The organism is Streptosporangium album (assembly GCF_014203795.1).
Classification (GTDB): Bacteria; Actinomycetota; Actinomycetes; order Streptosporangiales; family Streptosporangiaceae; genus Streptosporangium; species Streptosporangium album.
Map to the genome: position 1 here is coordinate 4,316,484 of NZ_JACHJU010000001.1, position 228,204 is coordinate 4,544,687.

Genomic DNA, 228,204 nt, shown 5'->3' on the forward strand with positions numbered 1-228,204 from the left:
GCCAGGGAGGCCGTGAAGGCCGAGCACGACGAGGTCACCGAGATCGGCGGCCTCTACGTCCTGGGCACCGAGCGGCACGAGTCGCGGCGGATCGACAACCAGCTCCGCGGCCGGTCCGGCCGTCAGGGCGACCCGGGCGAGTCGCGGTTCTACCTCTCGCTCGAAGACGACCTCATGCGCCTGTTCAACTCGGCCAGGGTCGAAATGATCATGACGCGGCTGAACATCCCGGACGACGTCCCGATCGAGTCGGGCATCGTCTCCAAGGCCATCGCCTCCGCACAGCACCAGGTCGAGCAGCAGAACTTCGAGATCCGCAAGAACGTTCTGAAGTACGACGAGGTCATGAACCGGCAGCGCAAGGTGATCTACGCCGAGCGTCACCGGGTGCTGGAGGGCGCCGACCTGCACGAGCAGATCCGCGGCTTCGTCAACGACGTCGTCGACGAATACATCGCCGGCGCCACCGCCGAGGGCTTCTCCGAGGAGTGGGACCTCGACAAGCTGTGGAAGGCGCTCGGCCAGCTCTACCCGCTCACCCTCACGATCGACGGCGTCCTCGAGGAGGCCGGCAGCCGTGAGGAGCTCACCGCGGAGTTCCTCGCCGAGAAGGTGAAGGCCGACGCCGCCGCGGCCTACGACCGCCGTGAGGAGGAGCTCGGCGCCGAGGCGATGCGGGAGCTGGAGCGCAGGGTCATCCTGTCGGTCCTCGACCGCAAGTGGCGCGAGCACCTCTACGAGATGGACTACCTCCAGGAGGGCATCGGCCTGCGTGCCATGGCGCAGCGCGACCCTCTGATCGAATACCAGCGTGAGGGCTTCGACATGTTCTCCCAGATGCTCGAGGGCATCAAGGAGGAGTCGGTCGGTTACCTGTTCAACCTCGAAGTCGAGGTGCAGACCAACCCGATCGTCGAGGAGCACGACCACGACCACGACCACGAGGACGCGGCGATCTCGGAGACCCGCTCCATCATCGCCCGCGGCCTCCGTGGCCCGCAGCGCCCCTCCGAGTTGGAGTACACCGCGCCCGGTGAGAGCGGCGAGGTCGAGCACACCCGCATCAGCACCAAGGAAGAGCGCGACGCCTACGGCAACGTCGAGCGCAACGCCCCGTGCCCCTGCGGCTCGGGTAAGAAGTACAAGCGCTGCCACGGCGACCCCAAGAACATCCAGGTCTGACCGCTGACCGCTTGATCCGGAAGGGCCCGCACCAGGTGCGGGCCCTTCCGGCTTTCACCGGTTTTCACGCCGTACGGCATGCGGTCAGGGAGTCGTCTCGAAGTCGGTGCACAGCCACTGCACGCCCCTGCGCTCCAGGCGCAGCGCCAGCACACGCGGCCGGTCACCGCAGTGCACCAGGACGCACATCTCCACGACCCCGTCCTTCGGCTGGGAGATGTGCGGTGTGCCGACCAGCGGTGGCCGCGCACAGTTTATGATCTTTCCGCTCCTGACCAGTTCGGCGCGGGTGCGGTCGGCCAGCTGCGAGGAGACGCTCGAAGGCGGCCGCCTGCCGGACAGGATCTCGGCGATGGCCTGGCCGAGGGCCCGCAGCCGTCGCTCGTCGGGGATCGCACCCGGTGGCCCCCAGATCAGTGGTTCCCGGGCAGGGCCCTCCTCTGCGGGCTCGGGCTCGCAGAGGAGGGCGAGCGTTCCCTGGACGTACGGCGGGGCGGCAGGGATGTCCGCGGCGGGACGCTCGTCGTCGTAGGGCGGTTCGGCGAAAAGGGACGGCGCGATCCGGGGGAGTGGGACCGGCCGTGGAATACGGGACATGGCAACTCCGATTTTCGTCGGCTGAACTGATGCATCTAGGAGTTTCCGGTCCCCTGTCCAGATACATCGGGCGCCAACTTCCTCGTGATCCCCGTCGTTTCGCCCGGCTAGGTGGAGAAGATCACCTCAAGCTGGATCAGTCCCCGCCTACCGGAGAACGGGTTCCGGAATGAACGGCGATCCGCCGCGGGCGGCCGAAACGCCGTTCAGGGGACGGGAGGGCCGGCGGCGGCCGTACCCGGTGGGGCGTCGGCGTCGTCCGGCTCGCAGCCTGGCGTGGCCAGGTTCAGCCTCCTGATCAGGAGGCTGAACAGCAGGTAGTAGACGACGAAGTAGATCAGTCCGAAGATGACGATCAGCCCGAGCCTGTGGGTGTTGGCCTTGCCCGCGTTGAGGAGCATGTCGATGCCGCCCGCGGAGAAGGTGAACCCGAGCCGGGCCCCCAGTTCGGCCATCAGGGCCATCGACAGGCCGGTCAGCAGGGCGTGCACCACGAACAGCACGGGCGCCACGAAGATGAAGGCGAACTCCAGAGGTTCGGTGATGCCGGTCACGAACGAGGTGAGGCCGGCCGACAGCATGATGCCGCCGACGGCCGCGCGCCTGCTCGGCGGAGCCGCCCGCCACATCGCGATGGCGGCCCCGAGCAGGCCGAACATCATCATCGGGAAGAAGCCGGTCATGAAGATCCCGGCGCCGTCCTGACCGGCGAAGTAGCAGTTGAGATCGCCCGAGGCGTTCCTGGTCGCGCCGTCGACCCCGGCCCGGCACTCGGGGAGGGTGAACCAGACGATCGTGTTCAGGAAGTGGTGCAGGCCGATCGGGATGAGCAGGCGGTTGGCCACGCCGTAGATGCCCGCGCCCACGGTGCCGTGGCCGGCCAGCCAGTCCCCGACGCCCGCCAGCCAGTCGCCGACCGGCCGCCAGAGCAGGCCGAAAAGTACGCCGAGGAGCAATGCGGCGACGGCGGTGACGATGGGGACGAACCTGCGTCCACCGAAGAAGGCGAGCCAGGAGGGGAGCCTGATGCGGTAGTAGCGCTGCCAGAGCAGGGCGGCGGTGATGCCGATGACGATGCCGCCCAGGACTCCGGTGGGATTCTGCACGCCGAGGTTGAGGGCGGGCAGGGGGCGCCCGTCAGGTCCCACGACGTTCAGCGCGATCTTCTTGTAGACCTCTGAGGCCGGCGAGGCGGTGAAGAACAGGGTCCTGCTGACCCGGTCGAAGATCAGGTAGCCGACCAGGGCGGCGAGCGCGGTGGAGCCGTCGGCCTTGCGGGCGAACCCGATGGCGACGCCGACCGCGAACAGCAGCGGCAGGTTGTCGAACAGGGCGCCGCCCGCAGCGGCGAAGATGCCGGCGACCTGGTCGAGAAAGGCGTTGTCGGTCCGGCCCAGCAGGTCGTCCTGGCCGAATCTGAGCAGCAGACCGGCGGCGGGCAGCACCGCGATCGGCATCATCAGCGAGCGCCCGATGCGTTGGAGGACCGCGAAGACCGACGACCACATCGACGGACCGTGTTCCACGGCTGCCGTGCTCATCCCCGCCCTCCGCGTGCATGCCGTACGAGGGGGATGGTTGGTATCTACCACACGGTGCGGTGGATACACGGCCGGGCCGTCCGGGGCGGGGTGTCACCCGTTCCCGGACGGCCGGATCGGTTCAGGCCGGATCTGCGGTCGTGGGGGTGGAGGACGCGGTGGCGGTCTCACCGGAGTCGACGTCGGGCTCGGGCTCCCTGCCCGGGGTCATGATGTTCAGCTTTTTGATCAGGAAGCTGAACACGAGGTAGTAGATCGCCGCGTAGACCAGGCCCATCACGATGAGGATCGGGACGCCCCGGGTGTTGGGGGCGGTGCCGTACAGGACGAGGTCGATCAGCCCGGAGGAGAAGCTGAAGGCGAGCTTGGCGCCGAGGACGGAGGCGATCGCCAGGGAGAGGCCGGTCAGCACGATGTGCACCACGAACAGCACGGGTGCCACGAAGATGAAGGCGAACTCGATCGGCTCGGTGATCCCGGTGAGGAACGCGGTGAGCGCGGCGGAGATCATGATCGAGCCGACGGCGGTACGGCGGTGCGCCGGGGCGGCCCGCCAGATGGCGACCGCCGCGGCGGGCAGGCCGAACATGAGGATCGGGTAGAAACCGGCCTCGAAGCCGCCGAAGCCCACGGCGCCGTTGTTGAAGCAGACCAGGTCACCGGCGAGCTGCTTGCCGTTGACCACGCAGTCCGGTACCTGCGTCCAGACCACGTTGTTGACGATGTGGTGCAGACCCAGCGGGAGCAGCGCGCGGTTGACCATGCCGTAGATCCCGGCGCCGACCGTGCTGTTCTCGGCGAGCCAGGTGCCGAAGGCGCGGACCCAGCTGCCGAGGACGGGCCAGATGAAGCCGAAGACCACGCCGAGGACGAGACCGGCGAGGGCGGTGAGGATGGGCACGAGCCGGCGGCCGCTGAAGAAGGCCAGCCAGGTCGGCAGCTTGGTGCGGTAGTAGCGCTGCCAGAGCAGCGCGGACACGATGCCCATGACGATGCCGCCGAGCACCCGGGTCGGGTTCTGCGCACCGAGGTTGAGCGCCACCTGAGGGACGCCCGGGTTGGCCGGGTCGAACAGCTGGTTGGAGATCGTGGCCTTCAGCTTGTCGTCGAACAGGTTGAAGAACATGGTCATGCTGACGGCGTGGAAGACCAGGTAGCCGACGAGCCCGGCCAGTGCGGTGGAGCCGTCGGCCTTGCGGGCGAACCCGATGGCCACGCCGATCGCGAACAGGACGGGCAGGTTGTCGAAGAGCGTGCCGCCCGCGGTGCCGAGGATATGGGCGATGTCGTCGAGCAGGGGGTTGTCGGTCCGGCCCACGAGGTCGTCCTGCCCGAGCCGGAGCAGGAGTCCCGCGGCGGGAAGGACCGCGATCGGCAACATGAGGGAGCGGCCCAGACGTTGGAGCACGCTCATAACGGCGGATCCGGACGAGGACGCGGGAAGGCCCGCGTCCGCTGTGGTGGTACTCATCGGACTTTCCTCCAGGGGGTGGGGGTAGGGAGGAGGTCAGGAGCGGCGCGCCGGTAGCTCCAGGACCGTGCGGAGCTGGTAGCGGTCGGCGCGGTAGGTGGAGACTCCGAGTTCGGCGCAGACGCCTCCGGCGAAGGAGCGTCGCTGCAGCAGCAGGACGGCTCCGCCGCGTGGCAGTTTCAGCAGGTCGGCGTCTCCGGGGTCGGCGATGCCGCCGTCAATGGTCAGTTCGCCCGCGTCGAGCACCAGGCCGTAGCGGGTTTCGAGCAGCGCGTAGAGGGAGCGGCCGGTCAGGTCGTGGGTGTGCAGGTCGGGCGCGAGGGAGACCGGGATGTGGGCCCGCTCGATGCACATGGGCTCGTCGGCGGCGGTGCGCAGCCGCTCGATGAAGTGCACCTCGTCTCCGGGCCTGATCCCGAGCTCTCTGGCCAGATGCGCGCTGGCCCTGACGATCCGGCGGTCCAGATCGCGTGACCCGGGCTCCATGCCCCGGGCGCGCATCTCGTCGCTGAAGGAGGTCAGCCGGAGAGCCATCTCGATCTTCGGGTGGGCGACGAAGGTGCCCTTGCCCGCCACGCGCTGCAGCCTGCCCTCGGAGACCAGGTGGTCGACGGCCTGCCGCACCGTCATACGGGACAGCCCGAAGCGCTGGCAGAGCTCGCGCTCGGACGGGATCGCCATGCCGATCGCCAGCTCGTTGCTCTCGATGAGGTCGAGCAGGATCTCCCGGAGCTGGAAGTACTTCGGTACCGGGCTGTCAGGGTCGATCTGAACCATGAGATCCTCCCCTCTCGATCTGGGGCGTAGAGATGAGTTATGGTTCGTACTGGTCTAGTCCGGACTAGACCACAGGCCGGAAAAGGGTGTCAATGTACGGACCGGCGACGGATCGATAACGGCCCGATCTCGCCAGACCGAACCGAAGGATGAGCGTTACATGACGACCAAGATGCGCAGCGAGATCGCCGAGCAGCCCGCTGCGTTGCGGGCCACTCTGGATGCCCTCCTCCCCAGGGTCGCCGAGGTGGAGCGGCTCGCGGGACAGACCCGCCAGCTGCTCTTCATCGCCCGTGGCACCTCGGACAACGCCGCGGTCTACGGCCGCTACCTGGCCGAGGCGCACACAGGCCGCCTGTCCACGCTCGCCGCGCCCTCGATCGCCACCACCTACCGGCGCAAGCTGGATCTCGACGGCGTCCTGGCCGTCGCGCTCTCCCAGTCCGGCCGCACCGAGGAGATCGTCGAGACCCTCGCCTGGGCCAAGGACTGCGGCGCCCGTACCGTCGCCATCACCAACGGCGGCGAGCAGAGCCCTCTCGCCCAGGCCGCCGACCTCGCCCTGTGCACCCTCGCGGGCGAGGAGAAGGCCGTCCCGGCCACCAAGACCTACACCACCCAGCTCGCCGCGCTGGCCGTGCTCGGCCTCGGCCTGGGAGCGGACGTCAACCCCGCCGATCTGCAGCGGGTGCCGGACGCGGTGGAGAAACTGATCGCGGAGCCGGGCGCCCTGGAGGAGGTCGTCGAGGGGCTGGCCGACAAGCCGGGCGTCGTGGTCTCCGGCCGCGGCCTGGCCTTCTCCACCGCGCTCGAACTGGCGCTCAAGCTCAAGGAGGCGTGCTACCTGCACGCCATGGGCCTGTCCTACGCCGACCTGCTGCACGGTCCGATCGCCGTGGTCGACGCCGACACCCCGGCCCTCCTGGTCGCGTCCGGCGAGGGGCCGACCCTGGCCGGGACCGTGGCACTCGCCGAGCGGGTCACCGGCGCCGGGGCCTCGGCTTTCACCGTCGGTGGCGGCACCGCGCTGTCCGCGGTCTCCACCGCCGCCCTGAACGGCCCCGACCTCCCCGAATGGATCGCTCCGCTCGGCCTGATCGTCCCCGGCCAGTTGCTGACCGAGGCTCTCGCGCGCAGGCTGGGAATCGACCCCGACGCGCCCCGCGGTCTCAACAAGGTGACCCAGACCGACTGATCTCGCGGTGTCGTTTAGCCTGTGCGCAGAGCGATCACAACTGGAGGGCAACATGGCGGCCAACGTCGATGCGATCATCGCGGGTCTCGGTGGGGCGGGCAACATCATCGAGATCGAACCCTGCATCACCCGGCTGCGCACGGAGGTGCGCGACGCCTCCAGAGTCGATCAGGCGGCTCTCAAGGCGGCCGGGGCGCACGGCGTCATGGTCGCGGGCAACGTCGTCCAGGTGGTCGTGGGTCCGGAGGCGGACACGATCGCCAGCGACATCGAGGACATCATCGGCTGAGAAGGCCGGGCCGTCCCCGCTCTCGCGGGCGGGACCATTCGAAGAGGTGTGATGACCACAGTTCTGGCCCCGGTCACGGGGGTAGCCCTGGGCCTGAGGGCAGTGCCCGATCCGGTGTTCGCCGAAGGCATGGTCGGGCCTGGAATGGCGATCGAGCCGGACAGGGCGCCCGGTGAGGCGGTCTCGCCCATCGCGGGCACGATCGTCAAGCTGCACCCGCACGCGTTCGTCGTCGTCGGTGACGAGGGCCGGGGGGTCCTGGTCCATCTGGGCATCGACACCGTGCAGCTCAAGGGCGCGGGTTTCGAACTGCTGGCCTCCGAAGGGGACCGGGTGAGCGCGGGACAGCCCGTGGTGGCCTGGGACCCGTCGGAGATCGAGGCCGGCGGGCGTTCTCCCGTATGCCCGGTCGTGGCGCTGGACGCGGCCGAGGGTTCCGTCGCCGCGCTCGTCGACGGCAAGGTCCGTGCGGGAAGCGAACTCTTCCGGTGGACGTAGCGACCACTGTGGGCGTAGTGACGACCGCGGGCATGGCGATGGGTCATGCAGGAACGGAACCTGGTGAGACGGTTCCCGCGGTCACCGGCCGGACGGCCTTCATGGACCGATCAATGAGCCGGGCGGGCCGTACCGCCCGGCCTACTTTTGCAGGAGGAGCACGTGGCCGAGCGCCAAGTCACGGTTGAGGCCGAGGTCGGTCTGCACGCCCGTCCCGCGGCGACGTTCGTGCAGACCGCGGCGGAGGCCCCACTGGACGTCACCATCGCCAAGGGGGCCGGGCAGCCGGTGAACGCCAAGAGCATTCTCGCCGTCCTGTCGCTCGACGTCAGGAAGGGCGACATCGTGGTGATCAAGGCCGACGGCGACGGCGCGGACGAGGTCCTGGACCGGCTCGCCGTCATCGCGTCGGCACCATGAGCGCGCTCACAGGGGTGGGGGTGAGCCCGGGGATCGGCTTCGGGCCCGCCTACGTTCTCACACATGACACCCCGGTGCCCCCGCCCGGCGCCCGGCATGACGGGGACGCCCGGGCCGAGCGGGCGAGGGCCACGCAGGCGCTGGAGGAGGTCGCCGCCGACCTGGAGGAACGGGGTGCCCGGGTGGGCGGCGAGGCTCAGGAGATCCTGGGCGCCCAGGCGATGATGGCGCGCGACCCCGGTCTCGCCACCGGTGTGGCCGAGCTGATCGACGAGGGCCGGAGCGCGGCCCGCGCGGTCTACGAGGAGTTCGGCCGATACCGCGAGATGCTCGTCGGGGCCGGGGGATACCTGGGCGAGCGCGCCGCGGATCTGGACGACGTCAGGGACCGGGCCGTCGCGGTGCTGGAAGGTCTGCCGATGCCCGGGCTGCCGTCCCTCGCGGAGCAGCCGTACGTCCTCGTCGCCCGTGACCTGGCGCCCGCCGACACCGCCTTGCTGTCCGCGGACGTGGTGGCCGCCTTCGTCACCGAGCAGGGCGGGCCGACCAGCCACACCGCGATCCTCGCCCGCGCGCTGGGGGTGCCGGCGGTCGTCGCCTGTCTCGAGGCGACCTCGATCCCGCACGGCGTGCCGGTGCTGGTGGACGGGGCCTCCGGTCTCGTACGGCCCGCGCCCTTGGCGGAGGAGGTGACCACGGCGAGGAACACCGCCTCCGCCAGGGAGGCCGTGCTCGCGGCCGTCACCGGACCGGGGATGACCTCCGACGGGCACGCGGTGCCGCTGCTGGCGAACATCGGCGGGCCACGCGACGTGGACGCCGCGCTGAAGTACGGCGCGGAGGGCATCGGGCTCTACCGGACCGAATTCCTCTTCCTCGACCGGATGTCGGCGCCGTCCGACGAGGAGCAGGAGGCCGCGTACCTGGACGTGCTGAACGCCTTTCCGGGCGGCCGGGTGGTCGTGCGGACACTCGACGCGGGGGCGGACAAGCCGCTCGCCTTCCTACCGCCTCAGGAGGACGAGCCCAATCCGGCGCTCGGGCAGCGCGGCCTCCGGCTTCTCCGGGCGTACCCGCAGATCCTGAACGCGCAGCTCGGCGCTCTCGCCAGGGCCGCCTCCCAGTCCTCGGCCAAGCTTCAGGTGATGGCCCCGATGGTGGCCACCGCCGAGGAGGCCGCCTGGTACGTGGCGGTCTGCAGGGAGGCGGGACTGCCGTCCGCGGGTGTGATGATCGAGATCCCGTCGGCCGCCCTGCGTGCCTCCGATCTGGCCGCGGAGGCCGATTTCTTCTCTCTGGGCACCAACGACCTGGCCCAGTACACCTTTGCCGCCGACCGCCAGGTCGGCATGTTGACCGCGCTGCAGGACGCCTGGCAGCCGGCGCTGCTCGACCTGGTCGCGCTGGCCGCGACCGGAGCCGCCGAGCGCGGCAAGCCGTGCGGGGTGTGCGGGGAGGCCGCGGGTGATCCGGTCCTCGCCTGCGTGCTGGTCGGGCTGGGCGTCACCTCACTGTCGATGGGTGCCCCCGCGTTGCCCGCCGTACGGGCCGCGCTGTCGCGCCACACCCGTGAGCAGTGCCTGCTGGCCGCGCAGGCCGCGCTGGCCGCCGTCTCCGCGCAGGAGGCGCGCGCCGCGGCCCGCTCCCACCTGCCCGGGCTGGCCGGGCTGGCGCTCTAAGGGGGCGGGGACGCAGCGATGTGGGCTTTCCCCCGAAACGTAGAGACATCGCCCTCAAAAGGGGGCGGCGACGACGGAGACACGCCGGACGTTTGATCAGGACGTCGAAGACGGCCTGGCACTGATGGACCCGGCACTGACCGGAGCGGCCTGGTCCGGCGCCCGTGGGGGTCCGGCGCGGATAGCGTGGGTGCATGGTTCGGTTCATGCGTACGACAGGGCTGGCAGCGATCGCGACTATGGTGGCCGGGTGCGCCGGCGCGGGGGCGGGGACATCCCCACCGGTGAAACCCGCCGCGGGGCAGGCGGGCATCGCGGCCACGAGTGCCACGCCTTCGACGTCCGCGACGCCCAAGCCCACCGGAGTGGAGGCCGTGCTGGCGCGGATGAGCGTGGAGGACAAGGTCGGGCAGCTCTTCATGCCCGTGCTGTACGGCCCGGCGGCGGACGGATCGTCCGGGGAGAACCAGGCCCGGTTCGGTGTGGGCACACCGGCCAAGGCGGTCGCCAAATACCGGCCGGGCGGGGTGATCCTGTTCCCCTGGGCGGGCAACATCAAGGACGTCCGACAGGTCGTGGCACTGACCAACGGGTTGCAGAAGGCGTCGCCGAAGATCCCGTTGCTGATCGGCGCCGATCAGGAGAACGGCAGGGTCTCCCGGCTCGCCCCACTTGTGACCGACATGCCCGGCGCCTCGGTCATCGGCTCGACCGGCGACCCCTCACTGGCCCGTAAGGCGGCCAGGGTCACCGGCACCGAGCTGCGCGCCCTCGGCATCAACCTCGACTTCGCGCCGGTCGCCGACGTGAACATCAACCCGAAGAACCCGGTGATCGGCCCCCGGGCCTACGGCTCGGACCCCAGGAAGGTCGCCCCCATGGTCGCCGCCGCGGTCCAGGGCTTCCACGACGCGGGGATCGCCAGTACGGCCAAGCACTTTCCCGGCCACGGGGACACCAACGTGGACAGCCACTCCGGGTTACCGGTGATCCAGCACTCCCTGTCCCAGTGGAGCAGGCTGGACGCGCCGCCGTTCGCCGCGGCCATCGGCAAGGACGTCGACGCGATCATGAGTGCTCATGTGGTCATGCCCAAGCTCGACCCATCCGGTGATCCGGCCACGCTGTCCAAGCCGATCCTGACCGGGCTGCTCCGCGAGAAGCTCGGTTTCGACGGGGTCGTCTCGACCGACGCGCTGGACATGGCGGGGGTGCGCAAGAAGTACGGTGACGGGCAGGTGGCCGTGCGCGCCATCCAGGCGGGGGTGGACCTGCTGCTGATGCCGCCGGACTTCCCCAAGGCCTACCAGGCGGTGCTGGCGGCGGTGAAGTCCGGGAGGATCCCCGCCCGGCGGCTCGACCAGTCCGTCCGGCGGCTGCTGAAGCTGAAGGCCGCGCGGGGCCTGCTGGAGCGGGCTCCGGTGGCCGATCCGGCCAAGGCCGAACGGGTGTTGCGCTCGCCGGAGCACCGTAAGGTCGCCCAGCTCATCAAGGATCGGGCGCGCTGACCGATCCGGCCCGAGCCGGCTGTCAGCCGGCCGGGCCGTCACGCGGGCAGGAGGCCGCCGCGCCGGGTCATCGAGAGCACGAGGGACTGAACGAGACGCATGACGAGTGCCTCGAGCAGGAGGAAGGCCGCCTTGGCGAGAACCGAGGACAGGAATCCGGACATAACAACCTCACAGGACTAAGAAGCTCTTAACCTGATTTTTCAGGACAAAGCTATCTGAAACGGTACCCTGAGATTGCTATTCAGTGAACGGCCGATGACGCCTCGCGGATCGACGCCTGGATCGCCGTCCCGGCAACGGTGGTCGCGGCGGCGCTTCCGAGGGCGATCGTCCATCCCACGGGCCCGAGCGGGCGGCAGCCGAAGAAGTGGCACAGGCCCGGCAGCGAGACGGTCAGGCACAGGACGGCCAGTGACCCGAGCGAGGCCAGCGCGACCACGCGGTCCCGGCCGCCCATGGCCAGCGTCTGGAACAGCTGCGCCGCCACGAGCGCGACCAGCCCGATCGTGTTGGCCCTCCCCCGGGTTCCGGTCATCCGGCCGACCGACCACGCGACACCGGCCGCGGTCGCCGTGACGGCGGCGCGCAGATAGATGTCCCGGCTCAGCGAGGCCCCCAGTGAGGCCTCCGGGCCCTCGGCGAGCAGCCGTTCCGGGCTGGTCGCAGTCGGGGGCCGGACGGCCACCGCCATCGCCGGCAGCATGTCGGTGAGCAGGTTGACCAGCAGGAGCTGGCGGGCGTTCAGCACGTTCTGGCCGCTGATCAGGCTGGACCCGACCGCGAACACGATCTCGCCGATGTTGCCGCCGAGCAGGATGCTCAGGGCGTCGCGGACCGAGCTCCACATCGCCCTGCCCTCGATGATCGCATCGACGATCGTCTCGATGCGGTCGTCGGTCACCACGACGTCGGCGGCACCCCGGGCCGCCGGGGTGGCACGGGAGCCGAGGGCGATTCCCACGTCGGCCGCGCGGATCGCGGGGGCGTCGTTGGCGCCGTCGCCGGTGACCGCCACGACCATGCCGGAACGGCGCAGGCAGCCGACGATCCGGGCCTTGTGCGCCGGAGTGGTCCGCGCGAAGACCGTCGCGTCCGGCAGCACCTTGACCAGGTCGTCGTCGTCGAGGTCGTCCAGCTCCGGACCGGTCATGATCCGCCCGCCGTTCAGCACGCCGAGCTCGGAGGCGATCGCCTCGGCGGTGCTCGGGTGGTCACCTGTGATCATGACGACCCGGACGCCCGCCCCCGTCAGGCGGCCGACGCTCTCGGCCGCCGTGGACCGGACGGGGTCGGCCAGGCAGAGGAAGCCCATGAAGGTCAGGCCGTCGATGCGGGACTCGTCGAGGTCGCGGCGGTCGGAGGCCGGGCGCTCGGCCACCGCGAGCACCCGGTAGCCCTGTCGGGCGAGCCTGTCGACCTCGTCTTCGAGCTCAACCCTGGCCGAACCGTCCAGGGGGATGAGGCCGTGACCGCGGAAGAGACCGGAGCAGCGGGTGAGCACGGCCTCCGGGGCTCCCTTGACGCTCAGCAGGTGCCCCGAGTCGCCCAGGCCGAGCACGGCGTGGTAGCCGCGTCCCGGTTCGAAGGGAAGCTCGTCGATCCGCTGCCAGGCGCCCGGCCCCTCCTCGGGGGTCACGTGCAGCCGCCGGGCTCCGTCCAGCACGGCGCGGTCGGTGGGGTGGGCGATGGGCCGCCCCTCGTCATGGCGCGGGCTCGCGCGCAGCGCGGCCGCCATGATGTGCCTAAGCTCGGGCGCCCGTTCCTCGATGGAATGTTCGACGCGCCCGTCCGAGACGCACCGCAGGCTGATGTGTCCCTCCGTCAGTGTCCCCGTCTTGTCGAAGCAGAGGACGTTCACCCGGCCGAGGGCCTCGATCGTGGAGGGGTTGGGCACCAGGGTGTTGCGGGTCGACAGCCGCCGGGCGGCGGCGAGCTCCGCCACAGAGGCGACGAAGGGCAGCCCCTCGGGTACGGCGGCGACGGCGAGGCTCACCGCGGGTGCGAGTGCCTCCGCCAGGGACCTGCCGCGGAGTAGGTCGGTGGTCAGCAGGACGACGCCGGAACCGATCGCGACGGGAAGGACCCGCCGGCTCAGCGCCCGTAGCCGGAGTTGCACACCCGTCGGCGGGCGCCCCTCCACGGTGAGCATGGCCGTCCGGGCCGCCTCGGTCGCCTCACCGGCCGCGACGACCACGGCCAGGCCATGGCCGGCCGCCACCGTCGTGCCCTGGTAGACCATCGAGCTCCGGTCGGCGACGGCGGCGGCGCTGACGGGCTCCGGTGACTTGGCGACGAGCTGTGACTCACCGGTCAGGGCCGCCTCGTCGACCTCCAGGCCCACGGCCCTGAGCACGCGGCAGTCGGCCGGTACGGCGTCGCCCGCGCGCAGCTCGACGACATCGCCCGCCACGAGGTCGTCGACGGTCGCGCCCGCGTTCCCGCCGGGACGGCGGAGCTGCACGCGGGTCGTCACCGTCTCCGTCAGACGGTGCAACGCCCGGTCTGCGGCGAATCGCTGGCCCCCGCCGATGACCGCGTTGATGACCACGACCGCCCCTATCAGCACCGCGTCGGAGACCGAGCCGACCAGGGCTGACAGGCCTGCCCCGGCCGCCAGTACCGGAGTGAGGGGGTTGGCCAGCTCTCCGGCGCATATGCGGAGCAGCGGGTCAGGACCATCGGGTTTTTCGATCCCCGACGAGGTCCTGCGGCGCAGGGCCTCCGCCTCGGTGATCCCACCGGACGAGGAGTCGAGCCGGGACAGGACATCCTTGACCGGCATGGCGTGCCAGGGGGTGCGGTCGGCGCGGATCGGAACCGACTTCCGGCCGGCGTTGTGGCCCGCCCACTCACCCGCGACGATCGCGGCCAGCGCGGTGCAGTCGCTCACCAGCTGGGCCCTGTCCACGGATTCCTCTCGTGCCCCGGCGGTCGTCAGCGTGGCACCGCCGGCCGCCCCCGCCATGCTCAGCCACACGCACTGCTCGCTCGTCTTCCTCGCCGGTGCCAGGCAGCTCAGCAGGAGGTGGACCCCGTCGAGCTCGCCGATCACGTCCGCGTCCCACGGCACGCGGCCGGACCGGCCCAGGACGCCGATGCCCAGGTCGGCCTGGGCCAGCCCGGCCCTGGAACGCCTTGACACCACGACCACTCCGTGACCGTCGGCCTGGAGCGTGCGGACCGACGCGGCCAGCTGCGGACCGCCCGGCACGGACTCGTCGATGCCGAGCCGCCTGCCGAGCCCCGGATCTCCCCCCGCCAGCATCACGGTGCAGCCGCTCCGGGCCGCGGCGACGACGGCGTCCGCCAGCGGGTCGAGCTCCGGTGCGAGCCCGGCCACGGCCACCAGCTCGCCTTTCCTGCGCAGGCCGACGGGCCGCAGTCCCCGGGCCTCCCATTCCGGGGCGTCCATCGGGATGGTCCCGGCCAGATCCGCCAGCGGTTCAGCCACCCACGTGTCGCGCTCCCGCCGCGCGGCGGGAGCGGTGAGGTCAACCAGGGTGTAGAGCCGCGTGTGAAGCCTGTCGGCGTCCAGGTCCCCGGCAAGGGGGACGAGGCGGTCGACCGTCCAGGAATCCGTGGTGAGAAGGGCGCCGTCGAGGATGACGGTGTCGATGCCGTCCATCCGGCGCAGGGCGTCACCGTTGAGGACGAGCACACCGCGCTTGGCCAGAGCCCGTCCGACCGATCCGGCGAAGGCCTCGCGACCCGCTTTCGCCGCCTTGGGTGTCGTGGCGATCAACATGGCGATTCCCCGCTGCGGGCTGGCGCTGACCACACGCGTCAGCGCCGACGCGCTCAGCGCCACAGGGGCCACGAAGCGCTCGAACCGTTCCACAGGGCTGTGCGCCAGAGGGGCCGGGCGTGGCTTCTTCGCCGCCCGGATGTGCCGGTAGGTCCCTTTCCGGGAGGCCAGCCTCTGTCCGTGCAGTTCCCAGGCCTCTCGCGTGCCACGCGCCTCCACGTAGCGGGAGGCGGCGGCGATGGAGTGGACCAGCAGCCCCACCGGGCGGAGCGCGAGCGTGTTGGCCACGATGTTCGCGGTGGTGAACAGGGAGTTGGCGGCCGGCCGGCCGAGGTGGCGTTCCAGCTCTGCGCGGACTTTCGGAGCGGACTCCACCAGGTACAGCACGGCGGGCACGGCGGGGGAGAGCGGGGGCAGGCGGGCCACGCGCCCGGCGAGCGCGAGCCCGGTTCCGAGCAGGCTCGCGCCGAGCCTGATACCCGCGCGGGTGTGCTGCTCCACCACGCCGGAGAGCGACGATCCCTGGTCCTGCTCGGTGTCCTGCTCGATGTCCTGCTCGGTGTCGAGATCCTCGATGATCGACAAGAGGCTTTCCAGATCGACCGCGTCGACGTCACCCCCGATGAAGACGGTGCCGAGGGCCCCGTTGACCTCTGCCCGTTCCACCCCGTCCAGCGAGAGCAGCAGTGCTTCGAGCCGCCGCGCCACGCGTTCGGTGCCCGGTCCGCCGATGGCGCGCAGGTCGACATGGAGTCCGCCTGGACACACACGCCTTCCTCGGGGGCGCGGCAGGACGTTCCGGATCGCGCCGGGTACGACACCCCGCAACGCCTCGGTGGAAAAAGTGAGCACACGCGTCAGCAACATTCGGCTCTCCAGCAGGGAAAACACTTAGGCCGTCAGGCCGTGGCCGGGCACGGCCCGATCGGCCGCGTCGCCGACCGTCGTGATTACTTGGATGTACTTCTGCGGGCAGGGGCGGTCGCACCCCGGGGAGCGACCTTCGCCGACCGGCCCTGTCTGCGGGCGCGCTGGGCGATCATTGTTCCGACTCCGATGGCGGCCGCCACCGGCCATTCGATCAGCCCCGCCACCGCGAGTGCGCCGAGTCCCCCGTAGTAGACCATGCGCTCCGGCGGAGGGAGGAACGACTTCGCGGCGTCGACGGCCTGGCCGGCCTCCTGCCGGTTGATATGCGGCAGGTGAAGATGTGGAGGCCGGAACTGCACGGTCATCATCGGCAGGTCCAGCGTGAGCGAGTATCCGTTATGTCCTGTTTTCGCACTGCTTGGCCGGGTGGGCACCTGTGCTGCGGGCTTGTCCGTCGCGGTCGTGTGCTGTGCGGTCGCCCGTACGGCGGGCTTGCGCTGCGTACTCGCCCGTGTGGTGGCGGTGCGTGTGGTGGCCGGCTTCTTGGCCGTGGTCGCCCGTGTGCTGGTCGCCCGTGTGGTGGGTTTCTGCGCCGTGGTCGCCCGTGCGGTGGCCGTGCGTGTGGTGGCGGTGCGTGTGGTGGCCGGCTTCTTGGCCGCGGTCGCCCGTGTGCTGGTCGCCCGTGTGGTGGGTTTCTGCGCCGCGGTCGCCCGTGCGGTGGTCGCCCGTGTGGTGGGTTTCCTCGCTGTGGTCGCGCGCTGCGCGGGTTTACGCCCGGCGGGCGTGGCGGATCCGGATGGCGTACGGGTACGCGATCCGCGAGCTGTCTGACTTACGGTCATGGCCCCTCCTCAGAAGGAGTCGAGGGTCGGTTCACGTGGCGCCCGTGGAAGGTCGACAACACCTTTCACGTGCGATTATCTGGCTTCAGGGCCACCCTCTTAGACGTTCCTCGAACCGCCGCTCTGAAACATGATCCAGCCCTATGAACCAGACATTGAGTCGGAAACAGCTAGTCACCTAGCAAGATGTGCAATTCATTCCGGCCTGCCCGACACCCCCGGTCTCCGCCCCGCTCGTCGGCCGCGCCTACCCTGGAGCCGGTTTCTGGACAAGGAGGCGGGATGTTCAAGGGTGTGCTGATCGACTGGGGTGGCGTGCTCACCACAGGTCTGTCCGAGGCGATCGCCGAGTGGATCGTCGCCGACCGGATCGACGCCACCCACTACCGTGACGTGATGCGGGAGCTGGTCCTGCACGCCTACGAGGGCTCGGAGGACGAGAACACGATCCACGCGCTGGAACGGGGCGAGATCTCCGGACTGGAGTTCGAACGAGAACTGGCCGCCAGGCTGGTCACGACGGACGGCGTGCCGCCGATCGCCGAAGGGCTCCTGAACAGGATGTTCGCCGGTTTCCAGCGGGTGGAGCCGATGTACGACATGCTCCGCCGGGCGCGCGCCGCCGGACTGCGGACCTGCCTGCTCTCCAACTCATGGGCCAACGAGTATCCCCGTGAGGGCTGGGACGAGTTCTTCGACGAGGTCGTCATCTCGGGGGAGATCGGCATGCGCAAGCCGGAGCCGAGGATCTTCGAGCACGCGCTCGGCAGGGTCGGCCTCGCCGGGCACGAGTGCGTGTTCGTCGACGACATCGAGGCCAACATCACGGCTGCCCGGGCGCTCGGCATCGTCGGCGTGCACCACCGGGAGCCCGAGCTGACCATCGCCGAGCTGGAGAGCCTTCTCAGCGTGTCACTGCGGTGACAACCACTCCGCGGTCCGGAACACGCGCCCTGCGAGAGCGGCTCGCCGTTCCGTTCCGCCACCGGCCCTCGCAGCAGGGTCGCGAGGGCTGGCACACTCGGTAGGTGATCGGCGTCGGACCGGCGCCGGTATCGGAGAGACAGATCGAGGCATGGATGCGCGTCTACCTGCCGTGCACGCTCCCCGCGCTGGCCCGTGTGGTCACCCTGGGGGAGCTTGGCCCGGCCCCGCTGACCGGTTACGCGGTGACCCCCGCGTTGATCGAGTGGTACGCCTCGGGTGACACCGAGGAACTGGAGTACGTCGCCCTGACCGAGGCGGCGAGGGCGTCCCTGCGGATGCTGGCCGCCGACCGCGCCGACGGGGTGGACGTGGCCCCGCGCCGGGTGGTCATCGCCGCGGAGGTGCCGGACGAGAAGGTGGGCGTGGGCACCGGCCTGGAGGAACGTGCCCGGGTACGGCTCGCCGCCGCGGTCGCGCTGGCGGACATCGCCGCGGTCCACGTGGACGACCTGTCCGCGGTGAAGGACGTGGAGGCCGCGATCGCCGCGCTGCCCGCGGCCGACCGGGGCGACGACGACGCCCGGTTCGTCCTGGACGGCGCCGAGGCCAACGAACTCATGTGGTTCGCGACCCAGGAGATCCCCGACCTCCTGGGCTGACCACCGGGGATGTCGCGGTCGCCGGTTGTGGCTTACCTCCCGCTGCGTGGTGAGCATGGAGACCCGAGGTCGATCTCCGGATCGGCCGCGGGTCTCCGCTCTCCGGTGCCGCGTGCCGTACGCCGCGCTGAGATGTCACACCGGATGGTTACTCTTTAATGGATATGAAAAAGCACATCGTTTGGGACTGGAATGGCACGCTCTTCCACGACATCGAGGCCGTGGTGGGGGCGACGAACGCGGTGTTCGAGCCCTACGGGCTGGGCTCCTACGACGCGGACGGCTTCAGGGCGGTATACACCCGCCCCATCTGGACGGCCTACGAGCGGATGCTCGGCAGGGCGCTCCACGACGGTGAGTGGGAGAGGCTCGACCTCGGCTTCCACGAGCACTACCACCGGCTGATGCTGGAGTGCGGCCTCGCGGCGGATGCCGCCTCCACCCTGGAGAGCTGGGAGAGGGAGGGCGGCAGGCAGTCGCTGCTGTCGATGTGGGCGCACGAGAGGCTGGGGCCCAAGGTCGCCGAGTTCGGCATCGACCGTCACTTCACCCGGATCGACGGGCTGCGCAGCGCGTCCGGCGGGCACAAGGCCGACTCGATGGTGGCCCACCTCGCGGCGCTCGGCGTGGACCCCGCCGACGTGCTCGTGATCGGCGACAGCGTGGACGACGCGCACGCCGCCCAGCACGTCGGGGCACGGGCCGTGCTCTACACCGGTGGCATGACCAGCCGGACGGACCTGGCGGCGTTCGGCGTCCCGGTCGTGGATACCCTCGCGAATGCGATCGACTACGCCTGAAAGGGATGTTTTCGGCATTTCTGGCGGCCAGGGCACGGCCAGGGCCGTACCCTGGGCATCCGCACCCATTCTGGGAGGCCCCGATTAGCCGTCTCGTTCTCTGGAACGTCGACCTCACGCTGGTTGACGTGTCCATCGTCACCCGCGAGGCATACGCGGAGGCCTTCCGCCGGGTCACCGGGCGCCCCCTGGTCAAGCTGACCCAGCACAACGGCCGCCCGGACTCGGAGATCGTCTTCGAGATGCTCGCCATCAACGGGATCGTCGCCGAGGACGCCCATCTTCCGAAGTTCCTGGACGCGCTCGCCGAGACCTTCGGCGCCCGGCGCAAGCGCCTGGCCAAGGACGGCCGGATGATGTCCGGAGCGGCGGACGCGCTGAAGGCCGTGGCGAAGCTCGACGGCGTGGTCCAGTCGGTGCTCACCGGCACGATCAAGAGCAACGCCGTGCACAAGCTGGCGGCCTTCGGCCTGGACAGGCACGTGGACTTCGAGGTCGGCGGTTACGGCGAGGAGGTCTACCCCAAGGCCACCCTGCTGCAGGTCGCACAGGGCAGAGCGCGGCAGAAGTACGGCGGGACCTTCGACGGACACAACACCGTGATGATCGGTGACTCGGCCAGGGACGTCCAGGCCGCCAGGATCGCCGGAGCCGCGATGATCGCCGTCGCCACCGGCCGCTCCCTCCCCGCCGAGCTCCACGAGGCGGGAGCGGATCTGGTCCTGCCCGACCTGTCCAACCCGTCGGAGGTCGTCGCCGCCGTGGCCGGGCTCACCTCGCCCGCCCGCAGAGCCGGCTAGACCCCCGGGGGCGTGGGTTCATCGAGTACGGCGGGCGGCTATCTCCTGGACGACCGAGGCCAGGAGATCGATGTCGGCCTCGGTGGTGCGCCAGTTGAGGATGGCCGGGCGCAGAGCCGTCATGCCCCGGTAGGTGGTGGTCCCGGCGTAGACCCGGCCGTCGGCGATCAGCTCCTCGCCGATCCATCTGTTCAGCTCGTTCAGATCCTCCTCGGGGACGCCCGGCGGGCGGTAGCGGAAGCAGACCACGCAGAGCCGGACCGGAGCGAGCAACTCCAGGTCGGGGGCCTCCTCGACGATCCGGCCCAGTCGCAGGGCCAGATCGTGGTGGCGTTCGACCATCTCCCGGTGCCCCTGCCTGCCGTACGCCCGCAGGGTCGCCCAGACGGGCAGCGCCCGCGCCCGCCGGGATGACTCCGGGCCGAGGCAGTTGTAGTTGACGTGCGGGTCGTCCTCGGTGGGGAGGTAGGCCGCGCCCCACGGGCCGAAGGTCCGGCCCATGATCTCCTGATCGCGGACGAACGCGAACCCGCTCTCGTAGGGGACGTTGAGCCACTTGTGCCCGTCCGCGGTCACCGAGTGCGCCCGCTCCACGCCCTTGACCAGGTGGGAAAGGCGGGGCGAGGCCGCCGCGAACAGCCCGAAGGCCCCGTCCACGTGCAGCCAGGCGCCGTGCCGTGCGGCCAGGTCCGCCAGGTCGTCGATGGGATCGAAGTCACCGGTGTTCACCTCGCCCGCGTTTCCGACAATCACCGCCGGGCCGTCGATCCGTTCGAGTTCCCGCTCCATGGCGTCCAGATCGACCCGTCCCGCCTCGTCCCGGGCGAAGATCCGGGCGCCGTCCCGGCCGCAGCCGAGCATCAACAGCGCCTTGCGGCTGCTCGGGTGGATGTAGCCTCCGGCCAGCACCGGCATCCGCGGCAGACCGGCGAGCCCGTCGGCCGCCACGTCGACGCCGTGGCTCTCGCCCCACCACTGCCGCGCGCACGCCAGCCCGGTGAGGTTGGCGAAGGTCGCGCTCGGAGTCAGCACACCGCCGTAGGACTGCGGCAGCCCGAACAGGTCCTTCAGCCATCGGAGTACGACGGTCTCCGCCCGGGCGGCGAACGGCGAGGTCAGCCAGAGCCCGCCGGCCTGGTCCAGCAGCGAGGTCACCCAGTCGCCCGCCTGGGCCGCCGGGGTCGAGCCGCCGACGATGAAATGGAAGAAACGCGGCCCCGAGGAGTGCGTCGCCGCCTCGGTCCCGACGTGCAGCAGCCGTCCGACGCTGTCCAGGGTGCCTTCGCCGTGTTCGGGCAGCGGGCCGTCGAGCAGGTCGAGCAGGCCGTCGGCGCCGCGGTCGTGGACCAGACGGTCACCGAGCGAGTCGAGGTAGGGTCCGGCGGCCTTGGCGACCATGTCCAGCGCTGCCGTGACCTGGCCGCGCTCATTCAAAGGATCACTCATCCCTCAGCAGAACACATCCGGCCGCCTCCCCGCCAGCCCCCTTTTCGATCTTCGGCCGCCTTAGGGTGCCGCCGTGAGCCCGGTGAGGAACCGGCTCGCGACGGGTGCGGCCACCGCGGCGCCCGTGCCGCCGCCCTCCACGATCACCGAGAACGCCAGGTCGCCCCGGTAGCCGATGAACCAGGAGTGCGTCGGAGGCTCCTTGCCGGAGCCGAACTCGGCGGTTCCGGTCTTGCCCGCCGTGCCCGGGGGAAAGGAGACCGCGCTCGCCGTGCCCTCCACCACCACCGCGGGCATCAGCGTGCGCAGCGCCTGTACCACCGCGGGCTCCAGCTTCCTCGGCTGGGCCGCGGGGAGCAGGTCCGCGTCCACCAGCCGGGGCGGGCGCCAGGAGCCGTCGGCGATCGCCGCGGCGACGGTGGCCATGTTCAGCGGGCTCGTCAGGACACGGCCCTGGCCGATCGAGGCCGACGCCAGGTCGGTGTCGTCCTTCGGATCGGGGAACCGCGCCCGTACGGCGGGCACCCCGGGATCCACCGGCCCCCCGAACCCGAAGCTCGCCGCCACCGAGGCCAGCCGCCTCCCGCCGAGCCGGTCCACGCTCAGCTTCCCGAACGTGGTGTTGCACGAGTGCGCGAACGCCTCGCGCAACGCGATCGTGCCGTAGTCCTCGAACCCGGCGTTGTGGAACGGGAAGCCCCCGATGTTCTGCTCGGCGGGGCAGGGCACCCGCTCACCCGCGGTCATGCCGTCGGCGATCAGGGCCGAGGCCGTGACCACCTTGAAGGTCGAGCCCGGAGGGTAGTGGCCGAGCAGCGCCCGGTTGAACCCGCCGGGCTTGTTGGCCACGGCCAGGATCTCGCCGGTCGAGGGCCGGAGCGCGACCAGGGAGGCGGGCTTGTCCACCTTCTCCAGGGCCGCGGCGGCGGCCCGATGGACACCCAGGTCGATCGTGGTCCGCAGCTCCCTGCCCGCCTCCGCCTTGGCGGTGGCGAGCGTGGCGACCTGCTCCGTCCCCCGCACCAGGTCCACCCGTGCGGAGGAGGTGCCGGTGAGGCGGGAGGCGTACTTCTCCTTCAGCCCCTCGACGAGCTGCTGCACCGAGCCCGGAGTGTCGGCGGTGTCGATGCGGGTCCCGTCGGAGGACAGGATCGGCGCCTGCTCCGCCTTGACCAGCACGGTCTTGAGACGCAGGCCGGGCTTGAGCCGCGGGTTGACCGCCGCGGGGCTCCACTTCACCCGCCAGGTCCGCTCGTGCTCGACCAGGGCCAGCGAACCGTCGTAGGCCCAGTCCACCGGTCCGTCCAGCGTCGCGTGGAAGGAGACCTTGGAATCGGTGCTCCCGGTGATCTTGAAGGTGGCCCCCGACAGCTTCAGATCGGTCCGGAACCGCTGGTACCAGCGGTCGAAGTCGCGCGGTGGCTCGACCGTGAGCGCCCGCATCGCGGGGTAGTCCTGCCTGGTCCAGGCGGCCAGGAACTCCTGGGCCGTCTCCTCCGCCGACCCCTGGGTGCGCAGCGCCCAGGCGCCCACCCCGATCACGACGACCGGCACCAGCGCGGCCGCCACCAGGTATTTCCGTTTCATGAATCGTCCCCCTCTGTCCTCGCGGACCGAGGAGACCAGAGAAACAACCTTGATGTCCAATATTGATATACATGTCCGTTTGATACGAAAGCGGATATAGTCCCTGTTCATGGACCTCGTGCGGCACCTGCGCTACTTCACGGTCGTCGCCGAAGAGCTGCACTTCGGCAACGCGGCGGTCCGGCTCGGCATGGCCCAGCCGCCGCTCAGCCAGCGCATCCGGCGGCTGGAGGAGGAGCTCGGCGTGCGGCTGTTCGACCGCTCCAGCAGGCAGGTCCGGCTGACCGAGCAGGGGCGGGCGCTGCTGCCCGAGGCCCGCGAGATCGTCGCCCGGGTGGACCGCCTCCGTGACCTGGCCGGGCGGGGGGAGGGCGCGGTGCTGCGCGTGGGGGTCACGCCCGACCTGGGCTCCTCGGTGATCGCGGCGTTGATCGCCGGATTCCGCGAACACGTGCCCGAGGTACGGCCGGCACCCGTCGAGATGTGGAGCGCCGACCAGGTCATCGCCCTCACCGACGGCACCCTGGACGTGGGCCTGCTCCGCCACCCGGTGGCCGCCCCCGGGCTGAGCTTCGGCCCGATGCTCGTCCAGCGCCCCGGCGTGGTGCTGGCGGAGACCGACCCGCTCGCGGACCTGTCGTCGGTGCACCTGGCCGACCTGGCGGGCAGGCAGCTCGTGCTCTTCCCCCGGGAGCCGGGCCTGCACGAGGAGACGCTCGCCGAGTGCCGCCACCACGGGTTCGTCCCGGAGGAGGTGCACGAGGCGCAGACCCTCGGGCTGGTCCTGGCCGGTGCGGCCGTCGCCTTCGGGCCTCGGGTGGAGCTGCCCGGCCTGCGGTGGAGGCCGCTGCTGGGGAGCCCGCTGGCCTGGCGGATCTCCACGGCCTGGCGGGGCCAGACCGCGGACGCTGCCGTAGCCTTCGGGGCGGTGGCCGTACGAGTGCTGAAGGAGAGAGTCGGAATGACGGACGACGGTACGGCCCCGGTACGGCGGGTGCGCGCCAGGCCCGCCTCTGGATTCCTGGCATGACCGACCTTGGCGGGCTGTTCCGCGCGGCCGGGGTGACCGGGTTCCTGCACGCGGTGGACCTGGACACCGGGGCCGAGGTCGGCCACGACGCCGACGAACCCGTGGTCCTGGCCTCGGTGTTCAAGATGGCGCTGCTGGTGGAGTTCTACCGGCAGGTGGACGAGGGGCGGCTGGACGCGGCCGAGCGGGTCACGGTCATGGCGGACCGCCACACCCCCGGAGCCACCGGAGTCTCGGCGATGGCCGACGACGTGACGATGTCCCTGCGCGACCTGGCCTACCTGATGATCGCGGTGAGCGACAACACCGCCGCCGACGCGTTGATCGGCAGGGTCGGCCTGCCGGCGGTCAACGCCATGCTCGCCGCCATGGGGCTGGAGGAGACCTGGGTCGAGCACGACTGCCAGGACCTGTTCTCCAGCATCGTCGAGGACGCCGGGCAGCGGGAGATGCCCACCGACCCCGCCGTGATAGCCCGGCTCCGGGCGCTCGACCCGGCGCGCACCAGCCGGAGCACCCCCCGCGACATGACACGGCTGCTCGGCATGATCTGGCGCGACGAGGCGGCCTCGGCCGGATCATGCGCCTCGATACGCAGGCTGCTCGGCCTGCAGGTCTGGCCGCACCGGCTCGCCGCCGGATTCCCCTACGACGACGTCGCGGTCAGCGGTAAGACCGGCACGCTGCCCACGCTCCGCAACGAGGTCGGCGTGGTGGAGTATCCCGACGGCGGGCGCTACGCCGTCGCCGTCTTCACCCGGTCGCACGGCACGGCGCAGAACCAGCCCCGCGCCGACGCGGTGATCGGCACCGCGGCGCGGGCCGCCGTGGAACGGATACGTGGCTGATCCACACCATCCGGCCCGAGGTTGTGAACAGCCGAGGGTGACATTCCGGCGGACCGCCGAGAAGATGGGGCCATGGTTGAGGAAGGTGCGTTGCTCTGGGAACCCACCCCGGAGGTCGTGAGAGACGCCAAGATCACCCGCTACATGGCATGGCTCGGCCGGTCCGGTGACTACGCGTCCCTGTGGCAGTGGTCGGTGGACGCCCCGGCCGAGTTCTGGACATCGATCTGGGACTATTTCGAGGTCGTGGGTGAGCGTGGTGACGGGCCCGTCATATCTGGGACGATGCCCACAGCCGAATGGTTCACCGGATCGACGCTGAACTACGCGGCCAACGCGCTGCGCAGGGCCGCCTCCGACCCCGACCGGCCCGCGATGATCTTCCGCGACGAGACGGGCGGGCGGCGGACGCTCACCCTGGGAGAGCTGGCCGAGGAGGTCGCCCGGGTCCGCACCGGCCTGGCCGGGCTGGGCGTCGGACGGGGAGACCGGGTCGCCGCGTACGCGCCGAACGTGCCCGAGACCCTGGTCGCCTTCCTCGCCACCGCCTCCCTGGGCGCCATCTGGTCCTCCTGCTCCCCGGACTTCGGCGCGCCCAGCGTGATCGACCGCTTCACCCAGATCGAGCCGAAGGTGCTCATCGCGGTGGACGGCTACGACTACAACGGCAGGCGGTTCGACCGTGCCGAGGTCGTCCGGGACATCGCCGCCAAGCTGCCGACCCTGGTCGCACAGGTGCGGATGTCATCGACGGACACCGGCGCACCCGGTGCGGAGCAGGCCCCGTCCGGGGGCGCCGTCCACACCCTGAGCTGGGCGGAGTTGCGCGGCTCCGCGGGGCCGCTGACCTTCGAGCCGGTGTCCTTCGGCCACCCCCTCTGGATCGTCTACTCCTCCGGCACCACCGGGCTGCCCAAGCCGATCGTGCACGGCCACGGTGGCGTGGTGCTGGAGCACCTCAAGGCGCTCTCCTTCCACCAGGACCTGGGAGAGGAGGATGTGTTCTTCTGGTACACCACGACCGGCTGGATGATGTGGAACTACCTCATCGGCGGCCTGCTGGTCGGTGCGACGGTGGTTCTCTACGACGGCTCGGCCACCCACCCGGGGACCGACACGCTGTGGCGGCTGGCCGCCGAGGAGAAGGTCACCTACTTCGGCACCGGTGCGCCGTACATCGTCGCCTCCATGAAGGCGGGTCTGCGGCCCGGCGGGCTCACGGCGCTGCGCGGCCTCGGCTCCACCGGCTCGCCGCTGCCCCCCGAGGGGTTCGCCTGGGTGCACGACGCGCTGCCGGAGGTCCAGCTCGGCTCGTTCTCCGGCGGCACCGACGTCTGCACCGGCTTCGTCGGCGCGGTCCCGCTGCTCCCGGTCCGCGCGGGAGTCATCCCGTGCCGCTGCCTGGGGGCCAGGGTCGAGTCCTTCGACCCGTCGGGCACGCCGGTGGTCGGGGAGGTCGGTGAGCTGGTGGTGACCGCGCCGATGCCGTCGATGCCGGTCATGTTCTGGAACGACGCCGGCGGGTCGAGATACCGGGAGAGCTACTTCGCCGACTACCCCGGAGTCTGGCGGCACGGCGACTGGATCAAGATCCTTCCCGACGGCGGCTCGGTGATCTACGGCCGCTCCGACTCCACCCTCAACCGGGGCGGCGTCCGGATGGGCACCAGCGAGTTCTACCGCGTGGTGGAGCGCTTCGACGAGATCGCCGACAGCCTGGTCATCGACACCGGCCAGCTCGGCCAGGACGGGCGCCTGCTGCTCTACGTCACCATGGCCGAAGGCGCCACCCTGTCGGATGAGTTGATCATGGGCCTGCGACGCGCCCTGCGGGAGGGGCTGTCCCCCCGGCACGTGCCGAACGAGATCATCGTGGTCCCCGGGATCCCGCGCACCCTCAGCGGCAAGAAGCTGGAGGTCCCGGTCCGCAAGATCCTCCTCGGCGTCCCTCCCGAGAAGGCCGCCAACCTCGACGCCATGGCCAACCCCGAGGTCCTGTCCCACTTCACCCCGATGACGCGGTGACCTGGTCCGCCGGACCAGGGTCGGCCAGACCTCGGTCCGGCGGATCGCCGTATGCCCGTCGTGCGGCTCCCGCTGGACCTTCCTACGCTGTACGGCTGACGCCGAAGAGCGGGAGGCAGGGTTCGAGGTCGTGGATCTCGAACCCCGCCGGGGTGCTCCAGCGGTCGCGGGGCAGGCGGAGGCGGCGGAGCTGGGCGGCTTTGCCCCGGCGGTTGTGGATCTGGATGCCGTCGTCGAGGTAGCCGAGCTTGCGGGAGACCGCGTAGGAGGCGTGGTTGTCGGCGAAGGCACCCGAGGTGGCGTGCTGGGCGCCGAGGCCGTCGAAGGCCAGGTGGAGCACGGCGGAGCGCATCTCGGTGCCGATGCCCCGCCCCTGGAAGCGCTGCCCGATCCACGAGCCGGTGGAGACCTCGCGGGTCACCGCGAAGTCGGTGGCGGCCAGCTCCTGGGTGCCGACGACCTGGCCGTCGAGGACGGCGACGAACGAGCAGCCCCACTTCTCCGGTGACCATTGGGACCACTGACCGAACTGGAACTGGATGGTGGAACGCGCCCGCCCGGCCGGCTCGGCATCGGTCCAGGGGAAGAGGAAGGGCTTGAAGCCCGGGTCGTGAACGCCCTCGGCGGCACGGTCGCCGAGCTCGTCCAGGTCATCGAGGGACGGGATCCGGAGCTCCAGACGCGGGGTGGTCACCCGCAGCCGGAAGATGGGCCAGTTACGCATGCTTCGATCCTGCCGACCCGGGCGTGCGGAGGTCCACCCGATTACCGCCGGGACGCCCTCCGGGGGAGGGCCTCACCCCGGGGGGCGGTCTCAGATCCCCTGGGGGAGGCGGAAGAGGCGGCCCGGGTCGCGGGCGGCCTTGATGCGGGCGAGCCGGCCGGCGTTCGCCCCGTAGTAGGCGGCGCGCCAGCCGTCGAGCTCGGCGTCGATGTAGTTCACATAGGCGTGGTCGCCGAAGTGGGGACGCATCCGGGCGTGCGCGGCCCTGGCCCAGGCCGCCGCCCCGGCGCGGTGGGCGTAGTACTGCACGCTGAAGAGGGCGGCCCGGTGCGGGAAGGCGGTGGCGTCCGGGCGGACCCGGCTGACGGCGCCGCCGAGGGCGTCCAGCAGCACGGTGTGGTTGCCCGGCCGGGCGACCTCGGCGACCAGCGTCTTGGCGCCGGCCTCCGACAGCGGCCGGTAGGCCATGTGCGACTTGGCCGCGAAGGTGTCCCGGGACAGCCTGCCGTCGGTGGTCTGGCCGGGCAGGGAACCGGCCTGGTGGCACTGGGAGACCGACAGCGTGGAGCAGCCCGCCATGATCATCATGGCCTGGCGGTAGGAGGTCTGCCGGACGGAGCTGGCGGAGACCGCGCCGATCCGGTCGGTCAGCCGGTCCAGCAGCCGCTCGCAGCCCGACCTGCCTCCCAGGTAGAGGCCGACGATCTGCGCGTCCATCCCGCCGTCGCGGCTCAGGTGCATCGTGGACCACAGCTCGTCGGGTGCGGAGGGCGCCCACGCCTGCCAGGCTCGGACCGCCTTGGCGGCCTTGGCCCACGGCCAGTGCAGGAAGAACACCGTGACCTCGCGCGTGGGGTGGGTCCGGAAGCCGAAGGAGACCGCCACGCCCAGGTTGCCGCCGCCCCCGCCGCGTGAGGCCCAGTAGAGGTCGGGGTTGTGGTCGGCGTCGCAGGTCAGCAGCCGGCCGTCGGCCGTGACGATCTGGACGGACTCCATCACGTCGCAGGTCAGGCCATACTTCCTGGACACCACGCCGATCCCGCCGCCCAGTGCCAGCCCGCTCACCCCCACCGTGGGGCAGCTCCCGGCCGGGATGCCGACCCCGTCGGCGCCCAGCCTGTCGTAGACGTCGACGAGCTTGGCGCCGGCCCCGACGGTCGCCCGGCCGGACGCGTGGCTCACCCTGTTCATCCGGGAGACGTCGACGACCAGGCCGGTGCCGGTGGACCATCCGGCGTAGGAGTGCCCACCCGACCGTACGGCCAGCGGCACGTTCATCCGGCGGGCGAACCCGACGCACTCGGCCACGTCGGAGGGGTTGGCGCAGTAGGCCACGCCCGCGGGCCGTACCGCGTCGAAGGCGGGGTTGAACAGGCGGCGGGCGGTGTCGTAGGTGGCGTCGCCTGGGCGGACGAGCCTGCCGTCCAGCCCTCCCGCCAGGGCGTTCCAGTCCGATCGGGAGGGGACGGCCGTTGCGGGCAGCCCGGCTCCCAGGGTCAGGGCGGCCATGCCGCCGATCCGAAGGAATGTCCGCCTGTCCGGAGTGGGCTGCATGATCGTCTTCCCGAGGTTTCCGACTTCTCGCCTGTTGAGACGGCCGTCCGGCCAACCTGGTTGGTCACATTCGCATCACTTCGCGGGACGGGGGTCTGACGCCTCTCGTCCTCCGTGGCTCTCCCGCCGCCGAGTGGGTGTCTGCGCGGTCCGGCCGTTCATCGGCGGCCCCGGTGAGCGATGAGCGGCGGAAAACGGGCAAGTCTCCGACGGTTTCCGCCGCGACCCCTACGATTGACGAGGGGGAGGGGACCCCGGTCTCCGGAACCGGATGAGATCCCGGCCCCGTGCGCCGCCGGTTGGGGCCGTCCCGGTATGTTCGGGGTGAGAAGACCGCCACGTTGACGTTTTACGTATTTTCGGGTGGTATCAAGGGCGGCGGCATGCTTCGGTCAACGGGGATCGAGGCAGGTGCCCGCTGGAGGTGTCGTGCCACGGGCCATGCCCGGTGAGCGGAGTGACGTGAGCTGTCTGGGCCGCCCGAGGAGTGCCGGTGATATCGGCACCGTCCGGCGACGTCGCTGCTCCTGTGGGCTCACCACGTGGGATGCTGTTCCCGTCGCCCTCTCCCGGCGAGGATCCGCCGTCTCCGACCAGGAGACCTCCGGTTCCGCGCCGACGATGGCCGGGCATCGCGGGTCCCATGACGATCCGTGGCGACCGGCCGAGGACGGGCTCATCCATGACGAGGCCGCGGACCTGGCACACGACCGAACCGCGGATCGGAACCGAGCCGGGTGCGTGTGGTCCGTCGGGGATGCCGTGTCTCCCGGAGCGCCCGCTCCAGTACTACTTCCCCTTTCTCTGGGAACAACGGACTTGGTCCTAGATCCCTATCAATGTGCAAAAACCCCTCACAAAGGAGTGAGAGCGACATGCCGCTCGACGAGGCGAAGGACGAGCTGCTCAGGAGTGCCGCGGAGATGTGCGCGCACACACCGGGCAGCGATCACCTGGGTGTTGAGGAGGCGCTCGCCTATCTCAGGTTCTACTACCGGCATGTCGCGCCAGAAGACCTGCTGAACCGCAACCCGGTCGACGTGTACGGCCCGGCCATGGCTCAGCGGCAGCTCGCCGAGAACCGCCCCCAGGGCCGCGCCCTGGTGCGGGCCTACACGCCGAGTCTGGAGGAACACGGCTGGGATCCCGGATCCTCGGTCATCGAGGTGGTCACCGACGACATGTCCTTCCTGGTCGACTCGGTGACGATGGAGCTCGACCGGCACCACATCGGCACCCAGCTCGTCGTCCACCCCCAGATGCGGGTGCGCAGGGACATGACCGGCAGGCTGCTCCACGGGGCCGGGGACGACGTCACCGGGCAGACGCTCGTCGAGTCCTGGATGCACTTCGAGATCGACCGGCAGGCCGACTCCGCCGCGCTCAGGGGGCTCGAAACCGATCTGCAGCGGGTCCTGGGGGATGTGCGCTACGCCGTCGAGGACTCCGTCAAGATGCGGGCCCTCGCCCTGCAGACCGCGGAGGACGTGTCGGTCAGCCCGCCGCCGCTGGACCTGGCGGGCGTCGAGGACAGCCTGGAGCTGATGCGCTGGCTGGCCGATGGGCACTTCACCTTCCTCGGCTACCGTGAGTACCGCCTGGAGGAGGGCGAGGAGGGCGCCGCGCTGCGCCCGGTGCCCGGGACCGGGCTGGGGATCCTCCGCCACGACAAGGCGGGCTCCGACAGCTTCGCCGCGCTCTCCCCGGAGCTGCGTGCCAAGGCCCGTGAGAAGCAGCAGATGCTGATCGTCACCAAGGCCAACACCCGCGCCACCGTGTACCGCCCGACCTACCTGGACTACGTGGGCGTGAAGCTCTTCGACGCCGAGGGCGAGGTGGTCGGCGAGCGGCGTTTCCTCGGTCTGCTCACCCACGTGGCCTACAGCGAGTCGATCTCCCGCATCCCGGTGCTCCGGCGCAAGCTGGCCGAGGTCCTCGAACTGGCCGGGCTGGCCCCCGACAGCCACGACGGCAAGGACCTGATCGAGATCCTGGAGACCTTCCCCCGGGACGAGCTCTTCCAGACCTCGGTGGAACAGCTCCTGCCGATCGCGCTCGGCGTGCTCAGGCTCCGCGAGCGCAAGCAGGTCAAGGTCTTCCTGCGTCCGGACGACTACGGCCGCTACGTCTCGTGCCTGATCTACCTGCCGCGTGACCGTTACACCACCAAGATCCGCGTCAAGATGCAGGAGATCCTGCTCAAGGCACTCGGCGGAACCTCCTACGACTACAGCGCGATGATCGGGGAGTCGGCCCTCGCCCGGCTGCACGTGGTCGTGCGGAGCGAGCGGGGCAAGCCGCTGGACTCCGACGCGGTCAACGTGGAGGAGCTGGAGGGCAGGCTGGCCGGCGCCACCCGGTCCTGGGACGACGACCTGGCCACCGCCATCGCCGAGCTGAGCTCCGAGGAGGAGGCGCCCCGGCTCATCCGCCGGTACGCCATGGCGTTCCCCGAGGGCTACAAGGCCGACTTCCCGGCCCGGATGGCGGTCGCCGACCTGCGCCGCCTGGAGTTGCTCGCCGGCTCCTCCGACGAGATCGGGATGAACCTCTACGAGCCCTACGAGGCCCTGGACGGCGAGCGCCGGTTCAAGCTCTACCGGATCGGCGCGCCCATCTCGCTGTCGCACGTGCTGCCGCTGCTCCAGCGGATGGGCGTCGAGGTGGTCGACGAGCGGCCGTACGAGATCGACCGTGACAACGACCCGAACACCAAGGACGCCTGGATCTACGACTTCGGCCTGCGTTACACCCCTTCGGGGGAGGTGGACAGGGACGAGTTCAAGCGGCTGTTCCAGGACGCGTTCGGCGCGCTCTGGCGCGGCCGGGTGGAGAGCGACGGGTTCAACGGGCTCGTCCTGGCCGCCGGGCTGACCTGGGAGCAGGCCGAGATCCTGCGGGTCTACGCCAAGTATCTGCGGCAGGCCGGCACCACGTTCAGCCAGGACTACATCGAGCGGGTGCTGCTCGGCAACGTACGGCTCGCGCGGCTGCTGGTGCGGCTGTTCGAGGCCAGGCTCGACCCCCGGCGCTCGGAGGAGGTCCGCTCGGAGCTGCAGGAGGCGATGCAGGAGGAGATCCTCGGCGCGCTGGACGAAGTGGCGTCCCTGGACGAGGACCGGATCCTGCGGGCCTACCTGGAGATGATCAAGGCGACGCTCCGGACCAACTACTTCCAGAGGGTGGACGGCGAGCGCAAGCCGTACATCAGCCTGAAGTTCGACTCCCCGTCGATCAGTGTGCTGCCGCTGCCCCGGCCGAAGTTCGAGGTCTTCGTCTACTCGCCCCGGGTCGAGGGCGTGCACCTGCGCTTCGGCAAGGTCGCGCGAGGCGGCCTGCGCTGGTCGGACCGGATGGAGGACTTCCGTACGGAGGTTCTCGGGCTGGTGAAGGCGCAGATGGTGAAGAACACCGTCATCGTCCCCACCGGTTCCAAGGGTGGCTTCGTCGCGAAAAATCCGCCGAAGTCGGGTGCGCGGGAGGATGTGCTCGCCGAGGGCATCGCCTGCTACCGGATGTTCATCTCCGGCCTGCTGGACATCACCGACAACCTCGTCGACGGCCAGGTGGTCCCGCCCGCCGACGTGGTCAGGCACGACGGGGACGACACCTACCTGGTGGTCGCCGCCGACAAGGGCACCGCGACGTTCTCCGACATCGCCAACGACGTGGCGAAGAAGTACGGCTTCTGGCTGGGCGACGCCTTCGCCTCGGGCGGCTCGATCGGCTACGACCACAAGGGCATGGGCATCACCGCCCGCGGCGCCTGGGAGTCGGTCAAGTACCACTTCCGCACGACCGGCGTGGACATCCAGACCACGGACTTCACGGTGGTCGGCGTCGGCGACATGTCCGGCGACGTGTTCGGCAACGGCATGCGGCTCTCCCAGCACATCAGGCTGCTCGCCGCCTTCGACCACCGGCACATCTTCGTCGACCCCGCCCCGGACGCCGCGCGCAGCTACGCCGAGCGCGCCCGGCTGTTCGCGCTGCCCCGCAGCTCGTGGGCCGACTACGACACCTCGCTCATCACCCAGGGCGGCGGCGTCTGGCCGCGGACGGCCAAGTCGATCCCGATCTCCCCGCAGATGCGCGCCGCGCTCGGCATCGCCGACGGCGTGATCTCGATGGCCCCCAACGACCTGATCAGCGCCATCCTGCGGGCCCCCGTCGACCTGCTGTGGAACGGGGGCATCGGCACCTACGCCAAGGCGTCGAGCGAGTCCAACATCGACGTCGGCGACAAGGCCAACGACGGCCTGCGGGTCAACGCCTCCGAGCTGCGCTGCAAGGTGATCGGCGAGGGCGGCAACCTGGGCTTCACCCAGCTGGCGCGGATCGAGTTCGCGCTCAGCGGCGGGCTCGTCAACACCGACTTCATCGACAACACCGCGGGTGTGGACACCTCCGACCACGAGGTGAACATCAAGGTCCTGCTGGACCGGGCGGTCCGCGACGGCGAGCTCACCGACAAGCAGCGCAACCAGCTCCTCCTCGCCATGACCGACGAGGTCGGGCAGCTCGTCCTGCGGGACAACTACGACCAGAACGTGGTGCTGGCCGCCGCCCGCGCGCAGGCGCCCGAGATGCTGCACGTCCACTCGCGCCAGCTCCGCAAGCTGGAACGGGCCGGACTGGTCAACCGGGAGCTGGAGTTCCTGCCCTCGGACAAGGCGCTCGCCGAGCGGCGCCAGGCCGGGCTCGGGCTGACCGCACCGGAGTTCTCGGTGCTGCTGGCCTACACCAAGCTGGTGGTGGACGCCGAGATCCTCGGCTCCGACCTGCCCGACGACCCCTACCTGGCGTCCTGGCTGGTGTCCTACTTCCCGACGGCGCTGCGCGAGCGTTTCCGCGACTACATGGACGCCCATCCGCTCCGCCGGGAGATCATCACCACCGGCGTGGTGAACGACCTGGTCAACTCCAGCGGAACCACCTTCATGTTCCGTCTCGGAGAGGAGAGCGGCGCGTCCACCCCGGACATCGCCCGCGCCTACCTCGTCACGCGTGAGGTCTTCGACCTGCCCAGTTTCTGGCGGCAGATCGAGGAGCTGGACAACAAGGTGGACACCTCAACTCAGATCGCCATGGAGCTGGAGGCCCGCAAGCTGGCCGAGCGCGGCACCCGCTGGCTGCTCGGCAACCGCCGCGCGCCGCTGGACCTGGCCTCCACGGTGAGCTTCTTCGCCAAGGGCATGAACGGCATGCTGGCGGACGTGCCCAAGCTGCTGACCGGCTCCGACCTGGTGGCGTTCGAGGAGCGCCGGGACGGGTTCATCGCCCGGGGCGTGCCCGCCGAGCTGGCCGAGCGGGTCTCCGCGATGGTCCCGGCCTACTCCACGTTCGACCTGGTGGAGGTTGCCTTCTACACCGGCAGGCCGGTGAGCGAGGTGGCCGAGGTCTACTTCGACCTGGCCGACCGGCTCCAGCTCTCCGGGCTCCGGGAGCGCATCATCGCCCTGCCCAGGGACAACCGGTGGAACTCCATGGCCAGGGCCGCGCTCCGCGACGACCTCTACGCCGCGCACGCCACGCTCACCCGTGACGTCATGCTGCACAGCACGCCGGGACTGTCGCCCGAGGAGCGCCTGGCGCACTGGGCCGAGGCCAACTCGGCGGCGATGAGCCGGGCCAGGCAGACCCTGTCGGAGATCTGGGAGAGCGACAACTTCGACCTTGCCACGCTCTCGGTGGCGCTGCGTGCGATCCGCACGCTGGTGACCGCCACCAACCTGCCGCCCAGCGAGGCCTGACCGGCATCCCGGCGGTCCGGGCCCCGTCCGAGGGGCCCGGACCGCCGGGACACCCGGGCCATGGCCGTTCCGGCCGCCTCACGGACGTCCGCGCCCGCGAGAGCCCCCCTCAGGAGACGAACAGCTTGGTGATGCCGCCCAGGTAACCGATGACCCTGGCCGGCCTGTGGCTGTCCCTCGCCGGGACGGTGCTCACGTACAGCTGCGTCTCGACGGTGCGGAGCTGCTTCCTGGCGGAACTCGCCCCCGCCAGCTTCCGATTCTTCGCCGGCACCCGGATCTCCGTCGCGCAGGGCTCGATCGCGGTCGTCACGGTGGTGGTCCTGATCAGCGAGTATGTGACCATGGCCCCGCCGTCGACGGTGCGCAGCGCGTGGATCGGGTAGCTGCCCGCGGCGAAGATCGAGTCGTAGTCCATGCACTGGTCATGCCGGTAGTCCATCCGCTTGGCCGCGATCTCGTCGGCGTAGCCGGTGGTGTGCGGGCCCTTCGCGACCAGCCCGGCCGTGAACCCCCGGCCGCCCTCCTCCGCCGAGGTCGCGTGGAGCGGGGCCATGAGCCGGGGGCTGATCGCGATGGTCCTGTCCTCGGAACTCAGCGCGGTGGCGTAGCCCTGCGGATCCTTGGCGATCTCCGGTGCACGCTCCCCCGGCTCCAGCAGGGAGGTGGAGCTGAGGGACCACCTCTCCTCACCATATTTGATCAAGATCAGTACGGCGGTGCGGGTGTCACCCGCCTCGTCCCTGCGGTTCACGATCGCGGCGAACCAGAGAGGGCCGCGCTGCGTCCGGGGGACCAGCACCTGCGGACTGCCCCAGGTGTAGTGGGGGAGCGCGCTCGTCGGGTCGTTGAGGGCGACCGTCGTCAGGGCCTCCTGCCCGTCGCGGCTCTGCTGCCGCATGTTCCTGACGTCGGCGTCCTGGCGCGGCATGGCGCGGCTCAGCACCTCCTGCGCGCCCAGGACACCCGCCAGCTCCTTCCGTGCCTCCGCGAGCGTGACCGGGGGCTCGGCCAGAGCGGCGGGGGAGGGGGTGGGGCCGGCGGCCGGGGGCCTCTGCTCTGTCGCTCCGCCGCCGGAGCCCGAGCACGCCGCGGTCATGGTCACCAGGGTCAGGACGAGCACGAGCAGACTCCGTCGCCCACGTCCCCGCACGTCCGCCTCCCGATGGTCTCCTCCCGCGCCCATGCTAGCCATGGCCCGGGTGCGAGCCGTACACAACGGGGTTCGGCGGTCGCGTACCCTTTACAGACGTGGCACTCATCGACCCGGCAGAAGAGATCACCGAGCTTACCGGCACGCTGAACAGCATTCAGGACGTGCTCGACGTCGACGCGATACGCAAGCAGCTCGAAGAGCTCGGTGAGCAGGCCGCCGCGCCCGACCTGTGGAACGACCAGGAGCAGGCTCAGAAGGTCACGAGCAAGCTCTCCTACCTGCAGGGTGAGATCAACAGGATCGAGTCCCTGAGCCGGCGGCTCGAGGATCTGAGCGTGCTGTACGAACTCGCCGCCGCCGAGGACGACGAGGACACCCGCGAGGAGGCCGACCGCGAGCTGGCGACCCTGAAGGGCGACATCGGCGCCCTGGAGGTCCGCACCCTGCTCTCGGGCGAGTACGACGCGCGGGAGGCGGTCGTCACGATCCAGTCCCAGGCCGGTGGCGTGGACGCCGCCGACTGGGCGCAGATGCTCCAGCGGATGTATCTGCGGTGGGCCGAGCGCAAGGGCTACCCGGCCGAGGTCTACGAGACCTCCTACGCCGAGGAGGCCGGGATCAAGTCGACGACCTTCACCGTGAAGGCGCCCTACGCCTACGGCACGCTCCGCGGCGAGCACGGCACGCACCGGCTGGTCCGCATCAGCCCGTTCGACAACCAGGGCCGCCGCCAGACCTCCTTCGCCGGTGTCGACGTCGTGCCGGTCGTGGAGACGACCGACCACATCGACATCAACGAAGACGACCTGCGCGTCGACGTCTACCGGTCCTCCGGCCCCGGCGGCCAGGGCGTCAACACCACCGACTCGGCGGTCCGCCTGACCCACCTGCCCACCGGCATCGTGGTCTCCTGCCAGAACGAGCGCTCCCAGCTGCAGAACAAGGCGACCGCGATGGCGGTTCTGCAGTCCAAGCTTCTGGAGCGCAAGCGGCAGGAGGAGGCCGCGGCGCTGAACGAGATCCGGGGCGAGTCCACCACCTCGTGGGGCACCCAGATCCGCAACTACGTGCTGCACCCCTACCAGATCGTCAAGGATCTGCGGACGGGGACCGAGGCGGGCAACCCCAGCGCGGTCCTCGACGGCGACCTCGACGAGTTCATCGAGTCGGAGATCCGCTGGACCCGCCGCCAGGAGTCGGGCGCCGAGTAGCGACGTGTGGCGCCGAGGGGGCGTGAGGGTGCCTCTGACGCCCCCGGGTGCCCTTCGGGGACCCTTCTTGAGGTCTTCTGCCGCCGGGCGCCTCAGGCGCCCGTGAGGTGTCTCAGGGCAAGGGTGAGGAAGAAGAGCGCGATCAGGGCGAGAGAGATCAGCGCGGGGGTCATCCCGCCCGGTCCGTGGTGGTGCATCCGCTCCCGGTTGGCGCGGCACAGTGGGCAGCGGCCCTCCGCGACAGGGTGAGCACACCCCGCGCAGACGAGGTCTTCACAGCTCATGATGTCCTCCCTCTTCGAGGTCAGAACTACTTTATGTGGTCATTGCCGTGCGCCGAATCGTTTTGTTTCCGTTATGGACTTTCCATGCCAGTCTTCCCCCTAGACTGGGCTCCGGCCAACCGGAACGTCGATCACAGGTAAAGATCGGCGCCCCCCGGCCGGCGAGAGGCGGAAGTGGACCTCTGTCCCTCCCGCGACCGTCCTACCCCCTAGACTGGCATGCCGTGATGCGCCCGTGATCCATTTTGATAATGTCACCAAGGTCTACGCGAACCAGAACCGCCCCGCGTTGGACCACGTCAGCGTTGATGTCGACAAGGGCGAGTTCGTGTTCCTCGTCGGCCCCTCGGGCTCCGGAAAGTCGACTTTTCTCCGCCTGGTCCTGAAGGAGGAGCGCCCCAACTCGGGAGCGATCCATGTGGCCGGCAAGGATCTCGCCCGACTGTCCAATTTCAAGATCCCACACCTGCGCCGCCGGATCGGCTGCGTCTTCCAGGACTTCCGGCTCCTGCCGAACAAGAACGTGTACGAGAACGTCGCGTTCGCCCTGGAGGTCATCGGCAAACCCCGGCGGTTCATCCGCAAGGTCGTGCCCGAGGTCGTCGAGCTCGTCGGCCTGGAGGGCAAGGCTCACCGGATGCCCGACGAGCTGTCCGGTGGCGAGCAGCAGCGAGTCGCGATGGCCCGCGCCTTCGTCAACCGGCCTATGATCCTGCTTGCTGACGAGCCGACCGGAAACATCGACCCGGCGACGAGCATCGGCATCATGAAAGTGCTCGACCGGATCAACCGGACCGGCACCACCGTCGTCATGGCCACGCACGATGCGGCCATCGTCGACTCCATGCGCAAGCGCGTAGTGGAACTGGAGGACGGAAAGATCGTCCGAGACCAGTCGCGTGGCGTGTACGGCCAGGCGTACTGACACCAGGACCAGAGACAGCGACAGGAAGAGCATGCGGGCAAACTTCATCTTCTCCGAGGTCTGGATCGGCCTCCGCCGTAACCTCACGATGACCATCGCGGTCATCGTGACCGTGGCCATCGGCATGGCGCTGCTGGGTGTGGGTCTGATGATCAACTCTCAGATCTCCAGCATGAAGGACTACTGGTCGGACAAGGTCGAGGTCTCGGTCTTCCTGTGCAAGAAGGACGACCCCTTCCCACAGTGCAAGGGCAGCGGTGGCGTCAACGCCCAGGAGCAGGCCGCGCTCAAGGCGCAGATCGAGGCGATGCCCCAGGTCCAGGGCGTGGAGTTCGAGAACGCGGCCATGGCCTACAAGAACTACAAGGAGCAGTTCAAGAACGACACCGTGATGCTCTCCGCGATCCAGGTGGAGGACATGCCGGAGTCGTTCCGGGTCAAGCTCAAGGATCCCAACACCTACGAGGCGGTGATCTCGGCGCTCAACGGCGCCAAAGGGGTCTCCAACGTGGTGAACCAGAAGGCGATCCTGGAGAAGTTCTTCGGACTGCTGGAGAGCCTCGGCTGGGCGGCTCTGGTGATCGCGATCATCCTGGTCTTCGCCGCCGCGCTGCTGATCGGCAACACGGTCCGGCTGTCGGCCTACAACCGCAGACGTGAGACCGGCATCATGCGGCTGGTCGGGGCCTCCAACCTCTACATCCAGCTCCCGTTCGTGATGGAGGGGGTCATCGCCGGTCTTCTCGGCGGTGTGGTGGCGGCGATGCTGTTGATCGTCAGCAAGGTGTTCCTCTTCGACAAGGTGCAGGCCTACCTCGCCAACAGCGAGCTCACCTGGGAGACCGTGGCGACGGTGATCACCTTTACGATGATCATCGGTGTGCTCATCTGTGTCCTCGCCTCGTTCGTCACGCTCCGCCGCTACCTGCGGGTGTGACGCGGCCGTGTCCATGACCCGCTCGCCCGGGCGCCCTCCGCGCTCGGGCGCGGCCCGCCGCCCCGGACCCCGGTAGGCTCAGGGACATGCCACGTGAGACCGGGCGGAAGGTCATCGCCCAGAACAAGCGTGCCTGGCACGATTACCACATCGAGGACACCTACGAAGCTGGTCTCGTGTTGCAGGGCACCGAGGTCAAGTCGCTCCGTCTTGGCCGAGCATCCCTCCTCGACGGCTACGCGGTGATCAAGGACGGCGAGGCCTGGTTGATCAACGTCCACATCCCCGAGTACACCATGGGGACATGGACGAACCACGCGGCGCGTCGCACCCGGAAGCTGCTGCTGCACCGTAAGGAGATCGACAAGCTGGTCTCCAAGACCAAGGAGGGCGGCCTCACCCTGGTGCCGCTCGCGATCTACTTCAAGGACGGCAAGGCCAAGATCGAGATTGGTCTTGCGAAGGGCAAGAAGGACTGGGACAAGCGGCAGACGCTGGCCGAGAATCAGGCCAAACGTGAGATGGCCCGCTCGCTGAGGTACAGGAACAGGTAATTGTGACGGGGAAGGCTCGGCGGACCGTTGCCGCGGCGCTCGCGCTGGCGGTGACGGCCCCCATGCTGTCCGCCTGTTTCGAGGAGCCATCGGCTCACGAGGCGGTGCGTGACTTCCTGGTCGGCTGGCAGACGGGCGACTACGACATGGCCGCCCGTCGCACCGACGGGGACCGGAAGGTGGTCCGTCAGGCCCTGGAGGACGCCAAGGTCCACCTTGACGCGGCCTCGTTCCGCTTCAGGCTCAACGGGCTCCGGAACGCGGGGGAGGAGACCGAGGCCGACTTCAGGGCCGAGGTCGACCTCGGGGAGAACAACCCCCTCTGGGAGTACGCAGGCAGGCTCCCGCTCCGTCTGGTGGACGGCCAGTGGAAGGTGCACTGGTCGCCCAGCGTGATCCATCCCCAGCTGCACGAGGGCGAGCGTTTCGCCGTGGACGTCACGCCCTACGGGCGCAGGTCGATCCTCGACCGCACCAACGATCCGCTCCAGCAGCCGGCCACGCTGTACGTGGCGAACGTCATCCCGTCCATGCTGAAGGACGCGGCCGCGGTCTGCCGGCAGCTCTCCAAGATCACTGGATTTCCCCAGGACCGTCTGCTCAGCAAGATCCGTTCGGCGATCCCCAACGCCCAGGTGCCGCTGGTCACCTTCGGCCGTACCAAGTACGCCCAGCTCCGCGTGCAGCTTGAGGCCATCCCCGGTATCAAGATCTCCCCTGAGCCGCTGCTGATCGATCCCGAGTCGCCCACCCAGATCGTGGGCTCCGTCACCGCCGTCACCCCGGAGAGCGAGCAGCAGCTCGGCGGGCCGCAGCGCGCGGGAGACACCGTCGGCCGCAGCGGCCTGCAGAAGGCTTACCAGGAGTACCTCACCGGTTCGACCGAGACCCGCGTGATCACCCTGGACACCAAGACGTCGAAAGAGGTCGCAGAGCTGCGCAAGTGGCCTCCCAGCCGCTCCAACTCCGAGGTGCGCACCACGCTCGACCGCTCCATCCAGCAGGCCGCCGACACCGCGCTGCTCGGCGACGGCGCGCCCGCCATGCTGGTGGCGGTCCAGGCCTCGACCGGTGAGGTGCGGGCCGTCAGCACCACGAAGGAGTACAACCAGGAGAGGCAGGCGCTCGCCGGAAAGTTCCACGCGGGGAGCATCTTCTCGATCATGTCCATCGAGGGGCTGCTCAAGGCCAAGGTGAGCTTCAAGCAGAAGCTCGCCTGCCCGGCCGATCGGACCGTCGGCGGCGCCCAGTTCCACCAGACCGCGGCCCCCGCCGGGAGCACGCTGAGCCTCCAGGGCGCCTTCGCCGGCGGCTGTGTGACCGCGCTGGCCTCGCTGGCCCGCAGGATCGACGGAGCGGAACTGGCGGCCAGTGCGGCCAAGTTCGGTATCGGCGCGCCCTGGACCCTGCCGTTGAAGACCTTCAGCGGCAGGGTGAGTCCCCTGAAGAACGACGCCGCCACGGCCAAGGCCATCGCCGGGCAGAACGTCCTGGTCAGCCCGCTCTCCATGGCCCTGGTGGCCGGGGCGGTCGCCTCGGGCACCTGGCGGCCTCCCGTCCTGGTCACCGACCCGAAGACAGCGGACCCCTCGGCCGAGGCCGCTCCGCCGAAGGCGCCGGCCCCGATCGAGATCGACGCGAAGACGGTCAGCACCCTCAAGTCGCTCATGCGTGCCGGCGTGACCTCGGGCTCGGCCCGTGCGGCCGCTGCGGCGGGCGACCCGGTCTACGGCATCACCGCCTCCGCCACCCAGGGGCGCAAGCCGATGGCCTGGTTCGTCGGCTGGCAGGAGGACGTGGCGGTGGCGGTGCTGGCGCAGAGTTCCGACTCCACGGCGGGGGCGGCCATCGCGGGGAGGTTCTTCCAGGGCCTGCACGCCAGGCTGTAGCTCAGCGGAATTTTCTCCTCACTCCAGGCAACCATCGCGCGCCTCGTCTGCGTCTTTCCAGATGACTGAGCACCGCTCGGGGGTTGCGGACTCAGTCGCCGTGACGAGATCAGGGCCCCGTCTCGGGGGAGGCTTTGGCCGTCCGAACCGGCTCGATTCTGCCGGTCGACCCCGGGGACGTGTGCGATCAATGCCGCGTTCCCGGGGTTTCGGCGCCTCCCGTACGGCCTCCCGGCCCCGAAACGGCTGACCGGCAGGGAATTCAGTTGGCGTTACCCGTGTTGTAACAGGTATCTTCGGATGGCTCGATCCTTCGGGACCGGGTTGACAACTCAACAGGGGGGTGACTGGTTTCGACTTTGGCTTTGCAATTCAGGGGAAGCGGGTCGAGGACTGCGGACATAACCTCGTTAACACTGTGACCGCGACCAACAAGTGCCAATAAGACGCACTCCGAAGTCAGCCAGGGCAACCTGGCACTCGCCGCCTAAGCAGCGAGTGACTTCTGCCGGCCCGGGAGCGCCTCCGGCCCGGATCCGGCATCGCTAGGAGGCTCAACCGATCGACCCGGCCACGGGGAAGATCGGGAAAACAGACAGTGGCTGAGCCCGTCGGCGTCTTGCCTGCGTGATCGCCGGGGCTGAGAAAAGCAGAGCAGGCTGTGCCCGGAGAAGCCCTGTTTTGGAGTTGAAGGACGCGGGTTCGATTCCCGCCACCTCCACCCCCGTTCCGCATTCGAAACGTGTGGAACAGATCGTCCAAGGGCGGTCGGTCGGCGATGTCGCCGGTCCGGCCGCCCTTGATCTCTGTCTGGGCGAAGTCCTCATCCGTCTGCCGGTGGAGCGTCGGAAAGTGGGACGAACGTCGGGAAAGCTAGGCTAACCCCGATGAATCCTTCGGAACAGGCCGCACCAGGCGATTCGCAGGTGATCGGCGGCTACGTGCTCCGGCGCGTGCTCGGGCGTGGCGGCATGGGCACCGTACATCTCGCCACCACCCCGACCGGCGGCCTGGCCGCGGTGAAGGTGATCAATCCGGAGCTGGCGCGCGACCCGGCCTTCCGGTGGCGTTTCGAGCGTGAGGTCGCGGCGGCCCGCCTGGTGGCCCGGTTCTGTACGGCCCCCGTGCTGGACGCCGGGCTCGACGGGGATGTGGCCTACCTCGTCACCGAATACGTCAAGGGGCCCGACCTGGCGCACGCCGTAAGGGACCAGGGGCCGATGAACGGCTCCGACCTGGAGGCCCTGGCGGTCGGCATCGCGGTGGCACTGAACGCGATCCACGGGGCCGGGGTGATCCACCGGGATCTCAAGCCGTCGAACGTCCTGCTCTCCCCGCTGGGTCCGCGTGTGATCGACTTCGGGATCGCCAAGCTGGTCGACGGAGACAGTCTGGCGAGCCAGGCGATCCTGGGGACGCCCGCGTTCATGGCCCCCGAGCAGGTGCGCGGGGAGGCGCTCACCGAGGCGGCCGACATCTACGCCTGGGGCGGGGTGATCGTGTTCGCGGGGACCGGGCGGTTGCCGTTCGGCGGTGGGGCGCCGGCGGAGGTCCTCTACCGGATCGTCAACGAGGGGCCGCACCTCGACGGGCTGGACGGGCGGATGCGCGGCTTCGTCGAGCGGGCCATGGCCAAGGACCCGGCGAGGCGGCCAAGCGCCCAGGAACTGCTCGGTGAGCTGGTCGGCGGCCGGGACATGACACCGGCGACGGCCACCCGGGTGGTCGAGCGGACCTGGACCGGCCGGCCTCCGGCCGTGGCCGGAGGCCGGCCGCAGGACATGTCCGGGCAGTCCGGGCCGGGTGGCACCGGAGCGGCGGGGCGTGGCCGGTCGACGGAGGTCTCCCGGAGCGGGCGGCGGAGGCCGCTGCTCGCCGGGCTGGCCGTTCTGGCCGTGGCGGCCGGGGCGGCGGCGTGGTGGGCCGTGGGGAGGCCCGGCGAGGAGTGGCCGTTCCACGCCGGCTTCGGCGCCGCGGACCACTCCTGGGAGGTGGGGTCCACCGAGGCCGGGCGCGCGGAGGTCACCGGCGGCGCCTATCTCCTGACGGTGAAACCGGGCTGGCGGCTGTGGAAGTCGGCTCCGGGACCGGCCGAGCCCGAAGAGGGAGTGGTCATCAGCAGCGCGGCCCGCCTGACCGAGGGCGCGGGAGAGTTCGGCGTCTGGTGCCGGGGTGACTCCGGCAGCGGTGACCGCTACGAGTTCGCGGTCAACGGCGCGGGGACGGTCTCGATCACCAAGCGCCAGACCGGACAGAAGGCCACAGTCCTGTACGGGCCGGTCAAAAACGCGAACATCAAGGAGTCGGCGGACAATCGCATCGTCGCCGAATGCCGTCCCGACGGGGCGAAGCTCGCCCTGCGGATGTGGGTCAACGAGGCGTTCGCCGGCGAGGCCGCCGACGACGCCCCCCACGCCCCCGGGCGGACCGGTCTGTACGCGGCACCGGACGGCGACGCGGAGATACGGGTGAGGTTCGGCTCGTTCGACCTGCGCCGGGCGGGCGGGTAGCGCGTGCGGTTCGGCCTGCTGGGTCCCCTTCAGATCTTTGACGGCGACCGGATCCTGGCGCCGCCCGGTCCGGCCAAGCACCGTGCGGTCCTGGCCGCCCTGTTGCTGGGCGCGGGGCAGGTCGTGACGCTTGACCGGCTGGTCGCCGTGGTGTGGGGGGAGAACCCGCCGGCCTCCGCCGAGCCGGTGCTGCGGGTCTACGTGAGCGCCCTGCGCCGTCTGGTCGGGGCCGAGACCATCCGTACGGCTCCCGGCGGTTACCTGATCGCCGTCACCCCCGACCAGGTGGACGCGCACCGGTTCGACCGCATGGTGGAGAGGGCGCGCCGGAGCCGCGACGCGGGGAGGGCGGCCGAGGCCGCCGACGAGCTGCGCACCGCCCTGGGACTGTGGCGCGGACCGGCGCTGGCCGACGTCGACTCCGGCGAGTTGCGGCGGACGCACGCCGTACGTCTCGAAGAGCTGCGTCTCAGCGCGACCGAGGAGCGTGTCGACCTCGATCTCGCGCTCGGACGACACGGTGAGGTCGTCGGCGAGCTCCGCGCGCTCGTGGCCGCTCACCCGCTCAGGGAACGCGCGTGGGGACAGCTGGTCCTCGCGTTGCACCGGGGAGGGAGGCGTTCGGAGGCGCTCGGGGCCTACCAGGACGTCCGCCGTCTGCTGGTGGAGGAGCTCGGGCTGGAACCGGGTCCCGAGCTGCGGGCCGCCCACGACAGGGTGCTGGCGGGAGAGGGCCCGGAGCCCGGTGCCCGCACGCGGGAGGCGCCGCACGAGACGCCGCCCGACATCGCCGACTTCACCGGCCGCGCGCAGGTCCTGAGTTGGATCACCGGGGAGACGCCCGCCGCCGGGGGTGCTCCGGTGCATCTGGTGCTGCACGGTCCCGCCGGTTCGGGCAAGAGCGCCGTGGCCGTCCGCGCGGCCACGCTGCTGGGGGCGCGGTTCCCCGGCGGCCGTCTGTACGCGGCGCTGCGTGCGGGTGACCGGCCGGTCGGCGCCGGCGCCGTGCTGGAGGACCTGCTGCGCTCTCTCGGCTGCCCCGAAGGCGCCGTCCCCGCCGGTATCGAGGACCGGGTGCGGCTCTACCGCAGCATGACGGCCACCCGCCGGCTGCTGGTGGTGCTGGACGACGCCGCCGACGAGTCCCAGGTCAGGCCGCTGCTGCCGACGGGGCCGGGGTGCCTGACGCTGGTGACCAGCAGGTCCCCGCTGTACGGGCTGGAGGCCTCCCGTGCCTTCGAGCTCGGCGTGCTCGATCTCGCCGAGTCGGTGGCGATGCTGGCCGGGGTGGCGGGGGAGCCGCGCGTGCGGGCCGAGCCGCAGGCCGCCCGGCGGATCGCCGAGCTGTGCGGCGGGCTTCCGCTGGCGCTGCGGATCGCGGGGTCCCGGCTGGCCAGGCGGCCCGGCTGGACCCTGGAACACCTGGCCGGGCGGCTGGAGGACGAGCGCGTGCGCCTGGACGAGCTGGCCGCGGGAGACCTGGCGGTGCGGAGCAGCCTCGGTCTCGGCTATCGCGGCCTGGCGGAGGAGGAGCAGCGGCTGCTGCGACGCCTGGGGGCGCTGTCGGCGCCTGACGTGGCGCCGTGGGCCGCCGCGGCGGTGTTCGGCGGCCTGCGGGTGGACCGGATCCTGGAGGAGCTGGCGGGGACGGGTCTGCTCCAGTCGAGGGGGCTGGACGACGCGGGTCAGGAGCGGTACGGCCGGCATGATCTGACCCGGCTCTATGCCGCCGAACGCCTCGCCGAGGAGGAGGGTACGGCGGCGCGGGTGCTCGCCGTGCTCGCGCGTGAGGTCCTGGAGCGGGTCCGGCGGGCCCGTGCCCTGCTGCTGCCCGCCGAGCCGGGTACCGGCCGGACCGTCGCCCACACGGCGGGGCAGAGCGTGGCCGTGGAGACGACGCACCTGCGTGAGTCGGCCCGGTGGCTCGCGGCCGAACGGGGGTTCCTGGTCGCCGCCGTCGCGGACTTCCACCGCGCGGGGCTGGCCGAGGCGGCCTGGCGGCTGGCGTTCTACCTGACACCGTTCTTCGAGCTGCGCGCGCATCACGAGGACTGGTACGCGACGAACCGGATCGGACGGGAGGCGGCGCGGCTGGCGGGCCACCGTCACGGCGAGGCGCTGTTGCTGAGGGCACTGGGTGACCTGTACCGGATCGAGGGGCGCCTGGACGACGCCGCGCGGGCGCTCCAGGCGGCGCTGTCCCATTTCCGGGATCTCGCGGACGGGGCCGAGGAGGCGCGTGCGCGCTACCGGCTCGGCCTGGTCCTCATCGCCCAGGATCGTCCGGCCGAGGCGGAACGGTCCCTGGCGGAGTGTCTGGCCGCGTTCGAGGCGGCCGGTGACGCGCGTGGCCGGGCGGACGCGCTGCGCTCGCTGGGTTCGGTACGGCGGGCTGAGGACCTGCTGGCGGCCGGCCTCGACGCCTACCGGGAACTGGGCGACCCCCGGGGTGAGGCGGCGGCACTGCGCGAACTGGCCCTTCTCCACCTGGATCGGCGGCGTCTGCCCGCCGCCCGTGACTGTGCCGAGCGTGCCCTCCGCGCCGACCGGCGGCTGGGTGACCGGCTGCCCGAGGCGTCGAGCCTCGTGCTGCTGGCTCGCGTGGCGCGCGCCGAGGGCGTGCCGGAGGCGGCGCGGACGACGGTGGAGGAGGCTCTGTCGATCTTCAAGGAGTACGGCGACCGCCGTGGAGCCGCCCACGCGCTGCTCGTCCTGGCCGGTGCGGACCTCGACATCGACGAGATTGATGGGGCTTTTGCTGCGATTTCCAGTGCTACAGAAGGGTTCGATATCCTCGGCGACCAGCGAGGTTCGGCTGAGGCGGCGGAGCTCATGCGGGAGGCGCGTCGCCGCCGCGGCCTGTGGACATAGCGGGCTATACGCATCCTGAAGGTCAGCTCACTACATTCATATCCGACCACAACCCCGACAAGCAGAGGTGGCAGAGGATGCGAAGGAAGATCGCACTCGCCGTGGCCGCTCCCGGGCTGGCGGTGGCCCTGACGGCGTGCGGCGCGCTCGGCGGCCTGCAGGGCAGCGGCGGCCAGGAACGCCAGTCCCGGCAGGCGGCCGAGACGGTCGCCACCGGCGCTCCGTCGGAGGCGCCGAAGGACCAGGCCCCGTCCGGGGACGCGGCGAGCGCGCCGTCCCAGCAGGGGGAGGTGATCGCCACCCGCGACGTCAAGGCCGGCGGGGCCGAGCTGACCGTGGACATCACGGGGCTCCGGCGGCAGGGACGGCTGATCACGCTGAGCTGGACCGTCACCAACACCGGCGACACCGACTGGGAAATGAGCAGCCAGTTGGGAGACACGCCCGCCTATCTCGGCCTGACGGTCGCCGGGGTGAGCCTCGTCGACACCGCGAACGCCAAGCGTTACCGGGTCGCCCGCACCGGCGAGCGGGGCACCGCCAAGTGCGTGTGCTCGGACTACGACATCACCACCGCCCCCGGGGAGGTCCTCCCGCTGTACGCGACGTACGCCGCGCCGCCGCCGGACGTGCAGAAGATCAACGTGGAGATGCCCGTCCTCGGGGTGTTCACCGATGTCCCGATCTCCTGAGCCCGTCCGGCATGTCCTGGGCGCCGCGGCGCTGGCCGTGGCGCTCGTCGCCGGGGTCGCACCGGCGGCGTGGGCGGAGCCGGATCCGCCGGCCGAAGCCACGGCGCCGGTGGACGACCTCATCCTGCCGGTCGACGACATCCTGGCCGAGATCGAGTCCCTGGACGGCAGCGAGAGCGAGTCCAAGCAGGGGCAGACGGTCACCCTGGCGCTCACCAGCGACGTGCTCTTCGCCCTCGACAGGGCCGCGCTGACGGCCAGGGCGACGGCACGGCTGGGGAAGGTCGCGGGGAAGATCAAGCAGGAGTCGGCCGGAGGGTTGATCAAGATCATGGGACACACCGACGACCAGGGCGCCGACGCCTACAACGACCGGCTGTCCCTGCGGCGGGCGCAGGCCGTGCAGGAAGGGCTGCGGGAGCTGCTGGCCGGGCAGGGCGTGACCTTCCAGGCCGCCGGCTTCGGCGAGCGGCGGCCGAAGGTGCCGAACGTCGTCGACGGCCGGCCATCCGAGGAGAACCGGGCCAGGAACCGCCGCGTCGAGATCGTCTTCACCGCCAGGTGACCTCCGCCCGGCCGCCGTTCAGCCGCCCGGGAGTTCGCTCAGCCGTACGGTGACCGTGGAGTTGGAGCCGTCGGGGCGCATGATCGTGACCTTGGCCCGGTCGCCGGGGTTGAGGGTGCTGAGGACCTCCGACAGGGCCTGCGTCGTCGGGGTGGGCTTGTCGTTGATCGAGGCGATCAGGTCGCCCGCTCTGATGCCCGCCTGGGCGGCGCTGCCGCCCGGCGTCACGCGGGCGACGCCGACGCCCACCGGCTGACCCTCGCTGTCGACCACCGTCTGCACGGTGACGCCCAGGGCGGCCCGGTGGGTGTTGGTGACCTTGCCGTTCTTGATGATCTGCCGGGCGATGTCCGTGGCGGTGTTGGACGGGATGGCGAAGCCGATGCCGGGGGCCTGCCCTCCGCCGAGCTCGGGGTTGACGGCGGTCAGGGTCGGGATGCCGATGACCTGGCCGGAGAGGTTGACCAGGGCGCCACCGCTGTTGCCGGGGTTGATCGCGGCCGAGGTCTGGATGGCGCCGGTGATCGTGGCACCGGGGGACTCGCTGTCGGTGGGTTCGCTGATCGTACGGCCGAGCGCGGAGACGATGCCGTTGGTGACGCTGCCGGACAGGCCCAGGGGGTTGCCCATGGCCAGTACGATCTGGCCGACCCGCAGCCGGGCGGAGTCGCCGAACACGGCCGGTCTGAGGCCGGCGGGATCGTCGACTTTGATCACGGCCAGGTCGCCGAGGTTGAAGGCCTTCACGAGCTTGGCCGTCCGGGAGGCGCCACCGCTGGCGAGCGTCACCTGGAAACGCTTGGCCCGGCCGACCACGTGGGCGTTGGTGACGATGTGCCCGGAGCCGTCGAAGACGATGCCCGAACCGAGTCCGTTGTCCGTGGTGATCTGCACGATGGAGGGCAGCACTCCCGCGATGACCTCCTCGTACTTCCTCTCCAGGATCGCCGCCCCGTCCCGGGCCGACGGCGGGGTCGGCGAGGGGGCCGGCGATGAGGCCCGGGGCGGCGCCGACGACGGAGCCGGCGGTGAGGCCCGGGGCGGGGTGCTGGGCGCGTCGGTGGACACACCGGACAGCTGTGATCGCGTGGTCTGCCCGCAGCCGGCGAGTGCTATGGCGGCGGCGGCGAACAGCGCGATACGTGAGGTCGATCCACCCATGTAGGTATATCTGCCCAGCTCACAGTGGAAGATACGTCTCGCGGAGATTGCTCCGGCTGAGCTTCCCGGTGGGGGTGCGTGGCAGCCGGTCACGATACTCGATCACACGGGGGTGCTTGAGGCGCGCCAGCCGGGGCACGCAGTGGGCCAGCAGGTCGGCGGCGAGGCCGGGACCGGGCTCGGCGCCGGGGGCCGGCTGGACCAGGGCGACGACCCGCTGTCCCCACCCCCCGGGGAACCGTCCGGGACGGCCCCCGCGTGACGCTCGGGGCCGCCGACCACGCGTGCCGCGCAGTCGGCGACGATGTAACCGATCTCCTCGGAGGTGTAGTGCCAGTTCACCGGGACGTGATAGGCGCCGATCTGGTAGGTCGCGAGCATCATCGTGACCGCGTCCGTCCCGTTGGGCAGCACCGTCACCACGGTGTCACCGGGGCGGACGCCGCGGGCGACGAGGCCGTGGGAGACCTGGTTGACCCGGTCGTGGAGCTCGCCGTATGTCGTGGTGGTGTCCGCGGCGACGGCGACACGTGCGGGGTCGGCCGCGGCGATCTCGTAGAAGCCCCTCATGGGCGCGACCATACAGAACGACATTCTGTTTGTGGAAGGCGAATGTCCGTGCCATGGAAAATGGTCGCCTCGTGGCTTAAGTGTAATTGTGACGCGGTGTATCGATCAGGGCGGGTGACGTAATGTGACGCCTATGGCGGACGTTGGTGGAAACTCCTCTGGGCGCTCTCAGGAGAGATACGTCCCCTCTTATGAGGCGCTCACGGCACCAATACCCGTCGTCCGCGACGAAGACGGCACGATGGTCGGCACCCGGGTGCCCCGGCGATTCCCCGTCGGGGACGGCGAGGAGACCGTGCTCGTCCCCCGCCGCGACCCCGATGGATCGTTCCCCGAGCCCGGCCAGAGCCCCCCGGAGTTCACCGTGGCCGGTGGCCCCGCGGCGGGGCGGACCGGCCCGCCGGCCCACCGGGGGAGCACCCGGATCCGGGCCGCCTACAGCGTCGCCGCCGCCGTCGTCACCGCGGCCGCGGTCGTCCTGACCTTCGTGCTGTTCTCCGGAGACGAGCCCGACGACTCCGTACGGCTCCCGCAGGCCGACGCGGCCACCGAGCCGATGCGTCCCCAGGCCGCGCCCACGATCACGCTGCCCGGACTGCCCAGGGTGAGGGCCCTGCAGCCACTGCCCGGCACGCCGAGCCCGGTGCTGGGCGCGATGACCGACGCCAGGGCCGCGATCACCTACGTCAAGCTGGGCAAGCCGTGGGCGGTCAGGGCCATCCCGTCGTTCTCCGTCGGCCAGCAGGTGGGCGCGGTACGGCTGCCGTCCACGATGGCCGCCTCCGGGCCGCTCCCCGGCGCGGCGCCCGCCACCGCCCTGAAGACGGGCGCCGACTTCCGCAAGGCGGCGCTGAGCGCGGTCAGGTGGACGATCCGCAACCACTACCCGGCGGGCAGCAAGGTCACCTGGACCGCTTCGCAGCAGCCGGCCACGGGCAAGGGCTGGACGTTGGGCTACCGGGTGACCTATCAGGTGAAGGGGAGGCAGCACGCCTCGCAGGCGGCGCTCGCGCTGCTGGATGTGGGCCGCAGGAAGCCCGCCATGCTCTTTGTGACCGTGTCCGACACCAACAAGCAGCTCTGGGCTGATATCGCACCTCTGGTGGCCAGCGCCCGCGCATTGTGATGGAAGTACATTCTAGAATATGGTTCTGCCATTGAACCGTTTCTGGAGGCTTTCATGGCGATCGGGTTGAGCGAGGAGCACGAGGCGCTCCGCGAGTCGGTGAGCGGCTGGGCGGAGCGGAACATCCCATCCTCGGCCGTGCGCGCGGCCATCACGGCCGAGGGCGGAGGGCGCCCCGCCTTCTGGTCCGGCCTGGCCGATCAGGGGCTCCTCGGTCTCCACCTGCCGGAGGAGCACGGCGGCAGCGGGTACGGCCTGCTGGAGACCGCCGTCGCCATCGAGGCTCTCGGCGAGCGGGCCGCCCCCGGTCCCTACGTCCCCACCGTGTTCGCCAGCGCGGCGATCCTGGCCTCCGACGGCAAGGCCCATGCCGAGCTCCTCCCCGGTCTCGCCGACGGCACGCTGACCGGCGCGGTCGCCCTGACCGGCTCGATCACCGGCAGCCGGGATGAGGACGGCACGCTGACCATCGGCGGCACCGCCGAGCCGGTTCTGGGCGGCGCGCTCGCCGACGTCCTCCTCCTCCCGGTCCACACCGACCGGGGAGAGGAGTGGGTCGCGCTGGACGCCTCCCAGGCCACCGTCACCCCGGTCAGGTCGCTCGACCTCACCCGCGGTGTGGCCAGGGTGGAGCTGGAGGCGGTGACCGTGCCGGCGGGGCGGGTGCTGGACGGCCTGGAGGGCCCCGCGGTCCTCAACCTCGCCGCGATCCTGTTCGGTGCCGAGGCCGCGGGCGTCGCGTCCTGGTGCGTGAGCGCCGCGTCGGACTACGCCAAGGTGCGCGTGCAGTTCGGCCGGCCGATCGGCCAGTTCCAGGGCGTGAAGCACAAGGCCGCCCGGATGCTCGTCGCCCTGGAGCAGGCCCGCGCCACCGTGTGGGACGCCACCCGCGCCGCGGCCGAGGACGCGGCCGGAGGGGAGGCCGCCTACACCGCCGCGATCGCGGGGGTGGTCGCCCCCGACGCCGCGGTGCAGTGCGCCAAGGACGCCGTGCAGATCTTCGGCGGCATCGGCTACACCTACGAGCACGACGCCCACCTCTACTATCGCCGCGCGCTGACCCTGCGGGCGCTGCTCGGCTCCTCCGCGGACTGGGCCGAGTCCGTCGCCGAGCTGGCGCTGAGCGGCGTCAGCCGGGAGCTGGAGGTCGACCTGCCGGACGACGCCGCCGCGCTGCGCGAGGAGATCCGGGCGGAGATCGCCGAGATCGCCAAGCTGGAGGGCAGGGAGCAGAAGCGGGCACTGGCCGAGGGCGGCTATGTCATGCCGCACCTGGCCCGGCCGTGGGGCCGTGACGCCAGGCCGCTGGAGCAGGTCCTCATCTTCCAGGAGCTCAAGGCCGCCCGCGTCAAGCTGCCTCAGATGATCATCGGTGCCTGGGTGGTCCCGTCGATCGCCGCGTACGGCACGCCCGAGCAGCAGGCGCGCTTCCTGCCCGCCACGCTGAGCGGCGAGATGATCTGGTGCCAGCTCTTCTCCGAGCCGGGCGCCGGTTCCGACCTCGCCTCGCTGCAGATGAAGGCCGAGAAGGTCGAGGGCGGCTGGAAGCTCAACGGCCAGAAGATCTGGACCTCGGTCGCCCACGTCGCCGAGTGGGGCATCTGCGTCGCCCGCAACTCGTCGGCGGGTTCCAAGCACGACGGCATCACCTACTTCCTGGTCGACATGAAGGGCCAGGGCGTCACGGTCCGGCCGCTGACCGAGATGACCGGCGAGAACCTGTTCAACGAGGTCTTCTTCGACGACGTGTTCGTCCCGGACGAGCAGGTCGTCGGCGAGGTCGGCCAGGGCTGGAAGGTGGCCCGCAACACCCTGTCCAACGAGCGGGTCTCGCTCTCCTCGGGCTCCGGCGGCTCCGGCTCGTCGGTCCCCGACCTGGTCGGGCTGGCCGGGCGGATCGGCCGCGAACTCACCCCCGTCGAGCGGCAGGAACTGGCCCGCGTGGTCTGCGAGGGGCACTCGATCAACGCCCTCGGCCTGCGGGTGACGCTCAAGCAGCTCACCGGGGCCGAGCCGGGTGCCGACGCCTCGGTCCGCAAGCTCCTGTCCACCTCGCACGCCCAGCACGTCTCGGAGTGCGCGGTCGGGCTGCTCGGCGCCTCCGCCGTGGTCGCCGCCGACATGAAGCTCGGCGACGCGGGCTACTGGAACCGGGCCGTGCTGGCCACCCGCGCCATGACCATCTACGGCGGGACCACCGAGGTGCAGCTCAACATCATCGGTGAGCGCATGCTGGGGCTGCCCCGCGATCCGGAGCCAGGCAAGTAGTCACGTGAGACGGTGCCTCCGGATGTGTCCGCGCATCCGGAGGCACCCCGTAAGGTCGGTCACCATGCGGAGCGGCTGGGGCGAGACGGCGGAGCGGCTCGCGCCCGCCCTGCTCGGGCTGCTGCTCGGGCTGCTGGCTCTCGGTCCCGCGCTGGGGCCGGGATTCGTGCTCAGGTACGACATGGTGTTCGTGCCCGACCCGCCGCTCGTCCTGCCGGGACAGGGGTTCCCCCGGGCGGTCCCCAGCGACCTGGTGGTCGCCCTGATCTCGCGGATCGCGCCCGCCCAGGTCGTCCAGAAGGCGATCCTGATCGGGATCTTCGTGCTGGCCGCGTCGGGCGCGGCCGCGCTGGTGCCCTCGAGGCGTCTGGGGCCACGGCTGGCCGCGGCGGCCTTCTACGCCTGGAACGCCTACCTCGCCCAGCGGCTCCTGCTCGGCCAGTGGGCGCTGCTGCTGGGAGTCGCCGGACTGCCCTGGGCGGTGCGTGCGGTGGTGCTCGGCGGGCGGGCGCGCCTGGCCGCCGCGCTGCTACCGGCGGCGGTGGGCGGGTTCCAGGCGATGCTGGTCTCCGCGCTGACGCTGCTCGCCACGGCGGCGACCTCCCCGCCGCCCGCCGAGCGCGAGGTCCCCGAGCGCGCGGCTTCCGCCCGGGGGCCCGGAGGCCCCGGGGCGAGGGTACGGCGGGTGACGGAGGTCGTCCTGGTCGTGGGGGTGCTGAGCCTGCCGTGGCTGGTGCCCGCCCTGCTCAGCCGGGCCGTCACCGGCCCCGCGGGGGCCGAGGCGTTCGCCGCCCGGGCCGACGGGCCGCTGGGGACGGTGGGGAGCCTGCTGTCGCTCGGAGGGATCTGGAACGCCAACGCCGTCGTGCCGGGACAGGGAACATGGTGGTCGGCGACCGTGCGGCTGGTGCTGGCGGCGGTCGCGGTCTGGGGATTCACCCGGCTGTCCGGCCCGTGGTCCGGGCCGTACGGCGGCGCGGGGCGGAGGGTTCCCGCACCCGGTGCCGCGCGGGCGGAGGCCGGGCGGGGGAGGGCCCGTTCCGGCGTCGCCGGACGGGGGGAGGCGCCGCCGTACCGGGCCGGGCTGGCGGTGGCGGCGGGGGCCGGGCTGGCGGTCGCCCTGGCGGGGGCCTTCGCGCCCGGCCCGCTGGGTGGCCTGATCGCCTGGTGGCCCGGGTTCGGGCCGCTCCGGGACGGCCAGCTCTACCTCGCCCCGTTCGCCCTGCTCCAGGCGGTGGGCCTGGCCTGCGTCGTCGCGCGCTGGAACTCGCGTGCCGTCGCGGCCGTCGCGGTGGCCATCCCGGTCCTGGTCCTGCCCACCTTCGCGCTGGGTGCCTTCGGCCGGCTGTCGCCGGCCGACTACCCGGACGAGTGGCGCCGGGTCCAGGCGATCGTGAACGCCGACCCGGCGCCGGGGGCGCTGCTGTCGCTGCCGTGGGGGGCGCACCGGGCGTTCGCGTGGAACCACCGCCGGATCATCCTCGATCCGGCGACCAAGATGTTCCGGCGCCGGGTGCTCTGGAACGACGCGCTGCTGGTGGGCCTGCCCGGCGGGGCCCGGCTGCGGGTCGCGGCGGAGGACCCCGTGGTGGCCGCGGCGGAGGCGGCGCTCCGTGCCGGGCCGGGCGGGCGGGCGGCCGCGCTGGCGCGGCTGGGGGTCCGCTACGTCCTCGCCCAGGCGGGCGATAACACGTTCCATGGCGCCACGACGGTGTTCCAGGGACGCGAGATCCGCCTCCTGCGCCTTGCTCCGCCCTCCTGAGCCGGATGTATCCCCAGCTCCTGGAAGTACCCAGCGGTAACTTTCTTTGTCACGGTTTCACTAAGCCTATGGCTTATGAGATGAATCACGTTCTACTCTCGGCACACTGTCCGGTGTTTGGAGGGAGAGCTCAGTGATACGCGTGATCACAGCCCTGGCCGTTGGGGCAATCCTCGCGGTCGGCGCCTCCGTGGCGGTGGTGAACGTGGCCTCGCCCACCCCCGAGGCCCCCAACCGTCCCCTGTACAACTACGGCGACAGGTGATCTGAGGGGCCGATCGAAGGCCCTTCGACACCGTTCCTCCCAGCCCGCCGGGGCTGAGCACCAGCCATCAGAACAGGGCACGGCTCCGCCATGCCCTGATTCAGGCGCGCGTCGCCGTAGAGGACCGAGGAGACACCGTGGCCGACATCGTGGCCTTTTCCGGTGGGAGCGGGAACGCCGGATCGCGTCCGCTGAGCCAGCCGCGGACCGGCCTGAGCGTGGAGGTCACGCAGATCCCGGAGGCGTCCCTGCGGGGGGTCCGGGTGGCGGTGCTGAACTTCCGCGAGCCGGGACAGTCGGTGGCCGGGGGTGCCGAGGAGTACGCCTGGCAGGTCAGCCGCCACCTCATCGCCCAGGGCGCGTCCGTCCACTTCGTGACCGGCCGGGAGCCCGGTCAGGCCGGGTCCGAGCGGCGTAACGGCGTCGAGCTTCGCAGGATGGGCAACCGCTACCTCGTCTACCTGCTCGTGCCGCTCTGGCTGCTGCTGCGCCGCCGCCACTTCGACGTGGTCGTCGACTCGATGAACGGCATCCCTTTCTTCTCCCCTCTCGTGGTCCGGCGCCGCACCGCGGTGATCTGCCTGGTGCACCACGTGCACGACCGGCAGTTCCACGCCTTCCTGCCCCCCTGGCTCGCCAGGATCGGCTGTTTCATCGAGGGATCGGTGGCCCGGCTGCTCTACCGTCGCCGCACCACGATCACGGTGTCGGAGTCGTCCAGGGAGGACCTCCGCACGCGGCTGCGCTGGCTGGCCCCGATCCAGGTCGTCCCCAACGGCAGCCCCACGGCGCGCTCGGTCGCGCGGCACGCCCTTCCCGGTGACCCCGCCGTGGTCTACCTGGGCAGGCTGGTCGGCCACAAGAGGGTCGAGCGCGTCGTCGGCCTGGCGGCCGAGCTGAGGGAGAGCCGTCCCGGGCTGCGCGTGCACGTCGTGGGCCGCGGCCCGGAGTCCGGGTCCCTCGCGGTCAGGGCGGCCGAGCTGGGGGTCGCCGACCGCGTGCACCTGCACGGTTTCCTCGCCGAGCCGGAGAAGAACGCCGTGCTCGGCTCGGCCCTGCTGAACGTGACCGCCTCGGAGTTCGAGGGCTGGGGCCTCACCGTGATCGAGGCGGCGGCCTTCGGCGTGCCCACGGTCGCCTATGACGTCGCCGGGCTGCGCGACTCGATCCGTGACGGCGTGACCGGCTGGCTGGTCCGCGACGGCGAGGCACTCGCGGACGTGGTGGAGCGGGCGATCGGGGAGCTGGCCGACCCCGTGCGGCGCGCCGAGATCCAGCAGGCGTGCCGATCCTGGGCGGGGGAGTTCACCTGGGGGAGAACCGGCGCTACGATAACCAGACTTATCGCCACGGAGCTCCCCATGGTCGGCCACCGGCACCAACCCGAGAGCTCTGCAGGCTCGCCGGCCCGGACCCCCGACCTCCGTCTCGCCGCTGGTGAGACCGACCCCACTTGAGTGCCGCATTGACCCCTGACCGCACGGACACCGGGCCCGCCCGGCTGCGGCACCGGCTGCACCTGCTGGCGGGCTGCCTCCTGCTCGGAGCCGTCGCGTTCAACACCTCGCCCGGCCAGGTGATCTCCGAGACCAAACTCGACATGGCGCTCAACCCGCTCGGCTTCCTCGCCCGGGCGACCCACCTGTGGGACGGCGCGTTCTTCGGCCACCTGCAGAACCAGGCCTACGGCTACCTGTTCCCGATGGGCCCGTTCTACGCGCTCTTCAAGGCGCTGGACATGCCCGCGTGGAACATCCAGCGCCTGTGGATGACCCTGGTCCTGTGCGCCGCCTTCGCCGGCGTCGAGCGGGTCGCCCGCGCCCTGGACATCGGCACCCCGGCCACCCGGGTCCTGGCCGGTCTCGCCTACGCCCTGGCCCCGCACGCCCTCACACTGATCGGGATCAACTCCTCGGAGTTCCAGCCGAGCGCCGTACTGCCCTGGATCCTGCTGCCGCTCGTGTACGGCACACGCCCGCAGGCGAATCCGCGCAGGGCGGCGGCGCTGTCGGCGCTGGCGTTCCTGTTCGCCGGCGGGATCAACGCCGTGGCCGAACTCGCCGTGCTCGTCGTGCCGCTGCTGTACCTGCTGACCCGGGAGCGGGGACGCCACCGGCGGCGCCTGCTGCTGTGGTGGCTGGGCTGCGTGAGCGCGGTGTCGATGTGGTGGCTGCTGCCCCTGCTGGTGATGGGCCGCTACATCTTCTCCTTCCTGCCGTTCATCGAGACCGCCGACGCCACCACCGGCGTCACCTCGCTGATCAACACCCTGCGGGGCACCTCGGGCTGGATCGCCTACCTGCCGGTGGACGGGCAACCCTTCCTCCCCGCCGCGTTCGAGCAGGCGACCGGGCCCGCGCTGATCGTGTTGACCGCGCTCGTCGCCGGCCTCGGCCTCGGCGGGATCGCCGCCCGGACCACCCCGGAGCGGGCCTTCCTGGCGATCAGCGTCCTGGCCGGGATCGTGATCGTCTCCGCCGGGCACGCCGACGCGCTCGTCCACCCGTGGACGGAGCAGGTGAAGGCGCTGCTGGACGGTCCCCTCGCGCCGTTCCGCAACCTGCACAAGTTCGACGCGCTCATCCGGCTCCCGCTCGCCCTCGGTCTGGCCGCCCTGCCCCTGGCCGGCCCCGTACGGCTGCGCAGGCCCGTCCTCGCGGCGGCCGCCGCCCTGGCGGCTCTCACCGCGCTGCCCGTCGCCACCGCCGGGGCGTCCCCCGCGGGCGGGTTCGCCGAGGTGCCCTCCTACTGGCGGGACGCCGCGACCTGGCTGAACCGGAACACCGGGAGCGGCATGGTCCTCGCCGCGCCGGGATCACGCCGGGGCGAATACCTGTGGGGCCGTCCGATGGACGAGCCCATGCAGTCACTGCTGACCGTGCGCTGGGCCACTCACACCAACGTCCCCTGGGGATCTCCCGGGCTGGCCCGGCTGGTCCAGGCGGTGGACGAGCGCTTCGCCACCGGCCGGGGCTCGCCGGGTCTCACCTCGGCGCTGCGCCGGATCGGGGTCACCTACCTGCTCGTCCGCAACGACCTCGCCAGAGAGAGCCTGGGGACCGCCTGGCCCGCGCGGGTCCACGAGACCCTCGCCGAGTCCACCGGCCTGGAACGGGTCGCCACCTTCGGGCCGGAGATCGGGACCACGGCCAACTCGACGGCCTCGGGCTGGTTCGAGCAGCACTACCCCGCGCTGGAGGTCTACGCGGTCCCCGCCCCCGCGCCGCTCGTCGCGACGGTGCCCCGCGACGGGACGCTCCGGATCGCCGGGGCCCCCGAGGCGACGCTGGCCCTCGCCGAGGAGGGCCTGCTCGACGACGACCGGCCCACCGTGGTCGGTGATGAGCCGGAGGCGGGCACGGTGCCCGCGGCTCGCAGGGTGGTGACCGACACGCTGCGCCGCCGCGAGATCGTCTTCGGCGACCTGCGTCGCATCGGCACCGCCACGCTCACCGAGGACCAACCCCCCGAACGGGGCAGGGAATCAGACCTCACCGACCCCGCCTGGACCGCCGCCGCCGCGACCGCCCGCTACTCCGGCATCCAGGACGTGCGGGCCTCCTCCGCCGAGTCGGGGATCGGGGCCGGTGACCGGCGCGATCCGGGGCGGCAGCCGTACGCGGCGCTCGACGCCGACCCGCGCACCGGATGGCGCTCCGACGGCTGGAACGGGGCAGTCGGGGAGTGGCTGGAGGTGCGCTTCGTCGAGAGCATCGACATGCCGCAGATCACCGTCGCGTTCGAGAAGGGGGCGCTGGGACCCCCCGTGGCGGAGGTCGCCCTGGAGACCGAGGCGGGGACGCGCCTGGCGCCGGTCCGGGACTCGGCCGACCCGCAGCTCCTGCGCCCACCGGCCGGTGCGACCTCGTGGCTGCGCATCCGGGTGACCAGGCTGGCCTCCGAGCCCAGGTCGCGGATCGGCACCCGCGTCGGCATCACCGAGATCGCGATCCCCGGGGTGAGGGCCACCCGGAGCATCGTCGTCCCCGCGGACGGCGCCCAGGACCCCGGCGCGGTGCTGCTGACCCGCCGGGGTTCGGCACCGGCGTGCATGCACGGGTCCGCGACGTGGACCTGCTCGCCGTCCCTGCAGATCACCGGTGAGGACGGCTCCGGCTTCGACCGGACCTTCGCCGTCCGGGACGGCGGGGAGCGCGCCGTCACCGGCCGCGCCGTGCTCACCGACCCCGTCTCCGCCGGGCTGCTCACCACCATCCCCGGCGTCTTCCCCCGGGTGACCGCCTCCTCCACGCTGGTCGACCACCCGGCCGTGCTCGGCCGCTCGGCCATGGACGGCAACCTGGACACGGTCTGGTACGCCCAGACCTTCGACCCGCACCCGACCCTGACCGTGAGGCTCCGCAAGAAGATCACGATCTCGCAGATCACGGTCCTCTTCCCCGACTCGTTCCTGGGGCAGCCGCCGATCAGGGTGAGCGTGCGCGGCGGAGGCCGTACGGCGCAGGGCTGGGTCGGATCCAACGGGAGAGTCGCCTTCGCCCCGATCCGCACGGACCGTCTGGAGATCGGGTTCACGGCTCCGGCGTCCCGGCCGATCGAGGTGTCGGAGCTCACCATCCCGGGGGTGAAGCCGCTCGGCTCGCTGGCACCCTTCCCGCTGAGACTGCCCTGCGGCTACGGGCCCACGCTCACCCTCAACGGCAACACCGTGCCCACCGAGATCGTGGACGGCACGTTGGACGACGTGGTCAACGGCCGCCCCCTCGGCTACCGGGCCTGCGGACCGGTCGAGCTGGGCACCGGCACCGCACGGATCACCGCCGCCCCCAGCGACGCCTTCAGGATCGATTCGGTGGTCGTGCGGACGTCCGCCGACGGCGCACGGCGCGCGGTCACGGCCACCCCCGCGGTCGCGGAGTCATGGGGGCCGGAGGAGCGCCGGGTCCGGGTCTCGGCCTCCGCCCCCTCCTACCTTGTGGTCAACGAGAACCACAACACCGGCTGGCGGGCCTACCTCGGCGGCAGGAGGCTGACAGCGGTCAGGCTGGACGGCTGGCGGCAGGCCTGGGAACTGCCCGCCGGACAGGGCGTCGTGACCATGCGCTACGAGCCCGACTCCGCCTACCGCGCGGCCCTGCTCGGCGGCGGCATCCTGGTGCTCCTGGTCTTGGCGCTCGCGTCCGTCCCCGCGCGGCGGACCCGTCCGTCCGGGACCGTGCGCGCCGCGGCCCGGCCGTCCAGACCGGTGCCCGCCGGGGTCCGCGCGTCCGGGACGGCGGCCGCCGGGGTCCGCGCGGTCTGGATCTGGCTGTCCGCCCCGATCGTCGGCCTGTGGACCGGGGGGTTCGCCGGCGCCGCGATCGTCACCGGGGCGCTGGCGCTGGCCGCCTGGCTGAGAGCGGTGGCCGAGGCCAGGCACGCCCGGCTCGGAGCCCTCCCCGGCCTCGCGGGCGCGGCGGCCTCGCCCTGGGCGCTCGTGGCGCTGCCGGGCCTGGCCGGTCTCGCGCTCGCCGCGGGAACCCTGTACGGCGGGGCCGACGCCGCCGAGGCGCTCGCCAGGCCCCTGACCGGCGTCGTGCCGCAGGTGCTCTGCCTCCTGACCCTGGCGTGGATGATGGCGTCGGTCCCCCGGAGGGCTTCCGCCCCGCCGCCTCCGCCGCGCCGTGCCGCGGCCCGGCGGCCCGATCCGATGGTGGCGGGCCGGTGACCCGTACCCGTGATGACGATGTGCCCACCGCCCCGGCGGCGGGCGGCGGGGCGGTGGGCCGGTCCAGGATTCCCCGGGCGGTGCTCGCGGGCGCGGGCGCCTTCCTCGTCACACTCGCTGCGCTCCTGCGCTTCTACGTCTACGACAGCGTTCTGCTCCTGCCGCTGGAGCAGGGCAGGACCTACCGTATGGTCGCCCCGGCCGCCGACTACTTCGACACGGCCACGCTCACCTCCCACACCGGTGTCCCGCTGGTGTCCACCACGACGCTGAGCGGCGACGCCGGCGCCGGGACCCGGGACACCGCGGTGTGGGTGGAGTTCACCTCGCTCACCACGGCCGCCGGCGACCGGATCGACTACCACGAACGCAGGGCCGCCTTCGACCGCCGGACGGCCATGACGGTCAACTGCTGCGGGGAGTACGTCGACGAGGACGCGGGCGCCCGGCAGTCGGGCCTGGCCTTCCGCCTGCCCTTCCGTGCCGAACCGCGCTCGTACCCGATGTACGACACGACGCTCCGGACGGTGGTCCCGCTCCGCTACGAGCAACAGGAGCAGATCGACGGCCTGCGGACCTACCGCTACACCTACACGGCGGGTCCGGCCAAGATCGAGGACTTCCCCGAGCAGTTCCCCGGCAAGGTGCTGGGCCTGCCCCAGTGGCGGTCCCTGGGCGTCTCCCGCTACGCCGAGGTGACCCGCACGATCTGGGTCGAGCCGGAGAGCGGTCTGACGGTGAAGGTGGCGGAGAAACACCGCCAGGGCCTGCGCACCCCCGACGGGTTCGAGCGCAGGGTGAGCCTCCGGGCGGACCTGGTGATGTCCCCCGAGGACGTCGGCGCCAAGGTCGCCGACGCGCGTGCCTTCATCCGCTGGGTCCTGACGGTCCGCGACCTGCTGCCCGGACTCTTCCTCGCCACAGGACTCCTGCTGATCTTCTTCGGGGCCCGTCCTCGCAGGCGGTCCGGAACGGAGCGGACCGGGACCGCGTCGGGCGGGTCCGCGCCGCAGGGGCGGGGGTGCGCGTGAGCACCGGCCCGGTCGAGGTGGAGCTGCGGCTGCCGGGGTGGGCGCGGAGCCCGTCCTTCCGGCGGCACGGGACGTCGGTTGCGGTGCTGTTCCTGCTGCTCGCTGCGCTCGTGCTCAAGGGATGGCTGCTCAGCCGGTCCTTCTTCGCCGAGGACGACATCGTCTTCATCGGCCGCGCCGTGGACGAGCCCTTCGGCTGGGACCACCTGTTCCGGGTGCACATCGGACACCTGATGCCGGGTGCCCTCGCCCTGGTCCGGGCCGTCACGGCGGTCTCCGCCTACGACTGGACCCTGGTGTCGGCCGTGATCATGACGATGTACGCCGGTGCGGCCCTGGCGCTCCACCGGCTGCTGCGCCTGCTGTTCGGCGCCCGGCCGCTCATCCTGGTCCCGCTCGTCCTCTTCCTGTTCGCACCCGCCAACTTCCAGGCCGGAACCTGGTTCGCGGCGGCGCTCAACATCCTGCCGCTGCAGGTCGCCCTGCTCATGGCCATGTGCTCGCAGGTACTGCTGATCCGCACCGGCCGGGCCCGGCACGCGTTCGCCGGGATCGCCTGGACGTGCGCCGGCCTGCTCTTCTTCGAGAAGGCGGTCCTCATCCCACCGGTGCTGTTCCTGCTCACGGTGCTGCTCCTGGCGCGTGAGCACGGCGTGGCCGGGGCCGCGCGCAGGCACCTGGGCCTCTGGCTGGCATATGTGGCGGTGGGCGGCGCCTACCTGGCCGGTTACGTCCTGGCCTCGGGGCGGGCCGGCGGGCAGGGACTCGTGGCGCCGGAGTTCTACACCGCGTCCGACTACCTCGGCAGCTTCCTCGGCGGTACGGTGCCGACGCTGCTCGTGGGGGGTCCGCTGAACTGGGGGACGGCGACCAGCGCCGGCCTGCTGGTCGCCCACCGGCCCGTCGAGGTCGCCGTGGCCTGGCTGGTCCTGGCCGCCGTCGTCGCGGGCACCTGCCGCAGGCGTCCCGAGGCGGCCGGCGCCTGGGCGCTCGCGGCGGGCTACCTCCTGGTCGCGGACGGCCTGCTGATCATGGTCAGCCGGGCGGGGTCGATCCAGCACGCCCTGGAGAGCCGCTACATCGCCGACGCCACCCCCGTGCTCGCGGTCTGCCTGGCGCTGGCCCTGATGCCGTGGCGCGACCCGCCCTCGCGGGACGGCGGACCGCCGCGGGACGCCGTGACCTCTCAGCGGGACGCGCCCCTGGCGGGCGGACCTCCCCGGCGGGACGCCTCCCGCGCCGTCTCACCGTCCGTCCCCGTCGCCGCCTGCGCCTACGTGGCACTCGCCCTCATGTCGGCCTCGGGCTTCGCCCAAGGGCTGCCGGGCGGCAACCGCGCCTACTTCGAGGCGGCCCGCGCGGACCTGGCCGCGCTCGATCCGGAGACGGGCGTCTACCCCTCGTTCGTCCCCGACAGGATGCTGTTCCCCTGGCGGCCCGTCGAGGACCGGCTGACCTCCCGGGCGCTCAGCCCGCTCGCCGAGGGCACGCTGCGGGAGAGGGTCAGGCGTCCGGAGGCGGCCCGCCGCGCGGTGACCTTCGACGAGCGTGGCCATCTGGTGCCCGCGGCGGTCTTCGGCGGTTATCTGGCGGCCAAGGACGGCGCCTGCCTTCCGGCGCGCGGCGACGCGACCGTCGCCGACCTTCCCGCCGCCCACCTGGGGAGCATCGCCCGCGTCGACTACCGGGTGCCACGCGACACGCGCGCGAGCGTGCTCAGCGGGGACCGGCGGAACGAGGTCCTGCTGCGGGCCGGCTGGAACCGGATCTACTTCCCGGTCGCGCCCGCCTCCGGGCCGGTACGGATCTCGGTCGCGGGGAAGGGCGCCTGCCTCCGGCTGGTGACGGTCGGCGCGGCCGTGCCGGAGCGGGCGGGCGGCGGCCCGCAGGAGGTGGTCAGTGGCGGCGCAGGATGAGCAGCAGGTTCCAGCTCACGATCTCGCGCAGGGCGGGGACGTGGATCACCGGGGTCGCCCAGCGGGGATGGTAGCGGGGCAGGGCGTCCAGGACCGTGGCGTCCGGCCGCCGCCGTGCCCAGCGCAGTGCCGCACCGACCGAGACCGGGTAGAGGCTGCTGCCGTAGACGTTCTTCGGGGGCCTGCCGTACGCGCGGGTGTAGCGGGCCGCGGCGCGGTGGCCGCCGAGGTAGTGCCAGGGGGAGGTCTCGTGGCCGCCCCAGGGGGACAGCCAGTTGGTGAACGACAGGTAGACCACGCCGCCCGGCCGGGTCACCCGGACCATCTCGTCGGCCATCCGCCACGGGTCGGGCACGTGCTCCAGCACGTTGGAGGAGAAGCAGACGTCCACCGAGCCGGTCGCCAGCGGCAGGTCGAGCGCGCTGCCGAGCACTGCTCCCTCCGGCGCGGCGCCCTGGCGGGCCGTCATCTCGCCGGCGTCGCAGTCCACGCACACCGGGCGGGCGCCCACGGCCCGCAGCACGTCGGTGAAGTAACCCGGGCCGCCGCCGATGTCGGCGACGAGCGCGCCGTCGAGCTTGGTGTAGGAGGTGAGCTGGGCCACCGTGTCGCGGGCCAGCATGCCGTAGAAGAAGTCCGGGTCGCTCTGCTCCTTGCGGAAGGCGCCGAGCAACCTTATCGACCGGCCCAGAGTGGCCCGGAACGGTGCCTGAGGGGTCTCCAATGTCGCTCCTTCACGGAGTGGAACAGATCGGATGCGCCGGAGCATAACACCGCATTGCTCCTCATCTTTTTCGGGCTCGCAGGGTGTTCCGCAGGAACACGGGGATCAGAGGGAGAGGACTGATGGAGGCCACGGAGACCGGGAGGCCGGATTCCCCGGTGCTGCGGATCGCGCTGCCCGGCTGGATGGCGGCCCTCCGCAGCCCGGTGCTGCTCGGCGCCGTCCTGATCGTCGCGGCGTCGCTCGTCCTGCGGGTGCTGGTCCTGCGCGACTCCTACTTCGTCGAGGACGACCTGCTGTTCGTGGGGAACGCCTACGAGAGCGACCTCACCCTCGACTTCGTGACCCGGGTGCACAAGGGCCATTTCATGCCCGGCGCGATCGCGCTGACCTGGGTGCTCTCGCGTATCGCGCCCTACGACTGGCTGCTGGTGGCCGGCGTCACGTTCGTCGCGCAGGCGCTGCTCGGCGTGCTGGCGCTCCGGCTACTCAGGACCCTGTTCGGCACCCGGCCGGCGATCCTGCCGCCGCTGGCCCTGTTCCTGTTCTCCCCGCTGACGGTCCCGGCGTTCGGCTGGTGGGCGGCCGCGATCAACGCGATCCCGCTCCAGCTCGCCCTGGTGCTTGCGCTGACCGACCAGGTCCGCTTCACCCGGGGCGAGGGAGCCCGGCACGGATGGCGCGCGCTGGCCTGGTGCGTGGCCGGCATGGCCTTCAGCACCAAGGGCGTCTTCGCCGTCTTCCTGCTGTACGCGCTGACCACGGCCTTCCTGGACGACCGGGAGGCCGGCTGGATCCGGTCGATGCTCGGCGAGGCGCGGCGGCACTGGCGGCTCTGGTCGGCGCACGTGATGGCGGTCGCCGCCTACACGATCGCCTATCTCTCCCGGATGGACACCGCCCCGGGTGAGGGCGCGTCGGTGCCCAAACCCGAGGTGGCCGTGGATCTGGTCTCGCTCATGCTGGGCCGTACGTTCCCCAGCGGAGCGATCGGCGGTCCGGTCACGTGGACACCGACCCCGACCGGTGGCCTGGCCGACCCGTCCGACCTCGTGGTCGCCGTCTCCTGGGCGGCGCTGGCGGCCGTGGTGGCGACCACCGTGCTCTACCGGCGCCGGGCGCTGCGGGCGTGGATCGTCCTGGCCGGCTACCTGCTCTTCGCCGACGCCATCCCGACGGTGATCGCCCGGGGCGGCTACACGGCGCTGGTGGGCGCGGAGACCCGCTACGTGGCCGACGCCGTCCTGGTCCTCGCGCTCTGCCTGGGGTTCGCGCTGCTGCCGGTGAAGGGGGAGACCGGCGTCTACCGCCGCCCGCTGCCCGCCCCGTCCCGGCTCGCCCTCGTCGCGGGGCTGACCGCGGGGGCCTACCTGGTGCTGTCGGTGATCTCGATCGAGACCTACCGGGCGACTCTCAGCGGCGACCGTGTCCGGGCCTACCTGGACACGGTCGCCGCGCAGCTCGCCGCCGCGCCGGACAACGTCGTGATCTACCCGACCCCGCTCCCCGGCGACATCGTGCTGCCGGTGAACGGCAACCGGCGGCTCAGCGATCGCCTGCTCGCCCCGCTGGCCCGCCCAACCGTGCGGGTCAGGATGGCCCACCCCGAGCCGTCCGAGGACGCCCGGGTCTTCGACCGGAACGGCAGGCTGGTCCGGATGAGCGTCTTCGGCTTCTTCGCCGCCCGGGGTGAGGGCGAACTCTGCATGCCGGTGGTGAACGGTGCCGTCGCCTTCCCCGACGCGCTCTCCTTCGGCGGGCCGGCCACCGCGGGCGCGCTGGCCTACAGGGCGGACCGGCCGGTCTCGGTGACCGTCGAGGTCGGGGAGGAGCGCATCGTGCTCAGCCTGCGGAAGACGTCCCTCGGGCTGGTCCATTTCCCGGTGACGGCGCTGAGCAGGGGGATGCGGGTCGTGATGGACGATCCGGCGGCTCCGGTCTGCCTGACCGGCGTGGCCCTCGGCGCGCCGGTCGCCGAGGGCGAGCAGCCCTCCTCGCCGTAGCCGCCGGCCGCGTGGCCGGAGTGCGGGGCGGCTGGGCGAGGTTACGCGGGGGCTTTCACGGTGACCGTCAGCCGTCTCTCAGTGGGGGCTTGGCCGGGTACGCGGATCGAGAGCGTTCCCGTGTATCTGCCCGGCCGGTCGAAGACGCGGCCGGACTCCGCGGTGAACGCGTCGTTGATCCGCATCTCGGGGATACCGGCCTGGCGCGTGGTCGTCAGGGTGACGTCCTCTCGCACCCCGTCGCTCCAGGCGACCGTCGCCACGAGGTCGCCTGAGGCGAACCCGGGGGCGGTGACGGTCCAGGTGGCCCCGGCGGGCTCGCCGGTCCTGGCGGTCGTCGGAGTGCCGAGCGCGTCCACCCGCCAGGCGACGTCGGCTGTGGGGAAGAAGTTCGTCCCCTGGACCGTGAGCCGGCCGCCGGCCTTGGACAGGCGCGTCCTGAAGTCGGTGTAGTCGCGCCGCGCCTGCGGGGTCCACCCGACCTCGGCCGTGGCGATGACCCGGGGGAAGCTGTAGTACTGAGCCTGGCCGACGCGCCGGATGAACTCGCCCCACAGGGCCGACTCGACGCCCAGCACGCTGGACTCCCCGATGCCGGGGATGAACGTGCCGGGGTCCCAGTTGTAGTGGCGGTCCAGCCCGCACGGCCCGCCGCAGGCCCACGTGCCGCCCTGAGGCTGGCGGGGGTCCTGCTTCTGCGGCACGTACGTGTTGGCCGCGGGGGACAGGATGACCTTGGCGCCGCGGTCCTTGACCGCGGCGGCCACGGCGCCGCGGTCCCCGTTCCAGAACTGGACGACGGCCTTGCCCTGCGGGAGCGCGGTCTTTGCGTACTCGTTCCAGCCGATGACGGTCTTGCCCAGCGACGCGGTGGTCCGCGTGAACGCGTCGACCATCGTCGTGTAGTCGGCGTGGCTGGTGACGTGCGCCTCGTCGCCGCCGATGTGCAGGTAGGGGCCGGGGGTCAGCTCGGCGATCTGGGCGAGGACGTGTTCGACGAACTCGTACGTCACCGCGCTGCCGGCGTCGAGCGAGGAGTAGCCGACCGAGCCGGTGCCGTTGTGCGGCACGGTCGCCTGCCCGGGTTGCGGGTGCGGCTGGGCGCCCGCCGTGTTGAGCTGCGGGATCGCGTGCAGCGCCGCGTTGGTGTGGCCGGGCATGTCGATCTCGGGGATCACCGTCATGCCGTTCTCGCCGGCATAGCGGACGATCTCGGTGTAGTCGGCCTTGGTGTAGTGGCCGGTGACGCCGAGCTCGGTGCCCATCAGCTGGCCGGCCGCGTTGTACGTCATCGCGGTGGCGCCGCTCACCCCGGTGAGCAGGCCGTAGTCGATGCCGGACGGGTTGTCCCCCGGGTTGTCGATCGCGATGCGCCACCCCTGGTCGTCGGTCAGGTGCAGATGGAGGCGATTGATCTTGAACTGCGCCGCCGCGTCGATGTAGGTCTTGACCTCGTTCACCGGGTAGAAGCTGCGGGCGACGTCGAGCATCACGCCGCGGTGCTCGAAGCGCGGGTAGTCGGTGATCGTCACCGCGGGCACCGTCCATCCGGCGGTGACGACGGTGTCCGACTCCACCCACTGCGGGAAGAGCTGCCGCAGCGTCTGCACGCCGTTGAGCGCGCCGTTGGGCGTGGCGGCACCGATCGTGACGCGACCGGCGGCGGCGGTGAGCGTGTATCCCTCGGCCTCGTGACCGGCCGGCCCGTTCCCCGGCCCGACGTCGACGACGATCGGCGCAGGACCCCAGCCCTGGCTGACGACGGGCAGGCGGCGTCCGGTCGATGGGCGGAGCACGCCGGCCAGATATTCCGCCGGCGCCTGCGCGCCGTCACCGATCGCGACGATGCGGGTGTTCTTGTGCAGGGTGAACGGCGTGCCGCCGTGCTTCTGGACGGACACCGGCTCCGGCAGCAGGCCGAGCGTCGGCTCAGGCTGCGCGGCCGGGAGGTCCCAGATCTCGAACTCGGAGACGGAGTATCCGTAGCTCGCCCAGCGCTGGCGTCCCTGCATCCGGACGAAGGACACCGGGTCCTTGGAACTCACCTCGATGACGTCGGTCCGGGGACAGGTGTCACGCCGCAGGCCGGCGACGTCGGTCCAGGTGGCGCCGTCGGTCGAGGTCTGCAGGACGAAGTCGCGGGCGCAGGCGCTGGGCCAGGAGATCTTGACGTGGTCGACCTTGGACGGCCTGGCCAGCGCGACCTGCACCCAGTTGTCGTCCTGGTACTTCGACGACCAGCGGGTGCTCGGGTCGCCGTCGTTGACGTGCGCCGCGACGAAGGTGTCACGGTCGAGCTCGACACTGGACGCGGTGGCCGTGCCTGTCAGGGCCAGGTTGGCCGGGGCGGACGCGGCGACGTCCGCCGCAGGCGAGGCGGGGGACGCGAACGCCTGAGCGGCGCCCGGTGACGCCAGCAGCGTCGCGGCGAGCAGGACCGGCAGGGCAGCGGCGATCGGGCGGCGTCTCGGCCGCGGGGTTGGACGGGGCGGGGCATCCGGCATGGGTCTCCTTCGTGACGTCCGCCCGGTGCTGGCCAGGCGTACTTTCGATGGCACTCGGTAACGCCAGAGTGTGGGCGCCGGACTCTATTACGTCAATGCTTGGGATATAAATAGCCTTGGAGGCGGTGCCAATGCCCGGATCTAGGCGTGCCACCGGACGGTCCGCCGCCCGTTCCGGGGATTTATGTCAGCGGGCCGGAAAATAATGGGGAGCGGGGAGGGAGAGACTGGCCCGGTGTGGGCCGGGCGCCCGGGGCGGAGGGCGACCGCCCGGACGCCATTTATTCCGAAGGTTTGACTATATTGGTACCGGAGCACCATCATGGCTCCATGGCCAAGCCCACCGACGCGCTGCAGCGACTCCGCCGGGTGCACGAGGACGCGGTGCTCGACGCGCTGCGCTCATCGGGGGCGCTGAGCCGTACCGAGCTGATCAATCGTACGGGCCTGTCCCGCACCACGCTGTTCGCGATCATCTCCGAGATGGTCGAGCGAGGCGCGGTCGTCGAGATCGAGGCGCCCGTCTCCGGCGCGCGCGGGCGCGGCCGTCCCGCGACGCTGGTGGCGCTCAGCCCGGAAGCCGGCCAGCTCATCGGGCTCGATCTGGCCCGTCACCGGGTCCACCTGGCCGTGGCCAACGTCTCGCACCAGATCATCGCCACGGGCATGGAGGACGTCCCCGAGGGCGCCGGCGTCACGGAGCAGGCAGAAGCCGCAGTACGGCTGATCCGGCGGGTGATCGAAGAACGGGGAGTGCGCCTCGGTGCGCTGGAGGCGATCGGGCTGGGCCTCGTCGGCGTCATGGACGACCCGGTCCTGCCCGCGGGCATCGTGCCCGCGCGGTACACACCGGTCACCGAACTCCTGGAACGGGAGTTCGGCGTGCGCGTCGCCGTCGACAACAACGCCAGGCTGGCGGCGCTGGCCGAGAACACCTGGGGCGCGGCCCGCTCGGTCGACGACATGGTCTACGTGCGCTGGTCGGTCGGGGTGGGCGGCGGGTTCATCGTGGGCGGCCGGCTTGTGCGGGGCGCGCACGGCGCGGCGGGTGAGATCGGCCACGTCTCGCTGGATCCCGCCGGCCCCCCCTGCCACTGCGGCAGCCGGGGCTGCCTGGAACGGCGTATCGGTGGCCGGGCGCTGCTGGAGTCCTGTGCGGCGAGGGGCATCCTCCTCGCCGGCCTCGACGCGCTGGTCGCCGCAGCGCAGGACCGGGTCCCCGAGGTGTGCGAGCTGATCTCCGCGGCCGCCGCCGACCTGGGGCGGATCCTGGCCGACACCGTGGTCCAGCTCGACCCCGAGCGCGTGGTGGTGGGCGGCGAGTTCGCCTCACTCGGCAGTCTGGTCCTGGGGCCGATCCGCGCCGCGATCGCCCGGCTGTCCCTGCCGAACTCCCCCCGCGCCATCGAGGTGATCCCCGCCGATCTCGGCGCGAACGCCTCCGCCATGGGCGCCATCGCGCTCCTGCTCCACGAGGAGCCCGCGATTCCCGCGCACCTGCGCCCCGCCCGCGACTGATTTCCGCCACCCTCCGGAAGATCTCCACTCCCCCTCGGGGAGCCGTATCCCCCTTGAGCAGGTGCCCTCCGAGCGGGCCTCCGTAGTAAACGATCATATTTTGCCTCTTGTCGCCCCCTTTCCCAGTCATTAATGTAAAGCCTCAGGAATAAATAGTGATCGGAGAGAGAGTGACCATCCCACGCAACGTCCTCTTCCTGATGACGGACCAGCATCGGGTCGACACCCTCGGCTGCTACGGCAACCCCGTGGCGCGCACGCCGGCACTGGATGGTCTGGCCGCAGAGGGCGCCCGCTTCGACCGCTTCTACACGCCGACAGCGATCTGCACCCCCGCACGGGCGTCGCTGTTCACCGGCCTGCACCCCTTCAGGCACGGCCTGCTGGTCAACCCCGAGCGCAACGGCGGCGCCCGCGACGAGGTCGCCGACGACCACCCCGTCCTGTCGGCCCCGCTGCTGGCCGCGGGCTACAACCTTGGCCACGTCGGCAAGTGGCACATCGGCCGCGAGCGCGGCCCCGAGTTCTACGACATGGACGGCGAGCACCTGCCGGGAGCGCTCAACCCCTTCCACCACCCCTCCTACGAGCAGTGGCTCAAGGAGAACGGCCACCCGCCGTTCGCGGTGAGCGAGGCCGTCTTCGGCCGGGCGCCCAACGACTCCGGACGCGGCCACCTCATCGCCGGCCGGCTCCAGCAGCCGGCCGAGGCGACCGTCGAGGCGTTCCTGGCCGACCGCACACTGGAGCTGCTGGAACGCTACGCCCGCGACTTCCACGACGGCGGCCGCCGCTTCATGCTCTCCTGCCACTGGTACGGCCCGCACCTGCCGTACCTGATCCCCGACGAGTACTACGACATGTACGACCCCGAGCTGGTGCCGCTGCCCGCCTCGATGGCCGAGACCTTCGCCGGCAAGCCGGACGTGCAGCGCCGCTACGCCGAATACTGGTCGGCCGACCACTTCGACGCCGACGCCTGGCGCAAGCTGATCGCGGTCTACTGGGGCTACGTCACGATGATCGACGACCAGATCGGCCGCCTGCTCGGCGCGCTGCGCGAGCTGGACCTGTGGGACGACACCGCGGTGGTGTTCACCGCCGACCACGGCGAGTTCACCGGCGCCCACCGGCTCAACGACAAGGGGCCGGCGATGTACGAGGACATCTACCGCGTCCCCGGCATCATCCGCGTCCCCGGCGCGCCGCCGCGGGCCGTCGACGAGTTCGTCACGCTGATCGACCTCAACCCGACGATCCTCGACCTGGCCGGCCTGCCCCCGCAGGAACCCTGCGACGGCCAGAGCCTGCTCCCGCTGGTCAACGGAGAGCAGGTGGACGGGCGGTCAGAGGTGGTCGCCGAGTTCCACGGCCACCACTTCCCCTACTCCCAGCGCATGCTCAGGGACCGCAGGCACAAGCTGGTCTTCAACCCCGAGAGCGTGCACGAGCTCTACGACCTGGAGACCGACCCGCACGAACTGCACAACGTCTATGAGGCCCCCGCCTACGCCGGGGTACGGCGCGACCTGACGGCGCGGCTCTACCGGGAGCTGCTGCGCCGCGGAGACCCCGCCTACAGCTGGATGACCTACATGGCCGACATCGGCGGGGACCGCGCCCCCGACGTCGACGGCGTCGCCGACGAGGTGGCCTGAGATGACCGCCGTACAGAAGAGGTCCGCCGCGCGGACCTCCCCTGACGCGAGGCGAGGCGCGAGCAGGGCACGCTCGACGCTGATGCTCACCGCGGGGTCGGGGGTCCTGGGACTGCTGGTGTGGGTGGCCCTCGCGAGCAGCGGGATCCAGGGCTTCCCCGGACCGATCTCGGTCCTCGAACGCGCCGCGCAGTCGATCGGCGACGGCACGCTGTTCGGCGATCTGCTGGCCAGCCTGCGCCGCGTCCTGATCGGTTTCGTGCTCGGCGTGGCGCTGGCCGTACCCGTCGGGTTCCTGATGGGCTGGTACCGGCCCGTGCGCGGCCTGGTCGAGCCCTGGCTGCAGTTCTTCCGCATGGTGCCGCCACTGGCGATCATCCCGCTCGCCATCGTGCTCATGGGCATCGGAGAGACCCCCAAAATCTTCGTGATCTTCCTGGCCTCGTTCCTGTCGTCGGTGGTCTCCACCTTCCAGGGAGTGATCTCGGTCGACTCCACCCTGATCAACGCCGCCCGGGTGCTCGGCGCCAGGGACCGCACGGTCTTCGTCGGGGTCGTGGTGCCCGCCTCCACCCCGTTCATCCTCGTGGGCATGCGCATCGGGCTGGGCGCCTCATGGGCCACGGTGGTCGCCGCCGAGCTGATCGCCGCACAGGAGGGGCTGGGCTACCGGATGCAGCAGGCCCAGCTCTACTACGACCTCCCCACGATCTTCGTCCAACTGATCGTCATCGGCCTCGTCGGGCTCATCATGGACCGCGCCCTGCTGCTCGCGGAACGTCGCCTGACGAGCTGGCAGGAACGGAGGTGAACGCGGTGACCCCCAAGATCAGTTTCCGCGGGATCTCGCACCGGTTCGACCTCGGCGGCAGCGACTTCGCCGCACTCGACCACGTCGATCTGGACATCGCCGACGGCGAGTTCGTCACCGTCGTCGGGCCTTCGGGCTGCGGCAAGAGCACGCTGATGAACGTCGCCGCCGGCCTGCTGGAGCCCGACGAGGGCTCGGTGCTGGTGGACGGGACCCCCGTACACGGACCGAGCCCGCAACGAGGAGTGATTTTCCAGCAGTACGCGCTCTTCCCCTGGATGAGCGTCCGCAAGAACGTCGAGTTCGGGCTGAAGATCGCCGGAGTCGGCGCGGCGGAACGGCGCAAAAGAGCGCAGTACTTCATCGACATGGTCGGGCTCACCGACTTCGCCGACGCGCTGCCCAAGACGCTGTCGGGCGGCATGAAGCAGCGCTGCGCCATCGCCCGCGCCTACGCCGTCGACCCCACCATCCTGCTGATGGACGAGCCCTTCGGCGCCCTGGACGCACTCACCCGGGTGCAGCTCCAGGACCGGCTCCTGGACACCTGGAGCCGGGAACGGCGCACGGTGATGTTCATCACCCACGACGTGGACGAGGCGGTCTACCTGGCCAACCGGGTGATCGTCATGGCCGCCCGGCCCGGCCGCGTCCACCGCGTCATCGACGTCGGCCTCCCTTACCCGCGCACGGAGGAGATCCGTCTCTCCACGGAGTTCGCCGAACTCCGCAGGCAGGTCTGGCACTCCGTCTACCACCAGCCCACCCCCCTGGAAAGGACCTCACCATGAGGCGTCCTCGCAGACTGGTCGCAGCCCTCACCGCCGCGCTGGCCCTCCTGCTCCCCGTCACAGCCTGCGGCTCATCCGACGACGGAACCGGGGCGAAGAAAGTGCAGTTCGGCTACATCGCCGACTTCTCCGGCGCCGCCGTACTCGCCGCGGCCGACAAGCAGGGACTGTGGGCCAAACACGGCCTGGAGCCCGATCTGAAGGTCTTCACCAACGGACCGCTGCAGATCCAGGCCCTCGGCTCCGGCGACCTCGACTTCGGCTACATCGGCTCCGGCGCGGCCTGGCTGCCGGCCAGCGGCAAAGCCACGATCATCGCACCGAACATGCTCGGCCAGGCCGACCGCATCATCACCCACGCCGGCTCCGGCATCACCTCCGTCGCCGGTCTGAAAGGCAAGAAGATCGGCGTGCCCGAGGGAACCTCCGGCGACATGATCCTGCAGCTCGCGCTCAAGCAGGCGGGCCTGACCCCCAAGGACGTCGAGAAGATCAACATGGACCCGAGTACGGTGGTCACCGCCTTCTCGGCCAAGCAGATCGACGCCGCAGCCATCTGGTACCCGCTGATCGACACCATCAAGAAGAACGCCCCCGACTTGGTCGAGCTGACCAAAAGCGAGGACTACTACCCCGCACTCAGCTTCCCCAGCTCCTTCGTCGCCCGCAACGAGCTGGTCAAGGACGATCAGGTGACGGTCACCAAGGTGCTCAAGGTCATCCAGGAGGCCAACGACTGGGTCGCGGCCCACACCGCTGAGGCCGAGACGCTCACCGCGACGTTCCTCAAGGCCCCCGCCGAGCAGTTCAAGGGCGCCTCCTCCGTCACCAAGATCCTTTCTACCGCCGAGCTGGTCAAGCTGACCGAGGACGGATCGGTCGCCGGCTGGTACAAGGGCCTGGCCGACATCTTCGTCACCATGGGCAAACTGCCCGAATCCCCCGACCCCGCCACCTACTACACCGCCGACCTGTACAAGGCGGCCGCCTCCGGATGAGGCGGGCGGCCCGCCGGTACGGTGTGGCCTCCGTTGACGTGCTCAGGCACGTCGGAAAGGACGTGAGCGATGTCCTCGTGCTGCGGCGGCGGTCGCGGCGACCTGCCTGCTCCGGCCGTGGCCGTGGCCGGGCGGCGGGAGGCGCCGGGCGGGACAGGCGCACCGCCATGGCACCGGGAGGCGGTGGCGCTGGACGGCGGCCGGTTCCTGATGGGCACCGATGACGCCGACGGCTTCCCCCAGGACGCCGAGGGGCCGGTGCGCCCGGTAGTGGTGGAGCCGTTCGCGGTGGACAGATACACGGTGACCAACGCACGGTTCGCCGGGTTCGTCGCGGACACGGGTCACGTCACTGAGGCCGAGCGCTTCGGCTGGTCGTACGTGTTCGCCGGGTTCCTGCCGGCCGTGCTGCGGCGGGTGTCGCCGCGCCCGCAGCAGACGCCGTGGTGGTGCGGGGTGAGCGGAGCCGACTGGCGTCACCCCGATGGGCCGGGCTCGGACCTGGAGGATCGCTGGGACCATCCGGTGGTGCACGTGTCCTGGAACGACGCGGCGGCGTTCTGCGCCTGGGCCGGCGGGCGGCTGCCGAGCGAGGCGGAGTGGGAGTACGCCGCCCGCGGCGGCCTGGAGCAGCGGCGCTACCCCTGGGGCGACGAGCTGACCCCCGGCGGGGAGCACCACTGCAACATCTGGCAGGGCCACTTCCCCACCCGCAACACCGCCGACGACGGCCACCGGGGGACGGCGCCGGTGGACGCCTACGCCCCCAACGGGTACGGCCTGTACAACTGTGCGGGCAACGTGTGGGAGTGGTGCGCCGATCCCTGGGCCGCCGGGCAGGAGACCCGGGTGATGCGCGGCGGCTCCTACATGTGCCACGACTCCTACTGCAACCGCTACCGGGTCGCCGCCCGCACCCGCAACACCCCCGACAGCAGCGGCGGCAACATCGGCTTCCGCATGGTGCCGCGGGGCACCGCGGCCACCTCTGCCACTCCTCATCCTCGGATGCTCGATCAGATCGATAACCCGAAGGTGAGATCGGCACACCTCGCACCGGCCGTACCCAGCACCAACCCGGCCAACGTATTCGGCCAACGCACTAGTAGGGCTTGGTTAGGTGGGGACGGGCTGGGCATGTCTGGGTAACGCGCGGCGGCAGGTGGGGCAGATACCGGACCAGCAGGCCAGAAGCAGCTGCAACTCGGCGATGACCCGGTAGGTGCTCAAGCCGCAGCCGGCGCTTTTGGGTTGAGTCGTTCAAGGGTGCAGAACGCGTGTGCGACCGAGACCAGGGTGACGTGATGATGCCAGCCGCTCCACGTGCGGCCCTCGAAGTGGTCCAGGCCCAGGCCGGTCTTCAGCTCGCGGTAGTCGTGCTCGACCCGCCAGCGGATCTTCGCCATTCTCACCAGGTGCCGTAGCGGGATGTCGCCGGGCAGGGTGGACAGCCAATACTTGACCGGCTCCGGCTCGCCCGGTGGCCATTCGGCCAAAAGCCAGCACTCCGGCAGCTCTTCACCGGCATGGGCACGGCGGATCATCCGGCCCGCGGGCCGCACCCGCAGCGCGGCGAACCGGGAGCGCAGCGGTCCCTTGGACCCGGGCCGCCAGGTCACCGTGTGCAGCGCGCGCCGCCCGGCGGCAGTAACGATCTGCTGGGCCGAGCACGGCTTGTCGCGGTAACGCAGCACCGGCCGCCGTCCGGTCCCGCCATAGGCCGGGGCGGTACGGCAGGCCCCGGCCTCCAGCAACGCGGTATCGGAACGCACCCCCACCACGTAGGGAATATCGCGCTCGGTCAGGCCCAGGCGAAAGGCCCCGTCTTGACCGTAGCCCTCATCGGCGACCACCAACGGCGGATCCAGCCCCCAACTCTCCAGCTCGTCGATCATGTCCAGAGCCAGCTGCCACTTGGGCACGTGAGCGATGTCCGCAGGGATTCGACAGCGCCGCCGGCGCGCCGTCACCGCGGCCGGATTCTCTGCCCGCGGCGAGGCCGCATCCCACTGCTCGGGCACGAACAGCCGCCAGTTCACCGGGCAGGAGGCGGCGTCGGTGACCAGATGCACGCTCGGCGCGACCTGGCAGTTCGCGGTTTTGCCCAGCGCCCCGCAGTACTGCGCGGCCACGCCCGGCGACTCCTGGCCGTCCTTGACAAAGGACACATCATCGACCACCCAGGCGGCCGGGTTGATCGCCGCGTCCATCCGCCAGGCCAGCTCGGCCAGCACCAGTTGATGCGACCAGGGGGCATCGGTGAGGAACTGTTGCAGCCCTTGGCGGTCCACGCCCAGCCGGGCCGCCATCGGCTCCATCGATTTACGCGCTCCATCGGTCAGCAGGCCGCGCACATACCGCTCGCCCCACCGCCGCTGATCAGTACGGGCAAAACCGGAGAACATCTCAGCGGCAAACGTCTCCAGCCGCGCCCGCACGGCCTCGAGTTCTTGAGGAGTCATCTTCCCTCACCCCCAAAGCAGGTGACATACCGTCTCCTACCCGAGGTAACCAAGCCCTACTAGCGCACGACGCGGTTGAGGCGGCGGGCGGGCCGCTCCACATACCGGTAGGTCAGGGTGGCCAGCAGGAGCGTCATGGCGGTGATGGGCGCCAGGTTGACCAGGAAGTCGCCGCTGAACTGCTGCTGCGAGGTGAAGCCGTACCAGAGGTAGATGGCCGCGAACTGCCAGAGGAAGACGCCGTAGGAGATGCGGCCGAGGAAGCTCATCACCGGGTTGGCCAGCAGGAGCCGCACGGGCGAGTCGCCCGGCGGCGGCAGTGTGGCGGGGACGAGCAGGCAGAAGGCCACGACCGTGTAGAGGGCCAGCTCGAACAGGCCCGACCAGACGCCGTCGATGCCGAGGAAGCGGGTGCCGGTCACCGGGGAGGCGGCGACGGCGTACGCCAGGGCTGCGACCAGCCACCACGAGCCCGGGGAGGCCGCCATCGCCCGCCGCAGGCGCCGGGCGGGGGAGTTCTCGTCCGGGTCCGCGTGCACCCAGGCCAGGAGCACGGCCAGCGCCATCCCGGCGGCGAAGAAGACCATCGACCGGGGCGGCCAGCTGTTCAGGAACGGCCGGTACTGCGGGTAGTAGGTCAGCAGCGTCCACGCGAAGGAGAGCGCGGCCAGCGCGCCCAGTCCGGCCAGCAGCCGCCGGGCCCGCCGGTGCACGTCCCCGCCGCCGCGCCGGGCGAAGGCGGCCAGCGCGGCGGCCAGCAGGGGGAGCAGGACGTAGAAGGCCACCTCCACCGACAGGCTCCACATCTGGGCCAGCCCCTTGGGGCCCAGGCCGTACCACCAGGAGTCGGTCGCGTAGTTCTGGTTGAGGGTCAGCAGCGTCAGCCAGCTCCGGCCGTCGGACAGGTGGTCGCGCGACCAGATGAGCATGGCCACCACGACCACCAGCCAGTAGGCGGGCAGGATGCGCACCGCCCGCTTCCACAGGTAGGCCCGCACACGGACGGGAGGGTCGCCGCGCAGCAGCGAGGCCGCGAAGGGGCGGTAGAGCAGCAGCCCGGAGAGCGCGAAGAAGATCGGCACGGCCACGTCGCCGCGGGAGAGCAGCGCGCCGACGAAGCCGTCGCGCAGGGCGGCGCCGGACTCGCTCGCGACGTGGAAGACGAGCACCGCGAACGCGGCGACGGCGCGCACGCCGTCCAGGGTGTCCAGGTGGCCGTCGACCTCGGCGGGCGTCTGCCCAGGGAGGGACTCCGACCTAGAACTTGTTTCGGTCACTTTTCCGCATCCCTTGGTGACGCCGGTCACTCTCGGCAATTAACATACCGGCCAGTAGCTTTGTTAATCCAGATATCTCCCCCTAAACCCCCCAAGCTGTAATCCCCCAGGAGGGTAGATGCGCCGGATCATCGGAGTAGTCCTCTTAGCCGCCGGGACGTTCCTCATCGTGCTGGCGCCGCTCGTGCGCTTCCAGATCGGCGGCAGCCTCATCGCGGCTCCGGCCGCGCAGTACGGGATCAGCAAGCTGGAGGCCCAGGGGGCGCAGTACTTCTATCCCAAGGCGCTCAAGGTGCTGACCGGCGACCTCGGCATCACGGTGACCACGAAGGGGGACGTGTCCCAGGCTCAGGGCGACCGGGTCGTCTGGGACGAGTTCACCGCGGTGTACGACGTGGCCAACGGCAACCCGGACGTCTCGTACGGCGAGCGGCGCAGCGCCTTCAACAAGTACACCGGCGTCGGCATCAACTGCTGCGCGGTGAACGTCGACACCAAGCCCAGCAAGCTCGAAGGCCAGATCTACAAGTTCCCCTTCGACGTCGAGAAGAAGACCTACCCGGTCTTCAACTCGGTCGCCGGCGCGGCCTACGACGCCAAGTTCGTCGGCGAGGAGGACGTCAACGGGCTGCGGGCCTACAAGTTCGAGCAGGACATCCCGGCGACGAAGACCGAGACCCGCACCGTCCCCGCCTCGGTCATGGGGGTGACCGACACGACGGGTGACGTCCAGGCGGACCGGTTCTACGACGGCAAGAACACGTTCTGGATCGAGCCCGTCACGGGTTCGCCGGTCAAGCAGGAGCAGCGGCGCCACGACGTCCTCACGACCCAGGACGGCGCCCACAGCATCACCGCCTTCTCGGCGACCGCCAAGATGACCGCCCAGACGGTCAACGGCCTGGTGGACGACGCCATCGAGAGCAGGGGCCAGATCACCATGCTCAAGGTGACGATCCCGCTCGTCCTGCTCCTGCTGGGCCTCGCTCTGCTGATCGGCGGGGCCGTCATGCTCCGCGGCACCCGCAGGACCTGACGATCCGCGATCCGATGAGCTCCGGCGAGCAGGACCTGGCCGGCCGGGACCCGGCCGGACTCGACGGCCGTGCGCCGGGCGACCCGGACGCGGTGAACGACGGCGCGGTGGCCGAGCGGCCCCCGGCGGCCGTGCGCGGCGGCCGGGGATTCTCGCCCGCCGCGCTCGTCCGGGCCTGCCGCCCCCGCCAGTGGCTGAAGAACGCCCTGGTCTTCGCGGCACCGGCGGCGGCCGGCGTGCTGGGGACGGCCCAGGGGCTGCTGGACGCCCTGATCGCCTTCGCGGCGTTCTGCGTGGCCGCGAGCGGCACCTACCTGCTCAACGACGCGGCCGACGTCGAGGCCGACCGCCGGCATCCGCGCAAGCGTCACCGCCCGATCGCGGCCGGCCTGGTCCCGGTACGGCTCGCCTGGGTCGCCGGCGCCCTGCTCGTGACCCTGGCCCCCGTGGTCGCCGCGCTGTCCGGAAGCTGGCGGCTCCCGGCCGTCGTCGCCGGATACCTGGCGCTGACCTTCGCCTACACCTACTGGCTCAAGCACCAGGAGGTGGTGGACCTGGTCGCGGTCGCCGGTTGCCACGTGATCCGCGCCTACGCCGGAGCGGTCACCGTGGACGTGCCGGTGACGAGCTGGTTCCTCGTGGTGATCTCGCTCGGCTCGCTCCAGCTCGTGGTGGGCAAGCGGGAGGCCGAGCTGCGCGCCTCCGGAGGCAACTCCACACGGGCGATCCTGGCCGCCTACACCCCCGGTTACCTGGCCGGTGTCCGCGCCATGTCCTCCGGCGCCATGATCGTGACCTACTGCCTGTGGGCGCTCAACGACCACCCCGCGCCGTTCTACGGGCTCAGCATCGTCCCCTTCGTCCTCATCGTTCTGCGGCACAATCTCCTGGTGGACAGAGGTGTCGGCGAGGAGCCGGAGGAGCTCGCCCTGCGCGACCGGCATCTTCAGATGTTCATCGCCCTCCTGCTCGTCCTGCTCACCACCGGGATCTACGTGACATGACCTTCCTGACCGGCTGGGGCCGTACCGCACCGACCCCCGCGCGCCTGGCCCGCCCCCGCTCGCCCGAGGAGGTCGCCGAGCTGGTGCTGCGCGCCCCCGGCCGGGGCGTCGCCGCCCGAGGGCTCGGCCGCTCCTACGGCGACGCCGCGCAGAACTCCGGGGGACTGGTCCTCGACTGCACCGCGCTGACCTCGTGGTCGCTGGACGAGAGCACCGGCCTGGTGACCGCCGCCGCCGGGCTGAGCCTGCACGACCTCATGAGGGCCCTGGTGCCCCGAGGCTGGTTCGTCCCGGTCACCCCGGGCACCAGACACGTGACCGTCGGCGGGGCCGTGGCGGCCGACGTGCACGGTAAGAACCACCACGCCGACTCCTCCTTCGGCGCCCACCTGCGCTCCCTCACCCTGGTCACGGCCGACGGCGACAGCCGTACCCTCACGCCGGACAGTGAGCTGTTCTGGGCCACGGTCGGTGGCATGGGCCTCACCGGTGTGATCACCGAGGCCGTCTTCCGGTGCGTGCCGATCACGACCTCGCGCATTCGGGTGGACGTCGAGCGCACCCGCGACCTGGACCACACCATGGAGACGATGGCCGCCACCGACGACCGCTACCGCTACACGGTCGCCTGGATCGACCTGCTCGCCTCCGGCGGCCGGATGGGCCGCAGCGTGCTCACCCGGGGGGACCACGCCGGCCGCGACGAGCTGCCGCGCGGCGCCGACCCGCTGGCGTTCGCCCCCGCCTCCCGGCTGAAGGCCCCGTCCTGGGCGCCGAACGGCCTGCTCAACCCGGTGACCGTGCGGGCGTTCAACGAGGCCTGGTACCGCAGGGCCCGTCCCCGGACCGGACTCCTCCAGGGGATCGCGCCGTTCTTCCACCCGCTGGACTCGGTGGACGGCTGGAACCGGGTCTACGGCTCGGACGGCTTCGTCCAGTACCAGTTCGTGGTGCCCTTCGGAGAGGAGGCGACGCTGCGGCGGATCGTCTCCCGGCTGTCGGCCGAGGGCGTGGTCTCCTTCCTCACCGTGCTCAAGCGGTTCGGCCCCGGCACGCCGGGGATGCTGTCGTTCCCGGTCCCCGGCTGGACGCTCGCCCTGGACATCCCGGCGGGCCGGCGGGGGCTGGCCGCGCTGCTCCGGGAGTTCGACGGCTGGGTGGTCGAGGCGGGCGGCCGGGTCTACCTGGCCAAGGACTCGCGGATGCCGGCCGAGACGATGGCCGCGATGTACCCGAGGCTGGGCGAGTGGCGTAAGGTCCGCGACGAGGTGGACCCCGGCGGGGTGTTCCGCTCCGACCTGGCCAGAAGGCTGGGGCTGTGACCGTCCCGCCGGGCCGTCCCATGAGGTTCGGCCCCGTGGGGCCGGAGAGGATGTCCGTGTGAAGAACGCCCTGGGCTCGGTGGACACCGTGCTGCTGCTGGGCGGGCGCAGCGAGATCGGGCTGGCGATCGTCGAGCGGCTGGTCCGCGACGGCGCCCGCCGGATCGTGCTCGCGGTCCGTGACGCCGGTGACACGCCCCCGGTCATCGGGGCGGCCGAGGTGCACCTGCTGGAGTTCGACGCCTCGCGCCCGCAGACGCACGGCGAGGTGGTCGAGGCCGCCGTGAAGCTGGTCGGCGACCTGGACGTGGTGATCCCGGCCTTCGGCGTCCTGGGCAGCCAGGCGGCCTACGACGCCGACCCGGTGGCCGCCGCCGAGGCGGTCGCCGTCAACTACGGCGGGCACGTGTCCGCCGGGCTCTTCGCCGCCCGGCGGCTGCGCGAGCAGGGCCACGGCACGCTGGTGGTCCTCTCGTCGGTGGCGGGGGTGCGGGTGCGGCGGGCCAACTTCGTGTACGGCTCGGCCAAGGCGGGCCTGGACGGCTTCGCGCAGGGGCTGGGCGACGCGCTGCACGGTTCGGGCGCCCGGGTGATGGTGGTGCGGCCCGGCTTCGTGGTCGGCAGGATGACCGAGGGCATGTCGCCCGCGCCGATGTCCTCCACGCCCGGCCAGGTAGCCGACGCGGTGATCGCAGGGCTGCGCTCGGACGCCGAGGTCGTGTGGGTCCCCGGTCGGCTGCGGGCGGTCTTCGCGGTGATGCGGGTGCTGCCCCGCGCGATCTGGCGCAGGATGCCTCGCTGAAACACGTTCCTTTTAGTTGTGATCTTCCTTATGGACAGAAGGTTCTTTGGTAGAACGCGTTGCAGTTAACTGGGTGCCGTCATAGCGTGAACGCATGCGGACACGTGTCACGGACATGCTCGGAATCGAGTTTCCGATCTTCGCGTTCAGCCACTGCCGGGATGTCGTCGCCGCGGTCAGCCGCGCCGGCGGGATGGGCGTGCTCGGCGCCCTCTACTTCACCCCGGAGGAGCTCGAGATGGAGCTCAAGTGGATCGACGACCACGTCGACGGCAGGCCGTACGGCGTCGACGTGGTCATGCCCGCCTCCTACGCGGGAGCCGACCTGGGCGTCGACTCTCCGGAGGACCTGGTGGGGCGGCTCCAGGGGATGATCCCCGACGGTCATCGCGCGTTCGTCGACGACCTGCTGGCCTCGCACGGCGTGGCCGAGCTGTCGGGTTCCGACGCGGGGAGGGTCCTGCTCGGCTGGACCGACGCCACCGCCCGGCCGCAGGTCGAGGTGGCGCTACGGCACCCGATCGCGCTGCTGGCCAACGCCCTCGGGCCGCCGCCCGCCGACGTCGTCGACCTGGCGCACGCCAAGGGCGTGAAGGTGGCGGCGCTGGCCTCGACCCCCCGGCATGCGGTCAAGCAGGTCGAGGTGGGCGTGGACATCGTCGTCGCCCAGGGCACCGAGGCCGGTGGGCACACCGGTGAGATCTCCACGATGGTGCTCATCCCGCAGGTCGTGGACGCGGTGGACGTGCCCGTGCTGGCGGCGGGAGGCATCGGTGGCGGACGCCAGATGGCGGCGGGCATGGCCCTCGGCGCCGAGGGCGCGTGGACCGGGTCCATCTGGCTGACCGTCGAGGAGGCCGACACTCCGGAGATGGCCAGGCGGCGCATCCTGGAGGCCACCTCCCGCGACACCGTGCGCTCCCGCTCGTGGACCGGCAAGCCCGCGCGCCTGCTGAAGAACGAGTGGACCGACGCCTGGGAGGCCGCCGACTCGCCCGGCACTCTGCCGATGCCCCTGCAGTTCATGCTGGTCTCCGACGCGCTGCGCCGGATCGGGCGTTCCGACGCCGCCGAGCTGGCCACGTTCCCGGCGGGACAGATCATCGGGGCCATGAACCAGGTGAGGTCGGCCAGAGAGGTCGTCTTCGGGATGGTCGAGGAGTACATCGAGGCCGTCGAGCGTCTGGGCCGCCTGACCGGGGAGTAGGGCGGCGGTTCCCGGTCTCTGCTCGGTGTTCGTGCTGTGGTGAGTGCTCTGGCTTGCCGGTCTCTGTGGTGCGGTGGGTTTTTCGGTGTCCGTGCTGTGGGTGTTCCGGGGTGGGGTTTTCGTTGTTCGCGCTGCGGTGGGCAGGTGTTCCGGCCGGCCGTCGCAGTCACCGTCCGGTGTTTCAGGCCTCCGGCCGATCACTCCCGTCTCCATCCGGAGCCGAGCCGAGGTCCGGGGCGAATCCCGCCAGCGAGGCTTCGACCGCCGGGGCGATCTCGGCGGTGGTCGCGGTGCCCGAAGCCTCGATCACGGCCGCCCACAGGTGGATGGACTGCCGGGAGAACTCCTGCACCTCCAGCGAGTTCGCCGCCGCGACGGGGTCCTCGCTGACCTCGCCCTGGAGGAACAGGCCCAGGCCCAGGAAGGCGCCGTCCCATCCGGGCCCGGAGAAGAGCGCGCCCGCACCGCTGCCGGCCATCTCGACGGGAACCGTGTGGTCGAGCTCAAGGATGGTGGTGCCCTCGCCCTCGGGGGTCAGCCGCAGCTCGACCAGGCTGCTCTCGCTTCCGAAGGTCACCTTGAGCAGGCGGGGCGGCTCGCAGTGCAGGATCTCGCCGCCCGCGTTGCCCTCCAACTGGAACCTACCGCCGACCCGGAGATCGCCAGAAATCGGAAGAAACCATCGCTTCATGCGGTCCGGGTCGGTCAAGGCGTCCCAGACGTCCTCGATCGGCGCGTCGTAGCTCCGTCGCAGCAGAACGCTGATGTCCTCACCGTCGGCGGTCGAACGCTTGCCGACCTCGCGCTGGACGGCGTTGAGGCGGCTGATGATGTCGATCATGTGTCATCCCTGGTGTGGCTTGTTTTCCGTAGGTGACCCTGTTAACGGGATCTCCACCGCACGGAGGCAAATATGCCAGCCATGACTTATATAATTCAAGTCTGATGTTCGGATGCCCGTCCGCCCCGGGGCCGCCCCTGTCGGCGGCAGGCGCGGGATCAGCCGGAAGGTGGCGCCATTCGGCCACTCCCAGCCGCCATGGCAGATCATTGACGTAACGACTCAGCTGCCCCTCCAGTTCGGCGCGGCGGATCCCGACGTAGTACGGCTCGATGGGGATCTCCACCCTGGTGCCCGCCGCGGCCAGTCGCAGCGCTCTGCCTTTTGCCGTGAGGGCCGACGTCATATGTCGAGAGGCTGGGAGAGCTCTATTCCGGACGATGGACCTCATCGGGACGCAGTCTGGGTTTTCTTCATGACTTTGGCTCTCCCTGAATGAACTTTCGGGTGCCGTCTAACGCACGTCGCGATGGGCGCCCACGAGCACCAGCAAGGAGAGCGGCAGCGCCACCAGCCACCAGGCGTGGATCGCGTCCCACTGCGGACTGCCGGGCTCCGGCCAGGCCGCGTCCCCGAAGACCTGCGTCCCGGCGTAGAGGGCGAGCTGAAGGGCCGCTCCGGCGAGTGCGGCCTGCCTGCCCGAGTGCCGCCGTACGGCGAGGGCCGCCAGGGCCACCGCCCGGGTGCGCAGCGCCGCGCGCCCGGGCAGCGCGGCCAGCGTCTCGGGCAGAGCATGCCGGCGGTCACGGCCGGCGGCCAGGTTCGCAGTGATCATCACGGCTGCCCCGACGAGCGTCGACGCGGTGACCGCGTCGATCGTCACCATCGTCAGGTCGGGCAACCAGGCCGCGCCCTGGACGGACTCCATGACCAGCGCCGCCAGCGCCGCACCCCACAGGATCGGGCTGCGCAGCAGCCGCCAGGCCTCGAAGCACACCAGCGACGGGTTCACGCGGCCACCTCCGCGGACTCGCCGAGCAGCAGCAGGTAGCCGTCCTCGACGCCGGGGTCGGCCGGGACGCCGCCCTGAGGCCGGGCCCCGAGCGTGCGGTAGCGGCCGTCGGCGGTCCGCCAGAACAGGTGTGAGGCCGTGGGCGGCTGGTCCGACAGCCACACCTGCCCGGCGGCGGTCGCCGCCAGGTCGCGCGGGGTTCCCTCGAACACGTCGCGGCCGCCCTTCATCACGACCACCCGCTCGCACAGGGCGGCGACGTCCTCGGTCTGGTGGGTGGACAGCAGCACGGTACGGCTCTCGCCGAGCCGGGAGACCAGCGCCCGGAACCGCATCCGCTGCTCGGGATCCAGGCCCACCGTGGGCTCATCCAGGATGAGCAGGTCGGGCTCGCCGAGCAGCGCCTGGGCCAGGGCGAGCCGCTGCCGCATGCCGCCGGACAGTTTGCGCACCTTCGTCTTCGCGCGGTCGGCCAAGTCCACTTCCGTAAGGACCCGGCGCACCTCGCGGTGGCGCTCGCGCCGGTCGGTCAGCTCCTTGAGGATCGCGACGTACTCCACCAGCTCGAAGACGGTGAAGTGCGGGTAGAAGCCGGGGTCCTGGGGGAGGTAGCCGAGGCGGCGGCGCAGGTCGGTGCGCTGGAGCCGGTCGGCGGGATCCAGCCCGAGGGCGCGCACCTCGCCGCCGTCGGGGGCCAGCGTGGTCGCCAGGCTCCGCAGCAGGGTGGTCTTGCCCGCGCCGTTGGGGCCCAGCAGCCCGGTCACGCCGCGGCCGAACTCCAGGGTGAGACCGTCGAGCACGGCCCTGCGGCCGAATCTCTTGGTCAGATCACGCACGCTCACGGTCGGGTTCATCGGGGCTCTCCGGGGTCGAGGCGGGCACGCCGCAGGTAGACGAGGGGGACCAGGATCAGGGCGGCCATGCCGTACAGGGCCTGTGCACCGGGTGAGAAGAGCAGCAGCTCATCACCGGCGAGTCCGCTCCCGGCCGTCACCGCGCCAAACCAGGCGGCGGCGAGTGCCGCCGCCGAGGCGGGCGGGGAGATGCGGGTCGAGAGGGCGAGGGTTGCGACGGCGAGCGCGAGGGCCGGCAGCAGCCAGGCCCCGGCGAGCCCCGGCGGGCCGGGCAGCAGCGGCGCGGCGAGCCCCGTCAGGACGATGGCAGTCACCAGTACCGCGAGAGCGCGCAGCAGCAGCGACCGGGAGCCTGCCATGGGGGTGGCGGCCTGCAGCTCGTGCACCGGGTCGACGTGCCGCCCGTAGGCCAGGGCGATGCCGGCCAGCGGCAGCACGGGCGCGACCACCAGGAAGGTCACCAGCGCGTGCAGCGACCTCACGGGGTCATGCGCGGCGAGGTGGGCCGCGGCCACGGCGAAGGCCAGCACCGCCGCGACGGCCACCAGCCAGCCTCGGGCCAGGGCAGGGGTGGCCGCCAGGAACGTGGCCATGTGCTCGGGAACCCCGGCCCGGCGCAAGATCCGCGCAACCGGTCGCGGGCGGGGCCGGTCCACCAGGTCCTCGATCCCCTCCCAGCTCGCCGCCAGCCAGCCCTCCTCGTACGGCACCGCCGCACGGCAGCGCTCACACCGGGCGAGGTGGCTCTCCACGGACATGACCTGGACCGGGTCCAGATGGCCGGCCAGGTAGCGCTCGATCAGCTCTTCGGGCAGGTGCCATGACGCCTTCATGCGAGATACCCCCTGAGCTGGGCCTTGGCCCGCATGACGCGGGTCTTCACGGTCCCCTCGGGAACGCCGAGGAGATGGGAGGCCTCCCGCGTCGTGAGGCCGTCGAGCACGGTCGCCTGAATAGCGGCGCGCAGGTCCGGCGAGAGCCTGGCCAGCGCGGTGCCCAGGTCGCCGTGCTCCACGCCGACCAGGACGGCGTCCTCGGCCGACTCGGTGATCAGGTATGCGGAGGTCTGGCGTGCACCTGATCGGTGGCCCCCCGCTGCGTGCACGTCGTCGAGCGCGACGACGGGTGGGGCGGCGCCGATCCGGCGCAGCGCGGAAATCAGCCTGCGGATCGCGATCGTCCAGATCCACGCCGCAGCCTCGCCCTCTGGCGAACGGTAGCGGTGTGCGTCGCGCCATACGGCGACGAAGGTGTCCTGGATCGCGTCGTCCACCAGGTCCGCGTCGGCGCACCGGCGGGCCAGCCGTACCCGCAGCCAGGGCGCGTGCCGCTGGTGCAGGAGCTTCAGCGCCTCCACCCGCTCGGCGGCAACGGCCGCGAGAAGCTCGGCATCGTTACTGTGGGGACCGACCGGGGGTGGTTCGCGGCGGCGTGTGAGGAATAGGCGCACATTCCGATCTATCGCAAGATCTGCTGTGTCCGGTTCCGTGATGGCAGAAATATCTCGACTTCGGGAGTTACCCGCCACCGGTCGCGATCGGCCTCCAGGTCTGGCTGCGCCACCGTCACCACCCCGAGCTGCTGCGCGCCGCCCGGGACATGCTGCCCGACCCGGAGAACTCGATCACCTCGATCGCCAAGCTGCTCGGCGTCTCGGCGGGGACGTTGTACAACCACATTCCCGACCTGCGCGAGCTGCGCACCAGCCAAGAGCCGGCCGCTTCCAGCGCGTTGGCAACGCTAGGGCCTGTGGAGTTTCTGCGTGACCATCAGGCGGATCACTCCCTTCTCCTGCTCATCTGCCTGCCAGACGAACCAGTCCTCGCCCACCGGAGTGTTCTGCTTGGTGGGGTACATCACGTAGAGCATGTCCGGATCGCGCGGCTTGTCGGGAGCGGGCTCGGTGACCAGGTAGGCGACCTTGAGGCCGCGCTTGCCGATCTCCGGCAGGACCTCTCCCACGGTCTTGCCCTCTACCTGGTACCCGCCCAGCGACGTCGCCTTCACCCAGGGCGAAGGCGACGGCGCCAGGTAGTGCGGCCGGTCGTCGGGGACCAGCTCGCAGGGCGCCACCGGGTCCCGCATGAGGATCGTGCTGGTGCCGTTCCACCCGTTGATGGGATCGACCTCCAGGGTCCAGACGAAGGTCTGGCCGGACTTGAACAGCTTGGTGTTGATCTGCATCTGCCAGGCGCCGGGGTCGCCGGGGACGTTCCTGGGCGTGTGGTAAAGGTCGCCGGGGATGTCCGTCACGATGGCGCCGCGCGGCTCCTTGCATTTCTGGCCCGCCGGGACGTAGTCCACGATGGCGGGTACGTTGAGGCTCTGGAGCTGCCTGGTCAGTCCCTTCACATCCGGGAATTCGTCGGGTGGGGTGTCGCGTACGGTGACGTACACGATGCCGTCGGAGTCCTTGGTGACGGCGTAGGCCGGAGCGGCCCCGCCCATGGACGAGACCGTGACCACGCTCGCCACGGCGGCGACCGCAGCCCCTGCCGCCACGGCCAGGACGATCCGGCGGCGTGGCCGTCTGGCCTGCTCGGCCGCCGCCCGCGCCGCCACGTGCTCCTTCAGCTCGGCCAGCCGGCGCTCTTCGAAACCGGCGAGAGATCCGTTCATGACGATCCTTCCAAGATGGTCTCCGGGCGGTTGCCGGACTCGGCTACGAGCCGGCGGTGCGCGCGATGCAGCCGCACCCGGGCGGTGCCGACGCGGATGCGCAGGGCCGTGGCGGCGTCGGCGACTGACAGGCCGTCGATGTCCACCAGTTCGGCCACGGCCCTCAGGCTCTTGGGTAGCTGCGCGATGGCCGACAGCAGCGGGCGGGCGGCCCGTTCGGCGTCGATGCGCTCCTCCAGGCGGGCGATGTCGTCGGCGTCCAGCGTGCGGCGCCCCGCCGCCCTGCCGCTCTTGTGCAGTTCCTTGGCCGCTCTACGCAGCTCGGACGCCATGACGTTGCGCGCGATGCCGAACAGCCACGCCATCTCGCTGCCCCGGTCGGTCCTGTACGTGTCCCCTGTGTCGATGGCGGCCAGGAAGACCTCGGTGGTGAGGTCGTCCACCGTGTGCGGATCGGTCACCCGACGGGCCACGAAGCGGCTCACGCGTTCGGCGTGTCTTCGGTAGAAGACCTCGAACGCCTCGGGATCTCGCATCGTCTGCCGGAGATCCTCCGATGGAATGTCTGCCATCCACTGCGCCTTCCGCTAGCTCGGGGCTTTCCCCTTCTTGGCGAGCAGAGGTGCAGGACATTACATCCCGGTCAGATTTGTTCAAGACGGGCAGGACACGGACGTATACGGTGACGCGGACGTCATCGACTATCTGATCGGCTCGGTAACGGAACGTTCTACTCCGATCTGGGCCCGCTGAACGCCTTCGACTCGTCGTGCACCTGTCCTACGTCACGGCGGCCGGCCCTGAAGTGGTGGGAGAGCGAGGCTTCAGCGGCGGCGACCGGCCCTGAACGGCCCCGGCGCGGATTGCTTCAGCGTCAGCGGGATCGCTGGGCGGCCCGGAAGCAGGAAACTACGGTCCGCCTGCCGTACGGCGAGACGGAGTGGCGCGGAGGTGGGTGGGTGTTCCGGCCGGCTTATAAAAAAGCGCGACCACCGCGCCCGCCAGGCCGGAGGCCTGAAACACCGGACGGTGACTGCGACGGCCGGCCGGAACACCCACCCACCGCAGCGCGAACACCGAAACCCCGGAACACCCGCAGCGCACAGCGAAAACCCGCAGGTGGGCGCCGACGGGTCACCTGCCCCGGTAGACGGCCGGGCGCTTCTCCCGGAACGCCCGGGAGCCCTCCTTGGCGTCCTCGGAGCCGATCACCGGCCACCCGATGCCGTCGGAGACCTTCAAGGCCTCGGCCTCGGGCAGGCCCAAGGTCTCGCGGTAGGCGCGCAGGATGGCCTGAACGGCGAGCGGGCCGCACTCGGCGACCTGCCCGGCGATCTCCAGGGCGGTCGCCAGGGCCCGGCCGTCCGGGACGACCCGGTTGACCAGGCCCATGCTCAGTGCCTCCCGGGCGGTGACGGCCCGGCCGGTCAGCAGGAGGTCCATGGCCAGGGCGTACGGGATCTGGCGCGGGAGCCGTATCGCCGAGCCGCCCATCGGGAACAGCGCGCGGCGGGCCTCGAACAGGCCGAGGGTGGCCGACTCGGCGACCACGCGCAGATCGGTGCCGACGAGCAGCTCGGTGCCCCCGGCCACGGCATATCCCTCCACCGCGCAGACGATGGGCTTGGCGGGCAGCGCGGCGGAGTCACGGAGCAGGCCCTTCCAGTGGTAGTCGGGGATCTCCGCGGCGCGCTTCTGGACTCGGGGGTCGCTCGACGGGGTGCCCATGGCCTTCAGGTCGGCCCCCGCGCAGAAGGTCCCGCCCGCGCCGGTGAGCACCGCGACGCGGACCTCGGGTTCGTCGGAGATGTAGGCCCAGGCGTCGGCCAGGCCGACCAGCATGTCCGAGGAGAGCGCGTTCCTCGCCTCGGGCCGGTCCATGGTGACGACGACGACGTGACCGTCGCGTTCGACGCGGCAGTGTGGCGTGCTGATGGGCAGGAGTTCCATGGACGACCTCCGCTGGTTCGGGGGTTCGGCGACAGGAGCGTATTTAAGATCAAGCGCTTGTTCGGTGTGTCTCGGGCGGGTTAGTCTGCCCCTGCGTACGAGAACAGATTCTTGTTCCATCTTCCCCGCACTGCCAGAGCTTTCCCGCAATTTCGAGAACGTGATTCACTTTGGTGGTCCGGGGACCTTTCGACGAGAGAGGACGACCGATGGGCACGCTCGGCTTCTGGAGGCTGGCGCAGGCGGATCCGGACTGGATCGCCGCGGTGGATCCGGACGGGACCGAACACCGCGCCGGTGACCTGCTCGCCCGGGCCAATCAGCTCGTCCACGGCCTGCGGGAGCTGGGCCTGGCGCCCGGTGACGGATTCTGCGGCCTGGTCCCGAACGGCTCCGACGGGCTGGTGCTCTATCTGGCCGCGCTGCAGGCCGGGTGGTACTACACGCCCGTCAACTGGCATCTCACCGGCCCCGAGATCGGCTACATCGTCGCCGACAGCGAGGCCCGGGCCTTCTTCATCGACGAGCGCTACGCGCGGGAGGGCCTGCGCGGAGTCACGGAGTCGGGCATCGCTCCGGACCGCGTCTTCGCGTTCGGGCAGGTGGAAGGGGTGCGCCCGGTCTCCGATCTGACCGCGGAACAGCCCGCCGGCACCCCCGCGGACCGTACGGCGGGCGCCGCCATGCACTACACCTCCGGCACCACGGGCAGGCCCAAAGGGGTGCGCCGACCGCTCAGCGGCCTCGACCCGGACGACGCGGCCGAGATGATGACGTTCCTGCTCAGCCTGTTCGGCATGACCCCGGGCATGGAGAACACCCACCTGGTCACCTCGCCGAACTACCACACGGCGGTCACCCAGTTCGGCGGTACGGCCCTGCACATGGGCCACACGCTCGTCTACATGGACAGGTGGGACGCCGAGGAGACGCTCCGGCTCTGCGAGAGGTATCGGGTCACCAACTCGCACATGGTCCCCACCCACTTCAAGCGGCTGCTCGCGCTCCCCGACGAGGTGCGGAGCCGCTACGACCTGTCCTCGCTCCGGTGGATGATCCACGCCGCGGCGCCATGCCCGGTCCCCGTCAAGTGGGCGATGTTCGAGTGGTGGGGCGACTGCATTTACGAGTACTACGCCGCGACCGAGGGCGGCGGCACCGTCGCCACCCCCGAGGGCTGGAAGAAGCACCCCGGTACGGTCGGCACCGCCTGGCCGATCAGCGAGCTGCTCATCGTGGACGAGAACATGGAACCGGTCCCGACTGGCACCCCGGGCACGATCTACATGAAGATGGCGGGCCTCCGCTTCGAATACAAGGGCGACCGGGCCAAGACCGAGGCGGGCCGCCTGAAGGACCACTTCACCGTCGGCGACATCGGCTACCTCGACGAGGACGGTTTCCTGTTCCTCTGCGACCGCAAGGCCGACATGATCATCTCAGGCGGGACCAACATCTACCCCGCCGAGATCGAGAACGAGCTGATGGTCCATCCGAAGATCGCCGACGTCGCGGTGTTCGGCGTCCCCGACGAGGAGTGGGGCGAGCAGATCAAGGCCGTGGTCGAGCCGGCGCCCGGTATCGCCCCCTCGCCGGAGCTGGCCGCCGAGCTCCTCGAATCGCTCCGGGGCCGTCTGTCGACGATGAAGTGGCCCAAGTCGATCGACTTCATCGAGGAGATGCCACGCGAGCCGAACGGCAAGCTCCTCAAACGCAGGCTGCGCGACCCGTACTGGGAGGGACGAGACCGTGCGATCTGACAACGGCACCGCCGTACACCGGCATCCGGTGGGAGAGAGGCGGCACGGATGACCCTGGAAGCACGGCACGTGCTGGAGTTCCCCGGCGGCTACACCCGCACGACCGGTCCGGTGATCGGCCGGTTCCTCACCGAACTGCGGGACGGGCGCGTCGTCGGGGTCCGCACGGCGGCCGGCCGGACGCTGGTGCCTCCGCTGGAGTACGACCCCGACACCGGTGACGCCGTCACCGGGGACTTCGTCGAGGTCGGCCCGGTGGGGACGGTCGAGAGCTGGTCGTGGGTGCACACCCCACGACGGAGCCACCCGCTGGACCGGCCGTTCGCCTGGGCTCTGATCCGGCTGGACGGAGCCGACACCTCGCTCGTCCACGCGGTGGACGCCGGCGACGTCCGGGCCATGCGGCCCGGCCTGCGCGTCCGCCCCCGCTGGCGGGCCGAGCGCACCGGGCACATCACCGACATCGAGAGCTTCGTCCCCGAGGTCACGAAGATCGTGTCCCCGGTCCGCGTCGAGTATGTCGTCAAGCCCGGCCTCGCGCTCACCCGCTTCCTGAAGGGGATCGGGGAGGGCGTCTTCGTCGGCTCCCGGTGTGGCTCCTGTCACAAGGTCTACGTGCCCTACCGGCTCTCCTGCCCCGAGTGCGGCATCGCGGTCACCGAGGAGGTCGAGCTGCCGGACACCGGCACGGTCACCACCTTCGCGATCAACAACCTGCCCGACCCGCGCGCCCCCGAGGTGCCGTTCGTGTCGGCCTACATCCTGCTCGACGGCTCCGACGTCCCCATGATCGCCCTGGTCGGCGGAGTCCCGGCCCACGAGGTGCGGCAGGGCATGCGGGTGCGGGCCGTGTGGATCCCCCGGGAGGAGTGGACGCCGTCCATGGAGAACATCAGGTGGTTCGCCCCCACCGGCGAGCCGGACGTGGAGCTGTAGATGCGTGAGGTAGCGGTCGTCGCGTTCGCCCAGACACGGCACAGCGCGACCGACGAGGGGCGATGCGACCCCGAGCTGATCCTGCCCCCGCTGGAGGAGGTCAGGGAGAAGACGGGGCTGCGGACGTTCGGCTTCACCTGCTCGGGGTCGTGCGACTATCTGGCGGGCGCGCCGTTCTCCTTCGTCTCGGCGCTCGACGCGCTCGGCGCGTGGCCCCCGATCTCCGAGAGCCACGTGGAGATGGACGCCGCGTGGGCGCTGTACGAGGCCTGGGTCAGGCTCCAGCACGGCGACGTCGACTCGGCGCTGGTCTACGGCTTCGGCAAGTCGTCCCCGGGTGACCTCCGGGAGATCATGACGCTCCAGCTCGACCCCTACTACCTGGCCCCGCTCGGCCTCGACCAGGTCTCCTCCGCCGCGCTCCAGGCCTCGGCCGCGGGGGCGGACCGGGCCGAGCTGGACGAGATCGTACGGCGGAGCCGCGCCGCCGGCCGGGCCAACCCCTACGCCCTCGACCTGCCCGATCCCCAAGGGGACGCCTACGAGGTCGAGCCGCTGCGGCCGTACGACATCGCCCCGATCACCGACGGCGCCGCCGCGGTGGTGCTCGCGGCAGGGGACCTCGCCAGGGAGCTGTGTGAGAACCCTGCCTGGATAACGGGCATCGCCCACCGCATAGAACCCCATTACCTGGGCATGAGAGATCTCGCCCGGTCGACCTCCGCAGCCGAAGCCGCACGAGCGGCGGGGGTCGACAAGGGTCATGTCGACGTGGCCGAGCTCCACGCCCAGTTCAGCCATGAGGAGCTCATCCTCCGCCGGGCGCTCGAACTCCCCGGGAACACGGCCGTCAACCCGAGCGGGGGCCCGCTCGCGGCGAATCCGGTCATGGCCACCGGCCTCATCAGGATCGGCGAGGCCGCCCGGCGCATCCTGGACGGCGCCGCGAGCCGTACCCTCGGGCACGCCTCCAGCGGCCCCTGCCTGCAGCACAACCTCGTCACCGTGATGGAGGCCTGATGGGTAACCCGTGTGCGGTCGTCGGGGTCGGCCAGACGCACTACACGACCAGGCGGCGGGACGTCTCCATAGCCGGGCTGGTCCGTGAGGCGGCGCTGCGCGCGCTTCAGGACGCGGACCTGACCTGGAAGGACATCGACGCCGTCGTCATCGGCAAGGCGCCCGACCTGTTCGAGGGCGTGATGATGCCGGAGGCCTATCTGGCGGACGCGCTCGGTGCCGCGGGCAAGCCGATGATGCGCGTGCACACGGCCGGTTCGGTCGGCGGCTCCACCGCGCTGGTCGGCGCCTCGCTGATCCAGGGGGGCGTGCACGACCGGGTGCTCGTCGTGGCCTTCGAGAAGCAGTCGGAGTCCAACGCGACCTGGGCCCTGTCCACGCACCTGCCGTTCAGCGCCTCGCTGGTGGTCGGCGCGGGTGGTTACTTCGCCCCGCACATCCGCGAGTACATGCGCCGCTCCGGCGCTCCCGCGCACATCGGCCACCTGGTGGCGGTCAAGGACCGGCGCAACGCCCTGAAGAACCCCTACGCCCACCTCCGGATCCCCGGGATCGACCAGAAGATGGTCGAGTCGACCCCGATGCTCTGGGAGCCCATCCGCTACCTCGACACCTGCCCGTCCTCGGACGGCGCGTGCGCGATGGTCCTGTCCGCCGGGGACAAGGTCACCGGCACCACCCCCGCCTGGGTCCTGGGTACGGCGATGCGCTCCGAGCCGATCTTCAGGGCCGGGCGGGACACCGTGAACCCGCAGGGCGGCAAGGACTGCGCGGCCGACGTCTACCGGCAGGCGGGGATCACCGATCCGCGCCGGGAGATCGACGTGGCGGAGGTGTACGTGCCCTTCTCCTGGTATGAGCCGATGTGGCTGGAGAATCTGGGTTTCGCCGCCGAAGGGGAGGGGTGGAAGCTCACCGAGTCCGGGGCCACGGCGCTGGACGGCGACATCCCGTGGAACGCCTCGGGCGGGGTGCTGTCGAGCAACCCGATCGGCGCGTCCGGACTGATCCGGTTCGCCGAGGCGGCGCTCCAGGTCAGGGGGATGGCGGGGGAGCACCAGGTCGACGGCGCCCGGCGGGCCCTGGGGCACGCGTACGGCGGAGGCGCCCAGTTCTTCGCGATGTGGATGGTCGGCAGCGACAGACCCTGATCCCCCGGGAGGGCCCGATGGAGTTCAACCACGCAGATCTGTTCGAGGGGCTCGCGGACGCGATCGGGGACCGCACCGCCGTCATCTGCGGCGGCAGCCGCCTCACCTATGCCGAACTGGACGCGGACGCCAACCGGCTCGCCCACTTCCTCCGGGGCCGGGGCGTGCGGGCCGGGCAGCACGTCGGGATCCATCTCTGCAACGGCGTCGAGTATGTCGTGGGGCTGCTGGCCGCACTCAAGCTCCGGGCGGTGCCGGTCAACGTGAACTACCGCTACGTCGAGGCCGAGCTGCTCTACCTCTACCAGGACTCCGACATCGTGGCCCTGCTGTTCGACGTGGAGTTCGACGGCCGGGTGGCGGCCGTGGCCCCGCAGGCTCCGGAGCTGAGACACCTGATCGCGGTGGGCGGCACGTCCGTGATCGCGGGGGCGGTGCCGTACGAGGAGGCGCTGGCCGGGCAGCCGGAGACGCGGGGGTTCCCCGAGCGGTCGGGCGACGACGTCTACATCATCTACACCGGCGGCACGACCGGGATGCCCAAGGGGGTGATGTGGCGCAACGAGGACCTGTTCTTCGGCTTCGGCGGGGGCAACCCGTACGGGGAGCCGCGTGCCACGCCTGAGGAGGTGATCGAGGCGGCCAGGACCTCCGGGCCGATGACCATGATGGCGGCGGCCCCGCTGATGCACGGCGCGGCCCAGATGGCGACCTTCATCGCCTGGTGGACGGGCGGCACCATGGTCTACGTCCGCAGGTTCGACGCGGCCGAGGTGCTGCGCGCGATCGACCGGGAGAAGGTCGTGTCGATCAACATCACCGGTGACGCGATGGCCCGCCCGCTGGCCGACGAGATCGCAGGAGGTGGCTACGACCTGTCGTCGTTGTACGTGGTCAGCTCCACCGGAGCCATCCTGACCGGCTCCGTCCGCGAGCGCCTGGCGGAGCTGCTCCCCGACAGGATGATCATGGACAGCTTCGGCTCCAGCGAGTCCGGCTACACCGCCTCGGCGGTCCCCGGGTCCTCACCCGAGTCGGGCCAGCGCTTCCAGTCCACCACCGCCTCCAACCTGGTGGTGCTCAACGAGGCCCTGGAGCCGGTCAAGCCCGGCTCGGGCGAGCTGGGCACGGTCGCCAGAGCCGGCCGGATCGCCTTCGGCTACTACAAGGACGAGGACAAGACCGCGCGCACCTTCGTGACCGACGGAGGCGGCGTCCGCTGGCTGCTCACCGGCGACATCGCCAGGGTCGAGGAGGACGGCACGATCACGATCTTCGGCCGGGGCTCGGTCTGCATCAACACCGGCGGCGAGAAGGTCTTCCCCGAGGAGGTCGAGGCGGTTCTCAAGGGCCACCCGGCGGTCTTCGACGCGGTCGTCACCGGCGTTCCCGACGGGCGGTGGGGCAGCCGGGTCGCCGCGGTGGTCGAGCTCAGGCCGGGCGCCGCACCTTCGGCCGAGGAGCTCGACGCCCACTGCCGGCAGAGGCTCTCCGGCTACAAAGTGCCCCGCGTCTTCGCCTTCGTGGACGAGATGGTCCGCTCCCCGGCGGGGAAGGCCGACTACCGCTGGGCCAGGGAGACCGCTCAGGCCGCCCTGCCCTGACAGACCCTCCGGGGGCCGCCGGCCGCGGAGCGGTCGCGATCTCCGCCCGCTGCCCCGACCTCCCCCTTAGGCCAGATCCCCGCGGTACGGGGGGAGGGTCACTCCTCGAGGTGGATGGCCAGCGCCGGGCAGACCGCCGCGGCGTGCCGGACGTCGGCGGCCTGCTCTGCCGGCGGGTCGGAGTTGAGCAGCACGGCGATGCCGTCCTCGTCGCGCTGGTCGAACACGTCCGCGGCGGCGACCACGCACTGTCCGGAAGCGACACACTTGTCCTGATCGATGATCACTTTCATGAGATCCTCCTGGTTATCGTCGTCGTTTGTTTGCCGTGCGGGGGAAGGTCACCAGGTCACGGGGAGTTCGTAGACGCCGTAGACGGACCCGTCGTGCTTGAACGGGATCTGTTCCAGATCCGTGGCCAGCCGCAGAGTGGGGAGGCGCCGGTAGAGGGTGCTGTAGACGATCTGCAGTTCCAGCCGGGCCAGCGGCTGGCCCAGGCACTGGTGCACCCCGAAGCCGAAGGCCACGTGGTGGCGGGCGTCGCGCTGGATGTCCAGCCGGTCGGGGTCGGGGAAAGCCTCGGGGTCGCGGTTGCCGATGTCGTTGGCCATGATCAGCCCGTCGCCGGCGCGGATGAGCTGTCCGGCGATCTCGATGTCCTCCAGCGCCGCCCGGCGCCGCCCGTTGTGCGTGATGTGCAGGTAGCGCAGCAGTTCCTCCACCGCCGAGGTGACCAGCTTCTCATCGTCCGTGTCGCGGAGGAGGGCCAGTTGGCCGGGGTGTTCCAGCAGGGCGAGCGTGCCGAGCGCGATCATGTTCGCGGTGGTCTCGTGCCCGGCGATCAGCAGCAGCACCCCCATCTGGGCCGCCTCCTGCCGGGACAGCTCCCCGATCTTGATCCGTTCGGTCAGCCGGGACAGCATGTCGTCGCCGGGGTTGGTGAGTTTCTCGCCCAGCAGGTTGTCAAGGTAGCCGGCCAGTTGGCCGAGAGCGGCCGACCGCTGCTCGGGCGTCGCGTCCCGCTTGATGATGGTCTTGCTGTTCTCCTGGAAGAAGTCGTGGTCGGCGTACGGCACACCGAGCAACTCGCAGATCACCAGTGAGGGCATCGGCAAGGCGAACGCCTCGACCAGGTCGACCGGTTTCGGGCCGGCGAGCATGTCGTCGATCAGCTCGTCGACGATCTTCTGCACGGCCGGCCGCAGCGACTCCACCCGCTTGATGGTGAACGGCGCCGTCACCATCCGCCGCAGCCGGGCATGCTCAGGATCGTCCATCAAGATGAAGCTGATCTTCGACGAGCCGTTGACGGGGGCCGGGCTCGGGTAGCCGGGCCGGGTGACGTCGGCACTGACCCTCGGGTCGGCCAGCAGTGCCCGTTGCTCGGCGTAGCGGGTCACCAGCCACGGGGTGCTGCCGTCCCACAGGCGGACCTTGGTGAGCGGGCCCTCCTCCTGCTTGGCCCGCAGAGCCGGGGGCGGATCGAACGGGCAGCCCGCAGCCCTGGCCATCGGGTAATCCGGAATCCCGGCGGGGTGCTCACCCGCCGGGTTCAACGTACTGGTCATTGATTCCTCCGATGGAACCTGTGCCGCGACCTGTGTGCGGCAAGCATTGATGAGCGCTTCCCCCGATGAAGGGTCAGCGAGTCGGACGAGGGTGGAATGGAGCACTCAGCGGTCGTCGCCGAGAGGGGTGCCAGGCCGGCTTCCCCCGGCGGTTATCGCAGGGCCGGTGCGGGGTCGGGGAGTGCATCGACGACCTCCTGCCGGCGTAGGCGGGTCTGTTTGGGCATGTTCCAGCCGAGTACGCCGGTGACCTTGCCGCCGTGGCGGTAGAGAGCGACGAAGCGGCGGCTCGCCGGGTCGCCGTCCGCTATGGTCACCTCGGCGCCGACGGGCAGCACTCCATGTACTTGGATCCTGGCGTCGAACTGGTCGGTCCAGAAGTAGGGCACGGGCCTGTAGGGCTGGTCGTCGCCGAGGATGTTGGCCGCGACGGTGTTGGCCTGTTCGGTGGCGTTGGTCCGGTTTTCCAGCCGCAGCGAGGTGCCGAGCTTGTCGTGGTGCCAGCGGGCCACGTCACCGACCGCGTAGATCCCCTCCGCCGCGCGGCAGCGGGAGTCGCACACCAGTCCGTCGTCTGCCCGCAGTCCGCTGCCGGTAAGCCATTCGGTCACCGGGTCGGCCCCGATCGCCACCACGACCACGTCGGCCGGCAGCACTTCGCCGGTGTCCAAACGCACGCCCGTGACCTTCCCCCGACGGCCGGACAGTCGGTTGACTCCGGCACCGAGCCGCAGGCGGACCCCGCGCTCGGCGTGCAGTTCGGCGAGCAGTCTCGCGACCGAGGGCCCGACCTGGCTCGCCATGGGGGCCGGCTGCGGGCCGGCCATGGTGACCTCGAGGCCCATGCCGTGCGCGGTGGCGGCGATTTCGGCGCCGAGCACGCCCTCCCCGACGACCACGAGCCGCGAGGAATCCAGCAGATCGGCCCGCAGCGCCAGCGCGTCGTCGAGAGTGCGCAGCACGTGGACCCCGGCCAGATCCGCCTGCCCGGGAAGCACCCGGGGCCGCAGTCCCGTGGCGACGACGATGGCGTCGGCACGCAGGGCGCGCCCGGATGTGGTGTGGACGGTGCGTGCGGCCGCGTCCAGGCCGACGGCCGGGTCGGCGAGGATGAACTCGGCGTCCAAGGCGGACAGAGCCGCTTGTGGTCGTAGCCGGGCCCGTTCGGGGTTCCAGGCGCCGGAGAGAACCTGTTTGGACAGTGGTGGCCGATCGTAGGGCAGGTGGGGCTCGGCGCCGAGTACGGTCAGGCCGCCCTGGTAGCCCTTGCGCCGCAACGCTTCCACGGTGGCGAGCCCGGCGGCGGAGGCGCCGACCACCAGAACGCTGGAGGGGGCGTTCATGCGGTCTCGCTCAGCTCGATTGCGGCGGCCGGGCACACGGTGGCGGCCTCGCGGACCACGGCATGCAGCTGCTCGGGTGGTTCCGCGTCGAGCAGGATCACGATCCCGTCGTCCTCCCGCTGATCGAACACCTCCGGTGCGATCAGCACGCACTGGCCGGCACCGCAGCATTTGACCTCGTCCACGATGACTTTCATCGTCAGTTCCTCCTCTGCCTGAATTCGCTGAGGCGCAACGGATCCAGTTGTGGAAGGATCCGCCGCGGCTCCGTCACGGGCAGGGCGTGACCGGTGCCAGCCACAGCCCGACGATCGCGTCGATCAACCCGGTCGCGGCGTCGTGCCAGTTGGACCGGGGTGTGGGGGTGCCCTCGGCGAGAGCGCGTTCGCGCTCGGCGTACATGTGCACCATCAGCTGACGGGCCATGTCACCGCGCTCGACACGCACCTCGACCGGCAGTTCGGGAAGGCATCGGTTCAGCCCGTCGAGGACCTGGTGCAGCGACGGCGAGGTGAGAGACTCGGCGACCATGATTTCGCGGAGTGCGGGGTCGGTCATCACCTGGGCGCCGAACCGGGCATACCACGTGGGGTTGCCCAGGGCGGCCAGATGTTCGGCGCTCGGGCGCACCAGGCAGGCCACCCAGTCCCGCACATTCGAGCTGTCGCCGATCTCGGCCAGCATCTGCAAGCGCACCCGCTCGATCTGCTCGGCGTTTTTGCGCACGATGGCGCGCACCAAATCGGTCTTGGTACCGAAGTGATAGCCGACCGCAGCGTTGTTTCCCTGCCCCGCGGCCTCGCTGACCTGACGGTTGGACACGGCGAACACCCCGTGCTCGGCGAACAACCGCTCCGCCGCCGCCAGGATCGACTCCCGTGTCGCACCGGCCCGCTCGGCCCGGACCGCCTTGCCGGCCATGGTCACCACCGCACCGGAACGTCGCGCAACCCGCCGACAGCGAGTCCCTCGACCTGATGCAGGTCTTCCACCGGGACGGCGAGCTCCAGAGAGGGAAGCCGGCGCAACAGCACCTCGAGCACGGCCTGCAGCTCGGTGCGGGCCAGCGACTGTCCCAGGCACGAGTGCGCCCCGGCGCCGAAGGCCAGATGGGGGTTCGGGCTGCGGCTGAGATTCATCTCGTCGGCACCGTCGAAGGCGCTCTCGTCGCGGTTGGCCGCGGCCATGCTGCACACCACGGTCGTCCCACGCGGCAGCAGAGTCCCGGCGACCTCGATCTCCTCGCCGAGATACCGCGGCATGCCGAACCCCGGGTTGGCGTCGAACCGCAGCGCTTCTTCCACCGCGGAGCGCACGAGCGACCGATCCGCCAGGAGTTGCTCCCAGCGCCGCCGGTCGGCCAGCAGCATCGCCACCATCTTGCCGATCATGTTCGCGGTGGTCTCGTGTCCGGCGACCAGCAAACCTTGGCCAGTGGCCACCAGCGTCGCGTCGGACAGTCGCTCGCCGTCGGCATCGGTGCCGGTGATGAGCTCACTGAGCAGGTCCTCGCCCGGTTCCGCGCGCTTGGCGGCAATGTGGGCGGCCATGTACCTGACGAACTCGGCCTGTGCCGCGTCGATCTCCGCCTGCGTGTACCGGGTCAGGTTGAGCAACGTGTCGGACCAGTACGCGAACGTGTCCCGGTCTGAGTCCGGGACCCCGAGCAGGTCGCAGATCACCCACACCGGCAACGGGAAGCCCAGGCTCGCCTTGAGGTCCGCCGGATGACCCCGCTCCAGCATGTCGTCGATGAGCCGCTCGGCCATCGCCTCCATCCCCGGCCGCAGCGCGGCCATGCGTTTGGCGGTGAACCATTTGCCGATCATCCGCCGCCACCGCTGATGCCCCTCACCGGCTTGCGGTATCGACATCGCCATCTCGCTGTTGAACACCCCGCCCGACTCGCTGGCCGAGATCCGGGCCGCGTCGTCCGTGTGCGCCGGCCGGGTGAACCGCGGGTCGGACAACACCTGCCTGACGTCCTCATAGCGCGTGACCAGCGACGCCTCGTCCCCGCTGGGCAGCGTCACCCGCGCCACGGGGCACTGCTGCCGCAGTTGCGCCCATTCGGCCGGCGGCTCCAACGCCGCCGTGCTGGGAATCGGATAGCTCAGCATCGGCCCGCCGTCACCTTGACCCACCATGACCTCCTCCGAACCGGCCTTCAGTTCATGGTCAGTTAACCCGGCGGTGCTAACTTAAGTCAAGCGACTGATTTAAAATCTACCAAGTCATGCGCATCCGCAACTGCCAAGCCGGAGGCTTCGCCATGCCCCATGTCCCTGCCGAACCCGCCGGGGCGTCCGCCCCACCGCGGACGAACACCGTCGTGGTGGTGCTCGCCCTCGCCGGGATCGTGGTCTCGCTGATGCAGACCCTGGTGATCCCGTTGATCCCCCAGCTCCCGAAACTCCTGGGCGCCTCGGCATCCGACACCACCTGGGCGATCACCGCCACGCTGCTCGCGGGCGCCGTCGCGACGCCGGTGATGGGACGGCTGGGAGACATGTACGGCAAGCGGCTCATGCTCCTGATCAGCCTTGCCCTGCTGGTGGCCGGTTCGGTCGTCGCCGGCCTCAGCCACACATTGGCGCCCATGGTCGTCGGACGGACTCTTCAGGGGCTGGCAGCCGGTGTCATCCCGCTGGGGATCAGCATCATGCGCGACGAACTGCCGGGCGAACGGCTCGGTGCGGCGACCGCGCTGATGAGCGCCTCGCTGGGCGTGGGCGGCGCACTCGGCCTGCCCGCGGCCGCCTTCCTGGCCGAACGCGCCGACTGGCACGTGCTGTTCTGGGTGGCGGCGGGTCTCGGCGCCCTCGCCTCCGTGCTCGTGCTGACGCTCGTACCGGAGTCCGCGGTCCGCACCGGGGGACGCTTCGATCTGGTGGGTGCGGCCGGACTGTCGACCGGGCTGCTCTGCCTGCTGCTGGTGATCTCCAAGGGCGCCGACTGGGGCTGGACCAGTGCCCTCACCACTGGACTGTTCGGCGCGTCGGTCGTCGCGCTGGTGCTGTGGGGGTGGTGGGAGCTGCGCACCAGGCAACCGCTGGTGGACCTGCGCACCACCGCACGACGTCAGGTGCTGTTCACCAACCTCGCGTCCGCCGTGTTCGGGTTCGCGATGTTCGCCATGTCCCTGGTGCTCCCGCAACTGCTGCAGCTGCCGAAGGCCACCGGCTACGGGCTGGGACAGACGATGCTGGCCGTGGGCCTGGTGATGGCACCCTCCGGGCTGGTGATGATGGCCATGGCCCCGCTGTCCGCGCGGATCTCGAAGACCAAGGGCCCCAAGGTGACGCTGATGCTCGGCGCCGTCGTGGTCGCCGCCGGCTACGGCCTCAGCGTCGCGCTGATGTCCGCCATCTGGCATCTCGTGCTCGTCTCCGCCGTGATCGGGGCCGGCATCGGTCTCGCGTACGGGGCGATGCCCGCGCTCGTCATGGCGGCCGTGCCCGTGTCGGAGACAGCCGCCGCCAACAGCCTCAACACGCTGATGCGGTCCATCGGCACCTCGATCTCCAGCGCGGTGTCCGGCGTCGTCCTGGCCCGGGTGACCACCACGCTCGGCTCCGTCACCGTCCCCTCCGAGAACGGCTTCCGCCTGGTCATGGCCATCGGCGCGGGCGCCGCCCTCATCGCCCTCGCCTTCGCGGCCTTCCTCCCCGGCCGACGCTCGATTTCCGCCACGCCGGCAACGCACACAGCCTCCGCGATACCCGCCGAAGCGGCTCCGTAGCCAAGGGCGGGGCGGTGGGCACGTCGAGGCGGTGATCGACCACGCGACGGCCGAGCCGCCGGTCCCCGACCTGCGCCGCATGAACCATCCGCTGCCCGGTGTGGTCGGCGTCTTCGCGGCGAGCACCTTCCCGTTCGCATTCTCGGTCGCGGGCGGCGACACCGCCTCCGCCCTGGCCGCCGGATGCCCGGTGGTGGTGAAGGCCCACGACGGACATCCACACACATCGGAGCTGTCACAGAAGATCATCCAGAGCGCGCTGCCCGACCCCGCGCTCCTCGGGCTGGTCCGGGGGATCGACGCGGGCAGGCGGCTGGCCCGGCACCCCGCCGTGGCGGCAGTGGGATTCACCGGCTCGATCCCCGGCGGGAAGGCCATTCAGGCGCTGATCGACGAGCGACCCGGCCCCATCCCGTTCTACGGCGAGCTGGGCAGCGTCAACCCGGTGGCCGTGCTGCCCTCGGCCCGCCGCGACGGCCTCGCCGAGGGGTTCGCCGCCTCGTTGACCCTCGGTGTGGGCCAGTTCTGCACCAACCCCGGGCTGCTGTTCGTGCCCGGCGGCACCGGGCTGCCGGAGTCCGTCGCCGAGGCGGTCACCGCCACCACGGGTGGCCCGATGCTCACCGAGCGGATCAGGGACGGGTTCCTCGACGGGGTGGCCCGGCTCGGCAAGCTCACCCCGCTGGCCGGGGGGCTGGCCGGTGAGGGCGCTTTCGCGGTGCCGCCGCAGGTGTTCACCACCGATCTCGCGACCTTCGCGGCAGACCTTCCCGGCATCGCCGAGGAGTGCTTCGGCCCCGCCGCGCTCGTGGTGACCTACGACGACCCGGCGGAGCTGCCCGCCGTGCTGGACCGGCTGGAGGGCTCGCTCACCGCCACGATCCACGCGTCGGACCCCGAGGAGGCGCGGCGGGTCGCCGACTCGCTGCTCCGGAAGGCGGGGCGGCTGATCTGGAACGGCTGGCCGACCGGGGTCGCGGTCCGTTGGGCCATGCACCACGGCGGTCCCTGGCCCGCGAGCACGGCCGCGGCCCACACCTCGGTCGGCGCCGCCGCGATCCGCCGCTGGCTGGTCCCCACCGCCTACCAGGACTGGCCCGCCGGGCTGCTCCCGCCCGAGCTGCGCGACGACAACCCGCTGGGAGTCCCGCGCCGCGTCGACGGCGTCCTGGCCTGAGGAGGGCCGTCGGCCGGGGCCGGCGCGGCCTCAACGCCGAGCGGGTAGCCCGGACGCCCGCGGCCTCAACGCCGAGCGGGTAGCCCGGACGCCCGCGGCCTCAACGCCGAGCGGGCATACCGGGTGGCCGCGGCCTCAGGGGCCGGCGGGAGACGCCTCTTGGCCGGTCCCCGACGTGGCGGGTCTCCGGGCCGTACGGCGGTACCAGCGGCCCCACCGGTCGAGTCGGTCGGCGATCTCCTCCAGGCTCCGGCCGATCTCGGTGAGCGCGTACTCCACCTTCGGCGGCACCTGGGGGTAGACCGTGCGCACCACCAGCTCATCGGCCTCCAGCTCACGCAGCTGCCGGGTGAGCATCCGTTGGGTGACGCCCGGCATGGCGCGCCTGAGCTCGCTGAACCGCTGCGGGCCGGGGAACAGGTTCTTCAGGATGGCCAGCTTCCACTTGCCGCCGACCACCTCCATGGCGACCTCGATCATGCAGTACTCCGGTACGTCCTCGCCCTCCGAGCACACGGGTCCACCTCCTGCATAGGTATACAAAATGGCACTATGACACAGAAAAGACCGTACTTGTGAAGAACGGTGGTACACACCCAGGCTGCTGATATGAGCTCCGAGAACGCGCCGTGCCCGACGCTGGAACCCACCGCCGCTGTGCCGCCCGCGACAGACCGGCGTCGATGGGCCGTCCTGGCTGTCCTGTGCGTGAGTCTGCTGCTGGTCGGAGTGGACCTCACGGTGTTGCACGTGGTGGTGCCCACCCTGACCAGGCAGTTGCTCCCGAGCGGGGCCGAGCTGCTGTGGATCGTGGACGTCTACGCCCTGACCGTGGCCGCGTCGCTGGTCACCTTCGGGACGTTGGGCGACCGCATCGGCCGCAGACGTCTCGTGCTCGCGGGGTTCGCCGTGTTCGGGCTGGCCTCCGCCGCGGCTGCCTGGGCCGGCACGCCGGCTCAGCTGATCGCCGCCCGCGCGCTGTTGGGGGGTGGAGCAGCGATGATCATGGCGTCCACGGTGGCGATCATCAGGGTGGTCTTCACCGGCAGGCGGGAGCGGGCGCTGGCCATCGGGATCTGGACGGCCTCCCACAGCGTGGGCGCCGCGATCGGCCCCGTCGTGGGAGGGCTTTTGCTCCAGCGGTGGTGGTGGGGGGCGGTTTTCCTGGTCAACGTGCCGATCGCCGCACTCGCCCTGGCTGTCGGTGCGCGGGTGATCCCGGAGTCGAGGGACCCGGTGCCAGGCCGGTGGGACGCGGTCAGCGCCGCGATGTCGGCAGCGGGGCTCGCGGGCGTGGTCTACTCCTTGAAACGTGCCGGTGACCAAGGAGGCGTGGACCTGCCCGTGCTGGCCGCGGGGGTCGGCGGCACCGGGTTGCTGGTGCTGTTCGTGCTCCGGCAGCGGCGGCTGTCCCAGCCGCTGCTCGACCTCTCGCTGTTCGCCGCCCGCCGCTTCACCGCCGCCACGCTCTGCGTGCTCGGATGCTTCGGCTGCTACACCGCGCTGCTGTTCTTCCTCACCCAGCGGTTCCAGCTCGTCGACGGCCACTCGCCGCTGCGGGCGGGGCTGTCGCTGATACCGCTGGCCGCGGCCGCGGCGGTGGGGGCGACGTCGGCGCCGTGGCTGGCAGCCCGATGGGGAAACCGGTGGGCCATCACCGCGGCGCTGGCCGCCTTCGCGGCCGGGCTGGCCGTGCTCGCCGCGGGCGGGGAGGGGGGAGTGCTCCCCTGGGCGCTCGTCACCATCGGCGTCGGGGCGGGTGTGGTGATGACCCTGGGCGCGGACTCGATCATGGCCGCTGCCCGGCCGGAACAGGCCGGTCAGGCCGCCGCGATCCAGGAGACGGCCTTCGAGCTCGGTGCGGGGATGGGCATCGCCACCCTCGGTACGGCGCTCGCCGTGACCTATCGGATCGCCCTGCCACCGGTGCCCGGTCTCGGCCCCGGCGACCACGCCGCCGCGCGTGAGTCGATCGGCACGGCCATCGAGATCGCCGACCGGCTCGCCCCGCCGGTCGCCGTTCCGTTACGGGAGGTGGCGCGGAGCGCGTTCGAGCAGGGGTTCGCCACGGTCACCGCGGCCGCCGCCGTGATCGTGGTGCTCACCGCGGTCATGGCGGCGATCCTGCTAAAGGATGACGACGTGTGGAGATCAGGTCGTCAGCTTCTCCATCCTGGGGGGGGCGGAGCTTGCAGCTCCTCACCGTGCATGGGGTGCACGATTCAGGCCGCGTCGCCGGAAGCGTGACTCACTGCCCGGCGACCGATGCTGATCGCCGCGTTGTGGTCGGCCGGGGCAGCGAACCCGCACCTGGCGCACCGGAAGTCGTCCCGGTTGGGACGGTTCTTCTTCTCGCAGTGCCCGCACCGGTCGTGGCCCTCCGCTCGGGTCGGTGTCATAGGCCGCAAAGTAGGGGCGTATCCCCAGGCCAGGACAGCGCGCCGATCCCTGTCGGAATCCGCTCACCGACCCGTTTGCCGACGTTGATTCTCGGTACGAGTTCTCGACGCTCACCACCTGCGACCTCGTAGTTTCCCAGTGGAGTGTCGACAGACGAGGGTATATCGACACTGGCAAGCGATCACGCAGAGCTACTTTGCACTTGGTCGCACGGACCCGAGCGGAGGGCCATCAGAGCAGGTCAGGGGTATATCCGTTGGATTTTCCGCGAGTACTACCGGGACCCCCTGGATCAACATGCCCAAGACCAGCGAATTCGAGGACACCACAGAGAAGTTGGCAGCTGGGCACCTCGCCGTTCGCCTGCCCCGGTCTCGGCGGTTCATGCGCAGCTCCGATCATGACGCACGCGCCTTGGGGCCGATGGAAGGTAGAGAGGCGGTGGAGGCGCGCCATGATGCCGGAGAGGCCGTCCAGGCCGGGCCGGGCCGGGGCGGGCTCGGGTTCGGGTTCGGCGAGGGGCGAACCAGTGCCGTCTGGCCATGCCACGGTGAGTAGGTGGAGGCGCATGTGGCCCTCATAGGAGCGGCGGGATCTCCTCGATCTCTGCTTACAGGACGCCGTCCGAGGGCCTGGCCACACAGGACACCGGGGTTTGAGCGTCAGCCGTGTCGGATCCGCTGGAGGGTCTTCCCGTTCGCGTCAGTGAAGACAAGCGCTGCCGTTGTGACGTCGGAAGGGAATTTCACAGCCCAAACCCCGAACCCCGCTCCGACGCTCCGCGCGACGCTTCCGGTAATTTTGCGCCCATCCGTGGTGACCGCCATGATCCCGTGAACCTCGGCCCTGGCGATGCCGAAGAAGATCTTTCCGAGGGCGTTCACGCGCTCCTGTTCACCAATGAGCCTGCGCAGCTGCTCCGCGGTGGCATCGGGATAGAGGGCTCGCACCTGCTTCGCGTCCAGAATGCCCAACGTAGCGCCCTGCGTGCGAGCGAACTCCTTGGCATTGAGCGGAGGAAACCCGGCGCAGGTAGCGCCGAGCGAATCCCACGCGTTGCACAGGACAACACCTTCCGCGCCGGCGGTTGACCGCCGGCCCAGCCACATCCAGATCGGTATCTCCGGCATGGAGGCGATCTTCCCGACGGGTGGGTACTTCTCCTTCAACTTCTTGAACCCCGCACCGGACGGCTCCGTCTTGGCCGCGGCAGACGGTCCAGTGGGCGCGGCACCGGTGGGCACGGCTACGGCAACCCCATCGCGCTGTCCCAGCTGCGGGAGACCGAGCCAGGTCACTGTGACGGCCAGGCACACCGACAGCGCCGAGATCGCAGCGGCACCTACCCGGCGGCGACGGCGTATCGCGCGTCCGGCGGCAATGGCCTGGTCCACCCGCACCGACATGGGCGGCTGCTCCTGGTGTGCCAGCGTGTCGAACAGTTGCCTGGCGTCCATCAGCGCTCCTCCATATGCGGTAGACAAGAGTCCTGCGCGCCGAGTGTCGAGCGCAGGGCGGCCAAGCCGCGGGCGGTCTGGCTTTTGACGGTTCCGGTGGAGCAGCCGAGTGTGCGGGCGGTCTGCTCGACACTCAGATCGCAGTGAAAACGCAGCACGAGGGTCACACGCTGGCGCGGCGGAACTCCGGCCAATGCCCGGCGCAGGTCCATGGCCATGTCGCGGTCGCTGCCCTCGAAAGAGGAATGGGGCGGCGTGGACGTCAGCCTTACCCGGGAGAACCAGCCTCCTCGCTGCTCGGCGAGAAAGACCCGGATCAGGATCACCCGGACATAGGCGTCGAGGTCGTCGGCCAGGCGCGCGTGGCGCCACTTGACGTACAGCCTTGTGATCGCCGTCTGCACCAGATCGTCGGCACGGTGCCAGTCCTGGCACAGCGGGTAGGCGATCCGCCGCAACCATGGCAGCCGCCCACTTACATAGGCGGTGTACTCCTCATCGAGGCTCATCGGTCTCCAAAAAAGATAGCTTCACAAAGAAGAGATGCGTCGAGCCCGTTCAGGGGTTGCATCGAGGGCCGATCGGTGAACGGGGTGACAGGGGAGTCGTCCTGGCCCTCCACCCGGGTCGGCGTCACCAGGGGAAAAGTAGCGAGAAAGACCAGGTCAAAGCCTCCGGGCAGGATCCTAGAGCAGGGTGCGAAGCCATGGCGCTCCGCAGTCGTCGGGGATGCCGGTCTTCTCGCGAGGCCGATGAACAGCCACGATGTGGTCTGGGATCTCTGTCAGATGATGGGATCCGATCACTCACAGCTACTTTGCCCCTGGTGACGCCGACCCGAGCGGAGGGCCTGGTGAGGTGACGGTCGCTGAGCTGGAGCAGTTCTTTCGTCTGGACGCTGCGGCGTTGGCGGTGGTCGCCGACAAGCGGCGGGCGGCGACGAAGCTGGGGTGGGCGGTGCAGTGGGGCACGGCCCGGATGCTGGGGACGTTCCTGGCGGATGCTCCGCTGAAGGTTCCGGCGGAGGTGATCGGGTTCGCCGCCGAGCGGCTTGATGCCGATTGAGTAGTCCTTCGTGTCGGTGGACACACGGCTCGTTGGCCGCGCGTGAGCGCCACGATCGGGTGATGCTCCGGCCCAACAGTTCGCGTTCGGAGTGTTGGCCGGACAAAGAGTGGTATTACTTTGAGTTACCGGGCCACCCGATTGCGTCACGGAAAGGCGCAGCCGTGAGGGGCCGCTCCGGTGTGCAGTCGGCCGTCTGCCGGCCCGACGAAGCACCGTTCCGTCAGGACGCGACGTCACCAACAGGGCCGGGGCCGTGCGCGCCGGTCTCCGCAGGAGGAGAGTCTGTGATCTCGAAGAGCAAGAAGAACGCCCGTTCCATGGCCGTGGTGCTCGCCGTAGCCGCCGCCTTCACCGTCACCATCCCGGGCGGCACCGCCTTCGCCATCGACCACGTCCAATGCGTTGGCGGCGAGAACTTCCTGAAGATCTGGTCGCACCTCGACGGCCGCCAGAGCGTCGACTGCTACGCCAACGGCGGAAAGACCGACTTCGGCGGATGGTGGGTCGACCGGATCTCCACGGGCAACAACGACCTGATCTACTACGACGCCAACGGCGACTCGGTGAAGATCGAGCGCTGGCACGACATCACCTTCCCGAACCGCCCTCCGAAGGTCGTCGCCATCCAGATCGTGTGACACGTTGACATCCGGCTGCCGCCGGAATCGCCAGCCGGTCACGCCCCGCAGGCGTGACCGGCGGCGGGCAGTGCGACAGGCCGGCCAGGGCGAGACCGGCAGGCACCGTGGGATGCGGGTGGGCTACCTACCGGGGCGGCGAGGCAGTCCGCCGGCTCCGCACACGACTCCCGCGACCAGCCAAGAAGGCTCGGCTCAGGCACATATCGGTTGAAACTTGTCCGTTTGCCACAGCCCCCTCTGTTCATCTAACGGTCGTCTGATGAACGCGGGCGGGAGCACCCCCGGACAGGCCGCCGCATCCGGTTCTCCTGTTCATTTTGCCGTTCATTTTCCGGTAGCGTTCAGCTACCTCACGCAGGACGTTTGATGAACGGAGGGCGCTCCTTCGATGGCGCTCATCGGACTGGTCCGGATCAGCACCGACAAGCAGAACACCCAGCGGCAGCACGACGCTCTCGACCCCATCTGCCTGAAGGTCTTCCAGGAGAAGATCAGCGGCAAGCTCGCCACCGACGACCGGCCCGACCTCCTGAACGCGCTGGCCTACATCCGCGACGGAGACATGCTGACCGTCCGGGAGGTCGACCGCCTCGGCCGCAACCTCCTGGAAGGACTGATCGTCCTCAACGACCTGTTCCAACGCGGCGTCGGCGTCAAAGTGCTGGAAGGCATCGCGGCCGGCGAGCACACCGAACGCTCCCTCATCCTCGACCTGGCCGAAGACCGCCGCCGCGACATCACCCGCAAGACCAAGAACGGCCTGGAAGCAGCCCGCAAACGCGGCAGGATCGGCGGCCGACGCCCCGTGGTCGACGACGACAAACGCGCCGCCATCCTCGCCCGCCGCCAGCGCGGCGAATCCATCCGCACCATCGCCGCCGGAGTCAAAGTCTCCATCGGCGTCGTCCACAGAACCCTCGCCGACGCCAAGGACTCGTAGCCGCCCCGGCGGCCACCCGCATCAGAACGGCCAGCGGCGATAACCCGAACTCCGGCGGCTCGCTAACGCCACTGGCCGTTCGGTTGCCGCTCGCCCCCCGCTCATGCTGAACGAGGTCCCCATCCTGAACAACAGCGACCTGCGTGCCGTGCTGAAGAAGTTCGGCATCACCGGCGACCATCTGGACAAGGACGCCAAGCCGCTGGTGCGGCTGCGGATGTGCCAGGCCCTGCTGGACGCCGCCGAAGCCCAGGTCCTGCAGGCCGAAGGCGACGCGCTCGCCGAGGGGATCGGGCCGGATAAGGTCCAGGCCGCCCACGCGGTCGCGTTCGCGGGAGCCAGCGCCACCGACGGGGCCGCGCCGCTGATGTTCCTGCAGGCCCGCGCCATGAGCCTGTTCGCCGCGATCAACCAGCTCGAACCCGATCCGCGGGCGATCGTCTCCGACCCGGTGCTCGCGGCCGCGGCCGCCGCCGGCCTGGCCGGACTCCTGCACTTCCGCTACGAGGCCGCCGCCGGGGGCAACGAAGCTGAGGCCGAGAAGCGGCTGGCCGAGGCGGGCCGGCTGCTGCAGCAGGCCGCCGACCAGATCAGCGACGTCTTCGAGATGGCCGCCCGCCTTCGTCGACCAGGCAGCCCCAACCGACCGTCAGGCGCGAGCGGTACGGCTCGGCCCGCGCCCCTCTCAAGACCGGGGCCTGCCCATCTCAGATGGGCGGGCCTTTATGCTTCCTGCAACGCCAGCCTTTCAGAAGGCATTTTCGCCAGCGGAATTGCTGGCCTTCTTTGCCTCCCGCTGGACGCAAGGTCCTATCGGACCAACTGCGCCAGTTCGGCGAAAAGCCTAAGCTCAGAGCATGACCGCACAGCCGCACGAGCACGAGACGGCGCCTGTTCCCGAGCGCACGCCCAAGGCCGTGCGCGCCGCGCTCTCTCCCGCTGACCGCGAGACGTTCGAGCGAGAGTTCCGCGCCGCGATGGCGACGGCCGCCGACGATCTCGACCTGGCCCCGGTCTACACGTGCCTGGACTACTGGCGGCGGTTGGCGGTGCTCAAGGCAAGCGGCGCCTACGATCGGATCGCCCGCGACGCCGAACAGGTCAGCGAGCAGGCAGCTCACGGAGAGCCGCCAGCGTCCCGACCTTGGCGCGAGGTGCTGGCCAAGCTCGGCACGGACGTGTAGGTGCACACAGTCCACCTGAGTGATCATGCGGCCGATCAGGTCGCCGCGCTGCCCAAAGGGGGTCCCGGTAGCAATCGCGGAAAATCCAACGGATATGGTCCTGACCTGCATGGATAGAGCTTGCCCGCCATCCCGGGAGTATGTTTCCCAAGAAGTCTCCGCAGGTCAGCAGCAACCCCGCCACCTCGACGACGGCGGCCATGTACACGGGTCTGCCAGCGTCCCCCCTGCCTCGTGTGATCCTCGCGCTGCAGGACCACGGTGGCCGCCCGCGTCATCTTGCCGAACTTGCCGTCGACGTCGACGGTGTAGCCGTTGCGCTTGAGGATGCGCTGCCACTCGGAGACGTCGGGGCCGGTCATCATCGCGTCGGGCTTGTAGGCGAGGTACCGACCGGGCCAGCCCTTCCCCGTGGCCGGTTTGGACGGGGTGGCCGGCTTGCCGGTGGCGGGCTTGTCCGGCCGGGCCGGGCTCGCGCCGCCGGCCGGGCGGGGGGCGCCGCGCTTGACCCAGTCGTACAGGGGCCCGCCGGGGCAGTCGGTGGAGTAGCCGTCGCGGTGGCCCTTGATTTCCTTGCCGGCCCGGCCGTGGTCGCGGAGGTAGGTGATCGCGTCGAGCACGCCGTCGTTCGGGTGGGTGAACCCGGAGGATCCGACCAGGGCCAGCACGGAGTAGTGCTGGCTGTTGAGGCCGGCGCCGTTCGCGGCGGTCAGCTTGAACGGGCCGCGCCCCTCGAACACCTTCTGGTGCGGGCAGGCGACCATGGAGTAGGCGAGGTCCGTCCACCCGTTGCCGTCCATGTGGTGGTTTTGGAAGCCGCGCACCAGGACGACGCACTTGTGATGGTTGTCAGGATGGGTGATGTCGGCCGGAACGTTGCCGCCGGTGTAGTGGACTTTCACCCCGCGCGTGCCACTGATGGGCGTGTAGGCGCCCTTCGGGGCGCGGGCTTTCCAATCTCGGCGGGTGATCAGGTCGATGCTCACAAAGCCTCCCAAAGCCGTGGTGCGGTGCGGGAGGGAGGATGCCGGGAGCGGGGGTTAACGTCGCGCCGGGAACAGCAGAAGCTAGCCGTACGGCTGGCGCCTCCTCAGGTCGCGGGCTGGTCGGATTACACGGGATCGGTGGCGAAACCGGGCTCGGTGATCTCCCCGGCCAGGGGCAGAGCCAACTTCATGTCCATCTCGAACTGGGGACGGGTGGAGTCGTTGGGGTAGTCCCAGTCACCGACCTCCCTGTTCCAGCACGGGCCGCCATCCTCGCCCCTCCGGATCGGGGTCCCGGTAGTAATCGCCGAAAATCCAACGGATATCGCTGACCAGCGTCGACGTGGAGCCCTCGGGCAAGGTCAGCGGCATCCTCGGCCCGGCCCACCGCACCCACCAACCGGCACACCAGCCTGCGGTGCCCTCGCATCAGAGCAGTTCAGGGGCATATTCGTTGGATTTTCCGCGATTACTACCGGGACCCCGAACCGCGCGACTCTGCCTGATCCGGCCACCGCCCGCCGACGCCTTGCCGCAGCCGACCAAGACAGCCGGATTCAATCACTTAGGGTAAAGGTTGGTCACCCTACGATGCTTAGGTGAACCATTCCAGTCGATTGCGGCGTCGCGCGGACATTCTCTGGGAGGAGCCGGTGCTCCTGGCGCCCCTGGTGCTGACCGCCGTCGTCACCGTGGTGGCCGTTCTGACTCCGAGCCACCTCTACTTCAGCCGCTTTCTCGTGGTCGCCCCCGCTTTCGCCGCCTCGATGTGGCCGGTGGTCGAAACGGTGGCCCTCGGCCTGCTGGCCCTGACCATCGACGTCCTGATCGCCGTAACCATCGGCGATCCGTCGGAGTCGCGCACCCACCTGTTCACCATCGCGGTGATCGCGGGTGTGACCGCCGCCGCAGCCTACGCCAGCCATGTGCGCCAGCAGCGAGAGGAGACCCTTGCCCAGGTCCGCTCCGTCGCCGAGACGACACAGAAGGTCCTGCTGCGCCCTATGCCCCACCGCCTCGGCCGGTTGGACATCGACGCGCTCTACCTCGCTGCCGCGGCCCAGGCCCGTGTCGGCGGTGACTTCTACGAAGCGCTGGAGACGCCCCACGGCGTCCGCCTGATCATCGGAGACGTTCGCGGCAAGGGACTCCCCGCGGTCGGCATGGCCTCGGCGATCGTCGGATGCTTCCGGGAGGCCGCGTACGACGAGCCGGACCTGGCGCGGCTGGCCCGCCGACTGGACGTGAGCATGAACCGCTACGCCACGCTGTTGTCCGGCGACGATCTGGAGTACTTCGCCACGGCCCTGCTCGCCGAGTTCCCCGACGACGGATCGGTGGTCGAAATCGTCAACTGCGGCCACCCCTCGCCGCTGCTGTTTCGCGCGGGAGCGGTCCGCGAGGTCACTCCCACGGCTCCCTCGCCGCCCATCAACATGGGCGCCCTGCTCGGGCAGGAGTATCACATCGACTCCCTCCCCTTCGCCGCCGGCGACCAACTGCTGCTGTACACCGACGGCGTCACCGAGACCCGCGACCACACTGGCGCGTTCTTCCCGCTGACGCAGCGCGCGGGCCAGTGGGACGCGGACTCCCCTTCCCGGCTGCTCGAGAAGCTGCACAGGGACCTGGTCCACTACAGCCACGGCCGACTCGACGACGACATCGCGGCCGTCGCCGTCCGCGCGACGGACGACCGGCCGGGCGGCCCGTCCTCGCCGGGCCGCCCGTGACGGTCGCCCTCGGAGACGGCCGCCTTACCGCCGGACGCGCGTAGGCCGATCAGCCCACCGAAGAGCCTGTAGGCCAATCAGACGAAACACGCCTAATAAGGTCGCGTAGATAGGCGGTTGGTCAGCGTCGGCGGGGAGGGCGAGTGTCCCGGCCCTGCGCTCGCGTAGCTACGGCGAAGGGACAAGTAGCTCAGGGTGACAGTGGCTGGTGGATCTCTTCCGCCTGGAGGGCGGCGAAGCCGGTGCGGGCCTGGGCGACGGCTTCGGGGTATGCCTGGCCTCGCTCATGCTCGGCAAGTGCCCGGTAGATGCTGGCCAGGCCCGGGTTCTGGCCCTTGCGCTTGCCAGTGGGGATGATCAGGTCCGGGCGGATCTGTTCGACGGACTCGCCGTTCGCCCTGCGGCGGAGCACGGTGTGCAGCATGTCGCCGGTGATGACGGGGGGCCGGCCGCCGTGCTTGCCCTTGCGGGCGGCGGAGTCGAGTCCTTCGAGCGTGGCTTCGCGGATGCTCTCACGCTCGGTCTCGGCCATGGCGGCGAAGAAGCCGAAGAGCATCCGCCCGGGACCGCTGGGGTCGTAGATGCCAGGTAACGGGCCCGCCAGCATCTCCAGGACCAGGCCGTGGGCGGTGAGGTGGTCGGCCAGCGCCGTGAGCTCGGCGGCGTCGCGTCCGAGCCGCTTCATCTCGTAGACGGTGAACAGCACGCGGCAGTGCGGGGCATGCGCCTTGATCTCGCGCGCGAGGGCGAGAGCGGCCTCGAACTGGGGGCGGACGCGGATGCGGGTGCTGATCTTCTCAGAGAAGATCTTGTCGCGCGGGATGCCGTGCGCGCTGAGCGCGTCCAGCTGCGACTGCAGCTCCTGAGTGAGGTGCGAGCACCGGGCGTACCCGATGCGGATGTCGGCCGCCGGGGTGTCCGTCTCGATGGCGGCCGGCGGCGGGGTGCCGGGCCGCCAGGGCTGGCCGGGGCCGCGGTCGGCCGGGGTGGTTACCCGCAGCAGCTTGGCCAGCCTCGGGACCTTCTTGAAGCGGCCGGTGTGGTAGATCCCGGCGACGGCGCCCGAGCGGGATCGGCAGGGCGAGCCGGGCTGGGCCAGGCAGCGCGGGCAGGCGTGGCGCTCGACGTCGTCGGCGTCGCTTGCGGATGTGCTCTGAGGGTCCGTCACGCCCGGAATCCTCTCACAAACGATTCCCAGAACATGGGTCCAGCGTCGATTGAGTGAGAACGAGTTCTGAGAACGGATCGGGGCTGCCGTCCGATACCGGCGAACCTTTTCGATCTTCCTCCCGGAAAGGGTCGTTTGTGAGAACGTCCCGTGCGTTGCTCCGCTTGCCCGGCCGGTCAAGCGGGGTCCTGTCCGGGGCCGGAGGCGGCGGTTGCTCTTCGGGGAAGCCCGCCCGCGGAACCGCAGCATGCTCTGCCGGATGCCATGACCTGGAGGCCACGGTCCGCCCTGGCACGGTGCGGGAGATGGCCGCCCGTAACGGTGTGCCGGAGCCGTCCGCGTCGAAGTGGCACCACTACACGGACATCGCTGACTTCCTGTCGTTCTTCATGGAGGTGGTCTCGGTGCCGGCGGCGGCCGAGGAGTGCACACCGAGATGTTCTCCCAAGGGTGGTGCTGTCAGACGGGCGGGGTCAAGTGCCCACAGCGTGGCCCGGTCTCGGCCTCACTTCTCGTACGGCTGCTGCCCGGTGGTGAAGCGTGGGGTGCTGCATGGAGTGACGTCACGTGGTCTCGGGTGAGGATTCGGGCCCTGCGGTGTGCCGCCGTGTTGTGGGCTTCATGGGTGCCGGGGCTTGGAGTATGCCGGTGGTGGTGAAGCGTTGGCGGTAGGCGGTGGGGGTGATGCCGTGGTGGCGGTCGAAGGCGCGGCGCAGGGTTTCGTCGGTGCCGAATCCGCTGTTGTGGGCTGCGGAGGTGACTCTGTGCCCGTCGAGGAGGAGCTGCTGGGCGTGGTCGAGGCGGACCTGTTCGACCCAGCGGGCGGGGGTGGTGCCCAGTTCGGTGTGGAACAGCCGGGTCAGGTGCCGGGGGCTGACGGCCGCGGCGCGTGCCATGGAGGGCAGATCGTGTGCGGCGGCCGGGTCGGCCAGTACGGAAGCGATCAGGGTGCGCAGGAGGCCGTGGCGTGCGGGCGGGGCGGTGGGCGCGGTGAATTGGGACTGTCCTCCCGGACGCCGCAGGAAGACGACCAGTTCGCGGGCGATGCAGCGAGCGGCGTCGGCTCCGTGGTCGTCCTCGACGAGGGCGAGGGTCAGGTCGATGCCGGCGCTGATGCCCGCGGAGGTGATGTACCGCCCGTCCCGGACGTGGATTGCGTCGGGCTCGACGCGTACGCGGGGTGGCGGCGGGCGAGGGTGGCGGCGTTCCGCCAGTGGGTGGTGGCACGGTGCCGCTCAGCGGCATGCCGGTCGAGGTCACGACCTGCTCGCCCTGACCACCTCGGGACGCGTCCACCCCTTGGTGGGCGCCGACTACCCTCTCGACCAGGCCGCAACCGCCCTCACCGCCCTGACCACCCGCCGCACCACCGGCAAGGTCATCCTCCGCATGGCGTGAAGCCCTTCTGCGGCAGAAGCCCGCTATCCGCCTGCCTCCGGAATGGCGAAGGGCACCCTGCTCACCTGTCTCCCGGGAGGTGTGCAGGTGAGCACCCCGCGCCCCGCTCTCCGGCAGTTGCCCCGACGCGTGCGGCCGTCCGGGCGGACAGTGATCCATCCGTCCGGACATCCCGTACCTTGCGTTTTAAGGTCGCTGTCCCGTGACAGCGAGCCTTGAGCTTGGCGCAGAGGGATGCCCCGATCATGTCGCCCGTCCGGTTGTTGTGCAGGTGGCGGTCCAAGCTGGTGAGGGATGCCGCATGTGCGGGTGCGTAGTAAGTCGCCCTCCGGGCCGGGGCTTGCGGGCGACGATCGCAACCTGTAGGTTGCCATTAATGGCAACCTACAGGTTGCGAAGGAGGATGGGCATGGGTTCGGACGCGATCGAACGTGTGGTGGCGCTGAGGCACCCCATCGAGCGGGTGTGGGCCGCGCTGACCACCGCGGAAGGGCTCTCACGGTGGTTCGGCTCGGTGGCGGAGATAGATCTGCGGCCCGGTGGGCGCGCGTTCTTCCGGTGGGACGACCTGGACGAGGAATCCGTCGCCACGATCGCGGTGGTCGACCCACCACACCGTTTCGCGTTCAGGTGGGTAATCGAGGGCCTGCCGGAGGCTGACGCACCCCAGACGCTTGTGGACTTCACCCTGGAGCCGGTACCGGGCGGTACCCGGCTGCGCCTGGTGGAGAGCGGGTTCGCCCAGGCCGCCGCCGACGTGGCCCACTCTGCCCACAAGGCCAACAGTCAGGGATGGGACGCCGAGCTCGTCGATCTGGAGACCTACCTCGATGCGGCCGCCTGATGCAGAAGGGCAGGCCGTCGCGGTGTTCGCGGCGCTCACCGATCCGACGCGGCGGGCGCTGCTGGAGGAGCTCGGCCGCGCCGGGCCCGCAACCGTCACGGATCTGGCGCGACGGTTGCCGATCAGCCGCCAGGCGATCGCCAAGCACCTCGGCCAGCTCGCCGAAGCGGGCCTGATCAGCGTCGGCGAACCGGTCGGCCGCCGCCATCCCTACCGGTTGGAACCAGCCGCCATCCGCACCGCCCAACTGTGGCTGGCCAGGCTCGCCAGCAGGTGGGATGACCGGCTGACCGCGCTGGAAGGTGCACTGGAGGCCACTGACACCGACGCCACCGACACGAACCAAGGAGTCACGCAACCATGAGCAAGCCTGAATTCACGGCCGGCCTGAACCTCGCCATGAAGATCCCCAAGGCACAGTACGAGGCCACCGTGGCCTTCTACCGCGACACTCTGGGCTTCGACGTCAAAGAAGACGACGTCTCCTACGCTCCGACCGTCTCGAGAACTCATTCGGTGCGGTTCGGACCCAATACGCTGTGGCTCGACTGCGTCGACAACTACAGCCAGCCCGACCTGTGGCTGCAGCTGCACACCGATGACCTGGACGCGGCAGCGGGCAAACTGGCCGACAGCGGTATCCACCCGTGTGACGAGGTCGAGCCCCTGGAGAATCTCGATTCCAGAACCCACTGGATCAAGAACCCGGCCGGTGTCGTGCATCTGCTCGCGGAGTCCGGCTGATCCCGATGTCGCGATGAGGCATCCCAGCGAGGTGAGCAGCCACCCTCGGCGGTAGCGCGGAGCCGAACGCCCAGTTTCCCGAGTCGCTCAAGCTTCGATGACACAAGCCCAAGGCCCAGCAATCGCCGAGGTCGTAGCGGTAGGCCAGCCATCCGCCCGCATCCGGCAGCAGACGGGCCAAGGTCACGTCGTACTCGCTTTTGGCGTTGTCGCCGTACTCCTCCCAGTCCTTGGCGAACACGTGCAGATGCTCGTTGTCCCACCCCATCGCCACCTGGATGATGTTGTGCAGCTCCCACAGATTCGCCGTCGACGGCACGTGAATCCGCCGCCACGCCACCGGCCGGACATCCCGTAAGATGACCTTCAACTGGTGGATGCCACCCACGGCGGACCGGCCCTTCATGACGACGACGCGCGCCACGGTAGCGGCACCGATCACCGATACAGGACGGTTTCGGGACTACTCCGGACGTGTGGGCCACGCGCGCGTACGGCCAGGGGCCTGTGATGGCTGGCCAGCGAATGATGCAGCCGCACCGGTAGCTGCCGGTCGACGAGCCTTCCGTACGGGTCGGGCAAAGCGCTGGGCCACCCGGCTCCCACGGGGGCCGGATCGGCAGACTGGCGGCGTAGCAGAGTTCGTGCTGAGCACGGTGGCGCCTGGTCGGCCTACGTTTGTTGTGAAGACGGGTAGCGTTCGAGCCCCGGAACCGGCAACGGCTCCGGGGCTCGTGGCGGGCCCCAGCAGGGCGTTACGCCTCGGCCTTCTCCGGGGTGGAGGGGGTCGGCAGAGGTGCTGCGGGCGCACGGTGGCGTGTGGTTGTCAGGTGGTAGAGCAGCGCCAGGGTCGTGACACCGGCGGCTGGCAGCCCCAGCGCGGCGGGCACGATGGCAAACCACTCCTGGGCCAGTCCGCCCAGGCCGCCGCCGAGAGCCATCCCGACGTAGATGGCCGAGGAGTTGAGGCCGAGCAGAACCGGTGCTGCGGCCGGACTGAGGGCGATGAGTCGGTGCTGTTGGGGCACAACGATGACGCCCAGGGCCGCACCCCAGATCGCGGCCCATGCCAGGGTGGACACGAGCGTGGCGGTCGCCACCGAAGTGAGGGTAAGGGCGACGGCGGCGATGGTGAGGGGCCCGGTCAACACGTGCGCGGGGTCGTGCCGGTCGACCAGCCGTCCGGCGATGATGTTTCCGGCCAGGATGCCGATTCCCCAGGCCAGCAGGATGACGGTGAGCAGCGATTCGGAGCCGCCGGTCGCATCCTGTAGGGCCGGGCTGATGTAGGTGTAGAGGGTGTAGGTGCCGAGGAAGACCAGCGTGGTGACGGCCAGCAGCGCGAGGACCCGGCCCTGCTTGAGCGGGCGCAGCCGGTCGCCCAGTGAGGCGGCGGGGAGCGTCACCTTGGGCAGGCCAGCGGCGATTCCGAGGACCGCGACGAGGCCGATCCCGGCGACGGCCCACAGCGTGATGTGCCAGTCGGTACGGCCGATCAGCGTGCCGAGCGGAAGGCCCAACGCCGTCGCCAACGTGAGGCCGCCCAACACGAAGGCCAGTGCCCTGCCTCGGCGTTCCGGGGGTGCGATGGCCCCCGCAGTGCTGGAGGCGGCGGAGTTGATCATCCCGGCCCCGACCGCGGTGACGATGCGAGCGATCATCACTACCTCGTAGCTGGTGCCCAGGGCGGTGACAGCGTTGCCGACCACGAAGACACTCAACGCGATCAGCAGCGCGGACCGCCTGTCCAGTCCACTGGTGAGCGCGCCCATGACGGGCGCCGACAGGGCCATCACCAGGGCGAACACCGTCACCAGCTGCCCGGCGGCGGGAGTGGAGACCTGCAGGTCGGTGGCGATGGCGGGGAGCAGGCCCGCGATGACGTAGCTGTCGGTGCCGACGGCGAAGGTCGCCAGGGCCAGAGGAAGAAGTCGTTTCAACACCGGGTGGTGCCGCCTTTCCAGAGGAACCTCAGAAGTACCGAGCGGAAGCCTAAGCAATACATGGATACTTGTCCATGTATCCATGGGTTGGTAGTGTGCGGGTGTGCGGAACACAGGGGGCGGCGATGCGTGAGGTGTCACAGCCGGCGACCGAGGCCATCCGGCTGGTGGAGGTGCTGCGCGCTCTGGCCGATCCGGTACGGCTGGACCTCGTCCTGCGGCTCGACCGGATGGGCGAGGACTTCTGCAACGCGATCGGCGCCGAAATCGACGTGCATCAGACGACGCTGTCGCACCACTACCGGGTGCTGCGCGAGGCCGGCGTGACGTGGACGAGAGTGCAGGGCCGATCCCGGCTGGTACGGCTGCGCCGAGAGGACCTCGACGCACTGTTCCCCGGCCTGCTCGACTCTGTACTGAGCGCACAGCGCCAAACACGCGATACCGCGACCACCGGCACTGTCGAGGCGCCGTAGGCGCGGGCTCCCCGGCACCCGCTCACAACATGCGATTAGCCGCAAACGAGCCCGTTCCTCGGTGTCCACTCCGTGGACACCGCACAGTCACAGTGGGAAGCGGCAGCAGCCCCGGGCACCGCCGTCCTCGGCCTCGACCTGCGCGGCGCGCTGGGCGGCGACGGCGCGCATCCGCTCTTGGAAGGCCTCCTCTTCAACACGGCGGGTCGCGGCTTGCTCGGCCAGGTGTACGGCGAGCGTGGCCAGCGCGGCGTTGACCTCGTCCTTGTCGAACGCGGCCGGATCCCACCTGTTGCGGCCGGAGTCGAAGAGGTGTTTGGCCTGCCGGTACTTCCAGCCCTTCTTGTGCCGCAGCGCTCGCAGGTGCTCGGCGAACCCTTCCGGCCCGCCGCTGTCCTCAGGCGGGCAGGCGCGGCCGCCGGCCGTGCAGCGCGGGTAGGCGGTGTTGCTGGCCGCCCGGTGGATCTTCTCCACCTGAATGTCGTGGTCCCAGCAATCGCCGAGGTCGTAGCGGTAGGCCAGCCATCCGCCCGCATCCGGCAGCAGACGGGCCAAGGTCACGTCGTACTCGCTTTTGGCGTTGTCGCCGTACTCCTCCCAGTCCTTGGCGAACACGTGCAGATGCTCGTTGTCCCACCCCATCGCCACCTGGATGATGTTGTGCAGCTCCCACAGATTCGCCGTCGACGGCACGTGAATCCGCCGCCACACCACCGGCCGGACATCCCGCAAGATGACCTTCAACTGGTGGATGCCACCCACGGCGGACCGGCCCTTCATGACGACGACGCGCGCCACGGTAACGGCACCGATCACCGATACAGGACGGTTTCGGGACTACTCCGGACCTGCCGAGCTCTCGAAGATCGAGCGGGTCAGGACAACATCTCCTCGACGTCAGTCAGCCCTGCCTAGCCATCCAGGCCAGGGCTTCGTAGCGTCCGGTTTGATGGCGCACGTCTCGGTACCCGACGGCGAGGGGCATGTATGGGGCTCTGGGCACGATTCAAGGCGGGCAATAGCAGCGTCAACGGACACCACCCCGACCTGCCGCCAGCCGAACCGCCACCAGGGGATCCCCGTAGCAATCAGCGAAAATCCAACGAACCTATCTCTGACCGGAAAACTCCACGGTCAGATGGGTACGGCGAGATAGCCCCTCGGCGGTGACGGCCGGGGGCTCTTTCCCGCTGGTTCGCGACTGCTGGTGAGGCTGGTCAGGCGGTCGCCGGGGCGAGGGTGACGTCGTGGCCGAGGGCTTTGAGCTGACGGATCAGGTCGCGGGTTTTCCGGGTGGGGTCGAGGTTGCGGGTGTGGTAGTCCGGGCCGAGTTCGCGGTAGCGGGCGATGGGGTTGTTCGTCAGGTGCCAGACGGAGACCAGGATCGAGCGGGCGACGGCGACCAGGGCTTTCATGTGGCTGCGGCGTTTGACGATGCGGCGGTGGCGGGCGCCGAGGAAGATATCGGTGCGTGCGGCGGAGATGGCCGCCTCGCCGAGGGCACCGCGGAGCCAGGGGTTGCCCTTGCCGGTGGGGCCTGAGGTGTTCTTCCCGCCGGACCGGATGGTGCGCGGGGACAGCTTGGCCCAGGAGACCAGGTGGCCGGCGGTGGGGAAGACGCTCATGTCCAGGCCGATCTCGGCGAGGATGACCTGGGCGGTGTTCGGGCCGATGCCGGGGATCTCGTCGAGGCGCTCGACATCGGTGATCGGCATCAGCGTGCCCTGACCGGGGCCGTCGTCGTCTTCGGTGGTGGACGGCCCGGCGAGGCGGGTGGTGATCCGGGCGGTGAGCTTGTCGATCTGGATGCTGAGGTAGTCCACGGTGTCTGGCGGCATCCGGCACATGAACGCGTGATGCTCCTCGAACCGGCCGGTCAGTGCCTGGGCGAGGGCGGCGGGGCCGGCCTTGATGGTGCCGTGGGCCAGGTCCGCCAGGGCTTTGGGACTGCGCCCGCCCGCGATCATCGCCTCCAGCATGGCCCGCCCCGAGACGCCGAAGATGTCGGAGATGACGGTGGACAGCTTGATCTGGGCATCTTCGAGGAGCTTTTCGGTGCGCTGCTTGTGACGGGTGCGCTCGTGGGTCATCACCGCCCGTGCCCGGGTGAGGTCGCGGAGCTCGCGGATCGGCTTCGGGGGTGGGAAGGAGGGGCGGAGCATGCCGCGTTCGGCGAGCTTGGCCAGCCGGATGGCGTCCAGCTTGTCGGTCTTCGGACGCCCGGGGACGTTCTTCACGTCGCGGGCGTTGACCGGCCGGCGCTCCAGGCCGCGGGACTCCAGGAGGAGGAAAAAGGATTTCCAGTAGGTCGAGGTCGCTTCCATCACCACGCGGGTGGCCCCCTGGCAGATCAGGTGGTCGGCCGCCTCCAGGATCGCTCCGCTGGTCGCGAGGGTAAGGGGCTGTTATCACGTACACGGCTTGCCGTCGACGGTGCCATGGTGGAGCCGGTGATGAAGGCCGCGTCGGGCGGTGCGCCAGGCCGGCGGAGGTCCCGGCGGGCTCGCGGGTACGGGAAGCGGCGTCGGGCAGTGACGATCAGCAGGAACTGGTCAGCCGGCTCCTCAGGTGGTTCGGGTGAGACCCGTCACGTCAGGAGAGAGCGCCAGCGGTCGGCGGACTCGATCATGTCCAGGCTGATCCGCTCCAGGAACGCCGCTGCCTTGGCCAGCCGTTGCCCCACGGGGCTGTCGAGCCCGTATGTCTCGGCTGCCGCCGTCGTGGCCTGCGCTGTCTCGAGTGTCTGCCGCCTGCTGGTCACGATCGAGTTGTACCAGGCGTCGTCGTCGACCACGTAGATGTCGCGACGCCGCTGCGGATCGCGCTCGCGCCGGATGAACCCCTGTTCGACCAGGAAGTTCACGGCGACGGAGACGGTGGCCGGACTGATCTTCAGTCTCTGGGTCAGCTCGGCCGCGGTGCGCCTGCCGTCCTCGGACAGCAGCAGGTCGAGGTGCACGCGTGCTGTCATTCTCGGTAGCCCAATCCTGACCGCCATCTCAACGAGCTCGTCTTCCGTGCGGCCGCCCGGCGATCCGGTCGCACGGGGTGGAGCCGGTGTGCCGCGCCGGGCCCGCTGGGCCGTCGCCTGGTGCGCCTGCTGGGGCCGGTAGCCGGTGGGGCCGCCGTTGCGTCCGATCTCCCGGGTGATCGTCGAGGTCGGCCGGTCGAGCCGCCTGGCGATCTCGGCGTAGGAGAGCCCGTCGGCGAGTCCGGCCGCGATGCGCTCGCGGTCCTGCTGGGTCAATCGTCCTCCTGGCATGCCGCCAGTATTGCCTTCGCTGCCATTCATTGCAACTCCACATTGCATTCGAGTCCAGCGTCATTGCACCAATTTGCCGCTATGTACCTGGGGAAACGCTTTTCTGTCGATTGACTGAATTTCGAATGCAACATAGCTTTCGAGTCACACCAAACACATACTGTCGCGAAATGAGGAACGACCATGAGTGAATCCCTCCACACCGCCAAGAACAACAGGGCCCGGACGCCGCGGGTCTTGCGGCGAGTGGCGGTCACGGCGCTGGCGGCCGCGCTGCTGGCCGGGGCGGCCACACCCGCGGTGGCCACCGCGGACAGCAGCGCGGCCGTGCCGAAGGCCGCTGCCGGGCAGGATCGCCCGGAGCTGCAGAAGGCCATCCAGGAGTGGGTCGATTCCGGTCTCGCCGCCGGGATACAGATGCGCGTGCACGATGAGCGGGGCGAGTGGGTCGGCAGCGCCGGGGTGCGCAAGCTGGGTGCGAACGCGAAGCCGCCGACGAACGGGCGGTTCTGGACGGGCAGCTCCGCCAAGCCCTTCACCGCGGCCCTGGTGCTTCAACTGGTGGCCGAGGGCAAGATCGGGCTGGACGCCCCGGTGGCCGGCTACCTGCCCAAGCTCGGGCTGGACACGCGGATCACCGTGCGGATGATGCTGCAGCACACCAGCGGGTTGTTCAACTACACCGGCGAGTTCTACGACGACGGGACGTTCGTGCCGGGGATCCCCGGCACGGGCAAGGAATGGGTGGACAACCGGTTCCGCTCCTACCGGCCGGAGGAGCTGGTACGGCTGGCGTTGTCCAAGCCGGCGAAGTTTGAGCCGGGGACGGGCTGGAGCTACGCCAACACCAACTACACGCTGGCCTTGCTGCTGATCGAGAAGGTCACCGGCCGCTCCTACGCCGAGGAGATGCAGCGGCGGATCCTGCGGCCGCTCGGGCTGTCGGGCACCGTGGTGGCGGGCACCCGGACGCAGATCCCCGGGCCGCACGCCCACGGCTACTACCGGTATGAGGACGCCGGCCAGTGGAAGGTGGTCGACGTCACCCGCCAGAACCTCTCCCTGCTGGCCGGCGCCGGTGGCATGATCTCGACCACCAAGGATCTCCAGACGTTCTTCTCCGCGCTGAACGGCGGCAAGCTCCTACCGGCCCCGCTGCTGGCCGAGATGCGCAAGCCGCACCCCAAGAGCGCCGGTCTCTACGGCCGCTACGGCCTCGGGGTGTACGTGCAGGACACGGGCCCGGACTGTGTCGGCACCATCCTCAACCACGACGGCAACCCCCCGGGGGGCTACGGGACGCTGATGTACAGCACGCCCGACGGCAGCAAGACCCTGACCGCCTCGATCAACACCGGGGACGCCGCAATCGACCAAGCGCAGGTGTTCCCGAAGGCGCTGGACAAGCTCGTCAAGGAGGTGTTCTGCGGCGGGAAGGCCGCGGGTTGACGGGGCCGAGCCGGCCAGGCATTCCACACCAACTCCCGCCCTCTGGCGGTCGGCGATCCTGTCGGTCGCCGGGGATAGGGCGGGGAAGCCGAGCCGGAGCATAGGCGCCACGGGCTCACCAGGCCCAGCTCGCTGAGCTTGGCCGGCGGTCCACAGGTGCAGACGTCGGGCCGAGCAGGCAGAACCGGAGGCGATCGCCTGCTCGGCGCGCCTTCGTGATCGCTCATGTACGTGATAAAAGGCCGTTATCACGTATGTGGCTTGCCGTCGGCGGCGCCATCGTGGAGCCGGTGATGAAGGCCCTTCGCTCGGGTCGGTGCGACCAGCCGCAAAGTAGGGCGTCCGTGCAGGTTGTGGCCGTCTCAGAACGGGGTCCCGGTAGTAATCGCGGAAAATCCAACGGATATCGCTGACCAGCGTCGACGTGGAGCCCTCGGGCAAGGTCAGCGGCATCCTCGGCCCGGCCCACCGCACCCACCAACCGGCACACCAGCCTGCGGCGCCCTCACATCAGAGCAGGTCAGGAGCATATTCCGGCCCCGGGGATCAATGGAACCGTGGTTGGCGCTGAGAAGGATCTTGGTCGTCTAGCACAGGGTCGGGATGCCGCGTCGGGTTTCTCCGGAGGATCGTTGGTCGCTGGTGAGGGGTGGCTACCATCCGCCGGGTGCCGGTGGAATTTCTGACAGATGAGCAGGCGGCTGCCTACGGACGGTTCGTTGAGGAGCCGACGCGGCCAGAGCTGGAGCGGTTCTTCTTCCTGGATGACGTGGACCGGGACCTGATCGCGCTGCGGCGGACGACGGCGCACCAGCTGGGGTTCGCGGTGCAGATGTGCACCGTCCGGTACGTCGGCCGGTTCCTGGTGGACGATCCGCTGGACGTGCCCTGGTCGGTCATCGAGTACCTGGCCGCGCAGCTGGGGATCGAGGACCCGTCGGTGATGAAGCGGTACACCGAGCGGGCGAAGACGGCGTACGAGCACGCGTGGGAGATCCGGAACGCTTACGGCTACCACCCGTTCGAGGACCACGAGTGGGGGCGGAAGTTCCGCGCGTTCCTGCACGGACGGGCGCTGAGGGGCCGGTGGCGCTGCTTCGGGTGCCGGAGGGACGGCGGGTCTCGGAGCTGGAGCGGCTGCGCCGGCCGCCGACTCGGACGACGGGCGCGAGCATGGCCAAGGCCCTGGAGCGGGTGGACGAGATCTCTGCGTTCCGGCTGGGCCGGGTGAAGCTGGACAAGGTGCCGCCGAACCGGCCGGCGACGCTGGCACGGGTCGGCCTGGGCTCGAAGGCGCCGATCCTGGAGCGCACGCCGGAACCGAAGCGCACCGCGCTGCTGACCTCTGTGGTGCGGCACCTGGAAGCGTCCGCGATCGACGACGCGCTGGATCTGTTCTCGGTGCTGATGCAGGTGAAGCTGATCAGCGCCGCGCGGCGGGCGACGGACCGGGACCGGATCGCGGCCCGGCCTCGCATGGCGAAGGCGTCGAGGATGCTCGACGGGGTGTTCCGGCTGTGGGGTGAGCAGCTGGACCTGGTCGTCGAGAGTGGCGCAGACCTGGACCCGGGCGCGATGTGGCGGGCGCTGGAGACGGAGGTCGGGCCACGCGAGGAGGTCATGGCCGCCTCCGTGCTGCTGGGAGAGCTGATCGGGCCCGCGGACGAGGAGGCCGAGGCGGAGATGCGGCGCCTGCTGGCCACCCGCTACAACACCGTCCGTCCGTTCCTGTCGCTGCTCGGGGAGTCGCCCGCGCTGGGGGCGGCCTCCGGTGGCAAGCGGATTCTGGAGGCGGTGAAACGGCTTCCGGTGCTGGCCCGGCGGAAGGTCAAGCAGAAGCCGCTGCTGCCGCGCGAGATCGACGGAAAGCTGGTGCCGGCGGCGTGGAAGCGGGCGGTGTACTCCAAGCCGGAGCTGCCCGAGGGGGCGGTGGACCGCGACGCGTACGCGGTGTGCGTGCTGGAGCAGCTGTTCCGCGCGCTGAACCGCCGGGACGTGTTCGCCTCTCCCTCCAACCGGTGGGCGGACCCGCGGGCGCGGCTGCTGGACGGCAAGCGGTGGGAGGCCGTCGCTGAGGACGTGCTGCACGGTCTGAGCCTGGACGAGCCGGTCGAGGAGCACCTGGCCGGGCGGGTGCAAGCGTTGGACGCGGCCTGGCAGCTGATGGCCGAGCGACTGGAGGAGGCCGGGCAGGACGCGAAACTCAGCTTCGCGGTCCAGCCCAACGGGCGGTTGCAGCTGAACGTGGACCGGCTCGGCGCGCTGGGCGAGAGCGCGTCGCTGAAGTGGCTGCGCACGACCACCGCGAAGATGCTCCCGAAGATCGACCTGCCGGACCTGTTGTTCGAGGTCGACTCCTGGACGGGGTTCCTGGGCGCCTTCGTGCACCTGGGCGACGGCAGGACGCGCATGGAGGACATCAGACCTCGCTGGTCGCGCCGCTGGTGAGCGAGGCGTGCAACATCGGGTACACGCCGGTCATCGACGCCGACGACGAGGCACTGTCCCGGGCCCGGCTGGTGCACGTCGACCAGTACTACCTGCGCGCCGACACCATCGCCGCGGCGAACGCGAAGCTGATCGAGGCCCAGGGGCGGGTGGCGATCGTGGAGCACTGGGGCGAGGGACTGCTCGCCTCGGTGGACGGGCTGCGGTTCGTGGTCCCGAAGCGGACCATCAACGCCGGGCCGTCGCCGAAGTACTACCACTTCAAGCGCGGCATCACCTGGCTGAATGCCGTGAACGACCAGGTCGCGGGCATCGGGAAGATGGTGGTGCCCGGCACCCCGCGCGACTCCCTGCACATCCTGGACACCCTGCTGAACCTGGACGCCGGGGTGAAGCCGGACATGGTCGCCACCGACAACGCCTCGTACTCCGACATGGTGTTCGGCCTGTTCTCGATGCTCGTCTACAACTTCTCTCCCCGCTTCAAGGACCTTGCCGACCAACGGTTCTGGCGGGCGGAGATGCCCGGGGTGGACACGGGCGGGTACGGGCCGCTGGAACCGCTCGCCTGCAACAAGGTGAACCTGAACAAGGCGGTCACGCACTGGCCGGACATGCTGCGGGTGGCCGGCTCCCTGGTCACCGGGCAGGTCCGGGCATACGACCTGCTGCGGATGTTCGGCCGTGAGGGACGCCCCACCCCGCTCGGCACCGCGTTCGCCGAGTACGGGCGGATCGCCAAGCCCCTGCACCTGCTGCGCGCGCTCGGCCTGGTCCTCAACGCCGCCGTGCTCTGGACGACCCGCTACCTGGACGCCGCCGTCGAGGAGTTGCGGGCGCTGCCCGCCGACGAGTGTGAGCACGACGTGCTGAACGAGGACGTCGCCCGGCTCTCCCCGCTCAAGCACGCGAACCTCAACGTGCTGGGCCGCTACAGCTTCCGCGCCTCCACTCCGGCCGGCGGCGGCCTGCGCCCGCTGCGCAACCCGGCCGCGGCCGAGCGGGACGACGATGACGACGACGGCGAGGACTGAGCGGGCTACGGCTGCGGCGGTTCGCTGGCGCTGTTGGTGTGGTTGAAGGCGTACCGGCGGTTGGGGTGTGTCCCGAAGTTGGCCGATGTCCCGGCGGTGGTCGCCGAGGCTGCCTGCCCGCGATCTGAAGGTGGCTCAGGTAACGCTGTCTGAGGTCGTTTCGGGTTTCGTGTGGAGGATCTCGCGGGCCTGGTCCGCGGCGCGGGCGATGCTCTCGGAGACGAAGTCGACGAAGCGGGCGATGTTCTCCAGGCGGGCGGCGGGCGGGGTGCCGGGGCCGAGGATGCCGACGCCCTGCCGGGCGACCTCGCCGAGGCGGGCGGTGGTGCGGGCGCTGGCCATCGTTGACTGGTACAAGACGTCGTCGTCGACGACATAGCGCTCGCGGCGGCGTTCGTCGCGTTCCCGGCGGATGAGGCCCTGGCTTTCGAGGAACGTGATCGCTTTGGAGACGGACGCCAGGCTGACCTGGAGGCGCCCGGCGAGTTCGGAGGCGGTGAGGCTGCCGGCGTCGGCGGTGTAAAGGCTGGCCAGCACCCGGGCCGTCATCTTGGGCAGGCCCGATTCCATGAAGACGGTGGCGAACACCTCCTCGTACTCGCGCACGGCCCCGGCATCGCGTCCGTGGGCCTGCGGGGGCGTGTTGGGGTCCCGGGGCGCGGCGCGCCTGCGGCGGTGGGCGCGGTGTTCGGTGGCGCGGTGGGCCAGGTCGGCGCGGTAGGCGGTGGGGCCGCCGTTGCGCATCACCTCACGCGTGATCGTCGAGGTCGGACGGTCGAGGCCTCTGGCGATCTCCGCGTAGGCGAGACCGTCGGCCAGTCCCAGCGCGATCTGCTGGCGTTCCTGCTGGGTGAGTCTGCCTCCCGGCATCGCGGTCTCCTTCGTGGTCTGTGGTGTCTCCAGTATAGCGTTCACCCTCGATTCATTGCAACGGTCAGAGTGAGGGTTGTTGCATTAAATTCAAAACCATTGCAACAAGTTACTGGCGTCTACCTGCAATAATGGCGATTGTACGCAATGAATCGGTTGTCGAACTTAGAAATGCAACGTAGTGTTTCCATAGTCAGAAACAGCGAGCCGGAGGAAAGCGCGATGCAGAAGTTCGACACCCCCACCCCGGTGACCGCCGTCCTCGACATCCCCGCCGGCCGCATCCAGTTCATCGCCGCCGACCGGGCCGACACCACGGTCGAGGTCCTCCCCGCGACCACCGCCTACGGCGACATCACCGCCCGCATCCTGTAAGAGGGGCACCCCTCAGGCGCGGCGATCCTGTCCGTTCAGGCCGTCGGATAAGGCGTACAGCCTGCCGGCGATGCTGGAGGATCTCGCCGATCTGTTCGAGCAGAGCGCGGCGGACGGACGGAACCCCGCTCCGCGACGTCGCCGGGGAGGACCCGGTGGAGTTCGCTGAGGCGTTTCTTGCGAACTACCCGCAGGTCAGTGGATCAGCCGGGAGCGGGAACGGCTGACCAACGCCATCGATCGCGCCATCGATCGCGCCATCGATCGCGTCACGGGCGACAAGCCGTGACGAAACAGAGAACGGATATCTGAATGACAGCCAATAAGGTCCGAGGGCCTGTGATCCATGTGCAGGGCCTGGAGAAGTCGTACAAGGAGCTGCGGGTGCTGCGCGGCGTGGACTTCGACGTGGCGCGGGGCAGCATCTTCGCCCTGCTCGGCTCCAACGGGGCGGGCAAGACCACGGTCGTGAAAATCCTGTCCACGCTGCTCAAGGCCGACGCGGGGACGGCCGGCGTCAACGGTTTCGATGTCGCCACGCAGGCTGCGGACGTGCGGGAGTCCATCAGCCTCACCGGACAGTTCGCCGCCGTCGACGAGATCCTCAGCGGGCGGGAGAACCTCGTGCTGGTCGCCCGGTTACGGCACCTCAAGGATCCCGGCAGGATCGCCGATGACCTGCTCGCCCGTTTCTCGCTCACCGACGCGGGCGCGCGGAAGGTGTCGACGTATTCGGGTGGCATGCGCCGCCGCCTCGACATCGCGATGAGCCTCATCGGCGATCCGCCGGTCATCTTCCTCGACGAGCCGACGACCGGGCTCGACCCCCAGGCGCGCATCGAGGTGTGGCAGGCCGTCAGGGAACTCGCCCACCGGGGTACGACGGTGCTGCTCACCACGCAGTATCTGGACGAGGCCGAACACCTCGCCGACCGGATCGCGATCCTGCACGAGGGCCGGATCATCGTCAACGGCACCCTGGCCGAGCTCAAGCAGCTGCTCCCGCCCGCCAAGGTCGAATACGTCGAAAAGCAGCCGACCCTCGAGGACGTCTTCCTCACGCTCGTCGGTGCCGACGGCAAGACGGCGACGCCGGCCATGACCGCAACGTCGGCACGGACGCGTAAGGAACCACGATGAGCAAGCATTTCTTCGGCGACACCGCCGTCCTGCTGGGACGATCCCTGCGCCACATCACGCGCAGCGCGGACACCATCGTCACGACCGCGATCATGCCGATCGCCATGCTGCTGATGTTCGTCTACGTGTTCGGCGGCGCGATCAACACAGGGTCGGAGTCGTATGTGAACTACCTGCTGCCCGGCATCCTGCTCATCACGGTTGCCTCGGGCATCGCCTACACCGCATTCCGGTTCTTCCTGGATATGCGGAGCGGCATCTTCGAGCGATTCCAGTCCATGCCGATCGCGCGCTCGTCCGTGCTGTGGGCGCACGTGCTGACCTCGCTTGTCGCCAATCTGATCTCGCTCGTGGTCGTCGTGCTCGTCGCCCTGCTCATGGGCTTCCGCTCGGCGGCGGGAGTGCCGGGGTGGCTCGCGGTCGCCGGCATCCTGATCCTGTTCACCCTGGCGCTGACCTGGATCGCCGTCATCCCCGGTCTGTCCGCGAAATCCGTGGAAGGCGCGAGCGCGTTCTCCTGCCCGCTCATCTTCCTGCCGTTCCTCAGCTCGGCCTTCGTGCCCACCGACACCATGCCCGGTCCGCTGCGCGTCTTCGCCGAGAACCAGCCGGTGACCTCCATCGTCAACGCCCTCCGCGACCTGTTCACCCAGCAGCCGGTCGGCACCGACATCTGGATCGCCCTCGCCTGGTGCGTCGGCATCCTCATCGTCGCGTACGCCTTCGCCATGAACACCTACCGCCGCAAGATCTCCTAGGCCGATGAGAGGAATGACCATGGAACACACCTTCGCCACGCTGCCGACCGCCCGTCAGCCCGGCCGTCCCTTCGACCCGCCAAAGGAGCTGGTCGAGGCCCGCGAGCACGGCCCGATCAGCCGTTTCCCCTTCCCCGACGGACACCAGGGCTGGCTGGTCACCGGCTACGACCTGCTCCGGTCGATCCTGGCCGACCCGCGGTTCAGCTCACGCAAGGAGTTCATGCGCCACCATCCGCTGATGGACCTCAGCGGCATCGAGATCCCCCCGGCGCCGCCCGGTGAGTTTCTGCTCATGGACGAGCCACAGCACGGCCGCTACCGCAAACCGCTGGTGGGCAGGTTCACCGTCCGCCGCATGCGACTGCTCACCGAGCGCGTCGAGCAGATCACCGCCGAGCACCTGGACGCCATGGAGAAGGCCGGGCCGCCGGCGGACCTGGTGACCGCGTTCGCCAAGCCCATCCCCGCCATCATCATCTGCGAGCTGCTGGGCGTGCCGTACGAGGACCGGGGCTCCTTCCAGGACAACATCGACAAGTTCCTCGGCGGCGAGGTCGGCGACGAGGAACTGATCGCGGCCTACACCGCGACCCAGCAGTACCTTGCCGAGTTGGTGGCCGCCAAGCGCGCCGACCCCACCGACGACCTGCTCAGCGACCTGCTCGACAGCGACCTGCTCGACAGCGACCTGACCGATGAGGAGCTGCGGGGGATCGCCCTGATCCTGCTGTCGGCCGGGTTCGACACCACCGCGAACATGCTGGCGCTGGGCACCTTCACCCTGCTGCAGAACCCGGAGCAACTGGCCGCACTGCGCGCCGACCCCGAGCTCATCGAGCGGGCCGTCGAGGAGCTGATGCGGTATCTGAGCGTCGCCAAGATGTTCATGAGAACGGCGCTGGAGGACGTCGAACTGGGCGGCCACACCATCAAGGCCGGTTCGATGGTCTTCCTGTCGTACCACACCGCCAACCGCGACCCCGAGCGCTTCACCGACCCCCACGCCCTCGACATCCAGCGCCAGGACGGCGGGCACCTGGCCTTCGGCCACGGCATCCACCAGTGCCTGGGCCAGCAGCTGGCCCGCGTCGAGATGCGCGTCGCGCTCCCCGCGCTGCTCAACCGCTTCCCCACGCTGCGCCTGGCCGTACCTGCCGAAGAGGTCGCCCTGCGGCCGGAGACCGCGGACGTCTACGGCGTCAAGAGCCTCCCGGTCACCTGGGACGCCTGACCGCCAGCCAATGACGGGCGAGGTCGCGTACGGATGCCGCCGGCTCGCCCCACAAAGCCACCACCGAGGGCTCCATCGCCCTGTCCTCCGCCACTGGGCTGGTCGGGCACATTCATCAGCTCTGCATTCGTGTCCACCGACACCATGCCCTCCCCGGTGCACGCCTTCGCCAACAACCAATCCGTGACATCCATCGTCAACACGATCCGCGACCTGTTCGCACAACAGCCAGTCCACACCGACATCTGGACCGCCTTCGCCTGGTGCCTCGACATCCTCATCGTCGCGTACGCCCTCGCCATGGCCGCCTACCCGTAAAATCGCCTGGGTCGCTGTCTCCTTAGATCGATCAGTCAACAATTTCGGTGGCTCGGTGCCACCCCCTCGCCATGGAGGAGGCCGGATGCCGGCAGATCCGCCCAGCTCACCCGCGCTGCGCGCGTCCGATGCGGACCGCGACCGGGTCATCGAACTGCTGCGCGTCGCCGTCGCCGACGGCCGGCTCGACCCGGTCGAGTTCGACGAGCGGCTGGACGCGGCGCTGGCCGCCCGCACCATCGACGCGCTGGCCCCGCTCATCACCGATCTGGTCGCGGTGCCAGGCAGCGACGGTGCACTCGCGCTGCCGTTCGCCGGGACGCCGGCCGAGCCGGTCGCCGAACTGCTCACCATCAAGGAGCGGCACGGCTCGGTGCGCCGTGACGGCCGGTGGACGCTGCCGCACCGGCTGGCGCTGCGCACCGCGTGGTGCGAGGTGATGCTGGACCTGACCAGCGCGGTGCGCAGCGCGCCCGAGCTGGTCATCGAGCTGCGGGTGAGCGGCGGCAACGTGGAGTTGGTCCTCGCGCCGGGCATGGTGGTGGACGCCAACGAGCTGTCGGTGCGGCACAGCATGGTGGCGATCAGCAGGGACGCGGGCGATAACACGCCGGAGACGCTGCACGTCCGCTTGGTAGGCCGAATGCGGCACGGCCGGCTCGACGCCCGGTGGCAGGCACCGCGCCGGTGACGCGTCAGGGCCCGGATACCGGGGTATCCGGGCCCTGCCATCGCGCGCGTGGTGCGGGCGCGCCGCCATGCTATGGCCGGTCGTTGACGACGGGCCCACCCCCGGTCGTCCGCGTCGATGCCCAGGTCCAGGAAGTTGGCCATGTCGAGTTCGAAGCGGCCGTACAGGTTCAGGTGCGTCCAGAACAGGGCTGACAGGCCGCGCCGGTCGGCCGGGGTGAGCCGCCGCTGCCATGCGGAATCGCGCAGCACGATCTGGATCAGATGCGTGTTGAGGTAGGTGATGGTGGCGGCGACCAGGTGCAGGGCAAGGGCGGAGACCTCGGCGTGCTCGCGGCCGTCGCCGGTCAGATCGCCGGTCATGCCGTAGAACGGATCCTTGCTGGCGCTGTTGTGGTTTTCCACCACCTTCAGGCCCTCGTTGATCTTCCGCCGCAGTTCCTCGTCGGCGAGGTAGTCGCAGATGAAGATCGTTCTGGCGACGCGGCCGAGTTTCTTTGATGGCTTGGTAGGCGGGGTGCTTGGGGCCGCCGCGGGTGAAGCGGCGCAGCATCTGGTGCGACTCGGCGGTACGCAGCCGCAGCGCGGTGGCGTGCTTGATCATCTGGTCGTAGTGGCGGGGGATCAGGTCCCAGTCGATCGTCTTGTTCGACAGCACCGCCTCCAGCGCCGGCCAGGCCTCATACTCGCCCACGCCGGGCCGATGTTCTTTAGCCGGGGCAGCAACCGGAAGTCCAGCAGGTGGGAGAGGGCGAACCCGACGCAGCGCGTGGCGGCTGCCGGGCCGGGCGCTCGGCTGGGGGCTTCCGCTCGCCCTGGCCATCACCGCCGTGGGTGCGCACTACCTGGTCGGGCCGGGCTGGGTCGAGTCGCTGCTGATCGGCGCGATCCTGGCGCCGACCGACCCAGTGTTCGCCGCGGCGCTGGTCGGCAACGAGAAGGTGCCGCCCCGGCTGCGTCAGCTCCTCAACGTCGAATCCGGTGTCAACGACGGCCTGGCCTTGCCGTTCGTGATGGTGTTCCTGGCCGTCGCCGCCGGATCGCAGGACCTGCACCTGGGCGAACTTGGCCTGGAGCTCGGTCTGGGCGTCGTGATCGGGGTGGCCGTGCCGTGGCTGGCGATCACGCTGGAACGCACCCGCTGGTTCTCGGCCTCCACCGTGGGGTCCCGGTAGTGCTGGGGAAATTTTCGACGGATACGCAGGTCGAAGCCCCCGTAAAGGGCTTCGAGCACAGCCTGGAAAACGGACCGCTGACCTGCATATCCGTTGTTTCCTGCGCCGTTACTACCGGGACCCCTGCGTTCCTCAACCCCGTTGTCGTTTCGGTCACCGGGCTGCCAGGACCGTGTTCACCCAGACCAGGGCACGGGCACAGCAGCGTTACCAAGGGCGTCTACGGCACCTACTCAGGCCCGTGATCATCAAGGCTGCCCAGACCGTGAACACCGCCTTCGGTGACCGCTCCCATCGACTCTCAGACATGGGAGAGGGGGCATCGGAGCCCAGCCGGCAGACGCGTACGGGCCTTGAGGAGCCGCCTCATGGCCTCATGCCGTCGGGGAACCCGGTCCAGCGCAGGTCGGCCGGGAGGTGGCTCATGTCGTTGAACATCACGAGCGTCGGCGGCAGGCCGGTGCGGTAGTCGATGACCGTCAGTGCGGCGTTGGCGCTGTTCAGGCCGAGCCACCGGGATGGCGGCGCGTCCAGGGCGTGCCGCACCAGCCACGCGATCTGGTAGGCGTGCGTCACCAGAACCTCGTGAGTGTCGCGCCCGGTTCCTGTCGCGGTTGTGTCGGGGGACTTCGCGAACCGGGCGACCAGGGCCTCGGCGAGCTTCTGGCCCGAGGCCGCCTCGGCGTCGTCGTAGCCGTCGAAGAAGCCGGCCCAGGATGGGGGTGTTTCGGCCGCTTGGGGAACGTAGGGCACATGGTCGATAAGTTCGGCGGCCTCGGCGACGGGCGCGTTCTGCAGGTGCCGGGCGAGTTCGTGCGCGCTGGCTGCGGCGCGCGGTAGCGGAGAGTGCCACACGGCGTCGACTGGTAGGCCGGCGAGCCGTTCGCCCAGCAGGCCCGCCTGCCGGCGACCGATGTCGGTGAGGTTCCCGAATGCGTCGGCCGCGCCGTGGCGTGCCAGGTAGAGGTGTCGCGTGGTCATGAGCAGCTGGGGTGCGGTGCCCGCGTGGGCCCGCTTCCCGTCTCCTTTCGATCCGTGGGTGACGTGGGTGTGGGTGCGGCTGTTCGGTGCGGCGGAGGTCGAGGAGGCTGTGCGCGGCCGGGCGGCGCGATCATCGCTGGCCGGATGGGTGGGGTCCACGCCGTGGCGACTGCCGGTACTTGTGCTTCGTCGGCGGTGTGCGGCTCTCGGGTGATGGCTCCCCGGCCGGAGAGGCAGAGGATCGGTCACGCATTGGCCGCCGTGACGGTGCCGGTGGTGCCGTCGATGGTGATGGTGCTGTCGTCGTGGAGTCTGCTCGTCGCGTTCGGGATGCCGAGGACCGCAGGGATGCCGTGCTCGCGAGCGACGATCGCGGCGTGGGAGAGCACGCCTCCGGTTTCGGTGATGACGCCGGCCGCGATGCGCAGCAGCGGCGTCCAGGCGGGGTCGGTGAAGGGGCAGACGATGATGTCGCCGGGGTGCGCGCGCGTGAAGTCGCGGGGACCGCGGATGATCCTCGCGGTGCCGGTCACGACCCCGTGGCTGCCGGGTGTTCCGGTCAGCGTGGGCGCGGCGGCCGAGGTGTGGCCGGCAGGCGAAGGCCACGCCGGGGGTGCGGCGGTGACCGGCCGTGCCTGCAGGATCCAGGTACGTCCATCGGCGATCGCCCACTCGACGTCCTGCGGTCCACCGCGTACGGCGGCGATCTCCTTGCCCAGCTCGGCGAGCGGTTTGGCGGTCGCGTCGTCGATCGTCGGCCGGTCGCGGGCATGGGTGGGCACGTCGGACATGACGAGCTGCCTGCCGCGCCGGTCAAGGCGGGTCCGTTTGTGCGCGACCGTGCGGGTGACCGACCCGTCCTCGGCGACGCGGTAGGCGTCAGGGGTGACCGTGCCGCCGACGATGCTGGGGCCGAGCCCCCAGGACGCCTCGATGCGGATCGCGTCGTGCGGGTCCGCGGGGGTGAACATGACCCCGGACACCTCGGCGTCCAGATGGCGTTGCACGAGGACGGCCATGACGAGATCGTCGAAGGGCCGGCCGCCGCGGCCGGAGGCGCCCCGGTAGTCGATGGCGCGCGAAGTGAACAGCGAGGCCCAGCAGGCGCGTATGGCGTCGGTGACCGCGCCGACTCCGCGCACGGCGAGAAAGCTGTCGTGCTGACCGGCCGCCGACATCTGGCCGGTGTCCTCATGCGCGGCGGATGATCTCACCGCGACGGGCGGATCGCCGAGCTCGTCGAGCGCGCGTCCGAGCGCGTCGATCAGGGTGGCGTGGACCGGGCGGGCCTCGATCGCCCGCCGCGCAGCGTCGAGATGGTCCGGCTCGCCGGCGAACCGCTCGAGGTCCAGGTCGCGGACGACGGCGCGGTAAGCGGCGAACGACACGACGAAGCCGTCGGGAACCGGCAGTCCCGCGCGAAGCAGCGCGCCGAGCGCACCGGCCTTGCCCCCGCACGTATCGGCGGCAGCCGACATGAGGGGTACGATCATCCACCCCGCCTTTCAACGAAAGATTGACAACAATTTCTTGATTGTGGATCATGAAGGGCATGTCACGCAAGCAGGACATCACTTACACCGGGCGCGCAGACTACGCCCAGGCCGACCGCGAGCACGACGCGAGCGAACGCCTTCTGCGCCTGGGCGCGGACGCGCTCGACGCCCGTCCGTGGCGCCCCTCGCCGACCCCGCTGTCGGCGGTCGACCTCGTCCAGTTCGCCGTCTGGCGCAACGCCGACCTGGACCCGGAGCACGTCCTGAGCGCGCTGGCCCTCCTGCCCGCCGCACGCGCCGAAGTCGAAGGACTCGAATCCGCCCTGCTGTTCACCGCCCGCAGCGCCGAACTGACCTGGGCGCAGATAGCGAACGCGATGGGATTCAACTCCCCCCAGGCGTGCCAGCAGCACTACACCCGCCTGACAGCGCGACAGGACGCCGGCTCGTGACGCGCGACTCTCCGCCCGGCCTGCTGGTCCTGCACGCGGTGCGCATCCTCGGGTTCGCGGACACCCCGGTGATCGCGCAGCGGTACGGGCTCGACGCGGCCCAGACCGAAGAGCTGCTGCGCGACGCCGAGGCGCGCGGCTGGGCCGGGCACGCCGCCTTCGCCGGCACCGCGGGCTGGTCGCTGACCGAACCGGGCCGGGCCGGGAACGAGCGCCAGCTCGCGGCCGAGCTCGCACGCGTCGGCGGCGCCGACGAGGTCCGGGACGTCTACCGCGAGTTCCTCCCGCTGAACGCCCTCCTGCTACGAGCCTGCACCGACTGGCAACTCCGGCCCACCGCCGGCGACCGGCTCGCCGTCAACGACCACTGCGATCCCGCCTGGGACGCCGGGGTCCTCCACGAGCTCGCCGGCATCTCCCGCGCACTCACGCCACTGGCCGACCGGCTCGGGAGCGTCCTGACACGGTTGCGCGGATACGACATCCGATTCACCGCAGCCCTGGCGCGCGCCCGAGCCGGGGAAAGCGCCTGGGTGGACCGCACCGACGTCGACTCCTGCCATCGCGTCTGGTTCCAGCTCCACGAAGACCTCATCGCCACGCTCGGCCTCGACCGGCACGCGCAACCTTGACCTGGTCGCAGGCGTACGTCCGCCTGGTCTCGGGCCTGAGGAACCGTAGTCGGGCGCACTTCGCCGGTCTGCGCATCTCTGAATTCGTCGGCCTCGACCTAGCCGACGTGCGCCTGTCGGGCCCGCAAGGGCGAGCTGAGCATCCGCGTCCTGCCCGACTCGGGCACCCACCGCCACACCGTCGACGTGGCCTGCTGATCAGCGTGGGCGGCTGAGGGCGGCCTCGGCCAGATCCGTCCATTTCTCGGCCGAGGAGTGGGGCACGACCACCCAGTCCTTTATCGCCCTGCCCTGCCCCAAGGGGTCGAACAGGGACGCCCCGGCCAGCTGGAGCGCGGCTGTGTGTTCGGGGGTGTCCCTGACCAGCCGGAACACCATCGCGCCGTCGCGCTGCAGGCTCGCGAACACCTTCCCCGCCTGATCTTTGAGCGCGGGACTCCCCATCATTCTGGAGGTCCGTACACCCAGGTCGGCCAGCTCGGCGCCGACCTGCTTGAAATCCTCTTCCGCGCTCATCATCAGTCGGTCCCAAACTCCATGGCGGCGTGGTCGAGCCGCTCGTCGTGGTCGGGGCTCTTCCCGCGTGACGCGATCACCTCGGCCCCGCCTTCCGGCAGCACGGCGATCAGGTTAGTCGTCCTGGCGGCACCGATCAAGGCCGGATGCGGGGTGCCGATCATGCCGAGTCCCGCCGCCGGTCCTCGACTATGCGCGATAGATCACCATCAGCGCCGGCCAGGGCAAATGTGAAGGTCAGAGGTTAAAAGACAAGCTGTTACCGTTGCGCCGTGAAGCAACCTGCGGCCCCGAACCCGAAACGGCCCGCCCCCGATGCGGGGGCGGGCCCGGCCTCGCAGTTGAACCCCAGCGGGCTGGCGCCCGAGGCCGCTGACCCGTCCGCGCGCAGCGGGGCGAGCTCGGGGTGGTGCTCGTAGGCGATCCGAGCCTGGGCGAGGGCCGCCTGCAGCCGGCGTGAGTTCGCCCAGGCGTACTCGGGTCCGCGGACACCGCGGCGCTGGCGTACGTCGAGCAGCAGACGAACGTCCGCGTGCCGCAGTCGTTGTAGGAAGGACTCGCCGCCGAAGCCATAGACGCCGATTGTCACCATCCTGAGCACCGGAAATCACCCACCTGCCCACTGCTCGTGCCGCCTCCGGCAGCCCTGCCGGAGGCGGCGAGGTCACATCACGCGACGGCGGTCCCCTCAAGCTCGACCATCAGGTCGGGGATCGCCAGCCGTGTCACCCCGAGCATCGTGGTGGACGGTGCCACCCCGGCGGCGCCCAACCGCGACGCCAGCACGCCGTAGTGCTCGAAGAGCCGATCGACGTCGGTGGTGTAGACGTTGAGCCGGACGAGGTTCGCGAGGGACATGCCGGCCTCGCCGAGCACGGCCTCCAGGTTGTCGAGGCTCAGCGCCAACTGCGCCGCCATGTCACCGGCATGCTGGGGTTTGCCGTCGCCGCTCATCGCGGTCTGCCCGGCGCAGTACAGGGTCCGGGTTTGCCCGGAGACGATCTCACCCTGGTTGTACCCCATCTCCACCGACCACGCCCACGGGTTGACCGCCGTTCGCTCCATTGCCACATCAGCTCCATTCGATTCGTCGGCATTACGTACGTCCATCGGCTCGGTAGCCGCCATCTTTTTGGTCGTGTTGATGAGCCTCGCAGCAAATCACGACATCCTGTGTCGTGTATTTCGGTAGAGTTTCCGTATGCGCGCCGACCGGTTGGTCTCGCTGGTGCTGCTGCTGCGGCAGCACGGTCGGCTGTCCGCGACCGCGCTGGCCCGCGAGCTGGAGGTATCCACCCGCACCGTGCTGCGCGACATCGAGGCGCTGTCCGCGGCCGGCGTCCCGGTCTACGCCGAACGCGGCCGGCACGGCGGTTTCGCGTTGTTGCCCGGTTTCCGGACCGAGCTCACCGGACTGAACCACGACGAGGCCCTTGCCCTGCTGGTCGCCGGATCGCGGCGCGGCGCGCAGGCATTCGGCCTCGGCTCGGCGCTCGCTTCGGCGATGCTCAAGGTGGTTGACGCGCTACCCGAAAGCTATCGGGACACCGCGGCCGGCGCGGCCGAGCGATTGCTCATCGACCCGGAGACCGACCTCCTCTCGCGTCGGCTGGTCGCTGAGGAGGTGCCTGACGCCATAGCGGCCGAGGTCCTGCGCGCGGTGTTCGCCGGACACAAGCTGCAGATCCACTACGCGGCTGTGGACCAGATCCCGAAGTGGCGCACGGTGGACCCGATCGGCCTGGTCACCATACGCGACCGGGGCTACTTGCTGGCCACGAGGTCTGGCGCGGACCGCACCTACCGGCTGTCCCGGGTCTTGGCCGCCAAGGAACTCGCCGAACCCGCACAGCGACCAGACCGGGTCGATCTGGACCGGGCCTGGCAGGAACGCAGCACGCAGTTTCGGACCGGCGGCGACCAAGTCACCGTGCTGGTACGGGTGGACCCGGCGCGGCGGGAGGACCTGGTGGGCACCGCGCTGGCCGTCCTCGCCGAAGAAGCCGACTCAGACGGCTGGCTGCGGCTGGAGGTGACCTTCCAAGACCCGAGACACGCCGAATGGGCGCTGTGGCAGCTCACCACGAACGCGGAAGCCCTGGCCCCGCAGTGGTTGCGCAACTCCCTGCGCAACCGCGCCGCCGCGATCGCCACCCGCTACGGAGTGTCATCCTGAGAGTTGTCGCCTTCTGCGGGCAGGTCGCGTTCCTGTCGGGGCCAATCGAGAGGCGGCACTTCGCATGCCCCAGCACCTGCCCGACCCCGCCGGCGATCCGTTCGGCGGCCAGCACGCCATGACGCCCCTGCTCCTGGACAGTCGGCGGCGGCACCCTGCTCAGCATCGCCGGCGAGCTGGATGCCACCAACACCGCCGCGCTCGCCTGCTACGTCACCACCGTCCATCTCGATGCCGCCCGCCCGCTGGTGCTGGACCTGACCGCTCTGACTTTCATCGACAGCTCCGGCCTGCGGGTGCTGCTGGAGCAGGCGCTGGCCGGCGCGACGCCCGCGCTCTAATTGGCATCAGTTCCGCCGCTTTCGGCCAGCATCCGATGGACGCTGGCCACCGAGGGGTGGCGTCCTTTGTTCTTGCCCGTGGGGATGACCAGCTTGGCCGCGATGTCGGGCACCGGCACGCCCCGCTCCCGCAGGGAGCGCGCGTAGGCGAGCATGTCGTCGTCGAAGACCTTGGGCCGGCCGCCGTGGCGGCCGCGCTCGCGGGCCGAAGCCTGGCCTTCCAGCGACTTCTCTCGCACATACTCCCGTTCGGATTCGGCCATACCGGCGAAGAAGGCGAACAACGCCGCGCCGTGCCCCGACGGGTTGTAGAGGCCCTGCAGCGGTCCGTTCAGCAGCTCCAGCTCGATGTCGTGATGGCGCAGTTCCTCGGCGATCGCCAACAGCTCGGCGGCTGAGGACCCGCAGGTGGAGGAGGAGCTGATCCAGACCCTCACCAAGCAGGTCGACGGCGTGCTGCTGTGCAGCCCGCGACTGTCCAACCGGGCCATCGAGCGGCTCCACGCCGACGTGCCGTTCGTCGTGGTGAACCGGCGGGTCAAGGGCATGCCGACCATACTGATGGACGTCGGCCAGGGAGCCCGGCTCGCCATCGAGCACCTGGTCCTGCTGGGCCACCGCAGGATCGCCCTGGTCTCCGGGCCGAGCGGCTCGTGGACCAGCGGGGAGATGCGCGCGGCCGCCGCCGCGATGGACGGCGTCGACCTGGTCATCCTCGGGCCCAACGCCCCCACCGAGCGGGGCGGCCTGGCGGTCGCCGCCGAGGTGGTCGCCTCCGGGGCGACCGGCGTGCTCGCCTACAACGACCTGGTCGCGATCGGGCTCATCGAGGGGCTCTACGAGCGCGGCGTGCGCGTCCCCGGCGACGTCAGCGTGGTCGGCGTCGACGACATCGTGTCCGGGCGGCTTCTCCAGCCGGGCGTGGCAGGTGGCCGCGGTCTCCGGTTCGGCGGTGACGCCGGAGTACGTGAGCGCCGACGGGGAGGAGGGCTATCCGGGCACGCTGACCGTCTCGCTCACCTACACACTGACCGAGGACGCGCTCCGGCTGGACTACCGCGCGACCACCGACGCGCCGGCCGTGCTGAACCTGACCAACCACTCCTACTCCAACCTCGCCGGGAGCGGCGACGTCCTCGGGCACGTGGTCCGCATCGACGCCGGCCGTTACCTGCCGGTCGACGCCACGCAGATCCCGACGGGGGAGCTCGCCCCGGTCGCGGGCACGCCGCTCGACTTCACCGTCCCCCGCGCCGTCGGCGACCGTATCGCCGACCCCCTGCTGGGCGGCGGCTACGACCACTGCTACGTCCTGCGCGGCGGCATCGAGGTCGTCGAGCCGGTCAGCGGCCGTGTCATGGAGGTCACCACCACCGAGCCGGGGGTGCAGTTCTACACGGGCAACCTCCTGGACGGCGTCGCCACCGCCTACGGCAGGCACGCCGGCCTCTGCCTGGAGACCCAGCACTTCCCCGACTCGCCCAACCGGGAGGACTTCCCGTCGACGGTCCTGCGCCCCGGCGAGGAGTTCGCCTCCTCGACGGTCTACCGCTTCCCCGTCACGGCCCGGCCTCAGGCGTCCTGACCGTCGCGCCGCAGGGCGTCGCCCAGCCGGCCGCCGTGCGCCGCGAGCAGCGACCGCGCGCCGTCCGCGCCGAGGCCGCGTTCGATCATCACGACGGCGGTCTTCACGTCGTTCCCCGCCCCCCGCAGGGCGTCGGCGGCGACGAGGTCGTCGGCGCCCGTGATCTCGGCGACCATGCGGACCGCCCGGTCGGCGAGCTTCGCGTTGCTCGCCGACACCTCGATCATGCGGTTCCCGTACGTCCGCCCGCACCTGATCATCGTGACCGTGGAGATCATGTTGAGTACCAGCTTCTGGGCCGTGCCGGCCTTCAGCCGCGTCGACCCGGTGACCACCTCCGGCCCGACGATGACCTCGATCGCGTGCTCGGCCTCGGCCGCCAGCGGGGTGCCGGTGTTGCACACCAGCCCCACGGTCAGCGCCCCGCGACGGCGTGCCTCGGCCACCGCGGCGACGACGTACGGCGCCTGCCCACTCGCGGAGATCCCCACCACGGAGTCCATGGGGCCGACGCCTCTGGCGCGGATCACGGCGGCACCCGCCTCCGCGTCGTCCTCCGCGCCCTCGACCGCCCGGACGAGCGCGGCGTCGCCGCCCGCGATGATGCCCTGCACCAGGTCGGGGGCGGTGCCGAAGGTCGGCGGGCACTCCGAGGCGTCGAGCACCGCGAGCCGCCCCGACGTGCCGGCGCCCACGTAGAGCAGCCGGCCGCCGGAGGCCACCCGCCCGGCGACGCCGTCGATCGCGGTGGAGATCGCCGGACCGGCTGCGGCCACCGCCACCGGCACGGCGACGTCGGCCGCGTTCATCAGCCGCACGATCTCCTCTGTCGGGAGCGTGTCGATCCCGCTGTAGCGGGGGTCGCTCCTCTCCGTGGCCAGGGCGGCGAGTGACTGTGTCATGTTTCCTCACGGTTCCATGGTGCGAAGGGACGTCCGGTCACGCGCCCACCCCCAGGGGGATCACGCTCCGTCGCCGGGGGTGGAAGCACGCGTGCCGCTGCACGGTGTCTCCGTCGCGGCCCAGGACGGGAGTCTCGCTCCGGCAGCGCTCGGTGCTGAACGGGCACCTGTCCGCGAACAGGCAGCCCGCACCGGCCTGCCCCCCGCCGGCGGCCTCGACGGGGACGACCCGCTCGGCTCCGGGCCGCTCCAGCCCGTGCAGGACGGGGATCGCCGACAGCAGCGACTGGGTGTAGGGATGCACCGGATCGGCGATGATCGTCTCGGTCGGCCCCTGCTCGACGACCTGGCCGCGGTAGAGCACGTAGACCTCGCCGCCCTCCCCGATGTACCGTGCGGTGGCGATGTCGTGGGTGATGAACAGCACGCTCACGCCCAGCCGCTCGCGCAGGTCCTTCAGCAGCGCGAGGATGCCGAGGCGCATCGACACGTCGATCATCGAGACGGCCTCGTCGGCGACGAGCATCTCGGGGTCCACCGTGAGCGCGCGGGCGATCACCACGCGCTGCCGCATGCCTCCGGAGAGCTGGTGGGGGTAGCGCGGCAGCACGTACCCCGGGTCGAGGCCCACCAGGGCGAGCAGCTCCTCCGCCCGCTCGTCGGTCCACGACCTCGGGCGGCCGGTCTGCCCGGCCCGCAGGGCCAGCGGCGCCGCCAGCGTCTGGTGGATCGTGCGGGTGGGGTTGAGCGCCGAGTACGGGTCCTGATGGATGAGCTGGATCGCCCGGAAGTACGGCTGCCGCCGGCGGTGGCTCAGCCCGGACATCGACGTGCCGTTGATGACGAGATCGCCGGAGTCGTAGGTCTCCAGCCCGGCGAGGATCCGGCCGAGCGTGGTCTTGCCGCAGCCGGACTCGCCGATGAACGACACGGCGCCGCCCCGGCCGATGGCGAAGTCCACACCCCGCAGGGCCGGCACCTCACGACTGCCGAGGACGCCTCCGCGCTGCTTGAACGTCCTGGTGATCCCGTTTCCCGTGATCACGCGTACTCCTTCCGTCTCACCGGCGCGGGTGAGTGTTCCAGCGCGTGGCAGGCGGCGGTCCTCCCACCGCGGACGACAGCGGCGGGCTCGGCCGTCTCGCAGACCTCCATGCGCGTGTCGCACCGCTCGCGGAACACGCACCCGGCGACCGGGAGGGTCCCGAGCGTGGGAGGCCGTCCCGGCAGTGCCCGGGCCAGCGAGATGTCACCCGACAGGCGGGGGATCGCCCGGATGAGGCCCCGGGTGTAGGGGTGCGCGGGCGCGCCGATCACCTCGTTGATCGGGCCGTGCTCGACCACGCGCCCGCCGTACATCACGGCGAGGTCGTCGGCGACCTCGGCCACCGCGCCGACGTCGTGGGTGATGATGAGGGTGGTGAGCGACCGCTCCTCGTGGATCTCCCGGATGATCCGCAGGATCGTCGCCTGCGTGATCATGTCGAGGGCCGTGGTCGGTTCGTCGAGGACGACCACCTTGGCGTTGAGGGCCAGTGCGAGCATGATGCCCACCCGCTGGCGCATGCCCCCCGACAGCTCGTGCTGGTGGGAGTCGAGCACGCGGGCGCCGTCCATGCCCATCCGGGCCAGCAGGTCCTTCGCGTCGCGTACGAGAGCCCGCAGGTCGGCCACGTCGTGCGATCGGCCGAGGTCGAGGAGCTGCTTGCCGATGCTCTTGAGCGGGTTGAGCGAGTTCTGCGCGGCCTGGAAGACGTATCCGACCTGCCGTCCGCGGGCCCGCCGGAGGTCCTCGCCGCCGAGCGTCAGGACGTCCCCCAGGCCGTCGATCTCGACGCTGCCCTTCGCGATCCTGCCCGGCGGCTGGACGGCGTTGAGCAGGGAGAGCGCCAGCGTGGACTTGCCGGAGCCGGACTCGCCGACGATGCCGGTGATCGTCCCGGGGGTGAGGGTCAGGTCGACGCCGGAGACGGCGGGCAGCTCGCCCGCCGGGGTCTTGTAGACGACGGTGAGGTCGCGGATGCGCACGCCGGGTGCCGTGGAGTCGGTGGTCATCTGGTTATTCCTCCCGCAGCCGGGGGTTGAAGATCTCGTCCATCGCGTCGATGAGGAGCACGATGCCCAGCGTCAGCAGCAGGATCGCGATCAGCGGGGCCAGCAGATACGGCAGCGCGGCGGGGGTCGTGAGCGCCCCGCCGTTGAAGACCGCGAAGTTCAGCATCACGCCCCAGTTGTTGGCGTCGAACGGCAGGACGCCCAGGAAGAACAGGCCCACCTGCGCGTAGACGGCCCCGGTCACGGCGATGAGCATGTTCATCGCGATGTAGGGCGCCATCCCGGGCAGCAGCTCACGCCCGATGATGTGGGTCGTCGGCAGGCCCAGCCCCCTGGCGGCCTCGATGAACCCCCGCTCCCGCAGGGAGAGCGTCTGGGACCGTACGGCACGCGCCACCCCGCCCCAGCCGAGGAGCCCGAGCACGAGCCCCATCTCCAGGGGGCTCGTGAATTTCCACACGGTGGAGAGCACGAGCAGCAGCGGCAGACCGGGGATGGCCAGGTTCATGTCGGTGATCCGCATGAGCAGCGTGTCCCACCGTCCGCGCCGGAATCCGGAGAACAGCCCGATGGCGGTGCCCAGGGCCACCGTGATGACCGCGGTGGCGAGGCCGGTGAGCAGGACGTACCGCGCGCCGGTGATGACGAGCGCGAGCACGTCGGTGCCCTCGAAATCCGTGCCGAGGGGGTGCGCCCAGCTCGGGGGCGCGTAGAGGGCGCCGTTGTCCCGGGGCAGGTGCGCGGGGTAGAGAAGGGGGCCGAAGGCCCCCATGACGGCGAACAGGGCGATGATGGCGACGCCGGCCATCCGGCTCGGCTTGCGGCGCATCACCCGCCACACGCCGCGCCAGAAGTTGCGCCGCAGCGTCGCGCGCGTGGTCCCGGCGGCGGTCCGGGGGACCACCGCCTCTCCGGGGCCGGCGATCACGGTCATGCCGATCCTCCACTTCTGACCCGCGGGTCGATCGCGGTGTAGAGCAGGTCGGCGGCGATGTTGGCCACGACGATGCCCACGGTGATCACCAGGAACGTGCCGCCCATCAGTGCGTAGTCGCGGGTGCTGATGCTGTTGACGAGCAGCAGCCCGAGCCCCGGATAGTTGAAGATCTCCTCGATGAAGATCGATCCGCCGAAGAGCATGCCGATCGACAGGGCGAGGACCGTGAACAGCGGGAGGATCGCGTTGCGGGCCAGGTAGCGGAAGACGACGCCGCGCCTGAGCCCGCGGAGTTCGGCCGCGAGGATGAAGTCGTCACCGAGTACGGCGACCACGTTCGACTTCATCGCCAGGATCCACCCGCCGTAGCTCGCCAGCGTGTACGTCACGACCGGCAGCACGGCGTGGTGCACCAGCGAACCGACGTATCCCGCGTTGAGGCCGGGAACGGCCTCGATCTCCACCGGGCCGCCGGACGGCATGATCGGCCACAGCGTCGCGAAGATCGCTGTTAGCAGGAGCCCGATGACGTACACCGGGACGCCGTGGAGCAGCGAACCGGACAGGGCGAGCGCGTCGCCCAGCTTCCCCGACCGTTTGATCGCCGCGTAGACGCCCATGACGACGCCGAGCAGGAAGCTCAGCAGGGTGCCCGCCAGGACGGGGAGCACGGTCCACCGGGCCGCCGCGCCGATCAGCGTCGTCACCGGGACACCAGGCGTGCTGAGCGACTGCCCGAGGTCGAGGTGGAGCAGCGAGCCCATGTATCCGACGTACTGCTCCCACAGGCTGCCGGTCGGCAGGAAGCCGTACAGCACGGCCGCGGCCCGTTCGGCCTGCTCGGGCGACATGCCCTTCTGAATCAGGCTCTCGTACTGCCCGGCGACGGGGTCGCCGGGGATCTCCCGGATGATGACGAAGCTGATCGTGGCGACGACCCAGATCATGACCAGGCCGCGGACCAGGTGGCCCGCCACCCGCCGGGTGACCGCGCCTCCCGGAAGGCGGCGCCTACGGGCGACCGCGCCTCCCGGGGGACGGCTTCTGATCGCAAGGGTCATGCCTGCCTCCTTTTGATCATTCCGAGCTGCATCCACACGCCGGACGACAGTCGTAGCGCTTCACTGTCGTCCGGGGGGAAGGCCGTGTACCGGGAGGTGTTCACGAACTGGGCGTTGACGTAGTCCCAGAGCTGGATGACCGGGAGCTGCTCGTTCGCGACCTTGGCGAGAGTGCCGACGATCCGCTTCTGCTCGTCCGGCGAGGCGTAGTTGAGCCTGGCGGTCAGCTCGCCGGGGTTGATCCGGCCCATGCCGGCGACCTCGGCGGTCTCGGGGCCGCCCATCCAGTTGCCCTGGGTGCCCGGCGCCACGTGCTTCAGCCGGCCGCCGAACATCTGCCAGCCGTTCGCCTGTCCGAACAGGCGCTGGTAGATGTTGTACGGTGCCGGTCCGAGGCCCATCAGCCAGAACCCGATCCCATACTTGCCCGCCGCGAGGTCACCCAGGTAGAGGGTGTAGTCGGCCGCGGTGATCACCTTCGCGTCGATCCCGTGGTCGTTGAGCTGGCTGCTGATCGACTGGGCCGCCGAGACCCAGTCGGAGAACGACGCGGGCACGTGGATCTCGACCTTCCACGGCGTCCCGTCCGGCATGGCCCACATGCCGCCCCGCCGCGTCATGCCCGCGGCCTTCAGCTCCGCCGCGGCTTTCGCCGGGTCGAGCCCGTAGGGGGCGAGGCTGTCGAACCCCTCGCCCAGCCAGGCCTTCGCCGCCTTGGCGTGAATGCCCGACGTGGTCGCCGCCGGGGTGCCACCCTCCGGTGAGGCGACCTTCGTGACCTGGCGGCGGTCGATCAGATAGGCCAGCGCCCGCCGCACGTGCACGTTGTCGTACGGCTTGCGCGCCTGGTTGAACGCCAGCGACGTGACCACGGGCGAGTAGCCCCTGACGATCCGGCTGCCACCGGTCTGGCGGATACGGTCCATGACGGCGGTGGGCACCGAGGTGAACGGCGCGTTGTCGAGCTTCCCGGCGATCAGGTAGTTCCAGATCTGCTCGTTGCTGGTGTAGTTGAGGATCTTGACCTTGTCCGGTACGACGGCGGCGCTGTCGTAGAAGTAGGGGTTCCTCTTCAGGAGCGCCGCGCCCGGATTCACCCGCTCCAGCACGAACGGCCCGGCGGAGACGTCCTGTGGCGGCCGGAAGGCGATGACCTTGTCGGCCATCCCGGTGATCACGGACTTCGCGCGCTCGGAGGCGGAGCCGTCCGCCCCCTGTGCGATCTTGAGTGTCTTCCAGAAGTCAGGAGGCAGCAGCGGGCCGAAGACATGGGCGGGCACGACCACGGTGGACAGCAGGTTGTTGAGGAACATCTCGCTGTGGTTCGCACCCTGCGTGACCTTGATGGTCTTCTCGTCGAGAACCTGGATCTTGGCCGCCGCGCCCGCCGCCTTCGGGTCGAGCGCGTACGCCGTACCCCCCTGGCTGTAGGCGAGCCCGATCGACACTCGAATGTCCTCGCTGGTCACCGGCTTGCCATCCGACCACTTCGCGTTCGGCTGCAGGCGGATGACGACCGCTGACCCGTCAGGGGCGACCGTCCAACTTCTGGCGATCGCCGGATAGAACTGGTTGGGATCGGTTGGGTCGTTCTTGGGCCAGGCCAGCGCCATCCCGTTGTAGCCGTTGAAAACCGATCCCACGGGGTTGAACGGGTTGGTCGGCGCGCTGGCGTTGATCTGCTTGGTGCCGTCGATCGTGGTGTAGACGCCGCCCGATTGGGCGGTCTCCGTCTTCCCGGTGGTGCCGCATGCCGTGGCGGTCACGAGTGATGCCAGGGCCATGATCGCCGTGAGTCGCTTCATCGAATCTCCTTGAGCGTGGAGACCCCGGGCTTCAGCCCTGGGAAGGAAACGCGGCACAGCGCCGCCGGGTGCACGCCCGGATCGGTGACCGGCGCCGTGACCATCTGCACCGGCTCACCACCTCGATCGTCCGGGAATGGGTGTGCGCCTGCGGCGCGACCCGTGATCGGGACGTGAACGCGGCGAAGAACATCCTCGCCGCCGGGCCGGCGGAGAGGTGAAACGCCTGTGAAGCCGGTGTAAGACCTCAAGGGAGAGTCCTCCTGGCGGGCGACTGGCGGTGAAGCAGGAAATCCGACCTGTGAGGGTGGGAATCCCCCGGCTTCAGCCGTGGGGAGGAAGTCAAAGGCTTCTCCTGGTCCCCGATTGCCTGGACGATACGTGCCACTTAGCGGCGTAGTCAATTTTTTTCACGTAAAGAGTCAACGGTGGAGTTATTCTTTACCAACCCTTCTACCTGCGGAAACGTAAAAACGGGTGCCCATGGGGCACCCGTTTCGATCGGCTGGAGGCGGTTATGCCTTGGCTGCGGCGCTCTCACCGGTGAACGCGGCCACGGCGCCCAGACCGAGGTAGACCATGCCGCTGGTGACGTCCAGGCGGCGGCGGGCGCGGGCGGAGCGGCGCAGCCGGCCGGCCATGGCCGAGGCGAGCAGCGCGAAGGCGCCGTCGCTGGCCATGCCGAGCGCGATCCAGACCATGCCCAGCAGCAGGATCTGCGGGGCGATCGGGCCCCGGGAAGGGTCGGTGAAGTGCGGCAGGAAGGCCAGGAAGAAGATCGCGGTCTTCGGGTTGAGCACGTTGACCACGAAGCCCTCCCAGAACATCCGGGACCGGGTCGCGACCACCGGCTCGGCGACCTCGGTGTCGTCCGGGCGGGCCATCAGCTTCCGGACGCCCAGCCAGATCAGGTAGGCCGCGCCCGCGTACTTGACCACGGCGAACGCGGTCGCCGAGGCGGCCAGCAGGGCGCTGACGCCGAGGGCGGCGGCGGCCACGTGGACCATGGAGCCGAGGTGGATGCCCAGCACGGACACCAGCCCGGCGCCGCGGCCCTGGGCGACGCTGCGGGTCACGATGTAGAGCACCGCGGGGCCCGGTACGAGCAGCAGGGCGAGCGTCGCGGCGGCGAACAGGGCAAGTGTCGTCAGATCCGGCATGTCAGGATCGTAGGCTCACCCGACCTCTGCCTGCTCCGGGTTTTCCGTGCGGACCCTTCGGGGGCACCCGCAGGGGAGCGCGGAGATCGGCACGGCGTCGGCGGAGCAGGGGCCGCCTACGGGTGGATCGCCGAGGTCAGGGCGGTCAGCAGGGCGGTGGCCGCCGGGGGGACGGGGGGCCCGCCGTAGGTGGCGGCGCAGACCTGGCGGATCGAGCCGGGCAGTTCGACCACGTTGACCTCCGGGTGGCGGTGCGCCCGCAGGGCGAGGCCGGGCAGGGTCGTCACGCCGATCCCCGCCGCCACCAGGGACTGGACGGCGACGATGTCGTCGCTGGTGAAGCAGATCTCCGGCTCGAATCCGGCCCGGGCGCACAGGTCGAGCAGGTGGCTCCGGCACCGGTCGCAGCCCCCGATCCAGCGGCTGTCGCGGTGTGACGCGAGGGTGCCGGCCCGGCCGGAGGTGACCAGGTAGCTGGGGTCGTCCATCAGGTGAAGCAGCCGGATGCCGTCGTCCTCCGGCTCCGTGTCGTCGTAACGGAAGACGACGGCCACGTCCACGTAGCCGGCGCGGAGCATGCGCAGGGCCTCGGGCGGTTCGGTCTCGGTCAGGCGCAGCTCCAGGCCGGGGTGGTCCCTGGCGAGCAGGGCGGCGGCCTCCGGAACGAACGTGCTCAGGGCCGAGGGGAAGGCGGCCAGCCGGGCCCGGCCCGCGCGCAGCCCCACGTGCGCGGAGAGCTCGGCGGAGGCGGAGTCGATGCGCCCGACGATCTCGGTGGCCCGTTCGGCCAGCATCCGGCCCGCCTCGGTGAGCCGGATGCCCCGGCCCACCCGCTGGATCAGCTTGGCCCCGGTCTCGGCCTCAAGCTTGGCCAGGTGGTGGCTGACCGAGGGCTGGGAGTAGTGCAGCTCCCTGGCCGCCGCGGTGACCGATCCGTGCCGGGCGACGGCGGCGAGCACGCGGAGCCGTACGACATCGAGCATGTATCAAGGTTATCTATGAATAAGCGGGAGGATAGGCATTAGACGTTATGGATGGTCCGGCGCACCCTTGACATATGGAAACCATGTCACTCACCCGCCCCGGTCTGGCGGAACTGGTCACGGGGGTCCGGGAGCTGACCGGCCGGTCCGCCACTCCGAGGACGACGGCCTTCGCCGTGGCCGATCTGCTGCGTGCGCGGCTTCCCTCTCCGGCGATCCTCACCGGGGAGGAACGCCTCGGAGACCCCGCCCACTACGTCGGCCACACCCTCCACACCGAGGCGGCCTTCTCGATCCTCGCCGTGGTCTGGCGGCCCGGCCAGGAGACCGTGATCCACGACCACATCGCGTGGTGCGCGTTCGGGGTCCTGCAGGGGGTCGAGTACGAGACGCTCTACCGCCTCGACGGCGACCACCTTACGGAGATCGGCCGGACGGCCGGCCAGGTGGGGGAGGTCAGCGGCTTCGCCCCACCCGGAGACATCCACCGGGTGCGCAACATCGGCGACGGCACGGCGATCTCCCTGCACATCTACGGCGCCGACCTCGGCGCCGCTCCGAGCAGCGTCCGCCGCGTCTACGACCTGCCCGTCCGCTGAGCTTCGGGCCCGGCCGGTCAGCGGTCAGCCGGCAGGATGTGAAATGCGGTGAGCCCGTGGGTCAGGGGCTCGATCGCCCGGAAGTCGCGCTGGTCGAGAGTGAGGATGCGGTTGGTCCTGTACCGGTCCGCAAGGACCACGCCCACCGCGTCCGCCAGGTCCAGTCGCAGTCCTTCGTGCTCGACGATCTCCGCGGCGCTGCGGTGCTCGGGCTGTGCTCTGTCGAACGCGGCGTAAAGAGCGGAGGTGTCGGCGACGATTATCAACGCCGCGCCGCCCGCTCTTTGATGTGTTCGTACAGGACGTCGTCCATGGCTTCGGCGGTCAGTGGGCGTCCGCTGTCGAAGACGGGCAGTGTCCGGGCCTTCCTGGGGCGCGGCGAGTCACGGCACGGCAGGTCGCTCCCGTACGGCAGGGCCCCGACCACGCGGCGCCCGCCGTACGCCTGGAACCCGTGTCCCGGGCGGGCCCGGAACCACCGGATCAGCCTTCGATCCCGGGCTTCCTGTCCCGGTTGAGGCTCTCCTTGATGGCCTCCAGGCGGGCGGCGCCCTCGACGTCGATGGCGGCGCGCTCGACCTCGATCATCCGGGCCTCCACCGAGTTGGAGGTCAGCTCGGCCTCACCGAGGGCGCGGGCGTAGCGCTTCTCGATCTTCTCGCGGACCTGGTCCATGGTCGGGGTGTCCCCGGCGGGGGTGAGCCCGGATAGGTCGCCCATGGCCTTGTTGAGCTGCTCCTGCATCTTGGCCTGGTCGAGCTGGGAGAGCAGTCGCATCCGCTCGGCGATCTTCTTCTGCAGGGCCATGGCGTTGTTCTCGACCGCCGCGCGGGCCTGGGCCGAGGACTGCCTGGCCCGCTCGTGCATGAGCTGGGCGTCCTGCATCGCGGTCTCGGCCGCCACCAGCCGGGAGGCGAAGGCGCGGGCCGAGTCCTCGTAGGACAGCGCCTTGCGCTCGTCGCCCGCGGTCCTCGCCTGCTCGGCCAGCAGGACGGCCTGGCGGGCGTTCGCCTGGAGCTTCTCGGCCTCCTCCAGCGAGCGGGTGAGTTTCATCTCCAGTTCGCGCTCGTTGCCGATGACCGCGGCGGCCTGCTGGGAGAGCCGCTGGTGCTGCTCCTTGGCCTCCTGGATGGCCTGCTCGATCTGGACCCGGGGGTCGGCCAGCTCGTCCAGCCGGCCCGACAGGGCGAAGACCAGGTAGCGCCAGGCCCGGCGGATGACCTTGAACATGGGGGGCTCCTTAGCGATCCAGCGCGTCGCGAGTGATCTGTTCGGTTTCGTGCAGGCCCTGGCGGACCCCTTCGAGGTTGTCCGCGAGCTCGTCGAGCACCCGGGCCGGCTCCAGGGCCCCGGTCGCCGACATCGCCGACAGCTCCACCACCCGGGCGACGAGCTCCTCGATGCTGATCGTGCTCGACTCCATCCGGGCGAGCACCCGCTCCCTGGTCTCGGAGAGCCGGTCGGTCACGGCCTGCTGGGAGGCCAGCGAGGCGAGAGCGCGGTCGATGTCACCGACCAGCTCCTGTCTGGCTCCCCTCCGGGCGCGTGTCAGCCGCGCGTGCTCCTGGCGGAGCCGGTCGAGGTCGAACCGGGCGAGCGCGGTACCGGTCAGCGAGGCCTGCTCGGCCAGGCGTTCCAGCGTGGCCGTCGAGTCGTCCACCTGCGGGCGCATCAGTGCGATCCGCTCGGCCAGCGGGCCGTGCCCCATGGAGGCGCTCAGCTCGCCGAAGCCGTGCGCGGCCGCGCCGGCCCGTCGCAGCCAGGAGGCCTCCTGGCTGCCCGGGGTGACGACCGGAGCGGTACGGCCGTCGCCCCGCCCCTGGACCGCGGCGGTGGCCGCCTTGGCCAGCCAGACGGCGACTCCGACGACCCCGGCGGCGGCCGGGTGCACGCTGACGGCCCATGCGGCGCCCCCGGCGGTCGCACCGAGCAGCAGACCCCAGGGATCACGTAATTCATCGAAAAATCGGGACATCAGAAGTTGGATACCACCGCGGTGAACACCTGGTCGATACTTCCGGGCTTCCGGGAGTCGTAGGCGGCCGCGTCGGTCGCCTCGGAGATCTGCCTGAGCACGCCGAGATCGGCGTCCTGACCATAGGCGATCGTGAACATCCGCACCGACTCCTCGGCCGACTCGGCACGCAGATCGGGCAGGAGGTTCTTCAGCGAGACGCTGTTGGTGTCCTCGTTCTTGCCGTCGGTCAGGAAGACCACCGCGTTGATCGCGTCGCCGCTGTGCCGGTCGCGCACATGCCGGTAGGCGGCGAGCGAGGTGTCGTAGAGACCGGTCCCACCGTCAGGGGTCAGGCCGTTGATCTTGGCCTTCAGTCTCTTGCGCTGGGCGTCGTTCACGGTGTTCATCGAGGCCAGCTCCAGGTAGTCCTTGTCGCCGTCCCGCTTGGTGGAGAACATCCACAGCCCGACCTTGTCGTGCGGGCCGAACTGGGGAAGCGCGTTGACCGCGGCCTGCTTGGCCAGGTCCAGCTTGCTCCCGCCGGTGCCGGGCACGTCGGCGCCCATCGAGCCGGAGACGTCGATCACCATGAGCACGTTCGCGGGCTTGCGCAGGTCGGACCAGCTGGAGAGCACCTTGTCCAGCACGTTGGGGGCGGGCGGGCTGAGCGTCGTCTCCGGTCCGGCGGGGAGCAGGCCGTTCGCCTTGGTGATCAGCTTGCCCGCCTTCCCCTCGTACGACCGGAAGGCGGAGTCGGCGAACCGGTTCTGCTGCTCCGGAGCCTGAAGGTAGGCCAGGAAATCGGCGGCCACCTTGCGCTTGGCGTCGTCCACCCACGGCGCGGTCAGCACAGCGTAGGGGTTGTCGGAGTAGAGAGTGCCCTCTTTGGGGTAGATCGCCACCAGCGGCACCTTCGGCTTGCCGTGCTTGCCCAGGGTGCCGGGGTCACCCGTCGGGTTGCCCTGGTTGTAGTCCCAGACCGACTTCTCCTCCACGGCCACCGCGGAGATGTAACTCAGGCCCGCCCCAGCGTCGTCCGCCCGCTGCAGGTTCGACAGGAACGTCAGCGTCGTGTCGCCGTAGTGCACGATCGTGCGTTCCACACCCCGCACGAACTCCCGGGCCTTGGGGTCGGCCACGTTCTTCTCCGACAGGTCGCCCGACAGGCCGGTGGCGGCGAAGTAGGCGCCGACGGTGGCGTTCAGGCCGCTGGTGGAGAAGTTGGGGTTGGTCTTCCCCAGCCGGAACCGGCCCCACTCCGGATGATCGTACTTGGCCCAGGACCCGGCCGACAGGTCGAGCAGGTCGGACCAGCCGAGCTTCTTGCCCGGCCAGCCCAGCGCCTCGGCCATCGGCTTGGGCATCGCGATGACCAGGGGCGTCTTGGCGATCGACGGGTTGTCCGGCGCGACCAGGGAGCCGGTGTCGTTCCCGGCGGCACGCTGCTGGAGCAGGGTGACCCAGCCGCTGCTGGCCGGCGACCAGACGTCCGGCCGGGGCCCGTCCTGACGCTCGTCCCAGCCCCGGGCCAGCGCCTGCATCGCGCCGCCGCTGGCCTTGGTCTCGACGACGACGTCGGCGCAGCGCCCGCCGACCTCCCGGCCGTTGTAGCCGGCCGCGATCTCCCGGAGGAGCTCCGCCTTCTCCGACGACGCGGCCACGGTCAGGGCGATCCCGCCGTCGCCGCAGGCCTTGGTCTGTTCCGCGCCCCGTGGCCGGGACGGCTCGTTGCTCCCGACGTACAGCCGCAGACCGACGATCAGCGCTCCGGCGAGAATGATCGCGATGACGAACGGAGCGAAGTTCCTGCGCCGTCGCTGCGGCTGCTCGTACAACCCGGCCTCCCGGTGGTGTCAGTACTTATCCGACGAACGAGCCCCCGCCAGAGTTCGCCGCTACGGGACCGTGTTCAGAAGTTGGAGATCACGCTGGTGAAGACCTGGTCGATGGTGTCCGGCCGGGAGGAGTCGTAGGCGGCTCCGTCGGTCGCCTCGGCGATCTTCTTGAGCACGTTCTGGTCGGCGCCCTCGCCGTAGCCGATGGTGAACAGGCGCACGTCGGGGTTGAGCTTGCGGAGCAGGTTGTCCAGATCGCTTCCGCCGGTCTTCTCGTTCTTGCCGTCGGTGAGGAAGACCACCGCGTTGATCGCCCCGCTGTCCCTGGCTCCGCGCATCCGCTCGACGGCCGCCAGCGTGGTGTCGTAGAGCCCGGTCCCGCCTCCCACCGTCAGCCCGTTGAGCTGGTCGCGGAGCGCGTCGCCGGACCGCGCCACCGTGTCGATCGGGACCAGTTCCCGGTAGTCCAGGTCGCCGTCCTGCCTGGTGGAGAAGGCCCACAGGCCGACCTTGTCGTCCGCGCGGAACTGCGGCAGCGCGTTGATCGCCGCCTTCTTGGCCAGCTCCAGACGGGTCTCGCCGGTGCCCGTCGCCTCCTCCTCCATCGAGCCGGACTTGTCCACCACGATCAGCACGTTGGCCCGCTTGCGCAGCTCCGACCAGCTCTGCAGGACCTTGTCCAGGACGGCCGGGGTGGGCGGGCTGAGCGTGGTGATCTTCGCGTCGGGGAGGACGCCGTTCTTCTCGACCGCCTGGGGGCCGGCCTTGCCGTCGAAGGTGCGGTAGCCGTACGCCTGGAATTTCGCCTGTACCGGGCCGCTGTGCAGGTAGGTCAGGAAATCGTCGGAGACGGCCTTGTGGGCCGGGTCCATCCAGGTCAGCGGGACGTAGGGGTGGTCGGAGAAGAGGGTGCCCTCCTTGGGGTTGACGGCGACCAGCGGGGTCCGCGGCGGGCCGTGCTCGCCCAGGGTGGCCGGGTCGCCCGAGGGGTTGCCCCGGTTGTAGTCGGTGACCGAGTTCTCCTCGACGGTGATCGCCGAGATGTAGGCCATCGCCTCGCCCCGGTCGTCCGCGCGCAGCAGGTTGCCCAGGAACGTCATGGAGATGTCGCCGTAGTGCACGATCGACTGCTCCACGCCCTGCACGAACTTCCGGGTCCTGTCGTTGGCCACGTCGCCCGAGGTCAGGTCGGAGGTGGTGCCGGTCGCGGCGAAGTAGGCGCCGATGGTGGCGTTCAGGCCGCTGGTGGAGAAGTTGGGGTTGGTCTTGCCCAGCTTGAACTGGCCCCACTCGGGGTGGCCGTACTTCGCCCACCCCTTCGGGTCGGACGCCAGCTCGGCCAGCTCCGCCCAGCCGATCGCCTTGCCCGGCCAGCCCAGCGCCTCGGCCATCGGCTTGGGCATCGCGAAGACCAGCGGCGCGGTCACGATCGGGACCGGCCGGCCGTCGGCGACCGGTACGGTGCCGTCGGCGCCTCCCGCCTGCTGGCGCAGCAGCGTCACCCAGGCGGAGGCGGCGGGGGACCAGACGTCCGGCCGCTTGCCGTCGGTGTCCTTCCACCCCTTGGCCAGCGCCCGCATCGCGGTGCCCGAGTTGGCCTCGTCGACGACGACCTCGGCGCAGCGCCCGCTCACGGTCCGGCCGCTGTAGTCCTTGGCGACCTCGCGCAGAATGCCGATCTTGTCCTGGGAGGACGCCACCCGGAGCGTCACCGAATCACCCGAGCAGGCGCTGGGCGTGCCTCCGTCATCCCCGCTCCGGCCGAAGAACCAGCGCAGGCCGGCGATCAGCGCGATGGCAAGGATCACGGCGAGGATGTAGGGCAGGATCCGCCGGCGAGGACGTGCGGGGGAGTAGGACACCGGATGATCGTAGGAACAACCGAATTACCTGGACAAGGGGTATACCGTTTCCCGTGAGTCTCCGGCCCGCCGAGGGACGCGGTCAGCGGGGCATCGGAACACGTGCCGCGCTCCGTTTTGGGGCGGACTGCGCGACGGCGGATCCCCGGTGCGTGACGTCAGCGGACACCTCCCCGTGCCGGCCCGGGGAGGTGGGCATCAGCCGGAGACCCGCCTGTGCAGGAGGTCGACGAGGGTGGCGTGGAGCTGCTCGATCGGGCGGTCCGGACGCAGCGCCCGGCGTTCGATCGAGACGGTCAGCACCATGCCGAACACGGCGGTCGCCGCCGTCTCCACATCCAGGTCGTCCCGGATCGCGCCCTCGGTCACGGCCCGTCGCAGCACGCCGGCGTAGACGCCCAGTGCCTGCTCGCGCAGCCTGGCCACCGCGTCCTGCCAGGCCGTACGCCACATCTCGGCCAGCAGTACCCGGGCGAACGCGCCGTACTCCTCGAAGAACCGGAGCTGTGCCATGACCACCGCGTCGAGGGCGTCCAGCGGGGCCTGCCCGGTGTCCGCCTCGCCCAGCGCGTCGGCCAGTCGCTGTATCCCGTGTTCGAGCAGCGCGGCGAAGAGCGCCTCCTTGCTGCCGAAGTTGTAGAACACGGTGCCCTTGGCGACTCCGGCACGTTCGGCGATCGCGTCCACCGTGGCGGCGGTGTATCCCTGCTCCGCGATCACCTCCACCGCCGCCGTGAACAGCCTGAGCCTCGTCTCGGCCCTGCGGCCGTCCCCCTTCTTCGTGTTCACGCCCGCCCCGGACCTCCGCCGGTCTCGCTCCGTGTCCGCGGATCCGGTCCGCTGTTCCGTCATGAGAGGTAACGGTAGATCAGAGCGCCAGCTCGGGGTGGAGTCGCCGCATCGACCAGGTGCGCCCCCTGTGCACGGCGTAGACGGTCAGGCTCAGACCCACCGCGATGGTCAGGGCCAGCACCCCGCAGGCCTGCCAGACCACGGTGAGGTCGCCGCCGCTGATCAGCCGGCGCAGCGCGCTGACCACCCAGCTCATCGGGAGCCACGGCGAGATGGTCTGGAAGAAGCCAGGTGAGGTCTCGATCGGGTAGGTGCCGGCGGACGAGGTGAGCTGGAGCATCAGCAGCGCCAGCACCGCGACCCGCCCCGGCGGACCCAGCAGGGCGTTGACCGCCTGTACGACCGCCAGGAACGCGGCCGCGGTCAGCAGCAGGATCCCGGCGACCCCGGCCCAGTGCGCGGCCTCCATGCCGAGCCCGAATCTGATCACCGCCATCAGCACGCCCACCTGCGCGGCGCCCAGCACCAGGCCCGGCAGCCAGCCCGCCACCGCGATCCGCCAGGCGGGAGCCGTACCGGCCAGGAGGCGGGGGTTGAGCGGGCGCAGCACCATGTAGCTCACCATCGCGCCGACCCAGAGCGCCAGCGGGACGAAGAACGGCGCGAACCCGGTGCCGTAGTTGGGCACCTCGTTGAGGACCTGGTTGGCCAGCCTGACCGGCTCGCTCATCATGTCGCTGCGGTCCGCCCGCTCGCCCTTGCCGTAGTCGGGGATCTGCCGGGCCCCGTCTCCGAGCTTGTCGCTCAGCTCCGCCGACCCGTCGGTCAGTTTGCCGAGACCGGTGGTGAGCTCCCCCGCGCCCTCGTGCAGGCGGCCCACCCCGGTGTCCACCCGGGTCGCGCCGTCGCTCAGCTTGACGATCCCGCCGCCCAGCCGGGACAGTCCCCGGCTGAGCTGGGCGGAGCCGTCGCCGAGCCGGCCCAGCCCCGAGGTGAGTTCGCCGCCCGCGGCCGCCGCGTCACCGAGGCCCGCCTCGACCTTCGCCGAGCCGTCGGCCAGCTCGCCCAGCCCCTTGTCCAGCTCGTTGATCTTGTCTCTGGCCTGGTCGAGCCGCTGACCCGCGGTCGGAGCGATCTCCGCCGTACGGCCCGCGATCTCCGCGATCCTCCGGGCGTCCCGCTGCAACCGGGCCGCCGCGTCGCCACCGCCCCCGCCGCTGGAAGCACCCTCCAGGCCGGCCGTCACCTCCTGGGTGGACTGGGCGAGCCGCTCGGCGATGGACCGCAGCCGAGGGTCCGCGTCCGGGTTGCCGTCCAGCCAGTTCTGCAGCTGCTGCGCCTGCTGCCGGGCCTGGTCCGCCCCCTGCCTGACCCCGCCGGGCAGCGCTCCCGCATTGTCGGCGATCTGGTTGGCGCCGTGCTCGACGGCCTCGGCGAGCGACTGCAGCCGCGTGCCGTTCTCCTCCAGCACCGGGATGACCTGGTCGGCCACCTTGTTGAGTCTGGGCACCTGCGCGTGGACCTGGTCGTAGACCTGCGCGTTGCCGTCGGCGACCTGCTTGGCGCCCTTTTCCAGCTTGGCCAGACCCTGGCCCAGCTTGCGCGATCCGTCCTCCGCCTGGCCCAGGCTCCGAGTCAGCTTGTCCGCTCCGGCGGACAGCTTGCCGGTGGCGGTGTTGGCGCTGCCCAGACCCACGGCGAGCTGGTGGGTGCCGTCCTTGGCCTGGCCGAGGCCGCTGTTCAGGGAGGACGCGCCCTTGCCGGCCTCCGCCGTACCGTCGTGGAGCTCGTCCGCGCCGTTCGCGGCCTTGGCGGTGGCGTCGTGCAGCTCTCCGAAGGAGACGAAGACGTTGTCCCAGTAGTCCTTCAGCGCGGTACGGCTCGCCGCGTCCTTGACCTCGGCGAACACCGCGTCGGAGATCGTGCCCATGATGTAGCTGCGGCCGGTGTCCACCTGCACGCCGAGCTCGGCGGGGGTCGGCGTGCCGTCGCCGGAGGGGGAGGCGAGCCGGGCGCTGAAGTCGGCGGGGATCGTCAGCGACAGGTAGAAGCTGCCGTCGTTCACCCCGTCGGCGGCCTGGCGGGCATCGACCGTGTGCCAGCCGAGGACCTCGCGGTCCCGCAGCTCCTCGGCCAGCTCCCGGCCCGCGTCGACCGTCTTGCCGTCGGCGGTCGCGGGCCTGTCCTCCACGACCAGCGCCACCGGGATGTTCTCCAGGTTGCCCTGCGGGTCCCAGAACGACCACAGGTACAGCCCCGCGTAGAGCAGTGGCAACATCACCACCCCCGCCAGCGCCGCCCGGGTCAGCCGCGACCGGGTGAACCGCCGCAGCTCCAGCCGTCCCAGCCGCAACGATCTCATCGGTCCTTCTCCTCGGTTTCCTCGGTCTCCTCAGCCGGTACGGCCCGCGCCACCGTCTCCCCGTCCTGCTCGCCGGCCCCCGCAGGCTTTTCGGCGTCAGGAACGGTTTCGGGTTCTTCGCCGCCGGAGGTCCCGGAGGGCAGATGGATCGCCGTCGCCAGCTCGCTCTCCGTGCAGGCCGCGATGACGGTCAGTCCCAGACCGCACAGCTCTTCCAGCGTCGCCCAGAGCGCCTCCTGACGGTCCCGGGACAGGCCGGTGTCCACGTTGTCGAGGACCAGCAGTCCCGGGGTGTCGAGCAGCGCGAGCGCGATCCCCAGGCGCACCCGCTGTTCCCGGCCCAGGTCGCGGACGAGGGTGCGGTCGTCGGGGGACGGCTCCAGGCCCGCCAGGGCCAGCGCGGTCTCGGCCCGTGACTCCTGCCGTTTGCCCCAGAACATGCCCGGCGACCGCTCGTGCAGGTGCTCGCGGACCGTCAGCGCCTTCTCCAGGTCGTTGACCCCGTCGACCAGACCGAGCGCGGCGACGCGCCGGATGCTTCTCGGCTTGTCGTACCGCCCGACGGTGAGCGTGCCCGTGGTGGGCTTCATCCGTCCCGCCAGGGTCAGGAGCAGGCTCGTGCGCCCGCTGCCCGCCTGCCCGGTGACGGCGGTGAGGCTGCCCGGCTCGGCCATGAGGCCGACGTCGCGGTAGACCCATCCGTGCTCGCCTTCGAGGGACAGATCGATCGCGTGCACCGCGACCCCGTGGAACACCGCGTCCTCCGGATTTTTAAACTGACCAGTCAGTGCAAAATATCATGCCAAGACGTCCCGCAGGTGACCGGTCGGTCAAAGGTGGCGATTCTCACGAAAGCCGGTCGCTCACCTGCCCAGGCGAGCGACCGGCTCGACGGCAGATTCCCAACCCCGGCGAATACACGCCTTCTTCGTCTTCGGTGTGCAGCCTTCAGGCAGGACGGGCTCGTCGTCGGTCCAGCCCATCCGCCGTGAGCCCGGCGGCCTTGGTCTCAACCGTCGTGAGCTCGGCTGCCATGAGCTCCGGCGGCGAAATCCCGGGCGGCGGCTCAACCATCACTCTCCTGATCTCAGATCTCACGCCCTCATACATGCGTGATCCATCGATCAGGTTGCCTCACGATCAGGCCGTTACGGCTCCGTATTTTTCGGCGATCCGGTCGATGCGAGTGGCAAGAAGAAAGTCCAGTTCCGTCACGACATCACCTGCCGTATGCGTGGTCATGGCGATCCGCAGGCGGTCCCAACGGATATCGATGTCGGGCCGATGCTCCAGCTCTTTGGCCGCCGCGCCGATATCCGTAACGATCTGAATCGCGGAATCATAGGAGACTGCGAACGTTTTGCTGATCTGGTGGACGTCACCATCCCAGCCGTCGAGAGCGTCGAGCCGACGCCGTACTTCATCGCTTCGCAAGGGGTCACGTATGGCCATGGGTCCACTATGTGAGGTCGGCCAGCTTCTCCGCCAGGTCTCTTCCTACCGAACTGTCCGCCCAGAGGGTCATCCTGGATCGCAGTCCGGCCAGTTCGCGGATCAACCGGGCTGAACCCGTTTCCTGGGCGATTTGGAGTGCTTCTGCTGCTACGTCGGCGGCCTGCTCGGGCTCTGTCACGGCGAGCGCGACAGCTTGCCGAGCCCGGAACACCCCGATGTCCCGGCGGGAGGTGGCGGGCATCGCGGGGATGATCTCCTCCCACAACGCGCTGCTCTGCTGGGTGAGCCCGAGGCGGGTGTAGCACGTCGCGCGCTGGATCAACAGATAGTTCGGGGTACGGCACGCGTTGCCCACCAGAAAGTCGACGAGCGCGGCCTCTGTCAGATCGATGACGGCGGTAGCGTCACCGAGATCGGCCGATAGCATCGCGCGGTTGGTGAGGGCGTGACTCACCATGTGGACATCGTGCGCACGATGGGCCATCTCCAAATTGGTACTTAGCCAAGAGAACGCTCGTTCGGTTGATCCGGCGTCCTGGTAGAGCCAGCCGACGAACGCAGCGTAAGCGGCGGCCAGGCGAAACAGCTCACGCCGGAGCTCGGGTTCAGCGCTGCTTGCCAGTTCGATGATCGATGCGAACTGGGCGGAAACAGGACCTACCAGGTGACGGGGGCCGAGAAGGGCATCTGCGCGATAGTGAATTAAGAGCTGGTCCTTGAAGTAGCCGACAAGCTCAGGAGTGACATATCGGGCGGCAACACCCGATATTGGAGGCAGGTCCAGCTCCCACCTTGGCAAACTGCTGATGTCGGGAGCTTCGTCGAACAGCTTCGCCTCGGCGATGTCGAACGCCCGTGCGTACAGTTGCGGGTAAGGGTCACGCGGTCGATAGCGGCCCGCCTCCCAGTCGCGGAGCATCCGGGTGAGCGACTCCCGAGTCGGCATGTGAGCGCGGACGTGTCCGTCCGCCGCGTCGGCTAGCCGTTTGGCCATCTCCTTCTGTGACCAGCACCGGTTGCGCCGCTCGGCTCGCAGCCGGACGGCCCAGGCGGGGATTTCGTCCACGGGCACCTCGCGGATGTGGATGTGGGGGATCCGCTCATCTCCTCCATTCTCCCCTGTCAGTGATCGATCACGCTGCGTTGTCATGGATTCATGCAAGCCTCCTCTCTCACATCACCGTCCTGTCCCGGCCGGCGGATCTGGCGCTCTGACCAGGGGCGCTGGTGGGCGACCAGGACGAGCCCGTTCTCCCGCGCGGCCGAGCGCGCCGAGGCGCACCGCACCGTCGACGCCGACGATGAACGCACGCTGCGTGAGCTGATCGCCGAGCAGGAGCACCGCGCGCGGGCGGTCTCATGAGCAGGCGCGGCGGCGGTCCGGCTTCCCGTGCCGCTTCCCACGCCGCCGCCGCGCCGTCGTTCGCGTACGGGCCCGTACGGAGGGGTGCGGGTCCGTGCGTGGCGCGGGTGGCCGGAGTCGTTACCCGGCCCCCGCGCCGTCCAGACGGACCTGCTCTGATGTGAGGGCGTCGCAGGGTGGTGTGTCGGTTGGCGGATGCGGCGCGCTGGGTCGAGGATGCCGCTGACCTCGCCCAGGTGCTCCGTGTCGACGCCGATCGGCGATACCCGTTGGATTTTCGGCGATCACTACGGGGACCCCATCATGCAACAGTTTCCGCCCCTGCTTCCTCTCAAAGGTGAGGAAATGACGAAAGGCAAGGGCCGTTGGAAGCTGATCCCCATTTCGCGGAGTTCGTCGCCGAACGTGGCGACGCGCTGTTGCGCTACGGCTACATGCTGGCCGGCAATCCGCATGACGCGGCCGACCTGGTCCAGGAGGCGCTGCTGAAGCTGCGCGGCGCCTGGCATCGATTGCGCTTGAAGGAAAACCCGGAGAGCTACGTGCGTACCACGATGGCCAGGCTGCACATCGCCACCTGGCGGTTACGCAGGCGCGAGCAGCTCGTCTGGGACCTGCCGGAGCGCGAGCACCACGACCCGCTGCCCAGCGGGGACGAGGGAAGAATGTGGCAGGCGCTGGCCGGCCTGCCGCGCAAGCAACGCGCGGTGCTGGTGCTGCGCTACTACGAGCAACTCGATGACGCCGAGATCGCCGCCGTGCTCGGGATCTCGCGCGGCACGGTACGCAGCCAGGCCGCCCGCGCGCTCGACAAACTCCGCGGCGCCGTTCCGACTAAGCCGATGAGTAGGGGGAACGTACGATGACCGAGGTTGAGGAGACTCTCCGCAGGACGTTCGGCCAAGCCGCCGGGCAGGCGCCCCGGCTGCCCGGCCTGCTGCCCGAGCGGCTCGAGCGGATCCACCGGCGCAGGAGGCGGCGGGCCCGGGTGGTGCTGGCCGCCGCGGCGGTCTTGCTGGTCGCGGGCGGGACCGTCGCCGTGATGCCCGGCGGCGGCGAGACCATGACGGCCGCGCCCGCTTCGGAGCCGCACTCCGCGACGCCGGCCGAGCGTGTGGAGAAGGTCTGGCCGGAGGCGGTGCGGAAGGTCCCGGCGAAGTGGCCCGACGGGGCGTCGTGGCAACCGCAGACGTTCATCGACGACCGTACGCTGCTCGTGACGGCTCCGGCGGGATTGGACCAGCCGACCGCCGTCTACGCCTACGACCTCGACGACGACTCGCGACGCAAGATCGCCGACCTGCCGTCGCCCGAGGGCAAGTCGGGCTTCACCAACGGCTTCGCCGTGGGCGATGGACACGTGGTGTGGTGGAGCGCGGCGAAGGACCGCATCGCACACCTCTGGGCCGTGCCGGTGGGCGGTGGGACGGCAAAGCTCGTCGCCGACCAGAGCATCAAAGAGGGGGACGGCAGCGGGATCGACTCGCTCACCGTGGCCAACGGCAAAATCGTTTTCTCGCTCTACACGGGCGGGGTCTTCGCCGTCCCCCTGGAGGGCGGCACGGTGGAACCGGTCGAGGGAGGCACCGGGATGCATCTGCTGGCCTGGCCGTGGATCGGCACGCCGGGGCGGGGAGGCGAGCCCCACGGCACCGAGTTCGCCCGGATCCTGAACGTGGAGACCGGCGAGACCAGAACCGCCGTCACCCACCCCGGCGAGGTGATCCGATTCTGCGGCGTGACCATCTGCCTGGGCAGGACCTCGGAAGGCCAGTCCTTCTTCCGGCATCGGGACGGCTCCTCGCAGAAGATGGTGCCCGCCAGCGTGTCCAGCATGACACCGCCGACCCAGGACCGCTTCTACGTCTCGACGTACGGCGGCAGGAAGTTCGAGGGCGTGGGACTGTACGACCTGAACACCGGTAAATCGGGCTACCTGGGCATCCGGGAGGAGGGCTCTTCCACCAGCCCGCCGTTCGAGGTTTCCATCGACCTGCCGTCCGAGGATCCGACCGGCAGGCTCCTCAGCTACACGCTCGGGGACGACCTTTACCTGATCGACCTGGCCGGGATCCGGTAGCCCGCTGCCGGCCATGGACCGGCTCCGCGAGAGCGCCGGGCGGAACCCGGCCAGGATGCGGAAAGGACCCGCCCCCGCCGGTCGCGCCGGGTGGGACGGGTCCTTTCGAAGGGTCTCGCTAGACCGTCGCGGAGCCGTACTCCTGCAGGAAGAGCGCCTCGGCGACGGCCGTACGGCGGAGCTCTTCGATGTTGACCCGCTCGTTGGGCGCGTGGATCGAGGCGTCGTCGTCCTCGGCGCCGAAGAGCAGGATCGACGCGGCGGGGAACTGCTTGACGAGCGTGGAGACCAGCGGGATCGAGCCGCCGGCGCCGACGTCGCGCGGCGGCCGGCCGAAGGCGCGCTCCATCGCCCGGTTCAGGGCGGCGCGGGCGGCCCCGCCGGAGTCGGCGAGGTAACCGGAACCCAGCACGAGGTCGGAGACGTTCACCTCGACGCCCCAGGGGGCGACCTGCCGCAGGAAGTCGACGACGGCGTTCACGGTCGTCTTCGGGTCGCCCGCCGGAGGCACGCGCACGGTCACCCGGGCCCGCGCGAGCGGCTGGACCGCGTTGATGGCGCCGGAGACGGTCGGCACGTCCAGGCCGGTGACCGTGATGGCGTAGGAGGCCCACAGGCGGTCGGCCAGCGTGCCGGAACCGATCAGCGAGACGCCGTCGAGCACGCCCGCGGTCGCCCGGAACTCCTCCTCCGAGGGGCCGGAGCCCAGGAAGGCGCCGCGCGGCAGGCCCGGCACCCGGATGTCGCCGTGGTCGTCGTGCAGGGCGGCCAGCATGCGGATCAGCGCCGCGAGGGCGTCCGGGGCGGCGCCGCCGAACGAGCCGCTGTGCAGCGACTCCCTCAGGGTGCGCACCTCGATGGTGAAGGCGCCCATGCCGCGCAGCGAGGTGGTCACCGCCGGGTCGCCCACGTGCGGGTTGCCGCAGTCGGCGACGACGATCGCGTCGGCGCGGAGCAGGTCGGGGTTCCGCTCGACGAAGGCCTCAAGGCGCTCCCCGGCGTACTCCTCCTGGCCTTCGACGATCACCTTGATGCCCACCGGGAAGTTTCCCCGGAAGGCGCGGAGCGCGGCGACGTGGGAGATGACGCCGGACTTGTCGTCGGCCGCGCCGCGGCCGTAGATGGCGCCGTCGATCTCCGTCGGCTCGAAGGCCGGGGTGCGCCACAGCAGGGGATCACCCGCGGGCTGCACGTCGTAGTGGGCGTAGAGCAGCACGGTCGGCGCGCCGGGCGGGGCCGGGGCCTCGGCGTAGACGGCGGGAAAGCTCCCCTCCACCGGGATCTGCCGGACGTGCGGCAGCCCGGCGCTGCGCAGCAGCTCCTCGGTCGCCGCGGCCGCTGCGCGCACCGGCTCCTCGGGGTGGCCGGGGAAGGCCACGGAGGGGATGGCGACGAGCCGCTTGAGGTCTTCGACCGCCTGGGGCATGCCCGCGGTGACGGCACCCTCGATCTCGTCAGGAGTCACGACGTTTCCTCGCATCTCAATATCAGGTCGTTCTATTTGATCACAGCCGGCCGGTGGCGGCGTTTCGCATCGATTGCAGCACACCGCGGTTCCGCCGGGCAGGGTCAAGATGTGCGCGAAGTCCGGACACTCCCAGACTTCGTGCGCGGATTTCGTTGTTGTTACAGGATGGTTTTGCGGATTCCGAAGTTCTTGAACTCTATTGCCACGTTTTCACTTGGCAAGTCGTTCTTCCTGCGTGCACACTGTGGAGAGCTTCAGACCATCGAGGGAAGATAGCAATGACCCACCTTGAAAACACCGACGTGGCATCGCTCATGCAGGCCGCCCAGGACAACCTGTGGATGCACTTCAGCCGGCACAGCTCCGAAAAGGGCGCCGAAGTCCCGATGATCGTGCGGGGTGAGGGCGCATACGTCTACGACGTGCACGGTAAGCGCTACCTTGACGGCCTGGCCGGGCTGTTCGTGGTCCAGGCGGGGCACGGCCGCAGCGAGCTGGCCGAAGCCGCCGCCAAGCAGGCCCAGGAGCTGGCCTTCTTCCCACTGTGGTCCTACGCGCACCCCAAGGCCGTCGAGCTGGCCCAGCGGCTGGCCGCCGAGACCCCCGGCGACCTCAACCGCGTCTTCTTCACCACCGGCGGCGGCGAAGCCGTCGAGAGCGCGTGGAAGCTCGCCAAGCAGTACTTCAAGCTGACCGGCAAGCCGCTCAAGCACAAGGTCATCAGCCGTCAGATCGCCTACCACGGCACCCCGCAGGGCGCCTTGTCGATCACCGGCATCCCCGCCTTCAAGCAGATGTTCGAGCCTCTGGTCCCCGGCTCGGTCCGCGTGCCGAACACCAACCACTACCGCGCCGACGAGATCACCGGCATCCCCGGCATGACCCCGGAGCAGTACGGCTACTGGGCCGCCGAGCGCGTCGCCCGCGCCATCGAGATGGAGGGCCCGGACACCGTGGCCGCCGTCTTCGTCGAGCCGGTGCAGAACGCCGGTGGCTGCTTCCCGCCGCCCCCCGGATACTTCCAGCGCCTGCGCGAGATCTGCGACGAGTATGACGTCCTGCTCGTCTCCGACGAGGTCATCTGCGCCTTCGGCCGCCTCGGCACCATGTTCGGCGGGCAGAAGTTCGACTACGTCCCCGACATCATCACCTGCGCCAAGGGCATGACCAGCGGTTACTCGCCGATCGGCGCCATGATCGCCTCGGACCGCCTGTTCGAGCCGTTCAGCAACGGCACCGAGATGTTCGCCCACGGCTACACCTTCGGCGGCCACCCCGTCTCCGCCGCGGTCGCCCTGGCCAACCTCGACCTGTTCGAGCGTGAGGACCTGCTCGGCCACGTGACCCGTAACGAGCCGATCTTCCGCGCCACCCTTGAGCGTCTCCGTGACCTGCCGATCGTCGGCGACGTGCGCGGCTCCGGCTTCTTCTGGGGCATCGAGCTCGTCAAGGACAAGCAGACCAAGGAGACCTTCAACGCGGACGAGTCCGAGCGCCTGCTCCGCGGATTCCTGTCCAAGGCCCTCTACGACGCGGGCCTGTACTGCCGTGCCGACGACCGCGGCGACCCCGTGGTCCAGCTCGCCCCGCCGCTCATCTGCGGTCCCAAGGAGTTCGACGAGATCGAGTCGATTCTCCGCTCCGTGCTGACGGAAGCGTGGACCCGGCTGTAGAGCGCACCGCCGTACACGGCCCGCTCACCCGCGTCCGCCGTGTACGGCCCGCTCAAGGCCCACCCCCCCCCGCTGCTCGACCCGTGCTGTGACATTCCGTTGCAATCCGGAAGGAACCCTTATGAAGATCGGCGTGCCCGCCGAGGTCAAGAACCACGAGTACCGCGTCGCCGCGACTCCGGCGGGCGTGCACGAGCTGGTCCGTCACGGCCATGACGTCTACGTCCAGCGCGGCGCGGGCCTCGGCTCCCACCTTCTCGACGAGGACTACCTGTTCGCCGGCGGCAAGATCCTCGACACCGCCGACGAGGTGTGGGGCGAGGCCGACATGATCCTCAAGGTCAAGGAGCCGATCGCCGAGGAATACCACCGCATGCGTGCCGGGCAGGTGCTCTTCACCTACCTGCACCTCGCGGCCGGTCGCGAGTGCACCGACGCCCTGCTCGAGCAGCAGGTCACCGGCATCGCCTACGAGACCGTCCAGGTCGGCAACACCCTGCCGCTACTGGCCCCGATGTCCGAGGTCGCGGGCCGCCTCGCCCCGCAGGTCGGCGCCTACAACCTGATGCGCTTCAACGGCGGCCGCGGCATCCTGCCCGGCGGCGTGCCCGGCGTGGCCCCCGCCAAGGTCGTCGTCATCGGCGCCGGGGTCTCCGGTCTCAACGCGGCGCAGATCGCGGTCGGCATGGGCACGGACGTCACCGTCCTCGACCTCAACATCGACCGCCTGCGGTTCATCGACGCCATCTACCAGGGCCGCCTGAAGACCCTCGTCTCGACCTCCTACGCGATCGAGAAGGAGGTCCTGGAGGCCGACCTGGTCATCGGTGCGGTGCTGATCCCGGGCGCCAAGGCCCCGACCCTCGTCTCCAACGAACTGGTCTCCCGCATGAAGCCGGGCTCCGTGCTCGTCGACATCGCCATCGACCAGGGCGGCTGCTTCGAGGACTCCCGCCCGACCACGCACGCCGAGCCGACCTACCAGGTCCACAACTCGATCTTCTACTGCGTGGCCAACATGCCGGGTTCCGTCGCCAACACCTCCACCTACGCGCTGACCAACGCGACGCTGCCCTACGCGGTCAAGCTGGCCGGTCTGGGATGGAAGCCGGCGCTCCAGCAGGACGCCGGCCTCGCGCCGGGTCTCAACACGCACGCGGGACAGCTCACCAACGACCAGGTCGGGCTCGCCCTCAACCTGCCGTCCGTGCCGGTCTCCCAGGTCATCGCCGCCTGACGGCGGGATCGACCCTCGCGTGCCCCGGGCCCGTCGTGGGAACGGGGCACGCGCTCACGGATTGCCCAGCGCCCTCTCGAAGACCGAGGTCTCCAGGGTGAAACCGACCGGGTCGGGCAGATGGAGCGGGCTGCCCACCGAGACGCGGGAGAAGGTCTGGTACTCGCCGCCCTTCGGATCGCTGAAAACGGTCACCGTGGCGGGCGCGGCGACCGGGTCGACCAGGAGCATCACGGGGACCAGCCCGGCGGCGTACAGGTCGGGCTTCCTATCGCGGTCGTCGACGACGCTGCCGGGCGAGACGATCTCGGCGACCATGAGCAGGCCCGAGGAGAGCAGCTCGCGGTCGCCCCAGCGGGGGCAGTCGGCCGGGGCCAGCACGAAGTCCGGCTCGACCGGGTCGCGGGGCCCGTCGATGCAGACGTCGACGTTTCCGCTGAATCCGTCCCAGCCTCTCTCCTCAATGAGGGGGAGGAGCGCGCTGTACAGGCGCATTGCGATCCTGGCGTGCTCGGGGGTGCCTACCGGGCTCACTATCAGTCTCCCGTCGATGACTTCGGTGCGGAGCCCGGGCAACTGTGGAAGCGCGTCGAAGAGCTCGCGTGCCGTGCCGGGCAGGGGCTTGGACGCGGTCTCAGGGGTGGGCCTCAGATCGGCGGCGTGCCGTCGCGATGTCATGAGCACGATTATGAGTTTCCCTTCGTGTCCTTGTGAACACGCTGAGTATCTCAAATGGGTCGTTGTGAAATAGGGTTTCGGTAAAAGCGCGGGGTCAGACCCAGCCGGGGCGGACCAGGCCGGACTCGTAGGCGATGACGACGAGCTGGGCGCGGTCGCGGGCGTGCAGCTTCATCATGGCGCGGCTGACATGGGTCTTGGCGGTGGCCGGGCTCATGAAGAGCGTGCGGGCGATCTCGTCGTTACTCATGCCCGTGCCGACCAGTGTCAGGACCTCGCGTTCGCGGTCGGTGAGCGGGTCGAGGTCCGCGGAGGGATGGGGCCGCTTGGCGCGGCTGGCGTACTCGGCGATCAGGCGGCGCGTCACCCCGGGGGAGAGCAGGGCGTCGCCGTCGGCGACGACGCGGACCGCCTGGATCAGCTCGGCGGGCTCGGTGTCCTTGACCAGGAAGCCGCTGGCGCCGTTGCGCAGGGCCTCGAAGACGTATTCGTCCAGCTCGAAGGTCGTCAGGATGATGATCTTCGGTCCGGGGGGCATCTCGCGGGTGGCGGTCAGGCCGTCCATGCCCGGCATCCGGATGTCCATCAGGACCACGTCGGGCTGGTGCTCGGTGGCCAGCCGTACGGCCTGGGCCCCGTCGGCGGCCTCGGCCACCACCGTCATCCCGGACTGGGCGTCGAGCAGGGCCCGGAATCCCGCTCTGACCAGGGCCTGGTCGTCGGCGAGGACAATCTTGATCATTCGGTCTCCTCCGGGATCGGCAGCCGCGCCTCGACGCGGAAGCCCTGTCCATGATGACCGGCGGTCAGCGCGCCGCCGAGTGCGGTCGCCCGTTCGCGCATGCCGGGGATGCCGTTCCCGCCGCCCAGGCTCTCCCCGGGGGGTCCGCCGCCGGAGTCGGTGACCTGGATGAGCAGCTCGCGGGGGCCGTACTCCAGCAGGAGGGTGACGGTCGAACCCGGTGCGTGCCGGGTGGCGTTGGTCAGCGCCTCCTGGACGATGCGGTAGCCGGCCCGGTCCACCCCCGGCGGCAGCGCCCTGATTCTGCCGGTGATCCGTCTGGTGACCGGCAGGCCGCTGCGCTCGACGAGCTCGTCCAGCCGTCCCAGCCCGGCTGTGGGGGAGCGGGGGGCGCCGTTGCGGAGCACGTTGAGGACGGAACGCATCTCGGTCAGCACGTCCTTGGAGGCGTGTTTGATGGTGGTGAGCGCGGTGCGGGCCTGCTCGGGGTGGTCGTCGATCAGGTGCAGGGCGGTGGAGGCCTGGACGTGGATCAGGGAGATGTTGTGGGCCAGCACGTCGTGCAGCTCCTGGGCCATGGTCAGCCGTTCCTCGCTGGCCTGCCGTCTGGCCTCCTCCTGCTCCACCCGCTCGTGCTCGGCCAGGCGATCCCTTCTGGCACGGACGAACTCGCCCGACGCCAGGACGACCCCCATGACCGCGGCTATCGCGACCGTGTGCCACAGGCCGGGGCTGGGGACCGGGGCCAGCCAGGTCGTGTAGACGAGGAAGAACACGTAGGCCATGGCCGAGGCCACCCAGGCCGCGCGCCGGTGGCCGAGGACGACGGCGCTGTAGAGCGCGATGATCGGGCTGAAGAAGATCGGGCCGTAGGCGTGGCCCCGGCCGATGAAGGCGGCGGTGGTGAGCAGGGTGACGGCCAGGGTGAGCGCCGGGTGGCGGCGCCGTACGGTCAGGGCGAGTGGTCCGGCCACCAGCAGCGCGTTGCCGAGCAGGTCCACCGGGACGCGGTCGGGCTGGTTCCACTGCGCGCCCATGGTCGCCATGACCTGGAGGACCGCCAGGAACAGCGGGAGCAGTGGGTCGATCCAGCGGGGTTTGGCGCGCACCTTGGAACTCTATGTCCGCCCTGTTGACCTGCGCGTCCCCCCGGCGGGGCAGCGGCCGCTACGCCACCGGTGGTACGAGGGGCTGACAGGGCAGTCGGGGTGGGACAAGCTGGGATAAGTCTGGAGACAAGCCGTCCGTGGGAGGCTTTAATGACCACTCGCCAGTTAGCCGTGTCCGTCGCCGGGATCCTGGTCGGCGGCTCCGTCCTCTTCGCGCAGCCCGCGGTGGCGTCGCCACCGGCGCAGGTGGGACCGGTGGGCAAGAGGCCCGTCGCCGAGGGATACGGCGGGGCGGTCGCGACGGTCGACCTGGACGCGAGCGAGGCCGCGCTGGGGGTGCTGCGCCGGGGCGGCAACGCGATGGACGCCGCGGTCGCGGCGGCGGCCACGCTGGGTGTGACCGAGCCCTACTCGGCGGGACTGGCCGGGGGCGGGTTCATCGTCTACTACGACGCCCGCCACCGGAAGGTCCACACGATCGACGGCAGGGAGACGGCGCCCCGGGCGATGGCCGCGACCTCCCTGGAGGGCATCCCGTTCGACGACGCGGTCACCAGCGGGCTGTCGGCGGGGGTGCCGGGCAGCGTGGCCCAGTGGGAGCTGGCGCTGCGCCGGTTCGGCACGCTCTCGCTCGGGCAGGCGCTCAGGCCCGCCATCAAGGTCGCCTCCGAGGGCTTCACCGTCGACCAGACCTTCCACGACCAGACGGCCGCCAACGCGGCCCGGTTCAAGGACTTCACCTCCACAGCCAAGCTGTACCTCCCCGGCGGCGCCCCACCGCCGGTGGGCTCCACCTTCCGCAACCCCGAGCTCGCCGGCACCTACCGCCGGCTCGGCAGGGAGGGCGGCGACTGGCTGTACGGCGGGCGGCTCGGCGCGGAGATCGTGGCCACGGTGAAGAAGCCGCCGCTCACCCCCGGCTCCACCCGCAACGCGCGGCCCGGCCTGATGGAGCTGTCCGACCTGGCGGCCTACCGGGCGATCGAACGGCCGCCCACGGAGACGACCTACCTGGGCATGGACGTGTACGGCATCGCGCCGCCGTCCTCGGGCGGTTCCACGGTCGGCGAGGCGCTCAACATCTTGGAGGCGCTTCCCAAGGTCGGCATGCACGAGTATCTGGAGGCGTCCCGGCTCTCGTTCGCCGACCGGAACAAGTACGTCGGCGACATCCCGGGCGTGCCGCTGAAGGAGCTGCTGTCCGACGGGTTCGCCAAGGAGCGCGCCTGCCTGATCGGCGAGCGGGCGATGCCCAACCCGGCTCCGGCCGGAGACCCCGACGGCGACTACGGGCCGTGCCGGGCCGCGTCTCCGGCGCAGGAGACGCGGACGCCCGCCGAGGGCCCGGAGACCACCCACATGGTCGTGACGGACCGCTGGGGAAACGTGGTCGCCTACAACATCACCATCGAGTCCACCGGTGGCAACGGCATCGTCGTCCCGGGCAGGGGATTCCTGCTCAACAACGAGCTGACCGACTTCACCTTCGGTCCCGCGCCCGGCGACCCCAACCTGCCCGCGCCCGGCAAGCGTCCCCGCTCCTCGATGGCCCCGACGATCGTCCTGAACGACGGTGAGCCGGTGCTCGCCCTGGGCTCGCCTGGCGGTTCCACGATCATCACCACCGTGCTGCAGATCCTGGTCAACCGCTGGGACCTCGGCATGTCGCTGCCCGACGCGCTGGCCGCCCCCCGCGCCAGCCAGCGCAACACCGCGCAGACCCAGGCCGAGCAGGGCTTCATCGACCGCTACGGCCCCGAGCTCACCTCCCGGGGGCACAGCTTCACGCCGACTCCCGAGATCGGCGCGGCCACCGCCGTCGAGTTCCTCCGTCACGGGAGGCTCCAGGCCGTCGCCGAGCCCACCAGGAGGGGCGGCGGCAGCGCCCTGGTGGTGAGCGAGCGCCGTTAGCGCCGGCCACGCGGGCCGTTCACGTCGTCGTTCCCTGCCCCGCGCCGGTGGCCCGGGGCGGGGGAAGGGCCTTTCGCCGCTGCCGGTCCGCCGGCCGGCTCGGGCATCTCGAAGGTGGTCTGGAGCGGCGCGCCGCAGGTCGTCCACGCGAGGTTGACGTTGGAGGCGTTGACCGGCATCCGGTCCGCGGCCACGAAGAGCCCCAGGGCGAAGGTCAGCGCCGTCAGGAACATCACGGCGACGCCCGGGAAGCCCCCGATGAACTGGGTGGCCTTCCACGCGGCCGCTCCCACCACGCCGGCCGCCGGGATGGTGGCCAGCCAGATCATCGCTATCCGGGCCAGCACCCCCCACCGGATCCCGCTGAGCCGTCTGCCCGCTCCCGCGCCCACGATCGAGCCGCAGCACACCTGGGTGGTCGACAGCGGGAACCCGGCGTTCGACGCGGCGAGGATCACCGCGGCCGAGGAGGACTCCGCGGCGAACCCCTGCGGGCTCCGGATGGGGGTCAGCCCCTTGCCCATCGTCCGGATGATCCGCCATCCGCCGACGTACGTTCCCGAGGCCATCGCGGCCGCGCTGCTCACGATCACCCATGTCGGGACGGAGGCCTCGTCCCTGATCGTGCCCTGGACGATGAGCGCGAGCGTGATGACGCCCATGGTCTTCTGGGCGTCGTTGCTGCCGTGGGCCAGCGACACCAGTGACGCCGAGCCGATCTGGCCCATCCGGATCCCTCTGCTGCGGATGCGGGCGGGCACGTTCCTGAGGATCCGGTAGATGAGCCAGGTGCCGATGCCCGCCACGAGCATGGCCAGCAGCGGCGACAGAACCGCCGGGACGAGGACGTCCGCCACCGCCGTGGTGCCACGGACCGCGGATGAGCCCGCCGAGACGAGGGTCGCGCCCACCACCCCGCCGATGAGCGCGTGGGACGAGCTCGACGGAAGGCCGAGGTACCAGGTCAGCAGGTTCCACATCATGCCGCCGAGCAGGCCGGCGAAGACGACGGTCAGCGTGATCGCGTCGCCGATCACGATGTCCTCGGCGATCGTGGCGGCCACCTTCAGCGACAGGAAGGCGCCCAGGAAGTTCAGGACGGCCGACAGCGCGACGGCCAGCCTCGGCCGCAGCGCTCTGGTCACGATGGATGTCGCCATCGCGTTGGCGGTGTCGTGGAATCCGTTGGTGAAGGCGAAGGTCAGCGCCGTCGCGACGACAACGACGAGCAAGAGCGGGCCCACATCCATAAAGTGCACTTGATCGTCTTTAGTGATAGGTAATCCATTCTTTCCGTAAATTCAGCCCTTACTCGGTCATTGCATTTCCCGGCGCGGCCACTGGCGCGCCCGGCGCCGGATCCGCCGCGTGCGGGGAGCGTGGGATCACTCGTCCGGGACGTCCCGGACGGGTGACGGGGTGAGCGGTGGTGAAGCCCGGCACCTCGGGCCGGACGTCCAGGGCCCTGGCCCCGGTCTTCGCCGGCAGACGCAGGCAGTCGACCACATGGCGGAGGAGAGAAGGATGCGCTTGCAGCCGATGCAGCGTCCGCGCGGCGCCGGGCAGGGTGAGCGCCGTACGCATCCGCGGGACGAACTGGACGGCGGAGGCGCCGGTGCCGATCACCGCGACCCGCCTACCGGTCAGGTCCACCGAGTGGTCCCAGCCGGCCGAGTGGAAGGAAGGGCCCGGAAGCTCTCGCGGCCCGAGATCTCCGGAAACGACGGCACATGCAGCGCGCCGGTCGCGGAGACCACCGCGTTGGTGGTGAACGTCTCACCGTCGGCGGTGCTCACCCGCCAGTGATCGGCGTCGTCGTCGTACTCCAGTGCGGCGACCTCCTTACCGAACCGATGGAGGTCCCCCTGCCCCCTTCGGAGGAAACGCGAAAAGCGCCGAAGGCGATGCCGTCGGCGCTGTCGGTCTCCTGACCTCTAGAGGATCAGGTAGGCGGCGATGGCGATGACGGCCACCACCGCGACCGCCACCGCGATCGGCACGGTCAGCGAACGCTTCTGGGGCGCGGCCTCGGGCTCATTCCGCTGCGCGAACGCGCGGAACTGCTGGGTGCTGCCGGACGGGTCAAGCTGAGGATCAGACATGGGGTCGACTTTATCGATATCGAATGCCCTTCAACACCAGTTTGTGCCACTTTTGTGGAGGGTCCGTGACCGGTGGGGCTGACGGCATGGGTGAGATGCGGTACTGAGGACGGGACCGCCGGTTGGGGCGGATAGCGTGGTGTCATGCTCCGCATCCTGTTCTCTCCTCGCGCGCTGGTGCTCCACCTGCTCGCGATCGGGGCGCTTGTCGTCTGCGGACTGCTCGGCCGCTGGCAGCTCGGCGTCTTCGAGGACTCGGGCAGGCCTCACGCGACGCGCGATCCCGCTCCGGTGGCTGTCGGCACCCTCACCCAGCCCGGCAAGCGCATGACGAGCGACGCGGCCGGCCGCCAGGTGACGGCGGAGGGCACCTTCGAAAGCTCCCGGCAGCTCCTGGTGGCCGAGCGGGACGGGGGGCTGTGGCTGCTCACCTCCCTCGACCTCGGTGACGGCACCTCGGTCCCCGTCGTACGGGGCTGGGTGCCCAGGGCCGACGACCCGGCCACCGCCGTGCCGGCGGGCACGGTGACCGTGACCGGGCGGCTGCAGCTCTCGGAGGCCACCGACAGCGTGCAGCGCCGCATCCGGCAGCTGCCGCAGGGGCAGGTGATGACCGTGTCGTCGGCGGAACTGATCAACCTGTGGCGGGGCGCGAAGCTGCGCGACGGGTTCGTGGTGGCCACCGCGCAGTCCCCGGCCCCGGCCGTCGCGGCCAGGCCGGTGAGCATGCCCCCTCCGACCGAGGCCGGTGGCCTCACCTGGCGCAACCTCGCCTACGCCGCCCAGTGGTGGATCTTCGGGCTGTTCTCGGTCTTCATGTGGTGGCACTTCGTGCGCGATTTCCTGCGCAGTCGTATGGCCGCGCGGGACCAGGAGCGCGAGAAGGATTCCGGCCCCGAACCGGCCGCCGCCTGAGCTCGCATATCGTTTCCGTGTCCGAACTCCCAGACCGAGGTAGATGACCGTGGAATCCGCTCTCAAGCCCTTCCGTATCCTGGCGTACATCGTCGGCGTGATGCTGCTCGTCCTCGTCACGTGCATCGTGCTCAGGTACGGGTTCGGCATCGAGGGCCCGTCGAAGATCGTCTCTCCGATCCACGGCTTCCTCTACATGCTCTACCTGGTGGCCACGATGAACCTCGGCATGAAGGCCCGCTGGTCGTGGCCGTACGTCGTGGGGGTCATGCTGGCGGGCACCGTGCCGCTGCTGTCGTTCGTGCTGGAGCGCAAGGTCACCCGGCGCGTGGAGACCGAGGTCGCGACCGCGCCCGCCTGACCGTCCCGGGGCCGTGCAGGCCCGGCAGCCCGGCGGAGGGCCCGTTCCTCGGCGAGGAACGGGCCCTCCCGTGCTGTGTCAGCGGCCGAGGCCGCGCCTGCGGGCGCGCTTGAGCCGCGCACGCTGGGACGGGTCGAGCATCAGGTAGCCGATGACCGGGGCGGCGACGACACCCAGGACGACCAGCAGGGTCAGCCAGCCGGGCAGGATCCACCATGCAAGGACAACCGCTATCCCGGCACCGATCGCGTACTTCTGGACGGGCGACATCCTCAACATCCTCCGAACGCGGAGCCGACGCCCCGCCTGGTCTCATTCTGCGTCGTCCGTCCAACGTGTGGACCGGCCGCCCTGGTTCCATCCGAGATATATCGTGATCATCCGGCGCGGGACGTGAGTTGGTCCGCCCGCACCCGGATGGCGTGGAAGCCGAGCGGCTCGAGGAAGGTCTCGACGCCCAGCGTCTCCAGGCTGAGGGGGTCCATGCCGTACGGCGAGCCGCACAGGTACCAGGTCGTGAGGACCCTGCCCCGGTGGAAGACCACGTCGGTGTTCGCCGAGTCCTTCAGGTTGAGGCCACGGGTGTTGCCGAAGGGGTTGGCCTTGGGGTTCTCCATGACGCCGGTCCACAGCGACCGTCCGGCGGCCGACTCCGCCTCGAACGCATTCGCGAAGCTACGGAAGGAGAAGCCGGCCCGTCAATGGCCGCTCTGTCCGTATCGTGCCATAGGCGGACCGGATATCCGGGGCAAGATCGAGTTGGTTTAGTTTGGCACTCCGTCGGCGGATTCGAGCGAGCACCGGAGGATGGACCGTGAGCGGCACCGAGCCGAGGGCGGCGGGAGCTGAGTTCAGTGCGATCGGCCAGGCGCTGGCGATCCTCGGTGACCGGTGGGTGCTGCTCATCCTGCAGCGGGCCTTCCTGCTGCGGATCCGGACCTTCGCCGGATGGCGGGACGCGCTGGGGATCTCCGAGTCGGTGCTCGCGGCCCGGCTCAAGGAGCTGGTCGACCACCGGATCTTCGAGCCGGCCCCCTACCGGAACGGGCGGACGCGCTACGAATACCGGCTGACGGAGCGGGGGCTGTCCCTGTGGGCGCTGCTGGTGGCCATCCACTTGTGGGAACGCGACTGGGCGGACCGGGGGCGGCTACCGTCGCTCCGGCACGACCTGTGCGGCGGAGACGCGGAGCCGTACCTGGGGTGCGGCGCGTGCCGGAAGCCGATGGGCGCCCGTGACACCCGCACCGAGACCGGCCCGCTGACCGCGTTCCCCCGGATCGGCCTGCCCCGCCAGCACCGGCGCACGGTGCGCCCCGGCGCGGCGGCCGACCTGGTGGCCTACTGCCCGGAGACGATGGAGATCCTCGGTGACCGCTGGAGCACCAGCGTTCTGGTCGCCGCCCTCCTGGGGACCCGCCGCTTCGTCGACTTCCAGTCCGGCCTCGGCATCGCCCCCTCGGTCCTCACCGACCGTCTGCGCCGCTCCGTCGAACTCGGCGTCTCCGACCCGCTGCCCGACGGCTCCTACCGCCTCACCGACAAGGGGCTGGCCTTCTTCGCGGTCTTCGCCTTCCTGGTCGACTGGGCCCAGCGCGAACTTCCCGCCCCCGAGGGCTCCGCCCTGACCATCGTCCACAGCCCCTGCGGCGCCGCCCTCGACCCGGTCCTGTTCTGCGCGGCGTGCGGCCGGCCGCTCCGCCGCCGTGAGATCCGTTTCGTTCTGGGCTAGCCGGCACGTCGGCGGGCTACACACCCGCGAGCACGTGAGCGGACGACAGCACGCCCATGGTGACGGCGGCAGGCAGTCGACGCCCCTCGGCCGCTCTCGGTAGGCTGCCTCCCCACCAGCCACGGGAGCTTGCACGCATGTGGTGTCACACAGCCACGGCCAGGGCGTTGACCGCCCTGTCCGTACTGATGGCCGTCGTGGTCGCGTGTGGCGCCGACGGGCCCCGGCCGTCGCCGTTGCTGATCGCCACGGGCCAGCGCGGGGGCGTCTACTTCGACTACGGCACCGGGCTGGCCAAGGCGATCGCCGGCGAGCTCCCCGGTCTCAGTCCACGGGTGCTCACCACCGGCGCGTCGGTGGACAACCTGCGGATGATCGCGTCCGGGCGGGCCGACGTCGCGTTCACCCTGGCCGACTCGGCCGCGCTCGCCGTACAGGGTGCCCCGCCCTTCGACCGCCCACAGCCGGTGCGGGCGCTCGCCCGGCTGTACGACAACTATGTCCACCTGGTCGTCCGGGCCGGTTCGGACATCACGTCCCTGGCCCGCCTGCGCGGCAAGGTGATCTCTGTCGGCGCGGCGGGGTCGGGGACGGAGATCATCGCGGAACGGCTGTTGAACGTCGCGGATCTCGATCCTGACCGGGATCTGACGGTCCACAGGATGAACCTGGAGACGTCGGCGGAGGCGCTGCGCGCGGGAACGGTCGACGCGTTCTTCTTCTCCGGAGGGCTGCCCACCAAGACGATCAGCGGGCTCGCGGGCCAGAGACTCATCCGCCTCGTCGATCTGCGCTCGTACGCGGCCCCGATGCGGCGACGCCATGGCGAGTTCTACAGCGAGCGCACGATCCCCGCTTCCACCTATGGCCTGCCGGAGAGCGGCACGATCGGCATACCCGACTACCTGGTCGTGCGGGAGGACATGGACGAGGCGCTGGCCTATGCCCTGACGGAGCTGCTGTTCACCCATCGAGAGGCGCTGGAACAGGCGCACCCGGAGGCCCGCAGGCTCAACGTGCGCGCCGCGTTGTCGACGGACCCGATCCCCCTGCATCCCGGAGCGGTCCGCTACTACCGGGGCACGCGTTTCTGAGATTCCAGGCGCAGCCGTACCCTGACGTCCAGGCCGGACGGCTCCCGCGCGAGCAGGTCGACGGAGCCGCCGGACGCCGCCACCAGCACCGCGACGATCGACAGGCCCAGCCCGGAACCGTCCACGTTCTGGTGGGCGGGGGATCGCCAGAACCGCCCCAGCGCCCGCGTGCGAGCCTCTTCCGGAAGCCCTGGCCCGTTGTCGAGGACATGGATCTCCGCCAGATCGTCCGCCTGCTCGACGTGCACCGTCACCTCGTCCGCTCCGAACTTCAGCGCATTGTCGATCAGAGCGTCCAGCAGCTGGTCCAACGCCTCGGGCACGGTCAGGACACACCCGCCGAGGCCGCCGGTACGGCGGAGCGTCACCCCGAGCTCCGCCGCCCGGGGACGCCAGGCGTCCAGCCGCCGGTCGGCGGTGTCGGCGGCGTCGACCGCGACCAGGTCGGCGCCGCCCGTCTCGTTCTGGTGCCTCTCCGCGCGGGCGAGCGCGAGCAGCCCCTCCAGCGTCCGGGCGAGGCGCTCGGTCTCTTCGAGGGTGAGCTCGTGTTCGTGCCGGCCACTGGCACGCAGGTGATCCGCGAGGTTCTCCACCCGGAGCCGGAGCGCGCCGAGAGGGGTGCGCAACTGGTGGCTGGCCTGGGAGACGAACGTGCGCTGCCGCTCGAGCATCTCGGTCATGGTGTCCGCCATCACGTTGAAGGAGACGGCCAGACGCCGCAGCTCCGGTGGCCCGGTGGCATGGGCGACCCGGGCCTCCAGCCGTCCCTCGGTGATGTCGTGAGTGACCGCGTCGAGTTCGTGGACGGGACGGAGCGTCCAGCGGGCCAGGCGTCTGGCCGCGAACCAGGTCAGACCGAGCGCGATCAGGCAGCCCAGAGTGATCATTGCCCAGATCCCGGCGATCCGGCCACGTAACCGGTCGGTGGGTCCGGCGGTGACCGCCGCCCCCACCACCTCCCCCTCCCGGATCACCGGCTCGACGATCACCAGCTCCTCGGCCCGCCACGGCCAGATGGTCTCAAGTTCGGGCCGGTCGGCGGAGAGCCCTCGCTCGATCAGCTTCCGGGTCCGCGCACCGGCGAGGGACAGGGTGGGCGGCGAGACCGAGAGGGGCCGTCCGTCCCGGTCCACCACGGCGGCACCGATGCCGAACAGCCCGTGGTAGCGGGCGAGCTCGGCGCGCAGCCGTCCGCTCTGTCCCGAGCGCAGCGCGGGCTCGGCCAGCGAGGCGAACCGCAGGGTGTCTCCCTGCTGCTCGATGAAGGCGGTCTGGGTGTCGCGCGCCGCGACGTTGGCCGCGAACGGCACCGTGAGTGTGACCAGCGACAGGGCCAGCAGCGACATGTAGATGGTCAGCAGGCGGCGGCGCACGTCAGGACTTCCGCATGCGGTAACCGATCCCCCGTACGGTCTCGATCAGTCCGGGCTCGCTCAGCTTCGCGCGGAGGCTGGCCACGTGCACCTCCAGTGAGCGCGTCGCGCCGCCCCAGGTGGTCCGCCAGACCTCCGCGAGGATGCCCTCCCGGGTGACCACCGCTCCCTCCGCCCGGACCAGGGTCGCCAGCAGGTCGAACTCCTTACGCGTCAGCGGGATCTCCGCACCGTCCCTGCGGACCGAACGGCGGACGTGGTCCACTTCGAGGGAGCCGACTCGGGCACACTCGGCCGGTGCGTGGCGATGGCTCCTGACCCGGCGCATGACCGCTTCGATGCGCGCCTCCAGCTCGGCGATCCCGAACGGTTTGACGATGTAGTCGTCCGCCCCCGCCCGCAGACCCCGGACACGCTGCGCCTCCTCCCCGCGTGCCGTCGTGACGATGATCCCGATCTGGGAGTCCGCGCGGATCCGGCGCAGCACATCGACACCGTCCATGTCGGGCAGACCGAGATCCAGCAGCACCAGCTCCGCCCCGGCCGCGATCAGAGCCTCACCGCCCGACCGGGCCCGTTCGACCCGGTGGCCATGGCGCCGCAGAGCCGTCGTCAGCGCATCGGCGAACCTGTCGTCGTCTTCGACGAGCAGGATCCGCATCGACATCTCCAGAGGAAGCAAAGTCTCAACAGTAGCTCAGATCTGCGTCCGCACCCCTCGTCCCGGTGCGGCACCGTCCGTAGGGTCACGGCAACCCCCAGATCACAACGGAGGAGATGGACTGTGAGTACAGCCGGAACGGGTCCTCACCTCGGTCAGGACGGACCAGCGGAGCGGTTGCCCGGAGAGCGGCGGGTCGTCGCCAACATCCTCAGGGGATCCATCGGCAACCTCATCGAATGGTACGACTGGTACACCTACGCCGCCTTCGCGATCTACTTCGCGCCCGTCTTCTTCCCCGAGGGAGACTCGACGGCGCAGCTGCTGAACACCGCCGCCGTCTTCGCGGTCGGATTCCTCATGCGACCGCTGGGAGGATGGCTGCTCGGCCGGTACGCCGACCGCTACGGCCGCCGCAACGGGCTGACGCTCTCGGTCCTCATGATGGCGGCCGGAGCGCTGATCATCACGGTGGCTCCCGGTTACTCCTCCATCGGCGTCCTCGCCCCGGTGCTCCTCGTGGGAGCCCGGTTGCTGCAGGGCCTCTCGGTCGGAGGAGAGTACTCCACCTCCGCCACCTACCTCTCCGAGGTCGCCACACCGGGGAAGCGCGGCTTCTACTCGAGCTTCCAGTACGTCACGCTCGTCGCCGGGCAACTGGTCGCACTCACCGTGCAGATCATCCTGCAGCAGCTGCTCACCGCGCAGCAGTTGCAGGACTGGGGCTGGCGCATCGCCTTCGGCATCGGCACGCTCGGGGCGCTGGCGGTCATGTGGCTGCGCCGGGGCATGGAGGAGTCGGAGAGTTTCACCAGCCAGACGCAGACCGCCGGTTCCGCGCACGGGCAGGGCACGCTCCGCACCCTGATGAGATATCCGAAGGAGGTCTTCACCGTCGTCGGGCTGACCCTCGGCGGGACGGTCGCCTTCTACACCTACACCACGTACATGCAGAAGTTCATGGTGAACACCGCGGGGATGGAGAAGGAGACGGTGTCCTGGATCAACTTCCTGGCCCTGTCCGTCTTCATCTGCCTGCAGCCGATCGCCGGAGCACTGTCCGACCGGATCGGCCGCCGCGCGCTGCTGATGTTCTTCGGCATCGGCGGGACGCTGCTCACCGTGCCGATCCTCACCCTCCTGTCCGGCACCAGCAGTCCGGTGGGCGCGTTCTTCCTGATGCTGTCGGCCCTGTTCTTCGTAACCGGATACACCTCGATCAACGCCGTGGTGAAGGCGGAGATGTTCCCGACCCACATCCGGGCGCTCGGGGTCGGCCTGCCGTACGCGGTCACCGTGGCGGTCTTCGGCGGCACCGCCGAGTACGTGGCCCTCTGGTTCAAGCAGGCCGGGAACGAGTCCATGTTCTTCTGGTACGTCGCCGGGTGCGTGCTGATCTCCCTCGTCGTGTACGTCCGGATGCACGAGACCTCCCGCAGATCCCACATCGACGGCCATCACCCGGAGACGGTCACCGGGTCGTGAACGGCCGGCGGGACGGGTTCAGTCCGTCCGGCTGAGGGTTTCGAGGACCCACCGGCCGGTCCGGAGCGCGCCCTCGCGGGTTTCACCGTGAGGGTCGCTCTCGCCGTTGCGCTGGTACTGGACGACGACCACGAGGTTGCCCGCGCGCATGACCACCCCCGTGTAGTAGGTGAGCTTGTTCGTGGCCTCCACCGTGTAGGCCTCCGCGGCGACTCCGGGGAGGGCCTTCGGGGGTTGGACCAGGGTCAGCGGCAGACCCGCCGATGTCTTGGTCCGCTCGCCCTCCTGTCTGAAGAAACGCAGATAGGCGGCGTGGGCCTTCTCGCCGGAGGAGGACCGCAGGGCCTCGACCCAGAGCACGTAGCGCATGCTCTGCGGCTGGCCGGTGTCCTGGCTGCGCCAGGAGCATCGGTCGGCCTGCTCCTTCGACGGGCCGGAATCCAGCCACAGTTCGGCCGCCTGCTCCTTCGAGATCAGGGCGCAGGGGTCGGGAGCCTTGGCGAAGAAGGTGGGGATCGGCGCGGCGGCCCGCGCCGGGCCGGAGGGGCGGGGCCAGAACCAGAAGGCGGCGCCCGCCGCCACGGCGACGGCGGCCACGGCCGCCACGGCGACGACGAGGGGCCGGCGGGGGAAGGCGGCCGGCCGTGGGGCGAGCCTCTCCAGGGACAGGCGGACCGAGGTGGCGTCGGGGCGGTGGGCGGGATCGTCCGCCAGCAGGCCTTCCAGGAGCGGGGCCAGTGGGCCTTCCACGGGCGGGGCAGCCGTGCCGGAGCCTGGGGCGAGGGCGGCCAGGGGCGTTCCGTCCGGCATGTGGGGGACGGTCTGGGATCCGGTGTCCGGAGACCGTCCCTCGACGGCGGTGAACAGGGTGGCGCCCAGGTCCCGTAGGTCGCCGGTGGGGGCAGGGGCCACGATCCCGGTCAGCACGACCCGGCCGTCGGAGGCGAGCAGCACGGTCTCCGGGGTCGCCGCGAGATGGACACCCCGTCCGTGGGCGGCGGCCAGCGCGTCCAGCACGCGCAGGCCCACCTCTGCCGCCCGTCCGGCGGAGAGCGGCCCGTCGGAGCGGACGGTCTGGACCAGCGAACGCCCCTCGACCGACTCCAGGACCAGCCACACCCGGTCGGGAGCGGAGATCACGTCGTGGAGGGTGGCGATACCGGGGTGCCGGAGGCCGGACGCGGCGCGGATCTGGCCGAGGAGCCAGTCGCGGTGCGGGCTCGGAGGCGGGAGCCGTACCTCGGCGATCGTGACGTCGCGGTTGAGCAGCTCGTCGCGGGACCGCCAGGTGGTGCCCATGCGGTCGCGGCGCTCCAGCAGGCGGTACCGTCCGGCGAGCAGATTGGGATCGGTCATTCCCGTCGCTCCGCGGTCCCGGACCTCTCAGTCACGGTTGTTCAGCCCCTCAGCGATCAGACGGGCGGCGCGGAGAGCGTGGCGGCGCAGCTCCGTGTCGACGAGCTTTCCCTTCCGCGAGACGTTGACCTCGATCAGCAGGTTGCTGACCCGGAAACGGATCAGGGCGCTGACCCGCTCCAGAGCACGGATGTCGTAGGCGAAGGCCTCCTTGCCGACCCGGGTCACGTTCTTCACGGGACCGGTACCGCCGAATGGGCCCGTCCCCTCGTCGGCGGCGATCTTGGTGCGCTCGGCGGCGAAGAACTCGTGGGCCGCCTCGGGGGCGGTCTTCCCCGGCACGGCCGCCTGATGGCCGACGGAGACCCGGAGCCGGCGCACATCGGTGGGGCCGTCCCAACTACAGGAGGCCTCCCGGTCCTGCTCGGCCTTTATGCCCGTCGGGCGGGTCGCCCCCGGAACCACGGTCCGGCTCTGGGCCTCGGTCAGCAGGGTGCACGGGTCGGGGGCGGAGTCGAACCGCCCGGCAGGGGAGTCGGCGGCGACGGGAGAGGCCGTGGCCGCCACGGGCTCCTCCGAGGGCGTTCCGAGCACCACGGCGGCCACGGCGGCCGCACCCACCACCACGACCGCCGCCGCCCCGACGAGCCACCCCGTACGGCGGGGCTTGGGGGGCGTCTCCGGCGCCGGCGACGGCGGGGAGAGCGGACCGGCCGGCAGGCCCTGGGCGACCCGCTGCAACGCCGTACGGAGAGCGGCCTCTCCGGGGCGGTCCCTGGGATCCTTCGTCAGCAGGGCGAGCAGCACGGGGGTCAGGCCGCCCGCCCGCGCGGGCAGCGGGGTCTGCTCGGTGAGCACCGCGCCGAGGGTGGCGGCCGGCACGCCGCGCTGGAAAGGACTCCGGCCCTCGGCGGCGGTGTAGAGGGTCGCGCCCAGGGACCACAGGTCGGCGGCCGGGCCGTCGCCGGTGCCGCGCAGCCGCTCCGGTGCCATGTAGCCGGGGGAGCCGACCAGCGCGTTCGGGGAGGTGAGCTGGACGTCGCCCTCCAGTGCGGCGATGCCGAAGTCGGTCAGCAGCACCCCGCCGTCGTGGGCGAGCATGATGTTGGCCGGTTTCACGTCGCGGTGCACGATGCCCCGGCTGTGCGCCAGGGTGAGCGCGTCGAGCACCGCCAGGCCGATCGCGGCCACCCGCTGCGAGGGGAGCGGCCCGTCCCGGCGGACCACCTGGGCCAGGGAGCGACCCCTGACCAGGTCCATCACGATCCACGGGCGGCCGTCCTGGGCGATGACGTCGTGCACGGTCACGATGGACGGGTGTCCCAGCCGGGCGGCGGCCCGGGCCTCCCGGAGGGTCCGCTCCCGCATCTCGGCACGCTGAGCCTCGGGGAGGGTCGGGTCGAGCTTGACCTCCTTGATCGCCACCTCGCGGTGGAGCAGATCGTCCTCGGCGCGCCAGACCACGCCCATCCCGCCCGCGCCGAGCCGTTCGATCGCCCGGTAGCGGCCCGCGAGCACGGGGAGCGGCGGGTCAGCCATCGGTCTTCAGGGACTGGGTGAGCCAGCGGGCGACCTGCTGCGCGCCTTCTGCGATCTTGCCGTCGCTGTCTTCCTTGACGCCGCCCCGTTCGTAGTCGACCTGGGCGGTCAGGTTGCCGACCCGGAAGACCACGGTCGACTTGTAGGAGCCGCCGTAGAGGTTGATCGAGCTGTAGCCGCCCGTGCTGTAGGCCTCCTCGCCTATCCCCTTAAGGGTCTGGGGCGGTGCGGGCTTCGGGGTCGCGAACTTGCCGCTCTCCACGGAGTCGGTCTTCTTGCCGGCCAGGAACTCCTTCGCCCGCTGGACCCCGGAGGCGTCCGGTTTCTGGGCGACCAGCCGTACGCGCAGGTCGAACTTCTCCGTGCTGGGCTTGCGCCAGTCGAGCTGGTTGAGCCAGTCACACGCGCCGGTTTCGACCTCCGAGCTTCGAAACCCCGGCACGACCTCGTCCGCCTGCTTCTCGTCGAGCAGGCTGCAGGCCCGGGGCACGGTGGAGAACAGTCCCTTGGCGCCGGCGCCGGCGCCGGTGGCGGGCTCGGAGGCGGGGGCACTCTCACCGGACGCCGAGGTGAGCAGGACACCGACGGTGACCGCCATGCCGACGAGCAGGACACCGGTCAGCGCGACGATCGGGCGGGGCACGAGCACCCCGCCCCGCGAGCCGGAGCGTTCGGTCGGGCCCGTCTCCTCACCCCGCGAGGAGACACGCGGAGGGGGGGAGACCTGGACGAGATCCTGCGAGGCGGGGACCTCGTGGGGAGGCGGGGACGGGTGCCCGTGAAGGGCCGGTGAGGGCCGTGGCGGGGCCGACAGGTCGAAGGCGGGCTGGGGCGGCAGGGTCGCCGCCGGGTCGAAGGGCGGCTCCGGCGGGGGTGAGGCCGCCGAGGTCAGCACCGCGGCGGTGACGTCCGGGTCGGCCCCCGCCGGGACGGGCCGCGGGCCGGAGGCGGGAAACGGAGCGGGCAGCAGGTGCGGGGACGACGGCTCCGGAGACGGCGGGACCGCCATCGGGGACGACGTGTCCGCGGGGGCGGGGGCCGCGCCGCCGTTCCGGGAGATGTCGAGCAGGGCGTTGCGCAGGGTGCCGGGATCGGGCCGCTGCGCCGGATCACCGGAGAGCAGACGGAACAGCATCGGGCCGATCGGGCCCGCGTTGTCCAGGGAGCCTCCGGGTGACGGCGGGCGACCCTCGACGGCGGTGTAGAGGGTGGCGCCGAGCGACCACAGGTCGGCCGCCGGGCCCGTCACGCCCTCGGGGGCGGTGAAGGTCGGGGACCGGAAGGTCGGCGTGCCGAGGACGATCTGGTCGTGGGGGCCGATCAGCACCGAGCCGGGCCGTACGTCGCCGTGGAGCATCCCCTGGTTGTGCACGGTCACGAGCTGGTCCAGCACGGCCAGGCCGACGGCGGCGACCTGCTGCGGAGCCATCGGCCCGAGCCGTCCGATCGTCTGCTCCAGCGAGACCTGCTCCAGCACCGCGGGGCTCGGTGCGCCGCCGGGGACCGGTCCGGCGCCGTTGTGCCTGCCGGAGTGCCTGCCCTGCGGCGGGGGGACGTCTGGGTGGTTCATCGGGGAGTCGCCTTCTGCTTGTTCAGCGCGTTCGCAATCCAGGTGGCCGCGGTCTGGGCGCCGGACCGGATCGCGGTGCCGTCCTTGCTGCCGTCCACCACGGTGTAGCCCACGTCGACGACGAGGTTGTCGACGCGGAGCACCACGTGGCTCTTCTCGAGCCTGCCGGTCTTGCGGTTCTCGTAGAGGTCGTAGCCGAACGCCTCATCCCCGACCGGCTTGACCTCCAGCGGTGCGGTGGCGCGGGCGGACCGGAGCCTGGCGTCGATCTCCGACCAGCTCCAGGCGGTCTCCCCGTTGGGCGTGGTGCCGTTGCGCTGGTTCACGAAGAGCTCGTGCGCCTGGCGCGGACTCTTGCCCCACTGCTTGCCCGCGCCCGCGGGAGCCACCTCGAGACCGATGCCGGAGGTCACCCACTGGCAACCTCCCTCGTTGGTCTGTTGCCCCTCGGCCTTCAGGGCCGGCAGGAGTTCCCTGACCGTGGCGGCCGGGACCAGCTTGCACAGGTTCACCGGAGTGGCGAAGGCCCCCGGCTTCTCGCCGAGCTTCACCGGTGTGCCGGAATCCGTACGGCCCGCCGCCAGATGGGCCACGCCCATGGCGGCTCCGACGGTCACCGCGACCACCGCCACCTCGGCGACCGCCCACAGGACCGTCCGTCCGCTGCGCCGGACGGGTGCGGGGGGCAGAGGGGCGGACACCGGGGAAAGGGGCGCGGGCCCGTGGTGGGACTGGACGGGAAGCGGGGCCGGATGGCCGAGGGCGATCTCCTGCAGAGCCTGGGCGACGGCCTCGAAGGACGGCCGGGCCTCGGGAATGGGGGCGAGCATGAGCATCAGCAGCGGGCCCAGGGCCCCCGCCCGCTCGGGTGGCCTGGCCGGTTCGGTGAGTACCCGGCTGATCGCCGAGATCGGCGTCTCGGCCGGGTGCGGAGGCATGCCTTCGACGGCGAAGTAGAGCGTGGCGCCCAGGGACCACAGGTCGGATGCGGGGCCCCCGCGCTCGCCGCGCAGCCGTTCCGGGGCGATGTAGTTGGGCGAGCCGACCAGATGACTGGTGCCTCCCTCCGCGCCCTCGCCCTCGATCACGGCGATGCCGAAGTCGGTGAGGACGGCCCGGCCGGTCCGGGTGAGGAAGATGTTTCCCGGCTTGACGTCCCGGTGCACCACTCCGGCGGCGTGCGCTGCTGCGAGTGCGCTGAGGATGACCACGCCGACCCTGGCGGCCTGGCGGACCGGCAGCGGCTGCCGCTCGCGGACGGTCTGCTCCAGGGACGCGCCCGACAGCAACTCCATGACGAGCCAGGGACGCTCCTGCTCGACGACCACGTCGTGCACGGTCACGATCGACGGATGTTTGAGCCGGGCGGCCAGGTTGGCCTCCTGGAGCGCCGCCGCGTAGATCTCCTCCCGCCGGCCGGGGTCGAGGTCCGGCGGGAGCCGTACCTCCTTGACCGCCACGTCACGGCCGAGCATCTCGTCGGCGGCAAGCCAGACGGTGCCCATCCCGCCCTCGGCGAGGGGGTTGAGCAGCCTGTAGCGGTCCGCTAGCACTCGACTGTCGATCCTGCTCACCCCGTTCGATGTCCCATCGCGGACAGAAACATAGCCACTTAGCGCCTTATGGACCAATGAATGGGCCTCGCTGCCGGTTCCCCGGCCAGGTCCTGGAGGCCTGCGTGGTCCGCTTACGTCCGAGATGAGTGGTTTTATCGGGTACGGCGGGTCGTGCCGGAGCGCTGTGGCCGGGTAGGCGGTACGGGGGATCCCTTGTGCGCTGCGGGTGTTCCGGGGTTTCGGTGTTCGCGCTGCGGTGGGTGGGTGTTCCGGCCGGCCGTCGCAGTTGCCGTCCGGTGTTTCAGGCCTCCGGCCTGGCGGGCGCGGTGGTTGCGCTTTTTTATAAGCCGGCCGGAACACCCACCCACCTCCGCGCCAGACGGCCCCGCCGTACGGCGTGCGGACCGTAGCCGCTCACTCTCCGGCCGCCCAGCGATCCCGCTGACGCTGAAGCAATCCGCGCGGGGCCGTTCAGGGCCGGTCGCCGCCGCTGAAGCCTCCCTCTCCCACCACTTCAGGGCCGACCGCCGTAGGGAGGAGAGAGGTCGGAGCACCGGGACGGAAGTGCGGGCTCGCCGATAGGTGATCGTTTGATGGGAAGTGCACGGTCGGATTGCCCGGGAGGCGCGCACTTCTCAACAGATGATCTTCGTGGGGGCGTGTCAGGGAATGGGGGAGGCGGAACCAGACGGTTACCTGGAAGGTCCAGCAGACGTGCGGCGGCATGGAAACGTGTTCGACTACCTCAGAGCAGTGGCCCTCAGCCCCGCAGATACCGCGGCTACGCTAATGGGCGCGCCAAAGAATCTGGCGTGAGCTTCCATCGGAAGGGGCACCGGATGGTCACCCCGGCAGATCTGTCGAGTGTCGTCTGGTGCAAGGGTTCACGCAGCGGGGGAAACGGAGACCGCGTGGAGGTCGCCACGCTCGCCCATGGCCACGTAGGTGTTCGCGACCGCAAGGACGGAGCCGGGCCCGTGTTGGGTTTCGCGCCAGGCGAGTGGCACGCCTTCCTCGGTGGCGTCAGAAACGGTGAGTTCGACGCCCAGCCGTAGCCGGCCTTTCTGTCTGACGGAACAAGACGAAGACGGAACACGTGCTCCCTACGGTGAGTAGCCCTGAAGTGGTGGGAGAGCGAGGCTTCAGCGGCGGCGTTCAACTCTGTGCTGGCCTGCCACGGATTGCTTCAGCGTCAGCGGGATCGCTGGCGGCCCGGAAGCAAGAAACTGCGGTCTGCACGCCGTACGGCGGAGCAGTCTGGCGCGGAGGTGGGTGGGTGTTCCGGCCGGCGTATAAAAAAGCGCGACCACCGCGCCCGCCAGGCCGGAGGCCTGAAACACCGGACGGCAACTGCGACGGCCGGCCGGAACACCCACCCACCGCAGCGCGAACACCGAAAACCCCGAAACACCCACAGCGCGAACACCGAAAACCCCGAAACACCCACAGCGCGAACACCGAAAACCCCGAAACACCCACAGCGCGAACACCGAAAACCCCGAAACACCCACAGCGCGAACACCGAGAACCAGGGACCTATGACGGACAGGGAAGTACTGACGGGTAGCGGCGTCAACGAGGTCGTCCGGATCGGGGCGACCGTGCGCCGGCCCACCGGGCCGTGGACACCGCTGATTCACGGCCTTCTCCGCCATCTACGGGAGCAGGGTTTCACCGCAGCCCCGGCGGTGCACAGTGTGACCGGCGACGGCTTCGAGATCCTGGACTTCATCCCGGGAGAGGTGAGTAACTACCCGATGACGCCCGCCGCCGCCTCCATGCGTGCACTGGAGAGTGCGTCGGAGCTGCTGCGGGCCTACCACGACAGCACGATCGGATACGCGAGGGACGTGACCGACGGCTGGATGCTGCCTGCGAGAACGCCTGCCGAGGTGATCTGTCACGGTGACTACGCCCCGTACAACTGCGTGCTCGACGGGGACGAGGTGGTGGGGATCATCGACTTCGACACGGCGCACCCGGCCCCTCGGCTCTGGGACATCGGGTACGCCGTGTACCGCTGGGCGCCGACCAGCTCGCCCGACAACCCCGACGGGTTCGGGACGACGGAGGAGCAGGCCAGGCGAGCCCGGATATTCTGCGACCGCTACGGACTGGACGCGGCCGGCAGGGCCGGTCTGGTGGACACCGTCATCGCCCGGTTGCACGCACTCGTGGACTTCATGCGGACCGAGGCCGCACGCGGGAACCAGGCGTTCGCCCGGCATCTCGCGGAGGGGCACCATCTGCTGTATCTGGGCGATGCCGCGTACGTGAGAGAACAGCGCCACGTCTTCGACCGGCATCTTCTGGCCACCTAGATGTATTGGTCATGGACGTTGGCGCCCGCTCCGCGGATGCTCAACCGCCTCGATCGATGGTGGAGACACTGGGTTTCCGGTGGCTTCCACTGTCGGTGAAGGTCATCTATCGTCGTGGTTCACACCGCGATCGCCGAGGTTTCCATGACCGGGTTTCCATGACCGGGTTTCCATAAAAGGGGAAGAGGTGGGCGTTGCCGGGTCGCCGCCCGCTGGAGCCGGGAGATCCCGAGCGGATCGGTGATCACCTGCTGATCGGGGTGCTGGGTGAGGGCGGTCAGGGCATCGTCTATCGCGCCCGTACCCCGACCGGCACACCGGTGGCGATCAAGGTGCTGCACGCCCGGACGGCGGCCGATCCCGGTGCGGGCCGGCGGCTGCTGCGCGAGGCCGAGATCGCCCGCCGGATCGCGCCCTTCTGCACCGCGCGGGTGCTGGACATGGGGGTGTTTCGCGGTCGTCCCTACATCGTCAGTGAATACATCCCCGGGATCGCGCTGGACGCGTTGGTGGCCCGGGACGGTCCGCGTGCCGGCAGTGGTCTGCACCGTCTGGCGGTGGCCACGTTGACCTCGCTGGCCGCGATCCATCGGGCCGGGGTCGTCCATCACGATGTCAAGCCCGGCAATGTCATCTTGGGCCCGGAGGGTCCGGTGGTCATCGATTTCGGGATCTCGCGGGTGCTGGAGCAGGTGAGTACGCGTTCGGGTCCGGTGGGTACCCCGGCGTACATGGCGCCTGAGCGGTTCGAGCGCCGGCCGGCCGGGCCGGCGGCCGATGTGTTCGGGTGGGCGGCCACGATGGTGTTCGCCGCGACGGGTCATCCGGCTTTCCGCGGGCCGTCCCTGCCCGCGGTGATGCATGCCATCGTGGTGGGTGAGCCCGATCTGGACGGGGTGGCGGAGGAGTTGCGTCCGTTGCTGGCGGCGTGTCTGGACAAACGTCCGGGTGAGCGGCCCGGTGCCGCTGTGGTGTTGCGTCATCTCACCCATGACTATCGGCCTGGTCTTTCCGTTCTGCCGGGCTTGGTGCCGGGTGGGTCGGTGGGGGTGAGTGTGCCGGTCGGTTCGGTGTCGGGGGTCACCTCTGGCCGGCGGCGTCGTGTGCTGCTCGGTGGTCTGATCGCGTTGGCCGCCGCCGGGGTCGGCGTGGCCGTCCCCTCCTGGCTGAGCAGGCCGGACGGGGCCGGTTCAGGGACGGTTGTCGGTACGAACTCCACGGCCCCGTCGGGAAACGTTCCGGGCACGCCTCTGACCGGTTACGTGGGCGGTGTCCTGTCTGTCGCGTTCGGGCGGCTGAACGGGGCCGCGGTCGCCGTCTCCGGTGGCGGCGACGGCACGGTGCGGGTGTGGGACCTGACGGCGGGGAAGCAGACCGGCACCTCCTTGTCCGGTCACGCGGGCGGTGTCCTGTCCGTGGCGTTCGGACAGGTGAACGGGGTGACCGTTGTCGTCTCCGGTGGTGACGACGGCACGGTGCGGGTGTGGGATCTGGCGGCGGGCAGGCAGCTCGGTGCGCCTCTGGGAGGTCACGCCGGTGTTGTCCGTTCGGTGGCGTTGGGGCAGGTGGGCGGGAAGGCGGTCGTCGTCTCCGGTGGTGACGACGGCACGGTCGGGGTGTGGGACCCGGTGGCGGGCAGGCGGGTCGGTCTACCTCTGAGCGGGCACGTGGGTGTCGTCCGTTCGGTGGCGTTGGGGCAGGTGGGCGGGAAGGCGGTCGCCGTCTCCGGTGGTGACGACGGCACGGTGCGGGTGTGGGATCTGGCGGCGGGCAGGCAGCTCGGTGAATCCCTGGTCGGCCACGTGGGGACCGTCTGGTCGGTGGCGGTCGGGCAGATGGACGGGAGGGCGGTCGCCGTCTCCGGTGACAGCGCCGTGCGGGTGTGGGATCTGGCGAGGGGCAGGCAGCTCGGCGCGCCTCTGGCCGGTCATGCCGGGTCTGTCCGTTCGGTGGCGGTCGGGCAGGCGGAGGGCAGGGCGGTCGTCGTCTCCGGTGGCGGCGACGGCACGGTGCGGGTGTGGGATCTGGCGGCGGGCAGGCAGCTCGGCGCGCCTCTGGCCGGTCATGCCGGGTCTGTCCGTTCGGTGGCGTTGGGGCAGGTGGGCGGGAGGGCGGTCGCCGTCTCCGGCGACGACGACGGCACGGTGCGGGCGTGGAGCATCACCATGTCGGGCCGTTCTCCAGGCCCCCGATTATTTTCCGGTTGAGATCGGACGGAAGGGTCGATACGGTTGCCTTCCCTTCGAGCAAGAGGAGGTGAGGAGTAGATGTTCGCCACCATGATCACGCGCTCCCGCCTCGGGCGACAGGCCGCCTGAGAGCCGGGGAGCGCACGCTCTCTCGGAGTCTCACTTGACTGCTCTGCTGTTCCGTCCGCTCGAAGTGGGCGAGTTCGACCTGTTCCACAGCTATGGCCCGCTGCCCGCCTCCGGTGTCGGCGCGCGCAACCTCCCCTTCGAAGAGCTCGGCTACCGGCCGGAGTGGCTCTGGGTCGCGCTGCGCGGTGACGAGGTGGTCGCCCGTGCCGCGTTCTGGGGCCCGCCGGGCTCCGAGCACCCCTTCACCCTCGACTGGTTCGACCCGGGCACCGGACCCGACCGGATCGAGGTGGGCGCCGCGCTGCTGCGGGCCGCCTACGCCGCGCTGGTCACCCCTGAATACTCGACGCCCGCCGGTGCGCGGCCTGACTTCCACCTGTTCCTGCCGGCCGACTGGAACGAGCGGCCGGACGCCGTGGCCGACGTCGCCGACCGGGTCGAGGCGGCCGGGAAGGCCGGGCTGCGCAGGTTCATCGAACGGCTCAACCTGCGCTGGACCCCCGAGTACGGCCTGCCGCCCAGGTCCACCCGGCTCACCTTCACGCCCGCCACCGACGACGCGCTCGTCCTCGACCTGCTGGCCAGGACCTTCCCCGACAGTCTCGACGCCTACAGCGTGACCGACGCCGAGAAGCACGGCGCCCGGAGGGCCGCTGAGATCATCCTGGGCGAGGTCGCGGACTTCCCCGGCGGCCGCGACCGCTGGCGGCTGGCCCACGACGCCTCCGGTGACCTGGTCGGCATCGTGATGCCCACCCGCAACTCCCGCTTCGCGACGATCGGCTACATCGGGGTGGACGCCGCCCATCGGGGCCACGGCTACGCCGCCGACATGGCCGCCGAGGCGCTGCACATCTTCACCGCCGAGGGCGAGCCCGAAGTCAGGGACAACACCGACGTGGGCAACGCGCCCATGGCGGCCGCGTTCGCCCGGATCGGCTACCGGATCACCGGCCGTCGGCTGATCATGGTCTGACCCGTCGGGGCCTCTGCCCGCGGAGGCCCCGACGCGGGGCCTGCTTTTCGGTTCCTTCGCCGGCGGACGCCGTCTCCGGATGCGGGGCCGTCCTGGGGTTCTCCCCGCCGAATGTGCAGAACCTGCACAATTCATCACAGGATGTCTGCACAGGCCCGGTCTACGCTGCCGGGCATGACATCCCCTCAGCAACGACATGTCCTCGTGGTGGAGGACGACGAGACGATCGCGCGGGCCGTACGGCACCGGCTGGCCGCCGAGGGCTTCGACGTCCATGTCGTCGGGGACGGAGAGGGAGCGCTCGCGGCCTACGCGAGGTCGGCACCCGACGTGGTGGTCCTCGACCGGCTGCTGCCGGGCCTCGACGGGCTGGAGGTGTGCCGGCGGATGCAGGCCGCCCGCCCGGTGCCGGTGCTCATGCTCACCGCGCTGGGGGAGGAGACCGACCTGCTCGTGGGGCTCGGGGTCGGTGCCGACGACTACATGACCAAGCCGTTCAGCATGCGCGAGCTGGTCGCCCGGGTGCACGCGCTGCTGCGACGGGTGGAACGGGCCTCCCAGCTCGCCGTGGTGGACACGGTCGTCCGCGCCGGAGACGTCGAGATCGACACCGCCGAGCGCCGGGTCTACGTGCGGGGCGCCGAGGCCCAGCTCACCCGGACGGAGTTCGACCTGCTCTGCCGCCTCGCCGAACGGCCGGGCCAGGTGTTCGAGCGGGAGCGGCTGCTGGCCGACATCTGGGGGTTCTCCGAGGCCGCCGCCACCCGGACGGTCGACAGCCACGTGCGCGCCCTGCGCCGCAAGCTCGGCCCCGGCGTCGTCCGGACCGTCCACGGAGTCGGCTACGCCCTCGTCCGCCGGTGAGCCGATCGCCCTTTCCGACACTCGAACACATGGATGCGTCAACCATTGAGACCCCTCGACTTCCTGGGCCGGATCAAGGTCAAACTCGGCATGGTGATCCTGCTGGCCGTGGCGGCGGCGTTCGTCGTCAACGAGGTCGGCATCAACGCCGGTTACTCGCGCGACGTGCGGGTCGCGGTGGCCGCCGTACTGGCCCTGATCATGGTGCAGCTCCTCGCCCGGGGGATGACCAAGCCGCTGCGTGAGATGGCCGCCGCCGCGCAGACCATCGCCGAGGGGCGCTATGGCCTGCGGGTCACCGCGACCTCCCGTGACGAGGTCGGCGAGCTCGCCCGGGCCTTCAACGCGATGGCGGCCGACCTCGGCGAGGTGGACCGGCAGCGACGTGAGCTGGTGGCCAACGTCAGCCACGAGCTCCGCACGCCGATCACCGCGCTCCGGGCGGTGCTGGAGAACATGGTGGACGGCGTCTCGGCGCCCGACCAGGCGACGCTGGAGACGGCGCTGGCCCAGACGGAGCGGCTCGGCCGGCTGGTCGCCCAGCTGCTGGACCTGTCCCGGCTGGAGTCGGGGGCCCGGCGGATCGAGTCGGAGGACGTCGAGCTCGGCCCGCTGTGCGACCAGGCACTGCGGGAGGCCGTACTGGCCGGGGACGGAGTCACGGCCCGTTGCGAGGTGCCCGGGGAGCTGAGCGTCCGCGCCGACCCCGACCTGCTGGCACAGGTGCTGGCGAACCTGCTGGACAACGCGGTACGGCACAGCCCCGACGGCGGGGTCGTGGTGCTGGCGGCGGTCGCCGAGGGGGAGGGGGTACGGCTGCGCGTCACCGACGAGGGGCCGGGCATCCCGGCGGAGGACCGGGCACGGGCGTTCGAACGCTTCTCCCGCCTTGACGCGGGCCGGGCCGCCGATGACGGGGGCGCCGGTCTCGGTCTGGCCATCGCCAAGGAGATCGTCGAGTTGCACGGCGGCTCCATCCACGTCGAAGAAGGCGCCGGCTGCCGCGTCGCCGTCGATCTCCCAGGAAGGATCACCATGGACGACCCGGACGGACCCGACCTCGCCATGACCCCTCCCGCGCAGGGGGCGCCGGCCTTCGAGCCGCCCGGATCCGTGCCGGACCTCTCAGGAGGGCCTGGGCAGGCGGACGTCCCGGCACCGCCCGCATCCGAGGCGTCCGAGCCGGTGCCGACCTCCCCGGTCGCTCCGGAGCCCCACCACGCGGACGCCGTCGTGCCCTCCGCCGGGAAGGTCCCCATCGGGGAGCCGGTCCGCTCGGACGCTCCAGAGCCCGCGCACACGGATGCTGCTCCCGCACCGACCACCCGGGAGGCCGCCGTCGCGGAGCCGGTCATCGCCGGGGATTCTCCCGGGCGCGCTCACATCCCCGTGCCGGTCGAGTGCGAGGCGGCTCCGCCCGTCCCGCACCCGGCCCCCGCCTTCCCCCCCGAACCCGTGCTCCGCCGTCCGCCCGCTCAGGCTCCGGTGCGCAACTGGGGCGCGGCTTTCATGGGGGTCATCGTCGGTGGTCTCATCGGCCTGTTGGGCGCCGTGCTGCCGGCCATCGTCATCGGGTTGATGGAGCCACTGCTGGGCCTGCTGGCCGGGGTCGTCATCCTCGCGGCCGGGGCGTTCGTCGGCACGGTCATCGGCGCCACCACCCCTCCGGCGTCCGGCGACGCCTGGGGGCGCCGCGACCCGCTCGCCCATCTGCCCTCGGCGTATCCGCAGCGCACGGCCGTACGGGTGCGGGAGGCCGCGGCGGCCGGAGACATGGGAGTCGAGGTTGCGCCGCGCCCCGAGGGGAGCGGCGGCCTGCCGCCGGGGGGATACGTGGCACCGCCGGTGTTCCCCCGGCCGGAGCTGCCGGTCGGCCCCCGCTGGGCGGTGCCGGCGTGTGCAGCCGCCGGGCTCCTCGCGGCGTTCGCCCTGCCCGACAGCGCCATGGGCCTGGGATTCGTGCTGGTCGCCGTCGCCATGGGGGCGGCGGTGCTGCCGATCGTGCGCCGGAGGGTCACCCCGTGGTCGGCGACGCTGGGGGTGATCGCGTACGGGCTGGTCGGGGTGGCGATGTTCAGGGACGCGGACTGGCTCGTCGGGCTGCTCCTGCTGGCCGGGTTCCTGCTGGCCGCGCTCGCCGTTTCGGGGGCGGGGCGGGGCTGGCTCGCCGTGGTCAGGGGCGGGGCGTCGGTGCTGCTGGGCCTGCTGCCGGTGCCGTGGTTCCTGGCGGCGCAGGTGAAGACAGAAGGGGTGCCGCTGCGCAGGCGGATGATGCCTCTCCTGGTCGGGGGTGGCCTGACCATCGTGCTGGTGGCGGTCTTCGGGGCGCTGTTCGCCTCGGCGGACGCGGTCTTCGCCGATGCCGTCAAACGGGTGTTCACCGGTCAGGACTGGGCGTCGTCGGTGCCGCTGCGCGTCCTGCTGTTCGTGGTCTTCGCGGTCCTCGTCGCCTCCGCCGTGCTGGTGGGCCTGCGGCCCGTGGCCGAGCCGCAGGCTCCCGACCTGCGGCTCAGGGTGAGCCGTAGCCTCTGGGTGACCCCGCTCACCGCGCTCAACCTCCTGTTCGCCGTGTTCGTGGGGATGCAGGTGACGGTGCTGTTCGGCAGCACCCGGTGGCTGGTGTCGGCCACCGGGCTGACCTACGCCGAGTACGCCCACTCGGGGTTCTTCCAGCTCGTCGTGGTCAGCGTGTTCGTGCTGGCGATCGTGGCGGTCGCCGCGGGGGCGCTCGAACTCACGGGACGGGACCGCTGGCTGATGGCCGGGCTGCTCGGCCTGCTCTGCACGCTGACCCTGGTGATCCTCCTCTCCGCGCTGCACCGGCTGGACCTGTACGTCGACGCCTACGGATTCTCCCGGCTGCGCGCCTCGGTGGAGGCGACCATCTGGTGGCTGGGCGGCGTCTTCGTGCTGATCATGGTCGCCGGTGCGGTACGGCTGGCGCGGCGCGGGAGCGCCGGGTGGTTCCCCAGGACCCTCGTCGCGATGACAGGTGTCGCGCTGCTGGCGTTCGCGGTGTGGAACCCGGACCTGCGGGTCGCGGAGACCCAGCTCATCGTCCGGGGCGTGCAGCAGATCGACCGGGAGTATCTGGGGGACCTCGGGGCGGAGGCCGTACCGGCGCTGGACCGGCTGCCCGAACCGGTCCGCAGCTGTGTGCTGCGGGATGTGGTCGAGGCCAACGGCCTGCGGTCGCCCGACGCCTGGAACGGCTGGAACCTCGCCCGGCAGCAGGCGCGGGAGCTGCTCGAACGGCGGCCGGTGCGCGGAGACGTCACCTGCCCCCAGGAGTCCTCCAGGCTGGGCATCCCGTACCAGGACTGACCCGGTACGGCTCCCGTCCACGGGCGGGAGCCGTACCGGAAGGGTCCGGAGCACCCCGTGGTCACCGGCCACGGTGATCACGACCTGGAGCGGGAGGCCGGAGGTGAGCGGAGGCGTTCACCGCCCGCGCCGAGCCGTTCGGTTCCCGGCGGATGATTGAATCCGACCATGTCTTTCGATGTGTTGGTCGTAGGCGGCCAGGTTCTGGACGGCACCGGCTCCCCGGTCTTCCGGGCGGATGTGGGCATCACCGGGGACCGGATCGTCGCGGTGGGCCGGTTGGGCGGCGCGGAGGCCGCGACGGTGATCGACGCGTCCGGCCGGCACGTCATGCCCGGTCTGATCGACTGCCACGCGCATGGAGACGCCCTGGTGTTCGACCAGAAGGTGCAGCTCGCCGCGCTCCGCCAGGGCGTGACCACGTTCGTCCTCGGCCAGGACGGACTGTCCTTCGCGCCCGCCTCCACCCCGGAGACCTTCGCCTACGCCACGCGCTACTTCGCGGCCGTCAACGGGGTCCACCCGTCGGCCGACGGGCCGCTCAGCGTGCGGGAGCTGCTGGCCGGCTACGACCGGGCGACCGCGTTGAACACCGCCTACCTGTTGCCGCACGGCACGATCCGCTACGACGTGATGGGCGCCGCCGAGCGGGCCGCGTCCGCCGCGGAGCTGGCCCGCATGCTCACCCACGTCGAGCGCGGCCTGTCGGAGGGGGCCGTGGGACTGTCGACCGGCCTGGAGTACGCCCCGGGTCGTTACGCGGACGCCGGGGAGATCGCCGCGCTCTGCGCGCCGCTGGGTGGCCTGCCGTACGTGACGCACATGCGCGGGTACGGCGCGCTGGCGGGGACGGGCATGGCCGAGGTGACGGACATCGCCCGGCGGTCGGGCGCCGCCGTGCACGTCTCGCACTACCACGGCCCGGCGTCGACCCTGCTGCCGATGATGGACCGGGCCCGGCTCGACGGGCTGGACGTCACCTTCGACACCTACCCCTACCTGCGGGGCAGCACGATCCTGGCGATGGTGGCGCTGCCGTCGTGGATCCCCGCCGCCGACACCGGCCGGGCACTGGAGCTGCTGGAATCCGAACCTGTCGAGTGGGATCCGGCGATCTGGCCGAGGATCACCCTCTCGCACGTGCCGGGCGCCGAGTGGGCCGAGGGGCTGTCGCTCCCGGCCGCCGCCGCCGAGGCCGGGGTCGAACCGGGCGAGTTCTGCCGCCGCATCCTGATCGACACCCGGCTGGAGGCCGGCTGCGTGACGGCCCGCCCCGACGAGGGCCCCGAGGGCGAGGAGTCGGTCCGCGCGATCCTGCGCCACCCGTGCCACACGGGCGGCTCCGACGGCATCTACGTCGGCGGGCACCCCCACCCCCGGGGCTACGGCGCGTTCGCCCGCATGCTGGGCCACCACGTCCGCGAGACCGGGGACTGGGCGCTGGAGCAGGCCGCCGTCCACCTCTCCTCCCACCCGGCCCGCCGCTTCGCGCTCGCGGGCCGGGGCCTGATCCGCCCCGGGCAGGCCGCCGACGTCGTCGTCCTCGACGCCGCGGAGGTCTCCGACCGGGCCACCTACGCCGCCCCGCGCACCCTGGCCACCGGTGTCGACGACGTCCTCGTGTCCGGCGTCCCCGTCCTCACCGGGGGGAAGCTCACCGGAGCCACCCCCGGACGGGCACTGCGTCCCTGAGGATAGGGTCCTCCAAGGCAACCAGAGAGGGGCGTGGAGTGAAGGGGATCGTGGACCCCGGCGGGGCCGTGGGATCGTCGCTGTTCGGCGGGGCGTTCACCTTCCCCGTGATGGTGGCGCACCGCGGCGCGCTGGAGCACAACATCGCGACGCTCGCGGCCTTCGCCAGGGAGCACGGCCTGATCATGGTCCCGCACGCCAAGACGACCATGTCGCCCGAGCTGGTCCGCGCCCAGCTCGACGCGGGCGCCTGGGGGCTGACGGCCGCCACTCCCAGCCAGGCGCTCACCCTGCGCGAGTTCGGCGTCTCCCGGATCATCCTGGCCAACCAGGTCTTCGACCCGGCGGGGCTCGACGCCCTGGCGGCCTGGCTGGAGGAGGATCCGGCGGCCGAGTTCCTGTGTTTCGTGGACTCGGTGGCCGGGGTGGAGGCGCTGTCGCGGCACGCGGGACGCAGGCCGTTCCGGGTGCTGGCCGAGCTCGGGCACGAGGGCGGGCGGGGCGGCAGCCGCACGCTCGCCCACCTGCTGGAGGTCGCCTCGGCGGCGCAGGCCGCGGACGGTGTGGAGCTCGCGGGCGTCGCCGGGTACGAAGGATCGCTGGCGTCGGCCGCCGAGGTGCGGGCCTACCTGCACCGCCTGCTGGAGGCCTTGGAGCACCTGCGGGTGCGCGACCCGATCCTGTCGGTGGGCGGCAGCCAGTGGTTCGACGTGATCGGCCGGGAGCTCGCCGCCTGCCAGGCCAGGATCATGCTGCGCAGCGGCGCTTACGTCTCCCATGACGACGGCTACTACCGCGAGCGAACGCCGTACACCCGGATCGAGGGCGAGCTGCGGCCCGCGCTGGAGATCTGGGCGCACGTGCTGACCGTCCCCGAGCCGGGGCTGGCCGTCGTCGGGTTCGGCAAGCGGGACGCCCCTTTCGACGAGGGGCTTCCGGTGCCGCGCGGGGCCGTCGCGGACGCCACGGTGCTCAAGGTCCAGGACCAGCACGCGGTCCTGCGGCTCGTTCCGGGCTCGCCGGTCAAGCCCGGGGATCTGGTGTCCTTCGGCATCTCCCATCCGTGCACCGCTTTCGACAAGTGGCGGGTCATGCCGGTGGTGGACGACGACTATGTGGTCGTCGACCTGTTGACGACCTGTTTCTAGTTTCTTGATCCCTGAAAAGGAGCGGTGAGATGAGCGGCAAGCAGGAGTTGCTGACCGACGAGGGAGCGGCGCCGATCGGCGCCTACTCGCAGGGCCTCGTGGTCGGCGACTTCGTCTACACCTCGGGTGCGGGTCCGCTGGACCCCACGACCGGCGAGGTCGTCGGGACCGACGTGGCCGAGCAGACCCACCAGGTGATGCGCAACCTCGGCGCGATCCTCGCCGTCCACGGTCTGGGTTTCGACGACGTGGTGAAGTCGACCGTCCATCTGCAGCATCTCAAGCGTGACTTCGCCGCTTACAACGAGGTCTACAAGTCCTATTTCACCAAGCCGTACCCGGTCCGCACGACCGTCGGCTCCGACTTGATGGACATCCTGGTCGAGATCGACTTCGTGGCATACAAGCCGCGTTAGAGTCTGACCGACTGCGTGGGAGGGCGGCGGTTTGGACAGCTCGTTGTACGTCTATGTCGAGGACGTGCGGGGGGAGGGCCTGGAAGCGGTCCTTGACCGGGTCGCCGGATACGGCGTGGCGGGTGTGACCGTGGCGGCGGCCTGCCACGGCGCCCGTGACGTCACCCCCCACGGCAGGTCCCGCGTGACGATCCGCAGGGATGGCGTGCACTTCACACCACCCGAGGATCTGTTCGGCGGGCTCCGCCTGGTCCCGCCCGTCCAGGAGGGCGCCGGACAGGAGCCGCTGGCGGCCCTGCGCCGGGCCACCGCCGAGCGTGGCCTGCGGCTGCACGGCTGGACCGTCTTCCTGCGGAACACCACGCTCGGCCTGGCCAACCCCGATGTGACGGTACGCAACTGCTTCGGCGACCGCGGCTCGCCCGCCGACCTGTGCCCTTCCCACCCGGACGTCCGCCTCTACGCCGTGGCGCTGGGCCGGGCGGTGGCCCGGCAGGGGGTGGACAGCGTGGTCGCCGAGGCGTTGCACTTCGCCACCTTCGGCCACGGCCACCACCCCGAGCGCGGCTCCGTCCCGCTCGGGCCGATGGACGTCTTCCTGCTCGGCCTGTGCTTCTGCGACTTCTGCATGCGCCGCGCGTCCGACCTGGGGGTCAAGGCCGAGGTGGCGCGCGAGGAGTGCGCCAGGATCGCGGGTGGCGTGCTCGACGGTGACCCGCCCGCCCAGGGCGAGGTGACCCGGGCGGCACTGACCGCCTACGCCGGGCCCGAGGTGGTCGCCTACGCGCGGGCCCGCTCGGAGGTGGTGACCTCGCTGGTCTCGGAGGTGTCGGCGGCCGTGGCCGCCGAGGGCTCCCGGCTGGTCTTCCTCGACGCGACCGGCTGGTTCAAGGGCCAGGCCGACGGCCTGCCCTCGGCCGGGCTCGCCGCGCACGACTCATGGCAGCTCGGCGTGGATCTGGTCGCCCTCGGTGACCTGGTGCCCTCACTCGGCGTGTTCGCCTACGCCCGCGACGCCGCCAGGGTCGCCGACGACGTCGGCGCCTACCGCCGTTCGACGGGCAGGCACAGGGAGCTGCGGGTCGTGCTCCGGCCGGGCCTGCCCGACACCGACTCGGCCGACCGGCTCGACGCGAAGGTCCGCGCCGTCCGGGCCGCGGGCGGCGACGCGGTGGACTTCTACGCCTACGGGCTCGTGCCGTACCCGGTCCTCGACCGCATCCCCGGCGCGCTCTCCGGCTGACCCGGCCGGATCACGCCGGGGGTGCCGGGCGGCGGGGAATGAGCAGGGCGGGGACGACGGCGACCGCGACGATCACCAGGCTCCACCGGAAGGTCGTCGCGAAGGTCCCGACGCCCGTGCCCTGCGAGCGGATGAGGGACTGCAGGACGACGGCGGTCACCGCCGCGCCGAGGGCGGACCCCACCCTGATCAGGATCTGCGAGGCCGTCGCCGCCCCGGGAAGGGCCGGCCGGGGCAGAGTGCGGTAGGCGGACGCCATGATCGACGGTGTGACGAGTCCGTGCCCGAGGCCGATGACGAACATCGCGGCCGCCATCAGCACGGGGCCGGTGGAGACGTCGACCCGGGTGCAGGCGAACATCCCGGCGAGCACGATCAGGATCCCGGTGATGCCGGGCCGGTGGGGGCCGAGCCGGTCGGTGAGGCGTCCGGCGATCAGCATGGTGACGATCGCGCCTGCCCCCATGGGGGCGACCAGCAGTCCCGCCGCCAGCACGCCCGGTCCCGAGACGGTCTGGGAGTACAACGGGACCAGCAGCAGCACGCCGAAGACCCCCACGGAGTAGACGAACAGGGTCACCGTCGAGGCGGTGAAGGCCCGGTCGCGGAAGAGCCGCACATCGAGCAGAGCGCGTCCGGCCCCGCGCAACGAGTGGGCGACGAACGCCGCCATGAGCACGGCGCCGAGCAGCAGCCCCGCGAACGCCTGCGTGCCGGCCGTCCCCTCGCCGACCTGGGAGAGCCCGTAGACCGTTGCGGCGAGGCCGGGCGAGAGCAGGGCCAGGCCGAGGAGGTCCAGGCGACTTTCTGGACGGCGCTCCTCGTCACGCGGGAGCAGCCGTACGGCCAGCAGCAGCGCGACCGCGCAGACCGGCACGTTGACGTAGAACATCCACCGCCAGCTGAGATGGTCGAGGAGCAGCCCACCGGCCAGCGGGCCGAGGGCGGGGGCGAGCATCCCCGGGATCGAGATCACGGCCATCACCCGCCCCAGCCGCTCGGGGCCCGCCGCGCGGGTGAGCATGGTCTGCGCGACCGGCATGAGGAGTCCGCCGCCGATGCCCTGCAGCGCCCGGAAGGCGATCAGGGATCCGGCTGACCAGGCGGCACCGCACAGGATCGACCCGGCGCCGAACAGGGCCAGCGAGACGATCCAGGTCGCCTTGGCGCCGAACCGCTCGATCGCCCAGCCGGTGATCGGGATCGTCATCGACAGGGCCAGCAGGTAGCCGGTGATCACCCACTGGACCGTGCTGAGCGAGGCGTCCAGGTCGCGGCCGAGGACGTTGAGCGCGACGTTGACGATGGTCGTGTCGAGCGTGGTCATGATCGTGCCGAGCACCACCGCGAGGGCGACGCCGCGGAGCGCGGGATCGAACCGGGCGGATGGGGGAGCCTGCGTCGCGGTCATCCGTGATCGCCTTTCCGTACACTGTAGCGTTTTTCCGTACACCGTATCATCAGGCCGCTACGCCGTACACTCGAGCAGGTGGGAACCGAACACGTACAGGGACCGGTCTGGGCGCGGGAGGCGGCCAGGCGCCGCCCGAAGCTGACACGTGAGGCGATCGTGGCGGCCGCGATCAGGATCGCCGACGGCGAGGGGGCGGACGCCGTCTCGATCCGCCGGGTGGCCACCGAGCTCGGAGCGCGCGCGATGAGCCTCTACACCCACATCGAGCGCAAGGAGGACCTGCTCGACCTCATGACGGACGAGGTCAGCGCCGAGATCCTGATCAAGGGGGAGCTGCCGGGCGACTGGCGTGAGGCGATCTCGGCCATCGCGCGGCGCACGCGGGAGATGGTCCGCCGTCACCCCTGGCTGGTGGACCTCGTCTCCCGGCGGCCGAATGCCAGCCCCAACGGACTGCGGCACGCCGAGCAGTCGCTGGCCGCACTGTCGGCCCTGCCCCTCACGACGGAGCGGAGGCTGTGGATCATCGCCGCGGTCGACGACTACACCATGGGTTCCGTGATCCGGGAGGTGATGCACACACCGCGCAGGTACGGAGGGGCGGAGGCGGAACGCGACGAACTGATGCAGCCCTATCTGCGCGAGCTCGTCGGCAGCGGTGAGTTCCCCCACCTCGCGCCGCTGCTCGGAGGTGGCGTCCCGAACGCCGGTGGCGGTACCGACGAGGACTTCGAGCGCGGCCTACGCTGGCTGCTCGACGGTATCGCGGGGGATCTCCTCCGGGAGTGATCGGCGGTCTCGTGCCGCCTCCACCGCGGCATTGGCGCGCAGGAGGAGGCGGCGGTCATCGGCGAAGAGCGCCTCCGGCCAAGCCCGCGGAGGGTGTCCTGGGCTGGACCGATCTTGTGACGGCCGCTCAGGCCACGCCATCGAGGACCGCCGCCACCGCCGCCGCGGCGAAGTCGTCGTCGAGGGGGAGCCCCCGGAAGACCACGCGGAGCCACACCGCGCCGGCGAGCAGATCCATGATCAGCATGGGGTCGGCCGTGTCGCGCAGTTCGCCGCGCCGCCTCGCGCGGTCGAAGACGGCGGTCTCCCTGGCCAACCGGTCGGCGAAGAAGTGCTGGGCCGCCGTGGCGAGTTCGGGATGGTGTACGGCGGCGCCGAGTGCCGCCACCGCGACGTCGGCCGCCGGAGGCTGGGTGAGCAGCGCGATCATCCCGTGGACCAGCGCCTCCAGGTCCTTTCGCAGGCTGCCGGTGTCGGGCGTCTCCATCGCGAGCAGGTCGGTCTCGACCAGCGCGGCGGCGAGCAGCGCCGCCTTGGAGGGCCACCACCGGTAGATCGTGGTCTTGTTGACCCCCGACCGCTCGGCCACCCCCTCCACGGTCAGCCCCTCGTACCCCCTGGTGGCGAGCAGTTCGAGCGTCGCCTGGAAGATCTGCTGTCCCTTGCGCGGTGCCATGGGCCGACTATAGCAACGCAACGGTGCGTTGTGTTTCAATGGGCACGCCGTACCGTCACACGTGGAGGTCAGTGATGTTGCCCGTCGTCTTCATCCATGGAATCCGGGTCAGCGCGACCATGTGGGGTCCCGTTCTCGCCCGTCTCGACCGGCCCGCGACGGCCGTGGACCTGCCGGGGCACGGAACCCGCCGCGGTGAGCCGTTCTCGATGGACGCGGCGACCTCGGCGGTGGCGGACGCGATCGACGCGCTCGGCGGCCGGGCCCTCGTGGCGGGGCTGTCGCTGGGCGGCTACGTCGGCATCGCCGCCGCCGAACGCTTCCCCGGCCGGGTCGCCGGGCTGATGGCCATGGGGTGCACGTCCAGGAGTACGGCGATGGCCGGGATCTACCGGTCCGTCGCGTCGGTCGCCGCGCGTCACCCGTCGCGCGCCAACCGGGTCAGCTCCTCCGTCCTCCGCCGCCTCCTGCCTGGCGCGGCCGGGGCGGCGATGGTGGCGGGAGGGCTGTCGTGCGAGGTGCTGCCGCAGGCCGTCGAGGCCGTCACCGGACACGACCAGCTCGCGGCACTGGCCGCCTACCCTGGACGCGTGTGGCTGGTGAACGGCGCCCGCGACCCGTTCCGGGTCGGCGAGCGCGACTTCCTGCGCGCCTGCCGGGACGGGCGGCTGATCCTGATCCCCTGCCGGGGACATCTGGGCGTGATGCGGGATCCGGGACCGCTGGCCCGGCTGGTGGGCGACCTGTGCGATCAGGCCGACCGGCCGGTGAGGGCGGTGGCGACGCCGAGTCCCAGGTAGACGATTCCGCTGAAGTTACGGAGCAGGCCTGAACGGCCGCGCAGTCGCGTGCCGAGCGCACCGGCGCTCACAGCGTAGATCATGTCGGAGACCAGGCCGAGGATCAGGAGGGTGCCTCCCAGGATCACGATCTGCAGGGGCACCGATCCCGCCTCCAGGTGCACGAACTGCGGCAGGAGCGCCAGGAAGAACAGGATCACCTTGGGATTGAGCACGTTGACGACCATGCCTTCGAGGAAGATCGCGCGCAGCGGCTGCGGCGTGGTCTCCCGGGCGGTGAGCTGCTGCCTGCGGGTCAGCGTCCGGACGCCCAGATAGACCAGGTAGGCCACCCCGGCCCACTTGATCACATTGAAGAGCGCGGCGGACCGGGCGACCACGTAGGAGAGCCCGGCCGCCGCCGCGGCGATGTGCACCAGGGTGCCGGTCTCCACGCCGAACGCGCTCGCCATCCCGGCCGCCCGGCCCTGGGAGATGGCCCGGGTGACGATGTAGAGGTGGTTCGGCCCGGGCACCATGACCAGTGCCAGAGACGCCACCGCGAAGATCAGGAATGTGGACGTGGGGACCATGGGTCCGACCCTAGGCCCGCTCCGGTCCCCACTGTCAGGACCATTCACGGGTGCCGTCTGTGGACCATTCGGTTCACTGCCGGCATGTCGTGGCATACTCGCCGACGTGGGGTGGCAGAAGGAGCAGAGCGTTCTTATCGGGCGGTTGGTGGAGCTCGACCGCCTGACAGCCGTCCTCGACTCGGCCGCCGGTGAGCTGGCCGGGGTGGCCCTCGTGGGCGGTGACGCGGGCATCGGCAAGACCCGGCTGGTGACGGAGCTGGGGGAGCGGGCCAGAGCCGCCGGCTTCGCCGTACTGGTCGGACAGTGCGCCGAGCTCGGCGACGCGCTGCCGTACCTGCCGCTGGCCGACGCCCTGCGCGGCGCGCGGGGAGAGCTGCGCGCCGCACTCGACGCCCGGCCCGTCCTCGGCAGGCTGCTGCCCGAGAGCGCGGACCTCGGCTCGGAGACCACTTCCGGTCTCACCCAGCAGCAGCTCTTCGGCTCGATGCTCGGATTCCTGGCCGCGCAGCCCGTGCTGCTGATCCTGGAGGACCTGCACTGGGCCGACCAGTCCACCCGTGACCTGCTGGTCTTCCTCAGCCGGATGCTGCAGACCGAGCGTGTCTGCCTGGTCGGCACCTACCGGACCGACGATCTTCACCGCCGCCACCCGCTGCGCCGGGTCCTCGCCGAGCTCAAGCGCCTCCCCTCGGTGACGGCCGTCGAGCTGAGTCCGCTCGACCGCGGCGAGATGGCCGACTATCTGGCCGCCCTCGGCGGCAACGACGCTCAGATGATCAGCGAGGTCCTCGATCGCGCCGAGGGCAACCCGTTCTACGCCGAAGAGCTCCTGGAGGCCGCGACCGAGGGCTCCGCGATGACCGACGGTCTGGCGGGCCTGCTGCTCTCCCGCGCGGAGCTGCTCTCCGACGCGGCCCAGCAGGTGCTCCGGGGTGCGGCCGTCGCGGGCCGCCGGGTCGACCACGACCTGCTCCGGGAGGCCTCCGGCCTGGAGGAGCTGGCCTTCGAGGAGGCCATGCGGGAGATCGTCTCGCGCGGGCTGCTCCGTCCCAGCGGGGAGTACGGCTACGCCTTCCGGCACGCCCTGCTCCAGGAGGCCGTCTACACCGACCTGCTGCCAGGTGAGCGGATCCGGATGCATTCGGCGTTCGCCGGCCTGCTCACCGCCCGGAAGGGGGCGGCCGCCGAGCTCGCCTATCACTACCTGGCCGGGCACGACCTCGCCGAAGCCCTGTCCGCCTCGGCCGAGGCCGGGCGGCGGGCCGAGCGTCTCGGCGCGCCCGCCGAGGCGCACCGCCATTTCGAGCAGGCGCTCGGCCTCTGGGACCGGGTCCCCGAGGCCGAGCGCCTCGCCGGGACGGACCGTGTCCGGCTCGTCCTGCGCACCGCCGCCGCGGCGGCCGACATGGGTGACAACCACCGGGCCATCGCCCAGCTCCGGGAGATCCCCCCGTCGGCCGAGGCGAGTGAACGGCTCGCCTACTACCTCTACGACTCCGACGACGTTCCGGCGGCGATCGTGGCCGCCGAGGCGGCTGTGGCCGCGGCCCCTCCCGGGACCCCCGTCCTCGCCAGGGCGCTGGCCACCCTCTCCCGCGCGCTCAGCTGGGGAGTGCGGCAGCCGGAGGCCAGGCTCCTCGCCGACCGCGCGCTGGAGGTCGCCAGGGCCACGGGGGCGAGTGACGCGGAGAAGGGCGCGATGATCGTGCTGGGCTCCTGCGCGGAGTTCGAGGGTGATCTCGCCCGCGCGGAGGAGCTGTTCGGCGCCGCCGCCGTCCGGGACTCCGGCGACCTGGCCATGGACCTGCGCGCGATCTTCCAGCATGCCCGGATTCAGTTCGAGCGCGGCTCCATGACCGCCGCCGCCGTGGCCGCCGACCGGGGTGTCCTGCTGGCGACGGAGACCGGGCTCTCCTGGAGCACGTACGGAACCGACCTGCGGTTCCTCCAGTTCCTGATCCATTACATGGCGGGGGAGTGGAACCAGGCCCGGGAGACGGCCGCCGGATTCGGCACGCGTGTCGGCAAGACCCCCGAGGCCGTTCTCTCCTCCTTTGCGCTGTTCGTCGAGGTCGCCATGGGGATGCCCGTGGTCGAGGAGCGGCTGACCTGGCTCCGGCCGTTCTGGTCGGACTCCCTGGTCGCCTACATGTCCCGGGGGCTGGCCGCCGAACACGCTCTGTGGCGACAGGAGCCGGAGCCGGCCCTGGAACACGCGACCGCCGTTCTCGACGCCACCGACCCCGCCGACGTGGGCAACGTCCGCATCAGCGCGGTCGCGCTGTGGGCGCTGGCCGATCTGGGCCGCTCCGACGGCGCCGACGAGCTGCTCGCCCGCGCGCGGCGGGCGGCCCGGCCCAGGATGGGCTTCGAAGGGCACGCCTGGCTGGCGCGGGCGGAGGCCGAGTGGCATCGCGTGCACGGCCGTGCCGACGTCGAGGCGTGGCGGGCGGTGGTGGAGGGGTTCGGTGCCGGGTCCGTCTACGAGACCGCGCGTGCCCGTTGGCGGCTGGCCGAGGCGTTGCTCGTCTCGGGCGACCGCACCTCGGCGCTGGAGGAGTGGGAGCGCGCGGTCGAGGCCGCCGAGTCGTTGGGCGCCCGGCCGCTGGGCGCCGCCCTGGCGGAGCTGGGCCGCCGGGCCCGGTTCACCTCGAGTCAGGCGGGGCCGCTCACCAGCCGCGAGCAGGAGGTGCTCGCACTGGTGTCTGAGGGGCTGCCCAACCGTGAGATCGGCGAGCGGCTGTTCATCGCGCAGAAGACGGTGAGTGTGCACGTCTCCAACATCCTCGGCAAGCTCGGCGTCTCCTCCCGCACCCAGGCCGCCGCCGTGGCTCGCAGGGAGGGCCTGCTGTAGCCGCCCGCCGGGGCGGTGCGGCTAGCCTTCGCGGGTGGCCAGGGCCAGGGTGCGGACGACCTGGATGAGCTCGGCCGGGTCGAACGGCTTGGTGAGGTAGGCGTCGACTCCGATGTCGAGTCCCCGGCGCTTGTCGTCGTCCTGCGCCCGCGCGGTGATCAGAACCACCCTGATGTGGCGGGTCCCCTCGTCACCCCGCAGCCTGGTGGCGGTCATCCAGCCGTCCAACCTGGGCATCATCACGTCGAGTGTGATCACGTCGGGCATCACCTCAAGCACCCGATCAAGGCAGTCCTGCCCGTCGTAGGCGGTCTCCACCTGGAATCCCTCCAAGGTCAGGTTGACCGCGATGAGTTGCCGGATGACCTCGTCGTCATCCACCACCAATACCTTGCCCGGAACGTCGTCCACGGCCGTGAGGCTAACTCCTCCCAACCGGGTCATGCGCGATTTTCGGCGGATGCGTACGGACAGGTATCCCCTGGGGACAGATGTCACCGGGAGTGAGCAGGTCTTCCCGGGCTCCTGCGACGGTCGGGACCGGCGAGGTGACCTCTGGTGATCCGTCGCCGATCCCCTGGCACGGCGCGGCCCTCGTCACCCGTGGACCTGTGGACAGTCCGGTGTTTCTCCACAGAGTTCGGTTCGGCTCCTTGAAGGGCTCTCCGCCCCGCGCATCCTGAGGCCTCGATCGTTCATCGAGCCAGGGAGGGCACGCATGATCACGACAGTTCTCACCACCACCGTCCTTGTGACGGCTCTCACCGGGAGCAGCCCCCAGGCGCCGGCGGCCCGCCTCTGCTCGCAGGTCGCCGATGCCTGGAGACCTCTGCTGTCCGGCGCGGAGCTGCCTGACGGCTTCCAGACGTGGTTACGAGAAGTGGTGCGCTTCGCGCTCACCACCGCCTGCGAGCCTGGCCGCACGGGCCCGGAATCCCCGACGTCGGCCACCCGCGTCGGCACTGGAGACGACACTTCCGTCCCGGGCGCCCCCGGGACGGCGGATGCCGCCGAGTCCTCCAGATCAGGTGCGCTGGACATCGACGGACCTTCCGATCCTGCCCGAGGTGCGTCGACCGACATCAACGGGCTCTTCGGCCCCTCTGCGGACCCATTCCCCGACGCCATCGAACCCTCCGGCTCCGCAGGAGGCACGTCGTCCCCTGGCATCACCGCATCCTCCGGTCCTTCCGGACCCGCTTCCCCCGATGTCGCCGGTTCTTCCGGATCCCCGTCCTCCTCGCGGGGCCACCGGCCCGCCGTCTCCTCGGAGAAGCCGGCGGAGTTCGGAGCGACCCGTCCCCCATCCACGTCCTCCCGCTCACGCCGACTGTCGCCGGGGCAGACCGCGGTGGCGGCGGCGCTCCGCCACATCGGCAGGCCGTACGTCTGGGGCGGTGGTTCCGGTGAGGGCCCGACCGGGGGCGGCTTCGACTGCTCAGGACTTGCCCTGTACGCCTGGTCCAAGGCGGGGACCGCACTCAGCCACTACACCGGAAGCCAGTTCAGGCAGGGGCGCCGCGTGCCGTTCTCCCAGCTCCGTCCGGGAGACCTGGTCTTCTTCGGCGGCGGCACCGGAGACCCCACCCACGTGGGCGTCTATGTGAAGGACGGTGTCATGGTGCACGCGCCGAAGCCCGGAGACGTCGTCAGGACGACGAACTTCGCCGACTCTCCCTACTACCGTGCGCGCTACCGTGGGGCCATCCGTCCGGGCTCCCGGACCTCCGCCTGACAGCGTCGGTGCCCCCGAGATCACCTACTTCGCGCTGCGAGTGTCAGTTCCCCTCCAGATGCTGGTAATCTAATCACTCGTTGGCCCCCTTAGCTCAGGGGATAGAGCACCGGCCTCCGGAGCCGGGAGCGCAAGTTCGAATCTTGCAGGGGGCACTTGATCTTGACCAGCGGTTCCGGCCGCTGACCAGGGCAAACATTGTACGAACGGGCGGGCCTCCAGTCTCACGGAGTCCCGCCCGTTCTCGTTGATGCTCGCTGGCCGTGGGCCAGTTATGGGCCACGATAGGGCTTGCATCCAAGCCTCGAACGGTGAGGCGGCCCCCCTGCCACCTGTGCTTCATCAGATGCGATTGAGGTCAGCGAGTCAGCAGATCCGCCGGATCAACCAGGTGCTGATCGATCGTCGGCGGCCACGATCAGTGTGATCGCCTGTGGTGCGCTGGATGGTGATGGACTTGTGGCAGTCGGCATGGCCCCCAGTCGTGGAAGGCTGCCCGGTCGAGTGAGTCGGTAGTGGACTGGTCGCCTGGCGGGCACGCCGGAAGGCCTCGCGCTCCAGAGCGGCCTGCAACTGCTGGGTCCGTCGCCATGCTGACGGGCCCAGCACTCAACACGGCCGGTCCCGGCCGCCGAGCAGTTCCAGGGTGCACGCGTAAGCAAGCGTCACTCTGTCTCGGCTGATAAGCGGAGCACTGGGTGCAGCCCTGACGTTCGCCTGTCTTTGACCGGTCACCGAACATGGTCGGGGGCGATCGCCGATCCAGTGCCTCGTACCTCGGCACCGGCTCGCTGAGCATCTTGAGAAGTGTCCGGTACGCGGCGGGTGTGCCAAATCCTGTAGAACGCCGACGCTACGGCCACACCAACCACGATTCGTTATGGAAGCACTACCTGCCGACCGACTAACGTGATGTTCGCCTGCCAGCTCACGCGGAACACGCCCGACCCCAGCGCGTCCGGGGCGGCCGACGGTCCGGGAGCGCTGGTCGCGTGATCGAGCCTGACCTTGACCGGCGGCTGGTCCACCAGCGAGCAACCGGCGGCCAGCAGCACGGCGCGCGGCGCCGTTACCCACCTCACGGGCAGCCGGGCCGGAACCGGCGGGCATTTGCCACGGAATCTCCCTTGCGAGCGGATGATTCAGCAGCGTGGGCTGGTTGCCCTTGACGATGAACAGGTAGTGGCCGCCCGCCTCGACGATCTGCCGGGCGTGTTCGTGCTGGGTGTGCAGGGCGTCAGCGGTGATCATCACGCTCGACAGATCCAGTCCGGACAGCAGGGGCGTGAACGCGGGGATCTCGTTGCTGGCCTCGACCTGCCGTTGGGCGAGGGCGGTCTGGGTGTCGTGGCGGGTGGCGGCCAGCAGGTGCACCGTGGTGTCGGTGGTGCGGCTGCCGCGCAGGGTCTTGCCGTCCACGGCCAGGCCGGCAAGCTCGGTCCGGCTTGAGGACCGGCTGCTCGTGGTGGCGGGTGGGGCGCATGCGGCGAGCGAGGCCAGGTAGCCGCAGGTGGCGGTGTCGAAGGCGTCGCCGTCCAGGCGGGCGAGGAGCCGTCCCAGGGTGCTGGCGGCCAGGCGTGGCGGGCCGGGCAGACCGGCTCGGGCGCGCAGCTCTGGGTCGTACCCGGCGATGATGCGGGTGATCTTTGCCAGTGATGTTGCTCCGCCGAGTACAGCGAGCAGGGCTAACGCGAGCAGCGGGCCGAGCCGGTAGCGGCGTCCCCGGCGGCTGCGCGGGTCGGGCAGCGTATCCAGCACCTCGGCTAGGGCCGGTAGATCGAGCAGGTCGGTCAGTGGGGCGGCGACGGTGACGTGCTCCAGGTGGCGGGCGAGCACGTCGATCGGGGATGATGGCACGCGAACGCGGCCCCTGTTCTTGATCGACTGGCGTAGACAGCCAACGATCATCAGGGGTCGCGTTTGTCATGTGCATCCCGGGGTGCTCTCAACCGCCCCGTCTTGTCACGCCCACCGGGGCCTCAGCAGCCGAGAACGCTTCAGCCCTACCCGGGTTCTGCGTCCTCACGCGCCTGCTGAGCAGGGTGGCAGGAGAGAACGCGGCCGCCCTGCTGGGTGAGAGAGCGGATCTGCGCTTGCGGGAGTTCCTCCTCGGTGGCACTCTTTATTCCAGTTGTCGGAATAAAGCGGTGAGGAGGCCAGGCGTGCGGTGGACCGTGAAGTCGCCCGAGGGCTCGGTGGAGCTCGATGTGTCACTTGATGAGCGGGGCCGGCTCTTCTATGACGTACGGCGGCACGGCGTCGTCCTCCTTGAGCGGTCCAGGCTCGGGATCGAGCGGCAGGACGCGTCCTTCCACAACGGGCTCGCGCTGGTCGCCGAGCCGGCGGCGGAGGTGCGGGACGAGAGCTACACCGCGGTGCACGGAAAGCGCAGCGCGCTCCGCGAGCGCTCCACGGCGGCGACGCTCTCGGTGCGCGGACGCAACGGGGCGCCGCTCGATCTCGACTTCCGCGTCTTCGACGACGCCGTCGCGTTCCGCTACCGGTTTCCCCAGGGCTCCGGCGCCACGACGGTCACCAGGGAGCTGACGACTTTCGCCTTCGCGGCCGAGGGGCGTGCCTGGTCGCAGCCGACCTCGCCCTCGGACGGCGGCGGGCCCGCGCACGAGAACCTCTACACCAACGGCGTGCCCATCGGCACCCCGACCGAGGCGCGCTCCTACGACCTTCCCTCGACTTTCGAGGTGAACGGGCAGTGGCTGCTCGTCTCCGAGGCCGGGCTCGACGCGACGTTCCACGGCACGCGGCTCGGCCCGACGCCGGTCGGGCGCGAGTACGGCATGCTCGGGCCCGACCCGGACGAGGGGCTCGGGCACGGCGATGCCCTGGCCACCTCGGCGTTGCCGTGGACGCTGCCGTGGCGGTTCGTCGCGATCGCGGACACCGCGGCCGAGCTGGTCGAGTCGACGGTCGTGTGGCACCTGGCGGAGCCCGCCAAGATCAAGGACACCTCGTGGATCAGGCCCGGACGCGTGTCGTGGAGCTGGTGGTCGGAGAACGCCAGCCCGCGCGACCTGGGCGCGCTGCGGCGGTTCGTGGACCTCGCCGGCGAGATGGGGTGGGAGTACTCGCTGGTTGACGCGAACTGGACGGTCCACGCGGAGGAGGAGATCCGCGACCTGGTCCGCTACGCCGCCGAACGGGACGTGCGGCTGTTCCTCTGGTACAACTCGGCAGGGCGGAACAACCCGTCGACCGAGGGACCGCGCGACCTCATGCACCTGCCGGAGGTACGGCGGGCGGAGCTGACGAAGATCGCGGGCTGGGGGATCGCCGGGATCAAGGTCGACTTCTTCCACTCGGACAAGCAGGACGGGATCGCGCACTACCTCGGCATTCTGCGGGACGCGGCGGAGGCGGGGCTGATGGTCAACTTCCACGGGAGCACCATCCCGCGCGGGTGGGAGCGGACGTGGCCGCACCTGATGACGCTGGAGGCGGTGCGAGGGGCGGAGTGGTACCTGTTCGGGCCGTCGTTCGCGGAGGAGGCGGTGTGGCACAACACCGTGCTGCCGTTCACGCGCAACGTGATCGGCCCGATGGACTACACGCCGGTGACCTTCGGCGACGCGCTGCGGCCTCGGCTGACCACGGCGGCGCACGAGCTGGCGCTCGCGGTGGTGTACGAATCGGGATTGCTGCACTTCGCGGACTCGCCCGAGTCGTACCGGGGGCAGGTGGCCGAGGTGCGCGAGGTGCTGCGTGCCGTACCGGCTGCCTGGGAGGAGACGGTCGGGCTGGCGGGGGAACCGGGCGACCACATCGTGCTGGCCCGCCGTACGGGAGGGACGTGGTGGCTGGCGGGCATCAACGGCCCGGCGGCCCGCCCGCCGGTCGAACTCGGCATCGGGCGTCTCGGCCCGCTCCGTGGCACCTGGCGCCTGGTCGCGGACGGCGCGGACCGCGACGCGGTGGCGGTGTCCGACGTCGAAGCGGGTGAGGTGTTCCGCGTGCCGGCCATGCCGGTGGGCGGCGGCTTCAACGCCCGCCTGCTCCCCGAGTAGGGGCAGCGGCGGTCGCGCTTTACGGCCGGGCCGCCGGGCGGCGGTCGCCGTTAAGGCCGGGCCGCGAATCGTTCGTCGAGTATCAGGCAGGCCGCGCCGATCGCCGCCACGTCGGCGCCCAGCCCGGTGCCCACGACGCTGAGGTCGTGGATCTCGCGCATGACGAACCGCTCGGCCACCATCGGCCTGAGCAGCGGCAGGTAGTGGTGCGCGGCCGGAGCCCAGGCAGGCCCCCCGCACACGACGAGCTCGGTGTCCACGAGATTGCCGATGGTCACGATCGCCCGGGCGAGCCGCCGCGCGGACCGGTGCAGGATCGCCACCGCCCGCTCGTCACCGTCGTCGGCCGCCCGGCACAGCGCCCCCACCCGCCTGACCGCCTGGACGAGCTGCCCGTCATCGGGCGAGGCGGGCAGCACGCCCGCCGCGACCGCCTCCTGGATGAGGAAGAGCGGTGAGCAGGCCGTGCCCAGGCAGCCCCGCTGCCCGCAGCCGCACGGTGGCCCGTCGACGTCGACGATCAGGTGCCCAATGTCGCCCGCGTTGCCGGACCGGCCGCGTACCACGATGTCGCCGCTGACCAGCCCCACCCCCACACCGGTGCCCAGATACAGGAAGGCGAAGTCGCTGTTGCCCGTCGCGCCGCCCGCCCACCGCTCGGCCACCGCCGCGGCCGTGACGTCCTTGTCGAGCACGACGGGCAGCCCGGTCGCCCGGTGCAGCCGGTCAACCAGCTCGACCCGATGCCACCCCGGCAGGTGCGGCGGATCGACCATGGCCCCGCCCGCGATGTCGAGGGGACCTGGCGCCGCGATGCCGAGGCCGAGTATCCGGTCCCGCTCGATGCCCGACCCGGCCAGCAGGACGTCGAGAGCCGAGGCCATCCCGGCCATGATGACGTCGGCGTCCTGGGGGCTGGAGGTCTGCCTGCTGAAGTGGGCCACGAGGTTGCCGCCGAGGTCGAGCAGCACGTAGGTGATCGTGGCCGGGTCGATGTGCACGCCGAGCGCGTAGCGGCTCGCGGGCACCAGCTCCAAGGTACGGCGAGGCCGGCCGAACCCGGTCGAGGACGTCCCGGTCTCCGCGATGAGCCCCTGGTCGAGCAGGCGCTGGCAGACGTCGGACACGGTCTGCGCGGCGAGTCCCGTCTCGACGGCCAGCTCCGCGCGCGAGCTCCCGGTGCGTGCGCGCCTGATCGCGTCGAGGACGACGGAGTCGTTGAAGTCGGCGACGTGTTCGAGGTTGGAGCCGCGCCGGAGGCCGGAGGAACGGGCAGGCGGCCCGCCCTCGCGCTTGGCTGCTTTTCCGATCGTGGTGGACTCCCGCCTGGCTGCTGCCACTGGTCCCCGTGCCCCCTCGCCCATCGTCGCGCCCTTCGCCTACCTTAGCCGACCCGTCATTGACTTATTCAAGACGTCGGAAATATTGTAGATCCGCTTCGCTTGATTCGACCAGAAAGTCGGCATTCATGATGCATCTCGCACACGCCGCCGATGTCACCGTGGTCGGCGGCGGCCTGGCCGGTGTCACCGCGGCCGTGAGCGCCGCGCGCAACGGCGCGAAAGTCGCCCTGATCAACAACAGGGGAGTGCTGGGCGGCAACTCCAGCAGCGAGATCCGGGTGTGGGTGGTGGGCGCCACGGCGCACGGCGCCCAGAAGTTCGCCAGGGAAACAGGCCTGATGGGCGAGCTGTTCGCCGAGAACCAGTGGCGTAACCCGGAGGGCAACCCGATCCTGTGGGACCACGTCGTCCTGGACCTGGTGCGCGAGGAGCCGAACATCACGCTCTTCCTCAACACCGAGGTGCGCGAGGTCGAGGCGGACGGCGACGAGGACGACCGGGTCCTCCGCTCGGTCACCGGCTGGCAGTCCGGCTCGGAGCGGCTGATCAGATTCGAGTCGCCGATCTTCCTCGACTGTACCGGCGACGGTCTGGTCGGCCTGCTCGCCGGCGCCAGGTTCGCCACCGGCAGGGAAGACAGGAGCGTGTACGGAGAGGAATGGGCGCCGGAGGTCGCCGACGACGACATGCTCGGCAGCACGATCCTCTTCTACACCAAGGACGCGGGACAGCCGGTGCGGTTCGTCCCGCCCGGCATCACCAAAGACGTCCAGGCCTTCGACCTGCCCCTGCGCCGCCACATCGACCCCGGGATGAACGGCTGCGACTACTGGTGGATCGAGTGGGGCGGCGAACTCGACGCGGTCGCCGACAACGAGCGCATCCGCGACGAGCTCTGGGGCATCGTCTTCGGCATCTGGGACTACATCAAGAACTCCGGCCGCTTCGACGCCGCCAACCTCACGCTGGAGTGGGTGGGCACCGTCCCCGGTAAGCGCGAGTACCGCCGTTTCATCGGCGACCACGTGCTCACCCAGCAGGACGTCACCGGCCAGACCCGCTTCCCCGACACGGTCGGCTTCGGCGGCTGGTCCATCGACCTGCACCCGCCGGGTGGCATCTACGCCGCCGACAGCCCCTCCAAGCACCTGTTCGGCCCCGGCCTCTACGACATCCCGTTCCGCTCCCTGTACTCGGTGAACGTCCGCAACATGCTCATGGCCGGCCGCGACATCTCCGCCAGCCACGTCGCCTTCGGCAGCACACGGGTCATGGCGACCTGCGCGGTCGTGGGTGAGGCGGCGGGTACGGCCGCCGCGCTCGCGGTGCGCAGGGGTGTCACGCCGCGCCAGATCTCGGCCGCCCACCTGGACGAACTGCAGGCCATGCTGGTACGGCAGGACGCCTCGCTGCTGGGCGTGTCCTGGCAGGATCCGAGCGACCTGGCGCTGAAGGCCACCGTCACGGCGTCGTCCACGCTGACCCGGCTGGCCGGTGACGCGGGTGCGGAGCCGGAGCGCCTCCCGATCGGCGAGGCCGATTTCGGCCTGCTCCTGCCCGCCGACCCCCGGGTCGACGTCGTGCGCATCGGCGTCGAGGCCGCCCGCGCGACCACCGCGGCGGTCGAGTTGTGGAGCACCGGCAGCGGACTGAACCACATCCCGGTCACGCTGCTCGCGACCCGGGAGGCGAGCGTCGAGCGGGCCGGGCGCGGCTGGCTGGAGGCCCGTTTCGATGACGTGCCCATGGAAGGGGGCGAGGTGGTCGTGGTCGTCCGGCGCAACGACGATCTCGCCGTCGTGGTCGGCGCGGGCCGCCCGCCGTACGGCGTGCTGGGGCTGCTCAGCAGGGACCCGGCGCTCGACCTGGGGACGCCGCAGAGCAACGCGTGGTCGGCCTTCGAGCTGCGCAGGCGCACGCCGCGGTTCGAGGTCGAGCCGGCCACTGCGGCGTACCGGCCCGATCAGGTCGCCGGCGGGCTGGCCCGGCCGTTCGACGGCCCCAACCTGTGGGCCTCGGACCCCGGAGGCGAGCAGCACATCGAGCTCCGCTGGCCCGAGGAGCGCACCATTGGCCGCGTCGAGCTGATCTTCAACGACGACGTCGACGAGGACCTGATCAACCTGCACCACCACCGCACGCCGTACCTGGTCATGCCCGAACTCGTGAAGGACTACCGGATCGAGGTGGAGCAGGCGGGCGGCTGGGAGACGGTCGTGGCCGTCACCGGCAACCGGGTACGGCGCCGGGTCCACGTGCTCGACACCGGCGCACGGGCGGGCGCGCTGCGCGTCGTGGTCACGGCGACCAACGGCGACGAGCGAGCCATGATCGTCGCCGTGCGGGTCTTCGAAAGCTGACTGATGGAGAGAGAACACCGTGCATGACAACCGATTGATCGTCGAGGGACGACTGGCCCGTTTCGTTCAGCAGTTCCTGCCCGCCGCGCTGTACCGCGAGCGGCGACCGCTGGCCGTCGAGGCGTGGAACGTGCCTGGCGAGCCCGTGCCCGCGGCCGAGGCGTTCCAGGCCAGATACACCCCCATCACACTCCCGCACAACTGGGGCACCCCCTGGGGCACGACGTGGTTCCACGCGACAGGACGCGTGCCTGACGAGCTTCCCGAGGGCACGCGCCTCGAGATCGTCGTCGATCTCGGCTTCCACGGCCGCCGCCCCGGCTTCCAGGTCGAGGGCCTCGGCTACCGTGCCGACGGCAGCCTCATCAAGGCCGTCGCGCCGCTGAGCCAGTACCTGCCGTGGAGCCTGGCCGAGCCCGTCGTCGACGTGTACGTCGAGGCGGCCGCCAATCCGGACGTCGCGGGTGAGTACACCTACGAGCCGACCGCGCTCGGGGACAGGACCACCGCGGGCACCGACCCGATCTACCGGCTGAGGAGCTTCGACCTCGCCCTGCTCGATGTCGGGGTGTGGGAGCTCGCGCAGGACGTGTGGACGCTGGACGGGCTGATGCGCGAGCTGAGCGTCGACTCCTCGCGGCGCTGGGAGATCCTGCGCGCGTTCGAGCGGATGCTCGATGTCGTCGACCCGGCCGACGTGCACGGTACGGCGGGGCTCGGGCGGGACGCGCTCGTGGAGGTGCTCGCCGCCCCTGCCCCGGCGAGCAGCCACCGCGTCGTGGCGGTTGGGCACGCGCACATCGACTCGGCGTGGCTGTGGCCGGTGCGCGAGACGATCCGCAAGTGTGCGCGCACCTTCGCCAGCGCCGTCACGCTCATGGACGAGAATCCGGACTACCGCTTCGCCTGCTCCTCGGCGCAGCAGCTGGCCTGGGTCAAAAGGCACTACCCGCCCCTGTTCGAGCGCATCAGGAAGAAAGTGGAGTCCGGGCAGTTCATCCCGGTCGGTGGCATGTGGGTGGAGCCCGACATCAACATGCCCGGCGGCGAGTCCATGGCGCGCCAGTTCGTGGCGGGCAAGCGGTTCTTCCTGGAGGAGTTCGGCGTCGACACGCTGGAGGCGTGGGTGCCCGACACCTTCGGTTACTCGGCGGCGATGCCGCAGATCATCGCGGCCTCAGGGACCCGCTGGTTCATGACGCAGAAGATCTCGTGGAACCAGGTGAACGAGATCCCGCACAGCACGTTCCAGTGGGAGGGCATCGACGGCACGCGCGTCTTCACGCACTTCCCGCCAGCCGACACCTACGTCTCCGAACTCTCCGGGGCCGAACTCGCCCACGCGGCGCGGACCTTCAAGGAGAAGGGCGTGGCCGCGACCTCGCTCGTGCCCTTCGGCTGGGGCGACGGCGGCGGCGGGCCGACCCGGGAGATGCTCGCCGCGGCGAAGCGGCTGGAATCACTGGACGGCTCGCCGACCGTCGTGATCGACTCGCCGCGGGCCTTCTTCGAACAGGCGGAGGCCGAGTACGAGAACCCGCCCGTGTGGTCGGGGGAGCTCTACCTGGAACTCCACCGCGGCACGCTCACCACCCAGCACCTGACCAAGCAGGGCAACCGCCGCGGTGAGCACCTCCTGCGCGAGGCCGAGCTGTGGGCGGCGACCGCTGCCGTGCGCGAGGGCGCCGCCTACCCCTACGACGAGCTCGAGGAAATCTGGCACACGGTCCTCCTCCAGCAGTTCCACGACATCCTGCCGGGCACCTCCATCGCCTGGGTGCACGACGAGGTCGAGCAGAACAACGCCGCCCTGCAGGTGGCGCTCGCGCGGATTGTCGAAGAGAGCGTTCGCGTGCTGGTCGGGGAGGGCGAGCGGACGCTCACGGCGAACGCGCGGCCGTTCGCCGACGGCGGCGTCGCCGCGCTCGGCATCCAGGAGGGAGCTCCAGAGGGCGGGCCCGTGCCCCTGACCGAGGAGGGCGCCGGGTACGTGCTCGACAACGGAGCCGTGCGCGCTGTGATCGACAGGAGCGGGCACCTCGTCTCCCTGCGGGACGCGGCGACAGGCCGCGAGGCGATCGCGCCTGGCGCTGTAGGGAACCTGCTGCTGCTGCACCGCGACGTCCCCAACGCCTGGGACGCCTGGGACATCGACGAGCACTACCGCCGGGTCGCCCGCAGGATCGACGAGGTCGACTCGCTCGAAACCCAGGCCGACGCCGTCGTCGTCACCCGCCGCTTCGGCGCCTCGACGATCCGGCAGACGCTGCGCCTGAGCTCAAGCGGGCTGGAGGTGGTCAACGAGGTCGACTGGCACGAACGCCACGCCCTGCTCAAGCTCGTCTTCCCCGTCGACGTGCACGCCGACCGCTTCGCCTCGGAGACGCAGTTCGGCCACGTGTTCCGTCCCACCCACACGAACACCTCATGGGACGCCGCCCGCTTCGAGGTGTGCGCGCACCGCTGGATCCACGTCGGCGAGCCCGGCTATGGCGTGGCCATCGCCAACGAGTCCACCTACGGCCACGACGTGGTGCGCCACACCCGCGCCGACGGCGGCACGACCACCACGATCGGCCTGTCCATGCTGCGCGGCCCAAGGTTCCCCGACCCCGACGCCGACCAGGGCCAGCACACGATCACCTACGTGGTACGGCCCGCCGCGGGCATCCGCGAGGCCGTGGCCGAGGGGTACCGCGCGAACCTGCCCGCGCGTGCCGTACGCGGGGCACGGGAGGTGGAGCCGCTCGTGCGGGTCTCGCACCCGGCGGTGGTCGTGGAGGCGGTCAAGCTGGCCGAGGACCGCAGCGGCGACGTGATCGTGCGCCTGTACGAGTCGGAGGGGGCCAAGGCGTCCACGCAGATCAGAGCCGGGTTCGACAGCGGGGAGCCGCGCTTCGTCGACCTGATCGAACGAGACGTCGAGCCGCCCGCGAGTGCGGCCTTCGACGACGGGGCGGTGTCGGTGATGCTGCGCCCGTTCCAGCTGGTCACCCTGCGCTTCCCGCGGGGTTAGAGCAGCTGGTCGATGAACTTCAGGAGGGTGGTCAGGTCGGCGGATGCCTGACCACCCGCCGTCGTGCGGCCGATGAAGAGCTTCGGCGCGGAGTCGCCCGCCGTGTCCGGCGAGATCAGGTGCTGTGCCGCCGCCCTACCGGAGCACCAGGAGCCGAGGCGTCAACGGGGCGAGTTCGACCGGCGACGGGTCGAGTCGTTCGCCGCTGAGCAGGTCTCGCAGTTCGAGCGGCTGGCGACCGTGGAGTCTGACCGTCACCACCTCAGCCTGCGCACCATAATTCGTCGCTCCAACCAGCCAGCGCCTGCCATCGCTCACCGGCCGCCACTCGACGGTCGTCGGCGCACCGCCGCCGGTACGCTCCAACGTCACCGCGGCCAACCGCCTCCGCTGCGCCAGGTCGAGCACGGCGGCCCCGATGTCGGCCGGGCTCTCGGCCGGGAGGACAGTCGCGTCCCGGAGCACGGCCGTACGGTCACCAGCCGGATGGGCCTGGTTTCGCTCGTTGAACGTCAGGGCGTCGGCACCTGCGACGACGAGTTGGACCTTCCGGGCCAGGACCTGAAGACCCTGCAGGCAGGCGGCCGACAGATGCGTCGTCCCGGGCGCGATCACCAGCTTTACCCCGTCGGGGACCTGCTGCCGGGACAGGCTGGACTCGGTGACGAAATGCACCGGGATCCCGTTCATCAGCAGGGCCTTGTACACCTCGCGCACCGCGGCCAGGTGCTGCGACGAGTACACCGACGAGGTCCGCGAGTACACGATGCCGACGCCGGACCCGGCGCCTTGCAGCAGGGCCACCTCGGCGGCGAACCGGTTCAGGTCCAGGCTGGTCCGGCCGGCCGCGGCGATCACGTCCGGCCGGT

Annotated in this window: 200 protein-coding genes, 1 tRNA gene, 1 other RNA gene and 9 pseudogenes (2 of these 211 running past the window's edge); 113 read left to right on the forward strand and 98 right to left on the reverse strand. The window is 70.6% G+C overall.

Features of this window, described 5'->3' with window-relative positions; genetic code table 11:
* A protein-coding gene (secA, locus tag FHR32_RS20750; RefSeq protein ID WP_184755812.1) for a preprotein translocase subunit SecA crosses the window boundary here: on the forward strand, positions 1-1,182 show its 3' end. Its footprint begins 1,626 nt before the window's first position; only the last 1,182 of its 2,808 coding nucleotides appear in the window; the start codon falls outside the window, past its left edge; it ends in the stop codon at positions 1,180-1,182.
* 84 nt (positions 1,183-1,266) lie between these two features.
* Here secA and FHR32_RS20755 read toward each other — a convergent pair whose 3' ends face one another.
* The 4 genes from FHR32_RS20755 to FHR32_RS20770 all read right to left on the reverse strand — a co-directional run bounded on the left by FHR32_RS20755 (position 1,267) and on the right by FHR32_RS20770 (position 5,568).
* The gene (locus tag FHR32_RS20755; RefSeq protein WP_184755813.1) at positions 1,267-1,779 is read right to left on the reverse strand and encodes an Rv3235 family protein; all 513 of its coding nucleotides are present in this window, start codon (positions 1,777-1,779) and stop codon (positions 1,267-1,269) included.
* Positions 1,780-1,985: 206 nt separating this feature from the next.
* Complete coding sequence (locus tag FHR32_RS20760; protein WP_184755814.1) at positions 1,986-3,320, reverse strand: PTS transporter subunit EIIC; 1,335 nt, start codon at positions 3,318-3,320, stop codon at positions 1,986-1,988.
* A gap of 121 nt (positions 3,321-3,441) precedes the next feature.
* Positions 3,442-4,791, reverse strand: coding sequence for a PTS transporter subunit EIIC (locus FHR32_RS20765; protein ID WP_184755815.1), 1,350 nt, complete (start codon positions 4,789-4,791; stop codon positions 3,442-3,444).
* A 36-nt stretch (positions 4,792-4,827) separates the two neighbouring features.
* Positions 4,828-5,568 (reverse strand): GntR family transcriptional regulator, encoded by a 741-nt coding sequence (locus tag FHR32_RS20770; RefSeq protein ID WP_184755816.1) that lies wholly within the window; start codon positions 5,566-5,568, stop codon positions 4,828-4,830.
* Between the two features lie 160 nt (positions 5,569-5,728).
* Between FHR32_RS20770 and FHR32_RS20775 the strand changes: the two genes are divergently transcribed.
* The 6 genes from FHR32_RS20775 to FHR32_RS20800 all read left to right on the forward strand — a co-directional run bounded on the left by FHR32_RS20775 (position 5,729) and on the right by FHR32_RS20800 (position 11,157).
* On the forward strand, positions 5,729-6,763 hold the full coding sequence (locus tag FHR32_RS20775; RefSeq protein WP_184755817.1) for an SIS domain-containing protein: 1,035 nt from the start codon (positions 5,729-5,731) through the stop codon (positions 6,761-6,763).
* A gap of 52 nt (positions 6,764-6,815) precedes the next feature.
* Positions 6,816-7,052 (forward strand): PTS sugar transporter subunit IIB, encoded by a 237-nt coding sequence (locus tag FHR32_RS20780; RefSeq protein WP_184755818.1) that lies wholly within the window; start codon positions 6,816-6,818, stop codon positions 7,050-7,052.
* A 51-nt stretch (positions 7,053-7,103) separates the two neighbouring features.
* The gene (locus FHR32_RS20785; protein WP_184755819.1) at positions 7,104-7,550 is read left to right on the forward strand and encodes a PTS sugar transporter subunit IIA; all 447 of its coding nucleotides are present in this window, start codon (positions 7,104-7,106) and stop codon (positions 7,548-7,550) included.
* A gap of 162 nt (positions 7,551-7,712) precedes the next feature.
* A complete protein-coding gene (locus FHR32_RS20790) occupies positions 7,713-7,970 on the forward strand; it encodes an HPr family phosphocarrier protein (RefSeq protein WP_184755820.1) in 258 nt (85 codons plus the stop codon).
* On the forward strand, positions 7,967-9,649 hold the full coding sequence (ptsP, locus tag FHR32_RS20795; protein WP_184755821.1) for a phosphoenolpyruvate--protein phosphotransferase: 1,683 nt from the start codon (positions 7,967-7,969) through the stop codon (positions 9,647-9,649). The genes FHR32_RS20790 and ptsP overlap by 4 nt, the downstream gene beginning before the upstream one ends.
* A gap of 206 nt (positions 9,650-9,855) precedes the next feature.
* Positions 9,856-11,157 (forward strand): glycoside hydrolase family 3 protein, encoded by a 1,302-nt coding sequence (locus FHR32_RS20800; RefSeq protein WP_246466238.1) that lies wholly within the window; start codon positions 9,856-9,858, stop codon positions 11,155-11,157.
* A gap of 38 nt (positions 11,158-11,195) precedes the next feature.
* Here FHR32_RS20800 and FHR32_RS46065 read toward each other — a convergent pair whose 3' ends face one another.
* From FHR32_RS46065 to FHR32_RS20810, 3 genes are all read right to left on the reverse strand, one after another.
* A complete protein-coding gene (locus tag FHR32_RS46065; RefSeq protein ID WP_281390879.1) occupies positions 11,196-11,321 on the reverse strand; it encodes a hypothetical protein in 126 nt (41 codons plus the stop codon).
* A gap of 80 nt (positions 11,322-11,401) precedes the next feature.
* Positions 11,402-15,772, reverse strand: coding sequence for a cation-translocating P-type ATPase (locus tag FHR32_RS20805; RefSeq protein WP_184755822.1), 4,371 nt, complete (start codon positions 15,770-15,772; stop codon positions 11,402-11,404).
* An 83-nt stretch (positions 15,773-15,855) separates the two neighbouring features.
* On the reverse strand, positions 15,856-16,143 hold the full coding sequence (locus tag FHR32_RS20810) for a hypothetical protein (protein ID WP_184755823.1): 288 nt from the start codon (positions 16,141-16,143) through the stop codon (positions 15,856-15,858).
* Between the two features lie 79 nt (positions 16,144-16,222).
* Here FHR32_RS20810 and FHR32_RS20815 point away from each other — a divergent pair, with 79 nt between their 5' ends.
* The 5 genes from FHR32_RS20815 (at position 16,223) to FHR32_RS20835 (ending at position 19,803) form a co-directional block, all read left to right on the forward strand.
* The gene (locus tag FHR32_RS20815) at positions 16,223-16,606 is read left to right on the forward strand and encodes a hypothetical protein (protein WP_184755824.1); all 384 of its coding nucleotides are present in this window, start codon (positions 16,223-16,225) and stop codon (positions 16,604-16,606) included.
* 293 nt (positions 16,607-16,899) lie between these two features.
* On the forward strand, positions 16,900-17,541 hold the full coding sequence (locus tag FHR32_RS20820) for an HAD family hydrolase (RefSeq protein WP_184755825.1): 642 nt from the start codon (positions 16,900-16,902) through the stop codon (positions 17,539-17,541).
* A 155-nt stretch (positions 17,542-17,696) separates the two neighbouring features.
* Entirely contained in the window at positions 17,697-18,203 is a 507-nt protein-coding gene (locus FHR32_RS20825) for a DUF6912 family protein (protein ID WP_184756621.1), read from the forward strand.
* A gap of 164 nt (positions 18,204-18,367) precedes the next feature.
* Entirely contained in the window at positions 18,368-19,003 is a 636-nt protein-coding gene (locus FHR32_RS20830) for an HAD family hydrolase (RefSeq protein ID WP_221465484.1), read from the forward strand.
* Positions 19,004-19,086: 83 nt separating this feature from the next.
* Positions 19,087-19,803 carry an HAD family hydrolase gene (locus FHR32_RS20835; RefSeq protein WP_184756622.1) on the forward strand — a complete coding sequence of 239 codons (717 nt, stop codon included), beginning with the start codon at positions 19,087-19,089 and terminating at the stop codon, positions 19,801-19,803.
* An 18-nt stretch (positions 19,804-19,821) separates the two neighbouring features.
* Here FHR32_RS20835 and FHR32_RS20840 read toward each other — a convergent pair whose 3' ends face one another.
* Both FHR32_RS20840 and FHR32_RS20845 read right to left on the reverse strand, forming a co-directional pair.
* Positions 19,822-21,249, reverse strand: coding sequence for a pyridoxal phosphate-dependent decarboxylase family protein (locus FHR32_RS20840; protein WP_184755827.1), 1,428 nt, complete (start codon positions 21,247-21,249; stop codon positions 19,822-19,824).
* A gap of 60 nt (positions 21,250-21,309) precedes the next feature.
* Positions 21,310-22,836 carry a penicillin-binding transpeptidase domain-containing protein gene (locus FHR32_RS20845; protein WP_184755828.1) on the reverse strand — a complete coding sequence of 509 codons (1,527 nt, stop codon included), beginning with the start codon at positions 22,834-22,836 and terminating at the stop codon, positions 21,310-21,312.
* A gap of 109 nt (positions 22,837-22,945) precedes the next feature.
* Between FHR32_RS20845 and FHR32_RS20850 the strand changes: the two genes are divergently transcribed.
* From FHR32_RS20850 to FHR32_RS20860, 3 genes are all read left to right on the forward strand, one after another.
* Complete coding sequence (locus tag FHR32_RS20850; protein WP_184755829.1) at positions 22,946-23,866, forward strand: LysR family transcriptional regulator; 921 nt, start codon at positions 22,946-22,948, stop codon at positions 23,864-23,866.
* Positions 23,863-24,714 (forward strand): serine hydrolase, encoded by an 852-nt coding sequence (locus FHR32_RS20855; RefSeq protein WP_184755830.1) that lies wholly within the window; start codon positions 23,863-23,865, stop codon positions 24,712-24,714. Before FHR32_RS20850 ends, FHR32_RS20855 begins: the two co-directional genes overlap by 4 nt.
* Positions 24,715-24,786: 72 nt before the next feature.
* Positions 24,787-26,739 carry an acetoacetate--CoA ligase gene (locus FHR32_RS20860; protein WP_184755831.1) on the forward strand — a complete coding sequence of 651 codons (1,953 nt, stop codon included), beginning with the start codon at positions 24,787-24,789 and terminating at the stop codon, positions 26,737-26,739.
* 82 nt (positions 26,740-26,821) lie between these two features.
* On the opposite strand, the gene FHR32_RS20865 is transcribed toward FHR32_RS20860, so the two are convergent.
* Positions 26,822-27,463, reverse strand: coding sequence for a GNAT family N-acetyltransferase (locus FHR32_RS20865; RefSeq protein WP_184755832.1), 642 nt, complete (start codon positions 27,461-27,463; stop codon positions 26,822-26,824).
* Positions 27,464-27,553: 90 nt separating this feature from the next.
* Positions 27,554-28,972, reverse strand: a complete 1,419-nt coding sequence (locus FHR32_RS20870; protein WP_221465485.1) for an FAD-binding oxidoreductase — start codon at positions 28,970-28,972, stop codon at positions 27,554-27,556.
* A gap of 920 nt (positions 28,973-29,892) precedes the next feature.
* Between FHR32_RS20870 and FHR32_RS20875 the strand changes: the two genes are divergently transcribed.
* Positions 29,893-34,770, forward strand: coding sequence for an NAD-glutamate dehydrogenase (locus FHR32_RS20875; protein ID WP_184755834.1), 4,878 nt, complete (start codon positions 29,893-29,895; stop codon positions 34,768-34,770).
* Positions 34,771-34,879: 109 nt separating this feature from the next.
* On the opposite strand, the gene FHR32_RS20880 is transcribed toward FHR32_RS20875, so the two are convergent.
* The gene (locus FHR32_RS20880) at positions 34,880-35,893 is read right to left on the reverse strand and encodes a DUF8094 domain-containing protein (RefSeq protein WP_184755835.1); all 1,014 of its coding nucleotides are present in this window, start codon (positions 35,891-35,893) and stop codon (positions 34,880-34,882) included.
* Positions 35,894-36,021: 128 nt separating this feature from the next.
* On the opposite strand from FHR32_RS20880, the gene prfB reads away from it, so the two are divergent.
* Positions 36,022-37,137 carry a peptide chain release factor 2 gene (gene prfB, locus FHR32_RS20885; protein WP_184755836.1) on the forward strand — a complete coding sequence of 372 codons (1,116 nt, stop codon included), beginning with the start codon at positions 36,022-36,024 and terminating at the stop codon, positions 37,135-37,137.
* Positions 37,138-37,229: 92 nt separating this feature from the next.
* Here prfB and FHR32_RS20890 read toward each other — a convergent pair whose 3' ends face one another.
* Positions 37,230-37,421 (reverse strand): hypothetical protein, encoded by a 192-nt coding sequence (locus FHR32_RS20890; protein WP_184755837.1) that lies wholly within the window; start codon positions 37,419-37,421, stop codon positions 37,230-37,232.
* A 235-nt stretch (positions 37,422-37,656) separates the two neighbouring features.
* Between FHR32_RS20890 and ftsE the strand changes: the two genes are divergently transcribed.
* From ftsE to FHR32_RS20935, 9 genes are all read left to right on the forward strand, one after another.
* A complete protein-coding gene (gene ftsE / locus FHR32_RS20895) occupies positions 37,657-38,346 on the forward strand; it encodes a cell division ATP-binding protein FtsE (RefSeq protein ID WP_012888192.1) in 690 nt (229 codons plus the stop codon).
* A 31-nt stretch (positions 38,347-38,377) separates the two neighbouring features.
* Entirely contained in the window at positions 38,378-39,283 is a 906-nt protein-coding gene (gene ftsX / locus FHR32_RS20900) for a permease-like cell division protein FtsX (RefSeq protein ID WP_184755838.1), read from the forward strand.
* An 86-nt stretch (positions 39,284-39,369) separates the two neighbouring features.
* Positions 39,370-39,837 carry an SsrA-binding protein SmpB gene (gene smpB / locus FHR32_RS20905; RefSeq protein WP_184755839.1) on the forward strand — a complete coding sequence of 156 codons (468 nt, stop codon included), beginning with the start codon at positions 39,370-39,372 and terminating at the stop codon, positions 39,835-39,837.
* Positions 39,838-39,839: 2 nt separating this feature from the next.
* Positions 39,840-41,726 (forward strand): penicillin-binding transpeptidase domain-containing protein, encoded by a 1,887-nt coding sequence (locus FHR32_RS20910; RefSeq protein ID WP_184755840.1) that lies wholly within the window; start codon positions 39,840-39,842, stop codon positions 41,724-41,726.
* Between the two features lie 339 nt (positions 41,727-42,065).
* Positions 42,066-42,450: a transfer-messenger RNA gene (gene ssrA, locus FHR32_RS20915) on the forward strand.
* Positions 42,451-42,613: 163 nt separating this feature from the next.
* Entirely contained in the window at positions 42,614-44,236 is a 1,623-nt protein-coding gene (locus FHR32_RS43035; RefSeq protein ID WP_221465486.1) for a serine/threonine-protein kinase, read from the forward strand.
* A gap of 3 nt (positions 44,237-44,239) precedes the next feature.
* Positions 44,240-47,107: an AfsR/SARP family transcriptional regulator gene (locus FHR32_RS20925; protein WP_184755841.1), complete on the forward strand. Its 2,868-nt coding sequence runs from the start codon at positions 44,240-44,242 to the stop codon at positions 47,105-47,107.
* A 77-nt stretch (positions 47,108-47,184) separates the two neighbouring features.
* Positions 47,185-47,799 carry a hypothetical protein gene (locus FHR32_RS20930; protein ID WP_184755842.1) on the forward strand — a complete coding sequence of 205 codons (615 nt, stop codon included), beginning with the start codon at positions 47,185-47,187 and terminating at the stop codon, positions 47,797-47,799.
* Positions 47,783-48,364, forward strand: coding sequence for an OmpA family protein (locus FHR32_RS20935; RefSeq protein WP_184755843.1), 582 nt, complete (start codon positions 47,783-47,785; stop codon positions 48,362-48,364). Before FHR32_RS20930 ends, FHR32_RS20935 begins: the two co-directional genes overlap by 17 nt.
* An 18-nt stretch (positions 48,365-48,382) precedes the next feature.
* Here the strand turns inward: FHR32_RS20935 and FHR32_RS20940 are convergent, their stop codons facing one another.
* The 3 genes and pseudogenes from FHR32_RS20940 to FHR32_RS47315 form a co-directional block, all read right to left on the reverse strand.
* Positions 48,383-49,525, reverse strand: a complete 1,143-nt coding sequence (locus FHR32_RS20940) for a S1C family serine protease (protein ID WP_184755844.1) — start codon at positions 49,523-49,525, stop codon at positions 48,383-48,385.
* A gap of 19 nt (positions 49,526-49,544) precedes the next feature.
* Complete coding sequence (locus tag FHR32_RS47310; protein ID WP_376773375.1) at positions 49,545-49,862, reverse strand: AMP-binding enzyme; 318 nt, start codon at positions 49,860-49,862, stop codon at positions 49,545-49,547.
* Positions 49,814-50,119, reverse strand: a pseudogene (locus FHR32_RS47315) (AMP-binding protein); the annotation flags it as partial. The gene FHR32_RS47310 and the pseudogene FHR32_RS47315, both read right to left, overlap by 49 nt.
* A gap of 109 nt (positions 50,120-50,228) precedes the next feature.
* Here FHR32_RS47315 and FHR32_RS20950 point away from each other — a divergent pair.
* The 8 genes from FHR32_RS20950 to FHR32_RS20980 all read left to right on the forward strand — a co-directional run bounded on the left by FHR32_RS20950 (position 50,229) and on the right by FHR32_RS20980 (position 64,131).
* A complete protein-coding gene (locus FHR32_RS20950; RefSeq protein WP_184755846.1) occupies positions 50,229-51,221 on the forward strand; it encodes a hypothetical protein in 993 nt (330 codons plus the stop codon).
* 54 nt (positions 51,222-51,275) lie between these two features.
* Positions 51,276-53,489, forward strand: a complete 2,214-nt coding sequence (locus tag FHR32_RS20955; protein ID WP_184755847.1) for an acyl-CoA dehydrogenase family protein — start codon at positions 51,276-51,278, stop codon at positions 53,487-53,489.
* Between the two features lie 64 nt (positions 53,490-53,553).
* A complete protein-coding gene (locus tag FHR32_RS20960) occupies positions 53,554-55,251 on the forward strand; it encodes a hypothetical protein (protein ID WP_246466240.1) in 1,698 nt (565 codons plus the stop codon).
* Between the two features lie 133 nt (positions 55,252-55,384).
* On the forward strand, positions 55,385-55,516 hold the full coding sequence (locus FHR32_RS46070) for a hypothetical protein (protein ID WP_281390880.1): 132 nt from the start codon (positions 55,385-55,387) through the stop codon (positions 55,514-55,516).
* Between the two features lie 137 nt (positions 55,517-55,653).
* Positions 55,654-56,973: a glycosyltransferase family 4 protein gene (locus FHR32_RS20965; RefSeq protein WP_184755849.1), complete on the forward strand. Its 1,320-nt coding sequence runs from the start codon at positions 55,654-55,656 to the stop codon at positions 56,971-56,973.
* The gene (locus FHR32_RS20970) at positions 56,970-61,184 is read left to right on the forward strand and encodes an alpha-(1->3)-arabinofuranosyltransferase domain-containing protein (protein WP_184755850.1); all 4,215 of its coding nucleotides are present in this window, start codon (positions 56,970-56,972) and stop codon (positions 61,182-61,184) included. The genes FHR32_RS20965 and FHR32_RS20970 overlap by 4 nt, the downstream gene beginning before the upstream one ends.
* A complete protein-coding gene (gene pgfA, locus FHR32_RS20975) occupies positions 61,181-62,215 on the forward strand; it encodes a cell envelope lipid trafficking protein PgfA (RefSeq protein WP_184755851.1) in 1,035 nt (344 codons plus the stop codon). Before FHR32_RS20970 ends, pgfA (FHR32_RS20975) begins: the two co-directional genes overlap by 4 nt.
* Positions 62,212-64,131 carry a hypothetical protein gene (locus FHR32_RS20980; protein ID WP_184755852.1) on the forward strand — a complete coding sequence of 640 codons (1,920 nt, stop codon included), beginning with the start codon at positions 62,212-62,214 and terminating at the stop codon, positions 64,129-64,131. The genes pgfA (FHR32_RS20975) and FHR32_RS20980 overlap by 4 nt, the downstream gene beginning before the upstream one ends.
* On the opposite strand, the gene FHR32_RS20985 is transcribed toward FHR32_RS20980, so the two are convergent.
* Positions 64,112-64,900 (reverse strand): class I SAM-dependent methyltransferase, encoded by a 789-nt coding sequence (locus FHR32_RS20985; protein ID WP_184755853.1) that lies wholly within the window; start codon positions 64,898-64,900, stop codon positions 64,112-64,114. The two genes, FHR32_RS20980 and FHR32_RS20985, sit on opposite strands and share 20 nt — an antisense overlap.
* Positions 64,901-64,977: 77 nt before the next feature.
* Here FHR32_RS20985 and FHR32_RS20990 point away from each other — a divergent pair, with 77 nt between their 5' ends.
* A complete protein-coding gene (locus tag FHR32_RS20990) occupies positions 64,978-66,858 on the forward strand; it encodes a hypothetical protein (RefSeq protein ID WP_184755854.1) in 1,881 nt (626 codons plus the stop codon).
* A gap of 41 nt (positions 66,859-66,899) precedes the next feature.
* Here the strand turns inward: FHR32_RS20990 and FHR32_RS20995 are convergent, their stop codons facing one another.
* Positions 66,900-69,362, reverse strand: a complete 2,463-nt coding sequence (locus FHR32_RS20995; protein ID WP_184755855.1) for a family 20 glycosylhydrolase — start codon at positions 69,360-69,362, stop codon at positions 66,900-66,902.
* 330 nt (positions 69,363-69,692) lie between these two features.
* Here FHR32_RS20995 and FHR32_RS21000 point away from each other — a divergent pair, with 330 nt between their 5' ends.
* The 6 genes and pseudogenes from FHR32_RS21000 to FHR32_RS21025 all read left to right on the forward strand — a co-directional run.
* Positions 69,693-70,880 carry an ROK family transcriptional regulator gene (locus FHR32_RS21000; protein ID WP_184755856.1) on the forward strand — a complete coding sequence of 396 codons (1,188 nt, stop codon included), beginning with the start codon at positions 69,693-69,695 and terminating at the stop codon, positions 70,878-70,880.
* Positions 70,881-71,050: 170 nt separating this feature from the next.
* Positions 71,051-72,538, forward strand: coding sequence for a sulfatase family protein (locus FHR32_RS21005; protein ID WP_312882536.1), 1,488 nt, complete (start codon positions 71,051-71,053; stop codon positions 72,536-72,538).
* Between the two features lies 1 nt (position 72,539).
* Entirely contained in the window at positions 72,540-73,349 is an 810-nt protein-coding gene (locus FHR32_RS21010) for an ABC transporter permease (protein WP_184755857.1), read from the forward strand.
* 5 nt (positions 73,350-73,354) lie between these two features.
* A complete protein-coding gene (locus FHR32_RS21015; RefSeq protein ID WP_184755858.1) occupies positions 73,355-74,140 on the forward strand; it encodes an ABC transporter ATP-binding protein in 786 nt (261 codons plus the stop codon).
* The gene (locus FHR32_RS21020; RefSeq protein WP_184755859.1) at positions 74,137-75,138 is read left to right on the forward strand and encodes an aliphatic sulfonate ABC transporter substrate-binding protein; all 1,002 of its coding nucleotides are present in this window, start codon (positions 74,137-74,139) and stop codon (positions 75,136-75,138) included. Before FHR32_RS21015 ends, FHR32_RS21020 begins: the two co-directional genes overlap by 4 nt.
* Positions 75,139-75,207: 69 nt before the next feature.
* Positions 75,208-76,101, forward strand: a pseudogene (locus tag FHR32_RS21025) (formylglycine-generating enzyme family protein); the annotation flags it as partial.
* Positions 76,102-76,364: 263 nt separating this feature from the next.
* On the opposite strand, the gene FHR32_RS21030 reads toward FHR32_RS21025, so the two are convergent.
* Together FHR32_RS21030 and FHR32_RS21035 are read right to left on the reverse strand one after the other, a co-directional pair.
* Positions 76,365-77,600, reverse strand: coding sequence for an IS701 family transposase (locus FHR32_RS21030; RefSeq protein ID WP_184754419.1), 1,236 nt, complete (start codon positions 77,598-77,600; stop codon positions 76,365-76,367).
* A gap of 59 nt (positions 77,601-77,659) precedes the next feature.
* Positions 77,660-78,877 (reverse strand): acyltransferase family protein, encoded by a 1,218-nt coding sequence (locus tag FHR32_RS21035; protein ID WP_184755861.1) that lies wholly within the window; start codon positions 78,875-78,877, stop codon positions 77,660-77,662.
* Positions 78,878-78,995: 118 nt separating this feature from the next.
* Between FHR32_RS21035 and pgfA (FHR32_RS21040) the strand changes: the two genes are divergently transcribed.
* The 5 genes from pgfA (FHR32_RS21040) to FHR32_RS21060 all read left to right on the forward strand — a co-directional run bounded on the left by pgfA (FHR32_RS21040) (position 78,996) and on the right by FHR32_RS21060 (position 84,248).
* A complete protein-coding gene (pgfA, locus tag FHR32_RS21040) occupies positions 78,996-79,913 on the forward strand; it encodes a cell envelope lipid trafficking protein PgfA (RefSeq protein WP_184755862.1) in 918 nt (305 codons plus the stop codon).
* A gap of 14 nt (positions 79,914-79,927) precedes the next feature.
* Positions 79,928-80,917: a decaprenyl-phosphate phosphoribosyltransferase gene (locus tag FHR32_RS21045; RefSeq protein WP_184755863.1), complete on the forward strand. Its 990-nt coding sequence runs from the start codon at positions 79,928-79,930 to the stop codon at positions 80,915-80,917.
* Positions 80,914-82,239, forward strand: coding sequence for a decaprenylphosphoryl-beta-D-ribose oxidase (gene dprE1 / locus FHR32_RS21050; protein WP_184755864.1), 1,326 nt, complete (start codon positions 80,914-80,916; stop codon positions 82,237-82,239). The genes FHR32_RS21045 and dprE1 overlap by 4 nt, the downstream gene beginning before the upstream one ends.
* A 58-nt stretch (positions 82,240-82,297) precedes the next feature.
* A complete protein-coding gene (dprE2, locus tag FHR32_RS21055) occupies positions 82,298-83,041 on the forward strand; it encodes a decaprenylphospho-beta-D-erythro-pentofuranosid-2-ulose 2-reductase (RefSeq protein WP_184755865.1) in 744 nt (247 codons plus the stop codon).
* A 94-nt stretch (positions 83,042-83,135) separates the two neighbouring features.
* The gene (locus FHR32_RS21060; protein WP_184755866.1) at positions 83,136-84,248 is read left to right on the forward strand and encodes an NAD(P)H-dependent flavin oxidoreductase; all 1,113 of its coding nucleotides are present in this window, start codon (positions 83,136-83,138) and stop codon (positions 84,246-84,248) included.
* A 181-nt stretch (positions 84,249-84,429) separates the two neighbouring features.
* On the opposite strand, the gene FHR32_RS21065 is transcribed toward FHR32_RS21060, so the two are convergent.
* From FHR32_RS21065 to FHR32_RS21100, 8 genes are all read right to left on the reverse strand, one after another.
* The gene (locus FHR32_RS21065) at positions 84,430-85,089 is read right to left on the reverse strand and encodes an SRPBCC family protein (RefSeq protein ID WP_184755867.1); all 660 of its coding nucleotides are present in this window, start codon (positions 85,087-85,089) and stop codon (positions 84,430-84,432) included.
* A 454-nt stretch (positions 85,090-85,543) separates the two neighbouring features.
* Positions 85,544-86,041 carry a hypothetical protein gene (locus FHR32_RS21070; RefSeq protein ID WP_184755868.1) on the reverse strand — a complete coding sequence of 166 codons (498 nt, stop codon included), beginning with the start codon at positions 86,039-86,041 and terminating at the stop codon, positions 85,544-85,546.
* The gene (locus FHR32_RS21075) at positions 86,038-86,895 is read right to left on the reverse strand and encodes an ATP-binding cassette domain-containing protein (RefSeq protein WP_184755869.1); all 858 of its coding nucleotides are present in this window, start codon (positions 86,893-86,895) and stop codon (positions 86,038-86,040) included. The genes FHR32_RS21070 and FHR32_RS21075 overlap by 4 nt, the downstream gene beginning before the upstream one ends.
* Positions 86,892-87,728 carry a zf-HC2 domain-containing protein gene (locus FHR32_RS21080; protein WP_184755870.1) on the reverse strand — a complete coding sequence of 279 codons (837 nt, stop codon included), beginning with the start codon at positions 87,726-87,728 and terminating at the stop codon, positions 86,892-86,894. Before FHR32_RS21080 ends, FHR32_RS21075 begins: the two co-directional genes overlap by 4 nt.
* Positions 87,725-88,345, reverse strand: coding sequence for an RNA polymerase sigma factor (locus tag FHR32_RS21085; RefSeq protein ID WP_184755871.1), 621 nt, complete (start codon positions 88,343-88,345; stop codon positions 87,725-87,727). Before FHR32_RS21085 ends, FHR32_RS21080 begins: the two co-directional genes overlap by 4 nt.
* Before the next feature lie 290 nt (positions 88,346-88,635).
* Positions 88,636-89,514 (reverse strand): hypothetical protein, encoded by an 879-nt coding sequence (locus FHR32_RS21090; protein ID WP_184755872.1) that lies wholly within the window; start codon positions 89,512-89,514, stop codon positions 88,636-88,638.
* Positions 89,511-90,086, reverse strand: coding sequence for an RNA polymerase sigma factor (locus tag FHR32_RS21095; protein WP_184755873.1), 576 nt, complete (start codon positions 90,084-90,086; stop codon positions 89,511-89,513). Before FHR32_RS21095 ends, FHR32_RS21090 begins: the two co-directional genes overlap by 4 nt.
* A 562-nt stretch (positions 90,087-90,648) precedes the next feature.
* Positions 90,649-91,464 (reverse strand): crotonase/enoyl-CoA hydratase family protein, encoded by an 816-nt coding sequence (locus FHR32_RS21100; protein ID WP_184755874.1) that lies wholly within the window; start codon positions 91,462-91,464, stop codon positions 90,649-90,651.
* A 209-nt stretch (positions 91,465-91,673) separates the two neighbouring features.
* On the opposite strand from FHR32_RS21100, the gene FHR32_RS21105 reads away from it, so the two are divergent.
* From FHR32_RS21105 to FHR32_RS21125, 5 genes are read left to right on the forward strand one after another with little or no spacing between them, the layout of a single operon-like run.
* Positions 91,674-93,224, forward strand: a complete 1,551-nt coding sequence (locus FHR32_RS21105; RefSeq protein ID WP_184755875.1) for an acyl-CoA synthetase — start codon at positions 91,674-91,676, stop codon at positions 93,222-93,224.
* A gap of 48 nt (positions 93,225-93,272) precedes the next feature.
* On the forward strand, positions 93,273-94,160 hold the full coding sequence (locus FHR32_RS21110) for a Zn-ribbon domain-containing OB-fold protein (protein WP_184755876.1): 888 nt from the start codon (positions 93,273-93,275) through the stop codon (positions 94,158-94,160).
* Positions 94,161-95,180 carry a thiolase family protein gene (locus tag FHR32_RS21115; RefSeq protein ID WP_184755877.1) on the forward strand — a complete coding sequence of 340 codons (1,020 nt, stop codon included), beginning with the start codon at positions 94,161-94,163 and terminating at the stop codon, positions 95,178-95,180.
* Entirely contained in the window at positions 95,180-96,331 is a 1,152-nt protein-coding gene (locus FHR32_RS21120; RefSeq protein ID WP_184755878.1) for a thiolase family protein, read from the forward strand. The genes FHR32_RS21115 and FHR32_RS21120 overlap by 1 nt, the downstream gene beginning before the upstream one ends.
* A gap of 17 nt (positions 96,332-96,348) precedes the next feature.
* Positions 96,349-97,935 (forward strand): acyl-CoA synthetase, encoded by a 1,587-nt coding sequence (locus FHR32_RS21125; RefSeq protein ID WP_184755879.1) that lies wholly within the window; start codon positions 96,349-96,351, stop codon positions 97,933-97,935.
* Positions 97,936-98,033: 98 nt separating this feature from the next.
* On the opposite strand, the gene FHR32_RS21130 is transcribed toward FHR32_RS21125, so the two are convergent.
* The 6 genes from FHR32_RS21130 to FHR32_RS21155 form a co-directional block, all read right to left on the reverse strand.
* Positions 98,034-98,228: a ferredoxin gene (locus FHR32_RS21130; RefSeq protein ID WP_184755880.1), complete on the reverse strand. Its 195-nt coding sequence runs from the start codon at positions 98,226-98,228 to the stop codon at positions 98,034-98,036.
* 48 nt (positions 98,229-98,276) lie between these two features.
* The gene (locus tag FHR32_RS21135) at positions 98,277-99,503 is read right to left on the reverse strand and encodes a cytochrome P450 (protein ID WP_184755881.1); all 1,227 of its coding nucleotides are present in this window, start codon (positions 99,501-99,503) and stop codon (positions 98,277-98,279) included.
* A gap of 152 nt (positions 99,504-99,655) precedes the next feature.
* Positions 99,656-100,846 carry an NAD(P)/FAD-dependent oxidoreductase gene (locus tag FHR32_RS21140; RefSeq protein ID WP_184755882.1) on the reverse strand — a complete coding sequence of 397 codons (1,191 nt, stop codon included), beginning with the start codon at positions 100,844-100,846 and terminating at the stop codon, positions 99,656-99,658.
* Positions 100,843-101,043: a ferredoxin gene (locus FHR32_RS21145; protein ID WP_184755883.1), complete on the reverse strand. Its 201-nt coding sequence runs from the start codon at positions 101,041-101,043 to the stop codon at positions 100,843-100,845. The genes FHR32_RS21140 and FHR32_RS21145 overlap by 4 nt, the downstream gene beginning before the upstream one ends.
* Positions 101,044-101,116: 73 nt before the next feature.
* Positions 101,117-101,767, reverse strand: coding sequence for a TetR/AcrR family transcriptional regulator (locus FHR32_RS21150; RefSeq protein ID WP_184756624.1), 651 nt, complete (start codon positions 101,765-101,767; stop codon positions 101,117-101,119).
* 2 nt (positions 101,768-101,769) lie between these two features.
* Positions 101,770-102,993: a cytochrome P450 gene (locus FHR32_RS21155; RefSeq protein ID WP_184755884.1), complete on the reverse strand. Its 1,224-nt coding sequence runs from the start codon at positions 102,991-102,993 to the stop codon at positions 101,770-101,772.
* Positions 102,994-103,118: 125 nt separating this feature from the next.
* On the opposite strand from FHR32_RS21155, the gene FHR32_RS21160 reads away from it, so the two are divergent.
* Both FHR32_RS21160 and FHR32_RS21165 read left to right on the forward strand, forming a co-directional pair.
* Positions 103,119-104,588 carry an MFS transporter gene (locus FHR32_RS21160; protein WP_184756625.1) on the forward strand — a complete coding sequence of 490 codons (1,470 nt, stop codon included), beginning with the start codon at positions 103,119-103,121 and terminating at the stop codon, positions 104,586-104,588.
* A 31-nt stretch (positions 104,589-104,619) separates the two neighbouring features.
* On the forward strand, positions 104,620-105,765 hold the full coding sequence (locus FHR32_RS21165; protein WP_312882540.1) for an aldehyde dehydrogenase family protein: 1,146 nt from the start codon (positions 104,620-104,622) through the stop codon (positions 105,763-105,765).
* A gap of 135 nt (positions 105,766-105,900) precedes the next feature.
* Here the strand turns inward: FHR32_RS21165 and FHR32_RS21170 are convergent, their stop codons facing one another.
* Positions 105,901-106,281, reverse strand: a complete 381-nt coding sequence (locus FHR32_RS21170) for a winged helix-turn-helix transcriptional regulator (RefSeq protein ID WP_312882541.1) — start codon at positions 106,279-106,281, stop codon at positions 105,901-105,903.
* A gap of 93 nt (positions 106,282-106,374) precedes the next feature.
* Between FHR32_RS21170 and FHR32_RS21175 the strand changes: the two genes are divergently transcribed.
* A complete protein-coding gene (locus FHR32_RS21175) occupies positions 106,375-108,012 on the forward strand; it encodes an MFS transporter (RefSeq protein ID WP_184755885.1) in 1,638 nt (545 codons plus the stop codon).
* Here FHR32_RS21175 and FHR32_RS21180 read toward each other — a convergent pair.
* From FHR32_RS21180 to FHR32_RS21190, 3 genes are all read right to left on the reverse strand, one after another.
* The gene (locus FHR32_RS21180) at positions 107,988-108,164 is read right to left on the reverse strand and encodes a zinc ribbon domain-containing protein (protein WP_246466244.1); all 177 of its coding nucleotides are present in this window, start codon (positions 108,162-108,164) and stop codon (positions 107,988-107,990) included. The two genes, FHR32_RS21175 and FHR32_RS21180, sit on opposite strands and share 25 nt — an antisense overlap.
* 663 nt (positions 108,165-108,827) lie before the next feature.
* Positions 108,828-109,622 (reverse strand): hypothetical protein, encoded by a 795-nt coding sequence (locus FHR32_RS21185; protein WP_184755886.1) that lies wholly within the window; start codon positions 109,620-109,622, stop codon positions 108,828-108,830.
* Entirely contained in the window at positions 109,622-110,131 is a 510-nt protein-coding gene (locus tag FHR32_RS21190; RefSeq protein WP_184755887.1) for a SigE family RNA polymerase sigma factor, read from the reverse strand. The genes FHR32_RS21185 and FHR32_RS21190 overlap by 1 nt, the downstream gene beginning before the upstream one ends.
* A 349-nt stretch (positions 110,132-110,480) precedes the next feature.
* On the opposite strand from FHR32_RS21190, the gene FHR32_RS21195 reads away from it, so the two are divergent.
* The 5 genes from FHR32_RS21195 (at position 110,481) to FHR32_RS21215 (ending at position 113,455) form a co-directional block, all read left to right on the forward strand.
* The gene (locus FHR32_RS21195; RefSeq protein ID WP_184755888.1) at positions 110,481-110,687 is read left to right on the forward strand and encodes a DUF4158 domain-containing protein; all 207 of its coding nucleotides are present in this window, start codon (positions 110,481-110,483) and stop codon (positions 110,685-110,687) included.
* A gap of 287 nt (positions 110,688-110,974) precedes the next feature.
* Positions 110,975-111,328, forward strand: a complete 354-nt coding sequence (locus FHR32_RS21200) for a beta/gamma crystallin domain-containing protein (RefSeq protein WP_221465488.1) — start codon at positions 110,975-110,977, stop codon at positions 111,326-111,328.
* Positions 111,329-111,719: 391 nt separating this feature from the next.
* On the forward strand, positions 111,720-112,271 hold the full coding sequence (locus tag FHR32_RS21205; RefSeq protein ID WP_184755889.1) for a recombinase family protein: 552 nt from the start codon (positions 111,720-111,722) through the stop codon (positions 112,269-112,271).
* 103 nt (positions 112,272-112,374) lie between these two features.
* A complete protein-coding gene (locus FHR32_RS21210) occupies positions 112,375-113,214 on the forward strand; it encodes a hypothetical protein (RefSeq protein ID WP_184755890.1) in 840 nt (279 codons plus the stop codon).
* Positions 113,129-113,455 carry a DUF6247 family protein gene (locus FHR32_RS21215; RefSeq protein ID WP_184755891.1) on the forward strand — a complete coding sequence of 109 codons (327 nt, stop codon included), beginning with the start codon at positions 113,129-113,131 and terminating at the stop codon, positions 113,453-113,455. Before FHR32_RS21210 ends, FHR32_RS21215 begins: the two co-directional genes overlap by 86 nt.
* 35 nt (positions 113,456-113,490) lie before the next feature.
* Here FHR32_RS21215 and FHR32_RS21220 read toward each other — a convergent pair whose 3' ends face one another.
* Positions 113,491-114,441, reverse strand: a complete 951-nt coding sequence (locus tag FHR32_RS21220; RefSeq protein ID WP_184755892.1) for a peptidoglycan recognition protein family protein — start codon at positions 114,439-114,441, stop codon at positions 113,491-113,493.
* Positions 114,442-115,040: 599 nt separating this feature from the next.
* On the opposite strand from FHR32_RS21220, the gene FHR32_RS21225 reads away from it, so the two are divergent.
* Positions 115,041-116,174 (forward strand): PP2C family protein-serine/threonine phosphatase, encoded by a 1,134-nt coding sequence (locus tag FHR32_RS21225; RefSeq protein ID WP_312882543.1) that lies wholly within the window; start codon positions 115,041-115,043, stop codon positions 116,172-116,174.
* Positions 116,175-116,364: 190 nt separating this feature from the next.
* Here the strand turns inward: FHR32_RS21225 and FHR32_RS21230 are convergent, their stop codons facing one another.
* Both FHR32_RS21230 and FHR32_RS43040 read right to left on the reverse strand, forming a co-directional pair.
* Positions 116,365-117,342: a recombinase family protein gene (locus tag FHR32_RS21230; protein WP_184755893.1), complete on the reverse strand. Its 978-nt coding sequence runs from the start codon at positions 117,340-117,342 to the stop codon at positions 116,365-116,367.
* A gap of 563 nt (positions 117,343-117,905) precedes the next feature.
* Positions 117,906-118,238 (reverse strand): helix-turn-helix domain-containing protein, encoded by a 333-nt coding sequence (locus tag FHR32_RS43040; protein ID WP_221465489.1) that lies wholly within the window; start codon positions 118,236-118,238, stop codon positions 117,906-117,908.
* Positions 118,239-118,443: 205 nt separating this feature from the next.
* On the opposite strand from FHR32_RS43040, the gene FHR32_RS43045 reads away from it, so the two are divergent.
* The 4 genes from FHR32_RS43045 (at position 118,444) to FHR32_RS21250 (ending at position 120,328) form a co-directional block, all read left to right on the forward strand.
* Positions 118,444-118,740, forward strand: coding sequence for a zinc-binding dehydrogenase (locus FHR32_RS43045; RefSeq protein ID WP_221465490.1), 297 nt, complete (start codon positions 118,444-118,446; stop codon positions 118,738-118,740).
* A 409-nt stretch (positions 118,741-119,149) separates the two neighbouring features.
* Positions 119,150-119,584 carry an SRPBCC domain-containing protein gene (locus tag FHR32_RS21240; protein ID WP_184755894.1) on the forward strand — a complete coding sequence of 145 codons (435 nt, stop codon included), beginning with the start codon at positions 119,150-119,152 and terminating at the stop codon, positions 119,582-119,584.
* On the forward strand, positions 119,571-119,948 hold the full coding sequence (locus FHR32_RS21245; RefSeq protein ID WP_184755895.1) for an ArsR/SmtB family transcription factor: 378 nt from the start codon (positions 119,571-119,573) through the stop codon (positions 119,946-119,948). The genes FHR32_RS21240 and FHR32_RS21245 overlap by 14 nt, the downstream gene beginning before the upstream one ends.
* Positions 119,945-120,328 (forward strand): VOC family protein, encoded by a 384-nt coding sequence (locus FHR32_RS21250; RefSeq protein WP_184755896.1) that lies wholly within the window; start codon positions 119,945-119,947, stop codon positions 120,326-120,328. Before FHR32_RS21245 ends, FHR32_RS21250 begins: the two co-directional genes overlap by 4 nt.
* Here the strand turns inward: FHR32_RS21250 and FHR32_RS21255 are convergent.
* Complete coding sequence (locus tag FHR32_RS21255; RefSeq protein WP_221465491.1) at positions 120,282-120,752, reverse strand: plasmid pRiA4b ORF-3 family protein; 471 nt, start codon at positions 120,750-120,752, stop codon at positions 120,282-120,284. The genes FHR32_RS21250 and FHR32_RS21255 overlap by 47 nt on opposite strands.
* 331 nt (positions 120,753-121,083) lie before the next feature.
* Positions 121,084-122,271, reverse strand: coding sequence for an MFS transporter (locus tag FHR32_RS21260; RefSeq protein ID WP_184755897.1), 1,188 nt, complete (start codon positions 122,269-122,271; stop codon positions 121,084-121,086).
* Positions 122,272-122,396: 125 nt separating this feature from the next.
* On the opposite strand from FHR32_RS21260, the gene FHR32_RS21265 reads away from it, so the two are divergent.
* Entirely contained in the window at positions 122,397-122,747 is a 351-nt protein-coding gene (locus FHR32_RS21265; protein WP_184755898.1) for an ArsR/SmtB family transcription factor, read from the forward strand.
* Between the two features lie 87 nt (positions 122,748-122,834).
* Here the strand turns inward: FHR32_RS21265 and FHR32_RS21270 are convergent, their stop codons facing one another.
* The 3 genes from FHR32_RS21270 to FHR32_RS21280 all read right to left on the reverse strand — a co-directional run bounded on the left by FHR32_RS21270 (position 122,835) and on the right by FHR32_RS21280 (position 125,994).
* Complete coding sequence (locus tag FHR32_RS21270; protein WP_184755899.1) at positions 122,835-123,563, reverse strand: plasmid pRiA4b ORF-3 family protein; 729 nt, start codon at positions 123,561-123,563, stop codon at positions 122,835-122,837.
* 401 nt (positions 123,564-123,964) lie between these two features.
* On the reverse strand, positions 123,965-125,122 hold the full coding sequence (locus FHR32_RS21275; protein WP_312882668.1) for an IS110 family RNA-guided transposase: 1,158 nt from the start codon (positions 125,120-125,122) through the stop codon (positions 123,965-123,967).
* 212 nt (positions 125,123-125,334) lie between these two features.
* Positions 125,335-125,994, reverse strand: a complete 660-nt coding sequence (locus FHR32_RS21280) for a winged helix-turn-helix domain-containing protein (RefSeq protein WP_246466248.1) — start codon at positions 125,992-125,994, stop codon at positions 125,335-125,337.
* A gap of 198 nt (positions 125,995-126,192) precedes the next feature.
* Between FHR32_RS21280 and FHR32_RS21285 the strand changes: the two genes are divergently transcribed.
* The 4 genes from FHR32_RS21285 (at position 126,193) to FHR32_RS44595 (ending at position 130,940) form a co-directional block, all read left to right on the forward strand.
* The gene (locus FHR32_RS21285) at positions 126,193-127,458 is read left to right on the forward strand and encodes a serine hydrolase domain-containing protein (RefSeq protein WP_184755902.1); all 1,266 of its coding nucleotides are present in this window, start codon (positions 126,193-126,195) and stop codon (positions 127,456-127,458) included.
* 667 nt (positions 127,459-128,125) lie between these two features.
* Complete coding sequence (locus FHR32_RS44585; protein ID WP_312882546.1) at positions 128,126-128,689, forward strand: DUF4158 domain-containing protein; 564 nt, start codon at positions 128,126-128,128, stop codon at positions 128,687-128,689.
* Positions 128,632-129,906: a hypothetical protein gene (locus FHR32_RS44590; protein ID WP_246466250.1), complete on the forward strand. Its 1,275-nt coding sequence runs from the start codon at positions 128,632-128,634 to the stop codon at positions 129,904-129,906. The genes FHR32_RS44585 and FHR32_RS44590 overlap by 58 nt, the downstream gene beginning before the upstream one ends.
* Entirely contained in the window at positions 129,903-130,940 is a 1,038-nt protein-coding gene (locus FHR32_RS44595; RefSeq protein ID WP_312882547.1) for a Tn3 family transposase, read from the forward strand. Before FHR32_RS44590 ends, FHR32_RS44595 begins: the two co-directional genes overlap by 4 nt.
* Positions 130,941-131,075: 135 nt before the next feature.
* On the opposite strand, the gene FHR32_RS21295 is transcribed toward FHR32_RS44595, so the two are convergent.
* Complete coding sequence (locus FHR32_RS21295) at positions 131,076-131,810, reverse strand: helix-turn-helix domain-containing protein (RefSeq protein ID WP_184755903.1); 735 nt, start codon at positions 131,808-131,810, stop codon at positions 131,076-131,078.
* Positions 131,811-132,032: 222 nt separating this feature from the next.
* Here FHR32_RS21295 and FHR32_RS21300 point away from each other — a divergent pair.
* The 6 genes and pseudogenes from FHR32_RS21300 to FHR32_RS21325 all read left to right on the forward strand — a co-directional run.
* Positions 132,033-132,155: pseudogene (locus tag FHR32_RS21300) on the forward strand (DUF4097 family beta strand repeat-containing protein); the annotation flags it as partial.
* A 369-nt stretch (positions 132,156-132,524) separates the two neighbouring features.
* Positions 132,525-133,325 carry an ABC transporter ATP-binding protein gene (locus FHR32_RS21305; protein WP_312882548.1) on the forward strand — a complete coding sequence of 267 codons (801 nt, stop codon included), beginning with the start codon at positions 132,525-132,527 and terminating at the stop codon, positions 133,323-133,325.
* Positions 133,322-134,083: an ABC transporter permease gene (locus tag FHR32_RS21310; protein WP_184755905.1), complete on the forward strand. Its 762-nt coding sequence runs from the start codon at positions 133,322-133,324 to the stop codon at positions 134,081-134,083. The genes FHR32_RS21305 and FHR32_RS21310 overlap by 4 nt, the downstream gene beginning before the upstream one ends.
* 19 nt (positions 134,084-134,102) lie before the next feature.
* Positions 134,103-135,317: a cytochrome P450 gene (locus FHR32_RS21315; protein WP_221465492.1), complete on the forward strand. Its 1,215-nt coding sequence runs from the start codon at positions 134,103-134,105 to the stop codon at positions 135,315-135,317.
* Positions 135,318-135,446: 129 nt separating this feature from the next.
* Positions 135,447-135,635, forward strand: coding sequence for a hypothetical protein (locus tag FHR32_RS21320; protein WP_221465493.1), 189 nt, complete (start codon positions 135,447-135,449; stop codon positions 135,633-135,635).
* 85 nt (positions 135,636-135,720) lie between these two features.
* Entirely contained in the window at positions 135,721-136,326 is a 606-nt protein-coding gene (locus FHR32_RS21325; protein ID WP_184755906.1) for a DUF1707 SHOCT-like domain-containing protein, read from the forward strand.
* 212 nt (positions 136,327-136,538) lie between these two features.
* Here the strand turns inward: FHR32_RS21325 and FHR32_RS21330 are convergent.
* Both FHR32_RS21330 and FHR32_RS21335 read right to left on the reverse strand, forming a co-directional pair.
* A pseudogene (locus tag FHR32_RS21330) lies at positions 136,539-136,796 on the reverse strand (Tn3 family transposase); the annotation flags it as partial.
* 82 nt (positions 136,797-136,878) lie between these two features.
* Positions 136,879-137,148: pseudogene (locus tag FHR32_RS21335) on the reverse strand (Tn3 family transposase); the annotation flags it as partial.
* Between FHR32_RS21335 and FHR32_RS21340 the strand changes: the two are divergent.
* Positions 137,102-137,500, forward strand: a complete 399-nt coding sequence (locus FHR32_RS21340) for a cation:proton antiporter domain-containing protein (RefSeq protein WP_281391024.1) — start codon at positions 137,102-137,104, stop codon at positions 137,498-137,500. The pseudogene FHR32_RS21335 and the gene FHR32_RS21340 overlap by 47 nt on opposite strands.
* 366 nt (positions 137,501-137,866) lie before the next feature.
* On the opposite strand, the gene FHR32_RS21345 is transcribed toward FHR32_RS21340, so the two are convergent.
* Positions 137,867-138,640 carry a histidine phosphatase family protein gene (locus tag FHR32_RS21345; RefSeq protein WP_312882549.1) on the reverse strand — a complete coding sequence of 258 codons (774 nt, stop codon included), beginning with the start codon at positions 138,638-138,640 and terminating at the stop codon, positions 137,867-137,869.
* 86 nt (positions 138,641-138,726) lie between these two features.
* Entirely contained in the window at positions 138,727-139,974 is a 1,248-nt protein-coding gene (locus FHR32_RS21350; protein ID WP_184755907.1) for a PEP/pyruvate-binding domain-containing protein, read from the reverse strand.
* Between the two features lie 59 nt (positions 139,975-140,033).
* On the opposite strand from FHR32_RS21350, the gene FHR32_RS21355 reads away from it, so the two are divergent.
* Both FHR32_RS21355 and FHR32_RS21360 read left to right on the forward strand, forming a co-directional pair.
* Positions 140,034-140,429 carry a DNA-binding protein gene (locus FHR32_RS21355; RefSeq protein WP_184755908.1) on the forward strand — a complete coding sequence of 132 codons (396 nt, stop codon included), beginning with the start codon at positions 140,034-140,036 and terminating at the stop codon, positions 140,427-140,429.
* Entirely contained in the window at positions 140,426-141,061 is a 636-nt protein-coding gene (locus FHR32_RS21360) for a transcriptional regulator (RefSeq protein ID WP_184755909.1), read from the forward strand. The genes FHR32_RS21355 and FHR32_RS21360 overlap by 4 nt, the downstream gene beginning before the upstream one ends.
* A gap of 198 nt (positions 141,062-141,259) precedes the next feature.
* Here the strand turns inward: FHR32_RS21360 and FHR32_RS21365 are convergent, their stop codons facing one another.
* The 4 genes and pseudogenes from FHR32_RS21365 to FHR32_RS21380 form a co-directional block, all read right to left on the reverse strand.
* Entirely contained in the window at positions 141,260-141,580 is a 321-nt protein-coding gene (locus FHR32_RS21365; RefSeq protein ID WP_246466252.1) for a hypothetical protein, read from the reverse strand.
* Positions 141,580-141,753, reverse strand: a pseudogene (locus FHR32_RS21370) (argininosuccinate synthase); the annotation flags it as partial. The pseudogene FHR32_RS21370 and the gene FHR32_RS21365, both read right to left, overlap by 1 nt.
* An 83-nt stretch (positions 141,754-141,836) precedes the next feature.
* Positions 141,837-142,169: a DUF488 family protein gene (locus tag FHR32_RS21375; protein ID WP_221465496.1), complete on the reverse strand. Its 333-nt coding sequence runs from the start codon at positions 142,167-142,169 to the stop codon at positions 141,837-141,839.
* 77 nt (positions 142,170-142,246) lie between these two features.
* Positions 142,247-142,642, reverse strand: a complete 396-nt coding sequence (locus tag FHR32_RS21380) for a RidA family protein (protein ID WP_184756633.1) — start codon at positions 142,640-142,642, stop codon at positions 142,247-142,249.
* A 136-nt stretch (positions 142,643-142,778) separates the two neighbouring features.
* Between FHR32_RS21380 and FHR32_RS21385 the strand changes: the two genes are divergently transcribed.
* Both FHR32_RS21385 and FHR32_RS21390 read left to right on the forward strand, forming a co-directional pair.
* Positions 142,779-143,753: a helix-turn-helix transcriptional regulator gene (locus FHR32_RS21385; RefSeq protein ID WP_184755911.1), complete on the forward strand. Its 975-nt coding sequence runs from the start codon at positions 142,779-142,781 to the stop codon at positions 143,751-143,753.
* A gap of 164 nt (positions 143,754-143,917) precedes the next feature.
* Positions 143,918-144,094 carry an STAS domain-containing protein gene (locus FHR32_RS21390; protein WP_312882669.1) on the forward strand — a complete coding sequence of 59 codons (177 nt, stop codon included), beginning with the start codon at positions 143,918-143,920 and terminating at the stop codon, positions 144,092-144,094.
* Here FHR32_RS21390 and FHR32_RS44600 read toward each other — a convergent pair.
* Complete coding sequence (locus FHR32_RS44600; RefSeq protein ID WP_376773377.1) at positions 144,091-144,651, reverse strand: recombinase family protein; 561 nt, start codon at positions 144,649-144,651, stop codon at positions 144,091-144,093. The genes FHR32_RS21390 and FHR32_RS44600 overlap by 4 nt on opposite strands.
* On the opposite strand from FHR32_RS44600, the pseudogene FHR32_RS21400 reads away from it, so the two are divergent.
* Both FHR32_RS21400 and FHR32_RS21405 read left to right on the forward strand, forming a co-directional pair.
* Positions 144,548-144,952 (forward strand): annotated as a pseudogene (locus tag FHR32_RS21400) (substrate-binding domain-containing protein); the annotation flags it as partial. The gene FHR32_RS44600 and the pseudogene FHR32_RS21400 sit on opposite strands and share 104 nt — an antisense overlap.
* Positions 144,953-145,022: 70 nt before the next feature.
* The gene (locus tag FHR32_RS21405; RefSeq protein ID WP_312882552.1) at positions 145,023-145,679 is read left to right on the forward strand and encodes an aldose epimerase family protein; all 657 of its coding nucleotides are present in this window, start codon (positions 145,023-145,025) and stop codon (positions 145,677-145,679) included.
* Here the strand turns inward: FHR32_RS21405 and murQ are convergent.
* The 6 genes from murQ to FHR32_RS21435 are packed head-to-tail and all read right to left on the reverse strand — an operon-like array spanning position 145,667 to position 152,439.
* The gene (gene murQ, locus FHR32_RS21410; protein WP_184755912.1) at positions 145,667-146,581 is read right to left on the reverse strand and encodes an N-acetylmuramic acid 6-phosphate etherase; all 915 of its coding nucleotides are present in this window, start codon (positions 146,579-146,581) and stop codon (positions 145,667-145,669) included. The genes FHR32_RS21405 and murQ overlap by 13 nt on opposite strands.
* A 37-nt stretch (positions 146,582-146,618) precedes the next feature.
* Entirely contained in the window at positions 146,619-147,626 is a 1,008-nt protein-coding gene (locus FHR32_RS21415; RefSeq protein ID WP_184755913.1) for an ABC transporter ATP-binding protein, read from the reverse strand.
* Positions 147,623-148,636 (reverse strand): ABC transporter ATP-binding protein, encoded by a 1,014-nt coding sequence (locus FHR32_RS21420; protein ID WP_184755914.1) that lies wholly within the window; start codon positions 148,634-148,636, stop codon positions 147,623-147,625. Before FHR32_RS21420 ends, FHR32_RS21415 begins: the two co-directional genes overlap by 4 nt.
* A 4-nt stretch (positions 148,637-148,640) precedes the next feature.
* On the reverse strand, positions 148,641-149,570 hold the full coding sequence (locus tag FHR32_RS21425) for an ABC transporter permease (RefSeq protein ID WP_184755915.1): 930 nt from the start codon (positions 149,568-149,570) through the stop codon (positions 148,641-148,643).
* Positions 149,567-150,634: an ABC transporter permease gene (locus tag FHR32_RS21430; protein WP_184755916.1), complete on the reverse strand. Its 1,068-nt coding sequence runs from the start codon at positions 150,632-150,634 to the stop codon at positions 149,567-149,569. The genes FHR32_RS21425 and FHR32_RS21430 overlap by 4 nt, the downstream gene beginning before the upstream one ends.
* On the reverse strand, positions 150,631-152,439 hold the full coding sequence (locus FHR32_RS21435) for an ABC transporter substrate-binding protein (RefSeq protein ID WP_184755917.1): 1,809 nt from the start codon (positions 152,437-152,439) through the stop codon (positions 150,631-150,633). Before FHR32_RS21435 ends, FHR32_RS21430 begins: the two co-directional genes overlap by 4 nt.
* Before the next feature lie 128 nt (positions 152,440-152,567).
* On the opposite strand from FHR32_RS21435, the pseudogene FHR32_RS47320 reads away from it, so the two are divergent.
* Positions 152,568-152,734, forward strand: a pseudogene (locus tag FHR32_RS47320) (zinc ribbon domain-containing protein); the annotation flags it as partial.
* Positions 152,735-152,954: 220 nt separating this feature from the next.
* Here FHR32_RS47320 and FHR32_RS21445 read toward each other — a convergent pair.
* Together FHR32_RS21445 and FHR32_RS21450 are read right to left on the reverse strand one after the other, a co-directional pair.
* Positions 152,955-153,599 carry a LysE family translocator gene (locus tag FHR32_RS21445; RefSeq protein ID WP_184755918.1) on the reverse strand — a complete coding sequence of 215 codons (645 nt, stop codon included), beginning with the start codon at positions 153,597-153,599 and terminating at the stop codon, positions 152,955-152,957.
* Positions 153,600-153,715: 116 nt separating this feature from the next.
* Complete coding sequence (locus FHR32_RS21450; RefSeq protein WP_184755919.1) at positions 153,716-154,582, reverse strand: LysR family transcriptional regulator; 867 nt, start codon at positions 154,580-154,582, stop codon at positions 153,716-153,718.
* A 74-nt stretch (positions 154,583-154,656) separates the two neighbouring features.
* Here FHR32_RS21450 and FHR32_RS21455 point away from each other — a divergent pair, with 74 nt between their 5' ends.
* A complete protein-coding gene (locus tag FHR32_RS21455; RefSeq protein ID WP_246466254.1) occupies positions 154,657-155,181 on the forward strand; it encodes a cysteine dioxygenase family protein in 525 nt (174 codons plus the stop codon).
* A gap of 17 nt (positions 155,182-155,198) precedes the next feature.
* Here the strand turns inward: FHR32_RS21455 and FHR32_RS21460 are convergent, their stop codons facing one another.
* The 11 genes from FHR32_RS21460 to FHR32_RS21510 all read right to left on the reverse strand — a co-directional run bounded on the left by FHR32_RS21460 (position 155,199) and on the right by FHR32_RS21510 (position 166,594).
* Complete coding sequence (locus FHR32_RS21460) at positions 155,199-155,447, reverse strand: PIN domain-containing protein (RefSeq protein WP_221465497.1); 249 nt, start codon at positions 155,445-155,447, stop codon at positions 155,199-155,201.
* A complete protein-coding gene (locus tag FHR32_RS21465) occupies positions 155,444-155,608 on the reverse strand; it encodes a hypothetical protein (protein WP_221465498.1) in 165 nt (54 codons plus the stop codon). The genes FHR32_RS21460 and FHR32_RS21465 overlap by 4 nt, the downstream gene beginning before the upstream one ends.
* A 56-nt stretch (positions 155,609-155,664) precedes the next feature.
* The gene (locus FHR32_RS21470) at positions 155,665-156,411 is read right to left on the reverse strand and encodes a PspA/IM30 family protein (protein ID WP_184755920.1); all 747 of its coding nucleotides are present in this window, start codon (positions 156,409-156,411) and stop codon (positions 155,665-155,667) included.
* Positions 156,412-156,421: 10 nt separating this feature from the next.
* A complete protein-coding gene (locus FHR32_RS21475; RefSeq protein WP_184755921.1) occupies positions 156,422-157,156 on the reverse strand; it encodes a hypothetical protein in 735 nt (244 codons plus the stop codon).
* Entirely contained in the window at positions 157,156-158,973 is a 1,818-nt protein-coding gene (locus FHR32_RS21480) for a substrate-binding and VWA domain-containing protein (protein WP_184755922.1), read from the reverse strand. Before FHR32_RS21480 ends, FHR32_RS21475 begins: the two co-directional genes overlap by 1 nt.
* 74 nt (positions 158,974-159,047) lie before the next feature.
* Positions 159,048-160,835, reverse strand: a complete 1,788-nt coding sequence (locus tag FHR32_RS21485) for a substrate-binding and VWA domain-containing protein (RefSeq protein WP_184755923.1) — start codon at positions 160,833-160,835, stop codon at positions 159,048-159,050.
* A 198-nt stretch (positions 160,836-161,033) separates the two neighbouring features.
* Positions 161,034-161,624 carry a TetR/AcrR family transcriptional regulator gene (locus tag FHR32_RS21490; protein ID WP_312882556.1) on the reverse strand — a complete coding sequence of 197 codons (591 nt, stop codon included), beginning with the start codon at positions 161,622-161,624 and terminating at the stop codon, positions 161,034-161,036.
* Between the two features lie 79 nt (positions 161,625-161,703).
* Positions 161,704-163,989, reverse strand: a complete 2,286-nt coding sequence (locus FHR32_RS21495; protein WP_184755925.1) for a YhgE/Pip family protein — start codon at positions 163,987-163,989, stop codon at positions 161,704-161,706.
* Complete coding sequence (locus FHR32_RS21500) at positions 163,986-164,744, reverse strand: ABC transporter ATP-binding protein (protein ID WP_184755926.1); 759 nt, start codon at positions 164,742-164,744, stop codon at positions 163,986-163,988. Before FHR32_RS21500 ends, FHR32_RS21495 begins: the two co-directional genes overlap by 4 nt.
* Positions 164,745-165,129: 385 nt before the next feature.
* Positions 165,130-165,441 carry a 4a-hydroxytetrahydrobiopterin dehydratase gene (locus FHR32_RS21505; protein ID WP_184755927.1) on the reverse strand — a complete coding sequence of 104 codons (312 nt, stop codon included), beginning with the start codon at positions 165,439-165,441 and terminating at the stop codon, positions 165,130-165,132.
* 7 nt (positions 165,442-165,448) lie between these two features.
* Positions 165,449-166,594 (reverse strand): helix-turn-helix domain-containing protein, encoded by a 1,146-nt coding sequence (locus FHR32_RS21510; protein WP_184755928.1) that lies wholly within the window; start codon positions 166,592-166,594, stop codon positions 165,449-165,451.
* Positions 166,595-166,600: 6 nt separating this feature from the next.
* On the opposite strand from FHR32_RS21510, the gene FHR32_RS21515 reads away from it, so the two are divergent.
* The 3 genes from FHR32_RS21515 to FHR32_RS21525 all read left to right on the forward strand — a co-directional run bounded on the left by FHR32_RS21515 (position 166,601) and on the right by FHR32_RS21525 (position 168,887).
* A complete protein-coding gene (locus FHR32_RS21515; protein ID WP_184755929.1) occupies positions 166,601-166,807 on the forward strand; it encodes a hypothetical protein in 207 nt (68 codons plus the stop codon).
* A 365-nt stretch (positions 166,808-167,172) separates the two neighbouring features.
* Positions 167,173-167,673: a SigE family RNA polymerase sigma factor gene (locus FHR32_RS21520; protein WP_184755930.1), complete on the forward strand. Its 501-nt coding sequence runs from the start codon at positions 167,173-167,175 to the stop codon at positions 167,671-167,673.
* Complete coding sequence (locus FHR32_RS21525; RefSeq protein ID WP_184755931.1) at positions 167,670-168,887, forward strand: hypothetical protein; 1,218 nt, start codon at positions 167,670-167,672, stop codon at positions 168,885-168,887. Before FHR32_RS21520 ends, FHR32_RS21525 begins: the two co-directional genes overlap by 4 nt.
* A 118-nt stretch (positions 168,888-169,005) precedes the next feature.
* Here FHR32_RS21525 and FHR32_RS21530 read toward each other — a convergent pair whose 3' ends face one another.
* On the reverse strand, positions 169,006-170,352 hold the full coding sequence (locus tag FHR32_RS21530; protein WP_184755932.1) for a M20/M25/M40 family metallo-hydrolase: 1,347 nt from the start codon (positions 170,350-170,352) through the stop codon (positions 169,006-169,008).
* A 281-nt stretch (positions 170,353-170,633) separates the two neighbouring features.
* Here FHR32_RS21530 and FHR32_RS21535 point away from each other — a divergent pair, with 281 nt between their 5' ends.
* A complete protein-coding gene (locus tag FHR32_RS21535) occupies positions 170,634-172,028 on the forward strand; it encodes an aspartate aminotransferase family protein (protein WP_184755933.1) in 1,395 nt (464 codons plus the stop codon).
* Between the two features lie 121 nt (positions 172,029-172,149).
* On the forward strand, positions 172,150-173,265 hold the full coding sequence (gene ald, locus FHR32_RS21540; RefSeq protein ID WP_184755934.1) for an alanine dehydrogenase: 1,116 nt from the start codon (positions 172,150-172,152) through the stop codon (positions 173,263-173,265).
* Positions 173,266-173,319: 54 nt separating this feature from the next.
* Here the strand turns inward: ald and FHR32_RS21545 are convergent, their stop codons facing one another.
* From FHR32_RS21545 to FHR32_RS21555, 3 genes are all read right to left on the reverse strand, one after another.
* Complete coding sequence (locus FHR32_RS21545; RefSeq protein WP_221465500.1) at positions 173,320-173,943, reverse strand: Uma2 family endonuclease; 624 nt, start codon at positions 173,941-173,943, stop codon at positions 173,320-173,322.
* Between the two features lie 94 nt (positions 173,944-174,037).
* Complete coding sequence (locus FHR32_RS21550; RefSeq protein WP_184755936.1) at positions 174,038-174,685, reverse strand: response regulator; 648 nt, start codon at positions 174,683-174,685, stop codon at positions 174,038-174,040.
* The gene (locus FHR32_RS21555; protein ID WP_184755937.1) at positions 174,682-175,794 is read right to left on the reverse strand and encodes a sensor histidine kinase; all 1,113 of its coding nucleotides are present in this window, start codon (positions 175,792-175,794) and stop codon (positions 174,682-174,684) included. Before FHR32_RS21555 ends, FHR32_RS21550 begins: the two co-directional genes overlap by 4 nt.
* A 150-nt stretch (positions 175,795-175,944) precedes the next feature.
* On the opposite strand from FHR32_RS21555, the gene FHR32_RS21560 reads away from it, so the two are divergent.
* Entirely contained in the window at positions 175,945-177,705 is a 1,761-nt protein-coding gene (locus FHR32_RS21560) for a gamma-glutamyltransferase family protein (RefSeq protein ID WP_184755938.1), read from the forward strand.
* Here FHR32_RS21560 and FHR32_RS21565 read toward each other — a convergent pair.
* The 4 genes from FHR32_RS21565 to FHR32_RS21575 all read right to left on the reverse strand — a co-directional run bounded on the left by FHR32_RS21565 (position 177,702) and on the right by FHR32_RS21575 (position 179,807).
* Positions 177,702-178,937, reverse strand: coding sequence for an inorganic phosphate transporter (locus FHR32_RS21565; RefSeq protein ID WP_246466256.1), 1,236 nt, complete (start codon positions 178,935-178,937; stop codon positions 177,702-177,704). The genes FHR32_RS21560 and FHR32_RS21565 overlap by 4 nt on opposite strands.
* A 76-nt stretch (positions 178,938-179,013) precedes the next feature.
* Entirely contained in the window at positions 179,014-179,358 is a 345-nt protein-coding gene (locus tag FHR32_RS46755; RefSeq protein ID WP_312882558.1) for a hypothetical protein, read from the reverse strand.
* The gene (locus tag FHR32_RS46760) at positions 179,349-179,501 is read right to left on the reverse strand and encodes a hypothetical protein (protein ID WP_312882560.1); all 153 of its coding nucleotides are present in this window, start codon (positions 179,499-179,501) and stop codon (positions 179,349-179,351) included. Before FHR32_RS46760 ends, FHR32_RS46755 begins: the two co-directional genes overlap by 10 nt.
* Positions 179,502-179,639: 138 nt before the next feature.
* Positions 179,640-179,807: a hypothetical protein gene (locus FHR32_RS21575; RefSeq protein ID WP_184755940.1), complete on the reverse strand. Its 168-nt coding sequence runs from the start codon at positions 179,805-179,807 to the stop codon at positions 179,640-179,642.
* 144 nt (positions 179,808-179,951) lie between these two features.
* Here FHR32_RS21575 and FHR32_RS21580 point away from each other — a divergent pair, with 144 nt between their 5' ends.
* Entirely contained in the window at positions 179,952-180,722 is a 771-nt protein-coding gene (locus tag FHR32_RS21580; protein ID WP_184755941.1) for an SURF1 family protein, read from the forward strand.
* Positions 180,723-180,765: 43 nt separating this feature from the next.
* Positions 180,766-181,083 carry a DUF3817 domain-containing protein gene (locus FHR32_RS21585; RefSeq protein WP_221465501.1) on the forward strand — a complete coding sequence of 106 codons (318 nt, stop codon included), beginning with the start codon at positions 180,766-180,768 and terminating at the stop codon, positions 181,081-181,083.
* 78 nt (positions 181,084-181,161) lie between these two features.
* On the opposite strand, the gene FHR32_RS21590 is transcribed toward FHR32_RS21585, so the two are convergent.
* A complete protein-coding gene (locus tag FHR32_RS21590; RefSeq protein ID WP_184755942.1) occupies positions 181,162-181,353 on the reverse strand; it encodes a tail-anchor membrane protein in 192 nt (63 codons plus the stop codon).
* Positions 181,354-181,460: 107 nt separating this feature from the next.
* Positions 181,461-181,739 (reverse strand): annotated as a pseudogene (locus tag FHR32_RS21595) (carotenoid oxygenase family protein); the annotation flags it as partial.
* Positions 181,740-181,897: 158 nt separating this feature from the next.
* Here FHR32_RS21595 and FHR32_RS21600 point away from each other — a divergent pair.
* Positions 181,898-182,815, forward strand: coding sequence for a winged helix-turn-helix transcriptional regulator (locus tag FHR32_RS21600; protein WP_184755943.1), 918 nt, complete (start codon positions 181,898-181,900; stop codon positions 182,813-182,815).
* A 137-nt stretch (positions 182,816-182,952) separates the two neighbouring features.
* On the forward strand, positions 182,953-183,909 hold the full coding sequence (locus tag FHR32_RS21605; protein ID WP_184755944.1) for a TAXI family TRAP transporter solute-binding subunit: 957 nt from the start codon (positions 182,953-182,955) through the stop codon (positions 183,907-183,909).
* On the opposite strand, the gene FHR32_RS21610 is transcribed toward FHR32_RS21605, so the two are convergent.
* Complete coding sequence (locus FHR32_RS21610) at positions 183,888-185,282, reverse strand: sensor histidine kinase (RefSeq protein ID WP_184755945.1); 1,395 nt, start codon at positions 185,280-185,282, stop codon at positions 183,888-183,890. The two genes, FHR32_RS21605 and FHR32_RS21610, sit on opposite strands and share 22 nt — an antisense overlap.
* 1 nt (position 185,283) lies before the next feature.
* The gene (locus tag FHR32_RS21615; RefSeq protein ID WP_184756638.1) at positions 185,284-185,943 is read right to left on the reverse strand and encodes a response regulator transcription factor; all 660 of its coding nucleotides are present in this window, start codon (positions 185,941-185,943) and stop codon (positions 185,284-185,286) included.
* Between the two features lie 123 nt (positions 185,944-186,066).
* Between FHR32_RS21615 and FHR32_RS21620 the strand changes: the two genes are divergently transcribed.
* Positions 186,067-187,428, forward strand: a complete 1,362-nt coding sequence (locus tag FHR32_RS21620; RefSeq protein WP_312882561.1) for an MFS transporter — start codon at positions 186,067-186,069, stop codon at positions 187,426-187,428.
* A gap of 18 nt (positions 187,429-187,446) precedes the next feature.
* On the opposite strand, the gene FHR32_RS21625 is transcribed toward FHR32_RS21620, so the two are convergent.
* From FHR32_RS21625 to FHR32_RS21640, 4 genes are read right to left on the reverse strand one after another with little or no spacing between them, the layout of a single operon-like run.
* On the reverse strand, positions 187,447-188,784 hold the full coding sequence (locus FHR32_RS21625; RefSeq protein ID WP_184755946.1) for a protein kinase family protein: 1,338 nt from the start codon (positions 188,782-188,784) through the stop codon (positions 187,447-187,449).
* A gap of 27 nt (positions 188,785-188,811) precedes the next feature.
* On the reverse strand, positions 188,812-190,323 hold the full coding sequence (locus FHR32_RS21630; protein WP_184755947.1) for a serine/threonine-protein kinase: 1,512 nt from the start codon (positions 190,321-190,323) through the stop codon (positions 188,812-188,814).
* A complete protein-coding gene (locus FHR32_RS21635; protein ID WP_184755948.1) occupies positions 190,316-191,893 on the reverse strand; it encodes a serine/threonine-protein kinase in 1,578 nt (525 codons plus the stop codon). Before FHR32_RS21635 ends, FHR32_RS21630 begins: the two co-directional genes overlap by 8 nt.
* On the reverse strand, positions 191,890-193,446 hold the full coding sequence (locus tag FHR32_RS21640; protein WP_184755949.1) for a serine/threonine-protein kinase: 1,557 nt from the start codon (positions 193,444-193,446) through the stop codon (positions 191,890-191,892). Before FHR32_RS21640 ends, FHR32_RS21635 begins: the two co-directional genes overlap by 4 nt.
* A gap of 815 nt (positions 193,447-194,261) precedes the next feature.
* On the opposite strand from FHR32_RS21640, the gene FHR32_RS21645 reads away from it, so the two are divergent.
* The 10 genes from FHR32_RS21645 (at position 194,262) to FHR32_RS21690 (ending at position 207,751) form a co-directional block, all read left to right on the forward strand.
* On the forward strand, positions 194,262-194,504 hold the full coding sequence (locus tag FHR32_RS21645; protein WP_312882562.1) for a DUF397 domain-containing protein: 243 nt from the start codon (positions 194,262-194,264) through the stop codon (positions 194,502-194,504).
* A gap of 483 nt (positions 194,505-194,987) precedes the next feature.
* Positions 194,988-195,770, forward strand: a complete 783-nt coding sequence (locus FHR32_RS21650; RefSeq protein WP_184755950.1) for a phosphotransferase — start codon at positions 194,988-194,990, stop codon at positions 195,768-195,770.
* A gap of 194 nt (positions 195,771-195,964) precedes the next feature.
* Entirely contained in the window at positions 195,965-197,977 is a 2,013-nt protein-coding gene (locus FHR32_RS21655) for a serine/threonine-protein kinase (protein ID WP_184755951.1), read from the forward strand.
* A gap of 145 nt (positions 197,978-198,122) precedes the next feature.
* On the forward strand, positions 198,123-199,064 hold the full coding sequence (locus FHR32_RS21660; protein ID WP_184755952.1) for a GNAT family N-acetyltransferase: 942 nt from the start codon (positions 198,123-198,125) through the stop codon (positions 199,062-199,064).
* A gap of 174 nt (positions 199,065-199,238) precedes the next feature.
* A complete protein-coding gene (locus FHR32_RS21665) occupies positions 199,239-199,928 on the forward strand; it encodes a response regulator transcription factor (RefSeq protein ID WP_184755953.1) in 690 nt (229 codons plus the stop codon).
* A 33-nt stretch (positions 199,929-199,961) separates the two neighbouring features.
* Entirely contained in the window at positions 199,962-203,252 is a 3,291-nt protein-coding gene (locus tag FHR32_RS46080; protein ID WP_184755954.1) for a DUF4153 domain-containing protein, read from the forward strand.
* Between the two features lie 168 nt (positions 203,253-203,420).
* Positions 203,421-204,944 (forward strand): N-acyl-D-amino-acid deacylase family protein, encoded by a 1,524-nt coding sequence (locus FHR32_RS21675; RefSeq protein WP_184755955.1) that lies wholly within the window; start codon positions 203,421-203,423, stop codon positions 204,942-204,944.
* Positions 204,945-204,982: 38 nt separating this feature from the next.
* Entirely contained in the window at positions 204,983-206,092 is a 1,110-nt protein-coding gene (locus FHR32_RS21680) for an alanine racemase (protein ID WP_184755956.1), read from the forward strand.
* A gap of 29 nt (positions 206,093-206,121) precedes the next feature.
* Positions 206,122-206,508: a Rid family detoxifying hydrolase gene (locus FHR32_RS21685; RefSeq protein ID WP_184755957.1), complete on the forward strand. Its 387-nt coding sequence runs from the start codon at positions 206,122-206,124 to the stop codon at positions 206,506-206,508.
* Between the two features lie 31 nt (positions 206,509-206,539).
* Positions 206,540-207,751, forward strand: a complete 1,212-nt coding sequence (locus FHR32_RS21690; RefSeq protein ID WP_184755958.1) for a hypothetical protein — start codon at positions 206,540-206,542, stop codon at positions 207,749-207,751.
* A 10-nt stretch (positions 207,752-207,761) separates the two neighbouring features.
* On the opposite strand, the gene FHR32_RS21695 is transcribed toward FHR32_RS21690, so the two are convergent.
* Positions 207,762-209,162: a DHA2 family efflux MFS transporter permease subunit gene (locus tag FHR32_RS21695; protein WP_184755959.1), complete on the reverse strand. Its 1,401-nt coding sequence runs from the start codon at positions 209,160-209,162 to the stop codon at positions 207,762-207,764.
* 78 nt (positions 209,163-209,240) lie between these two features.
* On the opposite strand from FHR32_RS21695, the gene FHR32_RS21700 reads away from it, so the two are divergent.
* Entirely contained in the window at positions 209,241-209,954 is a 714-nt protein-coding gene (locus FHR32_RS21700) for a TetR/AcrR family transcriptional regulator C-terminal domain-containing protein (RefSeq protein WP_184755960.1), read from the forward strand.
* A 127-nt stretch (positions 209,955-210,081) separates the two neighbouring features.
* Here FHR32_RS21700 and FHR32_RS21705 read toward each other — a convergent pair whose 3' ends face one another.
* Complete coding sequence (locus FHR32_RS21705) at positions 210,082-210,630, reverse strand: TetR/AcrR family transcriptional regulator (protein WP_184755961.1); 549 nt, start codon at positions 210,628-210,630, stop codon at positions 210,082-210,084.
* A 74-nt stretch (positions 210,631-210,704) separates the two neighbouring features.
* Between FHR32_RS21705 and FHR32_RS21710 the strand changes: the two genes are divergently transcribed.
* A complete protein-coding gene (locus tag FHR32_RS21710; RefSeq protein ID WP_184755962.1) occupies positions 210,705-211,430 on the forward strand; it encodes an alpha/beta fold hydrolase in 726 nt (241 codons plus the stop codon).
* Here FHR32_RS21710 and FHR32_RS21715 read toward each other — a convergent pair.
* Positions 211,382-212,002, reverse strand: a complete 621-nt coding sequence (locus FHR32_RS21715; protein WP_184755963.1) for a LysE family translocator — start codon at positions 212,000-212,002, stop codon at positions 211,382-211,384. The two genes, FHR32_RS21710 and FHR32_RS21715, sit on opposite strands and share 49 nt — an antisense overlap.
* A gap of 106 nt (positions 212,003-212,108) precedes the next feature.
* Here FHR32_RS21715 and FHR32_RS46085 point away from each other — a divergent pair, with 106 nt between their 5' ends.
* Entirely contained in the window at positions 212,109-214,859 is a 2,751-nt protein-coding gene (locus tag FHR32_RS46085) for a helix-turn-helix transcriptional regulator (RefSeq protein ID WP_184755964.1), read from the forward strand.
* A gap of 21 nt (positions 214,860-214,880) precedes the next feature.
* Here FHR32_RS46085 and FHR32_RS21725 read toward each other — a convergent pair whose 3' ends face one another.
* Entirely contained in the window at positions 214,881-215,303 is a 423-nt protein-coding gene (locus tag FHR32_RS21725; RefSeq protein ID WP_184755965.1) for a response regulator transcription factor, read from the reverse strand.
* 274 nt (positions 215,304-215,577) lie between these two features.
* Here FHR32_RS21725 and FHR32_RS21730 point away from each other — a divergent pair, with 274 nt between their 5' ends.
* Positions 215,578-216,594, forward strand: a complete 1,017-nt coding sequence (locus tag FHR32_RS21730; protein ID WP_184755966.1) for a C40 family peptidase — start codon at positions 215,578-215,580, stop codon at positions 216,592-216,594.
* Between the two features lie 83 nt (positions 216,595-216,677).
* Positions 216,678-216,749, forward strand: a tRNA-Arg gene (locus tag FHR32_RS21735).
* A 454-nt stretch (positions 216,750-217,203) separates the two neighbouring features.
* Here the strand turns inward: FHR32_RS21735 and FHR32_RS21740 are convergent.
* On the reverse strand, positions 217,204-218,451 hold the full coding sequence (locus FHR32_RS21740; protein WP_184755967.1) for an ISAs1 family transposase: 1,248 nt from the start codon (positions 218,449-218,451) through the stop codon (positions 217,204-217,206).
* Positions 218,452-218,756: 305 nt separating this feature from the next.
* On the opposite strand from FHR32_RS21740, the gene FHR32_RS21745 reads away from it, so the two are divergent.
* Positions 218,757-220,616 (forward strand): glycoside hydrolase family 97 protein, encoded by a 1,860-nt coding sequence (locus FHR32_RS21745; RefSeq protein WP_184755968.1) that lies wholly within the window; start codon positions 218,757-218,759, stop codon positions 220,614-220,616.
* Between the two features lie 50 nt (positions 220,617-220,666).
* On the opposite strand, the gene FHR32_RS21750 is transcribed toward FHR32_RS21745, so the two are convergent.
* Positions 220,667-221,956, reverse strand: coding sequence for an ROK family transcriptional regulator (locus FHR32_RS21750; RefSeq protein WP_221465504.1), 1,290 nt, complete (start codon positions 221,954-221,956; stop codon positions 220,667-220,669).
* 128 nt (positions 221,957-222,084) lie between these two features.
* Here FHR32_RS21750 and FHR32_RS21755 point away from each other — a divergent pair, with 128 nt between their 5' ends.
* Both FHR32_RS21755 and FHR32_RS21760 read left to right on the forward strand, forming a co-directional pair.
* Positions 222,085-224,319, forward strand: a complete 2,235-nt coding sequence (locus FHR32_RS21755; RefSeq protein ID WP_184755970.1) for an FAD-dependent oxidoreductase — start codon at positions 222,085-222,087, stop codon at positions 224,317-224,319.
* Positions 224,320-224,338: 19 nt separating this feature from the next.
* A complete protein-coding gene (locus tag FHR32_RS21760; RefSeq protein WP_184755971.1) occupies positions 224,339-227,335 on the forward strand; it encodes an alpha-mannosidase in 2,997 nt (998 codons plus the stop codon).
* Between the two features lie 135 nt (positions 227,336-227,470).
* Here FHR32_RS21760 and FHR32_RS21765 read toward each other — a convergent pair whose 3' ends face one another.
* Positions 227,471-228,204 carry the end of a beta-galactosidase gene (locus tag FHR32_RS21765; RefSeq protein WP_184755972.1) on the reverse strand. 2,899 nt of this gene lie beyond the right edge of the window, so the window shows 734 of its 3,633 coding nt (coding positions 2,900-3,633); the start codon falls outside the window, past its right edge — the gene reads right to left on this strand; its stop codon occupies positions 227,471-227,473.

What these genes read in the sequence shown, in the direction of transcription:
- FHR32_RS20755 (WP_184755813.1), bottom strand. Translation starts at nt 1,779, where the DNA reads ATGTCCCGTATTCCACGGCCGGTCCCACTCCCCCGGATCGCGCCGTCC.
- FHR32_RS20760 (WP_184755814.1), bottom strand. Translation starts at nt 3,320, where the DNA reads ATGAGCACGGCAGCCGTGGAACACGGTCCGTCGATGTGGTCGTCGGTC.
- FHR32_RS20765 (WP_184755815.1), bottom strand. Translation starts at nt 4,791, where the DNA reads ATGAGTACCACCACAGCGGACGCGGGCCTTCCCGCGTCCTCGTCCGGA.
- FHR32_RS20770 (WP_184755816.1), bottom strand. Translation starts at nt 5,568, where the DNA reads ATGGTTCAGATCGACCCTGACAGCCCGGTACCGAAGTACTTCCAGCTC.
- FHR32_RS20775 (WP_184755817.1), top strand. Translation starts at nt 5,729, where the DNA reads ATGACGACCAAGATGCGCAGCGAGATCGCCGAGCAGCCCGCTGCGTTG.
- FHR32_RS20780 (WP_184755818.1), top strand. Translation starts at nt 6,816, where the DNA reads ATGGCGGCCAACGTCGATGCGATCATCGCGGGTCTCGGTGGGGCGGGC.
- FHR32_RS20785 (WP_184755819.1), top strand. Translation starts at nt 7,104, where the DNA reads ATGACCACAGTTCTGGCCCCGGTCACGGGGGTAGCCCTGGGCCTGAGG.
- ptsP (WP_184755821.1), top strand. Translation starts at nt 7,967, where the DNA reads ATGAGCGCGCTCACAGGGGTGGGGGTGAGCCCGGGGATCGGCTTCGGG.
- FHR32_RS20800 (WP_246466238.1), top strand. Translation starts at nt 9,856, where the DNA reads ATGCGTACGACAGGGCTGGCAGCGATCGCGACTATGGTGGCCGGGTGC.
- FHR32_RS46065 (WP_281390879.1), bottom strand. Translation starts at nt 11,321, where the DNA reads ATGTCCGGATTCCTGTCCTCGGTTCTCGCCAAGGCGGCCTTCCTCCTG.
- FHR32_RS20805 (WP_184755822.1), bottom strand. Translation starts at nt 15,772, where the DNA reads ATGTTGCTGACGCGTGTGCTCACTTTTTCCACCGAGGCGTTGCGGGGT.
- FHR32_RS20810 (WP_184755823.1), bottom strand. Translation starts at nt 16,143, where the DNA reads ATGATGACCGTGCAGTTCCGGCCTCCACATCTTCACCTGCCGCATATC.
- FHR32_RS20820 (WP_184755825.1), top strand. Translation starts at nt 16,900, where the DNA reads ATGTTCAAGGGTGTGCTGATCGACTGGGGTGGCGTGCTCACCACAGGT.
- FHR32_RS20825 (WP_184756621.1), top strand. Translation starts at nt 17,697, where the DNA reads ATGCGCGTCTACCTGCCGTGCACGCTCCCCGCGCTGGCCCGTGTGGTC.
- FHR32_RS20830 (WP_221465484.1), top strand. Translation starts at nt 18,368, where the DNA reads ATGAAAAAGCACATCGTTTGGGACTGGAATGGCACGCTCTTCCACGAC.
- FHR32_RS20840 (WP_184755827.1), bottom strand. Translation starts at nt 21,249, where the DNA reads ATGAGTGATCCTTTGAATGAGCGCGGCCAGGTCACGGCAGCGCTGGAC.
- FHR32_RS20845 (WP_184755828.1), bottom strand. Translation starts at nt 22,836, where the DNA reads ATGAAACGGAAATACCTGGTGGCGGCCGCGCTGGTGCCGGTCGTCGTG.
- FHR32_RS20850 (WP_184755829.1), top strand. Translation starts at nt 22,946, where the DNA reads ATGGACCTCGTGCGGCACCTGCGCTACTTCACGGTCGTCGCCGAAGAG.
- FHR32_RS20855 (WP_184755830.1), top strand. Translation starts at nt 23,863, where the DNA reads ATGACCGACCTTGGCGGGCTGTTCCGCGCGGCCGGGGTGACCGGGTTC.
- FHR32_RS20860 (WP_184755831.1), top strand. Translation starts at nt 24,787, where the DNA reads ATGGTTGAGGAAGGTGCGTTGCTCTGGGAACCCACCCCGGAGGTCGTG.
- FHR32_RS20865 (WP_184755832.1), bottom strand. Translation starts at nt 27,463, where the DNA reads ATGCGTAACTGGCCCATCTTCCGGCTGCGGGTGACCACCCCGCGTCTG.
- FHR32_RS20870 (WP_221465485.1), bottom strand. Translation starts at nt 28,972, where the DNA reads ATGGCCGCCCTGACCCTGGGAGCCGGGCTGCCCGCAACGGCCGTCCCC.
- FHR32_RS20875 (WP_184755834.1), top strand. Translation starts at nt 29,893, where the DNA reads ATGCCGCTCGACGAGGCGAAGGACGAGCTGCTCAGGAGTGCCGCGGAG.
- FHR32_RS20890 (WP_184755837.1), bottom strand. Translation starts at nt 37,421, where the DNA reads ATGAGCTGTGAAGACCTCGTCTGCGCGGGGTGTGCTCACCCTGTCGCG.
- ftsX (WP_184755838.1), top strand. Translation starts at nt 38,378, where the DNA reads ATGCGGGCAAACTTCATCTTCTCCGAGGTCTGGATCGGCCTCCGCCGT.
- smpB (WP_184755839.1), top strand. Translation starts at nt 39,370, where the DNA reads ATGCCACGTGAGACCGGGCGGAAGGTCATCGCCCAGAACAAGCGTGCC.
- FHR32_RS43035 (WP_221465486.1), top strand. Translation starts at nt 42,614, where the DNA reads ATGAATCCTTCGGAACAGGCCGCACCAGGCGATTCGCAGGTGATCGGC.
- FHR32_RS20930 (WP_184755842.1), top strand. Translation starts at nt 47,185, where the DNA reads ATGCGAAGGAAGATCGCACTCGCCGTGGCCGCTCCCGGGCTGGCGGTG.
- FHR32_RS20935 (WP_184755843.1), top strand. Translation starts at nt 47,783, where the DNA reads ATGTCCCGATCTCCTGAGCCCGTCCGGCATGTCCTGGGCGCCGCGGCG.
- FHR32_RS20940 (WP_184755844.1), bottom strand. Translation starts at nt 49,525, where the DNA reads ATGGGTGGATCGACCTCACGTATCGCGCTGTTCGCCGCCGCCGCCATA.
- FHR32_RS20950 (WP_184755846.1), top strand. Translation starts at nt 50,229, where the DNA reads ATGGCGGACGTTGGTGGAAACTCCTCTGGGCGCTCTCAGGAGAGATAC.
- FHR32_RS20955 (WP_184755847.1), top strand. Translation starts at nt 51,276, where the DNA reads ATGGCGATCGGGTTGAGCGAGGAGCACGAGGCGCTCCGCGAGTCGGTG.
- FHR32_RS20960 (WP_246466240.1), top strand. Translation starts at nt 53,554, where the DNA reads ATGCGGAGCGGCTGGGGCGAGACGGCGGAGCGGCTCGCGCCCGCCCTG.
- FHR32_RS20985 (WP_184755853.1), bottom strand. Translation starts at nt 64,900, where the DNA reads ATGCTCCGGCGCATCCGATCTGTTCCACTCCGTGAAGGAGCGACATTG.
- FHR32_RS20990 (WP_184755854.1), top strand. Translation starts at nt 64,978, where the DNA reads ATGGAGGCCACGGAGACCGGGAGGCCGGATTCCCCGGTGCTGCGGATC.
- FHR32_RS20995 (WP_184755855.1), bottom strand. Translation starts at nt 69,362, where the DNA reads ATGCCGGATGCCCCGCCCCGTCCAACCCCGCGGCCGAGACGCCGCCCG.
- FHR32_RS21000 (WP_184755856.1), top strand. Translation starts at nt 69,693, where the DNA reads ATGGCCAAGCCCACCGACGCGCTGCAGCGACTCCGCCGGGTGCACGAG.
- FHR32_RS21010 (WP_184755857.1), top strand. Translation starts at nt 72,540, where the DNA reads ATGACCGCCGTACAGAAGAGGTCCGCCGCGCGGACCTCCCCTGACGCG.
- FHR32_RS21020 (WP_184755859.1), top strand. Translation starts at nt 74,137, where the DNA reads ATGAGGCGTCCTCGCAGACTGGTCGCAGCCCTCACCGCCGCGCTGGCC.
- FHR32_RS21030 (WP_184754419.1), bottom strand. Translation starts at nt 77,600, where the DNA reads ATGACTCCTCAAGAACTCGAGGCCGTGCGGGCGCGGCTGGAGACGTTT.
- pgfA (WP_184755862.1), top strand. Translation starts at nt 78,996, where the DNA reads ATGCGCCGGATCATCGGAGTAGTCCTCTTAGCCGCCGGGACGTTCCTC.
- FHR32_RS21045 (WP_184755863.1), top strand. Translation starts at nt 79,928, where the DNA reads ATGAGCTCCGGCGAGCAGGACCTGGCCGGCCGGGACCCGGCCGGACTC.
- dprE1 (WP_184755864.1), top strand. Translation starts at nt 80,914, where the DNA reads ATGACCTTCCTGACCGGCTGGGGCCGTACCGCACCGACCCCCGCGCGC.
- FHR32_RS21060 (WP_184755866.1), top strand. Translation starts at nt 83,136, where the DNA reads ATGCGGACACGTGTCACGGACATGCTCGGAATCGAGTTTCCGATCTTC.
- FHR32_RS21065 (WP_184755867.1), bottom strand. Translation starts at nt 85,089, where the DNA reads ATGATCGACATCATCAGCCGCCTCAACGCCGTCCAGCGCGAGGTCGGC.
- FHR32_RS21075 (WP_184755869.1), bottom strand. Translation starts at nt 86,895, where the DNA reads ATGAACCCGACCGTGAGCGTGCGTGATCTGACCAAGAGATTCGGCCGC.
- FHR32_RS21080 (WP_184755870.1), bottom strand. Translation starts at nt 87,728, where the DNA reads ATGAAGGCGTCATGGCACCTGCCCGAAGAGCTGATCGAGCGCTACCTG.
- FHR32_RS21090 (WP_184755872.1), bottom strand. Translation starts at nt 89,514, where the DNA reads ATGAACGGATCTCTCGCCGGTTTCGAAGAGCGCCGGCTGGCCGAGCTG.
- FHR32_RS21095 (WP_184755873.1), bottom strand. Translation starts at nt 90,086, where the DNA reads ATGGCAGACATTCCATCGGAGGATCTCCGGCAGACGATGCGAGATCCC.
- FHR32_RS21100 (WP_184755874.1), bottom strand. Translation starts at nt 91,464, where the DNA reads ATGGAACTCCTGCCCATCAGCACGCCACACTGCCGCGTCGAACGCGAC.
- FHR32_RS21105 (WP_184755875.1), top strand. Translation starts at nt 91,674, where the DNA reads ATGGGCACGCTCGGCTTCTGGAGGCTGGCGCAGGCGGATCCGGACTGG.
- FHR32_RS21110 (WP_184755876.1), top strand. Translation starts at nt 93,273, where the DNA reads ATGACCCTGGAAGCACGGCACGTGCTGGAGTTCCCCGGCGGCTACACC.
- FHR32_RS21115 (WP_184755877.1), top strand. Translation starts at nt 94,161, where the DNA reads ATGCGTGAGGTAGCGGTCGTCGCGTTCGCCCAGACACGGCACAGCGCG.
- FHR32_RS21120 (WP_184755878.1), top strand. Translation starts at nt 95,180, where the DNA reads ATGGGTAACCCGTGTGCGGTCGTCGGGGTCGGCCAGACGCACTACACG.
- FHR32_RS21125 (WP_184755879.1), top strand. Translation starts at nt 96,349, where the DNA reads ATGGAGTTCAACCACGCAGATCTGTTCGAGGGGCTCGCGGACGCGATC.
- FHR32_RS21130 (WP_184755880.1), bottom strand. Translation starts at nt 98,228, where the DNA reads ATGAAAGTGATCATCGATCAGGACAAGTGTGTCGCTTCCGGACAGTGC.
- FHR32_RS21135 (WP_184755881.1), bottom strand. Translation starts at nt 99,503, where the DNA reads ATGACCAGTACGTTGAACCCGGCGGGTGAGCACCCCGCCGGGATTCCG.
- FHR32_RS21140 (WP_184755882.1), bottom strand. Translation starts at nt 100,846, where the DNA reads ATGAACGCCCCCTCCAGCGTTCTGGTGGTCGGCGCCTCCGCCGCCGGG.
- FHR32_RS21145 (WP_184755883.1), bottom strand. Translation starts at nt 101,043, where the DNA reads ATGAAAGTCATCGTGGACGAGGTCAAATGCTGCGGTGCCGGCCAGTGC.
- FHR32_RS21150 (WP_184756624.1), bottom strand. Translation starts at nt 101,767, where the DNA reads ATGGCCGGCAAGGCGGTCCGGGCCGAGCGGGCCGGTGCGACACGGGAG.
- FHR32_RS21155 (WP_184755884.1), bottom strand. Translation starts at nt 102,993, where the DNA reads ATGGTGGGTCAAGGTGACGGCGGGCCGATGCTGAGCTATCCGATTCCC.
- FHR32_RS21160 (WP_184756625.1), top strand. Translation starts at nt 103,119, where the DNA reads ATGCCCCATGTCCCTGCCGAACCCGCCGGGGCGTCCGCCCCACCGCGG.
- FHR32_RS21175 (WP_184755885.1), top strand. Translation starts at nt 106,375, where the DNA reads ATGAGCTCCGAGAACGCGCCGTGCCCGACGCTGGAACCCACCGCCGCT.
- FHR32_RS21180 (WP_246466244.1), bottom strand. Translation starts at nt 108,164, where the DNA reads ATGACACCGACCCGAGCGGAGGGCCACGACCGGTGCGGGCACTGCGAG.
- FHR32_RS21185 (WP_184755886.1), bottom strand. Translation starts at nt 109,622, where the DNA reads ATGGACGCCAGGCAACTGTTCGACACGCTGGCACACCAGGAGCAGCCG.
- FHR32_RS21190 (WP_184755887.1), bottom strand. Translation starts at nt 110,131, where the DNA reads ATGAGCCTCGATGAGGAGTACACCGCCTATGTAAGTGGGCGGCTGCCA.
- FHR32_RS21205 (WP_184755889.1), top strand. Translation starts at nt 111,720, where the DNA reads ATGGCGCTCATCGGACTGGTCCGGATCAGCACCGACAAGCAGAACACC.
- FHR32_RS21210 (WP_184755890.1), top strand. Translation starts at nt 112,375, where the DNA reads ATGCTGAACGAGGTCCCCATCCTGAACAACAGCGACCTGCGTGCCGTG.
- FHR32_RS21215 (WP_184755891.1), top strand. Translation starts at nt 113,129, where the DNA reads ATGACCGCACAGCCGCACGAGCACGAGACGGCGCCTGTTCCCGAGCGC.
- FHR32_RS43040 (WP_221465489.1), bottom strand. Translation starts at nt 118,238, where the DNA reads ATGGCACGCGCCGCGGCCGTCAGCCCCCGGCACCTGACCCGGCTGTTC.
- FHR32_RS43045 (WP_221465490.1), top strand. Translation starts at nt 118,444, where the DNA reads ATGCCGGCGCTGATGCCCGCGGAGGTGATGTACCGCCCGTCCCGGACG.
- FHR32_RS21240 (WP_184755894.1), top strand. Translation starts at nt 119,150, where the DNA reads ATGGGTTCGGACGCGATCGAACGTGTGGTGGCGCTGAGGCACCCCATC.
- FHR32_RS21245 (WP_184755895.1), top strand. Translation starts at nt 119,571, where the DNA reads ATGCGGCCGCCTGATGCAGAAGGGCAGGCCGTCGCGGTGTTCGCGGCG.
- FHR32_RS21250 (WP_184755896.1), top strand. Translation starts at nt 119,945, where the DNA reads ATGAGCAAGCCTGAATTCACGGCCGGCCTGAACCTCGCCATGAAGATC.
- FHR32_RS21265 (WP_184755898.1), top strand. Translation starts at nt 122,397, where the DNA reads ATGCGTGAGGTGTCACAGCCGGCGACCGAGGCCATCCGGCTGGTGGAG.
- FHR32_RS21285 (WP_184755902.1), top strand. Translation starts at nt 126,193, where the DNA reads ATGAGTGAATCCCTCCACACCGCCAAGAACAACAGGGCCCGGACGCCG.
- FHR32_RS44590 (WP_246466250.1), top strand. Translation starts at nt 128,632, where the DNA reads ATGGCCAAGGCCCTGGAGCGGGTGGACGAGATCTCTGCGTTCCGGCTG.
- FHR32_RS21295 (WP_184755903.1), bottom strand. Translation starts at nt 131,810, where the DNA reads ATGCCGGGAGGCAGACTCACCCAGCAGGAACGCCAGCAGATCGCGCTG.
- FHR32_RS21310 (WP_184755905.1), top strand. Translation starts at nt 133,322, where the DNA reads ATGAGCAAGCATTTCTTCGGCGACACCGCCGTCCTGCTGGGACGATCC.
- FHR32_RS21315 (WP_221465492.1), top strand. Translation starts at nt 134,103, where the DNA reads ATGGAACACACCTTCGCCACGCTGCCGACCGCCCGTCAGCCCGGCCGT.
- FHR32_RS21325 (WP_184755906.1), top strand. Translation starts at nt 135,721, where the DNA reads ATGCCGGCAGATCCGCCCAGCTCACCCGCGCTGCGCGCGTCCGATGCG.
- FHR32_RS21350 (WP_184755907.1), bottom strand. Translation starts at nt 139,974, where the DNA reads ATGATCGTACCCCTCATGTCGGCTGCCGCCGATACGTGCGGGGGCAAG.
- FHR32_RS21355 (WP_184755908.1), top strand. Translation starts at nt 140,034, where the DNA reads ATGTCACGCAAGCAGGACATCACTTACACCGGGCGCGCAGACTACGCC.
- FHR32_RS21365 (WP_246466252.1), bottom strand. Translation starts at nt 141,580, where the DNA reads ATGATGAGCGCGGAAGAGGATTTCAAGCAGGTCGGCGCCGAGCTGGCC.
- FHR32_RS21375 (WP_221465496.1), bottom strand. Translation starts at nt 142,169, where the DNA reads ATGGTGACAATCGGCGTCTATGGCTTCGGCGGCGAGTCCTTCCTACAA.
- FHR32_RS21380 (WP_184756633.1), bottom strand. Translation starts at nt 142,642, where the DNA reads ATGGAGCGAACGGCGGTCAACCCGTGGGCGTGGTCGGTGGAGATGGGG.
- FHR32_RS21385 (WP_184755911.1), top strand. Translation starts at nt 142,779, where the DNA reads ATGCGCGCCGACCGGTTGGTCTCGCTGGTGCTGCTGCTGCGGCAGCAC.
- FHR32_RS44600 (WP_376773377.1), bottom strand. Translation starts at nt 144,651, where the DNA reads ATGGTCGGCATGCCCTTGACCCGCCGGTTCACCACGACGAACGGCACG.
- murQ (WP_184755912.1), bottom strand. Translation starts at nt 146,581, where the DNA reads ATGACACAGTCACTCGCCGCCCTGGCCACGGAGAGGAGCGACCCCCGC.
- FHR32_RS21420 (WP_184755914.1), bottom strand. Translation starts at nt 148,636, where the DNA reads ATGACCACCGACTCCACGGCACCCGGCGTGCGCATCCGCGACCTCACC.
- FHR32_RS21425 (WP_184755915.1), bottom strand. Translation starts at nt 149,570, where the DNA reads ATGACCGTGATCGCCGGCCCCGGAGAGGCGGTGGTCCCCCGGACCGCC.
- FHR32_RS21430 (WP_184755916.1), bottom strand. Translation starts at nt 150,634, where the DNA reads ATGACCCTTGCGATCAGAAGCCGTCCCCCGGGAGGCGCGGTCGCCCGT.
- FHR32_RS21435 (WP_184755917.1), bottom strand. Translation starts at nt 152,439, where the DNA reads ATGAAGCGACTCACGGCGATCATGGCCCTGGCATCACTCGTGACCGCC.
- FHR32_RS21445 (WP_184755918.1), bottom strand. Translation starts at nt 153,599, where the DNA reads ATGCCGGATCTGACGACACTTGCCCTGTTCGCCGCCGCGACGCTCGCC.
- FHR32_RS21450 (WP_184755919.1), bottom strand. Translation starts at nt 154,582, where the DNA reads ATGCTCGATGTCGTACGGCTCCGCGTGCTCGCCGCCGTCGCCCGGCAC.
- FHR32_RS21455 (WP_246466254.1), top strand. Translation starts at nt 154,657, where the DNA reads ATGGAAACCATGTCACTCACCCGCCCCGGTCTGGCGGAACTGGTCACG.
- FHR32_RS21470 (WP_184755920.1), bottom strand. Translation starts at nt 156,411, where the DNA reads ATGTTCAAGGTCATCCGCCGGGCCTGGCGCTACCTGGTCTTCGCCCTG.
- FHR32_RS21475 (WP_184755921.1), bottom strand. Translation starts at nt 157,156, where the DNA reads ATGTCCCGATTTTTCGATGAATTACGTGATCCCTGGGGTCTGCTGCTC.
- FHR32_RS21495 (WP_184755925.1), bottom strand. Translation starts at nt 163,989, where the DNA reads ATGAGATCGTTGCGGCTGGGACGGCTGGAGCTGCGGCGGTTCACCCGG.
- FHR32_RS21505 (WP_184755927.1), bottom strand. Translation starts at nt 165,441, where the DNA reads ATGGCCATACGTGACCCCTTGCGAAGCGATGAAGTACGGCGTCGGCTC.
- FHR32_RS21510 (WP_184755928.1), bottom strand. Translation starts at nt 166,594, where the DNA reads ATGACAACGCAGCGTGATCGATCACTGACAGGGGAGAATGGAGGAGAT.
- FHR32_RS21515 (WP_184755929.1), top strand. Translation starts at nt 166,601, where the DNA reads ATGCAAGCCTCCTCTCTCACATCACCGTCCTGTCCCGGCCGGCGGATC.
- FHR32_RS21525 (WP_184755931.1), top strand. Translation starts at nt 167,670, where the DNA reads ATGACCGAGGTTGAGGAGACTCTCCGCAGGACGTTCGGCCAAGCCGCC.
- FHR32_RS21535 (WP_184755933.1), top strand. Translation starts at nt 170,634, where the DNA reads ATGACCCACCTTGAAAACACCGACGTGGCATCGCTCATGCAGGCCGCC.
- ald (WP_184755934.1), top strand. Translation starts at nt 172,150, where the DNA reads ATGAAGATCGGCGTGCCCGCCGAGGTCAAGAACCACGAGTACCGCGTC.
- FHR32_RS21545 (WP_221465500.1), bottom strand. Translation starts at nt 173,943, where the DNA reads ATGACATCGCGACGGCACGCCGCCGATCTGAGGCCCACCCCTGAGACC.
- FHR32_RS21550 (WP_184755936.1), bottom strand. Translation starts at nt 174,685, where the DNA reads ATGATCAAGATTGTCCTCGCCGACGACCAGGCCCTGGTCAGAGCGGGA.
- FHR32_RS21560 (WP_184755938.1), top strand. Translation starts at nt 175,945, where the DNA reads ATGACCACTCGCCAGTTAGCCGTGTCCGTCGCCGGGATCCTGGTCGGC.
- FHR32_RS21575 (WP_184755940.1), bottom strand. Translation starts at nt 179,807, where the DNA reads ATGTCTGATCCTCAGCTTGACCCGTCCGGCAGCACCCAGCAGTTCCGC.
- FHR32_RS21580 (WP_184755941.1), top strand. Translation starts at nt 179,952, where the DNA reads ATGCTCCGCATCCTGTTCTCTCCTCGCGCGCTGGTGCTCCACCTGCTC.
- FHR32_RS21585 (WP_221465501.1), top strand. Translation starts at nt 180,766, where the DNA reads ATGACCGTGGAATCCGCTCTCAAGCCCTTCCGTATCCTGGCGTACATC.
- FHR32_RS21590 (WP_184755942.1), bottom strand. Translation starts at nt 181,353, where the DNA reads ATGTCGCCCGTCCAGAAGTACGCGATCGGTGCCGGGATAGCGGTTGTC.
- FHR32_RS21605 (WP_184755944.1), top strand. Translation starts at nt 182,953, where the DNA reads ATGTGGTGTCACACAGCCACGGCCAGGGCGTTGACCGCCCTGTCCGTA.
- FHR32_RS21615 (WP_184756638.1), bottom strand. Translation starts at nt 185,943, where the DNA reads ATGCGGATCCTGCTCGTCGAAGACGACGACAGGTTCGCCGATGCGCTG.
- FHR32_RS21625 (WP_184755946.1), bottom strand. Translation starts at nt 188,784, where the DNA reads ATGACCGATCCCAATCTGCTCGCCGGACGGTACCGCCTGCTGGAGCGC.
- FHR32_RS21630 (WP_184755947.1), bottom strand. Translation starts at nt 190,323, where the DNA reads ATGGCTGACCCGCCGCTCCCCGTGCTCGCGGGCCGCTACCGGGCGATC.
- FHR32_RS21635 (WP_184755948.1), bottom strand. Translation starts at nt 191,893, where the DNA reads ATGAACCACCCAGACGTCCCCCCGCCGCAGGGCAGGCACTCCGGCAGG.
- FHR32_RS21650 (WP_184755950.1), top strand. Translation starts at nt 194,988, where the DNA reads ATGACGGACAGGGAAGTACTGACGGGTAGCGGCGTCAACGAGGTCGTC.
- FHR32_RS21665 (WP_184755953.1), top strand. Translation starts at nt 199,239, where the DNA reads ATGACATCCCCTCAGCAACGACATGTCCTCGTGGTGGAGGACGACGAG.
- FHR32_RS46080 (WP_184755954.1), top strand. Translation starts at nt 199,962, where the DNA reads ATGCGTCAACCATTGAGACCCCTCGACTTCCTGGGCCGGATCAAGGTC.
- FHR32_RS21675 (WP_184755955.1), top strand. Translation starts at nt 203,421, where the DNA reads ATGTCTTTCGATGTGTTGGTCGTAGGCGGCCAGGTTCTGGACGGCACC.
- FHR32_RS21685 (WP_184755957.1), top strand. Translation starts at nt 206,122, where the DNA reads ATGAGCGGCAAGCAGGAGTTGCTGACCGACGAGGGAGCGGCGCCGATC.
- FHR32_RS21695 (WP_184755959.1), bottom strand. Translation starts at nt 209,162, where the DNA reads ATGACCGCGACGCAGGCTCCCCCATCCGCCCGGTTCGATCCCGCGCTC.
- FHR32_RS21705 (WP_184755961.1), bottom strand. Translation starts at nt 210,630, where the DNA reads ATGGCACCGCGCAAGGGACAGCAGATCTTCCAGGCGACGCTCGAACTG.
- FHR32_RS21710 (WP_184755962.1), top strand. Translation starts at nt 210,705, where the DNA reads ATGTTGCCCGTCGTCTTCATCCATGGAATCCGGGTCAGCGCGACCATG.
- FHR32_RS21715 (WP_184755963.1), bottom strand. Translation starts at nt 212,002, where the DNA reads ATGGTCCCCACGTCCACATTCCTGATCTTCGCGGTGGCGTCTCTGGCA.
- FHR32_RS21725 (WP_184755965.1), bottom strand. Translation starts at nt 215,303, where the DNA reads ATGACCCGGTTGGGAGGAGTTAGCCTCACGGCCGTGGACGACGTTCCG.
- FHR32_RS21730 (WP_184755966.1), top strand. Translation starts at nt 215,578, where the DNA reads ATGATCACGACAGTTCTCACCACCACCGTCCTTGTGACGGCTCTCACC.
- FHR32_RS21755 (WP_184755970.1), top strand. Translation starts at nt 222,085, where the DNA reads ATGATGCATCTCGCACACGCCGCCGATGTCACCGTGGTCGGCGGCGGC.